This is a genomic window from Vagococcus acidifermentans (assembly GCF_003987655.1).
Taxonomy (GTDB): domain Bacteria; phylum Bacillota; class Bacilli; order Lactobacillales; family Vagococcaceae; genus Vagococcus_B; species Vagococcus_B acidifermentans.
The window spans coordinates 113,636-344,321 of sequence record NZ_NGKC01000001.1 but is presented as its reverse complement, the minus strand read 5'-3'; the positions used below and the strand labels follow the sequence as shown (position 1 = coordinate 344,321).

Annotated in this window: 222 protein-coding genes, 1 tRNA gene, 3 pseudogenes and 2 riboswitches (1 of these 228 only partly in view); of the genes and pseudogenes, 54 read left to right on the top strand and 172 right to left on the bottom strand. The window is 45.1% G+C overall.

The window, feature by feature from the left end:
* On the bottom strand, positions 1–363 hold the beginning of the coding sequence (locus tag CBF27_RS01700) for a lactose-specific PTS transporter subunit EIIC (RefSeq protein ID WP_126811746.1). The gene continues 1,296 nt to the left of window position 1, outside the view; the window shows 363 of its 1,659 coding nt (coding positions 1–363); the start codon lies at positions 361–363; the stop codon falls past the left edge of the window.
* Positions 364–375: 12 nt separating this feature from the next.
* Entirely contained in the window at positions 376–684 is a 309-nt protein-coding gene (locus CBF27_RS01695) for a PTS lactose/cellobiose transporter subunit IIA (RefSeq protein ID WP_126811744.1), read from the bottom strand.
* A 184-nt stretch (positions 685–868) separates the two neighbouring features.
* On the opposite strand from CBF27_RS01695, the gene CBF27_RS01690 reads away from it, so the two are divergent.
* Genes CBF27_RS01690 through lacD (CBF27_RS01675) form a run of 4 tightly spaced genes read left to right on the top strand, consistent with a single transcriptional unit; the run spans position 869 to position 3,639 of the window.
* Positions 869–1,630, top strand: a complete 762-nt coding sequence (locus CBF27_RS01690) for a DeoR/GlpR family DNA-binding transcription regulator (RefSeq protein WP_126811742.1) — start codon at positions 869–871, stop codon at positions 1,628–1,630.
* A gap of 11 nt (positions 1,631–1,641) precedes the next feature.
* On the top strand, positions 1,642–2,070 hold the full coding sequence (gene lacA / locus CBF27_RS01685) for a galactose-6-phosphate isomerase subunit LacA (protein WP_126811739.1): 429 nt from the start codon (positions 1,642–1,644) through the stop codon (positions 2,068–2,070).
* A gap of 19 nt (positions 2,071–2,089) precedes the next feature.
* On the top strand, positions 2,090–2,605 hold the full coding sequence (lacB, locus tag CBF27_RS01680) for a galactose-6-phosphate isomerase subunit LacB (RefSeq protein ID WP_170174977.1): 516 nt from the start codon (positions 2,090–2,092) through the stop codon (positions 2,603–2,605).
* 41 nt (positions 2,606–2,646) lie between these two features.
* The gene (gene lacD / locus CBF27_RS01675) at positions 2,647–3,639 is read left to right on the top strand and encodes a tagatose-bisphosphate aldolase (RefSeq protein WP_126811735.1); all 993 of its coding nucleotides are present in this window, start codon (positions 2,647–2,649) and stop codon (positions 3,637–3,639) included.
* A 75-nt stretch (positions 3,640–3,714) separates the two neighbouring features.
* On the opposite strand, the gene CBF27_RS01670 is transcribed toward lacD (CBF27_RS01675), so the two are convergent.
* Positions 3,715–5,109, bottom strand: coding sequence for a glycoside hydrolase family 1 protein (locus tag CBF27_RS01670; protein WP_126811732.1), 1,395 nt, complete (start codon positions 5,107–5,109; stop codon positions 3,715–3,717).
* A gap of 157 nt (positions 5,110–5,266) precedes the next feature.
* On the opposite strand from CBF27_RS01670, the gene celB reads away from it, so the two are divergent.
* Both celB and CBF27_RS01660 read left to right on the top strand, forming a co-directional pair.
* Positions 5,267–6,538 (top strand): PTS cellobiose transporter subunit IIC, encoded by a 1,272-nt coding sequence (gene celB / locus CBF27_RS01665; protein ID WP_126811730.1) that lies wholly within the window; start codon positions 5,267–5,269, stop codon positions 6,536–6,538.
* Positions 6,539–6,628: 90 nt separating this feature from the next.
* The gene (locus CBF27_RS01660) at positions 6,629–7,333 is read left to right on the top strand and encodes a GntR family transcriptional regulator (RefSeq protein ID WP_126811728.1); all 705 of its coding nucleotides are present in this window, start codon (positions 6,629–6,631) and stop codon (positions 7,331–7,333) included.
* An 80-nt stretch (positions 7,334–7,413) separates the two neighbouring features.
* Here the strand turns inward: CBF27_RS01660 and CBF27_RS01655 are convergent, their stop codons facing one another.
* The 6 genes from CBF27_RS01655 to CBF27_RS01630 all read right to left on the bottom strand — a co-directional run bounded on the left by CBF27_RS01655 (position 7,414) and on the right by CBF27_RS01630 (position 17,665).
* Positions 7,414–9,675, bottom strand: coding sequence for a glycoside hydrolase family 3 N-terminal domain-containing protein (locus CBF27_RS01655; RefSeq protein ID WP_126811725.1), 2,262 nt, complete (start codon positions 9,673–9,675; stop codon positions 7,414–7,416).
* Entirely contained in the window at positions 9,672–12,755 is a 3,084-nt protein-coding gene (locus CBF27_RS01650) for an alpha-mannosidase (RefSeq protein ID WP_126811723.1), read from the bottom strand. The genes CBF27_RS01655 and CBF27_RS01650 overlap by 4 nt, the downstream gene beginning before the upstream one ends.
* A gap of 31 nt (positions 12,756–12,786) precedes the next feature.
* Positions 12,787–14,142 carry a family 20 glycosylhydrolase gene (locus tag CBF27_RS01645; RefSeq protein ID WP_245985895.1) on the bottom strand — a complete coding sequence of 452 codons (1,356 nt, stop codon included), beginning with the start codon at positions 14,140–14,142 and terminating at the stop codon, positions 12,787–12,789.
* A gap of 114 nt (positions 14,143–14,256) precedes the next feature.
* Complete coding sequence (locus CBF27_RS01640; RefSeq protein ID WP_126811721.1) at positions 14,257–15,693, bottom strand: ABC transporter substrate-binding protein; 1,437 nt, start codon at positions 15,691–15,693, stop codon at positions 14,257–14,259.
* A 61-nt stretch (positions 15,694–15,754) separates the two neighbouring features.
* Positions 15,755–16,675, bottom strand: a complete 921-nt coding sequence (locus CBF27_RS01635; RefSeq protein WP_126811719.1) for a carbohydrate ABC transporter permease — start codon at positions 16,673–16,675, stop codon at positions 15,755–15,757.
* 18 nt (positions 16,676–16,693) lie between these two features.
* Positions 16,694–17,665, bottom strand: a complete 972-nt coding sequence (locus tag CBF27_RS01630) for an ABC transporter permease (RefSeq protein WP_126811717.1) — start codon at positions 17,663–17,665, stop codon at positions 16,694–16,696.
* A gap of 199 nt (positions 17,666–17,864) precedes the next feature.
* Here CBF27_RS01630 and CBF27_RS01625 point away from each other — a divergent pair, with 199 nt between their 5' ends.
* The 3 genes from CBF27_RS01625 to CBF27_RS01615 all read left to right on the top strand — a co-directional run bounded on the left by CBF27_RS01625 (position 17,865) and on the right by CBF27_RS01615 (position 21,845).
* The gene (locus CBF27_RS01625; RefSeq protein ID WP_126811715.1) at positions 17,865–18,578 is read left to right on the top strand and encodes a hypothetical protein; all 714 of its coding nucleotides are present in this window, start codon (positions 17,865–17,867) and stop codon (positions 18,576–18,578) included.
* 154 nt (positions 18,579–18,732) lie between these two features.
* Positions 18,733–20,307: a sensor histidine kinase gene (locus CBF27_RS01620; RefSeq protein WP_170174966.1), complete on the top strand. Its 1,575-nt coding sequence runs from the start codon at positions 18,733–18,735 to the stop codon at positions 20,305–20,307.
* Positions 20,304–21,845, top strand: a complete 1,542-nt coding sequence (locus CBF27_RS01615; RefSeq protein ID WP_170174965.1) for a response regulator — start codon at positions 20,304–20,306, stop codon at positions 21,843–21,845. Before CBF27_RS01620 ends, CBF27_RS01615 begins: the two co-directional genes overlap by 4 nt.
* A gap of 159 nt (positions 21,846–22,004) precedes the next feature.
* On the opposite strand, the gene CBF27_RS01610 is transcribed toward CBF27_RS01615, so the two are convergent.
* Entirely contained in the window at positions 22,005–22,937 is a 933-nt protein-coding gene (locus tag CBF27_RS01610; protein ID WP_170174964.1) for a TPM domain-containing protein, read from the bottom strand.
* Between the two features lie 102 nt (positions 22,938–23,039).
* A complete protein-coding gene (locus CBF27_RS01605) occupies positions 23,040–23,624 on the bottom strand; it encodes a LemA family protein (protein ID WP_126811707.1) in 585 nt (194 codons plus the stop codon).
* A 313-nt stretch (positions 23,625–23,937) separates the two neighbouring features.
* A riboswitch (Fluoride riboswitch) is annotated at positions 23,938–24,015 on the top strand.
* A 53-nt stretch (positions 24,016–24,068) separates the two neighbouring features.
* On the opposite strand from CBF27_RS01605, the gene CBF27_RS01600 reads away from it, so the two are divergent.
* The gene (locus CBF27_RS01600; protein ID WP_425469913.1) at positions 24,069–25,283 is read left to right on the top strand and encodes a chloride channel protein; all 1,215 of its coding nucleotides are present in this window, start codon (positions 24,069–24,071) and stop codon (positions 25,281–25,283) included.
* Positions 25,284–25,364: 81 nt separating this feature from the next.
* Positions 25,365–25,841: a DNA-deoxyinosine glycosylase gene (locus CBF27_RS01595; RefSeq protein WP_126811705.1), complete on the top strand. Its 477-nt coding sequence runs from the start codon at positions 25,365–25,367 to the stop codon at positions 25,839–25,841.
* 57 nt (positions 25,842–25,898) lie between these two features.
* On the opposite strand, the gene thiW is transcribed toward CBF27_RS01595, so the two are convergent.
* The 10 genes from thiW to CBF27_RS01545 all read right to left on the bottom strand — a co-directional run bounded on the left by thiW (position 25,899) and on the right by CBF27_RS01545 (position 37,876).
* Positions 25,899–26,465 (bottom strand): energy coupling factor transporter S component ThiW, encoded by a 567-nt coding sequence (gene thiW / locus CBF27_RS01590; protein WP_126811703.1) that lies wholly within the window; start codon positions 26,463–26,465, stop codon positions 25,899–25,901.
* A complete protein-coding gene (gene tenA, locus CBF27_RS01585) occupies positions 26,446–27,132 on the bottom strand; it encodes a thiaminase II (RefSeq protein ID WP_126811701.1) in 687 nt (228 codons plus the stop codon). The genes thiW and tenA overlap by 20 nt, the downstream gene beginning before the upstream one ends.
* A gap of 139 nt (positions 27,133–27,271) precedes the next feature.
* Positions 27,272–27,361, bottom strand: a riboswitch (TPP riboswitch).
* A gap of 242 nt (positions 27,362–27,603) precedes the next feature.
* On the bottom strand, positions 27,604–28,932 hold the full coding sequence (gene nox / locus CBF27_RS01580) for a H2O-forming NADH oxidase (RefSeq protein WP_126811699.1): 1,329 nt from the start codon (positions 28,930–28,932) through the stop codon (positions 27,604–27,606).
* A 625-nt stretch (positions 28,933–29,557) separates the two neighbouring features.
* Positions 29,558–31,327 carry a phospho-sugar mutase gene (locus CBF27_RS01575; RefSeq protein WP_245985894.1) on the bottom strand — a complete coding sequence of 590 codons (1,770 nt, stop codon included), beginning with the start codon at positions 31,325–31,327 and terminating at the stop codon, positions 29,558–29,560.
* The gene (locus CBF27_RS01570; RefSeq protein ID WP_126811694.1) at positions 31,317–32,381 is read right to left on the bottom strand and encodes a BtaManbiosPhlase; all 1,065 of its coding nucleotides are present in this window, start codon (positions 32,379–32,381) and stop codon (positions 31,317–31,319) included. Before CBF27_RS01570 ends, CBF27_RS01575 begins: the two co-directional genes overlap by 11 nt.
* Positions 32,382–32,392: 11 nt before the next feature.
* Positions 32,393–33,298, bottom strand: a complete 906-nt coding sequence (locus tag CBF27_RS01565; RefSeq protein WP_126811692.1) for a DUF1861 family protein — start codon at positions 33,296–33,298, stop codon at positions 32,393–32,395.
* Positions 33,298–34,839, bottom strand: a complete 1,542-nt coding sequence (locus CBF27_RS01560; protein ID WP_126811690.1) for an alpha-amylase family glycosyl hydrolase — start codon at positions 34,837–34,839, stop codon at positions 33,298–33,300. The genes CBF27_RS01565 and CBF27_RS01560 overlap by 1 nt, the downstream gene beginning before the upstream one ends.
* Positions 34,840–34,849: 10 nt before the next feature.
* Complete coding sequence (locus CBF27_RS01555) at positions 34,850–35,686, bottom strand: carbohydrate ABC transporter permease (RefSeq protein WP_126811687.1); 837 nt, start codon at positions 35,684–35,686, stop codon at positions 34,850–34,852.
* Positions 35,673–36,548, bottom strand: coding sequence for a carbohydrate ABC transporter permease (locus CBF27_RS01550; protein WP_126811685.1), 876 nt, complete (start codon positions 36,546–36,548; stop codon positions 35,673–35,675). The genes CBF27_RS01555 and CBF27_RS01550 overlap by 14 nt, the downstream gene beginning before the upstream one ends.
* Positions 36,548–37,876, bottom strand: a complete 1,329-nt coding sequence (locus tag CBF27_RS01545) for an extracellular solute-binding protein (RefSeq protein WP_126811683.1) — start codon at positions 37,874–37,876, stop codon at positions 36,548–36,550. The genes CBF27_RS01550 and CBF27_RS01545 overlap by 1 nt, the downstream gene beginning before the upstream one ends.
* Positions 37,877–38,033: 157 nt before the next feature.
* Between CBF27_RS01545 and CBF27_RS01540 the strand changes: the two genes are divergently transcribed.
* Positions 38,034–39,020 (top strand): LacI family DNA-binding transcriptional regulator, encoded by a 987-nt coding sequence (locus CBF27_RS01540; protein ID WP_126811681.1) that lies wholly within the window; start codon positions 38,034–38,036, stop codon positions 39,018–39,020.
* A gap of 89 nt (positions 39,021–39,109) precedes the next feature.
* Here CBF27_RS01540 and CBF27_RS01535 read toward each other — a convergent pair whose 3' ends face one another.
* The 9 genes from CBF27_RS01535 to mnmH all read right to left on the bottom strand — a co-directional run bounded on the left by CBF27_RS01535 (position 39,110) and on the right by mnmH (position 47,853).
* A complete protein-coding gene (locus CBF27_RS01535; RefSeq protein WP_126811679.1) occupies positions 39,110–40,138 on the bottom strand; it encodes a WxLIP family cell surface protein in 1,029 nt (342 codons plus the stop codon).
* Between the two features lie 80 nt (positions 40,139–40,218).
* The gene (locus CBF27_RS01530; RefSeq protein ID WP_126811677.1) at positions 40,219–40,794 is read right to left on the bottom strand and encodes a hypothetical protein; all 576 of its coding nucleotides are present in this window, start codon (positions 40,792–40,794) and stop codon (positions 40,219–40,221) included.
* A 38-nt stretch (positions 40,795–40,832) separates the two neighbouring features.
* Complete coding sequence (locus CBF27_RS01525) at positions 40,833–41,420, bottom strand: hypothetical protein (RefSeq protein WP_126811675.1); 588 nt, start codon at positions 41,418–41,420, stop codon at positions 40,833–40,835.
* 5 nt (positions 41,421–41,425) lie between these two features.
* Entirely contained in the window at positions 41,426–41,722 is a 297-nt protein-coding gene (locus tag CBF27_RS01520) for an EF2685/EF0750 family sortase-dependent surface protein (protein WP_126811674.1), read from the bottom strand.
* 18 nt (positions 41,723–41,740) lie between these two features.
* Positions 41,741–44,257 (bottom strand): hypothetical protein, encoded by a 2,517-nt coding sequence (locus tag CBF27_RS01515; protein ID WP_126811672.1) that lies wholly within the window; start codon positions 44,255–44,257, stop codon positions 41,741–41,743.
* Positions 44,258–44,807: 550 nt separating this feature from the next.
* The gene (gene pgmB, locus CBF27_RS01510) at positions 44,808–45,455 is read right to left on the bottom strand and encodes a beta-phosphoglucomutase (RefSeq protein WP_126811670.1); all 648 of its coding nucleotides are present in this window, start codon (positions 45,453–45,455) and stop codon (positions 44,808–44,810) included.
* Positions 45,448–46,593, bottom strand: coding sequence for a glycerate kinase family protein (locus CBF27_RS01505; protein WP_126811668.1), 1,146 nt, complete (start codon positions 46,591–46,593; stop codon positions 45,448–45,450). The genes pgmB and CBF27_RS01505 overlap by 8 nt, the downstream gene beginning before the upstream one ends.
* The gene (locus CBF27_RS14070) at positions 46,581–46,751 is read right to left on the bottom strand and encodes a hypothetical protein (RefSeq protein WP_170174963.1); all 171 of its coding nucleotides are present in this window, start codon (positions 46,749–46,751) and stop codon (positions 46,581–46,583) included. The genes CBF27_RS01505 and CBF27_RS14070 overlap by 13 nt, the downstream gene beginning before the upstream one ends.
* Positions 46,752–46,812: 61 nt before the next feature.
* Positions 46,813–47,853, bottom strand: a complete 1,041-nt coding sequence (mnmH, locus tag CBF27_RS01500) for a tRNA 2-selenouridine(34) synthase MnmH (protein WP_126811666.1) — start codon at positions 47,851–47,853, stop codon at positions 46,813–46,815.
* A 161-nt stretch (positions 47,854–48,014) separates the two neighbouring features.
* On the opposite strand from mnmH, the gene CBF27_RS01495 reads away from it, so the two are divergent.
* A complete protein-coding gene (locus CBF27_RS01495) occupies positions 48,015–48,374 on the top strand; it encodes an acylphosphatase (protein ID WP_211334583.1) in 360 nt (119 codons plus the stop codon).
* 42 nt (positions 48,375–48,416) lie between these two features.
* Here CBF27_RS01495 and CBF27_RS01490 read toward each other — a convergent pair whose 3' ends face one another.
* The 16 genes from CBF27_RS01490 to CBF27_RS01415 all read right to left on the bottom strand — a co-directional run bounded on the left by CBF27_RS01490 (position 48,417) and on the right by CBF27_RS01415 (position 64,484).
* Complete coding sequence (locus tag CBF27_RS01490; RefSeq protein WP_126811664.1) at positions 48,417–49,289, bottom strand: aminoglycoside phosphotransferase family protein; 873 nt, start codon at positions 49,287–49,289, stop codon at positions 48,417–48,419.
* A 109-nt stretch (positions 49,290–49,398) separates the two neighbouring features.
* A complete protein-coding gene (locus CBF27_RS01485; RefSeq protein WP_126811662.1) occupies positions 49,399–50,427 on the bottom strand; it encodes a pirin family protein in 1,029 nt (342 codons plus the stop codon).
* Between the two features lie 216 nt (positions 50,428–50,643).
* Positions 50,644–53,004 carry a ribonucleoside triphosphate reductase gene (locus CBF27_RS01480; protein ID WP_126811660.1) on the bottom strand — a complete coding sequence of 787 codons (2,361 nt, stop codon included), beginning with the start codon at positions 53,002–53,004 and terminating at the stop codon, positions 50,644–50,646.
* Between the two features lies 1 nt (position 53,005).
* On the bottom strand, positions 53,006–54,163 hold the full coding sequence (locus CBF27_RS01475) for an anaerobic ribonucleoside-triphosphate reductase activating protein (protein ID WP_126811658.1): 1,158 nt from the start codon (positions 54,161–54,163) through the stop codon (positions 53,006–53,008).
* 217 nt (positions 54,164–54,380) lie between these two features.
* The gene (rpiB, locus tag CBF27_RS01470) at positions 54,381–54,812 is read right to left on the bottom strand and encodes a ribose 5-phosphate isomerase B (protein ID WP_126811656.1); all 432 of its coding nucleotides are present in this window, start codon (positions 54,810–54,812) and stop codon (positions 54,381–54,383) included.
* A gap of 400 nt (positions 54,813–55,212) precedes the next feature.
* Entirely contained in the window at positions 55,213–55,884 is a 672-nt protein-coding gene (rpe, locus tag CBF27_RS01465) for a ribulose-phosphate 3-epimerase (RefSeq protein ID WP_126811654.1), read from the bottom strand.
* Between the two features lies 1 nt (position 55,885).
* Positions 55,886–56,551 carry a ribulose-phosphate 3-epimerase gene (locus CBF27_RS01460; RefSeq protein WP_126811653.1) on the bottom strand — a complete coding sequence of 222 codons (666 nt, stop codon included), beginning with the start codon at positions 56,549–56,551 and terminating at the stop codon, positions 55,886–55,888.
* 8 nt (positions 56,552–56,559) lie between these two features.
* The gene (gene rpiB, locus CBF27_RS01455) at positions 56,560–57,003 is read right to left on the bottom strand and encodes a ribose 5-phosphate isomerase B (RefSeq protein WP_126811651.1); all 444 of its coding nucleotides are present in this window, start codon (positions 57,001–57,003) and stop codon (positions 56,560–56,562) included.
* 15 nt (positions 57,004–57,018) lie between these two features.
* Complete coding sequence (locus CBF27_RS01450; RefSeq protein WP_126811649.1) at positions 57,019–58,065, bottom strand: NAD(P)-dependent oxidoreductase; 1,047 nt, start codon at positions 58,063–58,065, stop codon at positions 57,019–57,021.
* 12 nt (positions 58,066–58,077) lie between these two features.
* On the bottom strand, positions 58,078–58,263 hold the full coding sequence (locus tag CBF27_RS01445) for a hypothetical protein (RefSeq protein ID WP_126811647.1): 186 nt from the start codon (positions 58,261–58,263) through the stop codon (positions 58,078–58,080).
* Between the two features lie 173 nt (positions 58,264–58,436).
* The gene (locus CBF27_RS01440; RefSeq protein ID WP_126811645.1) at positions 58,437–59,132 is read right to left on the bottom strand and encodes an L-ribulose-5-phosphate 4-epimerase; all 696 of its coding nucleotides are present in this window, start codon (positions 59,130–59,132) and stop codon (positions 58,437–58,439) included.
* 11 nt (positions 59,133–59,143) lie between these two features.
* Positions 59,144–60,202: a galactitol-1-phosphate 5-dehydrogenase gene (locus tag CBF27_RS01435; protein ID WP_211334582.1), complete on the bottom strand. Its 1,059-nt coding sequence runs from the start codon at positions 60,200–60,202 to the stop codon at positions 59,144–59,146.
* Positions 60,203–60,208: 6 nt separating this feature from the next.
* On the bottom strand, positions 60,209–61,627 hold the full coding sequence (locus CBF27_RS01430) for a PTS galactitol transporter subunit IIC (protein ID WP_126811643.1): 1,419 nt from the start codon (positions 61,625–61,627) through the stop codon (positions 60,209–60,211).
* A 15-nt stretch (positions 61,628–61,642) separates the two neighbouring features.
* Positions 61,643–61,942 (bottom strand): PTS sugar transporter subunit IIB, encoded by a 300-nt coding sequence (locus CBF27_RS01425; protein WP_126811641.1) that lies wholly within the window; start codon positions 61,940–61,942, stop codon positions 61,643–61,645.
* A 21-nt stretch (positions 61,943–61,963) separates the two neighbouring features.
* Positions 61,964–62,437 carry a PTS sugar transporter subunit IIA gene (locus CBF27_RS01420; RefSeq protein WP_211334581.1) on the bottom strand — a complete coding sequence of 158 codons (474 nt, stop codon included), beginning with the start codon at positions 62,435–62,437 and terminating at the stop codon, positions 61,964–61,966.
* A gap of 1 nt (position 62,438) precedes the next feature.
* Positions 62,439–64,484, bottom strand: coding sequence for a BglG family transcription antiterminator (locus CBF27_RS01415; protein WP_170174962.1), 2,046 nt, complete (start codon positions 64,482–64,484; stop codon positions 62,439–62,441).
* Between the two features lie 527 nt (positions 64,485–65,011).
* Here CBF27_RS01415 and CBF27_RS01410 point away from each other — a divergent pair.
* The 7 genes from CBF27_RS01410 (at position 65,012) to CBF27_RS01385 (ending at position 70,508) form a co-directional block, all read left to right on the top strand.
* A tRNA-Ala gene (locus tag CBF27_RS01410) sits at positions 65,012–65,084 on the top strand.
* Positions 65,085–65,604: 520 nt separating this feature from the next.
* Positions 65,605–66,069 carry an FUSC family protein gene (locus CBF27_RS01405; protein ID WP_211334589.1) on the top strand — a complete coding sequence of 155 codons (465 nt, stop codon included), beginning with the start codon at positions 65,605–65,607 and terminating at the stop codon, positions 66,067–66,069.
* 243 nt (positions 66,070–66,312) lie between these two features.
* The gene (locus CBF27_RS01400) at positions 66,313–67,161 is read left to right on the top strand and encodes a glycosyltransferase family 8 protein (RefSeq protein WP_211334580.1); all 849 of its coding nucleotides are present in this window, start codon (positions 66,313–66,315) and stop codon (positions 67,159–67,161) included.
* Between the two features lie 689 nt (positions 67,162–67,850).
* Complete coding sequence (locus tag CBF27_RS14015) at positions 67,851–68,150, top strand: nucleoside/nucleotide kinase family protein (protein ID WP_148112270.1); 300 nt, start codon at positions 67,851–67,853, stop codon at positions 68,148–68,150.
* A gap of 96 nt (positions 68,151–68,246) precedes the next feature.
* The gene (locus CBF27_RS01395) at positions 68,247–69,137 is read left to right on the top strand and encodes an alpha/beta fold hydrolase (RefSeq protein WP_126811635.1); all 891 of its coding nucleotides are present in this window, start codon (positions 68,247–68,249) and stop codon (positions 69,135–69,137) included.
* Positions 69,138–69,440: 303 nt separating this feature from the next.
* A complete protein-coding gene (locus CBF27_RS01390) occupies positions 69,441–69,641 on the top strand; it encodes a cold-shock protein (RefSeq protein WP_126811633.1) in 201 nt (66 codons plus the stop codon).
* Between the two features lie 159 nt (positions 69,642–69,800).
* On the top strand, positions 69,801–70,508 hold the full coding sequence (locus CBF27_RS01385) for an HAD family hydrolase (protein WP_126811631.1): 708 nt from the start codon (positions 69,801–69,803) through the stop codon (positions 70,506–70,508).
* 51 nt (positions 70,509–70,559) lie between these two features.
* On the opposite strand, the gene lacD (CBF27_RS01380) is transcribed toward CBF27_RS01385, so the two are convergent.
* Genes lacD (CBF27_RS01380) through pfkB form a run of 4 tightly spaced genes read right to left on the bottom strand, consistent with a single transcriptional unit; the run spans position 70,560 to position 74,337 of the window.
* Positions 70,560–71,537 carry a tagatose-bisphosphate aldolase gene (gene lacD, locus CBF27_RS01380; RefSeq protein ID WP_126811629.1) on the bottom strand — a complete coding sequence of 326 codons (978 nt, stop codon included), beginning with the start codon at positions 71,535–71,537 and terminating at the stop codon, positions 70,560–70,562.
* A gap of 9 nt (positions 71,538–71,546) precedes the next feature.
* Positions 71,547–71,993 (bottom strand): PTS sugar transporter subunit IIA, encoded by a 447-nt coding sequence (locus CBF27_RS01375; protein WP_126811627.1) that lies wholly within the window; start codon positions 71,991–71,993, stop codon positions 71,547–71,549.
* Between the two features lie 26 nt (positions 71,994–72,019).
* Positions 72,020–73,408, bottom strand: a complete 1,389-nt coding sequence (locus CBF27_RS01370; protein ID WP_126811625.1) for a PTS fructose transporter subunit IIC — start codon at positions 73,406–73,408, stop codon at positions 72,020–72,022.
* Positions 73,405–74,337 (bottom strand): 1-phosphofructokinase, encoded by a 933-nt coding sequence (gene pfkB, locus CBF27_RS01365; RefSeq protein ID WP_126811623.1) that lies wholly within the window; start codon positions 74,335–74,337, stop codon positions 73,405–73,407. The genes CBF27_RS01370 and pfkB overlap by 4 nt, the downstream gene beginning before the upstream one ends.
* Before the next feature lie 101 nt (positions 74,338–74,438).
* Between pfkB and CBF27_RS01360 the strand changes: the two genes are divergently transcribed.
* Positions 74,439–75,227, top strand: a complete 789-nt coding sequence (locus CBF27_RS01360; RefSeq protein ID WP_126811621.1) for a MurR/RpiR family transcriptional regulator — start codon at positions 74,439–74,441, stop codon at positions 75,225–75,227.
* Between the two features lie 57 nt (positions 75,228–75,284).
* On the opposite strand, the gene CBF27_RS01355 is transcribed toward CBF27_RS01360, so the two are convergent.
* The 7 genes and pseudogenes from CBF27_RS01355 to ulaG all read right to left on the bottom strand — a co-directional run bounded on the left by CBF27_RS01355 (position 75,285) and on the right by ulaG (position 80,959).
* Positions 75,285–75,971 (bottom strand): L-ribulose-5-phosphate 4-epimerase, encoded by a 687-nt coding sequence (locus CBF27_RS01355; protein ID WP_126811935.1) that lies wholly within the window; start codon positions 75,969–75,971, stop codon positions 75,285–75,287.
* A 13-nt stretch (positions 75,972–75,984) separates the two neighbouring features.
* A complete protein-coding gene (locus CBF27_RS01350) occupies positions 75,985–76,842 on the bottom strand; it encodes an L-ribulose-5-phosphate 3-epimerase (protein ID WP_126811619.1) in 858 nt (285 codons plus the stop codon).
* Positions 76,843–76,848: 6 nt separating this feature from the next.
* The gene (locus tag CBF27_RS01345; RefSeq protein WP_126811617.1) at positions 76,849–77,487 is read right to left on the bottom strand and encodes a 3-keto-L-gulonate-6-phosphate decarboxylase UlaD; all 639 of its coding nucleotides are present in this window, start codon (positions 77,485–77,487) and stop codon (positions 76,849–76,851) included.
* A 69-nt stretch (positions 77,488–77,556) separates the two neighbouring features.
* A pseudogene (locus CBF27_RS01340) lies at positions 77,557–77,855 on the bottom strand (PTS sugar transporter subunit IIB).
* A gap of 32 nt (positions 77,856–77,887) precedes the next feature.
* The gene (locus tag CBF27_RS01335; protein ID WP_425469911.1) at positions 77,888–79,369 is read right to left on the bottom strand and encodes a PTS ascorbate transporter subunit IIC; all 1,482 of its coding nucleotides are present in this window, start codon (positions 79,367–79,369) and stop codon (positions 77,888–77,890) included.
* A gap of 23 nt (positions 79,370–79,392) precedes the next feature.
* Positions 79,393–79,851 (bottom strand): PTS sugar transporter subunit IIA, encoded by a 459-nt coding sequence (locus CBF27_RS01330; RefSeq protein WP_126811615.1) that lies wholly within the window; start codon positions 79,849–79,851, stop codon positions 79,393–79,395.
* 43 nt (positions 79,852–79,894) lie between these two features.
* Complete coding sequence (ulaG, locus tag CBF27_RS01325) at positions 79,895–80,959, bottom strand: L-ascorbate 6-phosphate lactonase (protein WP_425469910.1); 1,065 nt, start codon at positions 80,957–80,959, stop codon at positions 79,895–79,897.
* A gap of 165 nt (positions 80,960–81,124) precedes the next feature.
* On the opposite strand from ulaG, the gene CBF27_RS01320 reads away from it, so the two are divergent.
* Together CBF27_RS01320 and CBF27_RS01315 are read left to right on the top strand one after the other, a co-directional pair.
* A complete protein-coding gene (locus CBF27_RS01320; protein ID WP_126811612.1) occupies positions 81,125–81,868 on the top strand; it encodes a hypothetical protein in 744 nt (247 codons plus the stop codon).
* Between the two features lie 20 nt (positions 81,869–81,888).
* Complete coding sequence (locus CBF27_RS01315; RefSeq protein WP_126811610.1) at positions 81,889–82,656, top strand: DeoR/GlpR family DNA-binding transcription regulator; 768 nt, start codon at positions 81,889–81,891, stop codon at positions 82,654–82,656.
* Between the two features lie 113 nt (positions 82,657–82,769).
* Here the strand turns inward: CBF27_RS01315 and CBF27_RS01310 are convergent, their stop codons facing one another.
* The 18 genes and pseudogenes from CBF27_RS01310 to CBF27_RS01225 form a co-directional block, all read right to left on the bottom strand.
* Entirely contained in the window at positions 82,770–83,717 is a 948-nt protein-coding gene (locus CBF27_RS01310; protein WP_126811608.1) for a glycyl-radical enzyme activating protein, read from the bottom strand.
* Positions 83,718–83,738: 21 nt separating this feature from the next.
* Positions 83,739–84,035: a glycine radical domain-containing protein gene (locus tag CBF27_RS01305; protein ID WP_126811606.1), complete on the bottom strand. Its 297-nt coding sequence runs from the start codon at positions 84,033–84,035 to the stop codon at positions 83,739–83,741.
* Positions 84,036–84,059: 24 nt separating this feature from the next.
* On the bottom strand, positions 84,060–86,318 hold the full coding sequence (locus CBF27_RS01300) for a pyruvate formate lyase family protein (protein WP_126811604.1): 2,259 nt from the start codon (positions 86,316–86,318) through the stop codon (positions 84,060–84,062).
* Positions 86,319–86,594: 276 nt separating this feature from the next.
* Positions 86,595–87,482, bottom strand: a complete 888-nt coding sequence (locus CBF27_RS01295; RefSeq protein ID WP_126811602.1) for a proline iminopeptidase-family hydrolase — start codon at positions 87,480–87,482, stop codon at positions 86,595–86,597.
* Positions 87,483–87,629: 147 nt separating this feature from the next.
* Positions 87,630–88,625, bottom strand: coding sequence for a DUF916 domain-containing protein (locus tag CBF27_RS01290; protein WP_126811600.1), 996 nt, complete (start codon positions 88,623–88,625; stop codon positions 87,630–87,632).
* A gap of 49 nt (positions 88,626–88,674) precedes the next feature.
* On the bottom strand, positions 88,675–89,163 hold the full coding sequence (locus CBF27_RS01285) for a hypothetical protein (protein ID WP_126811598.1): 489 nt from the start codon (positions 89,161–89,163) through the stop codon (positions 88,675–88,677).
* Between the two features lie 11 nt (positions 89,164–89,174).
* A complete protein-coding gene (locus CBF27_RS01280; protein WP_126811596.1) occupies positions 89,175–89,651 on the bottom strand; it encodes a hypothetical protein in 477 nt (158 codons plus the stop codon).
* Positions 89,641–89,943 carry a hypothetical protein gene (locus tag CBF27_RS01275; RefSeq protein ID WP_126811593.1) on the bottom strand — a complete coding sequence of 101 codons (303 nt, stop codon included), beginning with the start codon at positions 89,941–89,943 and terminating at the stop codon, positions 89,641–89,643. The genes CBF27_RS01280 and CBF27_RS01275 overlap by 11 nt, the downstream gene beginning before the upstream one ends.
* Positions 89,940–91,772, bottom strand: coding sequence for a bacterial Ig-like domain-containing protein (locus tag CBF27_RS01270; RefSeq protein WP_126811591.1), 1,833 nt, complete (start codon positions 91,770–91,772; stop codon positions 89,940–89,942). Before CBF27_RS01270 ends, CBF27_RS01275 begins: the two co-directional genes overlap by 4 nt.
* Before the next feature lie 346 nt (positions 91,773–92,118).
* A pseudogene (locus CBF27_RS01265) lies at positions 92,119–93,470 on the bottom strand (peptide MFS transporter).
* Between the two features lie 505 nt (positions 93,471–93,975).
* On the bottom strand, positions 93,976–94,416 hold the full coding sequence (gene rpiB, locus CBF27_RS01260; RefSeq protein WP_126811589.1) for a ribose 5-phosphate isomerase B: 441 nt from the start codon (positions 94,414–94,416) through the stop codon (positions 93,976–93,978).
* Between the two features lie 21 nt (positions 94,417–94,437).
* The gene (locus CBF27_RS01255) at positions 94,438–95,295 is read right to left on the bottom strand and encodes a PTS system mannose/fructose/sorbose family transporter subunit IID (RefSeq protein WP_126811587.1); all 858 of its coding nucleotides are present in this window, start codon (positions 95,293–95,295) and stop codon (positions 94,438–94,440) included.
* Positions 95,295–96,062: a PTS mannose/fructose/sorbose/N-acetylgalactosamine transporter subunit IIC gene (locus CBF27_RS01250; protein ID WP_126811585.1), complete on the bottom strand. Its 768-nt coding sequence runs from the start codon at positions 96,060–96,062 to the stop codon at positions 95,295–95,297. The genes CBF27_RS01255 and CBF27_RS01250 overlap by 1 nt, the downstream gene beginning before the upstream one ends.
* A gap of 24 nt (positions 96,063–96,086) precedes the next feature.
* The gene (locus tag CBF27_RS01245) at positions 96,087–96,560 is read right to left on the bottom strand and encodes a PTS sugar transporter subunit IIB (protein ID WP_126811932.1); all 474 of its coding nucleotides are present in this window, start codon (positions 96,558–96,560) and stop codon (positions 96,087–96,089) included.
* Positions 96,561–96,590: 30 nt separating this feature from the next.
* Entirely contained in the window at positions 96,591–97,004 is a 414-nt protein-coding gene (locus tag CBF27_RS01240; protein ID WP_126811583.1) for a PTS sugar transporter subunit IIA, read from the bottom strand.
* Between the two features lie 363 nt (positions 97,005–97,367).
* Complete coding sequence (locus CBF27_RS01235) at positions 97,368–98,129, bottom strand: DeoR/GlpR family DNA-binding transcription regulator (protein WP_126811581.1); 762 nt, start codon at positions 98,127–98,129, stop codon at positions 97,368–97,370.
* An 11-nt stretch (positions 98,130–98,140) separates the two neighbouring features.
* Positions 98,141–99,220, bottom strand: a complete 1,080-nt coding sequence (locus CBF27_RS01230; RefSeq protein ID WP_126811579.1) for an alcohol dehydrogenase catalytic domain-containing protein — start codon at positions 99,218–99,220, stop codon at positions 98,141–98,143.
* A 352-nt stretch (positions 99,221–99,572) separates the two neighbouring features.
* Positions 99,573–102,155, bottom strand: a complete 2,583-nt coding sequence (locus CBF27_RS01225; protein ID WP_126811577.1) for a sigma-54-dependent transcriptional regulator — start codon at positions 102,153–102,155, stop codon at positions 99,573–99,575.
* A 761-nt stretch (positions 102,156–102,916) separates the two neighbouring features.
* Between CBF27_RS01225 and CBF27_RS01220 the strand changes: the two genes are divergently transcribed.
* From CBF27_RS01220 to CBF27_RS01200, 5 genes are all read left to right on the top strand, one after another.
* Positions 102,917–104,083 (top strand): double-cubane-cluster-containing anaerobic reductase, encoded by a 1,167-nt coding sequence (locus CBF27_RS01220; RefSeq protein ID WP_126811575.1) that lies wholly within the window; start codon positions 102,917–102,919, stop codon positions 104,081–104,083.
* Between the two features lie 2 nt (positions 104,084–104,085).
* On the top strand, positions 104,086–104,841 hold the full coding sequence (locus CBF27_RS01215) for an acyl-CoA dehydratase activase (RefSeq protein WP_126811573.1): 756 nt from the start codon (positions 104,086–104,088) through the stop codon (positions 104,839–104,841).
* A 266-nt stretch (positions 104,842–105,107) separates the two neighbouring features.
* On the top strand, positions 105,108–106,046 hold the full coding sequence (locus CBF27_RS01210; protein ID WP_170174961.1) for an ROK family protein: 939 nt from the start codon (positions 105,108–105,110) through the stop codon (positions 106,044–106,046).
* A 625-nt stretch (positions 106,047–106,671) separates the two neighbouring features.
* Positions 106,672–108,192, top strand: a complete 1,521-nt coding sequence (gene yjeM / locus CBF27_RS01205) for a glutamate/gamma-aminobutyrate family transporter YjeM (protein ID WP_126811570.1) — start codon at positions 106,672–106,674, stop codon at positions 108,190–108,192.
* Between the two features lie 13 nt (positions 108,193–108,205).
* On the top strand, positions 108,206–109,447 hold the full coding sequence (locus CBF27_RS01200; RefSeq protein WP_126811568.1) for an aminopeptidase: 1,242 nt from the start codon (positions 108,206–108,208) through the stop codon (positions 109,445–109,447).
* A 69-nt stretch (positions 109,448–109,516) separates the two neighbouring features.
* Here the strand turns inward: CBF27_RS01200 and CBF27_RS01195 are convergent, their stop codons facing one another.
* The 8 genes from CBF27_RS01195 to CBF27_RS01160 all read right to left on the bottom strand — a co-directional run bounded on the left by CBF27_RS01195 (position 109,517) and on the right by CBF27_RS01160 (position 119,161).
* The gene (locus tag CBF27_RS01195) at positions 109,517–110,908 is read right to left on the bottom strand and encodes a permease family protein (RefSeq protein WP_126811566.1); all 1,392 of its coding nucleotides are present in this window, start codon (positions 110,906–110,908) and stop codon (positions 109,517–109,519) included.
* Positions 110,909–111,085: 177 nt separating this feature from the next.
* On the bottom strand, positions 111,086–111,526 hold the full coding sequence (locus tag CBF27_RS01190) for a universal stress protein (protein WP_126811564.1): 441 nt from the start codon (positions 111,524–111,526) through the stop codon (positions 111,086–111,088).
* Positions 111,527–111,620: 94 nt separating this feature from the next.
* A complete protein-coding gene (gene gdhA, locus CBF27_RS01185) occupies positions 111,621–112,964 on the bottom strand; it encodes an NADP-specific glutamate dehydrogenase (RefSeq protein ID WP_126811562.1) in 1,344 nt (447 codons plus the stop codon).
* A 51-nt stretch (positions 112,965–113,015) separates the two neighbouring features.
* Positions 113,016–114,227, bottom strand: coding sequence for an aspartate aminotransferase family protein (locus CBF27_RS01180; protein ID WP_126811561.1), 1,212 nt, complete (start codon positions 114,225–114,227; stop codon positions 113,016–113,018).
* Between the two features lie 11 nt (positions 114,228–114,238).
* Positions 114,239–115,321 (bottom strand): butyrate kinase, encoded by a 1,083-nt coding sequence (buk, locus tag CBF27_RS01175; protein ID WP_126811559.1) that lies wholly within the window; start codon positions 115,319–115,321, stop codon positions 114,239–114,241.
* Positions 115,322–116,242, bottom strand: a complete 921-nt coding sequence (locus CBF27_RS01170) for a bifunctional enoyl-CoA hydratase/phosphate acetyltransferase (RefSeq protein ID WP_126811557.1) — start codon at positions 116,240–116,242, stop codon at positions 115,322–115,324.
* A gap of 27 nt (positions 116,243–116,269) precedes the next feature.
* Positions 116,270–117,691: an aldehyde dehydrogenase family protein gene (locus CBF27_RS01165; protein ID WP_281273639.1), complete on the bottom strand. Its 1,422-nt coding sequence runs from the start codon at positions 117,689–117,691 to the stop codon at positions 116,270–116,272.
* Positions 117,692–117,742: 51 nt separating this feature from the next.
* Positions 117,743–119,161, bottom strand: a complete 1,419-nt coding sequence (locus CBF27_RS01160) for a permease family protein (RefSeq protein WP_126811553.1) — start codon at positions 119,159–119,161, stop codon at positions 117,743–117,745.
* Positions 119,162–119,754: 593 nt separating this feature from the next.
* Between CBF27_RS01160 and CBF27_RS01155 the strand changes: the two genes are divergently transcribed.
* The gene (locus CBF27_RS01155) at positions 119,755–120,291 is read left to right on the top strand and encodes a DUF924 family protein (RefSeq protein WP_126811551.1); all 537 of its coding nucleotides are present in this window, start codon (positions 119,755–119,757) and stop codon (positions 120,289–120,291) included.
* A gap of 131 nt (positions 120,292–120,422) precedes the next feature.
* On the opposite strand, the gene CBF27_RS01150 is transcribed toward CBF27_RS01155, so the two are convergent.
* Positions 120,423–120,695, bottom strand: a complete 273-nt coding sequence (locus tag CBF27_RS01150; RefSeq protein WP_126811549.1) for a GNAT family N-acetyltransferase — start codon at positions 120,693–120,695, stop codon at positions 120,423–120,425.
* An 18-nt stretch (positions 120,696–120,713) separates the two neighbouring features.
* Entirely contained in the window at positions 120,714–120,950 is a 237-nt protein-coding gene (locus CBF27_RS01145) for a (4Fe-4S)-binding protein (protein WP_126811547.1), read from the bottom strand.
* A 151-nt stretch (positions 120,951–121,101) separates the two neighbouring features.
* Here CBF27_RS01145 and CBF27_RS01140 point away from each other — a divergent pair, with 151 nt between their 5' ends.
* Both CBF27_RS01140 and CBF27_RS01135 read left to right on the top strand, forming a co-directional pair.
* Positions 121,102–121,341: a hypothetical protein gene (locus CBF27_RS01140; protein ID WP_126811545.1), complete on the top strand. Its 240-nt coding sequence runs from the start codon at positions 121,102–121,104 to the stop codon at positions 121,339–121,341.
* Positions 121,338–122,237, top strand: coding sequence for a Gfo/Idh/MocA family protein (locus CBF27_RS01135; RefSeq protein ID WP_126811543.1), 900 nt, complete (start codon positions 121,338–121,340; stop codon positions 122,235–122,237). Before CBF27_RS01140 ends, CBF27_RS01135 begins: the two co-directional genes overlap by 4 nt.
* A 42-nt stretch (positions 122,238–122,279) precedes the next feature.
* Here the strand turns inward: CBF27_RS01135 and CBF27_RS01130 are convergent, their stop codons facing one another.
* The 20 genes from CBF27_RS01130 to modA form a co-directional block, all read right to left on the bottom strand.
* Positions 122,280–123,041, bottom strand: a complete 762-nt coding sequence (locus tag CBF27_RS01130) for an ABC transporter permease (RefSeq protein ID WP_126811541.1) — start codon at positions 123,039–123,041, stop codon at positions 122,280–122,282.
* Positions 123,022–123,678, bottom strand: coding sequence for an ABC transporter ATP-binding protein (locus CBF27_RS01125; RefSeq protein ID WP_126811539.1), 657 nt, complete (start codon positions 123,676–123,678; stop codon positions 123,022–123,024). The genes CBF27_RS01130 and CBF27_RS01125 overlap by 20 nt, the downstream gene beginning before the upstream one ends.
* Positions 123,679–123,868: 190 nt before the next feature.
* Positions 123,869–127,768: an RCC1 domain-containing protein gene (locus CBF27_RS01120; RefSeq protein WP_126811537.1), complete on the bottom strand. Its 3,900-nt coding sequence runs from the start codon at positions 127,766–127,768 to the stop codon at positions 123,869–123,871.
* Between the two features lie 17 nt (positions 127,769–127,785).
* Positions 127,786–128,472: a hypothetical protein gene (locus CBF27_RS01115; protein WP_126811535.1), complete on the bottom strand. Its 687-nt coding sequence runs from the start codon at positions 128,470–128,472 to the stop codon at positions 127,786–127,788.
* Positions 128,473–128,575: 103 nt separating this feature from the next.
* Positions 128,576–129,247, bottom strand: coding sequence for an LPXTG cell wall anchor domain-containing protein (locus CBF27_RS01110; RefSeq protein WP_126811533.1), 672 nt, complete (start codon positions 129,245–129,247; stop codon positions 128,576–128,578).
* 51 nt (positions 129,248–129,298) lie between these two features.
* On the bottom strand, positions 129,299–130,273 hold the full coding sequence (locus tag CBF27_RS01105; protein ID WP_126811531.1) for a SipW-dependent-type signal peptide-containing protein: 975 nt from the start codon (positions 130,271–130,273) through the stop codon (positions 129,299–129,301).
* A gap of 88 nt (positions 130,274–130,361) precedes the next feature.
* Positions 130,362–130,940, bottom strand: coding sequence for a signal peptidase I (locus CBF27_RS01100; protein ID WP_126811529.1), 579 nt, complete (start codon positions 130,938–130,940; stop codon positions 130,362–130,364).
* A gap of 754 nt (positions 130,941–131,694) precedes the next feature.
* Positions 131,695–131,820: a hypothetical protein gene (locus CBF27_RS14465; RefSeq protein ID WP_281273636.1), complete on the bottom strand. Its 126-nt coding sequence runs from the start codon at positions 131,818–131,820 to the stop codon at positions 131,695–131,697.
* 69 nt (positions 131,821–131,889) lie between these two features.
* Positions 131,890–132,156 carry an NADPH-dependent FMN reductase family protein gene (locus tag CBF27_RS14325; protein WP_245985890.1) on the bottom strand — a complete coding sequence of 89 codons (267 nt, stop codon included), beginning with the start codon at positions 132,154–132,156 and terminating at the stop codon, positions 131,890–131,892.
* A 446-nt stretch (positions 132,157–132,602) separates the two neighbouring features.
* Positions 132,603–132,779, bottom strand: a complete 177-nt coding sequence (locus CBF27_RS14255; protein WP_211334579.1) for a hypothetical protein — start codon at positions 132,777–132,779, stop codon at positions 132,603–132,605.
* Between the two features lie 101 nt (positions 132,780–132,880).
* Positions 132,881–133,855 carry a WxLIP family cell surface protein gene (locus CBF27_RS01090; RefSeq protein ID WP_170174960.1) on the bottom strand — a complete coding sequence of 325 codons (975 nt, stop codon included), beginning with the start codon at positions 133,853–133,855 and terminating at the stop codon, positions 132,881–132,883.
* 158 nt (positions 133,856–134,013) lie between these two features.
* Positions 134,014–134,721 (bottom strand): WxL domain-containing protein, encoded by a 708-nt coding sequence (locus CBF27_RS01085; protein WP_126811525.1) that lies wholly within the window; start codon positions 134,719–134,721, stop codon positions 134,014–134,016.
* Complete coding sequence (locus CBF27_RS01080; protein WP_126811523.1) at positions 134,718–135,062, bottom strand: hypothetical protein; 345 nt, start codon at positions 135,060–135,062, stop codon at positions 134,718–134,720. Before CBF27_RS01080 ends, CBF27_RS01085 begins: the two co-directional genes overlap by 4 nt.
* Positions 135,063–135,223: 161 nt before the next feature.
* A complete protein-coding gene (locus CBF27_RS01075; RefSeq protein ID WP_126811521.1) occupies positions 135,224–136,291 on the bottom strand; it encodes a WxLIP family cell surface protein in 1,068 nt (355 codons plus the stop codon).
* A gap of 103 nt (positions 136,292–136,394) precedes the next feature.
* The gene (locus CBF27_RS01070; RefSeq protein WP_126811519.1) at positions 136,395–139,469 is read right to left on the bottom strand and encodes an Ig-like domain-containing protein; all 3,075 of its coding nucleotides are present in this window, start codon (positions 139,467–139,469) and stop codon (positions 136,395–136,397) included.
* 151 nt (positions 139,470–139,620) lie between these two features.
* Entirely contained in the window at positions 139,621–140,856 is a 1,236-nt protein-coding gene (locus CBF27_RS01065; protein ID WP_126811517.1) for a hypothetical protein, read from the bottom strand.
* A gap of 1,056 nt (positions 140,857–141,912) precedes the next feature.
* The gene (gene wrbA, locus CBF27_RS01060) at positions 141,913–142,518 is read right to left on the bottom strand and encodes an NAD(P)H:quinone oxidoreductase type IV (RefSeq protein ID WP_126811515.1); all 606 of its coding nucleotides are present in this window, start codon (positions 142,516–142,518) and stop codon (positions 141,913–141,915) included.
* A 102-nt stretch (positions 142,519–142,620) separates the two neighbouring features.
* Positions 142,621–143,364, bottom strand: a complete 744-nt coding sequence (locus tag CBF27_RS01055; protein ID WP_126811513.1) for a DeoR/GlpR family DNA-binding transcription regulator — start codon at positions 143,362–143,364, stop codon at positions 142,621–142,623.
* A 138-nt stretch (positions 143,365–143,502) separates the two neighbouring features.
* The gene (locus CBF27_RS01050; protein WP_126811510.1) at positions 143,503–144,621 is read right to left on the bottom strand and encodes a VanZ family protein; all 1,119 of its coding nucleotides are present in this window, start codon (positions 144,619–144,621) and stop codon (positions 143,503–143,505) included.
* A gap of 60 nt (positions 144,622–144,681) precedes the next feature.
* Positions 144,682–145,500 carry a molybdate ABC transporter substrate-binding protein gene (gene modA, locus CBF27_RS01045; RefSeq protein WP_126811508.1) on the bottom strand — a complete coding sequence of 273 codons (819 nt, stop codon included), beginning with the start codon at positions 145,498–145,500 and terminating at the stop codon, positions 144,682–144,684.
* Between the two features lie 195 nt (positions 145,501–145,695).
* Here modA and CBF27_RS01040 point away from each other — a divergent pair, with 195 nt between their 5' ends.
* From CBF27_RS01040 to CBF27_RS01010, 7 genes are read left to right on the top strand one after another with little or no spacing between them, the layout of a single operon-like run.
* Positions 145,696–146,673, top strand: a complete 978-nt coding sequence (locus CBF27_RS01040; protein ID WP_126811505.1) for a molybdopterin-binding protein — start codon at positions 145,696–145,698, stop codon at positions 146,671–146,673.
* A gap of 22 nt (positions 146,674–146,695) precedes the next feature.
* A complete protein-coding gene (modB, locus tag CBF27_RS01035; RefSeq protein ID WP_126811503.1) occupies positions 146,696–147,370 on the top strand; it encodes a molybdate ABC transporter permease subunit in 675 nt (224 codons plus the stop codon).
* Between the two features lie 2 nt (positions 147,371–147,372).
* Positions 147,373–148,416 carry a sulfate/molybdate ABC transporter ATP-binding protein gene (locus CBF27_RS01030; RefSeq protein WP_126811501.1) on the top strand — a complete coding sequence of 348 codons (1,044 nt, stop codon included), beginning with the start codon at positions 147,373–147,375 and terminating at the stop codon, positions 148,414–148,416.
* An 18-nt stretch (positions 148,417–148,434) separates the two neighbouring features.
* The gene (moaC, locus tag CBF27_RS01025; RefSeq protein ID WP_126811499.1) at positions 148,435–148,926 is read left to right on the top strand and encodes a cyclic pyranopterin monophosphate synthase MoaC; all 492 of its coding nucleotides are present in this window, start codon (positions 148,435–148,437) and stop codon (positions 148,924–148,926) included.
* Positions 148,927–148,929: 3 nt separating this feature from the next.
* Positions 148,930–149,901 (top strand): GTP 3',8-cyclase MoaA, encoded by a 972-nt coding sequence (moaA, locus tag CBF27_RS01020; RefSeq protein ID WP_126811496.1) that lies wholly within the window; start codon positions 148,930–148,932, stop codon positions 149,899–149,901.
* Between the two features lie 20 nt (positions 149,902–149,921).
* Positions 149,922–150,356 carry an MOSC domain-containing protein gene (locus CBF27_RS01015; protein ID WP_126811494.1) on the top strand — a complete coding sequence of 145 codons (435 nt, stop codon included), beginning with the start codon at positions 149,922–149,924 and terminating at the stop codon, positions 150,354–150,356.
* Entirely contained in the window at positions 150,331–150,855 is a 525-nt protein-coding gene (locus CBF27_RS01010) for a MogA/MoaB family molybdenum cofactor biosynthesis protein (RefSeq protein ID WP_245985889.1), read from the top strand. The genes CBF27_RS01015 and CBF27_RS01010 overlap by 26 nt, the downstream gene beginning before the upstream one ends.
* Before the next feature lie 70 nt (positions 150,856–150,925).
* On the opposite strand, the gene CBF27_RS01005 is transcribed toward CBF27_RS01010, so the two are convergent.
* The 11 genes from CBF27_RS01005 to CBF27_RS00955 form a co-directional block, all read right to left on the bottom strand.
* Positions 150,926–152,113, bottom strand: a complete 1,188-nt coding sequence (locus CBF27_RS01005; RefSeq protein ID WP_126811930.1) for an acetate/propionate family kinase — start codon at positions 152,111–152,113, stop codon at positions 150,926–150,928.
* Positions 152,114–152,124: 11 nt separating this feature from the next.
* A complete protein-coding gene (locus tag CBF27_RS01000) occupies positions 152,125–153,141 on the bottom strand; it encodes a class I SAM-dependent methyltransferase (RefSeq protein ID WP_126811489.1) in 1,017 nt (338 codons plus the stop codon).
* A gap of 97 nt (positions 153,142–153,238) precedes the next feature.
* Complete coding sequence (comGG, locus tag CBF27_RS00995) at positions 153,239–153,601, bottom strand: competence type IV pilus minor pilin ComGG (RefSeq protein ID WP_126811487.1); 363 nt, start codon at positions 153,599–153,601, stop codon at positions 153,239–153,241.
* Positions 153,558–153,995, bottom strand: a complete 438-nt coding sequence (gene comGF / locus CBF27_RS00990; RefSeq protein WP_126811485.1) for a competence type IV pilus minor pilin ComGF — start codon at positions 153,993–153,995, stop codon at positions 153,558–153,560. Before comGF ends, comGG begins: the two co-directional genes overlap by 44 nt.
* Positions 153,964–154,293 (bottom strand): type II secretion system protein, encoded by a 330-nt coding sequence (locus CBF27_RS00985; RefSeq protein WP_126811483.1) that lies wholly within the window; start codon positions 154,291–154,293, stop codon positions 153,964–153,966. Before CBF27_RS00985 ends, comGF begins: the two co-directional genes overlap by 32 nt.
* A complete protein-coding gene (gene comGD / locus CBF27_RS00980) occupies positions 154,268–154,717 on the bottom strand; it encodes a competence type IV pilus minor pilin ComGD (RefSeq protein WP_126811481.1) in 450 nt (149 codons plus the stop codon). Before comGD ends, CBF27_RS00985 begins: the two co-directional genes overlap by 26 nt.
* Complete coding sequence (gene comGC / locus CBF27_RS00975) at positions 154,714–154,998, bottom strand: competence type IV pilus major pilin ComGC (RefSeq protein ID WP_126811478.1); 285 nt, start codon at positions 154,996–154,998, stop codon at positions 154,714–154,716. The genes comGD and comGC overlap by 4 nt, the downstream gene beginning before the upstream one ends.
* A complete protein-coding gene (gene comGB / locus CBF27_RS00970; protein ID WP_126811476.1) occupies positions 154,995–156,116 on the bottom strand; it encodes a competence type IV pilus assembly protein ComGB in 1,122 nt (373 codons plus the stop codon). The genes comGC and comGB overlap by 4 nt, the downstream gene beginning before the upstream one ends.
* Complete coding sequence (comGA, locus tag CBF27_RS00965) at positions 156,010–157,035, bottom strand: competence type IV pilus ATPase ComGA (protein WP_126811474.1); 1,026 nt, start codon at positions 157,033–157,035, stop codon at positions 156,010–156,012. Before comGA ends, comGB begins: the two co-directional genes overlap by 107 nt.
* 68 nt (positions 157,036–157,103) lie before the next feature.
* Positions 157,104–157,829, bottom strand: coding sequence for a YebC/PmpR family DNA-binding transcriptional regulator (locus CBF27_RS00960; RefSeq protein ID WP_126811471.1), 726 nt, complete (start codon positions 157,827–157,829; stop codon positions 157,104–157,106).
* Positions 157,830–157,904: 75 nt separating this feature from the next.
* On the bottom strand, positions 157,905–158,420 hold the full coding sequence (locus tag CBF27_RS00955; protein WP_126811469.1) for a VanZ family protein: 516 nt from the start codon (positions 158,418–158,420) through the stop codon (positions 157,905–157,907).
* A 126-nt stretch (positions 158,421–158,546) separates the two neighbouring features.
* On the opposite strand from CBF27_RS00955, the gene CBF27_RS00950 reads away from it, so the two are divergent.
* Positions 158,547–160,364, top strand: a complete 1,818-nt coding sequence (locus CBF27_RS00950; protein ID WP_126811467.1) for a M3 family oligoendopeptidase — start codon at positions 158,547–158,549, stop codon at positions 160,362–160,364.
* A 133-nt stretch (positions 160,365–160,497) separates the two neighbouring features.
* On the opposite strand, the gene CBF27_RS00945 is transcribed toward CBF27_RS00950, so the two are convergent.
* Both CBF27_RS00945 and CBF27_RS00940 read right to left on the bottom strand, forming a co-directional pair.
* On the bottom strand, positions 160,498–160,683 hold the full coding sequence (locus CBF27_RS00945; protein WP_126811465.1) for a DUF6019 family protein: 186 nt from the start codon (positions 160,681–160,683) through the stop codon (positions 160,498–160,500).
* A gap of 126 nt (positions 160,684–160,809) precedes the next feature.
* Positions 160,810–161,268, bottom strand: a complete 459-nt coding sequence (locus tag CBF27_RS00940) for a hypothetical protein (RefSeq protein ID WP_126811463.1) — start codon at positions 161,266–161,268, stop codon at positions 160,810–160,812.
* 198 nt (positions 161,269–161,466) lie between these two features.
* Between CBF27_RS00940 and CBF27_RS00935 the strand changes: the two genes are divergently transcribed.
* Entirely contained in the window at positions 161,467–162,363 is an 897-nt protein-coding gene (locus CBF27_RS00935; RefSeq protein WP_126811461.1) for a helix-turn-helix domain-containing protein, read from the top strand.
* Between the two features lie 127 nt (positions 162,364–162,490).
* Here CBF27_RS00935 and CBF27_RS00930 read toward each other — a convergent pair whose 3' ends face one another.
* From CBF27_RS00930 to CBF27_RS00880, 11 genes are all read right to left on the bottom strand, one after another.
* A complete protein-coding gene (locus tag CBF27_RS00930; protein WP_126811459.1) occupies positions 162,491–163,783 on the bottom strand; it encodes a C40 family peptidase in 1,293 nt (430 codons plus the stop codon).
* Between the two features lie 114 nt (positions 163,784–163,897).
* A complete protein-coding gene (gene mreD / locus CBF27_RS00925) occupies positions 163,898–164,410 on the bottom strand; it encodes a rod shape-determining protein MreD (protein ID WP_170174958.1) in 513 nt (170 codons plus the stop codon).
* Entirely contained in the window at positions 164,410–165,273 is an 864-nt protein-coding gene (mreC, locus tag CBF27_RS00920) for a rod shape-determining protein MreC (RefSeq protein ID WP_126811455.1), read from the bottom strand. Before mreC ends, mreD begins: the two co-directional genes overlap by 1 nt.
* Before the next feature lie 233 nt (positions 165,274–165,506).
* Entirely contained in the window at positions 165,507–168,149 is a 2,643-nt protein-coding gene (adhE, locus tag CBF27_RS00915; protein ID WP_126811453.1) for a bifunctional acetaldehyde-CoA/alcohol dehydrogenase, read from the bottom strand.
* A 132-nt stretch (positions 168,150–168,281) separates the two neighbouring features.
* A complete protein-coding gene (locus CBF27_RS00910; protein WP_126811451.1) occupies positions 168,282–168,557 on the bottom strand; it encodes a post-transcriptional regulator in 276 nt (91 codons plus the stop codon).
* A gap of 69 nt (positions 168,558–168,626) precedes the next feature.
* Positions 168,627–168,923, bottom strand: coding sequence for a preprotein translocase subunit YajC (locus CBF27_RS00905; protein ID WP_211334586.1), 297 nt, complete (start codon positions 168,921–168,923; stop codon positions 168,627–168,629).
* Positions 168,924–169,043: 120 nt separating this feature from the next.
* Positions 169,044–170,189, bottom strand: a complete 1,146-nt coding sequence (tgt, locus tag CBF27_RS00900; protein WP_126811447.1) for a tRNA guanosine(34) transglycosylase Tgt — start codon at positions 170,187–170,189, stop codon at positions 169,044–169,046.
* Positions 170,190–170,665: 476 nt separating this feature from the next.
* Positions 170,666–171,700, bottom strand: coding sequence for a tRNA preQ1(34) S-adenosylmethionine ribosyltransferase-isomerase QueA (queA, locus tag CBF27_RS00895; RefSeq protein WP_126811445.1), 1,035 nt, complete (start codon positions 171,698–171,700; stop codon positions 170,666–170,668).
* 99 nt (positions 171,701–171,799) lie between these two features.
* Positions 171,800–172,804 (bottom strand): lipoate--protein ligase, encoded by a 1,005-nt coding sequence (lplA, locus tag CBF27_RS00890; RefSeq protein WP_126811443.1) that lies wholly within the window; start codon positions 172,802–172,804, stop codon positions 171,800–171,802.
* The gene (lipA, locus tag CBF27_RS00885; RefSeq protein ID WP_126811441.1) at positions 172,801–173,652 is read right to left on the bottom strand and encodes a lipoyl synthase; all 852 of its coding nucleotides are present in this window, start codon (positions 173,650–173,652) and stop codon (positions 172,801–172,803) included. Before lipA ends, lplA begins: the two co-directional genes overlap by 4 nt.
* Positions 173,649–173,894: a lipoyl domain-containing protein gene (locus tag CBF27_RS00880; RefSeq protein WP_170174957.1), complete on the bottom strand. Its 246-nt coding sequence runs from the start codon at positions 173,892–173,894 to the stop codon at positions 173,649–173,651. Before CBF27_RS00880 ends, lipA begins: the two co-directional genes overlap by 4 nt.
* A gap of 321 nt (positions 173,895–174,215) precedes the next feature.
* Between CBF27_RS00880 and CBF27_RS00875 the strand changes: the two genes are divergently transcribed.
* Together CBF27_RS00875 and CBF27_RS00870 are read left to right on the top strand one after the other, a co-directional pair.
* Positions 174,216–174,857 carry an endonuclease III domain-containing protein gene (locus tag CBF27_RS00875; RefSeq protein ID WP_126811437.1) on the top strand — a complete coding sequence of 214 codons (642 nt, stop codon included), beginning with the start codon at positions 174,216–174,218 and terminating at the stop codon, positions 174,855–174,857.
* A 57-nt stretch (positions 174,858–174,914) separates the two neighbouring features.
* Positions 174,915–175,271 (top strand): DUF488 domain-containing protein, encoded by a 357-nt coding sequence (locus tag CBF27_RS00870; protein WP_126811435.1) that lies wholly within the window; start codon positions 174,915–174,917, stop codon positions 175,269–175,271.
* 27 nt (positions 175,272–175,298) lie between these two features.
* On the opposite strand, the gene CBF27_RS00865 is transcribed toward CBF27_RS00870, so the two are convergent.
* The gene (locus tag CBF27_RS00865; RefSeq protein WP_126811433.1) at positions 175,299–175,625 is read right to left on the bottom strand and encodes a hypothetical protein; all 327 of its coding nucleotides are present in this window, start codon (positions 175,623–175,625) and stop codon (positions 175,299–175,301) included.
* A gap of 233 nt (positions 175,626–175,858) precedes the next feature.
* On the opposite strand from CBF27_RS00865, the gene CBF27_RS00860 reads away from it, so the two are divergent.
* From CBF27_RS00860 to CBF27_RS00850, 3 genes are read left to right on the top strand one after another with little or no spacing between them, the layout of a single operon-like run.
* Positions 175,859–177,025: an efflux RND transporter periplasmic adaptor subunit gene (locus CBF27_RS00860; RefSeq protein ID WP_126811431.1), complete on the top strand. Its 1,167-nt coding sequence runs from the start codon at positions 175,859–175,861 to the stop codon at positions 177,023–177,025.
* 11 nt (positions 177,026–177,036) lie between these two features.
* Positions 177,037–177,747, top strand: a complete 711-nt coding sequence (locus tag CBF27_RS00855) for an ABC transporter ATP-binding protein (RefSeq protein ID WP_245985888.1) — start codon at positions 177,037–177,039, stop codon at positions 177,745–177,747.
* Complete coding sequence (locus CBF27_RS00850; protein WP_126811429.1) at positions 177,744–178,985, top strand: ABC transporter permease; 1,242 nt, start codon at positions 177,744–177,746, stop codon at positions 178,983–178,985. The genes CBF27_RS00855 and CBF27_RS00850 overlap by 4 nt, the downstream gene beginning before the upstream one ends.
* Before the next feature lie 324 nt (positions 178,986–179,309).
* Here the strand turns inward: CBF27_RS00850 and CBF27_RS14320 are convergent, their stop codons facing one another.
* From CBF27_RS14320 to CBF27_RS00835, 5 genes are all read right to left on the bottom strand, one after another.
* Positions 179,310–179,396, bottom strand: coding sequence for a putative holin-like toxin (locus tag CBF27_RS14320; RefSeq protein ID WP_281273638.1), 87 nt, complete (start codon positions 179,394–179,396; stop codon positions 179,310–179,312).
* Positions 179,397–179,769: 373 nt separating this feature from the next.
* Positions 179,770–179,856 (bottom strand): putative holin-like toxin, encoded by an 87-nt coding sequence (locus CBF27_RS14315; protein WP_281273637.1) that lies wholly within the window; start codon positions 179,854–179,856, stop codon positions 179,770–179,772.
* A 334-nt stretch (positions 179,857–180,190) separates the two neighbouring features.
* Entirely contained in the window at positions 180,191–181,216 is a 1,026-nt protein-coding gene (gene ruvB, locus CBF27_RS00845) for a Holliday junction branch migration DNA helicase RuvB (protein ID WP_126811427.1), read from the bottom strand.
* A gap of 10 nt (positions 181,217–181,226) precedes the next feature.
* Positions 181,227–181,841 carry a Holliday junction branch migration protein RuvA gene (gene ruvA / locus CBF27_RS00840; RefSeq protein ID WP_126811424.1) on the bottom strand — a complete coding sequence of 205 codons (615 nt, stop codon included), beginning with the start codon at positions 181,839–181,841 and terminating at the stop codon, positions 181,227–181,229.
* 91 nt (positions 181,842–181,932) lie between these two features.
* On the bottom strand, positions 181,933–183,306 hold the full coding sequence (locus CBF27_RS00835) for a glycoside hydrolase family 1 protein (protein ID WP_126811422.1): 1,374 nt from the start codon (positions 183,304–183,306) through the stop codon (positions 181,933–181,935).
* Positions 183,307–183,520: 214 nt separating this feature from the next.
* Between CBF27_RS00835 and CBF27_RS00830 the strand changes: the two genes are divergently transcribed.
* Positions 183,521–184,150, top strand: coding sequence for an NAD(P)-dependent oxidoreductase (locus tag CBF27_RS00830; protein ID WP_126811420.1), 630 nt, complete (start codon positions 183,521–183,523; stop codon positions 184,148–184,150).
* Positions 184,151–184,198: 48 nt separating this feature from the next.
* Here the strand turns inward: CBF27_RS00830 and msrB are convergent, their stop codons facing one another.
* The 15 genes and pseudogenes from msrB to yfmF all read right to left on the bottom strand — a co-directional run bounded on the left by msrB (position 184,199) and on the right by yfmF (position 201,602).
* Entirely contained in the window at positions 184,199–184,639 is a 441-nt protein-coding gene (msrB, locus tag CBF27_RS14250; RefSeq protein ID WP_126811926.1) for a peptide-methionine (R)-S-oxide reductase MsrB, read from the bottom strand.
* A gap of 39 nt (positions 184,640–184,678) precedes the next feature.
* Positions 184,679–185,209 (bottom strand): annotated as a pseudogene (locus CBF27_RS00820) (Maf family protein); the annotation flags it as partial.
* A 17-nt stretch (positions 185,210–185,226) separates the two neighbouring features.
* Positions 185,227–187,137: a DNA mismatch repair endonuclease MutL gene (gene mutL, locus CBF27_RS00815; RefSeq protein ID WP_126811418.1), complete on the bottom strand. Its 1,911-nt coding sequence runs from the start codon at positions 187,135–187,137 to the stop codon at positions 185,227–185,229.
* Positions 187,138–187,156: 19 nt separating this feature from the next.
* Positions 187,157–189,730 (bottom strand): DNA mismatch repair protein MutS, encoded by a 2,574-nt coding sequence (gene mutS, locus CBF27_RS00810; protein ID WP_126811416.1) that lies wholly within the window; start codon positions 189,728–189,730, stop codon positions 187,157–187,159.
* Between the two features lie 7 nt (positions 189,731–189,737).
* Positions 189,738–190,130, bottom strand: a complete 393-nt coding sequence (locus CBF27_RS00805) for a YlbF family regulator (RefSeq protein WP_126811414.1) — start codon at positions 190,128–190,130, stop codon at positions 189,738–189,740.
* A gap of 9 nt (positions 190,131–190,139) precedes the next feature.
* On the bottom strand, positions 190,140–190,940 hold the full coding sequence (locus CBF27_RS00800; RefSeq protein ID WP_126811412.1) for a TIGR00282 family metallophosphoesterase: 801 nt from the start codon (positions 190,938–190,940) through the stop codon (positions 190,140–190,142).
* 138 nt (positions 190,941–191,078) lie between these two features.
* Entirely contained in the window at positions 191,079–192,044 is a 966-nt protein-coding gene (locus tag CBF27_RS00795) for a Gfo/Idh/MocA family protein (RefSeq protein ID WP_126811410.1), read from the bottom strand.
* A 116-nt stretch (positions 192,045–192,160) separates the two neighbouring features.
* Positions 192,161–193,717 carry a ribonuclease Y gene (rny, locus tag CBF27_RS00790; protein WP_126811408.1) on the bottom strand — a complete coding sequence of 519 codons (1,557 nt, stop codon included), beginning with the start codon at positions 193,715–193,717 and terminating at the stop codon, positions 192,161–192,163.
* Positions 193,718–194,301: 584 nt separating this feature from the next.
* Positions 194,302–195,348, bottom strand: coding sequence for a recombinase RecA (recA, locus tag CBF27_RS00785; RefSeq protein WP_126811406.1), 1,047 nt, complete (start codon positions 195,346–195,348; stop codon positions 194,302–194,304).
* A gap of 92 nt (positions 195,349–195,440) precedes the next feature.
* On the bottom strand, positions 195,441–196,691 hold the full coding sequence (locus tag CBF27_RS00780; protein ID WP_126811404.1) for a competence/damage-inducible protein A: 1,251 nt from the start codon (positions 196,689–196,691) through the stop codon (positions 195,441–195,443).
* 120 nt (positions 196,692–196,811) lie between these two features.
* Entirely contained in the window at positions 196,812–197,390 is a 579-nt protein-coding gene (gene pgsA / locus CBF27_RS00775) for a CDP-diacylglycerol--glycerol-3-phosphate 3-phosphatidyltransferase (RefSeq protein ID WP_126811402.1), read from the bottom strand.
* A 33-nt stretch (positions 197,391–197,423) separates the two neighbouring features.
* Positions 197,424–198,284, bottom strand: coding sequence for a helix-turn-helix domain-containing protein (locus tag CBF27_RS00770; RefSeq protein ID WP_170174956.1), 861 nt, complete (start codon positions 198,282–198,284; stop codon positions 197,424–197,426).
* Between the two features lie 22 nt (positions 198,285–198,306).
* On the bottom strand, positions 198,307–199,029 hold the full coding sequence (gene ymfI / locus CBF27_RS00765) for an elongation factor P 5-aminopentanone reductase (RefSeq protein ID WP_126811398.1): 723 nt from the start codon (positions 199,027–199,029) through the stop codon (positions 198,307–198,309).
* Between the two features lie 12 nt (positions 199,030–199,041).
* A complete protein-coding gene (gene yfmH / locus CBF27_RS00760; protein ID WP_245985887.1) occupies positions 199,042–200,337 on the bottom strand; it encodes an EF-P 5-aminopentanol modification-associated protein YfmH in 1,296 nt (431 codons plus the stop codon).
* Positions 200,337–201,602, bottom strand: coding sequence for an EF-P 5-aminopentanol modification-associated protein YfmF (gene yfmF / locus CBF27_RS00755; protein WP_126811396.1), 1,266 nt, complete (start codon positions 201,600–201,602; stop codon positions 200,337–200,339). Before yfmF ends, yfmH begins: the two co-directional genes overlap by 1 nt.
* 269 nt (positions 201,603–201,871) lie before the next feature.
* On the opposite strand from yfmF, the gene mscL reads away from it, so the two are divergent.
* From mscL to CBF27_RS00740, 3 genes are all read left to right on the top strand, one after another.
* Positions 201,872–202,291 carry a large conductance mechanosensitive channel protein MscL gene (gene mscL / locus CBF27_RS00750; RefSeq protein ID WP_126811394.1) on the top strand — a complete coding sequence of 140 codons (420 nt, stop codon included), beginning with the start codon at positions 201,872–201,874 and terminating at the stop codon, positions 202,289–202,291.
* A gap of 406 nt (positions 202,292–202,697) precedes the next feature.
* On the top strand, positions 202,698–203,732 hold the full coding sequence (gene sppA, locus CBF27_RS00745) for a signal peptide peptidase SppA (RefSeq protein WP_126811392.1): 1,035 nt from the start codon (positions 202,698–202,700) through the stop codon (positions 203,730–203,732).
* 1 nt (position 203,733) lies between these two features.
* Positions 203,734–204,267: an RDD family protein gene (locus CBF27_RS00740; protein WP_211334577.1), complete on the top strand. Its 534-nt coding sequence runs from the start codon at positions 203,734–203,736 to the stop codon at positions 204,265–204,267.
* A gap of 103 nt (positions 204,268–204,370) precedes the next feature.
* Here the strand turns inward: CBF27_RS00740 and CBF27_RS00735 are convergent, their stop codons facing one another.
* The 12 genes from CBF27_RS00735 to CBF27_RS00680 all read right to left on the bottom strand — a co-directional run bounded on the left by CBF27_RS00735 (position 204,371) and on the right by CBF27_RS00680 (position 215,901).
* On the bottom strand, positions 204,371–205,348 hold the full coding sequence (locus CBF27_RS00735) for a ribose-phosphate diphosphokinase (protein ID WP_126811387.1): 978 nt from the start codon (positions 205,346–205,348) through the stop codon (positions 204,371–204,373).
* Positions 205,349–205,439: 91 nt separating this feature from the next.
* Positions 205,440–206,813, bottom strand: coding sequence for a bifunctional UDP-N-acetylglucosamine diphosphorylase/glucosamine-1-phosphate N-acetyltransferase GlmU (gene glmU, locus CBF27_RS00730; protein WP_126811385.1), 1,374 nt, complete (start codon positions 206,811–206,813; stop codon positions 205,440–205,442).
* 131 nt (positions 206,814–206,944) lie between these two features.
* Complete coding sequence (purR, locus tag CBF27_RS00725; protein ID WP_126811383.1) at positions 206,945–207,763, bottom strand: pur operon repressor; 819 nt, start codon at positions 207,761–207,763, stop codon at positions 206,945–206,947.
* 137 nt (positions 207,764–207,900) lie between these two features.
* Complete coding sequence (locus tag CBF27_RS00720; RefSeq protein ID WP_126811381.1) at positions 207,901–208,722, bottom strand: metal ABC transporter permease; 822 nt, start codon at positions 208,720–208,722, stop codon at positions 207,901–207,903.
* Positions 208,695–209,375, bottom strand: coding sequence for a metal ABC transporter ATP-binding protein (locus CBF27_RS00715; RefSeq protein ID WP_126811377.1), 681 nt, complete (start codon positions 209,373–209,375; stop codon positions 208,695–208,697). Before CBF27_RS00715 ends, CBF27_RS00720 begins: the two co-directional genes overlap by 28 nt.
* Before the next feature lie 118 nt (positions 209,376–209,493).
* Complete coding sequence (gene ispE, locus CBF27_RS00710) at positions 209,494–210,351, bottom strand: 4-(cytidine 5'-diphospho)-2-C-methyl-D-erythritol kinase (protein WP_126811374.1); 858 nt, start codon at positions 210,349–210,351, stop codon at positions 209,494–209,496.
* Positions 210,352–211,000: 649 nt separating this feature from the next.
* Positions 211,001–211,975 carry a tagatose-bisphosphate aldolase gene (gene lacD / locus CBF27_RS00705; RefSeq protein ID WP_126811372.1) on the bottom strand — a complete coding sequence of 325 codons (975 nt, stop codon included), beginning with the start codon at positions 211,973–211,975 and terminating at the stop codon, positions 211,001–211,003.
* Positions 211,972–213,024 carry a galactitol-1-phosphate 5-dehydrogenase gene (locus CBF27_RS00700; protein WP_211334576.1) on the bottom strand — a complete coding sequence of 351 codons (1,053 nt, stop codon included), beginning with the start codon at positions 213,022–213,024 and terminating at the stop codon, positions 211,972–211,974. The genes lacD (CBF27_RS00705) and CBF27_RS00700 overlap by 4 nt, the downstream gene beginning before the upstream one ends.
* A gap of 4 nt (positions 213,025–213,028) precedes the next feature.
* The gene (locus CBF27_RS00695) at positions 213,029–214,369 is read right to left on the bottom strand and encodes a PTS galactitol transporter subunit IIC (RefSeq protein ID WP_126811369.1); all 1,341 of its coding nucleotides are present in this window, start codon (positions 214,367–214,369) and stop codon (positions 213,029–213,031) included.
* A gap of 13 nt (positions 214,370–214,382) precedes the next feature.
* A complete protein-coding gene (gene gatB, locus CBF27_RS00690; protein WP_126811366.1) occupies positions 214,383–214,661 on the bottom strand; it encodes a PTS galactitol transporter subunit IIB in 279 nt (92 codons plus the stop codon).
* A gap of 27 nt (positions 214,662–214,688) precedes the next feature.
* Positions 214,689–215,132, bottom strand: coding sequence for a PTS sugar transporter subunit IIA (locus tag CBF27_RS00685; protein WP_126811363.1), 444 nt, complete (start codon positions 215,130–215,132; stop codon positions 214,689–214,691).
* A complete protein-coding gene (locus CBF27_RS00680) occupies positions 215,125–215,901 on the bottom strand; it encodes a DeoR/GlpR family DNA-binding transcription regulator (RefSeq protein WP_245985886.1) in 777 nt (258 codons plus the stop codon). Before CBF27_RS00680 ends, CBF27_RS00685 begins: the two co-directional genes overlap by 8 nt.
* A 166-nt stretch (positions 215,902–216,067) precedes the next feature.
* Here CBF27_RS00680 and CBF27_RS00675 point away from each other — a divergent pair, with 166 nt between their 5' ends.
* Positions 216,068–217,027 carry a 1-phosphofructokinase family hexose kinase gene (locus CBF27_RS00675; protein ID WP_126811357.1) on the top strand — a complete coding sequence of 320 codons (960 nt, stop codon included), beginning with the start codon at positions 216,068–216,070 and terminating at the stop codon, positions 217,025–217,027.
* A gap of 139 nt (positions 217,028–217,166) precedes the next feature.
* Here CBF27_RS00675 and CBF27_RS00670 read toward each other — a convergent pair whose 3' ends face one another.
* Genes CBF27_RS00670 through CBF27_RS00650 form a run of 5 tightly spaced genes read right to left on the bottom strand, consistent with a single transcriptional unit; the run spans position 217,167 to position 221,532 of the window.
* Positions 217,167–218,240, bottom strand: coding sequence for an ABC transporter substrate-binding protein (locus tag CBF27_RS00670; protein ID WP_126811354.1), 1,074 nt, complete (start codon positions 218,238–218,240; stop codon positions 217,167–217,169).
* Positions 218,237–219,061, bottom strand: coding sequence for an ABC transporter permease (locus CBF27_RS00665; RefSeq protein ID WP_126811352.1), 825 nt, complete (start codon positions 219,059–219,061; stop codon positions 218,237–218,239). The genes CBF27_RS00670 and CBF27_RS00665 overlap by 4 nt, the downstream gene beginning before the upstream one ends.
* Positions 219,051–219,833 carry an ABC transporter permease gene (locus CBF27_RS00660; protein WP_425469912.1) on the bottom strand — a complete coding sequence of 261 codons (783 nt, stop codon included), beginning with the start codon at positions 219,831–219,833 and terminating at the stop codon, positions 219,051–219,053. Before CBF27_RS00660 ends, CBF27_RS00665 begins: the two co-directional genes overlap by 11 nt.
* A gap of 51 nt (positions 219,834–219,884) precedes the next feature.
* On the bottom strand, positions 219,885–220,973 hold the full coding sequence (locus tag CBF27_RS00655) for an ABC transporter ATP-binding protein (RefSeq protein ID WP_126811347.1): 1,089 nt from the start codon (positions 220,971–220,973) through the stop codon (positions 219,885–219,887).
* Positions 220,974–220,989: 16 nt separating this feature from the next.
* On the bottom strand, positions 220,990–221,532 hold the full coding sequence (locus tag CBF27_RS00650; RefSeq protein ID WP_126811344.1) for a helix-turn-helix domain-containing protein: 543 nt from the start codon (positions 221,530–221,532) through the stop codon (positions 220,990–220,992).
* 201 nt (positions 221,533–221,733) lie between these two features.
* Between CBF27_RS00650 and CBF27_RS00645 the strand changes: the two genes are divergently transcribed.
* Together CBF27_RS00645 and CBF27_RS00640 are read left to right on the top strand one after the other, a co-directional pair.
* The gene (locus CBF27_RS00645) at positions 221,734–222,735 is read left to right on the top strand and encodes a YhdH/YhfP family quinone oxidoreductase (RefSeq protein ID WP_126811341.1); all 1,002 of its coding nucleotides are present in this window, start codon (positions 221,734–221,736) and stop codon (positions 222,733–222,735) included.
* Between the two features lie 70 nt (positions 222,736–222,805).
* Positions 222,806–224,212, top strand: coding sequence for an ArnT family glycosyltransferase (locus tag CBF27_RS00640; RefSeq protein WP_170174955.1), 1,407 nt, complete (start codon positions 222,806–222,808; stop codon positions 224,210–224,212).
* 22 nt (positions 224,213–224,234) lie between these two features.
* Here CBF27_RS00640 and CBF27_RS00635 read toward each other — a convergent pair whose 3' ends face one another.
* The 5 genes from CBF27_RS00635 to murB form a co-directional block, all read right to left on the bottom strand.
* Entirely contained in the window at positions 224,235–225,548 is a 1,314-nt protein-coding gene (locus tag CBF27_RS00635) for a Sapep family Mn(2+)-dependent dipeptidase (protein ID WP_126811334.1), read from the bottom strand.
* Positions 225,545–226,438 (bottom strand): ROK family protein, encoded by an 894-nt coding sequence (locus CBF27_RS00630; RefSeq protein ID WP_126811333.1) that lies wholly within the window; start codon positions 226,436–226,438, stop codon positions 225,545–225,547. Before CBF27_RS00630 ends, CBF27_RS00635 begins: the two co-directional genes overlap by 4 nt.
* Before the next feature lie 20 nt (positions 226,439–226,458).
* On the bottom strand, positions 226,459–226,698 hold the full coding sequence (locus CBF27_RS00625) for a hypothetical protein (RefSeq protein ID WP_126811330.1): 240 nt from the start codon (positions 226,696–226,698) through the stop codon (positions 226,459–226,461).
* Positions 226,699–226,729: 31 nt separating this feature from the next.
* The gene (locus CBF27_RS00620) at positions 226,730–227,683 is read right to left on the bottom strand and encodes a glycosylasparaginase (RefSeq protein WP_126811327.1); all 954 of its coding nucleotides are present in this window, start codon (positions 227,681–227,683) and stop codon (positions 226,730–226,732) included.
* Between the two features lie 147 nt (positions 227,684–227,830).
* Positions 227,831–228,733 carry a UDP-N-acetylmuramate dehydrogenase gene (murB, locus tag CBF27_RS00615; protein ID WP_126811324.1) on the bottom strand — a complete coding sequence of 301 codons (903 nt, stop codon included), beginning with the start codon at positions 228,731–228,733 and terminating at the stop codon, positions 227,831–227,833.
* A 183-nt stretch (positions 228,734–228,916) separates the two neighbouring features.
* Between murB and CBF27_RS00610 the strand changes: the two genes are divergently transcribed.
* Together CBF27_RS00610 and CBF27_RS00605 are read left to right on the top strand one after the other, a co-directional pair.
* Positions 228,917–229,675 (top strand): exodeoxyribonuclease III, encoded by a 759-nt coding sequence (locus CBF27_RS00610; RefSeq protein WP_126811321.1) that lies wholly within the window; start codon positions 228,917–228,919, stop codon positions 229,673–229,675.
* 32 nt (positions 229,676–229,707) lie between these two features.
* Positions 229,708–230,322, top strand: coding sequence for a hypothetical protein (locus tag CBF27_RS00605; protein ID WP_126811319.1), 615 nt, complete (start codon positions 229,708–229,710; stop codon positions 230,320–230,322).
* The last annotated feature ends 364 nt before the right edge of the window (positions 230,323–230,686 follow it).

Genomic DNA, 230,686 nt, shown 5'->3' with positions numbered 1-230,686 from the left:
CACGCCAATTAAAATAAATCCGATGATTGCTGCCACCATGGTGGATGTGCTGTTGATTTGATTGGTTTTAGGGAGCTTGGTATTGAAGTTTTCAGTCAGACTTTTGGCAACTGTTGCCGACATCAGCAAACCCAAGATTCCCATTGAGCCGTTATACGCCTTCATCAATATGCCTTCTATTTCTGAACTCCAGAAAAACTGAAAAATATTCGGCACATAAGCTACCAGTAAAAAAATACTTGAAAATAAAATGACCGGGATGAGTGTAATGAAACCATCTCGAATGGCTCTGAGATAAGGGTTATTGGAAATTTTTTCAAAAGCAGGTTTCATTTTTTCGATACTGGCGACTATTCTTTTCATAGCGGACTCTCCTTATCTTTTATAAATATTAAACAAATGTTTGATAGTATCCTTTAACAGCATGGTCGTCATCAGATGATCCTGCGCATGCACCATGATAAAGCCAAGCTCGATTGCCTCTCCGGAAGCTTCGGCAGCGAGCATTTGCGTTTGTGATTTGTGGGCCTGAATCAGGCTCTGATTGGCTTCCTCCACCAGACTTTCCGCCCGCTCGAACTGCTGCTTTTCAGCTTCTGCCAGCGCTTCAATCAATTTTGAACGAGCCTCTCCTGCAAATGCAACTACTTCAAAACCAATCATCGCAACTTCTTCTTTATTCATTCTCTTGCCCTCTCTTTTCAGTTTGTTATTGTTCTGTTTTGTTCTTTACAAACAAATAATATACCGCTTACACGTTAAAGTCAACATATTTTATCAATATTTTTTTATTTGACATCCGATTCAAACAATAGTAATATAAATTCAAACACTAACGAACAATATTCGCTAAGAAAAGGAGGATTTCATGCTGAAAGAGGAACGACAAAAAACTCTTTTGGATTTACTCGCGGAGAAGCAAATCTTGAGAGTAGCAGAGATAACGAAACAATTGGGTGTGACGGACATGACGGTCAGGCGCGATTTACAGGAGCTTGACGAAAAAGGGCTGCTTACACGTGTCCACGGCGGCGCCAAAGCACTCCCGCACGGCACCCTTTCGCCTTTGGAATTAAGTCATATTGAAAAGAAAGACATCAATTTAACAGCGAAACAAGAAATCGCACAGCTGGCTGCCGGCCAAATAGAAGAAGGGGATACTGTCTTTCTCGGACCGGGAACGACAATCGAGCTGGTCTATGACTACCTGAACATTCAAAATGCTAAAATCGTGACAAATTCGATTCATGTCTTTGATAAGTTCAAAAATGACTTGCGGTTCGATTTGATTTTAATAGGCGGTGTCTACCGGCCGAGAACCGGTGCATTCGTCGGAACGATTGCCAATGATTTTATGTCCACGATTCACGTACAAAAAGCATTCATCGGCGTAAACGCTTTATCAGGGGCGGCCGTTTACAATTCAAACGAAGACGAAGGGCTGACCCAGGCACATATTCTGGAAAGTGCGGAGCAAAAATACATTGTGGCGGATTACAGCAAGTTTAACAAACGGGATTTTTATAAGTTCTATGACTTGAACAAAGCAGACTTTCTCATTACAGATGCTGCTGTCGATTCTGCTGACGACGTATATTACTCTGATATTATTCAACTCATCAAACCATAGGGGGAAAACAGGTGAAAGTCATACTCGGAACAGATCAAGAAGGAATGGCGCTGAAGGAGACCGTCAAAACATTGCTGACAGACAAGGGGTACGAGGTGCTGGATGTCAGCCCGACACCGGCGGCAGACTTTATTGCAGCCACACAAAGCATCGTTGATGCACTGTATCAGCATGAGGATGCGCTGGCGATTGCTTTTGACGGCTACGGCGCCGGCAGTTTCATCGCCGCGACCAAACATCCGCACATTATTGCGGCCGAAATATCAGAGGAACGTTCGGCTTACATGACCAGAGAACATAATAATTCCAGAATGATTGCTCTCGGAGCGAACATCGTCGGGACCGAGCTGGCAAAAAATATCGTGCTGGCCTTTCTCGAGGCGGCCTACGACGGCGGGCGCCATCAAATCAGAGTGGATATGCTCAATAAAATGTGTTAGGAGAAAACGGATGAAAAAAATAAAAGTCGCAATCGGTTGCGATCACATCGTCACTGATACTAAAATTGCAGTTGCCGATTTTTTAAGAAACAAAGGATACGATGTGGTGGATGTCGGGACTTACGGCTTTTCCCGCACCCATTACCCTATTTTCGGGAAAAAAGTCGGCGAACTGGTGGCGTCCGGCGCAGTTGACCAAGGCATTGTTATTTGCGGAACAGGGGTGGGCATCACGAATGCCGCCAATAAAGTACCCGGCATCAGAGCAGCGCTGGTCAGAGATATGACGACCGCTCTTTATGCCAAACGGGAATTGAACGCCAATGTGATTGGCTTTGGCGGCAGGATTTCCGGGGAATTTTTAATTTGCGACATTGCCGAAGCATTCTTGACTGAAACATATCGGGAGACAGCCGAAAATAAGGTGCTGATTGATAAAATCAGCCAATTGGAAGCAGGCAAGACCATCGAGCCGACAGCAGATTATTTTGATGAATTTCTGGTGAAGTGGGAACAGGGGCATTATCAAGACTGACGATACAAACCATCACATGACAAAAACTGGGAGCTGTGACAATGAGAACATTATCTGACAACAAAAAAAAGCACATGCATCAGCTGTCAACGACAGACGGCATCATTGCGGCACTGGCAATCGACCAGCGCGGCGCACTGAAAAACATGCTGAAGAAAGAGGGCTACCAAGGCGATATCGACGCAGCTGTTGCTGCATTTAAAACACTGGTATCAGAAGAGCTGACGCCTTTTGCCTCAGCTATCCTGCTCGACCCTGAATACGGCTTACCGGCCGCGGCCGCTAAAGACCCGCACGCCGGTCTCTTGCTGGCCTACGAACAAACCGGCTATGACACGACGGCTCCCGGAAGATTTCCGGATTTGATTACTACAATGTCAGTGAAACGAATCAAAGAGTACGGAGCGGATGCGGTGAAGTTTCTGCTTTACTATGACATCGATGAAACTGACGATATCAATGACCAGAAACACGCGTTCGTTGAGCGAATCGGTTCAGAGTGTCTGGCGGAAGACATCCCGTTCTACCTTGAACTGGTGTCCTATGATGCCGGCATGACAGATACTTCCAGCAAAGCATATGCAATAATCAAACCGCATAAAGTGACTGACATGATGGCGGAGTTTTCAAAAGAAAGGTATCATGTCGATGTGTTGAAAGTCGAAGTGCCTGTAAATATGAACTATGTCGAAGGCTTCGCTGAAAGACAGGAAGACGTTGTCTATTCCCGCGAACAGGCGCTCGCTTATTTCAAGGAACAAAGCGCACAAACAAAGTTGCCGTTTATTTTTTTGAGTGCCGGTGTCAGCGCAGAACTTTTCCGCGACACACTGGTCTTTGCCCATGAGGCAGAATCAGCCTTCAATGGTGTGCTGTGCGGACGTGCCACCTGGAAAGACGGTGTCGCTGTCTATGCCGAAAAAGGCGAGCAGGCAGCCAGACACTGGCTCCAAACCAAAGGCAGACAGAACATTGAAGAGTTGAATAAAACCTTGCATCAAACTGCCCGCTCGTGGCATGATAAACTTAACTAGAGAGCAGACAAGCTGGAGGCAACCTTCACAAAACAGGCGGACAAGAAAACACGTTTTTTCTTGTCCGCCTGTTTGTTAATTGAAACCGTTGTTGTCTGATACTTGTTTGAACCAGCGGCCGCTGTTTTTGATGCTGCGCTGCCACTGATTGTGAATATCCACAGAAATAAAACCGTAACGATTTTTATAGGCGTTGGTCCATGACCAGTTGTCCATGCAGGTCCACATATGGTAGCCTAAACAATTCGCCCCTTCTTGAATAGCTTGGTGGACATATTTCAAATGGTCTCTGACAAATTCGATTCTGTAATCATCCTCAATCACGCCGTCAGCATTTCTGAATTTTTCTTCGCCTTCCACACCCATACCGTTTTCAGAGATGAAACACGGAATGTTGCCGTAGTTGTCCCGCACATTGATTAAGATATCGTAAATACCTTTTTCGTAAATCTCCCAGCCGCGGTGAGGATTCATTTTACGGCCCGGCATCTCATAGTTATCAAAGTAATCATCCGGCATTGGGGAACGCTCACGGTCCACCGGTGTTTCTTTAGCCTTCACCCGACGCGGCTGATAGTAGTTGATACCTAACAAATCAATTGTATTATCCCGGATGACAGCTAAATCATTGTCGTGGATGTCCGGTAAAATACCCAGCTCTTTAACAAGCGCCACCAGCTCTGGCGGATACTCCCCTTTAATCGACGGGTCCAAGAATGAGCGGTTGAATATGGCATCAGCGAGAACTGAGGCTTTGATATCTTCCGGATTGTGTTCATCGCGCGGATAGCTTGGGGTCAAATTCAAAATAATCCCGATTTGCCCGTCCTGGCCCATCTCGCGGTAAGCTTGGACAGCTTTCGCACTGGCCAGCATTTCATGGTAGCCGACTTGAACAGCATGCTTCATATTAACTTCGCACGGGTAGTGAAACTGATACAAATAACCGCCTTCCACTGGAACAATCGGCTCATTATGTGTGAACCATTTTTTCACTTTGCCGCCAAACAACTCAAAACATGTCCGCGCATAACTCACATACGCGTCAACTGTTGCCCGATTCAGCCAACCGCCTTTCTCTTGTAAGTACATCGGCATATCGAAATGATACAAATTCATAAACGGTTCAATGTCGTTGGCCAATAATTCATCCAGCAAATCATTGTAGTAAGCCACCGCCGTTTGATTGATTGCCCCCGTAGCATCAGGAATCAACCGGCTCCACTGAATGGAGTGGCGGTAAGAATTATGTCCGGTTGCTTTCATCAGCTGGATGTCTTCTTTGTATGTGTGATAGAAACGGGATGCGTCGGCCGGTCCGACTTCATCAAAAAATTTATCCGGCATTTTTTTATACCAGTAATCCCAGATGCTTTCTCCCTTCCCGTCACCATCATAGGTTCCTTCAGTTTGCGGGCCGCTAGCTGCTGAGCCCCACCAAAAATTGTCAGGAAATTTATACGTTACCATGTTGTTCCTCCTCTTCATATTACATTCTATTTTATTATATGATAAAACATTAAAAAATAAAAGACTAGACATTTATAAAAATACATGCTATCATAATTTTGAAATCGATTTCCACTTATTTTTGTTTATTTTTTATTAACTTTCAGGAGATGAGACTATGGATTTTTCATTTATGGACAAACTGGCTGAAAAAATCATGCCCTTGGCCAACAAATTAGGAAACAACCGGTATTTAAAAGTACTGCGCGATGCCTTTATGCTGTCATTTCCGTTGACAATGTTCGGCTCAATTGTTGTTGTCATCAACAACCTGCCCTTTTTCAGCGATGCGGTAAAAGGACAATTGGGCACGTTGTTCGGCAATGGGCAAAACGCGACGATGAGTATCATGACCGTCTTCGTCACATTTGGTATCGGGTACTATCTGTCAAAATCTTATGATGTTGAAGGGGTTTTCGGCGGGGCCGTTTCATTGGCATCGTATTTGATTCTCACACCGTTTAACATGGTGACAGAAAGCGGAGAAGATGTGTCAGGTTTATTATCCCTTGACAGACTAGGTGCCAAAGGAATGTTTATCGGGATGATTGCCGCATTCATCGCAGCGGAAATATTCAGCCGCGTCACGAAAAAAGGCTGGATGATCAAGATGCCTGAGGGTGTTCCGCCAGCTGTTTCCCGTTCGTTCGCTGCATTGATTCCTGCAATTATTACGCTATCCGTTTTTCTCGTCATCAATGCTGTCGTTGTCGGTGTCTTCACAACCAACTTGCATGATGTGGTCTATGAATTGATTCAAAAACCGCTTGTCGGGCTGGGCAGCAGTTTACCGGCTACTTTGCTGGCTTTGTTCCTCGTTCAATTTCTATGGTTCTTCGGTCTGCACGGACAAATTATTGTCAACTCCGTGATGGACCCGATCTGGAATACACTGATGCTCGATAATCTTGAAGCATACAAACAAGGGGCAGAACTGCCGCACATCATCACCAAATCATTTATGGAAACATTTACTGTCGGTCTGGGCGGTTCCGGCATGACGCTGGCGGTGGTCATTTTGCTGGCCTTCTTCATGAAATCCAAACAGTCCAAAGACATTGGTAAACTGGCTCTCGCTCCGGGAATTTTCAATGTGAACGAACCTGTTATTTTCGGATTGCCGATCGTCATGAACGTGACGATTTTCATTCCTTGGATTCTTGCACCGCTAGTCGTCACTTTGTTTAATTACATCGTGATGGCAATCGGCCTTTTCCCGACCCCAACCGGCGTGCAAGTGCCTTGGACTGTTCCCATCGTTTTCAGCGGTATCCTTGCTACCAACTCCATTTTAGGCGGCGTCTTGCAAATCATTGACTTCATCATTGTAGCTGTGATTTGGTATCCGTTTGTCAGAATGATGGACAAACAGCAGCTCGCAGCAGAATAATGCTGAAAAAGTTACTTGATTATAATCAAGTAACTTTTTTCCGTTTGAATGTTATAATATGACTATACTCACTTGGAAAGGAAGAACGATTTGACGAAATATGAAAAAATAGCCGCTGTCATCAGAGAACGTATCATGTCGGGAGAATATCCGGAAAATACGCTGCTTCCTAATCAAACTGATTTTGTCAAGGAATTTAATGTCAGCCGCATGACAATTAATAAAGCCATCAATTTATTGATGATGGAAGGCTTGGTCTACAGCCAGCGCGGGGCCGGCACTTATGTTCTGCACAGCGAACCGGACCGCTCTTCCACTTTGGCTACTGATTATTCAGGTTTAACAAAAGCGATGAAGAACAGAAACATCAGAAGCACTGCGCTGCTTTTCAACGTGAATTTCCCTTCTGAAACAGTGCAGGAAAAATTGAAAATCGAAGCGCATATGCCAGTCTATGAAATCATCCGCTTACGGTTTGTCGACGAAGAACCGTTTGTTATTGAGCATACGTTTATGCCCACTGACCTGGTGCCCAACTTGACTACAGGGATTATCGAACAGTCAATCTACAGCTATTTGGAAGAACTGGGAATCGAATTTGCGGGAGCCCACCGGTCGATTCGGGCAGATAAACCGTCTGAGCTGGATATGAAGCACCTTGAGTGTCTGCCCGATGATCCTGTACTGGAAGTAGAGCAGGTCGTTTATTTGAAAAATTCACGGCCGATTGAATATTCAAAAAGCCGCAACCGCTATGATAAAAAAGAATATACTGTGTTAGATGTCATCCATTGATATTTATTAACACCGCAGCAGAAAGTCAACCAAACTAAAAAGACGCACATTGCCAGTAGCCTGTGCGTCTTTTTGGTCTGTCATCTGCTGTTTTCCCCGTCTATCACCAACGGTAATTCACAGCGGTTATTGGTTGTTTCAACAATGGCTGTAAATTCTGACATGATGGTTTCGGTCATATTCGCATCATATTCCCTCAGCTCCGAAGCTCCCAATGTCAATTTAAAACAGGTTGTTTCACCAGCATTAAGTGGCACTTTGACAAAGCCTTTCAATTCTTTCACACGGGTGATGACATTGCGCTGATTGCTTTTCACGTATAACTGTATGACTTCTGCCCCTTTACGACCTCCGATGTTGGCAATCTCGCCTTGAATGACGATTTTTTGTCCTGCTTGTAGCTGCGCGCGAGTAGGAAGCGGGTCTTTTACGGAAACATTGGTCATCTCAAAATCTGTGTAGGACAATCCGAATCCGAATGGGTATGCCGCCTCACCTGCCAAATCAAAATAGTCTTTCTTGAAAGCAATGTCGCGGTAGTTATAGTAAACTGGCAGCTGCCCGCTGCTGCGCGGAATCGACATCGCTAGTTTGCCGCTCGGATTTGCATCGCCAAACACAATAGAAGCTATTGCATCTCCGCCGAATTCACCAGGATACCCTGCTATTAATAGACTGTCCAGATATGGTTCAATCTCACACAGACTGTGCGGACGCCCCTGAATCAGGATACCTGTCATTTTTTTGCCAAGCTGCGCCAGCTTTTTGACGAGCTCAACTTGAACGTTTGGCAGACGAATATCCGCCAAATCAATGTTCTCACCGCTGGTCATCTCTGAAGAACCTGAAATAGCCGCGCCGTTGGCATCAAAATCCGTGTCAAAATCACGCGCACTGGAACCGCCTAAAACAAGTATGAGATGTTCTGCTTTTGAAGCAGCGGCAAGTGCTTCCTCAAGCCCGTTTTCAAGATGTGTCGTGACAGCCGTGCCAGGAGCATGATAAATTTGAACTGGCGTACCGGCTAGTCTTGCTTGCAGCCCTTGTAAGACTGTCACACATCGACCAACGTGCTTAAACGGTGTGTAATCACCCAGCTGATTGTAAATCAAATGACTATTCGGGCCAATCACCGCAATACTTTCGACCGCTGTATCAGCTAAAGGTAGTTGACGGTGTTTATTTTTTATTAAGACAACAGATTCTTCAGCCAGTTTTGTGACCAGTGTGCGTTTTTGCATATCTGAGACTGGTTCAACAGCCGGCGCAGCGTCTTCAAACAAGCCCATTTTTTCTTTCAGGCGGAGAACACGCAATACCGCACGGTCCAGTGTTTCTTCGCTGAGCAAACCTTGTAAAACAGCTTCTTCCAAATATGGAAACACATTGTCCCACAAGCTGATATCCACACCGCTTTCAAGAGCCCATGCTGCCGTTGCGGCGGGACTGCCGCTTAACTCTACTAGGCGGTCCAGCGCACACCCGTCTGCCATCACAGCGCCTTTAAACCCAAATTCCTCACGCAATATACTAGATAACAAACGGGCATTCCCGTGACAAGGTATGCCGTCGATATCATTATACGCGGCCATGCACAGCTCTGCACCAGCAGCGACTGCCGCTCTCATCGGCGGCAAATGAATTTCGCGTAATTCCCTTTCGCCGATATTGACTGGGCCAGAGTTGTGACCGCCCATGCCTGACCCTTGCGCAGCAAAATGTTTCAAAACTGCCAGAACATGATTTGAGTCAACCGCCCGTGTGTCGCCTCCTTGCAGCCCTGCTAAAGCAGCTAATGTAAATTGAGCAGCTAAATACGGATCTTCACTGAAGCATTCTTCTGTTCGCCCCCAGCGCGGGTCTCGCGCAATGTCCAATGTGGAAATCAGCCCCAAATGCGCCCCTTTCTCACGAATTTCCCGAGCCACAAGTTCCTGAACTTGCTGATATAATTCAGGATTCCAGCTGGCCCCGCTGGAAATGTTGGCCGGTGTTGTCGTGGAATCCAGCCCTTGATGCCCATGCGGACATTCTTCCGATAAAAAGACCGGTATACCAAGTCGTGTATGCTCTTTGATGTAATTTTGTATCATTCGGCTAACTGTCAATGCTTCTTCCTTGGTTAAACCTGTTGTCTGATTTTTTCCTGACCATGGGTCTGCGCGGAAAACGCCGTAAATCAAACCGATACTGCCCCAGCGGGCGACTTCTTCTTTAAATGCGTCTGTCAATGATATTTCGCCGTTTTTCTTCTGGTAAACATGCCAGCCGTACAAGCGCTGATTCAATTGTCCTACTTTTTCTTTTAATGTCATGTTGCTGAGCAACGCTTTGATTGTCATTGTGATTCTTCATGCCTTTCTTTAATCAGTTTGATGGTATGAATGTCATAAGGATTGAACGTCAATTCAAATTCTTGTGCAGGACTGCTGCAAATCACCTCACGTTCATTTTCCAGCAAGTCGCACAAAACGATTTTGGCAAACGGCTCCTTCAACCGGAATGTAACAGTGCCGCGTCTGTTTTTATATTCATACAAGCGGACGACAACCCCTGAATCTGCCTCCGCTTTTTTCACACTGTCGATAACAACATGACCGGCATCCGCCGCAAGCCACGACGAGGAGTCCAGCGGCTGCAAAAATTCTCCGGCAAACGGTACTGTCAGCGCTGGTGTATTCAGATCAAGCGCCTCCTCCATCGTTTCAGCTTCTTGCCAAGACCCGCAATGCGGCAGCAAGCTGTATGTAAACGTATGATGTCCCTGATCCGCTTCCGGATGAGGGTCTGTCGCCGACTTGATTAGGCTGATACCGATTTTTTGATAGGCGGCATTAAACCCGTACTTGCAGTCGCTCATCAAAGAAACGCCGTAGCCGCCTTCTGACAGGTCAATCCATTTTTGGCCGCATACTTCAAAACGCGCTTGATCCCACGATGTGTTCTGATGAATGTTTCGTTCCACATTACCAAACTGAATGTCAAATGTTGCTTTGTACGTGTGGATGTCTAACGGAAACTCTGCCTTCAACAACAAATGCTGCTGGTGCCAGTCAACGTCCGTTTCAAAATCAATCCGCCGACTGTTGTGATAAAAATGAATCTTTTGACGCAATGTCGACGATTCAAAACGCCGCTCAAGCAAAATCGTTTGACGGACGAGACCGTCCTCAATCATTTCAGCCTTCGTCACTTCTCTAATCGGCCAAACTTTTTCCCGGTAATAGCTGTCAATGTCCCATGCATCAAAGTTTAAAGGCAGATCTTCATAGACATTCAAAACGTTTAATGCCTCGCCGTGCGGAACTAGTTCGCGTTTGTTTTGTTTATCAAACAAAGACGTGATCTCATAAACATCATTGAAAGCAACCGTATAATGTGTGCTCTCAAAGGTCCGTCCTAAGCGGGACAGCTGGTCAGTGCCGGTTTCTTTGCTTTCCCGCAATATCAATAACTTGCTGCTCAACCCGGGCATTGACGGTACTTCAAACAATACATGGCCCTCGCTGGTCCGCTGCTGTTTAAGCGGTTTGTCTCCATCGTAAATCATCGTGTTTTCTGCAAGCGGGACAACGGCTTTCACCGTACGTTCAAATCCCAGCGGATTAAACAGGAAAAGCTGCCGCTCCTCCCCTGGGACAACTTGCTCAGCTACGGCTTGCGTCACAAGTTGGCTTCCTTGAGAAAAAATATCGGCGTATTCCAAATCTGTCTGGTCGTAGACTTCTTTAATCGAACTGCCTGGGAGCGTGTCATGGAACTGATTCAGCAATGTAAGCTGCCATAGCTTGTCCAGTACAGTCGCAGGATAGTCGGCCGTACCGAGAACAACGGACAATTTTTCAATTGACTGAAGCAATGTTTCTGCCATACGGTTATGCTTTTTATTTTTGGCAATTGACGTATAGGTACCGCGGTGGTATTCAAAATAAAGCTCACCCATCCAGCGCGGCACCGGTTTATCGTCTAGCCGTTTTTCCAGACGTCGGAAAAAATCAACGCCGCTGCTCGGCACAACTTTCGGGATGCCCGGCAAGCCTTGTTTTAACCGTTCTGCTGTTTCCAGCATCTCAATGGTCGGACCTCCGCCGCCGTCGCCGTATCCGTAAGCAATCAATATCTCATCGTTGATATCTTTTTGCAAATAACGTTCCCAACTGCCTTTGATTGTGAACGGATCAAGGATGCCGTTGTAAGTTGTGTAATAAGGCGTCGGACTGTAACCTTCACTGATGGTAGTGATAAAGTGGGTCAAAACCTCGCTGCCGTCAATACCTTTCCAGTAAAACGTGTCATAAGGAATTTGATTGAACTGATTCCATGACAGCTTCGTTGTCATAAAATACGGTGTGTTGGTCTTCTTCAAAATTTGCGGCAAGGCGGCAGAATAACCGAAAACATCCGGCAACCAGAGAATTTGACTGTCATAGCCGAACTCTTCTTTGAAAAATTTTTTGCCGTACATAATCTGACGCACAAGCGACTCGCCAGACGTTAAGTTGCAATCCGCCTCTACCCACATAGCCCCTTCCGGCTGCCAGCGGCCTTCGCTGATTTTTTGTTTGATTTGTGCATATAATTCCGGATAATTTTCTTTGATAAACACATATAATTGCGGCTGGCTTTGCAAAAAAGTATAGTCCGGATAGTCTCTCATGAGTTTCAAGACCGTAGCAAAGCTGCGCTCGCCTTTCTCGATGGCCTGCCGCACTGTCCACAGCCATGCAATATCAATGTGCGTATGGCCGACTGCATACACAGTGCCGTAATTTTCTCCAAAAGAAACATCGTACAGGTCTTCTGTCATAATTTTCCTGGCTTTAGTCAACCCTGCATAAAAATTGTCAGAATACGGTGTTCTGAAATCCAAGGCATGACAGGCTCTTTTCAACACATCCTGATAGATGCGCTCCAAATGGCTGTCTCCTAAAATAGCCCGCCAGCTTTCCACTGCTACATAAAAATCAAAATAAGCAGTACGTGTCAGCAAGTCCAGCTGGTTCAGAAAAATCTTCAACGGGAATTTCTTTTCTTCCCTGCCGCTGAACAATTCCAGCCGAAAATCAAGTTCCGCCTGTCCGCTGAATTTCTCCGGCAGCATAACTTCCCGATGGTTGACATCAAGCGCCTGAATCAGTTCATCATTAAGATATACTTTCATTTGCGGGTTGGTCGCGTTGTCCCACTCCGTGTCTGACGTGAAAATTTCTAATGACAGCGGCAGGTGCTGCCAGTCTTCAGGAATATTTATACTGCCAATTATCGTGTAATACGTGTTTTTTTTCCCAAAATAGTCGCCAGCAAGCAAATCGGTTGTTGTCTGATCATCAATTAATTTCAAGTTTTCAACTGTTAATCGCTGCCGGGTAATATATTTTTTCAATTCTTGCACTGTTCGCTGGACACTTTCTCTTTCAAGCATTTTTACGTCACACCTATCTACAAATTTTTGACTAATGACGGACGATTTGCCACATTTTTTCATTCATGGCTTCTAAGGGTCCGGTCATTTTCTCGCATACTTCTGTCTCTGTCAAAGCATCCGGACGGTCACTCCAAATCGCAAAATACGCACCTGAAACAGCGGTCATCTGTTCTTCTGACAGGCACTGCTGCTCGGGAAACATGTTTACAGCCCAGTTATCTCGGATTTTGTCGGCCGTCGGGTAGCGGTAGCCTGCTGCCTCTCCCAATACAAAATAAAAGAAATTATCATTGAAGTTAATTACTTTGTGACCGCGTTGGATAAATTCAGCCGTACTCGCCATTGATGGGTTCCAGCGCGTCCAGTAAGTGACCGTCGCTTCTTTTGATAGTTCAACGAGTTCCGGCTGGTTTTTTCGATAAAAGCCGTCATTCCAGACCCGCGGCTGAAACCCGTGGGAAAGCGTATAGTCAATCAGGTCATTGACATAGTCGAGGTACAACTCAATACCGGTTGCTTCTGCCCCATACTGCTCTTTAGCCGCCGCCAACAGGGTGGGGTAGGCTGATAACTGGTCGAAATCGACAAATTCGTCCGCTCCTAAATGGAAATAGCGGCAGTCTTTGAACAAATCAAAATATTCCAGCAATAAGCGTTTGAACGCCTCCTTTGCATCAGGCTGTGTGATATCCAGCGCGCGGTGGTCCACATAGGGGTCATATGCGCCGGAGCGCTCAAGGCGCCATTCAGGAAACACTGTCAAAAAACGTTTTAAATGCCCGGGACTGTCAAGTTCGGGAATAATCTCGATATAGTGGGCATTGGCCAATCGAATCAGGTCTTGCACTTCACGTTTGGTTAAATGGTCAGGCGATACAATATCCGGATACGTACTGGATTCAATGCGGAATCCTTCGTTTTCAGAAAAATGGAGCTGGAGGACATTCATCCGCAGTCTTGCCATCTGTTTAATCAACTGCTCTATCCAGCGAAACGAGTAAAATTTGCGTCCCATATCAAGCATTACTCCCCGTTCACGCATTTTCGGGTGATAAGACAGCTGCTGACCTGTTAGCTTTCCCTCAACCAGAAAATGGGTCATCTCCTGCAGGGCATAGAACAGCCCCGCCACACTGGTCGTCTCGATCTGGCACACAGCCTCTTTAGCGCTGATCTGAAATCCGTCCAATGGCAGCTCCTTATCCGGTGGCAGCATTGTTAAAACCACTTGATAGTGACTGGCTGACTCATCACTTAAAGTCAACGTCACCTTTTCTGTCTGCAGCAATCCCAGTTGATGCCGGAATGCTTGGGTGACAGTTTCAATTGTTAAGTCACTGTGATTGGTTAGTTGTTTAAGACATACATTTAGCTGACGTGTCATTATTTTTCCTTTCCTCAATCAAACTTGTCTGCTATAAAAATAGTTGCGCTCCATAAGAGAGCAGTCTGTTTTACCGAGTCTCTCCGATTTTACGCAACTATTTTTATGCACTAATTATTTTTTCCATTCATCGTATTGCTTCTGCATTTCTGTAATCACTTGTTCCAATCCGGCAGCTTTCATTTTTTCTTCCATCTTTTCAAGATTTTCATCCGGGTCAACAGAACCGGTGTTGATTAAATTCTTGAATTCTTCCTGTACGTTATTCAGCGCGGCAATTTGGGTCGTCACGCTCGTCGTATCAAAGTTGAAGCCCAACGCCGGAGATGGTGTGGCATTCTCATTATACTCTTTTAAAATTTCCCATTCGTCAGTTGGTGCACCTTCTGCATGATACAGGTTGAAGTAATTTCCGAACATATAGTAAGGAGTTGTGTAGTTGCTGTGGGCATCCAGCCATTTGATTGTATCATCGCCTGTCTTTTCATAATGGACATCTTCAATACCATAAGCCAGCAAGTTCATCAGTACCGGGTCGGTGTTGACTGCTTCAAGCAGCTTCATGGCTTCTTCCGGATGTTCTGTATTTGCCCCGACAACTGTTCCTGCACCAACGGCAGACGCATTGGTAACAATCGAATCCGTCATCTGGGTAACGACAACTTCTTTTTTCACTTGGTCTTCAACAGTCGCTGTATCCAGCGGGCCCATGACAGTGGATGTGACAAACCAGTCTTTACCGACAATGTCCGTTTGTTTTGCCAAAGCCGCATTTTCATTAATATAACCTTTTTGCATGAATTCACGGATTTTTTTGACACGCTCTATATAAGGCTCTTCAAAGTAGTAGTCGGTGATTTTATCTTGGTCGCCCTCCAGATTGATACCGACAGACGTATTCAACTCGTCAAATTCATAAGGATTTTTATATCCTTCAGACATGTACCACGGGAAAATATTCTCTTCTTTTTTGATTTTTTCCAGCCAAGGCTCCAAGTCATCATACGTTTTGATGTCTTCATAAGGCACTTTGTATTTATCTACCAGCTCTTTATTGAATACGAAAAATTCAGTCGCGGCGATTTCTTTTTGCGTTGGAATAACATAAATCTTGCCGTCTATTTCAGCGCCTTTCCAGAATTTTTCATCCAGTGTATCTTTCAGTTCTTTGTTGTCGGTTTCCAGATATTCCGTTAAATCCAAAAATCCGCCTTTGCGGGCATTAGTCAAATAGTTGAATCCGCCAAGCCATGATGCGGTAAACGCCAAATCGAATTTTTCACCTGCGTTAACCAGCGCACTCATTTTCTGGTCATATTCACCCCAGTCGATTTGGTTCAGTGTTACCGTCAAGTCATATTTTTCTGCCGTGTATTCGTTCACGGCTTCATTGACCTTGTCTATGTCTTTTTGCGGAATACCTGTGATGTACCATGTCAAATTAACTGGTCCATCCTTTTTCGCATCTTTCTCTTTATTCCCGCCGCAGCCGGCAATAAAGAACATGACTAAAACCATTAACAGTCCTAATATTTTTTTCCGTTTAAACATCGCGTAACTACCTCCAATTTATATTTTAAAGATGTTGTCATCTTTGTTACCTATAAGAACACTATTCTTTTACAGCGCCTACTGTCAATCCGCCGATAAAGTATTTCTGGAAAAACGGATAGGCAATCAGTATCGGCGCTGTCGACAGTACCACCACCGCCATTTTAATGGTCTCAGTCGGCAGTGCTCCGGTGGTTGTGAGCCCCATTTTTCCGGCATTATTGGCAATAAATTCAATATTTGTTTCCATCTTCATCAATAGATACTGTAACGGGACAATCTGATTGTTGTCAATGTAGAGCAGCGCGCTGAACCAGTCGTTCCAGTAGCCCAGCGTCAGAAACAGGGCAATTGTTGCCAAGCCCGGCAAGGACAACGGCAAGATGATTTTAAAATAAATCGTCCATTCGCTGGCGCCGTCAACGTAAGCAGACTCAATCAATGCTTCCGGTACTGACATCTGGTAGAATGTCCGCAAAATCATAATCGAAAAAGTACTCATCGCCAGCGGTAAAATGAGTGACCATATGGAATTGCGCAAGCCTAAAATATTGACAATCACGATGTAATTACCAATCATCCCGCCGCTGAACAGCATTGGCATAATCGAATATTTTGATAAAAAACCGCGGTAGGCGTATGAGCGCCTAGACAATGTATAAGCAAATGTCGACATGAGAAATACCCCGATAAGCGTCCCGACAACTGTGATAAAAATCGTTGTGCCAAAAGACTTAAACACTGCGCCGTCCGCAAAAATCATTTGATACGCTTCCAAACTGAATTTTTCCGGAATAAACTTATAACCATTTTTTAAAATCATTTCTGAATCAGAAAATGAGATGACGATGACTAAAATAAACGGAATCACACTGAGTAAAGTCATTATTCCTAAAAACGCCGTCAAAACCACATTTGCAGGGCGGCTAATACGGCCAAACCTGTTAAGGGATTCGCCTAGCGTCTTTTTTTCTTCTTGCATTTTCCCACCTGCTTTCTTTTAGAATAAACTCTGGCTGCGGTCGATTTTTTTGACGATCCCATTGGTCACCAGGACGAGGATAAAGCCGACAACCGACTGCAGCAGACCCCCCGCCGCTGAAAGGCCAATATCTCCCATCGTCGACAACCCGCGGTAAATGTATGTATCAATGGTTTGCGTTACTGGTATCAATGCTCCCGAATCTTTTGGCACTTGGTAGAACAACCCGAAATCTGATCTGAAGATACCGCCGACAGCCAAAATAAGCAGGATAATGACGACCGGACGAAGCATCGGCAGTGTGACATACCGAATTTGCTGCCATTTGGTCGCACCGTCTAACATGGCCGCCTCATAATAAGACTTGTCAAAACCGCAAATCGCCGCCAGGTAAATAATCATGTTGTAGCCCATGGATTTCCAGATAGAGACGACCGTTAAAATAAACGGCCAATATTTTGGCTCCATATAAAATTGAATCGGCTGCATATTGAAAAATTTCAATATACCGTTCACATAACCGCCGGTCGGATCTAAGAAAGCGAACACAATATAACTGACCACAACCATCGACAGAAAATACGGAATGAACAGCACACTCTGATAGAGCTTCGACAACTGCTTGCTGAAGATTTCATTCAGCATTAAAGCCATCGCCATTGGAATAATGATGCCTAATAAAATAAAGACAATGTTATAACCGACCGTGTTTCGTACGATTAAGGCCGCATCGCCGCTTTTAAAAAGAAAATTGAAATTTTCCAACCCAATCCATTCGCTCTCCATAAAACTTTGGAAAAAACCGCCATGTAAGCGGAACCGTTTAAAGGCAACCAAAATCGCAAACATCGGCAAATAAGAAAAAATAGCAAACCAGATGATGCCGGGCAGAGACAAAATAAACAGCTCTTTGTTTTTGATAAAACGCTGTAATTTAGACATCTTCCGCTTTTTTTCCTTGGGTTTCGTAACTGCTGAACTGACTTCCATACCCTAAACCTCCCTTTCTAGTAACCTCATCATACATAAAAGAAACCGCTTGCTCAATTGGTGAAATTTTAGATTTATTGTATGAATTATAGTTGCTCAGTGGAAATATTTCAGGAACATTAGACTTTTGTCAGGTTCTATTTTATAGTTAATATAGCTAGCACTGATTGTTTTCACAAAAAAGAAAGGGGTTCCAATTATGGATGAGAAACGACACGTCAACCCGATTTTTTTAACACAGACAGTGATTCGCATCATTGTTTTGAACGTTTTGTTCATAGGAAGCAACCTGCCTCTAGTTGCAGCAGCTCTCCTGTTCGGGCCGTCTACATTAGCCGAATCTTCTTTTTTGTTTTTTATACTGAGCTTAACGCTTGGCCCGTCACTCATTGCGTTATTCAGAAGCTCTTTCAAAGCCATTGAACTGCCGGATGCCGGCTGTTACCGTGTGTTTTTTACCACCTACATCCAAAGTTTTTCAAAGGAAATGCTCCCGCTAATGTTTATTCAGCTGGTTTTGTTTTTTTTAAGCTTTTTTAACCTTGCCATGAGCCTCTTTCCGGTGTTGAGCCTGCTCGCACCAGTATATCTGTTTAGCAAATTGGTGCTGATGTTGCTGTTTCCGATACTCAGCTTGGAAATCGCGCTGTTTCAAAATACGTTTCAAACGAACATAAAAAACGCCTTGATTATTCTTTTTAAAAAACCGCTGTTGCCTCTTTTCACAGTAATTTATGCGGTTTTTGTGCTGCTATTGGTCAACGAATTTCCAGCCAGTCTGCTGTTGTTCGTTTTCAGTCTGTTTACGTTTTTATTCACAAGTTTTTCATTTAATGATTTGCAGCACCGGATTAATCAACGTTTAACTGCAGAAAAGGATGACTTGCCGGATGAACCTACCTCACAGTTTTAAAAAAATAAATCTTTTTAAATTAAAAACATTCCGTCATCTTTTTTACCAGTATGTTTTTATTATCCTTAGTTTAATCACGATTTTATTTTTCTTTGTATACTCGTATGTACTAAATTTAAAACAAGAGAAAGACAACCTTCTAGCGGATAATTTTATGAGTCTCAAAGCAGAGCTGACGAAAGAAAAAACCGTCATTGATACGCTGACAGACGAATTGTTTTTCCAGCAGCCTTATCTGGAAGATTTAGGCAATTTTATTTCTCTGGATTACGGTGATTATTTTGAATTCAAGACCGACCGCTACATGGCAGATGATGCCTCCAGCTATTTAGGCACATTGAATTTTGTCAAAAAAGTATTTTATACATACCCGAATTGTGTCAAAATCGTATTCTACAATACCGACAATCAACATGTCAGATTGTTTTCCAATACCGATGGGGACTACTTACAGTATCTGACCGCCCCATTTCCTGAACGCAGCATCAATACCAAACAGCTGGTCAGCTTGCTCAACTTGGAAAACGACAAAAGCGATAATTACATCAGCTTTCACAAGACTTTGAATAATCCGGCCAGTCTGGATAATGTCGCGGAAATGTACTACATATTTGATTTATCTAATTTGTACGAGGAATTGACCAAAAAAAACCGTGCCTCTTCCGGGGAACTCTTTCTCTATAATGAGGGGGAGTTACTGTTTGCGACCAATCCGGACTTGGACGGCGAAAAATTGAAAACGATTCAAATCGACAATGTCAGCGGCAATTATCAACTTGTCAGCAAAGAAAATCCTGACAAACTGCTGCAGCAAGTATATTTTGTTTATTTTTATTTTGCGCTGGTTTCTGTCCTGATTGTCCTTCTCGCTATTCCGCTCAGTTTTAAACACTTGCGGCAATTTGACTATAAACTGGGCAACATCATCAACAAAATGACTGCAATCCAAAATGGAGAATTTGACAGCTTTACAGCGCCTGTTGCGAGTGAACACAAAGGTGACGAACTGGATGTCATCAATGTCAATCTTGACAAAATGGCACTGCAGCTAAAAAAATACATTGATAATGTGTACGTCAGCCAAATTAAACAAAAAAACTATCAAATGAAAACACTGCGTGCCCAAATCAACCCGCATTTTCTTTACAATACACTTGAATCAATCCGCATGAAAGCAGTCATCAACCATGATGATGACGTGGCCGAAATGCTCTTTACGGCATCACGATTATATAAAAACATGATCAAGGGCAAGGAATTGACAACCCTCAAGGACGAATTAAGTTTGTGCGACAGCTATTTGCGCTTATTTGAAATCAGATTTGAAGACCGTTTGTTTTACGATATTTCTTTCAGTGAAGAAATCGAAGAAGCACTGATTGAAAAGTTGTCGATTCAGCCGTTGATTGAAAACTATGTCGTCCATGGCATCAAGCAGGAAGAGGACAACAACTTCATTGAGATTGCCTGCACAAAGGAAAAGACTGACATCCTGATTCAGGTTCAAGATAACGGAAAAGGTATTTCTGAAGAAAAACTAAAGCAAATCAACCAACAACTGGTGGACAACGATGTTGAAGCAAGCGACTCGATGGGCTTGCTGAATGTTCATCAGCGCATCAAAGAATTGTTTGGGGAACAATACGGGGTGTCCGTCGCCGGCAATGAATGGGGCGGCACAACGGTATCATTGAGAATCCCATTTCAGGTAAGGGAGGAGTCCAATTGAAATTACTAATCGTGGATGATGAAAAGCTCATTTTAAAAGGAATCAAACAGCTCATTGAGCAGGCAAACCTCAAACTGACTGACATCTATCTCGCCAATTCCGGTCAGGAAGCACTGGCTATCTTTCAAAAGGAACGGCCGGAAATTGTGATGACCGATATCCGCATGCCGAAAATGAGCGGGCTGGACTTGATTAAAGAAATGAAAAAACTGCCTATCCCTTTTAAATCGATTATTATCAGCAGTTACGATGATTTTTCTTATGCTAAGGAAGGAATTCTGCTCGGAATAGAAAATTATCTGATCAAGCCGATTAATCAAACGGAACTAATCCAAACAATTCAGGAAACACTGGATAAAATCACCAATGAACGTTCCCACAAACAGTTGTGGACTACAGACGAAAAAGAGATTTTTAAAGACAATTTCTTTCGGCGGCTCATTCAAAATAATTTAGTCGAACATGATTTTGACAATTGGTCAGAACTTTTAAAACCATTTGACAACTGGCATGAGATTGCCGTTGTTACAATTAAATGGCAGTCCTCTTTAGCACCCGAATACAAAGATGAATTGATTTTGCAACTGAAAGCTGCAATGCCGGACGGGCTGGTCATCAATATTTCTTCTGAAGAACTTGCACTGCTATGCCAGTACGACTCGCGCCTGCAAACACGTCTGACAAGCCGGCTTGAACAACTGTTCTTTTTCAGAGAATTATTTGTGACCATCGGCACGCCTGTAACAATAGCGAACGAATCGCACATCTCTTATGACAGTGCACAAAAACTCCAGTCGTACAGCCTGGTTTTCGGTTTTGGAAAAATCGTCAGCGAGCATGATATCAAAAAGAATGCCCAATTAACCGAACGGTTGATCTCCCATGAGGAATTGACTGAGCTGATTCATCAACAGTCATTAGCTTCTGTAAAAAGTAAATTCCTGCAGCTTGAAGCGGCTATCAAACAGACACAGCTTTCGCCAAGCAGCATTCAAAATATCACCATTGGTATCGGTTTAATGCTTTATCGAATTTCGGTCGATGCCGGTATCTCTGATGATGATGAAATCACTTTTTTGCGTGCTTTGATCGGAAAAATCACGCAAAAAAAGACCACTCAAGAAATTTTCGCATTGTTGCTTGCTGATGCAGAGCAGCTGATTGCCCGCCTGCAACTATCGCAGACGACTGTTTCACCCATTATCCAGCGGATGCTGCGCATGGTCGAGAAAGATTTATCAATACATTACTCGTTGAAGGATTTGGCAGACCATTTTAATATGAACCCGGCATACTTAGGCCAGCTCTTTCAAAAAGAAATCGGCACAAGCTACAATCAGTATTGCCACCAATTGCGTTTGAAACAAGCCAATGAGCAAATCATCCAGACCGACAAAAGTATCCGCCAAATTTCAAAAGAACTTGGTTATGAAGATATCAGTTATTTTTACCGTTTGTATAAAAAAGAATATGGCTTTACCCCTAACAAAGCGCGGGCAAATAAACTGCTTTATCACGGAGTCAATAATGTGCAATGACTTGGCTCCAACCCGAACGCCTGCATCAAAATAATTGTCAGTTTATTTCAAACAAAAAAAGACAGGTCACTGTCCTGATAACTAGTGACCTGTCTTTTAACTGACAATTATTTGAAAAAACAACGGGCTTCGCATTTTTTTCCAGCAGTGCTTGTCCGCTTACCAGCTGGATGTCCCGCCGCCGCCCCCAAAGGAACCGCCGCCGAACGACCCGCCGCTGCCTCCGCCGCCGAAGAAGGAATCGTGGTCATCATTATCACCGCCATAAAACCAGCCGCCGTGATTAGTGTAGACACTGGTTCCTCTAATCGCACTAGTGGCAAAACAGAAGGCCCAAAAGGTCAGAAAACCGCCGGCAAACAGGAAATCGTAATAGTCAGGCAGCCACTCGTCGTCGCGAGCTTTATTTTTTGTGCGGAGTGCCTGTTGGACATCTTTGACTGTCTGGTCTTTACTGGTAAATATGTTGACATTCGGCGGCAAGTAAATGCCCATGTCGTCTGCTTGGTTAAAGAAATCTTTTGCGTATTGGTCTTTAATCTGGCGGTATTTGCTGTATCTGGCAAGTGCGTAAGCAAGAAAACCGAACGCTCCCAGCGCAACCATAATTACCACCAGCACACCACTGTTATCTTCTTCTTCAAAATCTTCAATCGTTTTCTCGTGCGTCAGAAGCGCATTGATATTGTCGACAACTGCTGAAATCCCGCTGTCGTAATCTTCTTCCCTGAAAAAATCTTTGACTGTTTCATCGGTCACAACATCCGTCATGGCATCAGGAATCTCATCCTCCAAGCCATAGCCGACTTCCAGTCTGGACTGCCGTTCATCAATCGCTAATGTGTATATCACACCGCTGTCGTGTTCTTTGTCCCCGACTTTGTATGTTTCTGCCAGCTCCATGGAGTATTCCTCAATAGACTGGCCTTCCGGTAATGACTGGACTGTTTTCACCAGAAGTTCTGGTTTCTTTTCGAGTGAAGCATAGGTTGCATTATAATCTGCAATTTTTTGCTTTGTCGCTTCAGATAGAACATTCGCATCATCCTGCACGTAAATCGTTTCGGCATACACGGCAGCGCTTGTTAACATAGTAAAAGGTATCAAGAGAAGGAGTAACAGTCGACGGAAAATGACTGAGCCATCCCTGTTTGTCAACATTCTTTTCATTATTCCCACCCCTTTTGATGGTCCTTAGTTGCTGCCTTCTGTATCAAAGTCAACAGTCGGAACAGTTTCTGCGCCCGATTCTGCTTCGAAGTTATCTTTCTTTTCAAAACCGAACATGTTGGCTACCACATTTCTTGGGAACCGAACGATTGATTTATTATACTCGTTGACAGTATCAATGTAACGCTTGCGTTCAACAGAGATACGGTTTTCAGTACCTTCCAGCTGAGTCATCAGCGTTTTGACATTTTCATTTGATCCCAATTCAGGGTACTGCTCGTGAATGATATTCACCAGCGTGCCGACAGATTCGCCGATTTGATTGTCTGCGGCTATTTTTGATGTTTCGTCTGTTGCATTGGCGTATGCCTTTCTGGCTTCAGTTATATTATTAAAAACTGTCTGCTCTTGCTTCATACTGCCTTTGACACTATTCACAAGATTTGGAATTAAATCATACCGCCGCTGCATCACATTATCGACTTGCGACCATTTGGCGCTGACGTCATTGTCCAGCGATACCAGATTGTTGTACGTTGTTATAAAAAAGACAGCGATCAAAGCGATGACGACTCCGATACTACTTAACACTATTGTTTTCTTTTTCATTATTACCAACTCCTTTAGTTGTTTTAATTGCTTCATCTGGTAATATATCAATTTTATCGCTGTCGCCAGTGAGCGTCATAGGGCTAAGGGCTGATTTTTACAAAAATATTACAAATTTTACCGTTAAGTGTCAAAACACACCGATTGGCTGTAAGAGTCATTAAAAACAAGACTTCCCCACTTTCATCTTACCAGTATTTGACCGGTTACACAAAGAAGAATGGGGCCAAATGCCCGGAAAACCGCTGATTGCTCATTAAATGTCGGCCGAAGAACACTTGACACTTGCTTTTTTTCTCGGTAAACTGACAACAGAAAGAAAGGGAATGATGTCTCCCTTGAACACGTTCGTTCTAAACCGCCGCAACCGGCTAATGACTTCTGGCCTTGACAGCAAGGGCAGGAGTCTTTTTTATTGGGAAACATCAGAGAAAAGGAGGGGTTATCATCGACCGCTACACACAAAATAAGAAAGCCGGCAACTTGCTGGTCTTGATTGTTGCCAGTTTAATCATCGGGGGAATCGTCGGGAGTCTTGATTCCCTGTTTGGTCAAGTATTGTTGGCCGTATCAGGAGCGCGGGAGCAGAATGTTCAATACTTGCTTCCTTTTCTTGCACCGGCTGGGATGATTTTCACTTATCTGTTTATCACTTACGGGAAAAATGCCAGCCAGGGAATGACACTGGTCTTTCGGGTAGGTCACGAAAAGGAGTCAGTCATCCCCAAACGGCTGATTCCCTTTGTCATGGTCGGTACTTGGCTGACCCACTTATTCGGCGGCAGTGCCGGCCGGGAAGGCGTGGCCGTGCAGCTGGGGGCAACTGTTTCAAACTGGGTCGGGCGCTACGCCGGCCGCGGTAGCCAGAGCAGTCTGTTTCTTGCGACCGGTATGGCAGCCGGTTTCGCTGGATTGTTTCAAACGCCCATCGCAGCCATTTTTTTCGCATTGGAGGTGCTGGTCATCGGCTCGTTCAAATACGAAGCCTTGCTTTCCTCAACAATCGCTGCTTTCACAGCCAGTGCCGTTGCGGGAAAATTGGGACTTGAAGCATTTACGGTTGCATTGAACAGTCCGGTTCAGTTGAATGGCACGACACTGCTGAAACTGGCTGTTGCAGGTGTTGTGTTCGGCCTTACAGGACTGCTGTTTGCCGCTTCGCTCAACCGGACAAAACAGTACTTGGCGGCACGTATCAGCCATCCTGTTGTCCGCATCGGCATCATCGGCGTCATTGCCAGCTGCCTGCTGTTTATTATGTACCAAGGCCGCTATTCGGGCTTAGGGACGAATTTGATTGATGCCAGTTTTTCAGCCGGAACGATTTACAGCTATGACTGGCTTTTGAAACTGCTGTTGACGGTCTTGACCATCAGCGCCGGGTTCCAGGGCGGCGAGGTCACACCTTTGTTTTCCATTGGGGCATCGCTTGGCATGGTTTTAAGTCAAGTTGTCGGATTGCCGCCTGCTTTAACGGCTGCGATGGGTTATGCTGCTGTTTTCGGCAGTGCCACCAACACTTTTCTTGCGCCGATTTTTATCGGAGCTGAAGTATTCGGATTTCACTATACTCCTTATTTTTTTATCGTATGTACGGCTGCCTACCTCTGCAACATGAATAAATCCATTTATCCGCAGCAAAAACAGGGCATCCGATAACCGAGAATTGTGCCCGTAAATTGTCAAACACAGACATCTGTTTTACAATAAAAGATAAAGACTACCGAGGAAGGATAGAAGATGCAAAAAGGATTTGACCCCGTATACGACGGACAGACCAGAATACTCATACTCGGGAGCGCACCGAGTATTGTTTCATTAAGAAAAAATCAGTATTACGGCAATGCCGGCAATTACTTCTGGCGAATCATATTTGATTGCCTAAAGCTGCCTGTGCCGGAAGATTATCAGGAGCGTTTGGTTCAACTGAAAGCCCATCACATTGGCTTGTGGGATGTTTACGGTTATTTTAACCGGACCGGCAGTGCAGATACCAACTTTAAAGAAACCAGACTCAATGATTTCAGCTCCCTCCTCGCCGCAGCCCCGATTGAACGCGTGATTGCAAACGGGAAAAAAGCCTACCATGAAGTGATGGCGTCCGGTATTTTTTCTGATTATGAAGTCGTCCAGTGCTTGTCCACCAGCGGTGCCAACAACAGCCGCATGGCAGACCGGAAAATCGACTGGCAGCAGGCGCTTACGCCCATTTTATAAACAACATCCCCCGTCTGGAAAGACTGACAAGTTTTTCCAGACGGGGGATGTGACGTATTACTTTATTTTAGATCGTGAAATAGGCAAACTATGGGGGTGCGATTCAAACGCAAACCCGAAAAACAAGTGCTGCATGCTGATAAACAGAGGTATCTCTTGCAACTTCAACAAGACCACTCGGGCAGCTGATGAACCGATAATGGCCGCGCCGACAAAGCGGGGCGTGTAGACAAACCAGTACAGCTCTTGTGCACTGCCGGTAAACCAGACCATGACCGGATAGGACAACAGGGAGCCGATAATACCTGTCCCGATGAATTCGCCTAACATCGCGTATTCGCTTTTTTTCCCCCAGCGATAACCGATGCCGGCAAAAAAAGCACCGAATACTGCGCCGGTCAGGGCAAGCGGCGGAATCCCCAGCAGCATCATCCGCAATACACCGCAGGCCAATGCCATGAGAGTCGCATAAAGAGGGCCCATCAAAACGGCTGCGATAACATTTATCACACTGGACATCGGCGCCATCCCCTCAATCCGAAACAAAGGCGACAGCACTACATCAAGGGAGGTCATCATTGCCAGCAGCATCAGCTTTTTCAGTTTAGCGGAATGGGACGGCATGATGATCACCTTCCGGCCATGTTTGCAGCGTGTACGCCATCTCCCAAAATAAAAACTCCATTTTGGCACTGATAACAAACGCTTCTGTCATCTGATGCTGCTCCACTGCGTCAGAGTGCTCATATAATGTATTCAAAAGGCTGCATTGCCTGCGCACTTCTTGGGCAGAGTCTTCCCCTGCGTATGTTTCAATCCAGCGGTCATAGAGAGGATGCGGCGAGCCGCCTGTGGCGAGATGCCCCCCGATTTCCTGATACAGCCATGCACACGGCAAAAGCCCTGCAAGAGCACTGTTCATTGTACCGTCAGTCAACTGGCGGTACATGTGAGACACGTAGTGGTAGGCTGTCGGTGCAATAGGTGTCTTGGCTATTTCTTCATCTGTGATACGTAATTCACTGAAGAACTCCTCGCGAATCATCAGCTCGCCGTCTGCCAGATGCTTTGCCCCTGACAGCAGCATGTCCCGGACTTTTTTGTCAGCCGCCGTTTCCGCTAACAATATGTGCAGTTTGCTGAAATGTTCCAAATAATAGCGGTCCTGAATCAAATAATAACGAAAGACGTCACTGTCAAGCGACCCTTTCTGCAACTCGACAATAAACGGATGACTGAAACTGCCTTCCCAATAAGGAATGGTTTTCTTTCGCACTTTTTCTGTAAACACGCAATCGCCTCCCAAAAAATTTTAAACAGATGGAGGCGCACAGCCGGACTTAGTGACTAAACTAACGGCTAGTTACCCTGATTGCATAAAAAAGCCCGTCCACTATCAATGGATGGGCGTCATAACAGAATAAGCGTTTTTCAGTCAAAAGACATTTCTCTTCGCCAGTACTAACTGGATCAGATGCTATGGGTATCATCTCAGCTTTTACGCACCCCAAATGTTTTTATATTAGCATGTACCAAAATTATAACACGCGGTCGTTTAGTGCGTCCACTTATCATTAGATGGTGAGCTTCTTTTTGGCAACAGTCCCCCCATTTACAGACAGCTTTTCCGTATCGCGCTGGGGTGTTGGCCGATTCCAGAAAAAAGCGATTTTGTTTCTCCCTCCGGATGATTGCCGGCAGGGCCGCTTCTTACAAAATAAATAACCGGCTCTCCAATATTTGGAGAACCGGCAGATTATGTTTATTCGGCGCTTAGTGCGGCCATTGTGATGTAGTTATACGGCTGGTTGAAGTGCGGCAGGAAGAAAATATCCAATAGCTTCAATTTGTCGATAGTCACTTTTTCTTCAATCGCCAGCGAGAACATGTGGATACCCATTGAAATGTCTTCTTCTGACGCCAGCTGTGCTCCGACCACGCGGCGCGATTCTGTTTCATACACAATGCGGATTTTTACCTTTGCATTTTCTTTCATGAAACCAGGGCGCTGCAGGTCTTCAAAATCCGTGTAGCTGACTTTCAGACCATTCTTTTCGGCCATTTTCACGGATAAGCCAGTGGAAACCATGTTGTAGCCGAAAATCGAAATGCCATTTGAGCCTTGCACCCCAATTGATTCTAACGGCGTGCCGCCGATATTGTGTGCCGCAACGATACCGGAACGTACCGCATTAGTCGCCAGTGCGATGTAAGCTTCGGCCTGCAGTGCATTGGAGTAAACGATGGCACAGTCGCCGATGGCATAAACATCAGGGTCGCTTGTCTGCTGATGGCGGTCCACCTGATAAGCACCGTTAGCAAAAAGTTCCAGATGTTCTTTGCCGAGTTCATTGTTCGGGCGGAAACCGATGGCGTTGATGACTAAATCAACCGGGTACTCGCCTTTGTCTGTCACCAGCGTGTCCACATGGTCTGTGCCCTTATAAGCTGTGGCCAACTCCTCGTAGTGCAGCTCAATGCCGTGTTTTTCCAAGTTAGCATCCATGCCTTTTGTGAACCAGTCATCATAATAACTGGCCAAGCTGGTCGGCTCTGCATCAAACAGTTTAACTTCCTTGCCCCGCCGTTTGGCAGCCTCTGCAATTTCAACACCGATATAACCGGCACCAATGACTGCGACATTTTTTACGTTCGGATCGCTCATTTGACGGTCAACTTCCTGACCATCCTGGAATAATTTCAAGAAATTTACACCTTTCAGGTCCTTGCCGGGAAGATTTGGCGAAATTGGCACAGAACCAGTGGCTAAAATCAATTTGTCGTATGACTCTTCAAAGGTTTCCCCATCATTCTTTTCACAATAGACAATTTTCTTATCAAAATCAACATGCGTGACAGTCGTTTCCAGGCTGATTCTTGCACCTTTCTCTGCAAATGCTTCCTTATTCGTATAAAATAAATTCTCATAAGAATCAATCTGTCTGCCTACCCAAAGTGCCGTCCCGCAACCCAAATAACTCAAGTTAGTGTTTTTATCAATCATGACCACTTCTTGATCCGGATACGTGTCCAACAATGTATTAGCCGCTGCAATGCCTGCATGATTCGTTCCAATAATTACTGTCTTCAAATGAAATTCCTCCTAAATATAGTATTTTATAGTTAAAATCCGCATAAACGGATTTTCACACCAGTTGTCATTCCGCACTATAAAAAATGTTATTTAACACATCCTATAAATAACTTTATTTATTTTGATTTCTGATCATCCCCCGGCTTACCGGGACTGCCAGTAACATTTGACACATTGTAAAGAAATAAATATTATAATAAGTGATTTTTATCACTAATCCATCTATATAAATTATATCAAAAAAACAATCATAAATACACTATTTTTTGAAAGGTATTTTTGAGAAATAAAACGCTGTCATTTTTTAATTACAGTTAACCTGTTAGAAACAGCATAAAAAGTTATCTGATTAATTAGACAATGAAATTGTCATTTGTCTTTTTTTGAAAAATAATCATTACAAAACAAATAAATTGTCTGCTTATATAAAAAAGCAGATCAAGCTGTTGAATACTTAAATTTAAAAACAATTTATCTATTATTAAAAAAATAATAAATAGTTATTTATGCACCGGCTTGCGGGATAAATACGGTGGGTAATTGCTCTTTTTACCTGACAAATAAACAAACGGACTGCACGATATTCACGTACAATCCGTTTCATTTGTTTTGCTGTTATATACTAAAGTGTTTGATATACAGGTTCTCGGTTCAGATCATTGATCAGTGACTGGAATGACTGTTTCATCGCCAGCATATCCGTGCTGCTTTCTTCGTAGGAGCCGGCGCAAGTTGAGTAATAGATTTTACATTTTGGCTCTGTTCCAGAAGGTCGAATACAAATCCATGAGTCATCTTGAAACACAAATTTAATAACATCCGACTTGGGCAATTCGAGCCGTTCTGTCCGCCCGGTAGCCATAAATAGCTTGTCGCCAGTTAAATAGTCTTCTTTGATAAGAACTTTCTTATGGCCGATTTCCATAATAGGTGTCTGACGTATAAGCGAAATTAAGTCAGACATTTTTTGCAGCCCGATTTTTCCCGGAAATTCTATCGTATCAAGTTCTTCCAGAAAGAAACCGAACTCCTCATAAATTTGCTCCAGCTTTTGTGTCAGTGTCAAATCGTTTTGCTTACAGGCCAATGACAGTTCAGCCATTAACAACGCTGCTTGAATTGCATCCTTATCCCGCACAAAGGGTTTTATTAAATAACCATTGCTTTCTTCGTAGCCGAACAAAAAAATTTTCGATCCCTCTTTTTCCGCTACTTTGATTTGTTCTCCAATATATTTAAATCCTGTTAACGTTTCTCTGACTTCGAGTTGATATTTTTCTGCCAGCTTTTTCCCAAGGTCGGATGTCACAATTGTTTTCGCAATAAAATAATCAGACAAATCTTTCCTTTGACGAACAGCTTCTTCTATCAAATAACTCAGCAGCAATACACCGACTTGGTTGCCATTCAAATAAACAGGGACCTTGTTTTCCATCAGCACGACTCCCAGCCTGTCTGAATCAGGGTCGGTGCCCAAAATCAGTTCAGCTCCGTCACTTACGGCTGTTTCAACTGATAAATCGAACGCAGTCCGCACTTCAGGATTCGGAAATGTTGTTGTCGAAAAACCGGGGTCGCCATCTGCCTGGCTGGCTAATACCGTCAGATGGGTAAATCCTGCATGTGCAAGCCCTTTTGTTATCAGCGCTTCCCCCGTGCCATGCAATGGCGTATAAAGGATTGACAGCTGGCTTCCTGCTTGTTTCGCCAGTTCTTTATTTTGACTAACCTCTGCTAAACACTTTAAATACAATGCATCTGCTTGCTCATCGAGCAAATCAACATCTCCGGCTAGTATGTAAGAAATCAGGGAATCTGCTTTAATGGTTAATTCATCATCGATTGCCGACAACAGCTTGGATAATTCTCCCGCCATTTCTAATGTGATTTGCCCGCCGTCATTGCCATAAACTTTAAAACCATTATAGTCTCCCGGATTATGGCTTGCTGTAATCATCACCCCGGCAAACGTGTGAAGTTCCCTCACCAGAAAAGCCAGTTCAGGTGTCGGACACATTCTGGCCATTAACGATACATGAACGCCGGCTGACGCTAGAACTCTGGCAGTCCACTCAGCAAATTCTCTTGACTGGTAACGATTGTCATAACCTATGACCACACCTGCCTTCATCGCTTCCACGCCCTGGTCTGCAATAAACTGTGCCAACCCTTTGGCCGTCCGCTTAATCGTATAAATGTTCATCCTGTTTGTACCGACACCTAACTGACCGCGTATGCCGCCTGTTCCGAATGCCAAGTAATCATAAAAACGATCTTCCTTCTCTGACTCTTTTTCGATCAGCAGCAGCTCTTTTTTTAGTCTGGCATCCAAGTCCGGCTGGTGCATCCACTCATTATATTTTTTTACCCAATCCACGTAATCACCTTTCATTCGCCAATTGCTGCAAAATTTCCTTGATGCTCATTTCACAGCCAGCCATTGATGTATCAGCTACCCCATAGTACATGGTGAGTGTATCGCCTTTGACAAGACCGCCGCAGCCGAACACGACATCTCCGAAGAAACCTTGTTTTTCATATGATTCATCCGGTTCCATAATTGGTGTCTTCGTTCTGGCTATCACTTTAGTCGGGTCATTCAAATCCAACAGGACCGCGCCCATACAATATCTGTGGTCTTCTGTGGCACCATGATAAATTTCCAGCCAGCCTTCACTGGTCTTGATTGGAACCAAGCCTCCGCCGATGCGGCCGCTGTCCCAATTGTCTTTGTCTACTCCGATTAAATGAGTGTGATTGCCCCAAGCCTTCAAATCTGGTGAAGACGCAATCCAAATGTCATAGTTGCCGATACTTTTTAAAGAAGGACGATGAAGCGCATAATACTGACCATTGATTTTTTCTGGAAAAATCAGGACATCTTTATTTTCAGGTGCAAAAATATTCCCCATGTCTTCGTACGTTTTAAAATCAACAGTAGAAATCAGCGAATCACACACACCGTAAGGAGAAACAGAACTGAAATTCACATAATAAACATCGTCTATTTTAGTGCAGCGTGCATCTTCAATACCGAACGTCTGATACTCATTATATGGATAAATAAATGCCTGATCATCAATAGTAAAGTGATGCCCGTCGTTGCTCCGGGCAATCCGGATATACGAGAGTGACGTCAAATAGTCAAAACGCTCAAGATTATCCGCCAATCGAATTGTCCGGGGGTCATCAAAATTATATTTCGGGTCATTTTTATCAAAGGTAATGATTTCTAACTGCCCAGTCTCTTTATTAATAACCGGCGCTTTAATCTGCTGTTCATCAGTTGCAATCGGACGCTCCGCCACCCGCAGCAGTAGTAACACTTCGCCATTATATTCCGCAACACCGGCATTGAATGCCCCGATGACTTCAAAACCGTCATGAAGCGGCTTCACATCTTTGGGCGTGATTAGTGGGTTCTCTTTAAAACGATTGATATTCATTTATCTTCTCCTTACTTAAATGGATTTTTTATTGTTAGTTTTTGAGCAGCCGCATCGCTTATCCCTGCATAAAGAACAGCTGTTTCACCAGTCATAACCAGTCCGCCGCTAAAGACGACATCCTTTAAATCGTCCCTTTTAGCCGGACCTGGTAAAAAGTCTCTTCTTTCCGCAATGATTTGAGGGCGAATCATTTTTTTATATGTACTGTCCAACTCGAAAGTCATGGCATAATAATGCCTGTCTCCGTCAGTATCAAACTTAGCAATATGTCCTAACACACACACTCTGCCGTCATCTACATATATCTCGTTGGCGCCGCCCCACTCTTCATCGTTGAACTGGTCTTCAAGCAAAACCGCCGCGTCAATGACAGCCATTGACAAATCACTTAACTTTTCAATGATGTTGACACCAATTTTCCCTCTACCTGCCGCACCGCCTTGCGGTCGGGTCAGGACGATAATCTGCCCGTTCCCCAATTCGGCTAATCGGATATCTTTCATACCGTACGGTCCGGAGAAGATGTGGTCAACGCTAGTAAAATCAGTCAGCAAGTAAAGATTCGTACGCCATTTCGGGTTTTTCCCTTCATCATCAAACTCAGCCTGTACGCCTCCGATTATAAGTTCATTGCCTATCTTTGTAACAAACGGGTCCTGTAAAGGCAATGACAGGGAAGGTGCGACCGGATGCCATTCATCCGTCGAATCACATTGAGAAAAAAATCTTATCTCAGAAATTTCCGACTCCCGCGACTCGACTCTGCCGGCAATCACTTCCTTGCCGGACAAGCGGAAAGGAGCAGTAATGTTATACACATCTTTCTCTCCTACTCCTTTAAATACGATGTTTTCCGCGTGCCCGATTTGCTGTTTTTTTCTATGAGTAGCTAATAATTCATCAATTGCAATCATTAGTTGCGTCCTTTCTGCCCTATCCAAATGCCATTACGTGAAAGTAAGCAGCATGTGCCAGAGTCCTCTAATTTTCCTCTGCCCAACAGCAATTTACTATTAGGCGGTATCATCACTTCACAATCCCGCTGATTATTGAAGTTTAAATAAATAACTAACTGGCCGATTTCATATGAGATCAAACCATCTTGCCAAGTTAAATTTTCTAGCGGCTTTTGATGACTGATATATGTCGCTCTAATAGCCAGCAACCGTTTGTACCAATCAACGATTTCACAACAATCAGCATTTACTTTGCCGTAACCAATCCATTTTGGCGCACTCTCTGCTGCTTCTTCCCACGGCATAAACCCTCTTGATTTATCCCGGTTGACACTATTCGCCTGTGCCAAAGCACTGTCGACACTACTGCCTTTTTCAATTTCAGACAAGTATTTTGTCATCGCTTGGATATCTCTGATTGACTGCACATCTTCCGGAATAAAATCCCCTATTCCTGATTCTTCACCCTGGAATAAAAAAGGAATGCCGCAATTCAATAAAACTAGAACTGCTAACTGCAGATATCTATCCAACTGGCCACTTGCCAAGCGGTTCCACGAGCGCGCCATGTCATGGCTGTTAAAAAACAGTGTCGGTAATGTGCCATCCTGATACAGCTCTTTCATTGCAGCTAACTCGTCAACTATTTTTTTCGCAGAAAACTGCTCCATGCTGCCCAGATTAAAATTGAATGTAGTATCCAGTAAAGACTCCCCGACATACTTGCGGATAACAGACAGTTCATCGGAGCTGACTTCGCCAACAACAAACAACTCGCTGTCTTTTGAATAAAGGTGCTTTTTGATGCTTCTGATGGCAGATAAAATACCTTTCTGATTCACGTCGTACTTATGAATCTGTTCACCCGAATCAGCAACAGGATTATCAGGCATTTCTATGGCAACACTGAGATTGTTGATAACATCTAAGCGTACACCATCAATGCCCAAATCAATCCAGAAGTCCAGCACCCGGAACATTTCGGATCTGACCTCCGGGTTGGTCCAATTTAAGTCTGCCTGTTCTTTGGAAAAGCTGTGATAATAATACTCTTCTGTCTGTTCATCAAACTCCCAGGCACTTCCGCCAAAAAACGATTCCCAATTATTCGGCTCGTTCCGCCAGATGTACCACTCTCTTTTTGGGTTGTGCCGGCTTTTACGCGATGCTTGGAACCACGGATGCTGCGTTGATGTATGATTGAGCACCATATCGACAATGATTTTTATACCGCGTTGATGCGCATATGACACTAGATTCCGCCAATTGTCAAAATTGCCGTAATCAGAATCTATCTGATAGTAGTCGGACACATCATAGCCATTGTCAACCTTTGGAGACTGATAGAAAGGGGTCAGCCAAATCCCGCCGACTCCTAACGACTTTAAGTAATCAATTTTTTTCAGCACCCCTGCTAAATCGCCAATACCATCAGCATTACTGTCAAAAAAAGATGGGAGATATATTTCATAGAAAACTGTTTTTTTCCACCACTTCATAAGACAACTCCTACTTCAATGTAAACTGCATGCCGTCTTGGAACTGTTTCGAGAAAATCAGGAAAAGAATAATCAGCGGCAATGTCAGTAAAACAGAAGCTGCATACATTGGACCCGGATACGTACCATACGGACCGAACATTTGCGAGATAAGGACGTTGAGAGTGACCGTGCTGTCACTCTTCGTGACAATCATATCCCATAACAAATTGGTCCATCTATCCGTGTAAAGGAACAGGAATATAACCGTCGTAATGGATCTTGACATCGGCAGCACGATTTTAAATAAGATGGCTATATCTGTTGCACCATCAAGCTTTGCTGCTTCAATCAACGCATCCGGAATGGCTTTGAAAAAATTCGTATACATAAAGATAGCCCATAAGCTGATTGCCGTCGGTATAATCATCCCGGCATAAGAATCAAGTAAGCCAACCTTGGTAATCATCAAGAATTGTGGAATCAACAAAATAATTGCTGGGAAAAACATTTGAAACAGGATGAAATTATTCACAAATTTTTTCCCTTTAAATTTTATTTTCGCCAGTGCATAGCCAACCATCAGTGCAAATAAAAGCATTAAAAATGTGGCAATTGTCGCTACGATAATCGTATTGATAAATGCTCCAATCCACGGTGCATTAGCTGATGTCGAAGCATCGCCAAACAACCACGTCCATGAACGGAGAGTGAAATCACTTGGAATGATTTTCCTGTCGACTTGGTCCCAAGATGCAAATGAATGCATGACCAAATAAACAAACGGAAAAGTCATTATCAACATCACAATCGTGGTGACAACATACCGCACAACCACTGCTGCTTTATTTTTTTTACGACCAACCATTTTTTTCACCCCATTTTTCTAAAAGTTTTCTAATCACACCAATAGAAGCAAATGTCACAAAAGAGGATATCAAAGCCACAGAGGACGCATAACCGGATTTTAAATTCACAAATGCCTGATTATATATTTCCATCTGCCAAGTATTTGTTGCAAAGTTCGGGCCTCCCCCTGTCAGCTGGTAAACCTCGGTAAATATGCCGAAGCTGACTCCTACAGCTAACACAGTGACTGTGAAAAATGCTGGGTACAACATCGGAAAAGTAATTTTCCAAAAGGTTGTCCATTTGCTGGCGCCGTCTATCGCAGCAGCTTCATATATTTCATGATTGATATTGGCTAAGCCGGATATCAAGATCAACGCATAATAACCTGACATCTTCCACGCAATCATCAAAGACACAATAAAAATAGCTGTATGAGCATTTCCAAGCCAGTCTATGTCCAATTGAAACTGATTACGCAAAAAAGTATTGAATGGACCATTATATGACAACAATCCTTTAACGATGAGTGATGTTACAACCCCACTTGATAAATACGGCAGGAAAAAGGCAACCATATACAAGCCCTTGAATTTCGGCAAGCTGTTCACCAGTAATGCAATAACCATTGACATGATTAGTGCCATCGGAACAAATACCGCTAAAAATTTATACGTCACAACAAATGCAGATTGAACTGCCGGACTTTTGATTGCATTCAAAAAATTTTCAGCGCCGACAAAGTTAATGTTGGGAGAAATCATATTCCAATCAGTTAGCGCTAACCAAAAAGACCACAATAATGGCAATAAGAAAAAGATACCTGTAAAAATAAGATAGGGGCTGGTAAATAGCCAGCCCAATTTGTTATTTTGTTTCATTATTGAAACACTCCTTCAACAGCTTCCTTAGCACTGTCAACCGCTTCAGCGGCTTGTTTTTCACCTCTGATAACAGGGACCCATGCTTTTTCTCCAAATGCTTGTTGAATATCATTATAATTTTCATTGTCCATTGCCGGAACAGCGGCAGGTACGTTTTCGGCAAAGACTTTCATTGCCGGATTTTTCTCGAAATACTCCTTGAATTCATCGCTTTCTGTCGCGTCATCCCGAGCTGGAATGAGACTCGTCACTTCCAACCACTTCATATCATTTTCCACATTACCGTAAACAAACTCGAGGAACTTCATTGCTGCTTGTTGCTCTTCTTCAGTCGCCTGAGCATACATGACGATGCCTTTAGCATCTGCATAAGTTGAAATCTGCTCTTCGCCGCTCAATGCATCAGGAACAACAGGTGCTGTAACAGTATAGTTTTCACCGTACGTCAACTCCGGATACTTTTCCGCCCAGTTTGGAAATGTCCACGGTCCCAAATCTGTCATGATGCTATCGCCATTTTCAAACGGGTCTGTTGCCTCACCGGTACGGAGAGCCTTCAGTTCTGACAATTCTGACATCAATTGGAAAACATCTTTCAACGCAGCTTCATCAGCAACAAATTTATTATCTTCTACAAAAGCACTGCCTTTGCTCGCTGCATTGTACAACGGGAAGAAATCAAACCAGCGCATCCAAGCTGTCGGGTCGCCCAAGTCTTTTTTAGCCCAAAGTACTGTATCGCCTTTGCTTTCGGACAATTTTTTAGCCACTTCAAGCAATTCCGAATAAGTTTTTGGCGCTTCCTCAAATCCCATCTCTTGCAGCTTGTCTAAACGCCAAGCAAACAGAATAGGATTAGAGTAGACCGGCAGTACATATTGGCTGCCATCTGAGAACTGCCAGCTTTCAATCGTTTTAGTCATGTTTCTGTCAGCAACAATTGTTGAAAAAGCATCTTGTTTATCTAGCGGGACGATGGCTTCACTAGCTGCCAATTGCGCAGCAAAACTTCTATTGATATTCTCCGACAATGTCGGCGCCGTATCAGAAGCAATAGCAGACTGAATTGTTGCTTCAGATGATGGACTTTCTTTCATCTGAGATACTTCTACAATGATGTCCTTGTTTTCTTTTTGGAATGATTCAGCCATTTCCTCCCAATATTTCAATTGAGTCGGGTTTGGGGCTGCCCAAAACGTAATTTTTGTTTGGTTTTCCCCGGCTTTATCTTTTGAACCCCCGTCTTTCGATGAACCACATCCTGAGAAAATAAGTAGCGACAATGCAGCTAACGACAAACCACCAAGTATTCTTTTAAGCTTCATTTTTCTTCCTCCTTCGAGTAACCGTTTTCTTAAGACAACCCAATGCTACCATCTGTAATTTCTTTTGTCAAGATTACGTAATCATGATTACAAATAATTACAAAGGTGTGGTATAATGTTTTAGAAAAGTATAAATCTATTTCCTAGGGAGGATCACATGAAACAAGTTTCTATGCAAGATATCGCTGACCATTTAGGAATTTCCAGAAATTCCGTCTCTCAGGCATTAAGGGATAAAGACGGTGTAAGCGAGGAAACAAAAAAAGCTGTTATCAAAACTGCTCATTTATTGGGGTATGAGTATGAAAGCAAGACAAAAGACAAAGGAAAACTGCTGTTGATGGCAACCGAATTTGCTTTTTCACAAACAAGTTTCTTCGGAAAAATAGTTGCCAGCGTCAAAAAACACTGTGAAATAAATAAATTCAGCTTAGATACGTGCACGCTATCCGCTGATATGATTGATAAACTCCTGCTGCCACAAAATTTAAGTGACTATGCTGGCGTGCTTATTATGTCGCACAGCAGCAATGAATACATCAACGCGGTTATCGCAAGCAAGATTCCGACTGTACTGATTGACCATCACGACCCTTCGCTCCTTTCAGATGCAATCTTATCCAAAAACACTGACGGGGCATATCTGGCCGTGTCGCTACTATTGAAAAACAAACATAAAAGAATCGGATTTATAGGCGATACCGCATTTTCTCCTAGTTATCTCGAACGGTACCGAGGGTATAAACGAGCTTTAGAAGACAGCCACATAACTCGCGATAAAAATATCGAAATTACTGAAATCGAAGAAAGTCAAGGCGCGCTTTTCAATAGCTTGAAAAACGTTCAAAGCATGCCCGAAGCTTGGTTCTGTGTGAATTCCGGATTGGCTTTTATGCTAAATTCTTACTTGCAGTCAGAGGGATACATTATTCCTGATGATATCAGCATCATCTGTTTCGATGACACTGAGTTCACAAGAATGGCCCAGCCAACTTTATCAAACGTGGCAACAGATTTATCTTATATGGGAGAATTAGCTGTGTCCACCATGATTGACAGAATCAAATTCCCTAAAAAACCTTTTGTGCACAAACAGATACTGCCAGCATTAAATATTTTAGAGTCCACAAAACTCGTGCCGTAAGACTCTTTTGGTCAGCCACACACCTATATCATTCCTCACGACAAAAAACTTCCAAAAGCCCGCTTCACAAGCTTCTGGAAGTTTTTCTTTTATGAGTGGGGTTTTCTTTTTTTCCATAATCCATACCAGACGATGCCTAAGATCAGCATCCCTAATACAATACCACCGATGACATACAGCCACAGCGGCCAATCCGAGGCGCCAGCCTGGCCGATTGTTGCTTCATTGATTTTCTTGGCTTCTTCGGCTGTAATCGTGAATGCTTCAGTGAATTCCCAGACATTTTCTTTCGCATCTGACACGGTCAAATCCAGCGTGTAATCACCTGCCACCAGTTTGTCACCGCCCCAATCAATAGCAAACCGGTATTGCGAATTCGGGGCAATTTGCATGTGATTGTCAAAAGCTGCCTCTTTTTCCACTTCGCCCGATGCTTTGTTCATCACTTTTGCTTTATATTTCAGCTTGCCATAAGCATCCATTGTCGGATTTTGCAGCACCGCAACGACACTTGTTTTGCCAAAAGCAGCCGCACCTTCCACACCCAAAAGTTTCAGGTCGCGTGGTACCTCTTGATCGGTTTCCGTCAGCTTTAAACCTAACACATAGCCGTAGACATTGCTGATTCTGCCCTTTTCCGCCTTCGTGTCTTTAGGTTGTTTGGTCACTTGAATGCCCGCTAAAATCTGACCGTCAAATTGTTCCGACGGCATCTTGAGGCGGATCGGGACAATTTTGCTGGAGGACGCCTGGACAGTCACTTTATTGTCTGTGGTCGCGATGTCGTTAATAAGATACTTTTGACTGCTGTCTGGCGGTACATCTTTGTCAGCATAATCAATAAATCCCTGATCATTCGTGTATGCTTGATTGATGCTGATCTCAAACTCAGCAGCTTCTGATGATGTATTGTTGATGACAAACTCGATTGTCTGCTCCTGATTCGGTTTCATGCGCAAATCAAAAAATGAATTCTCTTTGTTCACTTGATTTTCAGGAAGTATTGCCTGAATATTGTAACCCACTTGCCCGTCATCATCGGCTGAAGCAGGTACTGCCGACACGATACCTGCCAGCAGACAGACCACAGCCAGAAATAGTTGTTTCAAATAGTTCATACATTTTCTCCGTTCATATCATCAGAAAAGGCTGCGTAACTGACGCAACCTTTTCCTGTGTTGTTCTTGCACGCGATTGTTTATTGGGCAGTCGCTGTGTTGTAAAGCTGATAGCTGATTTTTCCGGTCAATTTGTCGCCGACCTTCAGCACTGTGTTTGTATCTGTAAAATTAATATTGACCTTAGTCACATTCGTTTTAATCAAACCGGTATTTGTTCTGTCCAGCGCACCGGATTTCGCGACAATTCCGTTGGCTCCTGTCCCGACCAACTCGACATCATTAATCTTGAATTGACTAACTTCAAATTGGTCATCGCCTTTCGTTAAACCATTGACGACGCTTGCTTTGACAGACCATTCCCGCTTGCTGAGGTCATTGAAGACATCAATCGTGTCTGTTAAATTGGCTGTCAGCGCATAGCTTTTGTTTTGCAATGTCGATTCAAAACTGTAGCCGGCCGGAACTTTTTCCAATGTCAAATGTTTCTGATTTGGATTGGTCGGGTCGATTGGGTCAATATCATCTTCTATGATGTTGACTTCCGTAGGCGTTTCCCCTGTTTGCTCTACAACCGGCGCCGCTCCGGCCGAGACTGCTGCTCCTAATAAAACCCAGCTTGCCAAACTCACTGCAAATAATTTTGTCGTTTTCATAAGTTTTTCCCCCCATTTTGTTGTTTTTAGATAGTCGATTATTCTGCCGGTGGCACAATGTTAAGTGTCACGACTTGCGTGATATCATATGTACCGGCAGGTGTGTTTTCTTTAATCGCCAGCTGGATGTTTTCTTTCGGCACACCGTACTCATAATTGGTCGCTTTTGCCGAGACAGTGTCAACCAGATGTTTGTCTTCATTCAGCTGCAAAGAGATGGCCTTCGGTTGGTATTGGGTGCGCGGTAATGACGTGCCGTCAGCAGTCAGCCGGCCTTCGCCAATAAATAATTGTGTCCGTCCCGCAAGCGCCTTTTCTTTTGAATTATCAGCTACCACCAGACTATATTTCAGCTGCCAAGGCACGTCTTTCCCGTGCCGTTCGTCTTTGACCTGAACCTTCAATCCGCTGGCAGCAGTCACTTTCTGGCTCTTGCTGGACACATTGTACGTCCCGAAGCTGGGTGCAGTCACTTCGCCCAGAGTAATCGGGCTGGCCACGATACGGACCGAGATATCGCTAGTCCGCTGGTTGTTTCTGACTGTTTCCGCCCGTACTCTTTGAGAAGTAAATATCCCAACAAAGATAACCGGCAGTATCAAATATCTCAAACGATTCGTTATCATCCGGCTCACCTCCTGCCTTTCTGTTTGTTATAAATCATTGCACAACAAATGCCCGTCAGCACGGTTCCTATAAATGACAGGAACAATGCTCTCTGTTCATTTGTCTTTGGCAATATCTTTTTCGGTGACACTTTCTTTGTAGGTTTCACCTTTTTTTTCTCAATGGTTTTATCTTCTTTCAAAGTAAATGTTATTTTCTGTCTGTCAACATCCACCGTTTTAGGTTCAGCTGCTGAAAACATGTGATTGGTAAATAGAATCATTAAAACGGCAATGACCAGAATGACTCCCTTCTTTCTCATTACAGTCTCCCTCACTTTCTAATCCGCTGTCGGTGTGTCTTTCAGCAGCCAAATAACTGTCACTTGCCCGCTGTAATCGCCAATAGGCAAGTAATTGTTACTATTCAACAACACGCCGGACGCATTGTCCCATTTGCCGCTGTAGCGGTAGTGCTGCGGCTCAGTGTCTTTTCCAGTCATGACGACTTGTGCAGCTGCGAGTGATACCGGATTAGTATCAGCACCTTTTTTCCAAACCAGCTCAAACGGCACCTCTCTGTCCCCTTCGGAAACAGCTTGGGCTGTCAGCTGCCAGTTTTTCTGCTCAGCGGCCATGTCGCGGCTGTCCAGTACTGTAAGCTCAACCCCGTTGCCTTCGTCGCGTTTGAGAATCCCGCGGCTGTCTCGCACGTTGCGCTTGGTCCATTTCAGTACCTCGGGAGACCGCTCAAAGACCAGTTTGCCGCTGACATTGACAGTCAATGTCAACGCATCCTGTTTGTCGCTGATTTTTCCATCAGCACCTACCAGATAGACCTCGACTGTAAAGACATTGGCACCGTAGGCAATCTCGTTTTCCGGAATCGTTGCAGATAAGTCAGTGAAGACTTTATTCTCTGCCGTGACAGTGCGGTCGATTGTTGTCAGCAGTTTGTCGCCTTTCTTGATTTGGAACTGCAGTTTATCGCCGACATCTTCGTCACGCCAGTAAAATTGACGCGTCAGCCCTTGACCGGCAGCTTCGGATTTGTCGATATTCAGCGTCAGCTCCTTCGTCCTGTCATCTTTTGACCAAGACAGTTCTGTCGGCCGGTTGATGGCAACGGTGAAGCTCACTGTCCGATTGACCTCGATACCAGCGGCATCTTTCGCGAATATTTTCAGCGTGTACTTGCCGGCTTCACGAATGTGCGCCGGGTTCACAGCCATCGGGAATGTCACTGCTCCCCCTGCTTCGGTGATTTTCCCGTCCACTGCCCCCAAGTTTTGATTAATCAGCTGTCCGCCCGGTCCCGTCAGCTCATATCTGAGCGCCACGTTGTCGCTGTTGGATGCTTTCAGATTGACATTGAATTTCAGCTGGTCCGTTCCTGCGGCAACGTTAGTCACATCAATGCCGGGAAACGGCAACACATTGACCATCTCAAGGTAGTCTGACGTTTGTGCCCGCAACGGTACTGGACTCAAGCTCTGTCTATTATCCGCCGCCCCGTAAAACATCGTCTTGACTTTACGGTGAACCTCTCCTCTAGCATTGGCATTAGAGGAAATGTAAGTCGGCTGGTGCTGGGTGGCTTCCGCCAAATTAGCTGTCCCGACAGTCTGCTTGGTGAACAAGTTGACGATACGGTAGTATTCAGGTCGTTTGGTTGAATTATCATGCGGATATGTTTCACCTAATGGAAACTGCAGCAGTCTCGAGGCATAGTTTTCGCCCTTCAGAACACGCCCGACACCGGTGACTTCCTGACTGCCGTCTATTTGCGTATCGTCCCCTTTGCCGAAATGATCACTGTTGGCCTTATCCTGATTCCAAGGAGAAATATAACGGTTCCACGTCGGCGTGACCGCCTCTGAGGCTTCACGGACAACCGTGCCCCTGACGCCGAAAAATTCGTGGCGAAGGTTGATACGGCCATCAGCACTCGGCGGCAGTTTCCCTTTTGACACAACTTTCCCTACGGATTTATCCTCAACCGCACCATTTGCGCCAAGTTGGTTTGCGTCAAAAGTCAACGTGAATCCGACTTCAGTACTGCTGGCTGTATTTAGCAATTCAGCCAGGATATTTAAAAAGTTATCAATAAAGGCACTGATATACTCTAAAAATCCTGAAACTTTACTGTCAAAGTCAACAACAAGCGTTTTATTGTTTTCTATTTTGATTTGGTCTTCCCGCAGAGGTACAGTTCTGCCGGCAAATATCACACTCGACTCGCCCATGATTATCGCCTGCCTCATGGATTCAGCCGTGAGATTGGGATTATTAGGCGGCAAGTAGACTTTGTAAGTCATTTTCAAAACAGGGCGGACGATATTCTCAAATCGTGCTATATCCCTGCCCTTCACAACATCTTTTACTTTTAATTGTAAAATGCCGCCTTTCCACGGGTCCTGTACTTCTGCTTTCCGCCATGTGTAATTTTCGGTATCCGTCACCAGACCAGGCAACGATAAATCCGCCGGCAAATAGTTTAATTCCTGCGAGACGAGTCTGTTGGCCAGTGAGTCAGCCTGCTTGGGTGCCGACGAAGTTTCAGACTCTGCCGTCGGCTTTGGTTCCGTCTGACTGCTTTTTTCTTTCGTCGGCTGAGTCGTCGACTCTTCTGAGCGTTTTTCAGTTTGACGCGTTTCCGTTTTTGTCTCTGACGATGGATTGGTCAGCGACGTTTCCGGTAAAACAGTCTCTGCTGTCGCCGTTTCTGAAGATGCGCTGACTGCACTAGACGACTCAACTGCCGCCGGTTCTGCACGCACAAAATAGTTTCCCATTAGTTGAGGAAAAAACAGCCATGTAATTAATAAAAACTTCAGCCCTCTTTTTCCGCTTCCCATTCTTGTTTCCCCCCTTAGACATAACATTCCAACAACTGCTTAAGCTTTTGCATCTTGTCGACATATCTTTGGCAAAACGAAGTATTTTTGAAAGAATATTTAGCTTGAGATACCCTCCTCTCTCCATCCACACCGTTAACTTTTAGTTATAAAAAAATTAACTGTATATAAACACGCAGTAAACGAACGGAAGTCTTCGCCGCGCTCCGGGATTTGTGCCGTAAACCTCGCAGCACAAATTAGGAACGCGCCTTTTTTATTTGTCTCTGCGTCTTGCCATCAGCTTATATCACGTTTAGCGTGTTTGTCTATTGATAGACTTCCAAAAAATAAGTTTCCGTCAAGCCAGCATCATCCCGTCATACAAGGAGACCGTTCAAAGTACTGGTGTATGTTAACTTCGTGATTTTTCCATTTAAAAACGCTCGATATTTGAACTGTGAATAAAAACAATTTTTCGTAAGTCCGCTGATGTCATTGGCCAATGAATCAAAATAAGCATCCAGCCGGAAAGACATAATCTTTCCGGCTGGATGCTTTGAGTCATAATTTAGTTGAATATGATAACTTTCTTAAACGACCGCATGGACGCCACTACCTTGTCGGCCGATGGCAAGTGTTCTCTTTCCCCGATACCTATTACTGCCATGCCCGCATGAACCGCTGCCTGACAGCCTGCTTCAGAATCTTCGACCACGAGACATTCCGACGGTATCAACCGCAACGCTTCTGCCCCTAACAGAAAGACTGCCGGATGCGGTTTGGCTTGAGTTACCATGTTGCCGTCAATAACCGCATCAAAATAAGCGGACAAACCCGTTTTATCAAGGATAAACGGTGCATTTTTACTGGCGGAGCCCAAGCCAATCCGGATATTTTCAGTTTTCAGAAAAGTCAACGCTTCGATGACTCCCGGTAAAATATCCGCCGCTGTCAAGTGTTTGATATAACTCAAATAATGGTCATTCTTCACTTGAAGAAACTGCGCCTTATCGTCTTCAGTGTATGTCCGTCCCGTTTTATCAAGCCCCAGAAGGATGTCCAGCGACGCAACTCGCGACACTCCTTTCAAGCGCTCATTATCCTGCTCAGTGAAAGGAATCTGCAGCTGCTTCGCCAGTGCTTGCCACGCCTGATAATGGTAACGGGCTGTATCAATCAGCACACCGTCCAAGTCAAACAGCACACCTTTATACATCTGTCAAAGCTCCTTTAGCGGCTAGTAAACCGGCAGCTTTAATCAGCGCAGCGATATTTTCAGATGTTCGCCGCACATTTTTCTCAGCATCAGCGCGTATATCCTCCCACGGGGCAATATGTGACAACGTTGGGAATACTGCATGAATACCGTAATTAGACAAATCGTCAAGCCCGTCTCCCAGACTGCCGCAAACCGCAATGACCAATTTGCCTTCAGGCACCCGTTCGGCGATACCGACCGGAGCTTTTCCTTTAAAACTCTGACCGTCCATTTTACCTTCGCCGACAATAATCACGTCCGCCCGTGCAGCCCGCCGGTCAAAATCCAAGCTGTCCAGCACGTAATCTATACCGGAAACAATGGTGCCGGACGCAAATGCCCGCAGACCGGCAGCCATACCGCCGCCTGCGCCGCTGCCTGGTTCATGAATCGTCTCAGGCGACACCAGCGTGTAAAACGAATACATCGCATCATCGACTTCACGTAACCGTTCTTCAGGCAAACCTTTTTGCGGCCCAAAGACATAGGTTGCCCCCAGTGGACCGCACAGCTTGTTTGTCACATCGGATACGACAATCAACTCCGTGTCCTTCAAATTTTCCGGCACCCGGTCCGCGGTAAAAGAAGCGACTTTTCCCAAGTTTGCACCAACCGGTTCCAAAAGCCGCCCTGCTGCGTCGAAAAAATCATAGCCTAACCCGGCGGCCATACCGATTCCGCCGTCATTGGTCGCACTGCCGCCGACAGCTATGATTATTTTTTTCACCCCTTGATTGACCAGCTGTCTAATCAACTCACCCAAACCTTTTGTCGACAGCTTCAACGGGTCTCTATCTTCCGGCGGAATGTTTTCCAGCCCAGCAACTTCCGCCATTTCTATGAGAGCGGTCTGCTCATCAGCTGCATAGGCTACCTTGGCCGTCCCGCCATGATAAGCCGACACCTCCGCCGTGGCATCAGTCAGGCCCAAACCTGTCGCCAGTATATCGGCGGTGCCTTCACCGCCGTCACCGACCGGCAGCAAATCAAACAGTGCATCCGGGAACTGTTTCTCAAATCCTTTTTTAATCGCTTCAGCAACACGCTGTGCAGATAAACTCTCTTTGAACGAATCAGGCGCTATTAAGAAACGCATGTTTTCAGCCTCCTGTCCCATACGATTTTTTTCACGAGGTCGACTTGCTCGCCCTCAATGAGCAGCGGCAATGACTCGTCTGTTTCTTTGCTTACTATTATAAACGCATCGGACAGTTTGATGCGAATGAAGTGGTCCTTCAGAAAGCATTTAATCACAAATTTTTATCACGCTCGCAAAAAAACAACAGGTGCGCACAAGCCTACCTGTTGTTTTTGTTTACAACCGAACTGCTGACTGCTGCCATGCCAAAATAGCAGCGGCTGTTTCTTGAGCATTTTGATTGGTAAACGTTTTAGCATATGTTTTTTTGCGATAACTGTATTTGGGGTCATAATAAGACACTAGCAATGTTTCAATAACTGATTTAGCCTCGCCGTCTTTCAACTGCTGCTGCATCTTTGCCACCCGGTCTTGATTCATGACTTTTCCCATATAAGACAGTGTGTTTATCAGCTCCGTCACATCAGTTGCCTCAACATAATCATGGTAAATTTGATTGACACGATATGGCAGCGCTGCGTCTATAAATATTTTTTGCCCGTTTTGTATTTGTTCGTACAGCGGCTGGGGCATGACCGCTTGGCCGATACGGCGGCTTTCCCCTTCCGTAAAGACAACATCACCGGTTTGCCAATTGCGGCTGGCATCGAACAACATGCTTTCAAACATTTTCTGCGAATGAGGTGCTGTCAAGCCGATACTGCCCAGAAGCGATCCTCTGTGATTAGCGCAGGCTTCTAAATCCAGAACGTTAGCACCCAGCTTTGACAGTTCTGCTAAAATATCAGTTTTTCCGCTGCCTGAAAGACCGTAAAGTGTCACAAATTGCACACGCGTCACTTGCTCGGCAAGATGTTCCAAGACGTAATGGCGGTATGCTTTATACCCGCCTTTAATACGGCTGACCGGCAGTCCCAGCGCCTTCAACAGCGAAAAAATCGTATCCGACCGCATGCCCCCGCGGCTGCAAAAAAGAGCCAGTTCATCATATTCATTTAACAGCTGACGGTATCGGGCGTACATCTCCGGCAGTCGCGCCGAGGCCCACGTCACACCATACTGCTTGGCATCATCAATTTGTCCGGCTTTATACATCTTCCCGATTACTTCGCGAGCTTGGTCGTCCATGACCGGAATATTGACTGCTCCGGGAATGGTAGACAGCTGGTATTCTTTGGGGCTGCGCACGTCAACAAAGCCGATTGTTTTCTTTTTACTTGATGCCAATACTTCTTCGTAAGTTATTGTTGGTTTCATGTATCATCACTTTCTAAAAATTGAATCCTTCCAGTACATTCTATCATACTCCTTTTTCAGAAATATTTCTTTCTTTTTTTATGACAGCCTAACAAATGCTCTGCATAGACTTTCACACAAAATATGTTACACTTTTGGTAATAAGAACCGGGGGGATAGCGATGATAAAAAAATGGCTGGAGCACTTAAAAAAAAGCTATATCACACAACAGTCCAACTTGGCTGACATGCCCGACTTTCCGGAAACGGAACTAATCGCTAAGCGCCTGATTTTTTCGGGAAATGTACAAGGCGTCGGGTTCAGACAGCAGTTTTCCTTAATCGCAAAAAAAGTCGGTGTGACCGGCTGGGTCCGCAATTTGCCAGACGGCAGAGTGGAAAGCCTAGTACAAGGAACAGAAGAAAAAATCGCGTTTTTAATCAGCTATATGCAGCAGCAAAAACGTTTATTTATTCGTGATGTAGCAGAAGAACAACGCGACGTTTCGTCGGAGCTTTCCCATTTTTCAATTTTATATTAGCTACCTAAAAAACTTCCAACTAACAGGAAGTTTTTTAGGTAGCTATTCGTTATTATGGTAATCAGCCACAATTGTTTTCACCGTGTCATGGGCATCTGCTGCCAGCTTTTTATTATCGGCTCGACAGGTGATTAACGCTTTCCACAATGCCCAGCCTCTTGCCCTGTGCCACGTCTCATCATCGAAACCCAATTCTTTTTTAAAGACGCTTCTGCTGTCGGCATCAAAAAACGTCCAAGCGATTGCTGCATCACACGAAGGGTCTCCTGCACCTAGCATGCCAAAATCAATCACTGCGGATAGTTTCCCGTTGTTGACCAATAAATTCCCGGGCGCAATATCGCCGTGGACCCAAACCGGTTCATGCTGCCAGCTGGAAGCCAGTGCCAGTTCCCAAATTTCTTGTAACACATGTTTATCGGAAAAACGGCTGTGATAAACAGCCTCACGATACTCTGAATCATACACTGCAAGGCCTCCGCCCCTGTAAAAATTATGTGCGCCGGCTAACGGGGCGCCAGTCGCGTTAATTGATTGCAAGTCAACTAAAAAGCGAGCCAAATCCTCCGCCAAGCAGGAGAAATCAAGCACATTTGCTGAAGTGAGCGTCTCGCCAGCCAACCACTTGTAGATTGACCACGGATATGGGTAGTCATCACTCGGCGCCCCTGTCGCCACCGGCTCAGGAATCGGCAAGGAAAGCTGCTTCGCCAAAAAAGGCAGCCACCTCTGCTCTTTTGCAACTTGCGGCACGTAAGCTTCCGCACTTGGCAGTCTGACACTCAGCTGCTGGCCCAAATGAAAGGTGCGGTTATCATGACCGCTTGTTTCAACCGGTTTGATGGGCAAATGCGACCATTCAGGAAATTGTTCCTCTATTAACCTTGATACGACAGCAACATCAATGTTTACCATGTTTCTTCTCCTAAACAGTTATAGCTTCATCATATCATAATAAGCGCCAGTGATCTGATAAAAAACACCGCCAACAGTTTATCAGTTGCCGGCGGTGTTATTTAAGGATTTAGCTGATCTCTGACGCGTCCGACGGATACGTGATTTTGCTTCCTTTGTCATGAACAGAGAATCGCCCCTTGTCAGATGGTATCACCGGAGCGGAAGAGCTCCAAGGCCAGCCGCCAAACTGATTTTTTTCAAAATCACGGTACGCCTGAATCACTTCTTCGCGAGTATTCATCACAAACGGTCCGTAAGCGAAAACTTCCTCGTCTATTGCTTTACCGGTGAACACCATAAACTCAGTGTCCTCGCGGGCAGTGAACACAAGCTCTGTATCAGATGTATACACCAGCAGCGAATCACTTACGACCTCATAATCTGCAGCTGCCAGCAGACCGTCAGCAACATACAATTGAACCTTGACATCTTCCGGGAATTTGGGCATGGTGATTTTCTCCCCTTTTTTGAGATGACCGTCCCAGACGTTGATGTAATGGTCTTCGTCAAAGCCGTAAGATGTGTCAGCAGGACGCTGTGCGGCTGTCGCGAAGTATCGGCCGACAAGCACTTTCAACTGGTTCTCTGCCGGATTTTTTTCAGACAAACTGACCACTGGTGTTTGTTCACGCCAATGCATGCGGTAAGACGGCTCTGCCATCTTCATGTGAGACGGCAAATTCAGCCAAATTTGTACAATTTCAAATGGATTTTCTTTATCTGTATGAATGAGCGGAAACATTTCAGCGTGCTGCAGTCCTTTGCCGGAAATCATCCACTGAATGTCGCCGTCGCCGTACCGGCCGTAATTTCCATGGGAGTCAAAATGGTCGATCGTCCCTTGCCGCGCATAAGTGATTGTTTCAAACCCGCGATGCGGATGTGCAGGAAATCCCGGCACATACTCGCCGTGGTACATATGCCAACCTCTATTTGATGTGAAATCATTCCCTCTTTCCCAGTCATCCGGAAAAGCTGCAGGAGCCATGTCGCCATTTCCCGCCGGGTAGCGGTCGACGTGTCTCGCAATTAGGATGAACGGGTTTTGAACTGGGATTCTTGCAGAGTTGACCGGATATATTTTGCCTTTAAGCATAAAAGCGCCTCCTGTTTACTTACTTTTTGAAAGTATATTTCTATTGTAGTTTTTCCGCGGCGGAAGTCAATTCATCTGCACTTTTTTATAATGACATAAACAAAGCTGCGACTAACTCAGTGCCTTACTCCGAACCTGTCACAATGTGTCCTTTCAACCAAAAAGCAGGTACCATCTTCTCACAAGTGATGGTACCTGCTTTGTCAACTTACATTCCTATTGCGCCGATACGAACTGTTGAATCGCCGGCAGACCGGTAATCGCCGTGTCTTTGCCGTCTTGCTGGACAATCAGTGTCGGCGCCTGCATCACGTGATATTTCAAAGCCTGGTCCAAGTTGTCCTGCGCATCGATTGTCTGATATGCTACACCGGCTGTAGTCAGCAGCTGCTGCACCCGGGAACAATTCGGACATGTTTTTGTCACAAACAACAGTCCTTTTTCAGACGGTTGCGGTGCCGTTTGCTCCGCCCGGGGTGCACTCAGTGGTGCCACAGACGCTGAATGCGACCCGACATCATACAGTTTCCGTTCTTTGAATTCCTGAATTTTCCCGGCATTCCAGTTCTGGACCGGTCGATAGTAGCCGGTGATACGGCTGTAAATCTCCGTCGGCTCGCCGCAATCCGGACACACCGCAATCTCTCCGGCGAGATACCCGTGATTTTTGCAGACAGAGTATGTCGGCGATAAAGTATAGTACGGCAATTTATAGTTTTCGGCAATTGTCCTGACTAGTTTGCCTGCCGCTTGCCAGTCCGGCAGTTTTTCTCCAAGAAACGTATGGAACACGGTACCAGATGTGTACAGCGTCTGCAGTTCATCTTGAATGTCCAGCGCCTCAAACACATCTTCCGTGTAACCTACCGGCAAGTGGGAACTGTTAGTGTAGTACGGCGTGTTGCCGTTCTCCGTTGCCGTGATGATAGCCGGATATTTTTGTTTGTCATGTTTGGCCAAACGGTAAGTCGTTGATTCGGCCGGGGTAGCTTCAAGATTGTACAAATCGCCGTAAGCTTCCTGATACGTTACCAGCCGTTCTTTCATATGGGTCAGCACTTGTCTGGCAAACGCTTGTGTTTGTTTTTGGGTCAGGTCCGCCCTCAGCCACGGCGCATTCAACCCGGCTTCGTTCATGCCAATCAAGCCGATAGTGGAAAAATGATTGTCAAACGTGCCGAGATAATGTTTCGTATACGGATATAACCCTTCGTCCAACAATTTCGTGACGACATCACGTTTGATTTTCAGCGACCTTGCCGACAGGTCCATCAGCTTGTCCAAACGGTCATAAAATTCGGATTCAGTCGCTGACAAGTAGGCAATGCGTGGCAAATTAATCGTCACAACCCCGACAGAGCCCGTGCTTTCCCCGCTGCCGAAGAACCCGCCGGACTTTCTGCGCAGTTCACGCAAATCAAGACGCAGCCGGCAGCACATGCTCCGCACATCGCTCGGCTCCATGTCGCTGTTGACATAATTGGAAAAATACGGTGTCCCGTACTTGGCGGTCATCTCGAAAAGCAGGCGGTTGTTTTCAGTGTCCGACCAATCAAAATCTTTCGTGATGGAGTAAGTCGGAATCGGATATTGAAATCCGCGTCCGTCCGCATCGCCGTCAATCATGATTTCAATAAACGCTTTGTTGATCATGTCCATTTCTTTTTTGCAGTCGCCGTACGTAAACGGCATGTCTTTCCCGCCGACGATTGCCGGCATGTCCTTCAAATCAGCCGGGACCGTCCAGTCCAGCGTGATATTGGTGAACGGTGCCTGACTGCCCCATCTGCTTGGCGTGTTGACACCGAATACAAACGATTCAATCGCTTTTTTGACACGGTCGTAATCCAAATTGTCAGCCTTCACAAAAGGGGCAAGATAGGTGTCGAATGAGGAGAACGCTTGGGCACCTGCCCACTCATTTTGCATAATTCCCAGAAAATTGACCATCTGATTGCAAAGAGACGACAAGTGCTTCGCCGGTTTGGATGTGATTTTCCCGCGGACACCGCCCAATCCTTCCTGAATCAGCTGTTTCAGCGACCAGCCGGCACAGTAGCCGGTCAGCATCGACAAGTCATGGATATGAATATCCCCGTCCCGATGCGCATTCGCAATTTCCTCATCATAGATTTCACTGAGCCAATAATTTGCAGTGATGGCACCGCTGTTGCTCAATATCAATCCGCCGACAGAGTAGGTCACAGTAGAGTTTTCTTTTACCCGCCAGTCAGCGGCATTGACATAGCTATCCACTAATTCCTTATAGTCCAGCATAGTCGCGCTGACATTACGCACCTTCTCCCGCTGTTTCCGATACAAAATGTACGCCTTCGCCACTTCGGTAAAGCCGCTTTCACTCAACACTTCTTCCACACTGTCCTGAATTTCTTCCACACTGATACTGTTGTCATGGATTTTGCTGCTGAAATTACTGCAGACACGCAGCGTCAACAGTTCCAGCACACTCTCATCGCTGGGCGTCTCCGTTGCTGCAAAGGCTTTGCCCATGGCGTTGGTAATTTTCTGCGCATCAAAATCAACTTGCGAGCCGTTTCGTTTTAACACATTGTACACGTTATCTTCCTCCTATTCCTCTGACTCCGACCTCTTTCACATATTTTTTTAAGATTTCTGCATACTCAACCATTTCTTCATCGTTGCGGGCATGCAGTCCCTGTGCAATCGTTTTGCCGCTATCGACAAATTTTTGAAGATAGCACCGCTTCGCGCCTTCAATCAGTTTACCGATTTCATCCATGTCACTTGCTTCATGGTATTCTGCCACAACTGTCGTCCTGAACTCGTAGTCAGTGCCGCCGTTTATCAGCAGGTCGATGCTCTGCTGAATTTTTTTCAGCCAGACAGCATTGCTTCTCGTCAATCCGGATGTTTCCGGGTATTTGCTCAGACCGTTTTTGACATCCATCGCCACATAATCCACCAGTCCTTCCGCAATATAAGCTGCCAGCACCTCCGGATAACTGCCGTTAGTGTCAATTTTGACAGACAACCCCAGCGCTTTGCATTGCACCAGGAACGGACGCAGCTGTTTGGCATGGAGCAGCGGCTCGCCCCCGCTGATGCAAATCCCTTCAAGCACACCTTGGCGCTTCTTCAAATATGCCAGCACTTCCTGAGCAGAAACAGACGGTAAATCCGCCGGCAAAAAAACAAGGTCCGCATTATGGCAGAACGGGCAGCGCATGTTGCATCCGCCAGTAAAAACCGTTGCAGCCATTTTTCCGGGATAATCAAGCAGGGTCAATTTCTGAAACCCGAAAAATTCCATCGCAATGTTTTCCTGTTCCTCAACATTCAGCGCATTGTCAGCAATACGCTGCTGAATACGCAAATACTCGGCAATTTCCGCTTCACTTAACCCTTTCGTCAACTGATTGAACCAGTCGCGGCGAATCAAGTATAAATCTTTCATAATCTCTTTCGTGCGGTCTGTCGAAAAAAGAAAGCGTTCTCTTTTATCGTCGCGATTTATCTCCGTCCTGACAAGACCGAGCTCAGTCAGTTTGTTGACCGCTTTGCTCACGAGTGCTTTGTCATACGCACCACTTTGCGCCAGTGCTTTCATCGTGATGCCCTCGTACTCATTGATTGCGATTAAAAAGTTGAACTGTCCTGCACCAAGTCCGAATTGTTCTCCGTATTTATCATAAAACTTCTGACTGCTGCGATGAACAACAGAAACATTAGTCGACAGCTGGTTTAAATTGGTCACGTGTGTGTCACCTCTTTTGCCTTTCCATTCCTATTGTACGCTTAGTTAGTTGACGATTCAACTATTTTCAGATTAAATACGCGCCACAAACCATGCGCTTCCTCTTAAAACCTGCATGAGCCTGCTGGGAACACGTTCTTACCGCAACGCAAAACAATAAAAAATAACTCTTCAGGTTATTTCGAAGAGTTATTTTGTGCATTGCTGTTTCTTTTTGTTACAGCTCATCCAGCATGTTTACCCGTTTCATATGTCTGCCGCCCTCAAACGGCGTATCTAGCCATGTGTCGACAATCATCAGCGCCAAGCCGCTGCCTGTGACCCGCTCGCCCAGACAAAGAACATTGCTATTATTGTGCGCACGAGTAGCTTGAGCTGTGAACACATCGCCGACTAATGATGCTCTGATGCCGTGGTGCTTATTCGCCGCCATTGACATACCCACGCCAGTACCGCAAATTAAAATACCCGGCACGTCACTCTTTAACACTTCTTCACAGACCGCGGAGGCATATACAGGGAAGTCCACCGATTCTTCAGAAAAACAGCCGACATCCAGCACACTATGCCCTTTCTTTTCCAGATGGTCTTTGATCACTTGCTTCAGACGAAATCCGCCATGGTCAGACCCTACTACAACACTCGCCAATTTATTTCTTCCTCCCGTCACTGTTGTTAAAAATCAGCTGGGTTGGATGCCAGCATGACTCTAACTTCATGATATCAGTTGCTATCTCTTTTGCCAACACCGACTTGCAGCTTTGGGAGATACTTGAAACTTTTCACCAGAACTAATAACAACAACTCCTATATTTGATTTTCTTAAATATTTTATTAAACTTTCTATTATGTATTTAAAACCATCAGTTACAGTTTTTTTTGGAAAACTTAACGAATCTAGCTTTACCTATGGTAATTCCTGTAACAGGAATTAGAAAACTTTTCTCCCCCAAAAAAACTTCTAATAAGTGATCTATGAGCAAATGAAACGAAATCCTTTATAGCGAATCATTGCTGCGCAAAAAAGCTGGCAACTAGGAAGCAAGTGCCTAGTTGCCAGCTTTTCTTTGAACTCCTCTAACTTTCTCCAAAGCCTGCTCTCGATTTGGTGCACACACAAGATATGAACCCAGCACTAATATGTCTACACCATTTTCGACGCATAGTTTTCCTGTCTCGTCATTAATTCCACCGTCTACTTCGATCACATAATCGTATTGATATTGTTGTCTCCATGATGCAAACTGATTAATATTATCTAGTGTGTCTTCAATAAATGATTGACCGCCAAACCCTGGTTGTACAGTCATTTGTAATAACACATCAACTTCTGATAGAAATGGTTTGATTTTTTCAGCAGGAGTCGTCGGATTAACAGCTAAACCAGGTAAAATTCCTGCTGATCTAAGCTTTTCCAGCACGTCAAAAACAGCTTTGTCAGTTTTAAATGCTTCATAATGAACTGTCACGTATTTTGGGTGTATGTCCAGAACTTTTTCAATAAAAAATTTTGGGTTATCAACCATCAAATGAATGTCAAGCGGTTTATCTGCCACTTTAGCTATTTCTTTCATGATATCTGGACCAAAAGTCATATTCTCGACAAAATGACCATCCATGACATCCAAATGAAAATAATCAATTGCTTCCTTGTTTAGTTTTTCGATTTCATCTGCTAATGATAACATCGGAATATTTAATATAGATACGCCTATTTCCACGTTATTTCCCTCCAGCTCCTTTTAATCTAGCAACTCTCTCATAGTACGTTGTATGATCTTTATTGTGAAACAATGCAGATGTCCCTAAAACATAGATATCAGCAGCATTGTCCATTGCCTCGATAGTTTCAAAATTAATATTCCCATCTACTTGGATAAGCGGCGGATTTTCAATGTTTAATAAATGTTTGCGGATTTTTTTTACTTTTTCTATGGTTTCCGGTTGGATTGCTTGCCCTGCAAACCCGGGATTCACTGTCATAACTAATAGTAAATCAATTGACTCCAAGTAAGGGTAGACAATTTCTAACGGTGTTTCCGGATTAAGTGCTATACCTGCCTTAATACCTTTTGAGTGAATCAAGTCAATTAGCTCTTCCGCATTATCCGTAGTTTCTATATGAAAAGTAATATTTTTAGGTTCAATCGGGGCAAACATGTTGATATATTTTTCTGGTGTTACAGTTGCAAGATGAATGTCTAGCGGCAACACTGTAATTTTTTTTAGCGCTGCTAACCATTCCGGGAACAGAGCTAAATTATTCACATACACACCGTCCATGACATCACAATGCCATAATGTACAGTCACTGGCTTCGACTTTCTTTACTTCTTCTTCTACATTCATCTGATCTGCACACATGATAGATCCAGCAAATAGCTTCATTAGATGATTCACCTCTTATTCTCTAATGTCATAATTTGCTCCACTCGTTTTTGGTGTCTGCCACCTTGAAATTGGGCGGTTAAAAAGGTGTCGACTATTGTTAATGCTAAACTCTCACCAATCACTCTCGCACCTAAACAAATAACATTTGCGTTATTATGCTCTTTGGTCGCTTTTGCAGAAAACGAATCCGATAATAGCGCTGCTCGAATACCATGAATTTTGTTCGCTGCCATCGACATTCCAATTCCTGTGCCGCAGCAAAGAATGCCATAATTTGCCTCATTGGCATTAACTAACTCAGCGACTTTCACTGCGTATGTCACAAAATTAGTACTCTCTGTGCTAGTTGTTCCCACATCAATGACATGAATCCCTTGCTCAGTCAAATGTGCCACAACCTTTTGTTTTAATTCAAAGCCGGCATGATCGCTTCCGATTGCTATCTTCATCTCAAAATCCTCCTTTTAATTGTGCATATATTTTTCTGGAATGACAACAGCATCTTTTTCCCCTTTATACCACTTCGAAACCGCTTCAAGCAAAATGAACGGACCTTTATCAATCACATCTGTATCACCAGCAATATGCGGTGTTATGGTAACATTATCTCTTCCTATCAAATAATGATTGTCTGGTAAAGGTTCTTCCCAAAAAACGTCTAGTGCTGCTCCAGCTATCTCTCCATCATCCAATGCTTTTTTGAAAGCTTGTTCATCAATCAGTCCCGCTCGTGCAGTGTTTATTAACACTGCTGTTTTTTTCATCAAATGCAACTCATCAACACCTACAAAATTTTCAGTCTCATGCGTCAATCGTAAATGAAGACTAATAATGTCACTTAATTTAAATATCTCTTCTTTTGACTTATAGCAAACAGGGAGCGAAACTTTCTTTTTTTGACCTGGATGAAAAGCGAGTACTGTCACACCTAAATTAAGTAATTTTTCTGCAAGTATTGTGCCGATATTCCCCAGCCCGATGATACCTACAGTTAAATTTTTCAATGAGTAACGGTAGCCATCGTTATAATACCTTTTTTCCCACTGCCCATTAGATAACTTACACATCGAAATCCCAATGTTTCGAATCTGAGCCAGCATAAGTCCAAGGGCAAACTCTGCTGTGGCTTCCGCATTTTTGACAGCTCTAATAACAGGTATTCCTTTATCCCGACAGCTATCTAAATCAATATTCTCAGTCCCGCCTCTGGCCAATCCAATTAATTTCAGATTTTGACAGCCATCCAACATTTTTTTATTAACGGGCGCTATATGTACAAAAAGATAATTCGTTTCTTTTAAATCATCCAGTAACGACGAGGGCGGCTCAAAAAAATCCGGTCCCTCGGTTTCAACCATGGTCATTTTACTTTGAAAAGCCGCTTTGTCTAATTCACCAAACCAGCTGTGCTCAGAAATTTGATAGTCATCGTGTGGCCACATTTTCTGGATTGCATCAATAAAAATAGAACTCGAGATTAAACCGTCTCCGATAATTGTAATCTTATCCATGATGACTCCTTTTTAAAAAGCAATAATTAAACGGCCTACAATTACAAATATAATTCCGAGGATAATATGTATAAGGCTGGCTTTCTTAAACGCCTGCTTGTCATGCTTTTCATGGCTATTCTGCACTTTTTTAGCTGTGTCAAAAAACACTTTCATAAAAAATCCCATGCCGATTAAAGTACTCACATTAGCTAACATTTTTTTCTCCTTCTTCTAATGAATTTAGAGTTTTGGCTACCTAACACCGATATCCTTATTAACTTGAAGTAATTCAAACAAAATAATTACTACAATTTCGTTGATTTAATACCCGCTTTGTTATTGGAAAACTATTGAATCAAACCAGACTGAACATTCAGTCTGGTTTGATTTTAATTTTGTCCGTAGTAAGCATTCGCACCGTGTTTGCGCAAATAATGTTTATCTAAAATTTCCTGAGGCAAATCCGAAGCATTAGGATTGACGATTCGAGCAAACAAGTTCATTTTAGCAATCTCATCTAAAACCACGTTATTTACAACAGCATCTGTGACATTCTTTCCCCATGTAAAGGAGGCATGCCCATGTAGTAAAATGCCCGGGACCGCAACTGGGTCAATATTTTTTTCTTTAAACGTGTCCACAATTAGATTTCCGGTTTCCTTTTCATAGCCCTCGTCAATCTCTTGTTTCGTCAAATATCTGGCACAAGGAATCGCACCATAAAAATGATCCGCATGCGTCGTTCCCATTGGGCGCAATTCTTGTCCTGACTGAGCCCAAATCGTCGCCCATGGGGAATGCGTGTGTACAACGCCTTTAATCTCTTTAAAATGTTTATAAATAACCGCATGAGTGGCAGTATCAGAAGAAGGATTCAATTTTCCATCAACTTTTTCTCCATCCAAATTAACAGTTACCAAATCATCCGGTGTTAATTCTTCATATGGAACCCCACTTGGCTTAATAACAAACACTTGCTCATCTTCATCAAAACCGCTCGCATTTCCCCAAGTGTATTTAACTAATCCTTGTCTTTGGAGCTCCATATTTGCAGCATAAACTTCTTCTTTTAATTTTTTTAACATCTATTTCACTCCTACTCTGGATTTACGTCTACGATTACTTTGTTAAATTCGATTGTTTTATTGTGCATTTTCGTCAGATAATCCCCTAATTCCTCTAAGCTGATATGATGAGAAATCATCGGTTGGAATACAATCTCTTTCTTATCCATGAATGCCAATGTGCCTTCCCAATCTCTGCCAGGGTATGGGGCCGTATATGAATTCCAAGCACCGTTAACAGTAAGTTCGCCACGCAATATCTTTTCCACGGAAGATGCTTTCAAATGCAGGTCTTGATGAGAGATGCCGACAAATACGATTGAACCATTCTTCCTGGCAATATTGAGCGCCTGCTCCTGGGTAATAACTGATCCGGCCGTTTCAATCACGACATCAACACCAATCCCAGTTTGTTTCATTATTTCATCAATTAAATTATTTTCCTTACTATTGATGGTTGATGTGGCACCAAGTTCTTTTGCCAGATTAAGTTTGTCCTGAAAGATATCTACTGCAATGATTTCTGATGCACCAAATATTTTTGCACATTGAACAGCAAATTGACCAATCGGCCCACACCCCAGAACAGCTACTTTATCTCCAGCCTGTATATTAGACTTTCTTAAAGCATGAAATGATATTGCTGCCGGTTCGACACCTGCTGCATCCAGTAAACTTAACGAATTCGGAATAGGTACAACATGCTCTATTGGCACTTTGACGTACTCGGCCATACCGCCATTACTTCCTGTCCCAATAATATTATAGTTATCACTTAAACCATACAGACCTTCTTTTGTATAAATTGATTCCGGGTCAGGGATTAAAGGCGCTACGCATACCGGCGTATTCAAAGGTAGGTTCTTCACATTTTCGCCGACTTTGGCAACAGTGCCGCTGAATTCATGTCCAATAACTAGCGGGTACTTACGAGCGCCATTTTCATTCTGTGTCCTCGGAAGGTCTGAACCACATATTCCTGTATATGAGACTTTAATTAACACTTCATCTGCTGTAATTTCTGGGATATCTATCTCTTGAACTTCAATAACTCCAGGCGCAACTAAAACTGCGGCTTTCATTTTTTCCATCTTCATCTATCCTTTTTGACCAGTTTCTTCTGAAGCTGTATTTTTTAATGCTTGTGTATCAAGATAATCTCTGATTCCTTCTTTGTTTTTACGCCAAACAACATACACTACCAGATAAACAATGACTGTCAGTGCTATCCATAGCGGACTTTGCGAGAGGAATGCAAGGAATACCAAACCAAACAACGGCTTACCCAGAATATTGAAACTAGTAATTAACAAAGCTCCTGCAGGTAAAGTAATACCTACTGAACCAGCTATTTCAGTAAATAGAGGTGCTGTATAAGTACACATATACAAGCCTAAGCTAAACCAAATAACACCATTTAATACAGTTTTCACAATATTACCATTTGAAATAGCAATCAATCCTTGCACCATATATGGCAGAGCCAAAAGGTCAACTATCGGCAGTGTTTCGTTTCCTGGAAGAACCATTGCCATAACTACCATCAAAGGTATCAAAATAATACCTGAGATCAGTGTCGCCGGCTCTCCATAACCAGTAGCATCATTGACACCAAGGTACCATTCTCTTTCACCTTGATCACTTTTACGGGCTGATTTACTCGCAGCCTGTGAGATTGGTGCAAAAGCTTGTGCGAAAATGCCCGCGATTCTAGGGAATATAGCCATAACTGCTGATGTAGAAATCGCTACGTTTGCAATTTGTCCCCATGAAGCCAACTCACCCAAAGTTGATAAGTTTCCTAAAACACCTAGAAATAATCCTAAGAACAGACCTAATGAAATCGGCTCACCTAAAAATCCAAGTCTTTTTTGCAATGTCTGCGGGTTTAAGCGCACTTTATGTAAGCCCAACTTATTCCAAATTGGATCCATTATCATGCCAAAAATAGTCGGCTCAATATTATGCATGGCAATAATAGTACTTCTTGGATATGAATAGTATGTAGACCATCTGCGAGCTAACAAATCTGACAAAAGCAAGCTGTACATATTCAGCAGAATCATAACTCCCAAACCTAAAAACATGTTTCCTGTAGACAAATACACCATTGATCCCCAAACCATATAGGAATAGTTATTCCATAGGTCGGAAGGCTGGAATACATCTGTCCATTTCAAAAAGAATAAGGCTGTCTGCAACACTAATGCGATGACAATATAAATCATCCCTATATCAGTTGCATAAGCAACAATTGATGTTGCCTGCCAACCAACGTCAAACACTGGTAAATTTATCCCGGTTTGATCAATCATTTTTTGAACTACTTCAGATATGATTGGTGTGTAAGAATTCAGAATAAGCGTAAAACCAGTTAAACCAACACCTGCATACAAGGCAGATGAAAAAGCTTTGCTTGTCTTGATCTTCAATGCTTTTGCAACAAAAAACAGCATGACGGGCACGAAGATTGCCGCACCAAACGTATCAAAAATACTCTTTAAAACATCTAACATTTTTTCGACTCCTCCTTAAGACAATTTTTCAATAACTTCCATCACTTCATCATAGAATTCATCCTCGCCAAATCCCGTCAGTAAACCGGTAGCATTTATAATTGGAACACCATAGTCTCCGTCAGGAAGCGGGCTAGTATGAATAATAAAATCGAATGTTCCACTCTGTGCCAACTGCATAGCCTCTGTTGGACGTGACTCTGTCGTTGTTATGTTAATTCCTTTTTCTTCCATTGTATCTTTTAAATTTCCGGCTACCATTGATGATGTTACAGTTCCCGAACCACAAACTGACAATACTTTAAAACTCTTCATGTTAATCATCCTTTTCTTCATTTATTTTATCTTTAATAAATCAAACACACCTGCAGGGTTTTTTGTGTTTTCAATTTTTTTCAACAAGTCAACATCTTTAAACAAGCCCATCAGCTCTTTTAAAATGACTACCTGTTGTTTTGGGTCATGGATAGCTAACAGCATAACTATCTTTACTGAAATGCTTTCATCCGGATTAATCATCGAGCAAACATTAATTGGATTTTTTAATGTGATCAGCGCTATCGCAGACTCGTTTACATGCTCGGAATCTGTATGTGGAATGGCTATCCCGTATTGCCCTGAAAGACTGAGTCCCGTGGGCAGTATCTTTTCTCTGTCTATTACAGCATCCGAATAAGTATCTTTCACAATATTTTTTTCCTTCATTACTTGACCTACATGTTGTATCACATCTTCAATTGCCGAATACTCCTCATTCAGAAAAATAAGATCTTTTTGAAGAATATCTACCAACGCATTTTCATTTGACACATTAGCCAACCTCTTTTCCACTATGATTTTCTATTAACTCAACTAACTCTCGAGGAGTTTCTGCATTTAATAACTGGTGATATTTTTCTGTATCACCCATCAAATTGATTAACTCAACTAATACCGGTAAATGCTGTTCTTTATCAATCGGGGCAATCATTAGAACAAAATAAATTTTCAGCCCCTTAGGAGTAAAAATCCCTTGTTTGATATACAGTAAACTTAGCATCATTTCCCTAATCGTTTCTTCCGGGCCTAAATGAGGAATCACAATCTTTTCTTGAAGCACCGCATACTCCAACAATTCAGACAAGTGGTTCTTTATCTTTTCCAAATAATCGGAAGTCACGTTCCCAGCTTCTTGTAATGGACGAGCAGCAATTTCTATTGCTTCTTCCCAACCTCGTACTTGATCTACGATAACGACATTGTCTTCGCTTAATAAATTAGCTAAGCTTAAAGGCGAGGACATCTTTTCTTCTTCATCAAAAAAATATTCATTCGCTAAATCAAATCTCAGTTTTTCCTCATTCTCCAGGCCTGTATGCTTTTTGACAATTGACACAATTTTATCTATTTCGGAAAGTTCCGACTTCATGAGGCTGATTTGTTCATTTACTTGATATCTCAATTTCTTTTTGTCATCTTCAGTCATTAATTCGTTGATAACAAAGAGCGGCTTATGTGTTGCTAACGGAACTGAGCTGAATACTATATCAACCTCTTCCTCATATGTTTCAAACTCTCTGACAGAAATTGGCGCTCCAAAATAAATTTTTGGGAAAATCTGCTTCAAATCATTTTTTAGTAATTGAGAAAACGTGACGCCACTCGGACAAACGATGATAGCTTTAATATCTTTATGGTCATCAGTAGAACAACTTTCTCCAATAATATGCCCGCCTACAATCAATGAAAGAAACTTGATTTCTTCTTCAGGGAAGCTGATCTTTAATGATTTTTCTAAAGGCTGAATGGCTTTTTTACATATTAAATATATGTTATGAAATTCTTGCGGAAAAGCTTCGCCAATAGTATAGTTTGTTGTCAATTTATATTTGATTCGATAATAAGCTGGAATAAAGTGATCTAGCAGCTTTTCTAATAGAGATTGTTTGTTTCCTATGTCTACCACAGATTTAAACTCAAAATACAAAATAAACTCTTTCATTCGCTTACGAATTTCGCTGAACCTTTCGCTTGTCAAGACATCGCGATTCATTGATTGCGACGAAATAATTTGAAGAGTAATATATGTTTTTTCAGAAACACTGACATTTTCTTTCAGCTCATCCAACAGAATATTTGTTGCATTATATTCCTTCGTGTCAGAAAATTGTTTGAATGTCACGTGGAAATCAATATCTATTAGTTTTCCTTCAGTTATCCTTCTTAAAATCGCAATCAAAAACAACGGTAAAAATTGCATTGTCTGATCTGTGTATTTGATACCCACAGTGTCTTCTATCATATAAATCTTTTCCAAAATATCATCATATACATCGTTGGAAATAGATAAATATTCTTTTAAAATTGCAATGCCGCCAAAAAAACGGGAAAGATCTACAATAATATTTTTTAAGACATTTCTTTTATCCCATTCCTTTCCCTCGATACTGTATCCTTCTGATCTATCGTTTGAAAGTCGGAGATTTCTCGATTTCAATTTTGCCCGGACAGTTTTCAAATCTTTCAAAATCGTATTTTTTGTCACTTCCAATTTATCCGACAAATCTGATAAAAGAATTTTTCTTTTCCTAGTTAAAATCAACAAAATAATTAAACTAACTCGCTCGTCAGAAGAAAATATATAGGAGGGAAACACAAAATGATGATCAACAATTTCCTTACGAACTTGGTCGGGGAGAAAAACTTCGCCCTTTTCTCTATACAATTGTTGAAAACCACTTTCTTCAAGCCAGTAGTTTATTTTTTCAAAGCTGTAGTCTAGCTGTCGTTTTGTCACATTTAATTTTTTGGTCAGTCTTTCTTCTATGCCAGATGTTCTTAAAAGTTCATTTAATACTTTTACACTTCGTTCATCCATGACAGCTTCCTCCTTCTTAATTTCATTATATGAGATTTCACAAAAAAGATATATAAACGTTTTTGTATGCACTTTCATGTTTATCCACACAAAAAAGTTACCTCGCTCAAAGCTGACAATATAAGCTTGTCCTAATGCGATTGAAACAAGTGACCGCTCATCCTAAGTATTATCATTTTGTGAAATCGAAACCGAACTAAGTAGGAACACAAAAAAATACAAGTAACAAAACTGTTACTTGCTAATTAGTCTCCTACATAGGACTTTGTTTATTAATTATACCACAATTGATAAAACGATAATCTCATCCAAATTCATTATGTGTTATGCAACCTTTAATTTTACATCTTTGTGCAGTTTCATCTATTGTCAGCATCATATCGTTAGTTTTTCATATCACTAGTTTATCATTTTGTCTTTCGACCTACTTAGGACATTATCACTTTCGAATGATACTTGTTTTTTCTTTTCCAAATTCCCCCTTGCCATTTATACAAATAATGATATAATAATGTCTGTAGCATTTTGGGGGTATAGCTCAGCTGGGAGAGCGCTTGCATGGCATGCAAGAGGTCAGCGGTTCGAGCCCGCTTATCTCCATTTATTATCAACCCGCAACTTCATATCGAAGTTGCTTTTTTCTTTATCCGGCTAATCGGTCACCAAGCAATCATATTTTAATAGCAGTAAGTGTATTTGCCCTTCTTTCTCCATCCGCAGCCTCCAGTGACACGCGAGGTGACGCAACACTCTTTGCAGTTCAGCTGTTTCTATGCTATACTTGTCGGACATGAAAAATATTGATATGCAAAAATTTTGATCTGTTTTATTGAAATTTAATCAACTGGCGCAGTTAAAGGACTGCAAGGATGTAATAGTGGTTAGGGATTACATCGTTTAAATGAGAAATAATCGAAATCGAGTAATAGTGACCTCACAACTTTAAAATATTTAATATTGATTAATCAGATAGCCTTCTCTTGCTTGAGAAGGCTATCGTTCATTTTATAGGAGATTGGAATTGGTTCAGAAGAAAATCACATTTGCATCTATCCCGTAAATAGTGTTTACTATATGAGTAGGATAAATACAAAGTGAGGGAAAATGGTTGAAAATTGGTATGCGGACGTTTAAAACAGGCGTCTCTGTTTTTTTGTGTATTTTGATAAGCATTATATTGAACAGGGAAGCATACATCGTGGCAGCAATCACGGCAGTTTTTACACTTCGCGAAGACATGTATAATACCATCAAATACGGCAGGCACAGAGTCGTGGGCAACGTGTTTGGTGCGGTAGGCTCCCTGGTGGTGATTAGCCTGTTCAAATTATTCGGTTCATCTAATAGTGTGCAGTTATTTGTTGTGCCGATAGTGATTGTCTTGATTATTTCACTTCTTTCTGCCACTGACCATCATGAAGGAACGGTTGGGGCTTGTGCAACGCTACTAACAATCTTGTTTATGATACCTGAGCATCAGACTTATGCTTATGCAATCAATCGCGTAATAGACAGCTTTATCGGTATGGGAGTAGCGCTGGGCGTTAACAGTATCTTGCCTGGCAGAAGAACAGAACAAGCATGATGCACACACATCTCAAAATGAGACACTGGTCTGAATCAGACCGCTGTCTCATTTTTTGCTGTTTATAAGACTGATGGTTCAGACTTTCCTATCCGTACAGAAAACACCCCCTCAAAAAATAGATAATCCATTGCTTAGACCTGCTTCAAACATGATATACTATTGGAAAAGGGAGTGTTTATGTACTAGGTCAGCTTTAGTTTTTTTATCTCTTTAAACCACAAACTCAGGAGGAGATGGATCATGAGGAAAGAAAATGTGCCGATTGATGTCTTAGTAACACTGAACGAAAACTACATGGAACCTTTAAAAGTAATGCTCACCTCTTTGCATCATAATAACTTGGAAGAAAACTTTAGAATCTGGGTCATCCATGAATCAATCGGACCGAAAAAAATGAGTGATCTGAAAAAACTGACAGATTACTTTGGTTGGGAGTTGCACAACGAACAAATCACTAAAAATTGGTTGGATAAAGCACCCACAATTAAAAGATATCCTAAAGAAATGTATTTCAGGTTGTTATGCGGCGAAATTCTCCCCCAAGACGTCAAAAAAGTTATTTATCTTGACCCGGATATTTTGGTAATCAATCCTATCAACGATTTATGGGAGGTCGATCTTGAAGGCAACATGATTGCTGCCGCTACACACACTGGAATAACGAATTTAACCTCAGAAATAAACAAAATCCGGCTTGGTACAGACCACGAGTATTTTAATTCTGGTGTGATGTTGCTTGATTTGGAAAAAACTCGAGCGAACGTTAACTTAGAAGATATATTGGGCGTCATTGAAAAGCATGGTGCAGAGCTATTATTGCCCGATCAGGACGTGCTTAATTTTCTCTATGGCAAGCATATAAAAGAGGTGCCTGAAGAAATCTGGAATTACGACACCAGAAAAGCTGTCAGTTACTATGCCCGAAGCTTAAGCAAGCATGATCTTCAATGGGTCATAAGCAATACAGTGATTTTGCATTTTTGCGGTCAACCCAAGCCATGGAATCCAAATAGCGACAGCAGATTCACCGCTCTGTATCTTCACTACATGCAACTCTTGACACGTTTGGAAAAAAATTTTTTAGGATGATACTGGTATAACGTTAGATAAAACACCGCTTATAAATCGGAAACACAATCTTCCGTACATTGTTTTTCACTTTTACCGTTTGTCTGATACGTACACACTGGAAAGGAATGATTACTTTAATGGCATACAATATTGTGATAGCAACCTTTATTTTGCTGACAGGCGTTGTTTTTTCAAAATTTCCTAATATCCTCTGGAACAATTTATTTTGCCTATTACATTTATCCGACAAAAATTACCTCAGACAGTCAAATATATATCTGGGAAAATATCTGATTCTATTCGCCATGCTGCTCTATGCAATTAGTCCCTTTCTGTCATTCATAAACGTCGGCTTCTTTGTTGTTTGGGTAATGGTTCAAGTTATTCTTATTCCGCTGTCATTTGAAATCCGCTGGCGTACCCGCCAGAAATCAATACATTCTTAGCAAAAACTGCTAAGCGACTAAACAGCCTAAAATAATTTAAGCTGTTTTTTTTATGAATTCTTCTCATAACTTGACCTTCATGCTCTTTTGACGTTAGTGTTTTATACTGGCAAACTTCCCGCAATTGTCTCTGAAATTTTTTACCTTTGCCATAAGCGGGACACAAAAAGGGAGGTGACTCATAATAAATACTCAGATGATTTTAGTTAGCAGAATAACAGGCATTCGAAAAACAGTTACTTCATTCGTTCGTCTTGCCATTTGACGACTGTTGCTTTGATGCAGGAGCTGGCTGATGATAGCCTGAAACTAAAGAACAACTATGATTGTCTTCTGTTAGACTTCCCGAAAGTGGTTCACATCCCCATTCCCTTGGATGTCGCTTTTGCAAGACTAATACTGAGGGATTTTAGCCAAAAAGATACACGATCGTGGTCGCAAACCTATCTCACTTTAATCAGGCCATTACCTATTGCTCATGAAGCAATCGTTTCGCAACAAGTCGATAAAGTACCCGTCAGTCAGAACAGCCAACTCATCACCAATACTTTGATCACGTGATTCACTCTGAAAATTTCTCTATTTCTGCGGCTTATGTGTCAAATAAGTGCGGTACATGGTATCATCAGTCTATCACTATCATGAAAGGGCTCAAAGATGTTTAAAAAAACTTATGCCGATATAAACGGAAAACAGCAATGTCTTGTCACTTATTCGACTGATGCCGCCAACCCTCTAATTCTTTATTTGCATGGGGGACCAGGGGATGTATGCTTGCCGCTTATTGACACCTACAATTCTACATTGATGACTGACTATACCCTTGTTGTCTGGGAACAAAGAGGCGCTGGACTGTCCTACTATCCATTCACTGACGATGACACTCCCGCACTGCAAGATTATGTGGATGATGTCAAAGTCATTATCGACACTCTTTTAAGCGAATATGGTGATCAAAAAGTGTATATGATCGGACATTCTTGGGGAAGCGTCATTGCGTTGACATGCCTGCTGCAATTTCCTGAATACATTCAAGCCTACATCGGCTGCGGACAAGTTATCAACATGCAACAGACATATGACAATCAACTGGCCTTCCTTTACAATGACAGCCATGTTAAAAAAACACTGGATTTCAATTCAGACTCATGGATGGACCACGTTTTAACAACCACCCGCGATATTGTGAAACAGGGCGGCTCACTTTATGGCAGAGCTAACTATTTATATTTGGTAAAATCATTTTTATTTTCCCGGACCTATACCATTAAAGAATTGCTCAACAGACAAAAAGGCGCAAAGCAATCAATCGAAAAACTTTGGCCGGAGCTAATGACCGTTGATTTTTCAAATATAACCCGTTTAGATGTCCCTGTCCACTTAGTTGAAGGTGTCCACGACCAGCACGTCTCTGCCGCTATCGCAATAGAGTGGTTTAACCAGTTAAAAAGCAGCAAATCACTTCACCTATTTGAAAAGTCGGCCCACTTCCCGCAATGGGAGGAACCAGATAAATTCAACCGCTTGGTGCGTGAACTCTTTCAATGAACTCTACCATCATCGTATGCCAAGAGCTCATCTCCTCCAAACATCCTTACAAGGAGAGAGACCATCATGAACTGGAACCCGTGAAAAAGAATCCTAACCTGTGCCCTCAGTCGAAACCGTAGACATCTCTATCCGTACATACTCTAATATTACTGGACAAAAAGTAATTTTTATTTGCTAAAGCAGAGGGACTGTGGTATATTGAAAACAGTAATTTTTCTGAAATTCATAATTGAGTGTTTTGTTTCAAAGAACCTCTTATAAATTCGTAATGATTACAATAAATTTAAGGAGGTTCTATCTATGGAAACTGGTACAGTAAAATGGTTTAATGCCGATAAAGGTTTTGGTTTTATCACTAGAGATGGCGGCGATGATGTGTTCGCACATTTTTCAGCTATTCAAGGTGAAGGCTTCAAAACTTTAGATGAAGGACAAGCTGTGACGTTTGATGTGGAAGATTCACCACGCGGACCGCAGGCTGCAAACATTCATAAAGCATAAGTCTGTAAAGGCTGCCCTGATTGGGTAGCCTTTTTTTGTTTGCTGAATTATTTTGTAAAAGAAACTATTTTGACAATATCAGCTGAATCCGCTCGCTCTTTTTGGTATAGTAGTAAGTATAGTGTTTTTTTATGAACAAGATACTGGAGGAAACTAGACATGACCGCAATTTTATTCGATATGGATGACACACTGTATGACCAGCTGGTCCCTTTTCAGCAAGCCTTTGACACTCTTTTTCCCGACACCAAACTCCCGTTAAACAAAGTATTTCCAGTCTACCGTATGTACAGCGACCAAGTGTTTCCTCAGGTCCAAGCAAAACAAATGACAGAGACTGATATGTACATTTACCGCGTGACCAAAGCATTGGCTGACTTTGACTTATCTGTCACGCCTGAACAGGCACTTGCTTTCCAAGAGGCGTATATCACAGCGCTTAGTCAGATTCAGATGACGACAGATGCCGCGATAACTTTGGATATGTGTCACGCACATGGCGTTCAGACTGCCCTTATAACCAATGGTCCCGGCGCATACCAGCGCCGCAAAATCCAGCAGCTGCAGTTGGGGAAATGGTTCCCTGAAAACAGGTGGTTCATTTCCGGTGAAGTCGGATATGCCAAACCGGACCCACGGATATTCCAGCATGCAGCATCACAGTTGTCGCTGATTCCGGAAAGAACTTACTATGTCGGCGACTCTTACACCAACGATGTCATCGGTGCTAAAAAGGTCGGCTGGCACACTGTATTTATCAATAGACACAATACAGACTTAACAACCAAAGACATCCTGCCTGATTATGAAGTCAATGCACACCAAACTCTTCAGTCCGTCATTGGCGATATTCTTGGGCATAAATAAAATCAGACAGTGATCAAATATCACTGTCTGATTTTTTAAATCTTTCTCTCTTTAGCGATCTTTCCACGAGCCGGCTGTCTTGTCCAGTACTGCATTCAGCTGTTCAATATTAGCTTTCCCCTGAGTCCTCAGCCAGTCTCTGGCTGCAGCTTCTCCTTCGTTAATAAATACTGGCACAGCACCTTGCCACGTTGACCGGCCGCAGAGCACGCCGTTGAATGTCGAACCAGCTTCATGGGCAAAAAGCAGTGTTTTTTGGAATAACTCCGAACTCACGCCGGCGCTTAAAAAGATAAACGGCAGATGTGTCGCTTCACTTTGCTCCTTAAAATATGCTTTGGCTTCTTCGGCTGAGAAAACAACATCCGCCACACTGTTTGCAAAGCCTTCAACGTAAGCCATGTTGACCGGCACTTCAACTTTCAATACGTCCACATGATACTGGGGTTTTGAAAATTCCCGCATCATTCGGATAACTTTCTCCGGTTTGATTTTTGCAAATTCTTTGCTGCTGTTATCTGTTATAGACGCATCATAAGACAGCAGCTCCAAATAAAACGGCATCTGCTCTGCCGCACATTCCGAACCGATTCTTTCCACAAACGCATGCTTGCGGTCATTGATATCGTAGCCCTCTGCCTCATCATAATACAAAAGAAACTTAACCGCGTCAGCCCCTTGTGCTTTGATGCGCTGTACCGACCAGTCATGAAGCAAATCAGGGAATCGTCCCGGTTCAGATGCATCGTACCCTGTCTGCTCATAAGCAATCAGCAGACCTGCATTCTCTGAGCGGGCATCGGCTGCCGCCAGACCATACTCTGGGTCCAGCAAAATGGCAGACGCATACGGTGTCAATTCCTCTGACACAAGCTGCTTGAACTGTTTAGCCGCACCGTCAACATCGCCCGTATAATTTTCCCGGGAAAACATCTTTCTGAGCGCACCGCGCTGGTCGATAGCCAGTGCGGCGATAACGCCGTTGCCATTGGCTAATTTAGCCATCTTACATTGTTTTATCTCGTCCATCTTCTTCTCCTATTTCGCAATACTTTCCTGAATCACTGAAAGGATTGTCTCTTTGTTAGTTGCTTCTTTAATCAGCTGCTTCTTCTCTGCATTCATCAACATACGGGATATTTTCGACAACATCTGCAAGTGAGTTGTCCCGGCTTCGCTCTCTGGTATGAACAAGCCGATAACAATTCGGATTTTTTCCCCGTCCATGGATTGCCACTCCAGCGGCATATCATTGGTGACAACAATGACTGTCGGTGATGAGATGGCAGGCGATTTTGCATGGGGAATGGCAAATCCGTCCATCATGCCCGTCGTGCCTTCCCTTTCTCTTCGAATCAATGCATCTTTAATTTGCGATTCGTCTTTACCATACCCGAGTGAGACGACCGTCTTTGCCAAAAAATCAAACATCTCGCTTTGTGATGCACACTGCTGGTTAAGAAAAATATGTTCCTGATTAATCATATTAGCTGCTCCTTTTTAATAACTGTTTATTTCTGACTACTTTTTTGCACCAGCCCTAGAAGCAGTCCGCCGATAATCGAGCCTGCCAAAATCGCAAGAACCCACATCAGCGGATGCGTGACAACCGGCAGCACCAGAAAACCGCCATGTGGTGCCGGCACTTGTACTTTAAAGAGATAGGTCAAAACTGCGGCCACAGAAGACCCGATCATCATGATTGGAATGTTCTTCAGCGGGTTCTTTGCTGCAAACGGAATGGCACCTTCCGTAATATGTGTCGACCCTAGGATGAAGTTGACCAGTCCCGCATTGCGATCTTCCTTCGAATAGGCATCTTTGAACAACAAGACAGCAACCGTTGTCATCAAAGGCGGCGCAATACAAGCAGCTGAAACGCCTGCCATAAAGGTCGTGTTCCCCTGTGCCAAAAGCAGTGTGCCTGATACATAGGCTGCTTTGTTCACCGGCCCGCCCATATCAAAGGCACTCATACAGCCGACGATGATGCCTAAGATAAGCGGATTAGAGTCTTCAAATCCCGCAAGAAAATCCATCATCCATTCATTCACGCCCGACATCGGTTCAGATAACAAGGTCATAACCGTACCGATGATAAACACACCGATAACCGGATACAAGAAAATCACCTTTAGCCCGTCCAGCGATTTCGGCAATTGCTTGAATACTTTGGATAACAGCACAATCAAATAGCCCGCCAAAAAACCAGAAATAATACCGCCAAGGAAACCAGTCCCGCCATTATTTGCAACGAGGCCGCCGACAAAGCCGACCACTAAACCGGGTCTTTTGGCAATACTTTCCGCAATGTAAGCGGACAAGACCGGCACCATCAATCCCATGGATGTTCCGCCGATTGTTTTTAACATGGCGGCAAAGGCATTGTACTGTGCGTGGTCCGGTTCTGCTGAATAAATCCCCCATAAAAAGGAGACAGCCACCAGCACACCGCCGCCGACAACAAACGGCAGCATATGGGAAACGCCGTTCATCAAATGTTTGTAAATCACATGCCCGATGCCGCTTGAGCCCTTCGCCTCGGCGGCATCACCGGCAGACTCTGACACGTCACCTTTCCGGATGGTACCTTTGCCTGCCAAAGCTTGCTCAATCAGCAAGTCCGGTTCTTTGATACCTTTTCCGACAGACACTTCGATGACCCGTTTGCCGGCAAACCGCTCGCTTTGCACATCCTTGTCTGCCGCAATGATGATGACCTCTGCATTGCGGATTTCTTCTTCTGTAAACTCATTTTCGATACCGACTTGGCCATGTGTTTCGACTTTAATGGAAACATTTTTTGCCTTCGCTGCCTGTTCCAATGCTTCCGCAGCCATGTACGTGTGTGCAATCCCTGTCGGGCAACCGGTTGCGGCTAAAATTTTATAGGTAGTCATTTATTTTCCTCCATCCTTTTGATTGTTATTTGTTGTGCTAATGCATCTGTATCTGAAAAATCAGTCAAGCCTTCCCGAAATGCTGTTGAACTTCCTGCTGCAATCGCCTGTTTCAAACTCTCTTCTTTGCTGCATCCTTGCATGCGGCACCCTAAAAACGTCCCTAACAACGTATCGCCGGCGCACGCGGTATTGACCACTTGACCGTTTGGTGCATTGCCTCTGAGAATCACCTCTCCGTCGATCAACACAGCACCCTCGCTGCCCAGCGACAGCAGCACTTGCTGACAGCCTTCAGACACCAGCTTTTGCGCATACTCAATCAGCTCGGCTTCGTCGGCGAGCGTTTCGCCAAACCACTCGCTCAGCTCCTCTTCGTTCGGTTTCAGCAAATACGGCTGATACGCAAGACAAGCAAGCACTTCACGGTAGCTCGTATCCATGACCAGCCGAATGCCCCGTCTGTGGCAAATAGCGGCTATGTCGACCAGTATCGTCGGCGAACAGCCCTGCGGCAGACTGCCTGACACACAGAGTGTATCCCCGCGGTCAATTTGCTCGATTTTAGCCAGCAGCTCAGCCTGTGCGTCCAGTTCAACAACCGGTCCCGGATTAACGACTTTATACTCCGTCTGCTGATTTTCCACATTAATGAAAACATTGATGCGCGTCATACCGTCCACACGCACAAAATCTTCCCGAATCTTCTTTTCTGTCAGTGCTTCCTGGATGAACGCCCCTGTAAAGCCGGCACTGAACCCGTAGGCCACACTGTCAATCCCCAGCTGGCGCAGAATGAATGAGATATTCACCCCTTTGCCGTTGGGCTGTATATCATCCTTGGTGGTGCGGTTGACCCGTTTAGGAACCAACTCCCTCGTCTGGCAAAACAAATCAATTGCCGGATTCATTGTTACTGTATATATCATGACTTACCCCCTCCGCTTCATGTTAAGTATGACACGTTCAATATTGTAAATGTTTACGGATTTCGTTATAGTAGAGAGGAAATCATGAAAAACTTTACATAATGACTAAGAGAAAGGAAATTAATGTGACTAAACACACCGAGCTAAGTGATTCCGAATCATTTCTATGGCAGTATATTAACGACCACATCACTGATATTCCTAAACTCAGCATTGTCAGATTAAGCGAGTTAGCAAACGTATCGACCGCAACAGTCGTCAGGACGATGAAGAAAAAAGGCTTTGAAGGCTATACAGCATTTAAACACACACTGAAGTCTGCCAACCAGGATGAATTGCTGTCCATGGATATCGCTGATTCCGAAATCAAAAAAGCCATCAATAAAAACAAAATCGAAGTGCTGAATACCATCGCCAACTTAAACAGCGATGTCATCGAAGACACTATCCAGACGATTCAAAATGCCCGCCGCATATTTATTTTTGCCCGCGGATTTTCCGTATGGATCGCCAACGAAATGGCTATTAAATTTCAACTGCTGGATAAATATTCCGAACTGCACGACGACCCGAACATCATCAAAATCAGAAGTGAGCGCATCAAAAAAGAAGATTTAGTCATCTTTATTTCATTAGGCGGGGAAACGGAAGAGTTAGTCGTCGCTGCTGAAAACTGTCAGAAAAACGGCGTCCACACCATCACACTGACAACAAACGAACACAGCCGGCTGGCAGCTCTATCCGATACGCTCTTCACCGGACATAAAAGCTCGCAGACGTATATCCCTGAATACGAAGTCCATTCAAGACTGCCTTTGTTAATCATCAGCCGAATCATCATTGATGCCTATGTCATCCGGACTTCTTCAAATAAGGGCTCAGCGAAATAATTTCTTCAAACAAAAAACGGCAGGGAAGCACTCAGCTTCACCTGCCGGTTATTTTTTTTAAACTTGCCCGTAATAGGCATCTTTGCCATGTTTCCGGTAATAATGTTTGTCCAGTAAATACTGGTCAATGCTGGCAATATCTGCATTCAGCAGCTCCGTACCAAGTGCCATACCGGCAACTTCATCCAGCACAACACTGTTCTGCACTGCTTCCTGACAGCTTTTCCCCCAAGTAAACGGTCCGTGTCCGCTGACGATGACAGCCGGACAGGACAACGGGTCAAGGTGCCGCTCTTGAAAGGTCGCGACAATCACATTGCCGGTCTCTTCCTCGTAGGCAGAAACGATTTCCTCTTGCGACAATGGCCGCGTGCACGGCACCGCACCGTAAAACGTATCGGCGTGAGTTGTCCCGTAAGCCGGGATATCCCTGCGGGCCTGCGCCCATTTGACAGCATTGGTTGAATGGGTGTGGACTATCGCATTGACTTTTTCAAAATGCCGGTACAAAACCACGTGTGTGGCAAGGTCGGATGACGGCTTCAACCCTTTCGCATCCAATGGAACACCGGCCAAATCCGTTGCGACCATGCTCTCTGCTGTCATTTCGGCATAGGGCACGCCGCTTGGTTTGATGACGATAACGCCCGCTTCCCGGTCAATCTCACTGACATTCCCCCAAGTCAGCTTAATCAACCCGGCATCAGGCAATGCCAGATTCGCTTCAAAAACACGCTGTTTCATTTCTCTTATGGTATCACGCAATATAGTTCGCCTCTTTCAGTTTAGGCAGCAAGAACCGTTTAGCTGCCTCAATCTCTGCTTTGGGGTCGTCGCTTGTTTCGCTCCACAGTTCAATGACAAACGGCCCGTTATAGTTTAAGCGCTTCAGCAGCTTCAAACAGCCGTCAAAATCCACACAGCCGTCACCAAAAGGCACGCCCTTGAATTTGCCTGAGAAATCAGCTGTTACTGCCAATGTGTCTTTCAAATGAATTTGCGAAATGGCAGCAATTCCCTTTTCAAGTTCGTAGCCGACATCGTTCTCAGGCCAAGCCGACAGATTGCCTAAATCCGGATACACTTGCAGATAAGGCGACGGTATCTGTTCTTTTATGGCTAAAAATTTGGTGATGGAATTGATAAACGGGTCGTCCATGATTTCGATGGACAAGACAATCCCTTTGGAAGAAGCAATCGCGACAGCCTCCTGCAAATTTTCCACAAACCATTCGCGGCTGCTTAACGACTTCTCTTCATAATAAACATCATAGCCTGCCAGCTGGATACAGCGGATGCCTAAATCCGATGCCAGATCCACTGCCTTTTTGATGATAGTCATGGCTTGCGCACGTTTTTCCCGGTCTTCAGAACCGAACGGGTAGCGTCTGTGCCCGCTTAGACACATCGACAAAATCTTGATCCCTGTTTGATGAATTGCATCTATCACTTCTTTGCGCTGCCGGCGGCTCCAGTCAAGTCGGGACAAGCGCTCGTCAGTTTCATCCACGGACATTTCAACAAAATCAAAGCCAAGCTGTCCAGCAAACTGAAGTCGTTCAAGCCAAGTCACGTCTTTCGGAGTCGCTTTTTCATAAATCCCAATCAAACTCATCTCAACCTACCCCCAGATGCGTACAATTTCCTGCTTAAAGTCCAAAGCCGCTTGTTTAGGGTCAGCTGCTGAGGTAATGCCTCTGCCCGTAATAAAGGTATACACGTCAATCCCTTGGAACAGCTTCAATGTTTCAACACTCAAACCGCCGGTCACTGAAACTCTGAAGCCCATTTCAATCAGCTGTTTGACCTTTGCGATATCCCGTTTTCCCCATGTTTCCCCGGCAAGCAAGGCATCCCGGCTTTGATGATAGATGGCTTGCGAAATGCCGGCATCCAGCCACCGCTGTGCCTGTTCAAACGTCCAGTCGCCGTACAGCTCGACTTGGACTTCTTCTAGTTCCTTGGCTGCTGCTTTCATCGTCGGAATCGTGGCAGAGCAGATGACTGTCATCCAATCTGCCCCTGCATCGGCACAGTTTTTCCCAACCGTACCGCCGGCGTCCGCACATTTCGTATCAGCAACAATGATTTTATCCGGGTACAGTGCCCGCAGGCAAGCCACGGCATCCGCCCCCGCCTGCAGCATCAAAATTGTTCCCGCTTCCACGATATCGACGATGTCGCCGACTTGTTTGACGTCCGCCAAAGCGCTCGGCAAATCAGAATGATCGCAGGCAATTTGCAAATTTGGTCTACTCATGCTTCTATCTCCTCTTCATATGTAAAGGGATGAGACGAGTTCAACTCTCTCATCCCTACTGATTACAATCTATTTAAACTTCTCAGCCAAGCTGCTTTCCTTGACCCGCTCGCTGATTTCTTTCGGCGACATGACATTTTTTACACTATCACAATCACACCTTTTTCTTTTGCCGCATCAAACATGTTGATAAAATTCATTGGTGTGAACACCACATCATAATTTTTAGCGGTACTTTTGCCTTCAGAAATGGCACAGTGGTGGATGTTAGTGATGTTGAATCCTTCCGCTTTTAAAGCTTTCTCCACACTTCGCTTCATCATCAGACTTGTTCCAGAACCGTTTGCACAAGATACTAATACTCTCATGGTTTATTCCCCCATTAAACTTAAAATTTCGATTATGCTGTTTTGCCGGTGAGACCTTTTTCACGTTTTTTAACATAGCTGTCATAATCATCAACAATCAAGAAATAGCCTTCCGGATTATGCCGGTATTGAATTTGCGGGATAGCCAGCAAAATCAGGACAACTGCCACGATGCCGACATACCCTAAAAATTTCATTAAGACTGTAAAGAACGGCCACACAGTTGCCCAGTCAAACATTCCCAGATAGCCGCCGTATTGCGACAGGCCGACCCAAGTGGCAATCAATGCCGACCCGATAATTTGGACGATACCTGAAATAAACGGGAAGATGCAAGCTGCTTTGATACCGCCGCGGTTGTTCGCAAAGACAGCTATAGCTGCATTGTCAAAGAACAACGGGATAAATCCGGCGATAACGATGGTCGGCGACTTGATTGCAATCAGCAACAGAATCATCAGAAACTGGCCCAGTGCCCCAAACAAAAACCCGATTGTCACCGCATTAGGCGAACCGAAACCGAACGTGGCGGCAATATCGATTCCCGGAACAGCCCCCGGCAAAATCGTATTGGAGATCCCTTGAAAAGACTCCGTCAGCTCCGACACGAATGTCCTGACGCCTAGCTGCAAAATAGCCAGATACACTGCAAACATTAAAGACGTCTGCAAAATATAGAACAGAAAACTTTGATTTTCCATCATGAAGCCGGCCTCTATCAAATAATCTTGACCCAGCACGACCAATATGATACCAAAGAATACCAGCATCAAGATAGACGTGGAAACCATATTTTCATTGAAAATCGATAGAAAGCCCGGCAGCTCAATGTCTTCCAGTTTTTTATTTTTGCCGTTCTTTTTGAACCGTTCCGACAATCTGGCAAACATGTACACCCCAAACATTTGCTGGTGAGCAATGGCAAAGCCGGCACCTTCTGTTAAATCCTGACAAATCCCCACAGTTAAATTAGACCCGACGGCCCAGTAACAACCCAATATCAACCCCATTATCAAAAGTACTTCAATTCGTCCCAAATCAGGGAAACAGAACAACAGCAGCCAGAAAGCCGTCGCCGCCTGCTGGACTTGCACGTTCCCGGTCGTAAACACTGCCCGCAGTTTCGTATATTTTTTGAACCGGACCAGTAAAATATTAAAAATAAAAGCAATCAACAACAAAAGCATCGTGTCACCGAACGTGCGGCCGAACGTTTCTTCAATACCCGCAGTCACAGCATTTTGTCCGAAATACGGGTCCGTCACCATCGCATCCAGCTGGAACCGCTCCTTCAATCCGACGAGAATCGGCCGGAAGTTATTAACCAGCCCGCCTGACCCCACTGTCAAAATCAAGTACCCGACAGTTGCTTTCAAAAATCCCGCCACACACTCATACAATGGTTTTTTCAGAAGAACATAGCCGATCAAGACGATAAACCCAATTAAAAATGCCGGTTGTGTCAAAATGTTCTGTGCAAAATAATCCCAGCCTCTCAATAATAAATCTCCCATTTTCCTAATCCCCTCTCTGCCTGTCACATACCGTGCTTGGTCATCACAGCTGTATAGTCAGACATCGTTTTAATATCCAATAATTCCTCTACCATGTTTTCCTGCATCAGCAGGTCAGACAATTTTGCGATATTGGTTATATGGGCATCCTGATCTTTTGCCGCCAGCATAAAGAACAGCTTAGCGCTTTTTTCAGGATTCCCCTCTTCAAAGGACACTTCTTGCGGCATAATGGTTAAACCGATCCCTGTGCCCAGCACCCCTTCGCTCTCAGCAGAGGAGTGCGGCATCGCAACGCCCGGCACAATAACGATGTACGGACCATATTCATGAACATCGCGGATCACGTCTTTTACGTACTGGTCAGTAATCAGTCCCTTCTCCTTCATGATTTCGCCGCTCATGCGTATCGCATCTTCCCAATTTGCCGGTTGTTCTTCTGAAAATTTAATTAGATGGTTATCTGAAAAATATCGTAACATCGGCTTCTCTCCTTACAGTTCAAATTACTATCAAGCAACCAGATTATAAAAATGACGTGAACGGCGTATCGTTTTCATCAATGAACGCATCATCAAATCCGCGGTAAAAATTAAATTCCAAATCATCTTTATTTAACGGGTAAGTGAATTTGCCGCCGACCTGCCAAATGTACGGTTTAAAAGCATAGTTGAGTCGGTCTTTTTTGAACCGCCACAGCTCGATGATTTCCTTCGGGTCTGCCATGAAATTCGACCAGATGTCATGATGGACAGGAATGACGACCTTGGCATTCAACGACTCTGCCATTCTCAATATGTCTACCGATGTTAATTTGTCCGTGATCCCCCGCGGGTTCTCGCCGTAAGCACCGAGGCAAACATCAATCTGATGGTCATTGCCGTGTTTGGCAAAATAATTGGAGTAATGCGAATCGCCCGCGTGATAAATATTGCCGCCGCTTGTTTTAAACAAATAGTTAACAGCAATCACATCCATCTCCTGCGGCATGTGCCCTTTCAGTGTCCGTTTTGGATCGTCACAGGTGATGAGCGCTGTCCGGTCGAAGGCTTCCAGTGCCACAACCGTGATGTCTTTGACGGCGACTTCATCGCCCGGTTTTACCACCACTGTTTTTTCTTTAGGAATGCCCCATCTAAGCCACGTGTCCACGACTTCCGCCGGACCGATAAACAACGCGTCTGGGCAGTTTTGATGAACGGCCGCTGCTGTATTGATGTCCAGATGGTCTGAATGAATGTGTGTCACAACCAGCGCATCCACATCTTTGATTGCAAACGGGTCAATCACAAACGGCTGTGTCCGCAAATTGGGCTGCATGTTGCGGACGCCGCTCATGCGCATCATCTGATGACCTTTCTTCATCAATCCGTCGCCGTGAGACCGCTTACCAGTGCCGCACCACAAATCACATAAAATATTCGTGTTTTCATGACTCTTTAGCCAAATACCAGTACACCCAAGCCACCACATGGCGACCGTCCCTTCAGCCACCTGCACCTTTTCGATTTCTTCATTAAGATATGTCCCCCACTCAGGAAAGGTCGACATTATCCAGTTTTCTCGTGTCACATCGTTTACATTTGCCACAATTTTTCCCCCTCTTGCACTAACAAGTTACACGTTAAGTTTAACATGATTTCAATCGCTTTCAAGTTCGTTATATGTTAAACTAACTTTTTTTATGTTAATTTAAAGTCTTTATATGGTAATAACTTTTGTTTATGTTATAATTTTACGTGAGGTGAACATTATATGAGAAAATGGAGTTGGAGCATCATCAGCAGTCTGAAAATCGTTTTCCATTGGCTTCTTTATTTTGTTTTCATGCTGTACATGGGGAAACTAATTTTCAGTGCAAGTGATTATAAACTGAAGTTGTTTTACAGTATAGTAGGCATTGCCGTGTTAGGCATCACTCTTTACTACGATTATTTAAAGAAACTTTACCGGGATATGATTGAAGCCCTGACAGTTGATACCAACATCGAACTGGCAAAAAGCAGGCAAAAAAAACTGAGACAGAGAGACCTATTCAACGGCTTCAAACATTCTCTCATTCTGTTCGATTCCCTTTTGCTGCTGGACGAGAAAAGATACCGCGACTGTTTGGCGCACATGGATACGCACCAAACGTTTTTCCGGTCTACTGTTGATAATTTATTCATCTATTATCACAATCAGCTGCACTGCCATTATTTTCTAGGAGATACCGCGGCCGGCAAAGAAGCCGCAGCTCATTTAAAAGATATAAAAAAACTCAAGCAAAAGGCGTACAGCCCGCTTTTTTCCTGGGATGAAATCGCCGGCGTCGCGTACGCACTTGACAACCGCTACAGCAGAAGTGTCAAAGCTTTTAAAAAAGTCGACACGACACGCTTGAATAACCGCGAAAAATCTTATTTGAATACCATGCTGGCCGATTCCTATCGCGCCTTGAATGACTCGCTGAATGCTGCCAAACATTCAGCTCTCGCACAAAAAACTTTAATCAATTAAACGCATAAGGATGTGACATCATGAAACGCTCACACGAAGAAGTAGCAGACCGGAGAAAATTATTAATCAGTATATTGCAAGATTTGGAAGTCTCCAACGTCAAAACGCTGAGCCGCAAACTGAATGTTTCTGAAATGACTGTCCGCAGAGATTGCAGCGTGCTCAGCGAAATGGGGCAAATCAGGCAGTCTTTCGGAAAAATCGAGCTCCTGCCGCTGGATGACTCGCAGCTTGTAGCGAGCGAACCCATTGAACATATCAAAAAGTGCCTCGCTAAAGAAGCCGCCTCCTATGTCGATGACAGAGATACCGTCTTTATCAACACGAGCAGCACGGCTGTCCAAGCACTCGCTTATTTAAAAGATAAAGCCATCAGTTTGCTGACAAACAACACGACGGTCATCGGTATGGAACATAATCCGAAATCCGCTATTATTTTAAGCGGCGGCGAAATCAGGTACCCGAAACAGGCGCTGTCTGGCGACATTGCGATGGAGTCATTTTCCGCTGCCCGTTCCGATATCAGCATTATCGGCTGCAGCGGACTCGCTCTGTCAACCGGTATTTCGACTTCTGTCATGCACGAAGCGCGCATCAATTCAAAAATTATTGAAAACTCCGGCAAACTGGTTGTCGTCGCAGATTACCGTAAAATCGGCAAGTCTTCCAATTTCACCATCGGCGAGATATCTGATATTGATACTTTGATTACGGATACCTTTGCTGATCAGGCGTGTCTGACCGCCATTGAAAAGCAAGGGGTAAGAGTTATCCAAGTACCGACCTAAACTTAAAACCCGGCTCACAGCGTTTAACTAACATCCGCTGTGAGCCGGGTTTTTTGCAAAAAAAACTGCGGAGAACCTTACTTTCCGCAGCTTTACATGATGAGACATTCAGATTATTTTGCAGCAATTTCTCCGCCGCCGATACTTACCCGATTGGCCGGTGCATACGCCTGAAGAAGGGCCTGCACCCGTTTCATTTCAGGACTGGTCTCCTCAAGGACTGGTGTGCTGCTCATCGGATAAGTCAGCCCAATCATCTCATATTTAGACTCCCCGAAGTTGTGGTACGGGAGCAGGTTTATCTCCGGCGAGCCGGCCAGATGTGACAAAAACTCGGCTGTTCTTATCGTTTCTGCGTCATCGTCATTATAGCCCGGAATAATCGGTTTGCGCACGATAACGACCGTTTCCCGCTCCGCTGCATATGAACACAGCCGTTGAATATTTGACAGTATCAGTATATTGGACACTCCGACACGTTCTTTGTGTTTCATGTCATCAGTATGTTTCAAGTCAACAAATACATAATCGCAGTAACGTGCCACTTGTTCCAGTTGTTCCCAAGGGGCAAAGGCCGACGTTTCGATACATGTAGAAATATAATTCTTCCGGCACCGTTTCAGCAAGTCTGCGGCAGCCTCATATTGAAGCAGTACTTCGCCGCCGGACAATGTCACACCGCCGCCGCTTCTCCGGTAAAAGGCCGCGTCTTTCGCCACTTCCTGAAACAAATCGTGAACCGTGTACTCTTTCCCCGTTATTTTCCGGGCGTCGACCGGACAAACCGGCACACATTTCCCGCAAGTCCGGCATTTGGAAAAATCAGCACAAACTGTTTGATTGACAAGACGGTTGACATCCGGGCAGACTGTCACACAGTTGCCGCAGCCGACACACCGTTCCTGATTAACAACCAACTGAGGCGCAGGAGCTAAACCAAATGGGTTGCTGCACCAGTCGCATCTCAGCGGACAGCCTTTGAAAAAAATAATCGTGCGTATTCCTGGGCCGTCCTCGTTGCGAAATCTTTCTATATCGAATATCACTGCTGTCTTTGCCATTTGCTTTGCCTCCAGCCTGTCTTAAAACGTATGCTCTGTTCGGGCGATGATGTCGTCTTGGACGCGTTCGCTGATATCGGTCCAGTAGACACTGTAGCCTGCCACCCGGACCATCAATGTCGGATAATTCTCCGGGTGGGCTTTCGCATCAATCAATGTTTCTTTGTTAATTGTATTGAACTGCACATGGTACACCCCGTAATCATTCAGCATGGTCCTCACCAAGTTGCAAAAGTTTGCCATGCCCGCCTCTTTATATGCCGGTTCAACATATGTTGCATCCGGACAGGACAATTCCATATCACGTATTGTCTGCATGCTGTTCTACCTCCATTCGTTTCATTAACCGTCTGCTCGAATCAATTCAGAACCGCTGACCCACATGTTCAGCAGCGTGCCGTTTCTAAACAGCGGGAAATCAAGTTTGCTGTAACTTCTCGCGGCAGCCGTCGGGCCTTGCGTATCCGCCTGCTGGCTGGCCGACATCGTGTCCGACACCGGCGTGCCTGCCAAGCGGCCGTTCGGCGTCGCACCGGTCATCGCACCGAATCCGACATTGGACTGGACCATCTGCACTGCCGCATCGCAGTAATGACCCCGGTACATCTTCAGCGAGTTCGTCACTTCTGCAAAATGCCGCCACAAGTCGCTGGCGATATCATCGGCAAAATCGTCGTCGTTGCCATATTTAGGAGCGCTCTGCAATTTCATCTGCAATGTTTCATACCCTTTAAAATTGGCAAGACACGCATCACGGACTTCCGCCAGTGTTGCTTCTTTGTCCTCATACACCACTTTTTTGACAGCGGCAACGGAGTCGACCATCGTCGCAAAGCCCAGCATGTTCATCGTCGGGCCGACATCAGCATAGGAACCGCCGGCCGTGGCATCCTTTCCTTTTTCAATTGCACCTGTCAGAAGCATGGTGAACGTCGGCAAGTTGAACTGCTCTGCCAAAAGTTTTTCACAAATAATCAGATTAGCGTGGGCTTCTTTGATGGCGTAGGTGATTTGTCCTTTGACTGCTGTCAAAAACGACGCCCAATCCGTCAGCGTTTCAGGTGCCCCGCTTTCATACGTGACTACTTTCCCGCAGAATGAACCATCGACATTTTCCGCCTTCACACCATTTGTCACCGCACACAGAGCCGCGCCCGCTACATTGATGATGCCCGAGTCGGTGTGACCATACTGCAGCCCTTCGACTCCCGGTTCCACACAGCCAATCGGCGATCCAAGCGTTAAAATCTGATCACGGGTGTACTTGCTGTAACCTTGACTGCCGGCAGCCCGGCGTTCCAACATTCGATAAAGCCCTTCGCAATTAAAGAACGACGGGTGCCCCATGCCTTCTGCAGCCAGCTCGCACGCCTCGTAAAGCAGGGAATCCGGCGTTTTTTGATGCAGCAGCAAGCTGACGGCCGGGGAAGTCGTCTTCGCATAGCGCATCGCCCGCAGACACAAATAAGACAATTCATTCGAGGCATCTTTACCGAACTCGTCCAGTCCGCCGACATCCAGATGCGGGTAGCGGTAATAACCGCCGAAAATCGTTGCCATATTCGTTGATTGAAACCAGACATTGGACGTGACCCGGATGTATAATTCTTCAATCAGCTCCAGCGCTTTTTCAGGAGTAATCCGTCCAGCTTCAAGGTCTTTTTTATAATACGGATACATGTACTGGTCAAAGCGTCCCCATGTGATGGACGGTCCCGCCCCTTCCACAAACAAGAAGAAGCAGACACTCCACGCCGTTTGACACGCTTCGTAGAAACTCTCCGCCGGACCCCACGGCACTTTTTTAACCATTTCCGACATATTTAACAGCTCTTGACGGCGCACGGGGTCTTTTTCTTCCTCAGCTTTGCGTGCACAAGATTGCGACAACCTGTTGCCCCAATCACGAATAGCCAGAGAAACTTCCATAATCCCCTGGTAAAACTCTCTCTTTTCGATTGACTCAGGATCATTCGGATCCAACTTCTCAAGCAACTCTTTCGCCTCATGATAGTACTTTTGGAAACCATTGGCGATAACATCGCGCCACGACGGGATAAAGTGGGACCCGTTGGAGCAAATATAGTTGCTGACATCCGACACGCCGCCCGTTTGCGCCCGTTCGAACTCTTCCGGCGATACATATGTCTGCCACTGCGATGCCAAGGTTTTATCCTTCCAGTAGGGAATATGCACCTCCATCAGTTCCGCGTAATCCTCATCCGTGATTTCAAACGGGTCGTAAATCCGGTTCCGCAGTTTCGGCAAATCCTCCGCCAGCCAATGCGCATGCAGCTCAATTGCGAAATTGGCCCCGCGAATCCGCTGTGTCGGCCATCCCACCAGCTGTTCGTGGTCATATACAACATCCGTCAACGTGCGGTAAACTTCCGCGGCAGCCTGGTAGCGCCGGCGTAGCGGCGGCTGTCCTTCTGTCTGCTTGTAAATGTTGGTATAGGCCCGTGCTCTTGTGATATCCACATTCGGCCGGTTGGCATGGAGCATGCCGTTTAGCTCTTGAATTCTCTTGGTACTGCCGACTTTTGCCACGTTGCCGCTGCGAATTTCCTGCCCCAATACACCGCCTTTCAGCTTGTCCATTGTAACACTCCTTCCTTTTTAGAATCCGCTTTCATTTTTATGGTGACCTGATAGCAAGTCGCAACCTTTTGCACGTTGTCGCATTCACCCTAAAAAACGGACGTTCTTTTATTATCCACGAATTTATTATATCACACTAAACAAGTGTTTTATGAACGTTTCTAGACATATTTATGAATAAAATCCATTAGTTGACAGTCCATGTCAAAAAAACGCATGACAAGCCAAACACTGCCCGTGCCACGCGTCTTTATGGAGCCTTCAGCTCACTGTGGGTCAAAACTTGCCCGATTCGACTGCTGTTAAAAATTCTGTTAGGTAATGGAAATAATTGGCTTGGTCATCCCACATGGATAAATGACTGCCGACAGGACAAATCGCCACTCTGGCATTTGGCAGTTTTTCTCCCATGCGGTACTGGTCCGCCACACTCATGGAGTCGTTTTCTGCACCAAGGACCAGCGTCGGTACAGTTATTTCCTGAAGATGCTCCCATCTGTCCCATTCTTTGTAATTGCCGCTCACAAAAAATTCGTTAGGACCGTGCAAGGTTTCATACACCTGCTGATTCACCCGGTCAAAGCTCCGCACCACCGGCTCCGGCCATGGACTCAAGCGGCAAATATAGCGGCTATTCAAATACTCGTCCAACAGTTGCGTGTATTCTTCATTGTCATAACTTCCTTGAGATTCATACGCCGCCCATTTTTTTTGGACAGCTTCAGGTGCCCGGCTTCTGAGTTCCGTGATATAGTCGCAGTAGGAACGGATGCTGGCGGTGGTATTGGATAATATAAGGGCCTTCAAAGACTCCTGATGAGAAAGCGCATAGTCAATCGCTAAAAATCCGCCCCACGAGGAACCGAACAAATAAAAATCTTCCAACCCCAGCGCCTGCCGGACTTCTTCGACTTCACCCTTAAACCGCGCCATGTTCCAGAGCGATGGATCATCCGGCTGGTCAGAATAATAAGAACCCAGCTGGTCATAAAAATATAACGATACATCTTCTGGTGACAAAAATTCGGCCAGCGACTCCAAATACTCATGGGTCATGCCGGGGCCGCCGTGAAGAAGCAGAATATGGGCAGGGCCATTTCCCACACGACGCGTCCAGACATGGTGCCCGGTCGATAATGTGACAATTTGTGTGCGTCCCTTCATTTTCCTTCCTCCTTTTATCATCCCTTTCATTTATTATACTATATAAATAGTCGTTTAATGCTGTTTTACTGTGAATCTGAAGCATACATGGAAAAATAAAACTGCCATTCAAACGAATTGGCAGTTACTTGTTGAATACTCGCTCTTCTATTGATTACTGGAATCGTGCCGGCGATTTTTTTTAAGCAGAAACCAGCCTGCCAACAGCCCGATAACTGCTATTGGTATAAAGTACTGCAGCGGCAAACCATTTCCCGGTGTGCTCTTTGCCAATTCTTTTGCCTGCTTGCCACTAATCGTCAACGTGTCGTCAAACGTCCATTCCTGCCCACTGCTGTGAACTAGCTTGACCGTCACATAATAGTCGCCTTCAGCCAGTTTTCCCGTCAGCTCTACAGGGTAAATAAATTCAGTAGCCGGTGTCATATCCAGCGAGCTTTCACGGCTTTCTTTCACCTGTCCATTTTGATCACTGAGATTTACAGTAACTGCCACATCCTTTAACAAATTGGGACCATGATTATTCAGTGCGATATGTAACGCATGGCTGTCCGAGGTGACTGGTTCAATAGAAAGTTTCTCCAGCGTGATAACCGGTTCAGGACGCTCGTCAATATTGCCCCTTAACACAATCGGAAAAGTGTATGACACAATGTTCGTCACTCCTTTTCCCGCATTATCAATCTTCTTTTCAGAAATATTGACGCCTCCCATCACCAGACCATTGAAGTCCTCGTCAGGAAACGACACCGTGCCTTCGACAACTTCGCTGCTGTTGGCTGCTACAACGATTTCTTCAGGTATCGTGACAAACTGATGAATCGCTCCCGTCTCCGCTGTACTTTTATCTGCCGGTGTAGAATAATCGATAACGCCGTTGCTGTTCGTTCGAGCTTTGTTCAATGAAACAATATAAGTTTGGTCATTTTCTGATTTATTGACGATGCGAATGCCAAATGTGTCTGTTCCTCCCGGCGTCCAGCGGATATCAAAGAATTCCAAAACACCTTCTTTTTGATGCTCCGAAAAAATCGGGCTGACTGCATAGCCTCCCTCCGATTCTGCATTGTGAATCGTTCCGGAAAAGCATGCCAGCAATTGACACAACATAGTTAAAAATAAAAGCACGCTACGTTTTTTCATAATAACCCCCTTCAGGAAAATAAAAAGGAGATTGCTCTCCTTTCCATTTTTATTCAGCCATATTTTCGCTTTCGTTTGCTCTTATTTCCCACTCTACAGTGAAATCATTTGTTCCAAGCCTTCTAAGATTTGTGTATGATAAATCCGCAGTTGTGGTTTTTTTACTTTCACCGACATCATTTTTATCGGTAGCAATTACTGCATTACCAAATGATGCTTGTGCGACCTTAATCCCATTAATTATAAAATATTTTTCATCATCTGACACGGAAGTTATTCTTGCATTAATAATATGTCCAGACGTCGAACCTGTGTAGTCGTTAATAGTGTATTCCACCTCCTGCTGGTCAAATTTTACATTATCACTTAAAGGCTGTGAGCCGAAGTCAATCTTATCCGGTACCTTTAATTCCAATATACCCGGTGTCACTTCCGCCGTAACCTCGGTTTTTCCGTCAGCCGCAGATGCTACATGTCCGTTCGCCGCAATCATCAATCCCCCGCATAGCAGCATCCCCGCAATCATTGTCTTTTTCATACTTCCATCCCCTATTCATCTATTTTTTTTAAAGGTTGCAAATTCCATTCGAAATTCGCTATATAAGAACCAGCCTGTGCATCAGCTGAGATCTCCAAATTTGTTTCCAGACTCACTGTTTCAGTGACTGTACTGTTGTCGCGAAAGATGATGACACGATGCTCATCCGTCACACCTACGCCATTAACATGAACTGTGTAATGTTGCCGATAGTCGCGGTAGTTCGGCGACTTGGCTGTCAATTGCCAGCCGGATTTTTCACCGCGAAAATCACCGATTGTGGTTTCCAGACTGCCGAGCGGTACGATTTCGTCTTCGCCTGTCAATGACAGCGTATAATCCAAATCAGTCGGCGAGGTCATGCTTAATGTTCCTTCGGTAATTTCTGCCTTGATGACTGTTCGGCCGTGAGCCGCTGACACTTCCAGCGTTCCCAAAAGAAAACTTCCGAATAAACAGGCTATCCCCAAAAATTGTTTAATCTTCATGTTGTTTTCTCCTCATATACTGCTGGCATATTCCTACGAGCAACATCCCGCCAGCGGTTGTTAATCCCCACTTGTCGCCGGATTCGTTTGTTTTCGGCAGGTGCTTTCCTGATAAATTATTCAGCTGTTTTTCATTTGATTGACGAGCGCTTGGCTCATGTCCATCAATCAAATGAACCGTTATTTTTGACGCAGCTGAGGTGTCTGCCGCAACCTCATTGTCAGCAGAAAACACTGTCAATGCAAAGATAGCGGTCAAAACGGCTAACAACATATATTTTTTGGCCATCATTCCTGTATCTCCCCCGACGCGTGCAATGTCCATTCAATTGTCGCAGTATCTGTCCGAACGGTTTCTGCATAGGTGTAATCAATCATCACACCTTGCCCTTCACCCCAATTCTGGCTGACAATGGTCTTTCCAGATACGCGTGATTCACCCACGACAACAGTTTCAGTTAGCGGCTGATTATTAAAGCATACGACAGACGGAAAATCCTCATGGCGGCTGTCAACCACTTTGGCTGTCAACTGCCAGCCGCTACTGTCTTGTCTGGTGTCATCAACACTGATGTCTTCGGCCGAATGCCAGAACAGCCGGCTGTTTGGCGTACCAAGAATATAACTGCCAAAGTCAACCGTTGAAGGTACTTCAAGTTCAAGCGTATTTGCCATCACTGTAACAGGAACGGTCACTAATCTGTCGCCGTCGGAGCCTTGCCACGGCAGTGACACACGACACGTGACTTCGTACTCTCCTGGCTCGCTGACAATAAACCCGTCCTCATCAAACTCAAGTGTAGAGTTTGCCACATGCCGTGCTGCATCAAACGGTACCTCTTCTCCTTCTGAATTGGTGATGCGGAGTGCCTGATTCAAATCAAGAGCCGCATGTCGATACACGACTACTTTATCTTGTAGCTGCTCCAGCCAGGTGCCGTCCACTCTGACTGCGGCTATCTGTTCTGTTTGACCATACTGGTAGCTGACCGGATAAATCCCCGGCATACTCACATCCACGTCACCAGTAATTTCCAGCTGATCGATAGTCAGCTGCTGGCCGATACTATCTGTCGCTGCTATGAATGCTGCTTCCGGCGACCAGCTTCCGCCGTGGGCTGCTGTAGGGATTACGATGTCCTGAACCGAAATATTGGTTAAATCTTGCTTAATCCACGACTCGAAATCATACACCATATCGGTCGTCGTATAAAACTTCCCGGAAAAATCATGTTCTTTTGCGGCATTTTGTGCCGAACTCTCTCTCAGACTGCCTTCTTCCACATTCAACTGGCTTTTAATTCCCCTCAGCTCAAAGGATGTGTCAAATGTGCCTGTCTGCTTGTCCTCCAAACGCACAAATTCAATATAAGAGGCCGCTTCGCTGGCGAAAATATGCACCTGAATGTCACCAGCATGATTGACAGCATAGACATCATTGGTCATTTCCGGCGAATAGAGCGCATACTGCATTCCTTCGGTTATCCAAGTAGATTTGCCGGTGTCTTCTTCTGTGAATGGCACACTTTTCCCCTCTTCAAAATAAGCAATATTATCAGGGAAAGTCACGTCAAAACGAACGGAGTCCCCTTCAAAATTCCCCAGAATTTGCGGGTCTATTACACAGTTATTGAGATTTCGTGTCCAGAGCGCCTTGATTCCACCGTACCCTGCCGCGGTCTGTATCGTCCCTTCCTTCATGAATTCCAACAACCTTCCCAAACGCTCTGCATGCTCATGTGCTTCCAACAGCATCACATCCGATGAAATCGTTCTGCCCAGAAGCGGCACCTGTTCATCAGATGGTTTCTCCTCTAGTAGCATGCTGTCGACTTCAGATTCAAAGGATGCAGGTTTTTCGTTTGGTTCATTAGCTGTTTCATCAGATGCTACGGTTGCCGGCTCAGCTCCCGTTTCATTTTCAGCTTCTTCTGGTGCTGTGTCTTGCTCTTCCTCCGATGATATATCAGAAGTCAGCTCATCTGTTATAATATCCGTGGTCTGGCTCCCATCATTTGCATAAACCGGACTCAACGGCGCACACAGCAACATACCGACTGTCGCCCACCTCACAAACAAGCCGAAACTGTACTGCCGTTTTTCATTGTCTCCCTGATTCAACACACTCGCCCCCTTTTTTGCCCTTCATGTTATTTTATTCTAAGCAAGTATTTTTTGTAAGTCAAAAATCGCTTGCTTGTTTTATAAATAACCAGGGTTTTGACTTTGCGAATTTCTTGGGTTTTTTATACTTTTAAGAAACAGGTGTTCAGACTTCAGCTTAAAGTTATATTAAGAAACTATGGGAAAGTTATCATCGTTATCTCATACAGCGTTTTTTATAAATCGCCCTTTAATTTAAAGAACAAAATAGTTCCTATTTTTCAAAAATGTCTCTTTTAATAAAAAACAAGTTCCGGTATCGATTGATTACCGGAACTTGCCCCCAAACACACTTGTGTGCTTACTATTCAGTTGCTTCCAATTTATCCAGACTCTTGCTTGAAAACCATAGAATCAAACCTAGTACAATGACGATTGCTGCCAAAATACCATAGCCCAGCTGAAATTGTGACGGAATATCAGTTTTCAAAAAGCTGTAGACTTTTGGATACAGCATGTTTGAGAAAAACACTGCTATCGGCCAGAAGCCGAGCAGCATGCCCATTAATTTAGCCGGGGCAAGCTTTGTAATAAAAGAGTTGCCGAGTGGTGAAAAGACCATCTCGCCGACTGACATCAACAGGCTGACCATGACAATCCAAATAATGGACGTGGAGCCATCACCAACCTTGTCGGCAATCACCATGACCACGTAAGACACACCGACTAACATCATGCCCAGCGCGGTCTTCTTAAACATGCTGATATCACCTTTCGGACGGGCAGCCAGTTTAGTCCATAGTCGGCCCAGCACCGGCCCCAGCACAATACACGTCAGTGCATTCATGGAATCAAAATATGCTGTTGGCACTTTGAAATTCCCGACCATCCAATTCGCTCGGCCTAAAAATCCGGCTCCGTCACCGTATCCAAAATAATAATACGCCGGCATATAAGCAAGGTACCAGACCATCCAGAAAACGACAGAAAATAATGTGACTAAAATAATGGCAAATACGCGTTTTTTATCCTCTGCTGTCAGCGGCTTTGCCTCACCCGGCGTTGTTTCTTTCTCCGATTTAAACTGACGCTGGTCAACTTTAAACGGTTTTTCCCTGCATCGCCAAGCGCTCTGCTGTTGCCGATAAACCAGATGGCATCAATAAACAGCAGCAGGGCACAAATTAAAAACACAAAATTAAAGCCGAATTTGGGTATCAGCAAAACCAAAAAAGTGGTTCCGATAAATGAACCGATATTAACAAATGAATATTGCACTGAGAAAGCCTCGTCCAGTTCTTTTTCATCATTGAACAGCAACCCGTTGACTCCTGATAAATTCCCTTTAAATAAGCCGGTACCGATTGATACCAAAATAATCATTATCCAGACATAAGTAATAGAATCAGCTTTCCATGTAAACAAATAACCAATCCCCATTAAAATCATGCCTGACGCCACACACAGACGCGGACTCAGCCAATAATCGGCAATGTAGCCGCCGATGATTGGTGTGATATAGGTCATCGCGACAAATGTTGCCGACATAGATGCCCCTTTCACATCATCAAATCCCAATCCGCCCTTGCCGACAGTCGTTGCTATCCAAACCGCCAGCATATACTTCACCGTATAAAAAGCACAGCGTTCAAAAGAAAATCCTAGCGAACAAACATAAAATCCGAAAGGCTTTCTTTTTTTTGTTACGTTTTCCATCCTGTTTTCCTTCCCATCATCATCTTTTTATCTTATTCTTGCAACCATCTGCTCAACAGCCGTGCAGCTGCCGCGAGCAAACAACCCAAACATTTCCCTGAGCTTTGACCGGGCACCATCTATAATATTGTTCAATATTTCTCAAATAATGGCGCTTTTTCTTCCGATTGTAATTAAAGATATATCTCCTTTCTTTTGTTGTACTGTCCCGACACGCTACTCCCATCGCCATTCTACTCTACTGTACAGATAAAGGGAACACTTCAACGGAATTTATTTTAATAAACGTTCTGTTAATCAGTCAAAAAAGAGGCCATCTTAACACATCATCATCTAAAAAACGAACAAAGAAACATTTTTTTGAGATTTTCTTCACTATGTTATTTGTGTGTATCACCATCGCTTAATCTTGACAGTAACTCTCGTGTTTTATTTTCATCTTCCATAGCAAAAAGAGGCCAGATAACTTCTCCTTGCGTGAGAATGTTTCTGACCTCTTTCTCATTTAATGTTGCTCAATTTCCGAAATTTTATCTAGTCGTTGCTGGTGGCGTTGGTCCAAGAATGCTGTGTTTAGCCAAATATCGACAATCATCAACGCCAGTCCTCCCCCAATCACGCGCTGCCCCAAACACAACACGTTTGTGTCATTGTGTTCCCGGGTCGCTTTGGCAGAGAAACAATCACCGACCAGCGCCGCACGAATGCCTTGAAATTTATTAGCCGCAATACTCATGCCTATGCCCGTGCCGCAGACCAAGATACCTCTGTCTTCCGGTGACTCTTGGATTTTCCGGCAAACTTTTTCAGCATAATCCGGATAATCAACACTGTCCGTCGTCGATACACCCAAGTCTTCCACTGCAATACCTTTTTCCGCCAAAAACGCTTTGATCAGTTCCTTGTGTTCTACGCCTCCATGATCACTTGCAATATATACTGTCATTTGTGTCATCTCCGCAACTGCTTAATAAGCATTGGTAATCAATCCTAGTGCGGCTAGAACGCCACCGCCTAAAATTAAAATAAGCAAGACTGTTGTCGGTTTCATTTTCTTTTTCAGTAACGCGTAAGTTAACATTGTAACACCCAAAGGCAGCAGGCCTAAAAGTAAGGTATCCAGCACATCTGTTTGAATGGACAGCACTTTATCACTGCTCAATTTTATAGATGCTGCTGTGCCGACTTTGACAAACGATGCCGCCAGAGACCCGATAACAATCGCCCCAAGTGTTTGAGAAAATGTCATCACATAAGGCAAAAGCGAACCGGACAGCATTTTTTGTATTCCTTCTTTACCAGTTTCATACCCTTTCATCCACAAGAAATATGCCAGTGTTGTCATAATCCCTAAGTGCAGCACGAAAAATGCAACCGGCCCCATGATGATATTCCCTTGTGCACCGAATGACAGTGTAAAGGACAAGAGAATTGGAATCAGCGTACCTTGCCAAAGCGTGTCGCCGATACCGGCTAAAGGCCCCATCAATCCTGTCTTCAACCCGTTGATAGTACCATCATCGATTTCAGCACCATTTGCCCGCTGCTCTTCCATGGCAATAGTCATGGATAAAATCGGGCCGCCAAAAGAAGGTTCTGTGTTAAAGAACTGCATGTGGCGTTCCAAAGCCGCCTTCATTTCATCCGGATCTTTCCCGTAAAGCTTTTTCAGTACTGGTGTCAATGCATGAACGACCCCTGTTGCTTGCAGTCGTTCATAGTTGTAGTTCGCATGAGAAAAGAATGTCCAGCGCCAAAAAGCCTTAGCAACTTCGCGTTTTGTCAACTTTTTTTCAGTATTCTGTTCATTGATTTGTTCTGTCATTACGCTGCCCTCCCATTCTTTTTATTCAAATATAATTCCGTAAAGACGTAAGCGATAACTGCTGCAAAAACTGAAATTGGTAGCGTCGGCAGTCCTGAGTAAATGGAAAGCAGGAAACCGAGTAAGAAGAAAATCAATGTGCCTTTACCGTTCATGGAGCGCAAGTTCATCGCAATCCCCAATGCCGGCAAGATACCGCCGATAGTCGACAATACTTCCAATGGTTTACCGCCCAACTTGTCAATTACGCCCGCAACTGCATCTGCACCAAGATAAGAAGCCAATGCAACCGGAATAACTGTGATAGCTAGTAAAAATAATTGCGGTGGAACAATGTGAAGAAAATTAATTCGGTCAATGTCACCTTTTTCAGCTGCTTTGTCAGCCATGTGAACAAATGTAATGTCAACTGTCATGTGAGCTACCCATACCAATGTGCCCAGCAAGCCCAGTGGTACTGCCAGTGTAACAGCAACTGCCGGCTCAACATTAGCCGCCATCGCCAAAGCCGTGCCCAAAGTCCCTGCAAGAGCCGGGTCCATAGCGACTGTACCGCCTGCGGAAATAAATGCTAAGTATGGCAAGTTGATTGCCGCACCGATGATACATCCCTGAACAGGATCTCCTAAAATTAGACCAACAATCGTACCGTTTACCAGCGGGCGCATCCAGCCGTGTGTACCAACAAGCGTAATCCACGGTGTGCCGTTAATACCCAAATAGTAAACAAGACCAATCAGAATCGATTGCACTATACTGATTTGCATACTTTTTTCCTCCTTGTAATTTTTTTATAAAATACCTTTCACTGACACAGCTTTCTCATCTGGAATAATATGGACCTCTAACTCGCAGCCATGCTCAATAATTTTCCGGAAAATTTCTTTTTCTTCTTCCGAAGCCGAAATATTCTTATAAAACTTGCTTCTGTTTTTATTTGCACCCATGCCCCCAATAATTATTTTTTCAAGAGGCACGCCATTTTCTATCAACTGCAAATAAGTTTCCGGACCTTTCGTTAAAATAATGACACGGTCATTTGCCGGCAGGTTTTTCAATACCTCCGTCCCTTCTTCCACCCCGGCAATCGTTAAATCAATACCGCTTGGTACAGCCATAGAAATAATAGATTTGGTAAATTCATCCGCTGCTGTCGGTTCATCAACAATCACAATATGATTGCCGCCAGTATACTGCAGCCACGCTGTCATTACCTGTCCGTGAATCAAACGGTCATCTATTCTTGCCAATACAATGCTACCCATCATCAATCTCTCCTCTAAATTAGACTTGCGTTACACGCGTTCGAGTTCTTCAAAAAATTCCTTAATCCCATCCTTTCCGACAGACATGACTGATTTGTACATATCATCCAATGACGTGCCGAGCATTCGTTGATTGAATGCTTCTACCAGCATGGGTAAATTAACGCCTGAAATCAACCGGACTTTTTGACCTGTCAGATGTTTCAAGCCCATTGCTGTCTGATTGTAAGGACTCGCAGAAAACAAATCAGCAAAAACAATAACGCCGCTGCCGGTATCCAAGGCTTTAATTTCTTCTTGGATTTGTTCAGCAAATAAATTAATATTGTCGCCATGACACAAACTTAACGTGCGATAATTGCTTTGTGCTCCCATAATCAACTCTAAACTGTCCATCAGTCCTTCTGCCATTTTGCCATGAGTGACAATCAGTATTCCCTGCATCTACTTCACTTCCTTTCAATTACTATATAGCAAGTCTCGTGCCAAGTTATCTGTGTCATTTTTTCTTTGTTACATTTCTTCTGACAAAAACATAAAAACGTTGCCATACCAACGTTTCCACTTTTTTTATGACAACTATTTCGTCACAAGCATCAGCTGGCACGTCTTATATACGATTTTTTAAAACGCTAACACAAAGCCGATTAGTCTATTGCAGATTTTTTTGTATCTGTGTTAAAAAACAACACAGATATTACCTGTTACGAAACACTCTTATCTCTCCTGAAAATATCAAAAAAAGACGGGCACTCTAAACGAGCACTCGTCTTTTAACAAATTAGCATATCCAAACAACCTTAATCGTTAAACCTGTTCCACACTCAAGCCTTTAGCTGCCAAACTGTCAATTGTTTCACCATCTACATTTGTATCAGTCACTAGTAAATCTATCTTCTCAATCGGCCAAAAAGCATACAAGGCTTTCTTCCCGATTTTGGAAAAATCCGCGACGACTATGATTTGTTGCGCCGACAAAAGCATTTCTTTTTTAGCCGGGATTAAATACTCATCAAAATGATTCAACCCTGTCCTCAAATCAAAAGCTGGCGTTGCCATAAATGCTTTGTCAACAAAAATATTTTTCAGCGCGTCATTTGTCAGCATGCCATTGAGCATGTAACTGTCATGATACACCATACCGCCTGTGACAATCGTCTTGATATCACGGTTTTTCCGCAAAACAGTGGCGATGTTAATATCATTCGTAATGACCGTCAAGTTTTTACGGCCCGTCAAATGTTTAGCAATCTGTAATGTTGTTGTGCCTGAATCAAGAATAACACTGTCATTATCCTGAATCATCTCAGCTGCATACATCCCGATACGCTTTTTTTCTGCCAAATTTTCTGTCTGCCGCTCATCAAACGGCGACTCTTCTTTTTTGACATTGGAAGGAATGACACCGCCGTGAATTCTAGCAACCAGCCCTTTTTCCTCCAACGCATCCAAATCTCTTCTGATGGTCGTCTCATGTACTGAAAACTCTTCAGACAAATCATTCACAGAAACGAACTGTTTCTCTTTTATTGATTCAAGGATTTTAAATCTTCTCTCATCAGTCAACACATTATCGGCCCCTATCTATCCCAATTAAAGTTGATAAGTGTTTTTTGCCAACCCGGATTTTCCGCTACACGTGCCATGACTTGCTGGAATTCTGCACCCGTCTTCACCACGTCTTGATGATCAGGAAGAATCTTTCTCAACGCTTGTTGATAATCAGGGTTTTTCATTCCCGTGATTACAGCTTTAAAATCTTCTGTAGACGAACGGCTGCTGCCATGCAGCGACAAGCCTTTTTCAAGCACATCCCGCGTATTAATAGGCACCCTTTTTTCCGTCACACCCATTAAGATGATATCCGCACAGGAATCGGCAATATCAATCGCTTGATTGATGGCATTTTCGCTGAATGCTCCCCCTGTACATTCAAGCAGAGCGTCATACCGTTCCGGACTATTGGCAAAATCATAAGTCAAAACATTTTCCGTGTGAACGAAATCAAATTTGGCAAGTTTTTTATCATCCGCTCCGAACACCACAAAACGTTCTTTTTCAACTTCATACAGATATTTTATCATACTTGCCGTGAAATAACCTACTGGACCATCACCAAAAAGAGCAATTTTTTGACTCTTATCGAGTAATTTTGAGCGTATATGGCTGATGGAATGATACGAAACAGTAGATAATTCGGCTAAAACAGCAATTTCATCTGAAATTTCATCCGGAATTTTTACCAGGCAAGCTGCGGGGTGTACAAGACAACTTTGGGCAATGCCGTCATAACCACTTCCCAAAAAAGCATTGCCTTTAGAATAGTTCACAGGAACGCCTTCTTTTTGCGCTATCTCAGGGTTTAATACCTGCCCTGGAATATTAGGTACAATCACCACGCGATCACCAGCTGAAAAATCATCTGACTGTGACTCGGTGACTACGCCGATTCCTTCGTGAAGCAGGGCCATCGGCAATTTTTTAGCCAATGCTTCTGGCCGGCGGTTACCTGTAAAATAGCGTAAATCGGCATGACAAATGCTCGCAAGAGTCGGCTTAACAGCGACCCAGCCGTCAGGAATGCTAAGTTGCTCTTCCACCTCCTCAATGACTCCCGGTTTAGTTAATCGGTACTTTAATGATGTTACACTTACTGTCATGATAATTTCCTCCTGTCTTTACTCGAATAAACTCGTTTTTCGCTCGATAACGAGTTTATCACAAAATTAATTGTTTGTAAACGCTTGTTTAAGCTTGTTATCGAGTGAAGAGGCAGATGATGTTTTTTTATAACGTGTTGCTCATCACATAAAACAACAGCCGCTGAGTCTTTAAATGGTTGATCTTTCTTTTTCAGGCTCGAATAAACGCAAAAAAAACACTCGAATAAAGAGGCATCTTCATTCGAGTGTTAACTTGATAGTAATAAGCTACCTAGTGAAAAAAGAACTGGTAAGATAAACAACTCCAAATTTTAATTTATACGACAAAGGACTAACGGTTAACGTGTTATCAGCTAATCTCTTTTATGTAATCAGGCCAAGCAGGCAGCGCAGTCGTATTGACTTGAAAATCTGCAAAATAAAATATTTCAGCCACATAGGCTATTTCGCCTTTATCGATTTCAATGCCAAAAGCAGCTTGTACCTCTTTGAACGCCTCTTGAACAATCGTATAAATGACTTCAAATTCACTGATTTTCTCGTCAAAATTATAATATGTCAACGCATTTTTTTGGATTGCCCTCTCCAGCATGCTGACAGTATGAAACATGTATTTAATATATAATGACGAACTGTGACTAATACCGGTGCGTTCCAAAATAAGGTGATATGCTTCTTCTAATATTTTGCTGACTTTTATCACATTAATAAATGTCGTCGTTTCTTCAATCAATTTCAAGACTTTGGTTTTTGTTTTCGTATCAAGGATATCTTCACTAACTGCCGGCATTTTATTATAGCGGACATTGCGGTACTCCCTGCCGCTATCTTTGATGATTTCTACAAGTTCTGTCAATGGGTATGTATTGCCGACTGCTAAGCGTGTTGCCTCAAGCACATGAGGTGTGCTCACACAATTAATCAGTGCGGTTTCAATCCCTGTTTCTTCTTTGATAATCTCAGAAAAATTAGTCAATGACCCCATGTCTACTAGTAATAAAACACCTTTCCCTTCATCAATTTGACGCACGGTTTCAATCGCTTGTTTCAGCACTGTACCTACCGTTTCATCCAACGGCAGGCACAAGCCGTGTGCATGGTCTACTTGCAACAAATGATTTGCCACATCTGCCATGTCTTTTCCGCTGCTGTTGCCATGCGTGATCACTAAAATACCCACTTTACTCTCTTCTTTATGACTGTCAAGAGAATCCAAAAACAACGCAAGCAAACTCGTTTCATAGGTTGGAATCGACACCCCGTAGTGCGCATTCAACCGGCTGACAATTTTTTCCGCCATCATTTGATATGATAACGATTTGCTTTTTTTCACATCATTTCGATAATTGCTGCTGTAACTGCCATCTTGCACCTTACCGATGACATTTTTTAAATGAATCAAAAGGCCAATCAATGACTGGTCATCTAATATAATGCCATGTTCTCCAAGGACTGAAACAATCACGCCTTTCAGGAATGTGTACTGATTTTCCGGAATGATTTTATAAATCGGTTTCTCTGTTTCTGAATGCTTTCTGCCAAAATAATCCGCTCCAAAATACTTCATGGTTTCTTCGTCAATGTATTTTCTTATATCCTCAGAGCCTAATCCTTTTTCAAAATAATTTTTAGAGTTCCGTTCCAGTTTCCGATAAAAATCTGACTCTTGCTGCATATTGCTGACTAGTTCCTCAATTGATTCCGGGGCTTCGTTCGGATTAAAGGACAGCCATTCTTTCCCCTGCCAGTCAAAGTCATGCTTTCTTTGTTCTTCAAGAATATCAAAAAAATCAAAGTGATGCTTTGGCAGATTGGCTAAACTGACAGTCACTTCTTGCTTTGATTCTGCTAAACTTTCAGAAAAAGCACTTGCAGTAGACAGTTTTATATCATTGACCAACTGTCCCAAATTATTTGTGCATTCATAAAACAGCAACGCATTCGCAACATCAGTGGATACTTTTACTGGTCTGTTTATCACTTTGGATTCGCTTTTAAAATAAAGCTGTATCAGTTCCAGGCGCTCCTCTATCGAACGTTCTCTTAATGAAGGAATTCGTATAACGTTTGGAATTCGCCTTAAAAATGTCTGTAATATGGCTTCCTGAGGATCTTCAGTTGTGGCGGCAATAATCATGACATTAGCTTTTCTGACAACAGATGATTCACCGAGGCGCCGGTATTCACCCCTGTCCATCAATGAAAAGAGCATTTCTTGTCCTTCTGGCGGCAGCCGGTGGATTTCATCTAAAAATAAGATGCCTCCATCCGCTTGGGCAACCAAGCCTTCCGTTTCTTTTTCGGCCCCGGTAAATGCACCTTTAGCGTGCCCGAATAAATGGGACAGCAGCAGTTGCGGATTGCCCGAATAATCTGCGCAATTAAACACAACGTACGGTGCATCTTCAGAAAAAGCATGCTCATTCAAGGCAAAACGATGCATGGTATTCGCAAATGTTGTTTTCCCAACACCTGTTTCACCAATCAACAAAGTACTCAACCCATTAGGAGGATATAAAATACCTGCAACAGCTTGTTTTATTTGATTTTTCATACTCTTGTCGGCACCAATCAAATCGGAAAACGCATTTTTGTCGCCTGCCTCAGCTGCTCGTTCTGATAGCGGTGCGATCACATCAATCAATTCTTCCATTGATTGAAATGTGCATTGGGTGATTTTTTCAGCAGAATACTTTTTTAGCCCGGGAAGTTCACGGCTAATAAAATGAACCGGACGGCCGCCGATTCGAATAATTTTTTTTGCCTTCACCAACTGCGTTAAATCACGACTGATGTTACTTCTTGAATAACCTGATAATTTTTCCAAATCCGACGAGGTAACACCAAATGTTCCATTTTCAATATCTTTATCTCCAATGACTGCACAACTGTCTTGAAGCAGTTTAAAAATGTGGTCAATTCTTTTTTTCATGCTACCTGTTTCCTTTCTGAGAAAGCAACCGCTTTCAATATGTGCGATAGTTTTTCAGCAACTTTTTTTCATGATCGCTAGTTTCTTCTTTCGTTGCACTTAATGTCTGGTGTGTGTCACTTTATCACTCAGTACTATATCGAACGCGCTCGTTATCACTCGATTACGAGTTTACCACGTTTTATACTATTTGTAAAGTTTGCCCCCTTAAACCAATTGCCGGGCACACCGCCTTAACGAAGCATCACGCAAGTTGATTTTATCTAACATATAGATAACGTTCAGCTCGTATCATTTCTAAGTCTGAACCGTTTTATCCCCTATGTTTCGTATTATTGCTGATTTAACTCATCCTTTAATCATTTATTATACATATTAATAGATAACGCAAGTCTGTTTCCGCCATTTTTTTACCTACTCGCGCATTTTTTGAAAAAAAGTTTTTTTAATCTCGAATTTCACAAACATTTTGGTGTTGAATAGTTAAGTTGTTCTAGATTATAATAAACTTAGTGCGGCATCAATTTATGTTTGGCCACGCGCACCGCTCACTAAAAACTATTTTTCAAACCCATTTGTTAACTATGTAACAATGAAAGGAACTCCTTTTTCAGTTACATTGTTATAATATTCTCTCCAGGAGGTGAGGTCAATGACACAAACATTCAACAGTCTGTACAACTCGTCTTGAGTGATGTGCATCATCTTCTTAGGATTACCTAAGAAGCAGCCTCACATTCTAAAAAACAGGAGAGATTGACATGCAATTAAAAACTGAATTACCGGAAGTATTCGATGAGTTTGCCGAAGCACGCAGGGAAGGTTTCCTAGTCGTGAAAAAACTGAAGGAAGAAGGCAAGCCCATTATCGGTGTCTACTGCACATTTATGCCCGAAGAAATTACTCTTGCTGCCGGCGCTTTACAAATCAGTTTGTGTTCGACTTCAGACGAAACGATTCCTGATGCGGAAGAAGACCTGCCAAGAAACCTGTGCCCGCTGATAAAATCCAGCTACGGTTTTGGCAAAACAGATAAGTGTCCCTATTTTTATTTCTCGGATTTGATTGTCGGCGAAGCGACTTGTGACGGCAAGAAAAAAATGTATGAATATATGGCAGATTTCAAAGAAATGTATTTGATGCACTTGCCAAATATGCGGAACAGTGCCGAAGCGCTCGCTTTGTGGAAAGCTGAGATTATCCGGTTCAAAGAAAAACTAGAGGATTTCCTCGACGTGACGATTACAGAAGATGCCATTCGTGACGCCATCAAGCAAATGAACGCTGAACGAACGGCCCGCAAAAACTTCTATGGACTGGGTAAGCTTAATCCTCCAGCCATCAGCGGTTCGGAAATCTTCAAAGTGATGTACGGGGCGAATTACTCCTTTGACAAAGAAGCACTCATGAGCAATCTGAAGTCTTCCACCGAGAAAGTGCTTGCTGATTATCACAATAACAGCACCACTCGTCCGAAAAGACCGCGTATTTTGATTACCGGCTCACCAATCGGCGGCGTCACGGAAAAGGTCATCCGTTCCATTGAAGAACATGGCGGTGACATTGTCGCATTCGAAAACTGCACAGTTGCCAAACCGATTGAGAAGCTGGTTGATGAAACCAATCCAGATGTGTACGAAGCACTTGCCGAAAAATATATCGATATCGGCTGCGCATGTTTGTCGGACAACCAGCCGCGCCTGGACCTCTTAGACCGGATGATTGATGACTATCAAGTGGATGGCGTGATTGATATGGTCTTGCAGTTCTGTACACCTTTCTCGGTTGAATCCTTGAAAATCAAAGAATTCTGCAACGAGCAAAAAAATGTGCCCTACCTTTACTTGGAAACCGACTATTCCAATGCTGATATTGAGCAAATCAACACCCGGGTGGCGGCTTTCATTGAGATGCTGGAGGCAAGATAACCATGAAAATCATCGGTCTTGATTCTGGCTCTACCACGACAAAAGGAGTGTTGCTGTCAGATGGACAGCTGCTGGCGCAATCATTGGTGCTGACAGCAGGAAATCCCAGAAAAGCCATGGAGCAGGTCTTGACACACTTGGCACAAAGCGGGAAAACCCCGGTGGTCACGACTGGTTACGGCCGGAAATTGATTGACTCGGATAAGAGCGTCACAGAGATTACTTGCCATGCCAAAGGTGCGGCTTTCCTGCACCCTGAGACGGTCGGAATCATTGATATCGGCGGACAAGACAGTAAGACAATTCAGCTGGATAACATGGGCTTTGTGACCGAATTCAACATGAACGATAAGTGCGCGGCGGGAACCGGCCGGTTTGTCGAGGTGCTGATGACGATTCTTGATGAGCCGATTGAACAGCTTGACACATTTGTCAAAACTGCCCAGCCGCTTAAAATCAACAGCATGTGCACTGTATTTGCTGAAACAGAAGTAATCAGCCTGATTGCCAAAGGCGAAGAACGGGAGGATATCGCACTGGGCGTTCTCCATTCGATTTGTCAGCGGATTGCCAATCAATTCACCCGGGTCAGTTCCTCGGTCAAAGGAGATGTTTTCTTTTCCGGCGGACTGGCGAAAAGCGATGTCATGAGGCAGATTTTATCGGAATATACGGGCCGTCACATCGTAACCCACCCGCTGGCCCAGTATACAGGTGCCATCGGTGCGGCAATACTCGGAATGAAGAAACATTTATAATATTCACCAAATTGGGCTCACCTGTCTGTAAATGAGACAGGTGAGTTGTCTTTTACTGAAAAGCACTTTGCATTTACTTCTTTGATTTTCAACTGACACGAACGCTTGGCAGTGCGTGTTATTTTTGGTATTATGTAGCCACAATGAAACGACCATGAATAAATTGAAATGACGCGGACTGGCAGACAAACTGGATAAAGATGCTGACAATCCATTTAATGGCACCACCTTGTTTCAATCTATTCTATGTTACTGGAGGTTATAAAGTGGTATATGTAGGATTCGATATTGGCGGGACATTTGTCAAATATGGACTGGTAGCTGAAAACGGCACTATCTTAAATAAAGGGCACATGCCGACATCGCACAAATTAGAGCAGTTATTGGCCGACATTGAAGCAATTGTACAAAACTATGCGGCTGAGCGGCAGATTACCGCCATCGGTGTCAGCGCTCCCGGCATCATCAAACAAGATGGGTTCATGGTAACCGGCGGCGCCCTCAGAGAATTGTACCAAGTCAATTTAAAACAATTGATTGAAGACAAAACGGGATATAATACAACGGTTGAAAATGATGCTAACGCAGCGGCCATTGCAGAACAGTGGTTAGGCAATGCACAAGGCATCGCTAACTATTTAACGATTGTTCTTGGAACCGGCGTTGGCGGCGGCATTGTCATTAACGGCGACATCTACCGGGGAACACATGGCATGGCCGGTGAATTCGGCTTTACATTGACCCGGGATTTCAATGAAACAGTTGACAAAAATATTGAAATCGCTTCGCAAAACTTTTCCAGTTCGGTTTCAAAAGGTCTGTTGGAAACTTATAATAGGGCTGAAAAGCAGGCCGGATACCCGGAAAAGCAAACGGATGACGCACGGGCTATCATTGAACGCACGCAAGCCGGCGAGCCGGTTTCATGCCGCGTATTCGATACCTACGTCAAACACATAGCTGTGAATCTGGTAAACTTAATCGGCACTTTTGACCCGGAGGTTATTCTGATCGGCGGGGGTATCAGCAACAGCACCTTTTTCATTGAACAAGTGCAGCAAAAAGTATTAGCTTTGCTCCAACAGCACGGCAGCCTCGCGCCTCTGGTCGGAAAAACAACTGCAACAGTACTGCCGACAAAGTTAAGAAATGACGCGGGAATCATTGGCGCTGTTTTTCAGGCAATCAAACAAGGTAAGCACTAAGCAACACCGCCGCTGATAATCAGGGCGGTGTTTTTTATCAATTTTTAAGATACTTTGCTTTACCAAGAAAGTAATTGCAACAAACATGAAAGCATTCAGAAACTCACAACAATCCCTTTTCTTTTTTGATTAAAAATTTATCAGCAATCTGTTAAGCATATTTCGTTCAACTCTAATGTGGCGGATCGTTCAAGAAACATGCCTTACTTTATAAAATAACAACACTTAAAAAAATGCTCCGCTCGATTCTTCTGGTAACAACCAATTGTCTGGATAAGTGAAAACCTTCCCAATTTTCTTTTTTAATGCGCTTACTGTACAGTATCATTTCTACAGCCTTCCCTGTCCAGAGATAAAAAAACAACAAAAATTTGCCGTTCCGGCCATAGTAAAATGTTTTTATTAAATTCTCATGCGGAAAAATAACGTTTTACCAAAACATATTATGCTTAATTAAGAAAACAACAGTTTGTATTGATAGTGTTAAGACGTTTTCGTAAACTTGATTAGAAAACGTCATATCTTTTTCGACCAGTCATTTTTATTTCTTTCAAAAATTTATCAAATAAATTAATAACAAAGAAATATTTTTTGACTGCATCTTAACTAATCCAGGAGGTTAAACATGGCAACGAAGAAAAAGAAATTAACACTGATTTCACTGATTCTCATGATTTTTACATCTGTTTTCGGCTTTACAAATATTACACGGGCATTTTATTTGATGGGGTATGCGTCCATTTTATGGTATGTCTTGGCCGCTGTCACTTTTTTTCTGCCTTTTGCTTTCATGCTGTCAGAATACGGTGCGGCCTTTAAAGACCACAAAGGCGGTATTTATTCATGGATGGCGGAATCATTTAACCCGAAATTTGCTTTCATCGGCACATTCATGTGGTATGCGTCTTACATTGTCTGGATGGTCAATGTCGGCTCAGGTATTTGGGTCCCTCTGTCAAATGCAATTTTTGGGGTCGACAAAACACAATACTGGAGCTTATTCGGATTGAACAGCGTTCAGACGCTTGGTGTACTAGCAATTATTTGGATTATTTTCATCACCTTTGTTTCCTCTAAAGGACTGAACAGCATTAAAAAAATCACGTCAATCGGCGGAACGGCTGTCGCATTGATAAATGTGTTATTATTTGTAGTGGGTATGGTTATTTTGCTGGCCAACGGGCAGATGGCAGAACCTTTGAGTGTTCAAGCATTTTTCAGTTCGCCGAATGCCGACTATACCACAATGATTCAAGTCTTTTCATTTATGGTTTTTGCCATTTTTGCTTACGGCGGACTTGAGGTTGTCGGCGGTCTGGTTGATGAAACAGAAAATGCTGCCGTGACGTTTCCAAAAGGAGTGGCGATTTCCGCAGTGATTATTGCTGTCGGGTACGCTGTCGGCATCTTCATCATGGGAGCATTTACGAATTGGACTTATACTTTTACTCAGTTTACCGACACCGAAGTGACCCTCGGAAATGTTGCGTACATCGCCATGAATAATATGGGCTACCAGCTCGGGCATGCTCTGGGACTCTCAGAAGCCGTGTCTGTCACACTGGGACAGTGGGTCAGCCGTTATATGGGGATTTCCATGTTCTTCGCCTTAACCGGCGCATTCTTTACACTGATTTTCTCGCCTTTAAAACAGCTGATTGAAGGCACCCCGAAAGAAGTATGGCCAAAAAAACTGACTGCCATCAAAAACGGTCTCCCGGTCAATGCGATGAAACTTCAAGCCGGTATTGTTATCGCCATCATTATGTTCGTCGCATTTGGCGGCAGCGGTGCGCAAGCTTTCTTTAAAATTTTAACCGCCATGACCAATGTCTCGATGACACTCCCTTATATGTTTTTATCCATTGCTTTTCTGGGATTCAAGAAAAAACAGCATATTGACAAACCCTTTGAAATCTATACCTCACCCATCGTCACAAAACTGGCCGTTTTTGTGGTCACGTTTGTCGTAGGATTCGCAAACCTCTTTACGGTAATCAGCCCTGCCATGGCCGGGGATTATAAAGAATCCATTTCATCTGTGATTGGGCCGGTAGTTTTTGCGATTGTGGCGTGGCTGATGTTCAATAGATATGAAAAAAAGCAGTCAACACTCTATGTTGGCGATCACGCACAACACAATTAGGAGGAACAGCTCAATGGAAAATTTTAATCATTATTTGGAAAAGTATGCAGAACTGATTGTCAAGACCGGAGTCAACGTGCAGCAAAAAGATATGGTGCAAATTGATATTTCTGTCACTCAGGCCCCACTGGCAAGACTGATTGTCAAAAAAGCCTACGCTGCCGGTGCAAAGGAAGTTGTCATCCGCTGGAACGACGACCAAATTCTGCGCGAGCAAGTCAACAGTATGGCGCTGGCAGATTTGGAACAGGTCCCTGAGTATCGACTCGACGAAATCCGCAGTCTTGTGTCTCAAAATGTTTCCCGAATCAGTGTCGTTTCTCAAAATCCGGATGTCTTTGCCGGCATTGCCTCAGAACGTATCGAAGCATACCAGAAATATGACCGCAAGCTGCTCTTTGATTTGCGGCAGGCAGCACAGGCCAATAAAATCAGCTGGACCGTCGTTGCCGCTGCTGACCTTGACTGGGCAGATAAAGTATTTCCTGACCTCGCAACCGACACAGAAAAAGTTGATGCGCTTTGGGACCAGATCTTCAAAACAACCCAAATTTACGAAGACGACCCCATCGCCGCCTGGCAGGCACATGAAACAACACTGAGACAAAAAGCAGATATGTTGAATAATGAGCAGTTCAAAGCGTTGCATTTTAAAGCGCCCGGCACTGATTTAACGATCGGGCTGCCGAAGGACCATCTATGGGACAGCGCACGCAACGTCAATGCCGCAGGATTTGAATTTATGGCAAATATGCCTACCGAAGAAGTCTTCACTGCACCTGACAACCGTGTGGCAGAAGGATACGTTTCTTCTACTAAACCGCTGAGCTATGGCGGGCAAATCATCACAGACATGCGCTTCACTTTTAAAGACGGCGCGATTGTTGATGTTTCAGCCCAGACAGGCGAAGATGTCCTGAAAAAACTGATTGGCATGGATGAAGGGTCCAAGCGTTTGGGAGAAGTCGCACTGGTTCCTGATCCGTCGCCAATTTCCCAGTCAGGCATCATCTTCTTCAACACATTGTTCGATGAAAATGCCTCTAACCATTTGGCTATCGGCAATGCTTATGCTTTCAACCTGAAAAACGGCACAGCTATGGACGAAGAAGAACTTGTCAGCCGCGGACTGAACCGCAGCAAAAATCATGTCGATTTCATGATCGGCTCAAGTGAGATGGATATTGACGGCATCCGCGAAGATGGTACCCGTGTGCCTGTGTTTAGAAATGGGAATTGGGCATCGTTGGCATAAAACAAGCAGCAGAAAAACCATCCTTTGTCATTGGTTTAATGACAAAGGATGGTTTGTTTTTGTATACATCTAATGATTATTTTTTTCACGGTACAGATATTGTACAGCAATCGCAATAACTAATCCGGCAAGCATTCCGATGTGCGGCGGTGCGATGGCTAAAATACCGCCGACCATGCCGGCAACGCCGCGTTCTTCATTAGTGCTGACCATCTCCAGCGCCACAAAGAAACAGGCAAATGCCTGAATCATCAATGTCAGGCTCATCGCCAGCGGAAAAATCGGCTGAACAAAGGCAATCATCGGAATAATCATACAACAAATGGCTTTGGTTAAGTTAAATGTGATGATGCCGCCAAAGAAAGAGTACATTTGGTTTTTCCCGGCCTTATAGCGCTCGGCAATCACCACTTGCATCGAATCCCAACAAGGACCTGACAAGGTCACCGTCGGGAAAAACAGTCCCTGCAAAATATTTCTGACGCCGACCAAAATATTGGAACGGTTGGCATTGATATCGACAATTTCATCTGGCCGGTAGCTTTCTGCAGACTTCATGTATTCCGCACCGGCGACAATATCACCGAACGCGATGATGTAACAAATGATACCCATTGGAATGGACTGCAAAAATATGCTGAGTCGAGGCGGACCCAAGCCAGCCATACTAAACGAATGAAAGCTTTCCACCAATCCCGGAATGGGATTGAAAAAAATTCCATCTGATAAATTAACGACCGGCAGAGGAATCTCCTTCACCAGCACGCCGATAAGATATGCCAGCAACAACGCCGGGACAAAACCGATTTTCGCAATGAAGGCAACCAGCTTGCTGGGGTGCACATCCCTCAAGTGTTTGAACCCGACAGAAAAAATCAGGAAAAAACTGAGCACGACACCGATGGAAAAGGATACGGGGTATTTAAAAAATCCGACGCCGCCTTCTTCGGCAGGCATAAACCCGTAATTTCCGATAATCGCTGACATCCCCGCACCAATCAGGATACCGGCCTTTACTGAGTTCGGCACCCAGTCGAGCAATTTGGCAGCAATGCCGGTCAACCCGAAAAGAATATAAATAATACCTACAATGAGCTGTACTGATATCAGCGCTTCAATCCGGTCGCGCATATTGTCAATCGTGAGCAGCCACGAGGAAACAAGCGGGATAGCTGGTGTAATCCAGCCGCTTATCAGTGAGTCGCCTAAAATATTGTGGACGGCATCGAAGGACTCTTGCACGATAACAATCGATAATGCCACTGAAAACGGCAACCCGAAAATATCTTCCAGATAAACGGTGGCTGATACGCCGGTTACAAACACCACAATCGCCTGAATCATCTCAGGAATTTCCCAGGGGGCATGAATAAACGGGAGACGAATATTTAGAAACCCGATTTTTATGCCCGGTTGAATCTTGTCATCACCTCTTTTGGCTGAGGGTAACATGATAGCCATACTTACCTCACTCCTTCATTTCTAAAAATACTGTACATTATTCGAATACTAAAAAAAATAACACCCGTCGCTACGTATCTCTAGTTTACCATATTTAGCAACAAAGAAAGCGCTCTTTTTAGAAAAAGTTGCCGATTTTTCTTACAGAGCGCTTCAAAGTGTGTTGTTAGCCAGTTTTTATTTAATAATTAGGACATTTGTTTTAGCATGGTTCACAACATATGCTGATGTGCTGCCGACCATGACGCGTTTGACCGCACTTAAACCGGTTGCGCCGGCAATGATTAGATCAATTGGTTCGTCCGAATCATTGAACCGGATGATTTCGCGTTTGGGCGAGCCGGACTTCGTATGATAGGTCACATTATCAAAGGCCATCTTTTGCGCAATCTCTTTGCATTTGTCAAAGATTTCTTGCGTCATCTTGTCCATCCGGTCCCGCACAAGTTGGTCGACCCGTTCATCATCAACCAGAAAGGCATCTGTCAGTTCATTGACATACAACACGTGAAGTTTTGCCTGTTCTTTTTTGGCAATATTGATTGCGGCTTCAAACGCTTCATAAGACGGCTCAGAACCGTCGACTGCAATCAAAATATTTTGGTATTTACCTAACATTTTCCCACTTCCTTTATTTGTTCACTGAGAGAAAGCAACGGGGCATTTTTTAAAAAAAGACGCTTAATAATAAGCGTCTTTTCAGTTATTAAAATTAAACAACACCCAGGTCGATCATCGCATCTGCCACTTTGATGAAGCCGCCGATATTGGCACCGTCAACATAGTTGACATAGCCGTTTTCTTTCTTGCCGTAGTCGATACATGTCTGGTGAATGTTTTCCATAAATGTATGGAGTTTTTCATCCACTTCTTCAGCCGACCAAGAATAGTGCATGCTGTTTTGCGCCATTTCCAGTCCGGATACTGCCACACCGCCGGCATTCGCTGCCTTGCCTGGTGCGTAGAGCAATTCTTTTTCAACGAAGAATTGCATAGCATCTTCAGTTGTCGGCATATTAGCTGCCTCGCAGACGCACAGCACACCGTTTTTAACCAGTGTTTTCGCATCGTCCAGATTCAGCTCGTTCTGTCTGGAAGACGGAATAGCCACATCCACCGGCACTTCCCAAGGTCCTTTTCCTTCAACATATTCCACACCGAATTTATCCGCATAATCTTTAATCGGACGACGGTGTACAACCCACAAGTCTTTAATGAAGTCAAGTTTCTCACCAGAGATGCCATCTGGGTCATAAATGTAGCCGAACGGGTCAGCCGCTGTGACGACTTTAGCTCCCAGTGCATCCAGTTTTTCAATCAGGAAGGAGCCGACGTTTCCGTAACCTGAGACGGATACGGTCTTGCCTTCAAGTTTTTCGCCGATTGTTTCAAGCATGCACTGTGCAAAGTAAGCCACACCGTAGCCTGTTGCTTCCGGACGAATCAAGCTGCCGCCCCAGTTGACTTTCTTACCGGTAATCACACCAGTGAACTCGTTCATGATGCGTTTATACTGGCCAAACATATAACCGACTTCTTTGTGCCCAACGCCCAAGTCGCCAGCCGGTACGTCTGTGTCCGGTCCGATATAGCGATACAACTCGGTCATGAATGACTGACAGAAACGCATGATTTCACCATCTGACTTGCCTGCCGGGTCAAAATCCGCACCGCCTTTTGCAGCGCCCAGCGGCAGAGATGTCAAGCTGTTTTTGAAAATCATTTCAAACGCCAGGAATTTAACAGTATCCAATGTCACATCCGGTGCAAAGCGGATGCCGCCTTTGTACGGTCCAATCGCACTATTAAACTGTACGCGCCAGCCGCGGTTGACTTGCACGTCTCCCTTATCATCGACCCAAGGCACTCTGAATGCAATGATGCGCTCCGGTTCGATTAAACGCTCAAGCAGTTTATCATCCAAATATTTTGGGTGCTCCTTAATATAAGGTTCAATGGAGTGCATGACTTCCCGCACTGACTGGTGGAAGTCTTTTTCGATTGGTGTCCGGTCAATTAGTTCCTGCATAAATTCATCTACGTTAAAAGTTTTCAATTATTATACCCTCCTATATGGTAGTTCAAATTTCTAAGTGTCCGCGAATCCTTATTGGAGCGCCTCAACGGCTTTTCTCAATGCATCCACTGCCATATCACATTCTTTTTCAGTGATAATTAATGGAGGGACCATCCGGATGGTATGACCACCGATAGCTGTTGTCAGTAATTTGTTCTTGAATGCGCCGCGTTTGACCTCTTTGGCATCTGTGTTGTTGAATTCCACACCGACCAGCAAGCCTTTGCCGCGAACTTCTTTCACATCCGGTAAAGTTGCCAACTGTTCTCTGAAGTATTTACCGATTTTTTCAGCATTTTCTGCCAGTTTGCGGTCCAGCAGTTCATTGATTTGTGCATAGGATGACGCACAAGCTACTGGGTTGCCGCCGTATGTGGAGCCGTGGGCACCCATGTTGAATGTTTTGGCAATCTTATCAGTTGTACAGATAGCACCGATCGGCATACCGCCGCCCATTGCTTTAGCCATGGAAATAATATCCGGTTTCACGCCATAGTGCTCAAATGCCATGACTTTACCAGTCCGGCCCCAGCCTGTCTGAATTTCGTCGAAGAGAAGCAGCATGCCTTTTTCGTCACACAACTCCCGCAAGCCTTTGACGAATTCTTCCGTTGCCGGTACGACACCGCCTTCGCCTTGCACCGGCTCAATCATGATAGCGATTGTCTTATCTGTCACCAGCTCTTTGAAAGAGTCAAGGTTGTTGAACTCAGCATAAGAGAATCCCGGCAGCATTGGTTTAAAGCCGATTTGAATCGCATTGTCAGTTTGTCCAGTTGCCGACATTGAGCCGTATGTTCTGCCGTGGAAACTGTTGATGGCAGTGATGATTTCATAGCGCTCAGGACCATAGTTGTCCACACCGTACTTGCGCGCCATCTTAATCATCGCTTCATTGGCTTCTGTCCCTGAGTTTTGGTAAAAGATTTTATCCATGCCGATAGTCTCACAAATCAACTCGGCAAGCAGTGCCTGAGGAATCGTGTACGGATAGTTAAACGTGTGAATGATGTCGTCCACTTGGTCTTTAATAGCTGCCACAACTTTCGGGTTGCGGTTGCCGGCACTGTTGACCGCCACACCGCCGTAGAAGTCCAGATAAGCGTTGCCGTTTTCATCATATAGATAGGCACCTTCTGCACGTTCAGCTACAAAGTCATAGCGTTCATAGGTTTCAATCATGTACTTTTTCGTCAGATTTTTAATCTCTTCACTTGTTTTTCCTATTTTGTCTAATCTCATTACTATTCCTCCTATTTATTTGGGTATACTTGAATCGTTTCCTTGCCGTTTAACACACGCAAGACACCTAGCGCCAAAGCTTCCATTTCCTTCTCGCCCGGGAAAATCTGCACAGGGGCGATAAATGACACATACTCCTCAATCCAGCCCATCAGCCGTTTGTCATAAGCTAAACCACCCGTCAGCAAAATACCGTCTACCTGTCCCTTCAACACTGACGCCATGGCACCGATTTCCTTTGAAATCTGATACGCCATCGCATGATAAACTGTTTCCGCTTCTTTGTTGCCTTCTTCAATCATGCGGGTCACATCACGACCGTCATTTGTGCCAAGATAAGCAACTAAACCGCCGTGGCCGACCAGCTTTTTCATCAGCTCGTCTTTCGTATATTCGCCTGAATAGCACAAGTCGATGACCGAACCGAACGGCAGACCGCCTGTCCGTTCCGGTGAAAACGGCCCGTCGCCGTTCAGCGAATTGTTGACATCGACAATCTTGCCTTTTTTATGCGCTGCAATAGAAATCCCGCCGCCCAAGTGCGCAATGATATAATTCATGTCCTCGTATTTTTTGTTTGCCTGCTGTGCCGCAATCCTGCCGACTGCCCGCTGATTCAGCGGATGGTCTTTGGATTTCCTGCTGATTAACGGCGTACCTGAAAAGCGTGCCAGCGGTTCCAGCTCATCAACAATGACCGGGTCGACAACGTAGGACTTGATGTTCAAGTCAGACGCAATCGCGTGGGCTAACCCCCCGCCCAAGTTGGACGCATGGGAACCCATGACACCGATTTTCAAGTCTTTCAGCATCTCATCATTGACTTCATATGTTCCGCCGACCACCGGGCGCATGTTGCCGCCTCTGGCAATAACTGCAGAAAACTCGGACAAGGCAATGTTGTTCTCTTTTAACACATCAAGAATCAATTCCAGCCGGAAATCAAACTGGTCGTAAATCTCATGATACTTTCTGATTTCCTCAGGCGAATGATTGATGGTTGTGTGAAACTGTTCCTGGTCGTTTTCAAACACTGAAATTTTGGTTGAAGTCGAACCCGGATTAATGATTAAAAATTTATATGTTTCAGCCATTTATTTCTCCTTCGAACTAGTTTCGTGAATCAACAGGGCAAGCGCTATCGAATGCATCTTCGAGTATTCCGAACTGGCCCGCGAGGTCAGCACGATTGGTGCCAAGGCACCCATGATGACACCCGCTTTTTCCGCATGCGCAAAATACTCAAGCGATTTATTCAAGAGATTGCCCGCTTCGATATTCGGGACAATCAGCACATCCGCCTGTCCTGCCACCGGGTCGTCAATCCCCTTGATGCGTGCCGCCTCTTTCGACACCGCATTATCCAGCGCAAACGGACCGCTGACAATCGCCGGTTTGAACCGGCCGTCTTCCTTGTTCATCGCCGCTAGTCTCGCAGCATCCACCGTCGACGGCATTTTTTCATTGACGGATTCCGAGGCAGAAAGCACGGCGATTTTAGGTTCTGCCAGCCCCAAAGCAAGCGCCACTTCCAAGCTGTTTTCAATGATGACCGCCTTGTCATCCACATTCGGTGCGATATTCATGGCGGAATCGCTCAGCACCAGCAACCGGTCCAAGTCGGACACTTCCAGCACGCCGACGTGGCTGAGAAGCTTCCCGCCGCGGAGGCCGTGCTCTTTATTCAACACTGCCCGCAGCATGACGGATGTTTCCACCAGACCCTTCATCGGCACATCTGCTTTGCCTTCTCTGACCAGCTTCACTGCGGTCAAACAAGCCTCTGCTTTGTCTGCCACGTCCACAATCTGATGTTCGGATAAATCCAGCTCCGCTTCTTTGGCGAAAGCTTCAATTTCCGCTTTGTTCCCCACCAGAACAGCACGGGCCAGTCCCAGCTCGCTTGCCAGCTTCACAGCTTTCAATATTTTCAAATCTTGGGCCACAGCCACCGCGAGCGTTGGCAGCTGCTCGCGTTTAGCCGCAGTAATCAGTTCCTTGAAATTGGTAATCATAGACTTCTGCCTCCTTTAAAGCACCCGTTATGAATTCCAAATTTCATCATCTGTTGGAATTTCCGCATCTTTCTTCACATAAGCGACGCGGCTGATATTCACCAGATGCGTCCACCAGAGGTTTTCACTGATACTGTTGTTGCCCCAGCTGCCGCAGCCCAGCGTGCCTGTCGGATTCAATCCGTTGTTCATTGCACCGCCCAGTCCGGATGACCCTTGCTGATTAACCGCTACACGGGAGACCGGCAAGGCCTTGCCAGCAGCTTCAATGTTTTCCGTTGTATGAGAGTGAACAACCGCAGAGTGGCCTGCTCCTTCAAACAACAGGTTGGTCTTGGCAATCGTAATTGCCTCTTCCCATGTGTCATAGCCGATCGTTGCTAAAACAGGACACAGTTTCTCTTTCGTGAACAACTCATCTGCACCATATTTTTCAATTTGCACAAAGATAAATTTCGTGCCTTCCGGAACAGTCAAACCGCCAAGCTCTGCCACTTCGCTTGCAGGGCGTCCGACCATATCCTTGTTAATCACGCCATTCGGGAACAGCTTGTCTCTGAAACTGTCCATCTCTTCCGGTTTGATCAGATAGCCGCCCCGCTTGATCAGGCCAGCCTCAACGTTGGCTTTGTCAGTTTTCGGATAAATCAAGCACTGTTCGCATGTACAAAGCACACCGTTATCGTAAATCCGGCCGTTGACGACCATTGTCAAGTAATCTTCTGCCGCCACATCTGTGTCAGCCAGACACTGGATATTGCCGGCACCCACACCAAAGGATGGTTTTCCTGATGAATATGCCGCTTTAACCATGGACGGTCCGCCGGTCGCAATCGTCACATCGCACATTGCCATAACAGCCTGCGTATGCTCCAGCGTCGGGTTCGGAATAATTTGAATCAAGTCTTCCGGTGCGTCGATTGCTTTCAACGCTTCACGCATTACCTTGACTGTTTCCACACCTGACTGTTTGCCGCGCGGGTGCGGTGATACCAGCAGTGCGTTGCCGCCCTTGAGTGCAATCATGGCGTTTTGCATCGGTGTCATGGTCGGGTTGGTCGTCGGCGTGACAGCTCCGATTACACCCATCGGTTTAGCAACTTCAATCAGACCTTCATCTTCAATATAACGGATGATATTGCGGCTCTTTTGATGTTTAAGTTTATTCCAGACCGCTTTTGATTTCCCTTTGTTTTTCAAAATCTTGTCTTCGTAACGGCCCATCTGTGTTTCCTCAGCAGCCAGCTTCGCAAGCCGGTCCCCATCATCGTAAACTGCTTTCCCGATTACACGAACAGCCTCATCTACTTTTTCTTGCGACCATGTTTCAAATTCCTGCTGGGCAACCCTTCCTTTCTCGATTAAAGCTTGTACCTCTTTTTGAACTTCTGTTAGTGCATTTGACATTGTCATGCTCCTTCCTTTTATATACGGATTAAAAAAAACTATCTTTTTATGAACATGTTGCTCAGTTATTCCTGACTGACAACGTGTTAGTTATTAGTTTTCAACTGTTTCTGTCTCTTGATCCTTTTTGCGGACGAACCCGTATTCAACGACGAGGTAAATCACAATCCCGATAAACAGACCGATATGCGGTTCAGTAATCGACATGATTGCCCCTGTTGCTCCGGCAACTCCTCGCTGCGTGTTATTGGTTGTCAGTGAAAATCCGATGTTGAAGCAGGCAAAGGCCTGAATCATCAAGGTCAAACTCATACCAAGCGGCAAAATCGGGTTAATCAGCGCAACCAGCGGCAGCGTGAATGTTGCAATCGCTTTGGCCATATCAAATGAGATGACGCCGCCGAACAGCGAATACATGCTGTCCTTCCCTTGCTTGTATCGTTCCAGCGTTGTTACCTGCATGGCTGTCCATAACGGACCAGACATTACTACGATTGGAGCGAACAATCCTTGAACGATGTTCCGGAAACCTGTCAAAATGTTGGAACGGTCCGGGTTGACGTCCACATTCTCGTCCGTTCTGACTTCACCGGCTTCTGTGTTCAGCTCCGTTGCCAGAACAATATTCCCAAATGAGATGATGTAAACGATAAAGGCTGTCGGGATAGCACTTAAGATAACTTCCATCGGCGGAAAACCGTATGCAAAGGCACTGAATGTATGGAAGCCTTCCCTCAAACCAGGAATCGGATTGAAGAAAATCCCCTGACTCAAATCAATGACCGGTGTCGGGATTTCACCAATCAGCATCCCTACAATGTAAGCAACGAACAACGCCGGCACAAACCCGGCAACCGAAAGCAGTCTAATCAAACCGTTGTCTTTCGATTCTTTGATTTTCTTAAAACCGGTCGAATACAGCAGATAAAGAGCTATCAAAATACCAACCGTCCACGAGACCGGGTACTTGAAGATGCCCGCGCCGCCGTCCTCAACGGCCATGAAACCATATTTACCAGTAATGGCTGATATCCCGGCACCAATCAAAATCCCTGCTTTAATGGATGACGGCACCCAGGTCACCAGTTTATTCGCGATACCCGTTAAGCCAAAAACAATAAAGAAAATACCAAGTAAAATTTGTAGCGTGACCAGAGCTTGCACCCTGACCGGTATCGATTCATATTTCAAAATCCAGGTCGTAATCAGCGGGATAGCCGGTGTGATCCAACCGCAAATGACCGGTTCCCCAAACATCCCGTTAAAAATTTCGATGGCTTCATGAACACAAACAACTGCTAATGCAACAGAAAATGACAACCCGAAAATATCTTGCAGATAGGCAATCGCGGAAACGCCCACCACAAACACAACTAGCGCTTGAACTATTTCCGGTATTTCCAGCGGTGCGTGAACTAGTGGCAATCTGAGGGTGAACATCTTCCCCAGTTTTATCCCCGGTTGTGCATCGCCATCATGCTTCCTCTTTGCCGAGGGCAACATAATACTCAAAAAAAACACCTCTCTCTTTGTATTTGCAAAACACATAAAAAAACTGTACCCGATAAAATGACGGCAGCCTCAAATCGTCATTGTTTTCCTTACTTTTATTGTTTACAGAACATTTTTTGAACGCTCGTCTAAATAAAAAATCCCTCCTTTTTTAGTAAGCGTTTTCTGACCCAAGTATAACTTATTATATTGAGAAGGTCAATAGTTTGTGAACTTATTTTTGCGAACAACGCTTGGAAACAGTCTATTCTTGTATTTTTTGAACAATCTTAACTTATATTGAAAGTTAGAAAATGATGATAAACAAAAGAGAAAACCATTTGATGAAAAGCAGTGACGTGCTTTCATTTTATTTTTCATTAAAGAACAAACAAATATTGTTCTATGCAAACTTTTTTTTAGCCTGCCCCGTCGGGCTTTGACGGTAAAAAATAACTGTCAGCCGGAAACCGGCAGTAACAGAATCAAACAGTCGAGCAGTTTTTTTGAGTCATTAGCAGCAAGATGAAAACTTTCTTTTTAACAGACATTTATTTAAACTATGCTATAATAATTAAAAAAATCTGTCACAACAGCAAAAGGAGAGTCAATGTATGCACGAAAAAATACTCGCATTTTGGTTTGAAGAATCAACCCCTGAGCAGTGGTTTAAAAAAGATGACGCCTTCGATGAAAAGATTCGGACGCGCTTTGGCGATATCCACCGGCAAGCCGCGCAAGGCGAATGCGCCGGCTGGCGTCAAACCATTCAGGGACGGCTGGCGGAGATTATCGTTCTTGACCAATTTTCCAGAAACCTTTACCGGAACGATCCCCGTTCCTTTGCTTATGACGGTATGGCACTGGTACTCGCCCAAGAGGCCATCGCCACCGGCAAACTGGACGAGCTGACAACGAAACAGCGAGCCTTTCTTTACATGCCGTTCATGCACTCTGAATCACTGGTGATTCACGAAGAGGCAGTGAAACTGTTTTCCGAACCGGGGCTGGAAGAAAACTTGGCGTTTGAGCATCGTCACCGGGAGATTTTGCTCAAGTTCAACCGCTACCCGCACCGCAACAGCGTGCTCGGGCGGACTTCCACCCCTGAAGAGCTGGCCTTTTTGCAAGAACCCGGCAGCTCATTCTAAAAACAAACGACAAATGCACGTAAAATAAAAAAACGAACCAATAACTTGTTTGAACAGTCAAAGACATTATTGTGTTCGTTTTTTTATATCGTATCATTCTTTAAAAGAGGTTTGCTGCGTGTGCCGTGGCTTTATTGCAGCACATCATGGTATTCTGGATGTTTTTCAAACTCCAGCTTTGCAAAAGGACACAAAGGTATAATTTTCTTGCCTTCTTTTCTCGCCTTTTTAATGACTTCGTATACAAGCTGATGCGCTATATTCTGTCCGCGAAGGGAATCGTCAACAAAGGTATGGTCAATAATCAGCATTGTTTCGCCGGCTGGACTATACGTCACTTCTGCAATGCGTTCACCAGAAGCATCTTCTTTGTAAAAACTTCTGTCGTCTGACTTAAAATTCACAGGTCGACCTCCTATTTTTTATTTATGGAGCACGTACTTCAAGGCACCGCTAGGACAGCCGTCAATAATTTCCGCAACTTCTGCGCTGTCTGCGTTGTCGGCAATTATCCAAGGTCTGCGATTAACGTCAAAGACATCACCATTACTGCGGACACAGTGTCCGGAATGCTCGCAAATATTGGTGTTGAAAAAGACATCAATATCCTTTCCGCTATATTTCCGGTAACCTTTGTCAAGCAATTCTTGCTCTGTCATAATTATACCTCCTTTTTTATTAACTATGTGCTTATTATACTATTTTTTGACATTTATTACACTAAATAGTACTGAGTTTATTTTTACACAAAAAACCCTCAGGCATCTGCCTGAGGGAAAAGGAGTTTTATTTACTTGGAGGAGTAAATAAATGAAAAAGTTTGTTAGGGTTGTTTTGTTGGTATGCTTATACTATATCGGGAAAATAAGAAGAAATTGTGATGAATATATTGAAATATCGTTAAATAATTATTGCGATTTTAAGTTTTTCCTTAATTTTCCCGCCAACTGTGCGATAACAGCTGCAATTGGCGGCAAACGCTTCTGCTTTCAGACAGCTGCTGTAAATGGTATGATAGAAAAAAATCATTTACCAGGAGGTATGATATGAAAATAGGTCTATACGGCATCGGTAATATTTCACAAAAAGCCTACTTGCCTGTAATTGCAACACGCATGCACCAAGCAGACTGGGTGATTTCCTCCCGTTCCCAGCAAAAACTGGACGAGCTGAAAGCTGTCTGCGGGTTTCAGGAGGGCTATACCTCTCTGGACGCGTTGATTGACAGCGGCATTGACGCCTGCCTCGTCCAGTCGCCGACACATACTCATTTTGCTGTTGTTCAAAAACTGCTGCAAAGCGGCATCCACGTCTTCGTCGACAAACCTGTGACCGACCGGCTGGAAGACACCCGGCAGCTCTATCAGCTGGCAAAAGAAAACGGCTGCCTGCTCTTTGTCGGGTTCAACCGCAGATACGCGCCTGCCATGCCTTTTCCGTTTAACAACTATTCAATGATCCGCTCCGCCAAAGACACGCTCCCGCGTCCGCAGGATATCCGGTTTGTGGTGTATGATTTATTTATCCATCCGCTGGATATCGTTGTCTACGGCCTGAATAATCCGGATATTGAGATCGACACGATCCATTCTGTCAAAAAAGGGCACATGCTGCATCAATTGCTGGTGACACTAAAGCACGGCGACACGATCGCTCAGGTCAGCGCCAACTTGATGGCCGGCGCCCGGGACGAGCTGCTGGAGCTGACAACGACTGATGAGAAACGGACGATTCGTAATTTGGACCAGACCGTGATTCGAACAAAAAGCCAGACAATCAGCCCGTCCTTTGCCGATTGGGACAGCACACTGTATAAACGCGGCTTTGAAACGATGCTGACAGCCTTTCTGACCGCTGTCGATACTGGCATACTGCCTGAGTCCCAGCGGCTGACTTTGAAAAGCCACGAGCTGTGCGAAGCCATCATCCAGCATATTGGCGAATAGCCGACAGCCCCGGTTGCCGATATCTGGCAACCGGGGCTGTTTTTAAATTGTCAGCTGCAGCCGGGCGTTGAAATAGTTTTTATAGGACAGATACCCGGCGATAAAGGCTCCCAGACTCGTTGCAGAGAGCAGCATGAACATCACCATGATTTGGTACTTGATGGCATGCACCGGGTCGACACCGGCAAAAATCAAGCCTGACATCATCCCCGGCAGACTGACCAGCCCGACGGTTTTTGCCGAATCAATGGTCGGCTGCATCCCTGTACGGATACTGCCGGTCAAAATAGGACTGGCCGCCGACTTCATATCTGCTCCAAGCGCCAGCTTTTCGAGCACCTGCTGTCTCTGGTCATGAAACTGTGTATGCATGTGTTTGTAGCACAAGCCAATCGCCACCATAGAATTGCTGGCAATCATGCCTGTAATCGGGATAACTTGCGACGGGATAAAGGCCAGCGATCCGGAAAAAATAAGAATCGCCAGTGTAATCACCGTACTTGTAAAAATCGCAACAAACGAGTGCATGAACTGCTTATTGGTATGCGGGTTGCGCTTATGAGCCTGGCGCGATGCGTTGAAAATAATAAACAAGCACATCGCCAGCGTAAAGACCGCATGATCCAGCTGAAACACATATTTCAGGATGTAGCCGACAATGACCAGCTGAATCACTGTACGCGCCACTGCGTAGATAATGTCGCGTGTCAGCCCGAGTTTTTCCTTCGCACTGATGACAACCGCCACAACCACCAGCAGGACGGCAAAGAGCAGCGACACGTTGTTAACTGCCAGCTGATTCATCGTGAATCACTCTCCCTTCCTCCATCGTAATCAGGCGTGCAGCCTCGGTCAGTTCTTGTGCATCATGGGTGACGGCGACAATTGTTGTCCCGCCGCCGCGCACACGACGAATCAAAGTCAGTACGACCTGCTTACTTTCAGCATCCAGACCAGCTGTCACTTCATCCAGCAGCAAGACCGCAGGCGGGAACAGCAGGTGACGAATCAGCGCGACCCGCTGTTTTTCACCGCCTGACAGCTGTGTGACCGGCTTATCCAAATAAGCTGCCGGCAAATCCACTTCTTGCAGCTTGCGGATTGCTTGCTCCTCTGAAAAATCGGCCTGACGAATCTCAAAAGGGAAGCGCAAATTGTCCCGCACCGTTAGTCCAAACAAGTCCGGCTGCTGAAAACAATAGGAAACTTCCCGGCGATATAACATCGGCGACAGCGTCTCAATATCCTTTCCCTGATAGCAAATCATACCGCCAGTCGGGGTCAAAAGACTGGCCAGCAGTTTCAACAACGTACTCTTCCCGCTGCCGGAGGGGCCGGTAATGGTCACAAACTCCCCTGTTTCTATCACTAAATCGACATCAGACACGATTCGCTGACTGTCCGACTCAAAGCCGACACTTTCCAATGTCAATAATGCCATCCGCCTCATTCACTCCTGTCTCTAAATTGTTATTTGTTGCTTCTATCATAGCATACTGGCTTCACGCTGCCAGTATGCTATGATTTTTCAGCAAAAAAAAATAGTGCCACATCATAATTATGATATGGCACTACGTAATTCACTTTTTTGCCATGTAAAGCATCATACAAGAAACGAATTCTTTATAGCTTTAGCGACCGCCTAAATCAGGTCTGATGGTACCAAACTTGTTGGCAGCTTCATCCCATGAATAGTTGCCCGGATTCGTGACCGTCGGTTTTAAATAAATGGTAACCCAATATGAATTTTCGTCATTGTAGTCTAAATGAATCTTCGGTGATGGATTACGGTCCGCAGCGTTATGTAGCACATTTTCTTTCGTGGCAATATAGCCTTCGTACTGATAGTATTGCGGTGTGATCCAGCCAAGAGTCAACCCATAATATTTATTCTCTTTCCTAAATTTGTAACTAGCAAACTTAACATCTTGCAGCTCGCGGCCGCTGTTGGCTGTCACGTTGCGTGAAGAGCCGATGTCTGTCCAGTCTGTTGTCTTCGCAGTATTGACTATAAAGAAGCCATAGCTCGGCTCTCTAAGAAGCGCATTCGGTTCCAGAATCACCTGACGCACATTGACATGCATATATGACGGCATGTAAATATAGATGATCGTCAGCTCGGTATTTTCAGCTGCTGACTCAGGAATGGTGAACTCGGCTTCGCCGTTGGCACCTAATTCCTGTGCACCGGACACATCTATCGGAAAGGCTGTCGGCGGTTTGCCCGGCTGTTCTTTGAATTCTATCGCTATTAAATTCTCTTTAGCCAGCAAGTCCGGCGGTAGCCGTTTATACGCGACTCCTTTTAAGACCTCTTCAGAAGCCATCGTAAACGAATCAATCTTATTACCTTCCTGATTTACTCCTAGATAATGTACCTGTGCATACCAAGCCTTGTCTTTCTCATAATAAAACGTATGAGTGACTGCCGGTTTGACTTTAGGGTTTGTCACATTCGGATCGTCCAAAACAGATAAATCATCTAAAGTAACTGTTTTTTCTTCATCCTGCGGCGTATGCCAGCGCCATGATTTGCTGAAGCTGACTAGCCATTCTGTTTCAAACCACGCATCAAACCACGTATCGACCCAGTCATTCCACTGCTTTTCAACATCATCATTCCAAGTATTGCCTGCGGCCTCATACTCTGCTTTGTATTTAGCCAGCATATCTGTGCGCAACTTTTCGCTTAATGCCTCTTTGTTAGCTACATTGTTCAAAATATGGTCCGGCAATTTTTCATCGTCGAAACGAGCGATTTTCACTTTGTCATAATTGAACGTTGGCGGATTTTCTGCCGTACCAATGACTTTTCCGTTGATATCCAATGGCATTCCCATCAGCGTCGGTTTATCATCTTTTGTCAACTTCGTCACATTCTCTTTTGTCGGCTGGTACAGTAGCTGTTTAGGATTTTGGAATTCTTCCCCTTTATGCGTTACATCCACATCAGTGTAAAAGTTATCAAACACACGTCGAGCGACCTGAGGTTGAAGCTGAGTATATGTTAAAGTTTCCGTAAAGACCCAAACGACTGAATTATCATCAATCGTCACACTATCATCTTCCAATTTAGTTGGCTCTGTTCCAACTTTTTGTGGATCAGTCCACTCAGGATGGTTTACTATGTAGTCGCCTTTCTTATATTTTTCATTAGCATATGCCGCGAAAAACTCTTCTTTCGTTGGTTCCGTAATCGACACATTCTCATCTTCAGCATCATAAGGGATAACGACATACTTAGCTTCTTTCAATTCAGGCTCTATGTCCAAATTCAACTGCTCGTCCCTACTTGCATTTATGGTGATTTTAACAGAAACTTTTTCTTCTTTTTCCTCAGATAGGTAATTTTTCTCTTTTGGAGCATCGATTTCAACCTCTGTCGGAAACACCTGAGGCGCACCACGCATAAACATGACCTCATAAGTATACATATTATACAAACCATATTCAGCATTATTACCTGCTGTACCATATTCATAAACTGAATAATCCCATCCCCATGCAACTGCACCAGATCCATCAAGACCTGTTTTGTACAAGTTACCGGACGGATCAAGGAATAATGTAGATGACTGATAAGTATCGATACTTTTAACAAAAGGCATTTCATTCAATTGATTACCTGTGAAATCAAAATTCTCCAAATCAACCGCCAATCCAATCCAGCCTTTTTCCGACTCTTTGATAGCAGGTACACTGGTTTGCTTTGAGACGTTATCAGGGAGTTTTTGATCATCACGCATGACCGCCCAACTGTCATTATACAACCACTCTTTCACTGTTTCTTTTACTTTTTTTCCGTCAACGTCTTTCTCTATTTCAACTGGAACAAAGTCTGAAACATAGTAGTTGCCCTGATACTTACCATCGATCCCTTTATTGATGACATATACCAACCGGTTACCTTCCTTATCAAGCAGATAAACTTTATCGTGAGAGTTCCCTGTTGGTTCTTTGTCTGTCTTACAATACTTCTTATCATATATAGATGGATGCAGCCCCATCGTTACCGCGTCTGCTCCAATCGAAGTCCACTGACCATGCTTCTTGTAATTATTAAATGCCCTATTAGTTTCTCTCCAATCATACCCTTCAAATACAGGAGCTTTGGGCCAGTTTCCTACTCCAATATTTTGTGTATCGCCATCTCCTAATGTCTTTGGCATTTGAGTGGCAACAGCAACATATTTATTGTGTTTATCCGAGAGAGGACCATCAGTCCCCCAACTGTAATAAGTGTTGTACCCCCAGCTCCAAACCCTGCCATTTGTATCAGTAAAATAATTGACCATTCTCCCAGCAGTAACCGAGGCTATCTCAGGAGTATAACCGGCTGAACTAATGTCTATTTGCACTTCTTCAGGTGTGGTGATGTTTTTCGGGGCAGATGTTTTATAAATCTGACCCCATTGATAAGCCTTCCCATCAGCTGTCAGTGCCAAGTTACTTTCATAGCTCGCAGAAACTTGTACAACCGGTTTGTCTTTAAAAAATTCAACTTCTTTTGGATATTTTTCATGGGTCGCTAGCGAGGTCCCATGTCCGAGTTGACCATGAGAGTTGTTCCCCCATGTATAAACACGACCTTGCTTATCAAGGAGAATACCATGTTTATTTCCTAAATCAAAGTCAAGGATATCCAGCTCTGATAACTGTGGTATTTCAAATGCCTCAGACACATACTGCCCCGAAACGGGTTTGTCTGGGATTCTATAACCATCAGCATATCCCCAGGCATAAACCTTCCCTTGATCATCCATGGCATAGGTACAACTCGCTGCTTCAATACCGGTAGAAATCTTAACGATATTTTTCCCTGTTAATGACGACACAACAACAGGTAGAATATTGTTTGTTCCCCCAGTAACACTTGTTGTTCCATTACCCATCTGTCCTTCGAGACCTCTGCCCCACGCATAAACAACACCGTTCGTGTCGATCGCATAGTTCGTATGGTAACCTGCTTCAATCGTCCTAATAGTGATATCATTTTTCACAAAATAATCCAGACGTCTCATTCCGCCGGCATAGGCTCCCACTTTTTCGCCCGTCCCCAACATTCCGTAAGCATTGTAACCCCAGCTCCAAACCTTCCCCGCCGCATCCAATGCGATACCGCCTAGGTAGTTAGTCTGGGCATCATCAAACTTGATAATCGACTGCAAGTCAGGTGTCCATGCAGGATTATCTCCGACGCCGGGAGAAAAAGGCGCCAGATTAGGCAACACTCGTTTGTCTTTTTCCTTCTCTAATTCTTCTGAAGAACTGCTTTCAGTTGTCTTTAGTGTCATATCTTCCGAACTGTTTCCGTTTGTTTCTTCTGTTACAATTTCTTCAGCAGGCAATGTATTCTCTTCAGATACTATTGTCTGGCTGGAAGAGCTGACTTCGGAAGACTGCGACTGTTCGACTGATTCCGCCGAAGCAATTGTCGGCTCAATCAAGCCGTTTATGCCCGCCCCATTAAGAAAGAGCAGCATGGGCATAACTAACGTTACTATTTTGTGTTTAATCGTTGATTTCCCCAAAACGTGTCTCCTTTCTTTTATTTGGCGAGCTGAGACAAAATTTCATCAACCTTCTGATGGTCTGGGTTGCCGGCATCCGGCGGCGTGTCACTGCCCCACCAGGACAACCGGTAATTCCACTTAAAGACATCAACTGCTTCTGTCTTCACAATGATGTCCAGCTTTGCATCTTCATATTCTTTCTGATTTGCCGGCAAGGTTAACGTCACCTTATCAAAGAGATTCGGTGCTGTTTCTCCAGGAGCTAATTTGCCCAGATAATAATAGTACCCGTCGCCTCCTGCTTGCCATTTTGACGGATTCCCGCCAACAAAGTTAATATGCTCATCCAGATTAACTTCCATTGGTTCTGATTCTTCATCTAGATCGTTATCTTTGAGCGCTACAGGAAATACCATGACGCGCACGAAAGCATCCATTTTACCTGTATTGACTGCACTGACAACCTTTGAAATCTCCTGGTCAGGTGTCACTTCAGTCTGAGGTGAAAACTCGTCAACCAAATCGACATTGAACTCATATTGACCGGTTTTGAAGCGATTACTTTTCGCATCAGTAGTTGAGAACCACGCTAGGGCACAAACAGAAACAAAGAGGATGACCAGGATAGCCACAAAGCTAGACGGCACGCCTTTTTTACGAATATTTTGTCTCAATGTATGAAACGCTTTTTTTATTTTTTTTACGTTTTCATCATGTGACATTGTCACACCTCACTTACAATTGTTGCAGCTGTCAGTAACTAACAGCTGCAACCTTTTTTCTTAAACCCTGTATCTTTGACTATACTAAAATCAACAAATGATTTTAAGGACTTTCTTTAAGCATCTGTCGATAAATCAGAGCGGCAGCCAATAAAAACATGACCGCAAGCAGTAAATAAAGCTTTGCCCGTTCTTCACCTGTTTGAGGAAGCAGTCCCGTTTTACCGGGCGTACTGGTTCCCGGGGATTCTTCATCGGATCTGGCTACGAATATCCAATCAACGATAGCTTCGCTTTCCCCTGAATAATAATCCCAAAAATCAATGTTTGGCGATACAAGCAAATCAATATTGACAATGCGTTTGTCGCCCGATTTAATCGTCCCGAAATCTATAGTGCGTCTTTTGACAAGGTTGCCCTCATCATCACTGCACAGATTTCCGGTGTAAAGCTGCTTATCTTCCATAGTAATCGTCATTGAGATTTCTTCAACTAAATCAATTTTTCCAGTCTTGGAATTTGGCTGAATCGTTAAATCTAAATCATAATCTTCTGCTCTCGTATTTTCAATCGTCAACTTTCTACTTATGGCATCTCCTGGCCGCAAATTCTCTAGGTTGAAAAAATAACCGCCATCTTTGGTAATAGATATTCCCTGATCATCACCAATCAGCAAACCGTCCGGTAATTGAACCGATGCCTCTGCTTTCACTGATATAAAAATAGACAAGGGAATAATCATTACTAGTAAAATCAAAGACTTTAGTTTGTGCATTCTTTCCACCCCTATCTTCTAAGCGCAGCTTGAGATGAGTATCGGGTCAAATTACAGAACAGCTAGCAACGCAGCTTTGATTGCATCAGACATACCAGCGAAGCCGCCATCTTCAACTGCTTCTTTCGTCGCTTGCAGAGCTTCGATCTTAACATCCAACTGGTAGTCCATCAACTGGTAAGTGTTATCTGCTGAACCATCTAGCTTAACAGTAGTCAGGATTTCCGGTGTCATTGCACCTGGAGCCAATTTACCAATGAAGTAGAAGTAACCTGTTTCAGGCTCATAGGCCCATTTGTCAGCTTCCGGCTGAGCTGCATTCACATCTGCAGAGTAGCCCAATAGGATCTTATCATCAAGTTGTGATTTGACGGTATCAGCCGCTGCTGGTCTTGCAACTGTCCAAGCCACTGTGTTTTCTGTACCGCGTGTGTAATAAGCATATTTGATATTAGAAACAGTCAGCACGCCGTTTTCCAGTTCGAATTCAGCTGTGTTCTTAAAGAATTTGCCGTCTTCTTCACGGAAAATAGCCAGTTCATATTGGTCACCGATTGTCTTCTTACCTAAAAGAGTCAGACCAGCTGGTACTCCTTCAACAGAAGTGATACCAGTGCCAGCAAGTGTAGTTGGATCTGAATACCCAGCTGAGGCGTAATCAATAGCTGGTACCGGCACATGTTTAGAATCTGTGCTTTTTGCATCAAGCAATGTTTGCTCAAGCACATTGCCGTCAGCTATCATTTTTTGTAATGCCTCATCAAAAGTCAAACGGACCAATACTGGTACATTACTGTTACTTAGTACCCCAACTTCTTTCTTGACTGCAATTCCCGGCATTAAAGGTTCGTCAGGAAAGTCCTCGACGATCTTCACAGAGCCGTCCGGCAAAGCACCTGTTTTGAACTTGTTCTCTACTTTGTCGGTTGACGTGAACCAGGCAAATGTTGCAGCCAAAATCAACACTGCAGCTAACGCCAGCGTAATGCCAAGCATACGCTTTTTACTTTTTCTGTTGTTAGTCATACTAACACTACCTCGTAGAAAATATTTTTTATATAATCTTACTCGCGTAAAACCCCTTTCATTAGAGTAAGGCTATACCGCTTAATAGCTATTTATCCTGAAAATAACCTTTTATCAGAGTAAACAGCGCAATCACAATAACAACAATCACTATCGACATAACGAGATTGTTCCGGATAAAGTCTATGACCCGACCGGCAAATGGAATAACAAATACAACTTTTCCAATGATCTGCTCACCAGAAATCTCGTTATCCTCTAAATTATTTGCATCCCCCTTTGTTATGAAGTGAGCATATCCTCCTGATAACGGCGCTTCAATTCTTTTCACAACACGGTGTGTCAAATAGGTTTCCGGATTGTCAGTTGATGGCAGAAACGTCACAATATCACCTTTTTTTATTGCATCCGAATCAGTAATTTTCACAACGATCATGTCGCCGCGATCAAAATTTCCGGTTTGGTCTTTTTGCGTTTTCCTCATGGAATCAGTTAAAACGCTGTAAACACGATAACCAAAAAAAGATTTGTCAGGACTGTCACTAAATTTAAAGATGATGGCGGTTCCAAGAATAACTACCAGCAACAGTAAAAAAAACATGTCCCAGACAATCTGAACAACCTTCTTTAGCAAGGTCGGCTGCTGGTTCGTTTTTTTTTGACTCAAATTGGCTTTCCCCCCTTGGTTTAGTTCTGTTCAGAAAATCACTAAAATATTGATGTTTTTAGTTTGTATAAGATACTAAATAACATTATATACTTTCAGAACCAAACGATTATACTTTTAAAGTATTTGTTAAATGATATGTAATATTCTTTATTATTAGAATTTCATCACAAAGAGGCAATCAGAATGACAATATACGTGCAATGATTATACTATTTGGACTTTAATTATACTTCAATCGTTATTATATGTCAATAGAACTAGGAGTTTTTAGGTTTTATGTTTATTTTTGGCTTTTTGTGTTAAATTGTCTTTTAAATGCGATATTTTGTTTTCATTTTTTTCTATTGAGTAGTTTTTTGTTTGCTAGTTATTGTTTTTTTATTGTTAAGAAAAACTATATCCTTATCCTTTAAAAAACATATCTATAAAAAAACATATACTTTTTTACAGTTGCTTTTTTTCGTGACTTTTTATTTCGAATTTCAAATGATCGTGTCTTTTAACGGCTGAATAAGAAGCAACATTTTTTCACTTTTTTTACATACATCAACTTAAATGACTCTTTAGGAAAATACAGCCTGTCACTCACAATGAAAAAGAAGCCAACATTTAGGTACATTAATTAGCAAACACATCAAAAAAAGAGAATGATTCCACTTAACAATACTTGAACAAAAAAACTGATAGATTATTTTCTATCAGCCCTTTCATTTTCATGGAGTTTGGAAAAAGCATTTTTAATTTTTTCTATTTATATGGATATGGCGATACAGGTTCGGTCTGACAAGCCCCATCTATCCACATACGCTCCGGCATTAGCAACCACACGGGTGGCTTGGTCTTTGACAGCTGCTTTCACTGCTTCTTCATCCACCATCTTGCTTCGCCGTCAATAGTAGCGCTTGTACCATATGACGGGTTGCCGCCGGCGACGCATGTGGACATATTAACAAATCTTGCCGGAACAATGATTGCTCCCCAGTGCTGCATGACTGTGTACATCCCTTGGATTACTTGCTTGCAGTTTGCCGGCACCCCATAAACCGCCTTGCAGATCAAAAAACTGCTTCATATGGCTGGCCATGACACCAAAACGGGATGGTGATGAAAAGATATACGCATCCGCCCATTCCAAATCCGCACTGCTTATTTCTGGAATATCTATGGCGGCATCCACATCAGGTACTAATTCATAAGTCTTTCTGACACGCACCCCTGCAGACAGATTCCTTCGTATAATCAAACTATCAATTAATGGTGGTTAGAGCTATGCTAAAAAACAAGAGGAGCCGGTATTGAGTCCATATATAAAACTTTACAATATTCTTATTCCTAAAGATCACGAACTTCGCTTGATTCTGGAACTGACGGGCTCTGAGTCTGTTTACGAAGAACTCAAAGACAACTTATTGTTTAGTCGATGGTCGGAATGGAAGACCATTGATCCCATTCGTATGTTCAAATTTCTCCTTCTCAATATTCTTTTAAAAATTTGACTATCTGAAAAAGTGTAATTTTTTCAGCAGCATCTTTAAAGTAACTTTTTTTCTGCGGCGTATGCCAGCGTCATGTAACGCTTAAGCTGACTAGCCATTCCTTTTCAAGCCACGCATCAACCTTGTCATTCCACTGGTCTTTAACATCGTCAATGCTGTTTTGTCAAGCATTGACTGTCTCCCACAGACCTCTTTGTAAATCAACGTGTTGTTGCATCAGGCTCACTGTCATGCCAAGCTGGGATTGTACTGAAAAGATATAAACATCTGCCCGCTCCGGCTTTAAGATAATTGTTGCCGAAAAATAATTGGACGCTTCCGCCTTTTCACTCCGTAACAATCCGAGATCGACATTTTCCCCAAATCATACTATGAACAGACAGTTCTTAGTTGGTTAAATATATTTTATTATTTGTGGTGGATGAGTTTACGCATTGCAGCTCATTTCTGATTCTTTCGTTTGACTACAATCACCGCACTTATGATGATAATCAAAACCACAGCAGCAGCTATCCCGATTACAACATAGAGAAACGTATTATCCTCTTCAATGGAGACATCTCCTTCATTTAATACTTTAGCTTCATCTCGGCTAATAGTCATATCTTCTGAAAATTCATACTTGCCATTCGGCGTCTTCATTGTTGCTTTAATGACATAATCACCCGCTGACAGTCGCTGTCCGTTTGTTGGAATCAACAAGGTCATTTGAGTAGAGGGCGCCATCTTCATCTTTTCAATTACCTTTTCAAATAATAACTTATTACCTGATTTACGATAAACTTTAGCCTCCAGTTCACCATCCGTAACAATCAGTGCATTTTCATTGATAAAATCAGCTTTAAAAACAGTACGTGAGTTAACTAATCCGACGCTAATAGCTCCCATAGAAATTTCTTCAGGAAGTGTCTCTTCATTCTGACGTAATGCTATTGCTAATTCTGTGTTAAAAACATGTTTAATATTTCCAACACTGTCTTTTTCGTCATCCGTCTGTCTCAAATAGACACCCCCTAACACAATGCCATCAAAACTTTCTTTTTTCATATCTAGGTTAACTTTCAACTGAAAAGTTTCTTCACCTGGTATGACAAAGTTTGTATCCGACAGCTGAGCAAAGTCAGTTAGTTTTAGACCTTTGACTTGATCAGTTTGAGACGATGAGTACTCAATGACACCATTACCATTTGTAATCGCATTATTTAATGAAGCTGTTATAGCTACCGGTTCTGGTGTAATGTTAGTAACATCAATTACAATTTCTTGCTTATCTTCGGGACCTATCATTAAATCGAAATAGGTTGCCTCTGGATTATACTGATTCTCAGGCAGCCTAGCTCTGGCTCTAATTTTTAGACCACCCGTCTGCTCGTCATTAGTTTGACTATCTATTGCTAAGACTGTTGTGCCAAACATGATGGGACAACACATAGTCAATATGGTAAAAAAGAGTATGTATCTGTTTTTCATGCTTTGTATCTCCGATCTTTGCTTTGCACCATTAAAACCATAGGCTTTTCAGCCTATGGTTTCTGTTTATCTTTAGTCTTTGTATTACGACATTTCGCCAATCTTTATGGAGTATTTGATACAGTCCAATCCAGCGTTGTAGTATACGAGTTTATCTTCATCACATTTCCAGGTACTTTTAATTGGAAATCACGAATGGCAAATGACGTCAAACCTACACCTTCGCCTGCTTCTGCTTTCATCAATGACACTGCTGTTCCAGCACCAGTACTATCCAGTGGTAATACAACATTCGTTCCTTCTGGAGTAATCGTGCTTGGTAATGTCCCATTTTCTTGAGTCGCTGTTCTTCCTGCTGTAAAGGATAAGACAGCGCCATCTAATATATCTGTCTCAGCAGCAAATTGATTATTTTGCTTAACTTTGACTTCCCATCCTTTTTGCTCACCAGTATTATCTAAAACAGCAACAGCACCTTTTTGAAGTTTGTCCTTATTAGCTTCTCTGTCTTTAAGTTCAATAGCATCACCATTGTTTATTAACGCTAAGAAAGTTTTCTCCCCTGCATGAACTTTTGCTTTCCCAAAGTCTAGCATGCCTGGCAATCTTGCCTCAAAATCATCTTCTGGATTTGGATCTGGGTCAACAACAGGCGGGATTTCCGGATCTGGATCCGGATCAATAATTAACCCCCCATCAACATACTCAATCTTTCCTTCTGTTGTTTTACTGGATGTAGCTGCTGCTGGCTGAACTAAAACCAGTGAACTTAATGCTAGTGCCGACAATGTTACCATTACAACTTTTTTCATGATAATTCCTCTTTCCTTTCATTTTTAATTTTATCAAGCAATGTGTCATTACTTAACAAACAAATACTTAACAAAGCGAGTCCACTAATAGCGAATCCTGCCACCTTTGACCAATGACTGTCGGTTTCACTTGTTCGCGGCAAAAAACCTGTTTTACCGCCGTTTACGTTGGTTCCTTGAGTCGGTTTCTGTGATTCTTCAAGAACTTTGTCATCTTCATAGTAAGTTATCCCCGCATCGGTTTGACCTTCGCTCTCTTTTGCCAAAGCTTCTATCGGAAAAAGAGAGCAGGCGCTGATTACTAACATGATTAAAACTATCCATTTTACGCTTTTATTCATCTCTCTTCTCCTATTCTTTTAAGAAACGATTGAGTAAAAATGATGTTTTTAATACAAGAACATCCCACCACCTATATGCAAAAACATTGATTTCAAATGTTAAGACTATCAGTACGCTATTAATTGACAAACAACTATGGCAAAAAGTAAAAAAGTCTTCATTACCTTTGACGTTTTTTTGTGATTCGCCAAGTGATTACTACGATTCCCACGAATATAAGGCTAACAACAATCAGCTGCCAATTTAACTTAGATGATTTTGAACGGACAAATTTATCCGCAGTATCTGGTTTCTGTTCAACGATTAAATGAAAGTCCGTTGTTAATTCCCAATGAAACTGATATTTCTGATTACTTCCTGTTGAAGAGTTATCGACAGAATGTGGTCCATCGGTATTCAGATTGCCATAGGCATTTATCCGTATCGTATAATCTCCTGTAACCAATTGTTCGACTTGTTCAACAGGTATGCGAAAATCAAAATTGGAATTCGGCGCCATCTGCAAATCTGATTGTTCATACTCTAGTAAAACCGATTGTTCACCAACTCTGAAAAGTTCAACTTTCAGTAATAAATCATCTAGATAAGTTGCTTCTGGATTTTGTAAATTCGCTGTTATTTCACCCGTATGATTAACTAACTTACCAACCACTTTTCTTAATTTTAAATCCGGCTGTCCATTATCAAGTGATTGGCGCATCAACAAGCTCGTTGTATAGGCGATTTTATTTATCAGTCCACTAGACTGATTATTTCCATCACTTTTTTTAGATCTTTCTGTGAAAGTAATACCGCCTGCGATATAGCCATCATATGGTTCATCAGGCATCTTTACTTGAAATGATACGGTCTGCTTGCTGACAGGCTCTAAAACAACTTTAGTAGGTCCGTCCACTAATTCGCGGATATCGTATGTCAATGTCTTGTCTAAAGATTCTTTAGCAGGCGTATATTGAACATGGCCACCTTCGTTAGTAAATGCCGGCATGATGCCTACATCTACGGTTATTTTTTCAGAGCTATGATTGTAAACAACAACACTGATTGTCTGCTCTTGTCCAGGTGTCATCAGCAAATCAAAATAACTTTGCTGTTTATCTATTTGATTATCCGGAATATTAGTTGAAATCGAAAAGTCAGCCCCTGTCGTCTCTCCACTGACTCTGTTAGCATTCAGTACTAGCGAGAAACAAACAAGTATAAATAATAAATAAGCTTTCTTTGTCATCTTACAGCCTTCCAATCAAGTAATCTTTGACATCCTTTTTGTTACCATCTCATCATAGGCGAGCTTTACTCGTTTAAACTTATCATCATTTCTCATCAATCTCTTACCTGACATTCCCAAGTGTCCAAGTTAGTTCACCTGAGTATTCACCAACTCTTTGATCTATATAAGGCACATCCAGGAATAACCCGCCCTTTGTACCATTTTCCCAATCATCCGAAATGGTTAATATACCGTCATCGGTAAGTATCCGTCTTTCAATAGGAGCTGCGCTAGTTGTTTTAATTTCAATAGCTTCGCCACCTCGAGGTTGATAATAGACAGTCTTGCTTAAATCTTTATCATCCCCCACCGTCGTCAACCCTTTAGTTTGCTGCAGAGTCAGCGTCCATTCAGCCTTCTCCGAACCGCGAGTATCTGCAATTTTTAACTCTCCCTTAATTTTTTCAGGTTTGAAAATAGTCGTCTTAAGGGAAGGTTTTTGCTGTCCAAAATCAAACAGCTTTGGCACCTCCACTAATTCCAACGCTCCAATAACGGTTAACTGCACTGCCGGAGCAAATACAGCGTCATGGTAAGCAAGTTGTGTGACTGGATTAATATTACCCACAGCATTGTTTGTTGCTGGTGGTTTAATAACCCCAGCAGCTAAGCCTGCATTGTCGCGCAAATGAATCTGCAACGTATCACCATTGACTTTATCTGTTGGCAAGTCGATGGTGAACTTACCATCAGCAGCAACCTCTGAAGACAAACTTGGCTCAGTATCACTACCATTTTTGGTAACTGTCACGATTGAACCTGGGGTGCCCGTACCACTAATACTGGTAGTTCCCGGAGCTACTTGTGAACGTTCCAATTCAGCCGGTTCCGGCGGGGTAACGTCAACTGTTGTGACAGCCGCTGGGAAGTCAGCTGCAGTGGATTCATGTTCTCCTCTAATAGCCGATAACACTTCAACAGTACATCCTTTACTTAAAAACTGATCATCGGGAGTTTCAGCTTTAAAAGTACCCAGTACAGGGTCATCTCCGTACACGCCGATGTCAGCTGTTACAGCTTCAATCTTGTCATAAACGGTTTCCCCATCAACATCCTTTACAGCCAATTCCACTTTCACTTCGTCAGCAAAAGCGTTTCTGGCATCTTCGTACTTCGCTTCCGGCACTTTAGCATGACCAGAAACAGATTTATCTGCATCTGTCGGGATTCGCAGTTGATCGATAAATGCCGGTTGGTTGTTCGCACTCATTCGAGAATACTCCGTTATACTACCAAAATTTTGTTTCATCTCTTCACTAGTCGAATCATCTAAATTCACCAAATCTTTTCCTGAAAACCTATAATCTAATTTAGGATAGAAAGCAGTTGGCTGACCGGTCATTTGATTTGTACCAATTTTCCAAAAAGCTGTGTCTGACAGTTTACTGGTAAACGTTGTCGTATCTATACTTGAAGTGAATATTTTCCCGCCGCCATCACGAGTATTAGCAAAGTCAAAATATTTCACACTCTCCATATCAAACTGTAAATCTGGACCATTAAAAATACCCGAATCTACACTTTCTGTCTTGCCGCGAGCGATAAAATAAGTGCCCGGGCCAGCAGTAATGTTGATTTTACTTGCGGTTGAAGTACCTGTCGTGGCAGCACTGATTGCTGCCCCATTATCAGCAGTGATCTGTACGTTACTATCTTCACCGCTTAATATGAAAGCATCGTCTGCAACTTCAGCGAGATTAGAGTGCGCATAATGAACACCATAGTTTCGGCTATTACCTCTCGGATCATTATCCTTAGGTATACCATCCCCAATATTGCGAACAATAAAATCTGAACCGCTGGTAACACTAATTTTATTGCCTCCGCCAAACATTCTCACAGCAGCCGCAATTCCATTATCTTTCTTAATGTTGACTTTGCTGTTTCCGCTAATATTAAATGCCATATTCCCCACATCGTAGAAACGAATTGATGAACGACCAGTACCACCACCTTGACCTTCGCCAGAGCTGACGTTTAACTGAGCGTTAGCTTCCACATTGAAACTGCTGCCCAAAGAACTTATAAAGATAGCAGTACCGTTTGGCGCGTCAACATCCATTTGTGCGCCATTTTTGACATTCAGAACCATCCCTCTAGGTTCCCCAGCAGGACCACCTAATGTAAACATACCATTATCTACCCCAACTCTGGGTGACTCCCTAGGCTTGATGGTAGAGTCTTGACCTGTTCCATACGTCGTTCCTCTGATGAGCAGTTGGGTCCCGAAACCTTCTACATCAAAAGTTATTTTTTGCGTAGCCAACCAGACTCCACCGCTGTCTTTCTTATTTTTAGCTCCGTAATTGCTTTCTGTTTTGACAATTGAACCACCATCTATTCGAACACTGCCTCCACTGCTTGCATCTGCCATCACCCGATAAAAATTTTCACTATCCGAGTACATGTCTGATCCATTGGTTACCGTAAAATGTTTCACATTCACCGCTGGGGTGTCACTGCTGCTATGATGACTGACTTGTGCCCCATCAACAGTGAGAGACCCGCCAACCATCTTCACAAGCGCTGCACCGTTGGTTGCTAATGCATTTATTTTTCCTATAATGGTCAAATCTCCATCACCCGTAAAAATAGCAGATTCTGCAGAACCAGCATAATGGACATTACTGATCTTGATAGAACTTGTTATAGGTATGTTTATTGAACTTTGTCCCATCAACAGCTGATGGCCGGAAAAGTCAATTTCTCTGGTCACATTCTCAGCTACGTCCGCCGTTTGAGTAGGATCGGCTGTTAAATCCGTCTCCACAACGATAGGGTCAGAACTATTATTAGCTAATTCTAAAACAAACTCAGCCCAATCGCTGACAACAATTGTTCCTCCTTCGACAGCACGTTTTTTTCTAACAGTTGATTCCTCAGCCACTGTCGATTCTTTCGTCACTGATTCCTCGCCTGCAAGACTTGTATCATCATTCTCCAGCGAACGCATCGTGTTTGCTTCACTGGAAAATTCAGAATCTAACGAAGATGACTTTGCTAGTGACGTATCCAGCTGTTGCTCATGACTCATAGCTGTGGAATCAGTAGTGACGGCGTAACTGATAACCGAAGAAAATATTCCCAATTGCAAAACCATTAACCCCAGAAATGCTTTATATGTCTGTTTTTTCATTCTTTCACCTCCTTTCATTAGCAAGTCGATTCTATCTGCAAAAGCAACACATATACTTTAAGTTAAGATAGTTGCAACTTGCTTAGAATTTGAACTAGAATGAACTGAAAATATCCACCTCCCTTTTTTTAAAATAACTATTCTGTGACATTCATCGAGTAACTGGCGAATAATAATAATTAACTTCAATTGGTGTTTCTGAGTATTCAACAATAAAATCATTTGACGGCTCTGTCTTATCTAATAGATATTCCCCTAAATCTCGTAAAACATAATCGGCAAGAATAAAGAGTTCGTTAATCGGCAATTCTAATTCACTAGAGCCAATTTCAAAATAATCACCCTCCGCACTTAATTCGTAATGTCTCACAATTATTTTTTGGGTATATGAACTACGAGCATTAGTAAAACGAACAATGTGCTGAGATTGAGCTAGGCAGTCTAGATAGACTCTCTCCTTAGGATTGCACAACTTTCCGCTGCGCACACCTTCAATTAACATACCCTCCTGTGAACCCTGAGAAGGATCACCCAATAAGCCTCCAACACTTGGCTCATAGTACACGCCTTGTGGATCAGAAGACCAGACGTAATTTTTAGCGTCAGTCATGTTATTTGCAATAGCTTGATAATTTGACATGAAAATTGGTTCATCCGCAGTTATTGTGAATGGTATCACTTGATACTCTTCAATGATTTTTCCTTTACATAATGCTTTTAAATACTTTTCTGAATGCACAGCAGAATACATTCCTTCTGGTGATGACGTCACCCCACGAATAGCTGCTCCTTCAGAACACGCTTTGACTTTTTTAGTCCCATAGACACCAGAAATACCGCCTACACCATAGAGATTACTGTTCTTGCAAAGTGCATAGATATAATTTCCATATACTCCAATCCCGTCATCGGCAGTCGCCACCGCTGTCAAACTACTATTATCATATAAATTAACTTTGTCAGCTTTAACTCCAAATCGTGTACCAGTTGCTTCGACATGGACATTTGATTTAATCATTAGATCTTCATTAACGTCAATGGCACTTTCACTGTCATTATAAACTTGCAACAAGCCCCCTTTACCCTCGATGTAAAGATTCCCGCGAACCGAAATCTTTTTTATCTGTAAAGGTTGACTCGTATTTAATTTCAAAATAACAGAACAACTGCTTGTACAGACAATGGTACTTTCAGGAGTTAATTCATAGATTTGTTTGCTTTTTTTTATCAATTGTTTGCCATTTTCAGTTGTTACTGTCCATATACCGCTAGATAACGTCGTTTCTTCAGTTAAAATTTCTTCTGCTTTGACATTACTGGAAAAGGTAACCATTCCAATAATAATACCTAAAACTAATACCAAACCAAAAACTATCTTTTTTTTCATGATCCTTTCCTCCTTTTTATTTGATATGTTCATATTTTCACTTAGGAGCAATCACTCCTTTCCCGCTTTTAAAAATTTGTATTGTCAATAATCAACTTTAAACAGTTTGATTGACTGATGGAATTTTCGAAATTTTTCGATTTTTCATACTATAGATATCAATTAGACAAATAGTCTTTAATGTTGTCGCTGATTCATGCTATTATTTTTTTATGAGCATTGAGTCTGCTTGCGTTGTTCAAAGGTAAGGAGATCATTTAGCTTATCTTTTTAGAGCACGAGGTAAAGTATCCGCCCAGAACAATCAATCTAACACCCTCTATGGTTCAACATATCTCCACAATCAAAATTTCCGGTTTGATCTTCTTGCGTTTGACTTATATAACTTCATATAACCCATCCGTCAAAACTCTATAAGCATGATTATCAAAAAAATTATCAAAACTACAGCTAAATTAGTAGGGCAGCTAGGCTGAATTGAACATTCTTTTCACTAATAGCTTTTTTAAAATTTAAAGACGTTAACATTAGAGTTTTACCTCGATAAACACAAAAATGCACCTAACATCAATAGTATATACTTTTAAAAAAACGAACTAAACGACACTGACAACCATTTAGCGTCCTATGAGAATTTGACAAATAAAAAAACGTTCTGTAAAGATATCTTTAGAAATTTTATTATACTCTAACACCTGTTATACAACAACATTTCTCATGTTTTTGTTCTGTTATTAATCTTTTGATTTTAAAGTGAATAATTATATCTACAAAGCAGTTCTTAATATCCACAAATAACCATAAACGTTCACGAAAATGACTTTATTTTAAAAAGTGACTTCCGACAACTTTTTATAATATTATAAAAAAATGATATTTTCCAGAATAAAGTATAGACTTTTATGGCGGCTAATAATACCAAATGACTGTCTCAGTTTGAAAAAAGCAAAAAACAGAATGATTGGTTAAACTAGTCCTTAACCCAAATCATTCTGTATTTTTACTAATACTATTCAGTGTATTCTAAAACTTGTTTCTTTATAAAAATCATCTTTATTATCTATTCACATACGCTCCGGCAACATCCAGCAAACGGGTGGTTTGGTCTTTGACAGCTGCTTTCACTGCTTCTTCATCCACCATATTACCTTCGCCGTCAATAGTAGCGCTTGTACCGTATGGATTGCCGCCGGCGCCAAACGTGGACATATTGACAAATCCTGCCGGAACAATAATTGCACCCCAGTGTTGCATGACTGTGTAAATCCCTTGGATTACTTGCTCTTGTCCACCATGCGGATTTTGCGCACTGGAAAAAGCTGTGACAAACTTGTTTGCCAGTTTGCCGGCACCCCATAAACCGCCCTGCAGATCAAAAAACTGCTTCATTTGGCTGGCCATGACACCAAAGCGGGATGGTGATGAAAAGATGTACGCATCTGCCCATTCCAAATCCGCACTGCTTGCTTCTGGAATATCGCTGGTGGCATCCACATTTTTACGCCATAACGGGTTCGAATCAATCGCCACATCAGGTGCTAATTCATGAATTTTTCTAACACGCACCTCTGCACCTGCAGCTTCTGCGGCTTCTTTTGCCCACTCGGCCATTTTTGTATTGCTTCCTGTTGAACTATAATAAGCTATTAATAATTTAGTCATTTGTCATTCCTCCAAACACTTGATATTAATAACTTACTAAAAATAAGTGGATAGTTCAATTTTTTTGCTCAAAGAAAAAAAGCGATACACATCGCCTTTCTCTTAAACAGTGATAATCTCTATGCCTTTACCGCTAAGAAACGACCGGTCTTCTGGGTTGATGTTGCCGTCAGTGTAAACTTTGGCAATATCCTGAAAAGAGAACTCGGTAATGATTCCGCGGTTGGTGAATTTACTTGAATCGGTCAAGATGATTGTCTGTTCAGCCGACTCAGACAGCTCTCGCGTCGTTACACAGCGGGAAACATCCGAGCCGGTAAACCCCCGCTCTCTGTCAAACCCGTCAATCCCGATAAATAGTTTGTCAACGTAAAAATTACTCGCCATCAGTTTGACAAGAGGACCGACGCAAACTTGCGATTCTTTCTGGTATTCGCCGCCCAGTAAAATGACTTTGACTGTTTCTGATTTTCTTACGTAACTTGAAATGAAACAGGAATTGGTGATAATCGTGACATCTGTCTTTTGAAACGCCAGTTCTTCAGCCAGCAGTGCGCAGGTCGAACCGGATTCTATCATGACGGTATCGCCGTCTTGTACCGTTTCTGCTGCTTTTTTGGCAATTTTTTTCTTTAAGTCATAATTTTTCGCTAGCCGGTAATTGATATCATCTTCATTATTAATCAGTGCATAACCGTGCTGACGGTGCAGGATTCCCCGGGATTCCAGTTTATCAAGGTCTTTTCGAATCGTGACCTTTGAAACATTCAACTGTTCTGCCAGCTCATTCACTTCGATTTTTTTGTGCTGACTAACGATGGCTATCAGCTGTTCTTCTCGTGTCATTTGGCATCGCCTCCAGTTGTATTTTAGCACAGTGCAAAAGCTTACTCAACGCTAATGAATTTTCTTTCGTAAGTTGTTTTCTTTCTTTTGTGCAAAAAGGGCCTGTGCTTACACACAGGTCCTCACTTCACCGGTCGGTTATTTCGTACTGATTTGTTTCGTCCGGGACAGCTCCTCATAGATCAACCGGTCTTTCTTGAAGACACTTTGCCAGATCACATGCAGGGCAAACAGCACAGCAAAGCCGCCAAATAACAAGATTAGAAAGTAGTACAAATCCAGTTCGTCAAGGGGTACAACACCGGTGGCCGTCAATGAATTCGGCAGCAAGTAAAAAATAATCGGAACAATCACGCCATAGAGCAGTAGCTGGCGTTTGATCAAGCTCCGCAGCGGCACGTCCCCATTTTCTTCGGACACGATGCGGATGTTGACCAGCTTTTTCCCCAGCGTCTGTCCTTGCAATAAAAATTTCGGCACAATGATATGATACACAGCGAGGGCAACAGGCAAGGTGAACACGCCTAATAGACTGCTGATTATTTTCGGCAGCACATCCAGCAAAAAACTCACAATGATTGCATCTGAGGTAAAAGCGACCAACCGGCGAAGCATCGTGACACGGTGCCGCTCCGGCGACTCGATGAGAGAACGGATAGCAGCCTCCCTTGGAAACATGCGCTGCAAGACCGGCATCAGCCAGTAACCGGCCACTCCGCCGATTGTGTTCAACAACAAGTCGTCCACATCAAACAAGCGGTAAGGACGTGGATAAATACCGTAAAGCCCGCTCAACTGCGTCAGTTCAAAAAACAGTGACAGCAGAAAGGTTAACATCACAGTTTGTCTTAAATTCCGCTTGAAATAGTAGCGTAAATAGACGCCAAAGGGTACTGTCAGAAAGACATTGAACAGTGGCTGTATCACAACCGGCTGTCTTAATGCAGTCAGATAAGTGCCCGGATCGCTCAGAACCAGCACCGTTTCATGCTGAAACTCCCTGACAAAGGTGAACAGTTTCAAATTATATGCAGGTGTTGTGAGCTTGGCTACATCAGCCATTTCAGGCAGCGGCAGTATCACTAAAAAATAGGCAACTAGCAAATAAAAGATAAAGCTGTAAATCACCACACCGTACCAGCGGACAAACACGCCGTATTTACGGTACTGGTGTATTAATATCGGTAATGATAAAAACAGCGCCAAAAACGGAAAAATAATTGCGGCTATCTTTATCGGCATCACATAACTTTCCATAACTCTCTTCTTTCTGTGTAAAGGATTCAGCCTATTATAACAGAAAAGAAAGCAAACGGGCTATTGATTGACTGTGAAACCGTATGCTGCAAAAATGTCCCGTGCGGGTTTGGAATCGAGAAATTCCAGCAGCAAGCCGGCCTCTGCCGGATGTTCGGAGTAGGATATGCGGCCTACCGGATAAATCACATCACTGGCCAGACTTCCGGCAGGAGCTTCTGCCACCACTATGACTTTATCCGTTGTCGCTGCATCTGTTGCGTAGACGATACCGGCATCGGCACTGCCCTCTGCCACCCAGTTCAGCACTTCCGTGACATTCGTACCAAAACTGACTCTGTCTTGGATGTCTGCCCACAGCCCCAGATTTTCGAGCGCTTCCTTTGAATATTGGCCTACCGGTACACTCTCAGGGTCTCCCAGAGCAATCATCTGGCTGGCAGTTATGTCTGCAAACGTCTTAAACTGATTCGCTGCACCAGGCGAGGCTATCAAGACAATCTTATTGATGAGCAGGTCGTTGACTGTGTCTTTTTCAATCAGGTCTTGATTCACCAGTGCGGTCATCTGTTTTTCTGCGGCGGACATGAAAATATCGGCGGGCATCCGCTCTTCGATTTGTGTTTGTAATTTACCGGAACTGTCGTATGTACCTTGCACTGTGAGATGCGGATTTTCTTTTTCAAACATCGGAATCAGTTTTTCTTCAAACACATATTCCAAACTGGCGGCAGCGGCAATGGTCAACGTCACGGTTTCTTTTTTTTCTGTCGAACTGCCGGAAGATGACGCAGTTTGTTTTGCTTCTGGTGAAGAACAAGCGGACAAAAAAAGGGCAGCGAGTGCTGAAAAGGCGATAACACCAAGGCTTTTTTTCATTGTTTAGTAGACCTCCTTTAATTTACAGGCTTATTCTAACACGTTGATTTTTGAAAAGACAGCGTTTCCTTAAAAAAATTATGAAGTTATAAAAAATTTTCTTTTTCTTATTGAAAACGTTTTTTGTTAGTGGTACGATTTATCTGTGATCGTATAAACAAATTCAGCTGACAGTCAGCTGAGAAGGAGCTGTCTATGCTAAGACGGATGAAAACAACCGATGCAGTCGGGCATACATTGTGCCAGGACTTGACACAAATCGTCAAGGATGTCTCCAAAGGGCCGCTCTTTAAGCGGGGACACATCCTGACGCAGGAAGATATTCCCCAACTGCTGGCAATCGGGAAAAAACACGTGTATGTCTGGGACGGACACGATGACATCGTCCATGAAGAAGATGCCGCCCGTTTCCTCTACCAGTTGTGCGCCGGCGCCAACATACAGCCGACAGCACCGAGCGAAGGGAAAATCGAATCTTTGGCAACTTGTGACGGACTGCTGCAAATCGACCTGCCCCGTCTGAATCACATAAATACTTACGGCGACATGATGGTGGCTACCATCCCGACTTTTTCGCCTGTCAAAAAAGGGCAGCGTCTGGCCGCCACGCGCATCATCCCGCTTTTTATCGAACAAGAAAAACTGGATGGCGTGAAGCAATTAATTAGCGGACAGCCTGTTTTGAGCGTCACGCCCTATACGGTTAAGCGCGTCGCAGTCGTGACGACCGGCAGTGAAGTCTTCAACGGACTGATTGACGATACATTCACACCGGTGATCCAAGAAAAACTGCAAGCTTTTCCTGCCGAAATGATTGCCCACTACACCGTCGATGATGTCCGGGAAGACATCACAGCAGCCATTAACAAGGCTCTGGCACAAGGCGCAGACATCATTCTCTGTACAGGCGGCATGAGCGTCGACCCGGATGATTTAACGCCCGGCGCTATCAAACAAACGGGAGCTGACATCATCAGCTACGGCACACCTGTTTTTCCCGGCGCAATGTTTTTATTAGCCTATACGGAGGCCGGGCAAGTCATTATGGGACTGCCGGGTTCTGTTATGTATGAGAAGCAGACTGTTTTCGACATGATTTTCCCGCGGGTGATGGCCGATGTAGCCGTGTCAGCCGCAGACATCGCTGCCCTCGGACACGGCGGACTGCTATAAACACAAAGCGAGGTGCGAACACATGGATTTTTCTCCCGTACTGATTTCTATGCGGACGGCCGCCGCGTCCATTGTCATTACTTTCTTTCTGGGGATACTCACCGCCCGCTGGGTCTGTTCCCTGCGGCATCAAAAACTGCAGGCAGTCATTGATGGCCTGTTGACTTTGCCGCTGGTTCTGCCGCCGACTGTTGTGGGCTTCTTTTTGCTTTATCTTTTCGGAGTACAGCGTCCCGCCGGCGCTTTTCTTCTGGAATTTTTCAGCATCAAGCTGGTTTTTTCATGGGGCGCCACCGTACTGGCAGCGGTCGTTGTCTCCTTTCCGTTGATGTACCGCTCTGCCAGAGGAGCCTTTTCCCAGGTGGATGCCTCGCTGATTCATGCGGCCCAGACACTCGGATTGTCTGACCGCTATATCTTCTGGCGAATCATCTTGCCGATTTCACTGCCCGGAGTCATGACGGGCGGGATTTTAGCCTTTGCCAGAGGACTGGGCGAGTTCGGCGCCACAACCATGATTGCCGGTAATATTGCCGGCAAGACCCGGACGCTGCCGCTTGCCATTTATTCCTCTGTCGCTTCAGGCAATTTGACAGATGCTTATGATTATGTGTTTATCATCGTGTGTATCTCATTTGTGATTGTTGTTTTGATGAATCTGTTTGCCGCAAAAGAGCGGCGCTCTGCAAAGGTGTGAAAATGATGAGCCTCTCTGCTACTATCCGGAAAGAACTGCCGCAGTTCCGGCTGGATGTCTCTCTGACATCCCAAAATGACGTGACCGGTGTTCTCGGGGCGTCAGGTGACGGCAAAAGCATGACATTAAAATGTTTAGCCGGCATTGAAACACCGGACAGCGGAAAAATCTGCGTCAACGGCCGTGTTCTGTTTGATTCGGAAAAAGGCATCAATCTGCCGCCGCAAAAAAGGCGTGTCGGCTATTTGTTCCAGCATTACGCCTTGTTCCCCCATTTTTCCGTTGCCAAAAATATTCTCTGCGGCATGACCGGTAGCGGCAAAGAAAAGCAGGACAGGCTGTATGAGCTGGCCCGGCTGTTTCGATTGGAACACTTGCTGGCAATGTATCCCGCCAACCTTTCCGGCGGACAGCAGCAGCGCGTCGCACTGGCAAGGCTGCTGGCTTCCAAACCGGACATTCTGCTGCTTGACGAACCTTTTTCTGCACTGGATGCCCATTTGAAAGAGTATTTGGAAGTTGAGCTGGCGCAGATTCTGGAGGCATTTCCAAATGATGTGATTCTGGTCACGCACAACCGTGACGAAGCCTACCATCTGTGCAACAAGCTGGCTATTCTTGACAACGGCCGAATTATCGAACACGGCCGCACACAGGACTTGTTCAATCACCCGCGCTGCCTGACCAGTGCCAAACTGACCGGCTGCAAAAATTTTTCGCCGGTAACACAGCTGTCCCGCCGTACACTTGCAGCTGATGATTGGGGACTGACGTTTACGCTGGACAGGGACATTCCGGAAGATATTGCGTTTGTCGGCATTCGTGCCCACTCGTTTTTCCCGGCGTCTGACAACAGTGGTGTAAACAGTTTTCCTGTCACACTGCAAAAACAGATAGAGGGGCCCTTTGAGTGGCGCTGCGTGGTAACATCAGGCGGCTCTCAACCTTTCTGGTGGAAACAGGCAAAAGAAGGTAAAAATGAGCTGCCGAACACAGGATATTTAAGTGTGGCAGCCAATGACATCCTGCTGCTGAAAAAGAATTGAATGAAAGAGGAACTTAACATGGAACGAAACCGTTTAACACACATTGACCGCGATGGAAACGCCATCATGGTCGATGTCTCAGAAAAAAAAGAAACCACCCGCCAAGCCACCGCCAGCGGCAGAATCACACTGCAGCCGGAAACGTTCAATGCTGTCCGTGAAGGAGCCATCAAAAAAGGCAACGTGCTCGGAACGGCTCAAGTCGCCGGCATCATGGGCACGAAACGGACCGGCGAACTGATTCCCATGTGCCACCCGCTTTTTTTGGAAAAAAGCACGGTTACCTTTGTGGAACATGAGGAAACGTCAGAAATCGAAGTCATCTGCACTGCCAAAGTGACCGGCAAGACCGGGGTTGAAATGGAGGCGTTGACAGGCGTGACGGTCGCTTTGCTGACGATTTACGATATGTGCAAGGGGATGGATAAAGAAATGACGATACACTCAGTGATGCTGCTGGAGAAAACAGGCGGAAAAAGCGGACACTACCAACGAAAGACAAAGGAGTAGCCTATGTTGAAAGACCAATTCGGACGACAGGTGGATTATATCCGGGTCTCTTTGACCGACCGGTGCAACCTGCGCTGTCGCTACTGTATGCCGGAAGGATGCGTCAATTTTATGGCGCACGACGAGATTCTGCGGGTTGAAGAGACAGCCAGACTTTGCGCTATTTTCGCAAAACTCGGGGTGTCAAAATTTAAAATCACTGGCGGCGAACCCTTCGTCTATCAAGGTGTCATGCCGTTTTTGCGCAGCTTAAGAGAAAATGACCGAATCGACCAAGTCACCATCACAACCAACGGCGTCACTCTCGAGCGGTACTTGCCGGAGCTGGTTGAACTGAATATCAACGGACTCAACATCAGCCTTGACACGCTGCAGCCGGAAACATTCAAACAACTGACCGGCGCTGATGTCCACGACCGGGTCATGCAAAGCATCGCCGCAGCCGCCCGCACCAGTATACCAGTTAAATTAAACTGTCTGCCGATTCAGGGAATCAATACGCATGAACTTGCAGAGATTGCCGCGCTCGCTCAATATGATGTCGCTGCTGTCCGCTTTATTGAATTGATGCCTATCGGGATGGGGGAAACATTCGCTGGTATACCGACACAGCAATTAATTTCACAAATGGCGGACTACTACGGCGACCTGCAGCCATACGACCAGCCGCTCGGCAACGGACCGGCCGTTTATTATTCAGTGCCCGGTTTTAATGGCAAGCTCGGTTTTATCAATGCCATCAGCCAGTGCTTCTGCGAAGGCTGCAACCGTGTGCGACTGACCTCTGACGGCTACTTGAAACTTTGTTTGGCATTTGAAGAAGGGATCGATTTAAAAACACCGCTGCGCAACGGGGCCAGCGATGAGGAGCTGTCTGCCATTATTGCAGACGCAGTGTACCATAAACCGAAAGAGCATGATTTTAATCGGCTTATTCGCGAAAAAAAACGGAGCATGCACCGCGTAGGCGGTTAGCAGAAAGGGGATGATGGCATATGCCAACAATCAATGCATTATGTCTCAGCGAAATCAAGGGAGTCGCTAAAAAGCCGGTCGCCGAAGTAGAGGTGATTGCTGACTTTGGCTTTAAAAATGATGCCCATGCCGGCAAATGGCACCGCCAGGTCAGTTTACTCGGACGGGAAAATATTGACGCGTTCATCAAAAAAGGCGCACCTGTCGTTGACGGGTCATTCGGCGAAAATATGATTATTGAGGGGATCGACTTGTGGCATTTACCAATCGGGACACAACTCGTTTCAGGGGATATCCGACTGGAAGTCACACAAATCGGTAAAAAATGTCATAAAGGTTGTGCCATCCGGGACATCGTCGGCGACTGCATCATGCCCCGGGAAGGCATTTTCACCAAAGTGTTGTCGGGAGGAAGACTAAAGGTGGGGGATGAGATTCATGTCTTGCCGCAATAACAAAAAGCCTTATCGCGTCGCGATTATTACTGCGAGCGATAAGGGCGCCCGGGGAGAACGCACGGATGCCAGCGGAGCACTGATTGAAGACATGTGTCAAGCTCAGGGCATGTCGGTCGTCTCCAAAGTCATCCTGCCGGACAACGCACAGCAGTTGCGTCAGGAAATGATGCGTATTGCAGATACCGGGCTGGCTGATTTGATATTGACCACCGGCGGCACCGGCCTGTCGCCGACCGACTGCACACCCGAGGCGACTCTGGCCGTAGCCGACCGAATCGTTCCGGGTATTCCGGAAGCCATGCGCTTTTTCAGCTTGCAGACAACTAAAAAGGCCATGCTCAGCCGGGCAGCTGCAGTGGTGCGGAAACAGACATTAATCATCAATCTGCCGGGCAGTGTCCGCGGCGTGCGGGAAAATTTATCAGTCATTATTGACGAACTGCCCCATGCACTTGGTATTTTAACAAATGCAGATACAGAATGCGGTCAGCCGTAAAGCGTGCTGACCTTTTTTGTGCTGGCTGGCGTACAAAAAAAACGAAGGGTCGCCCCTTCGTTAACTGCGATTATTTTGTTTTCAGTGCTTCCACGTCTCTGGCAATCATCAACTCTTCGTCAGTCGGAATCAGGAGCACTTTGACGCTGGAATCATCTGTTGAGATGATCCGCTCTTGACCGCGGACATTGTTCTTTTCATCGTCAATTTGACAGCCGAACCATGACATGCCGTCGATGATATTTTTGCGCATCGCCACGTCATTTTCACCGATACCGGCGGTAAAGATGATAGCATCCACTCCGTTCAGCACAGTCACATAGCTGCCGATATATTTACGGACTCTGTCAGCAAATATGTCAAGCGCCACTTTGGCTTTCGGATCGTCCGAATGTTCCAAGTCGCGCATGTCGCTGGAAATCCCGGACAAGCCAAGCAAACCTGATTTTTTATTCAGAATGTCAATCATGTCTTTGATATCTGTCAAGCCAAGTTTTTCCATCAAGTAAGCAAGCAATGACGGGTCGATGTCGCCCGAACGCGTCCCCATCGTCACACCAGCCAGCGGTGTGAAGCCCATGGATGTATCGACACATACCCCGCCGTCAACAGCAGAGATAGATGCTCCGTTACCCAGGTGGCACGTGATCAGTTTCAATTCTTCGATTGGTTTGCCCAGCATTTCAGCAGCACGGTGCGCAACATACCGGTGGCTTGTGCCGTGAGCACCATATTTACGTGCCTGGAATTTTTCATAATACTCTGTCGGGATGCTGTATAAGAAGTTGACTTCCGGCATCGTTGTGTGGAAAGATGTATCAAACACGCCGACGTTCAATGTTTTAGGCAACAGTTTTTGGAACACTCGGATAACTTTTGCTTCCGCCGGATTGTGCAGCGGGGCAAATTCAGCAAGCTCTTCCACCAGCTTGATTTGTTCATCATTCAAAACAGCTGATTCTTTAAAGTGTTCGCCGCCCGCCACGATACGGTGGCCCGCTCCGGTGATTTCATCAAAGGAAGCAATGATATGCAGTGCTTTCAGCTGTTCCAACAGCATATTGATTGCCAAATCATGATCCGGTATATCCTGAACCACTTCATATTTTTCGCCGTCTCCATATTTGATTGTGAAGATTGAATCAGGCAGTCCGATTCGTTCCACAATACCCTTAGCGATAACTTCTTCGCTTGGCATATTGTACAGCTGCCATTTTAAACTTGAACTTCCAGCGTTGATTGCAATAGTTTTTTCCATGATAATCTCCCCTACACCTTTTTCTTTAAATTTAAATGTTGCCATTGGTTGAACTCTTCAATAAACTGGTAAACTGCTTGTGTCTCTTTAAGCGACGGCAGTTCCGCCAGCAGTACTTCGGTTGCTTGTGAGGCGCCTTCGCCTCTGTTTTGGACCACGATGATGGATTTACGCGACGCCCGGTTTTTAAACAGGTTCTCCGGCAGCTGCAAAATCGCCTGCAAATAAACTTTTTCCGTCAGCCATTTTTTCAGCTGTCCGGCTTGTTCTGATTCTAAAAATTGACTCGGCAATAAAAATACACCGAATCCGTCTTGTGTCACATAATTCATCGCCTGCTCCATCAGCAGGTGATGCGCATACGTGTGGCCGGTCTCAGCAGCAACGGTAAACGACGACGCGCGGGCATCGTCCGGGTAATAGCCGATTGGCAAATCAGCAATCGCCACATCCACCGGGTCAAGCAGCAAAGGCTGTATGCTGTCCTGATAAAAGAGGGTCACATCCAAACCGAGCCACTCTTTGTCTACAGCAGCGATATTGAGCAGCAGTTCATCCGCATCCACTCCCACGCCAGACACCTGTTTGCCTGAAAGCGCCAGATTCGTCATAAGCGTGTAAAGCAGGTTGCCTGTACCGACAGCCAGATCAGCTACGCGCAGCTGCAGACGGTCAGCCAATAATTCTTCCACAATATATGTGACAAGAAAACCGATGCCGTCAGGTGTCAGCTGATGATTGGGCTGCAAGGTGTCGCTCAACATGCCTTTCAGCAGTGTCAGTTGAGAGATTTTGCGTTTGCTTTCTGCAGTCAATTCGAGGGCTTTGATATCCTGATAAATGCGCTGCAGTTTGGCCGCTGTTTCCGGGTCAGGCGTGCCTTCAATCACTCGGACCGTTTGCGAGTCAAGAAAATTTTCCATATTCTCCAAATAGGCGTCAAAAAAAGAAGTGTCTAACGCCTGTTGCAGCAGTTCGGTCGATTCCGTCAGCAGATGGAATCCTTTTTCTTCCACTTTTTGAGACACATCCCCACCTCGTTCCTTCTAAATGCAACAAAAGTATTACACTGTTTCATTCTAACGAATAACACGATAGATTTCAAGGAATCACAGGAAAAAACACTCATTTTTCTTCTTTCTTCCGCAAATCATAAACCGTCGTTTTTTGAAAAGAATTATGCAAAATCGTTTGCAATCTGACTTGCCGGCCCTCAGACAGGTACACATATGAGACTGTACCAGTGTTGTAAACATGCTCTCCTGATTCATCTGCCTCTCCTGTTTCAAGGTCAGCGAGTGTCAAAGTTTCCATCGTTTTGCAAAGATAGTAGTCTCTGGTGTGCACATTGAAGCGCTGACGTGTCTGGTAATCCGCCAGCATGGCGGTGAACAGAAAGCTCACAAGCGTTAAAAGCAGCAGCACGGAAAACAATATGCCCCCTTTATTCTTCTTTGAAATAGAGATAGTTGGTGAATGTCTGTCCATCTAGCATCCTCACATCCATTTTAACAGCATCCTGATAGCGGTAAAATGTCACCGTCCGTACATCCATCATCAGCGGCTGATGCCCCGGCGGACCTTTGCGGATCATCTGCTTGTACAGCCCTATGGTGTAGGTATCTTTTTCGCTCTTGACTGTCAGTGCAGTTTTATCAACAGAGACCAGCTGATAGCCGGCGCATTCGGCGGTCAATTGAATATAGCCGGTCTGATACATCATAAAACCAGTTTCCAAACTCCGGTCCCGGTACTGGCCCGCAAGTCGCACAATCGGCTGAAACAACAGTATGATACACGAGAGAACCAGCAAAGCCAATACGCATTCTAAAAGCGTAAACCCGCCACACTTAATGCGGGTTGGCCAATCTGATGATTTCAATCACGTCATCTCCTGTCGTCACGCGAATATGCCGGTTACTGAGTTCCTCACAGCGGAACCAGCGGCCGTGACTGTATTTCGTTCGTTCAATTTCGATATGTTGCCCGACTTGCCCTGCCGCGATTTCCCACGCATACTGAGCGAGGGAAACCTGCTGTTCATAGCGCTGTGCCTGAGTTTGCATGGACGCAACAAGCGACAGCATCAGCACGATCGTTCCGCCGATTACCGCTAGCGCCACCATGCTTTCCAGCAGCAAGTAGCCGCGGTACTTATTTTTTTGACACGTACTTTTCAACTTTACCACTCCCAAACTGTAATTGATATGTCACTTTCTGGTCCGCTACAATAAAATTGATTTGGGTTAATTTGTTTGCACTGCCGGATATGTTGTTAAAACGAAAGGCTGTATCGCTGTCTAGGCGAATCCCTTCCGGAACAGGCTGCATGACAAAGCGGGTCGCTCCCCGGCTGCGGTAACTGAAATAAATCGCTTGTTTGCCAGGATTGGGAACGACCCACGACTCATGCCCTTCCACGATCGCCGCTTGCTGCACTTGCAGCAGCTGACGTTCAAATGATGCGAAAAACAGCGACACTGCCATCTGCTTCTGCCAGCCGCGGAGCGACAATAGCGGCAGCAATGCAAACGCCGAAACGACCAGCAGCACTATCAGTACTTCCAGCAGCGTGTAGCCATACGGCCTGCTTTTTTTATTCACTTCAACTCAATCCCGTATTCCACTGCTTTTTTGTATTGCTCCTCCGTGATGTATTTTGACTGTTTCAACTCAGCTAAACTTGCCGGCGCGCTGTTTTTATCCAGCGTGTACATTTCCACCTGGGTGCTGATGACTTTTTCCAGAGCTGTCCGCCCCTGTTCATTAATAGCTGTGCGCTTGTCGGACAGGTTGGGGATGAACAACAGCAGCAGCACACTGATGACAAGTAAAACGATGAGCATCTCCAGCAATGTAAAAGCAGCATATTTTTTCTTTCTCATATTAACTCCTCCATTCCATCATACACCGGCAGCAGCAAGGCGCCATAGACACTGATAATCAGCAAGGCAACCAGCAGAAACACCAACGGCTGCAGCAGCTGGAACCATCTCTCCAGCCTCTTCATCAACTGCTGCCAAAGACGCGTGCCGTAAACTGTCAACTCGGCCCCTAAATTGCCGGTCGCTTCCCCCTGACGGATAATCGTCTCAATCCCTTTCAAAAGAAACGGTTGGGCAGCGAGCGCCGCATCGACCGAAATCCCCTGTTCCAGCGAATCCCGTAAAATCACAGCCAGCTCCTTCATCAGCGGCGTGCTGCCGTCGTACATCATGACGGTGATAATTTGTTTAAACTCCAGTCCCTGCTGCATCAGTTTTCCCCATTCCAGTGCAAAAAAAGACGTGTAATAATGTGTCAGCACGGTTTTCAAAAACGGCAGTCTCGTCAGCCAGCGGGCTTGGAACACAGCCGGTTTGCGCGAAAAATACAGGCGCAAACCAAAAAAAGCCAGCACTGTCAGGCAAAGCAGAATAAACAGGCACACAGGTGTCCATTCGATGATGAGGACGGCTGGGCTATGCTGTGAGCGCCTATTGGCAATGCCAGAAAGTTGAGGCAAAATGAACCACTTCAGCCCGAACATCATCCCCACTAAAAAAAGCAGCAGCAAACTCGGATACGTCATGACCTTCGCAAATCCCCGGCGCTGGCGCTCGGCGTCTGCCAAATGAGCCGCCATCGCCGTCAGCGTGCCGGAAAAATCACCGTGCACTTCTGCCAAACTCAGCTGGGCAATTTCATAGGAAGTAAAGCCGACTTGCCTGAAACTTTCATATAAAGGCAATCCGCGGGCAAGGTTCGCCTGTGTCAGCGTCACTGCCCAAAGCTGTTTTTCCCGCAATTTTTCCATAAAAACAAAACTTTCCTGAATGCTGAACCCGTTCACCAAAAGGTCTGCCAACAACCGCATAAAGTCCTCCCGCTCACTCGCCGACAGCTTCATTTTCCGTTTAAAACCGATATGTCCGGAAAACCTCTTCTGAAATAAGCTGTTCATCCCGCGCCGTTTTGAGCAGAGCGTTCCAGTCCGTTCCCTGAATGTCAACTTGTTTGTCATACGTCTCCTTTCTTTTAAAGAACAACGTGTCGAACAACACCCCGTTTAGTTGGCTGTCAGCCGGCGTCTGCGCCAAGCACGGAATCAGACGCTGATAAATGATGCCTTGCAGACTCTGGCGTAAATCAGATGGCAGAACACCAAACTCCAGCATGCGCGACAACACACTTTCCTTGTTCATACCATGGATGGTCGAAAACACCGTGTGTCCCGTCAGCGCTGCACGGACAGCAGTTTTAGCGGTCTCGCTGTCCCTGATTTCCCCCACAATCAGAATATCCGGCCGGAACCGCAAGCATGATTTGAGTGCCGCTTCATAACCCACGTTGATTTTGGCATTCACCTGCAGTTGCAAAAAGTCGGCAACTTCGATTTCCACCGGGTCTTCAACGGTGATGACCTGCCGCCGGCGTTTTTGAATCAATGTTCTGGCAAGTGCGTACATCGTCGTTGTCTTACCGGAGCCGGTCGGTCCAGAAAACAAATACAGCCCGTAATCCAGCACCTGCTCGCCCAACTGCCGATACTGCTCCGGAAACAGAAAACACAGGGCAGACTCCTGCTGGATATCGTACAAAAAGCGGATCACCATGGCTTCGTGGTTCCGGTATTCGCCGATGGTCGCAAAGCGCAGACGCTGCGCTCCGTCAGCCGTTTCGATGGTGCCTGCACCGACTTGCGGCCGGCGTTTTTCCGAGACATCCATTTCCGCCATAAACTTGTAGAACAGCAAAAGTTTCTGTCCTTGCGCCAGCGACACTTCGGCGTACCTTTTCTTTTCTGACACATAACGGAAGGAAAGCTCATACCCGTCCCTGACCGGAAACAAATACAAATCATCCGCATGATGGCGGCGCCCGTGTCCGATAAGGGAAAGGGCATACCTTTTTATGTCTTCCTGTTTTTCTGTCAGTGCCATCACCTCCTGACCTTAAATTCCGAAAAAAAAAACAGACTCATTCAAACCTGAGTCTGTTCGTCACATTTTTATAAATCAGCAGATGTGAACACCTCTGACACATCATCATCGTCTTCCAGCATATCAATCATTTTCTCGATTTTTTCGGTCTGACTGCCGTCCACTGCCACAAGCGTCTGCGGCACCATCGTCAGTTCTGCCTGGTCAAGGACATAGCCTTCTTCCTGCAAATAATCCCGGACTGCTGCAAAGTCTTGCGGGTCGGTATAAATTTCAAACACTTCATCAGACGTTTCCAGATTTTCGCCGCCTGCTTCCAAGACGCTCATCAGCATGGTATCCTCATCAACTGCTAAGCCTTCACGCGCAATCGCAATGTAGCCTTTGCGGTCGAACATGTAGCTCACTGAACCAGTCTCGCCTAAGGAACCGCCGTTTTTCTGAAATGCCACTCTGACGTTCGTCGCTGTGCGGTTGCGGTTATCTGTTAATGCGTGCACCAGAACGGCGACACCGCCGGGACCGTACCCTTCATAAACCACTTCATCATAGTTTTCGCCGTCGCCGGAAGCCGTTGCCTTCTTGATAGCCCGCTGAACGTTGTCGTTCGGCATGTTGGCCGATTTAGCTTTATCCACGGCCAGCCGCAGACTGGCATTAGTATCCGGGTCAGGACCACCTGTTTTAGCCGCCATGTAAATTTCCCGGGACAGCTTTTGAAATATCTTTCCGCGCTTGGCATCCTGAGCATTTTTTCTGCCTTGAATATTCTTCCACTTAGAATGTCCTGCCATGATAACACCTCTTTCTCAATACACTTGTCATTGTCATCATACCAAACTTGTGCCATAGAATCAAAAACCAGCTGCCTACCGTTTCCGCCGCTTTTTCCTCCCGCTGAACGCAACAAACACCATCGCGATGACGCAAGCTGTCAGCGCACCGATACTGTCGAGCATCACATCTTGAAAGAGCGGTGTCCGGCCGCCGGTGACCATCTGGTGGAATTCGTCCAGTCCCGCATAGCCGGTTGCAGCGAGCCATGACACCAGCCCGGTCAGCCAAATACTCTTTATCCGCGGGAACAAGCCTAAATAAAAGCTCCCGCCCAAAATAAAGTACGTGAAAAAGTGCGCCCCTTTGCGGATAAAAAATTCCACAAATTTAAAATAGCCGCTGGCTTCGATGCTGACCTCGCTTCCCCCGTACGTGAAGGAAATCCCGCTCAGCGCGTCTTTAAACGGCTGATTCTTCAATATTTTTTCCAGCAAAGCAATTTGCGACTGCTTCTCATACGTTTGCGACGAACTGATAAATAAAATAATCATCATAACGATTGCAACGCCGAGATAGACATTGCCGTTTTTTATATGTTTTGTATGCATGACACGACTCCTTTTTTCGACACTCTTTATGCTACCTAATTTTGGACAAATTTTCAATCCGCAGCTTTCTTTTCAAAAGTAAGAAAGATATAATAAAAAGTAACCGTATGAAAGGAAGTGCCATTTATGACTTATTCTCAAGTTTGGGATTTGGATTCATTATTTGCCGGCGGCATCGAATCAGACGCGCTGAAAGAGCGGATTGCGCTGTTGGATGCTCAGCTGGAAACTTTTACAAAACGCGTGACAGACTGGCAGCCGGAGCAGGATGCCCCTCGATTTACCGCCTTTGCCGACATTATGAACGAGCTGGCCCTCACAGGCAACGGCTTCAGCCAGACCATCAGCTTTGTCACAGCCATCCAGTCGGCTGACACGACAAATAAAAAAGCCAATACATTGTTGGCCTCACTGTACAGCAGACTGACGGACTTTGACAATTCAAAAATGATTATGACGAAAAAACTCACAGAATTGTCAGAAGACCACTGGCAGCAGCTGAATCAGACCGATTTGCTGGCAGCCCAGGGCGTCGCCTTTAATCTGGCAGAGTTGCGCCGCGACGGCAGCCGGCTGCTGAGCGAACAGGAAGAAGCCATCATCAACAAACTGTCGCTGGACGGCTTTACAGCGTGGAGCACCCACTACGACACAATCGTTGCCGGTATTCAGATTCCCTATGAACAGGACGGCAAAGAAATCATGCTTTCAGCCGGACAAGCCTTCAATAAAATGATGAGCGACAAAGATGCGGCAGTCCGGCAAGCGTTATTTGACAAATGGGAAAAAGCGTGGGGCGAGATGGCAGCCATCTTCGCAGATACACTCAACCATCTGGACGGGTTCCGCCTGACTGCCAACCAGCTGCACAAAATCGACAACCATTTAACGATACCGTTGGAGTATAACCGCATGCAGGCAGACACACTCGAGCAGATGTGGGCGACCATCAGCCAAAATAAAACGCCGTTCGCCGACTTTCTGACCCGCAAAGCCAATTTGTTCGGCAAAGAAAAAATGGACTGGCAGGACCAGGATGCTCCGGTCATTCTGGGCGAGCTGAATGAAAAACGCTTCACCTTTGACGAAGCGGCTGAATTTATCATCACGCATTTCAACCGCTTCAGTCCGAAAATGGCCGATTTTGCCCGGATGGCATTTGAAAAAAGCTGGATTGAAGCAGAAGACCGCCCCGGCAAACGGCCCGGCGGCTATTGCACCAGTCTGCCTGAAAGTCAGGAGTCGCGCATCTTCATGACTTACGGCGAATCAATAAACGAAGTCGCCACACTGGCACACGAGCTGGGACACGCCTACCACTCCCATGTCATGTGGGATTTGCCGTACATGAGCCAGGACTATGCCATGAATGTGGCGGAAACAGCCAGCACCTTCGCCGAGCTGATTGTAGCGGATGCAACCTTGAACCAAGCCCAGTCAGTCGAGGAGAAAATCAATTTGCTGGACGTCAAAATTCAGAATGCGATTGCCATGTTCATGAACATCCATACCCGTTTCATTTTTGAGAACAATTACCATATCCAAAGAAAAGAACGCGTATTGACGGATGAAGAAATCACTGAGCTAATGGTTGCTGCACAAAAAGAAGCCTATCAAGATGCTTTAGGCAGCTACCATCCGCATTTCTGGGCTGCCAAGCTGCACTTCTACTTTGATTCAGTGCCGTTTTACAATTTCCCTTACACCTTCGGCTACCTGTTCAGCATGGGCATCTATGCACACGCAAAAGAAAAAGGCAGCAGCTTCGAAGATGACTACATCGCCCTTTTACGCGATACCGCATCAATGACGACTGAAGATTTGGCAAGGAAACATCTTGGCGTCGAGTTGAACCAGCCTGATTTTTGGCAGTCTGCTATCGATATTATCGTTGATGATGTCAATGAGTTCCTGAAACTGACAGAAAGTTATGTCAATAATTAGGAACGTCTGATAAAAAAGCTCTATAATTAATGGGACTGAAAAATCAAATGTTGATTCTTCGGTCCCATTTTTTGTATTAAACAAACACAGTAATGACCACTATATGCTATGACTCAGGATTGAATCCGAACCTTTAACCGTTCTCTTGATTTTCCTTTTTTAGTTCATCCCAATTAAATTCAGGCTCAAGTTGTTTTTTAGTGATTCTTTGATACGCGCTTAAAATCCCATTTTTAACGGAAGCTTTAATCACAAAATAAAGAGCCGTTAAAACGACTAAACCAGTGATACCGCTAATACCTAGTTCTTGCCAAACCATTTTTATCCCTCCTCTGTTACCAGCTTAACCTCTCATAAAAGAAGTAGTAAACAAAAGCTGTCACTCATCCTTAACTCTACACAGATTTTTACTCACCAGTTCTATTTGACAAAGATCTGTCTTATATTATTTTTTGATTTCTCTTAATTCGTTTAATGTCTCATCCAGATTTGCCGCATGCCAGTTTTCCATTTTGAACACCGAAGTAGCAATACCTGCATAGTAGCCGCTCATCCGCCAATCACTCAATTCTTTTTGCTGTACAGTCAATAACAACGAGCTGTCGGCTGTTTCAATATCAATGACATAGTTGAGAGCAGACTCCTTAATTGAGACCCGTTCGATTTCTGATAGCGGTAAAACAAGTACTTCGTCTTTTTCAATGTCGATTGTGACACTATTTGTAAACGGAGCTAGCACAAGCTCATTCTCGCAAATTTGCAAAACATAAAATTTATTGCTGAAAAAATTGGCGATTTTGCCGCTTAAGTTTTCACTTTGATATTTCACCACAATCGCCCGTCCCTCTTTTGGTTCAAACCCCAGTTGCTTCATTGTCAGTTCAACTTTTTCTTCTTTTGCCATAATTATTTCCTCCTAGTTATGATCAGTCAGTTAGCAGCCACTAACTATAGGATAAACGGTTCACAGCAGGTTGCGGAATAACTGAACCTATCTGTTCTTTTTGATTCTCCAGTTTAAATCATTTCCTCATTTTCGAGATAAAAGGAAACTGAAGTTTCCATTTATGATATACTATTCTAAAAAAAGGATATTATATACATGGAATTAAGAACATTCGGCGAGGTTTTCTCGTCTTTGCGCATAAAAAAAGGAGTTACTTTAAAAGAAACAGCAGAAGGTATTGTCTCTGTTCAATTTCTCCGCCGCTTTGAAAAAGGCGAAAGCGACATCAAGTTGACTAATTTTTATGAGTTGTTGAACCGGATTAATGTCAGCTTTGAAGAATTCATGTTTGAATATGAGGGGGATACTGTCGATAAGACTATTGAAATGCTCGAACGCAAACTGGACCATTATTTATTTGAGAAAAATACCTTTAAATTTAGACACTTGATTGAGTCGTTGGATGACAGTTATTTGCGCACAAAAAATAAATGCTATCTTTATTTTTCGTTTGTTGTTCAAAGTATGTACAATGAATTTTTCCTTGACGACACCTATAAACCTGAGACAAAAGAACTGGAAAGCTATTTATTGAATTGCGAAACGTGGGGCAAATATGAATTTTTCCTCGCAAGTTATTCCAACTTTCTTTACAGTAATGAAACCTTGATTGTGTTAGCCGAACAATCATTCCGGCGAAAAATCAAAAGCCGCTCCACCTTCCATTATTTCGTTGACTTTTATTTACAAGTCTGCCAGCGGTTGATTAAACGGAACGACTATGATGCTGCTGATGCCTTATTAAAAAAGTATGAACATGAAGACGAAATCCAGCCTATTTTACAATACTTGAGTTTCAATGTATTCGCAGCTTATTTGCGCGGTCTGCTGCAAGTTCATGCCGGTGACCCTGCCGGCAAAGACACTTGTGAAAGCATCTTCCGTTTCTTTAATCAAACCGTTCATTATCACGGCTATGCAAACGGTCTTCATCAGTTTTACTTAAGGGTTTATATGGACAGTCCTTTAGCTGAACAGAACATTAACAGCTGACGGCTCTATCTCAAACAAACAGCAAAACATCCTGTCAAAATCCGTAAAATAGATTTTGACAGGATGTTTCTAGTTATCATTGGACTGTCAGCTCTCAAGTCGTGCCACAGTCTTTATTTCATTAACCTTAAATACGTACACCAAAGCTTGGCATATAGCCGGACATGCTTTGAACTTTAACCACGTCGCCTGTTGTCGGTGCATGGATGTAAGAGCCGCCGCCGATATAAATACCAACGTGATGTGTGCTGCCTCTTGGTCCGAAGAACACCAAATCGCCCGCTTGCAATTCGCTGAGGCTGATCATAGTGCCTGCGTATTCCTGACTCGTTGTGACACGTGGCAGGCTGATACCGTTTTGAGCAAATACATACTGGACAAACCCTGAGCAGTCAAATCCGCTAGGTGAAGTACCGCCCCAGACATAAGGAACACCTTGATACTGCATCGCAGTCCCAACAATGCCGCCAGCTGATGGTGGTGGTGTTGGGATTGGTTTTTTTGGCTCCTCCGGCTGAGGTGTCGGCGTTGTTGTGCCGCCGTTACCGGTGTTACCGGTATTTGTTGTGCCGCCGCCGTTATTTCCTGGATTTGTTGTACTTTGTTCAGTCGTGCCTGTACCAGCATTATTGTTGTTGTCAACTGATGGTTCTGTGCTTGTTTCAGTCTCTTTTTGAGCTTCTGCTTCCGCAGCGGCTGCCGCAGCAGCACGTTCATTCGCCAAGCGAATCTCTTCCTGCTGTCTTTCAGCTTCCGCTTTTTCAGCTAGCAGTTGGTCTTTCTTGCTTTGCTCTGTTTCTTTTTCAGCAGCAATGGCACTGACCACTGCTGTTTGAGACAATTCCTGATTTTGCAGCTCGCCTTTTTTGTTTTCCAACACAACGGCGTTTTTCTGAATTTCAGCAACTTTATCTTCTGTTGACGCTTTTTTCGCTTCAACATCAGCTTTGTCTTCCTGCTGCTGTTTCATCAAGTCATTGTTGGCATTCACTAATTTTGTTGCAGCCATCACTTTCGATACAGCATCAGTAACTGATTCGGCATCCAAAACCAGATCGACCATGTTCGAACTGTGTGCATCTACTTGAACTGAACGAGCCTGTTCCTGAATAGCTTCTTCTCTTTTAGCAATCCGCTCTTCCAGGGCTTTGATTTCCGTCTGAAGTTTGTTGACTTCTTTGTTTAAGCTGTCTTGCTCCGACTGTAATGCGGCTGCTTCTTCTTTGATGCTGGCAATGTTGCTTTGGATAGCTGCCAGTTGAGCAGAAGCGCTCTGTGCTTTTGCGTTCAAATCGTTGATTTTTTTATCTTGCTGCTCAATTTTATTATCAAATTCATCCGCTAAAACTACCGTTGGTGCTGTTGATACAGTCAGTAGCATACTGCTTATCAATAAAGTAGAAATAAGTTTCTTCTTCACTAGTTTTTCCTCCGAATATATAGCGTTATTATCTTTTGCGATTAATTCACGATAAAAGCATTGTAACACACTCTCATGTCAGAATAATAAAAAGAATGTTACAAACTTATTTCATTACTTTTTTATGTTGAACACTTTCTTCAGCGGCCAGACGAAACAACAGACAAAAATAATATTGACAGAGAGCGTCGGGCCCAGCACTTTAGTCAGAAAACTCAGCATGTTGACTTGCGTCAGCTGAAAAATCATCTGCATGGCTGCATTGCCGACTTCAAACAATGTCAAAAATACAATAAAGCTTAAAATAATCGTGAACGTTGTCGGGATGACATGTTCAAATGTCCCGTAAATGACCAGCACAAGCAGCGGCAGCAGCAGCGCATAAACCCCGATAATATTGTAATAATAAGAGTCTGCCAGCACGCCGATGACAAGGGTCAAAATAACCAGGTACGTTTTATTCACCTGAAACGTGGCAAACATAATCAGCAGCAACAGCAGATTGCTGAACATCATCAAAGACGACCCGGTCCAGCTGCGGAAGATGCTGCTGACATGGCCGTCCAAAAGCATTAACAGAAACAGAACCGGCGGCAGCAGAAAATTGATTACTTGTCGTTTTGTCATCATGACCCGCTCCCCGCCAATCGCTGAATCACTGTCACAAAGGAGATGTCGTACATGTTGGACACCGGTTTGACCAGCACTTCCGAATCAATGACATCTTTATTGACGTTGACTTCCATTATTTCACCGATATACAAGCCCTTAGGAGAATTATTGCCCAGCCCGGAGGTGGCGACATCGCCTTTTTCTTTCAGCCCGTCTGTTTTAGTCAGCTGCGAGACGATGAGTGCGCCTTTTTTGGTGTCATAGCCTGTAATCAACCCGTAAACGGCATCGCCGGACTCTGTCTCCAGCATGACAGGAAAATGATTGGTGTTTTCGTTGGCAGTCGTCAGCAGTTCGACTTTAGCAGTATCACTCTCTACAATCAAGACACGCCCGACCAGACCTTTGCTGCCCATAACCGGCATGTTGACTGCCACTCCGTCAGACTCCCCTTTGTCGATGACGATGATGTCCTGCCAGTTATCCGGCGAACGGTTGATGACATTGGCCGATACCCGGTCAAAATTAGACAGCGTATCATTGATTTCCAATTGCTTTTTCAACTCGTCGTTTTCTTTTTTATATGTCTGCAGCTCGCTGTGGAGGGCGGCATTTTCATCAATTCTTTTTTTCAGCCGGTCGTTTTCAGTATACGTACTGAACAAATTGTTGATTGATTTCACACCATTTTCAATGCCGCGGAGCGGTGAAAAGAGGGCATTGTCAATCGACGCAACAATATTATTCACGGTCGACTGACCCGGTAAACTTTGCTTTTTTTCATTCCTCTGAGCTGTCGTAAAGGTAACTATCAGGACCACAACAATCAGGATCGACAACGCAATGATAATGTTTTTGCTTGAATTAAATTTCTTCACTTTTCCACCTCAAAAATGGTTCTTCTCTCAAAATACATACCCCTTATTCTATCATTTTTCAGATTGATTAGCCACACACAGTTCAGAGCTTTACAAAAAAATAAAGACTAGTTAACAGCAGTCTAAGGGGAAAAATAGATGTTTCTGTGAAAAATAACCAAAGGTTTCCTGTTTTCTCAAAAAAAGCTCCCCCGCCTGAAAGATAGGCAGGGGAGCAGGGAACAGTTAATCAATTAAACACCAACATAGGCGTCTTTGATAATTTGCTGCAGTTCGCTGATCAGCGGTTGTTTCGGATTCGCTGTTGTACACTGGTCTTCATAAGCCAGCTCAGCCATCCGGTAAGATGTGCTGTCGATAGTCTCTTGCGTCACACCTTGACCTTTCAGACTCATGTCAATGCCGCATTTCTTAGCCAAATCCGCCACAGCTGTTGCCAGTGCTTCAACCAGTTCTTCTGTAGTCTCGCCTTTCAGGCCGAGGAAGCGGGCAATGTCAGCATAGTCTTTATCGGCACGGAAGAAATCATATTTAGGGAACATCGCATGTTTCGATGGATCCTTCGCATTGTAACGGATAACGTGCGGCAGCAGGATTGCGTTAGTCCGTCCGTGAGGGATGTTGTACTCACCGCCGATTTTGTGGGCGATGGAGTGACAAACTCCTAGGAAGGCATTCGCAAATGCCATACCGCCCAGCGTTGACGCATTGTGCATTCTTTCGCGATTTTCTTCATTCGGATGGTAGCATGATGCTTCCAGATTTTCAAAGACCAGCTTGATCGCCTGCAGGCTCAAGCCGCGGGTATAGTCGTTAGCCATGACTGACACGTAAGCTTCGATTGCGTGAGTCAAGACGTCCATCCCAGTATCAGCCGTTACCGACTTAGGTACCGTCATGACGAATTGTACATCGATAATCGCCACGTCAGGTGTCAAAGCGTAATCTGCCAACGGATATTTCACGTGTGTCTCGCTGTCAGTAATAACGGCAAACGGTGTTACCTCTGAACCAGTACCGGAAGTTGTCGGGATACAGACAAACTGGGTTTTTTCCGGTTTGGAAATCTTGTATGTCCGTTTACGGATATCCAAGAATTTTTGTTTCGCGCCGAAGAAGTTTGTGGTCGGGTGCTCGTAGAACATCCACATACCTTTGGCTGCGTCCATTGCAGACCCGCCGCCCAGCGCAATCACTGTGTCCGGTTTGAATTCCATCATCGCTTCGTAACCAGCGTAAACCGTATCCGTTGACGGGTTTGGTTCAACGTTCCAGAACATTTCGATTTGCACTTCGTTCTGACGCTTGCGCAGTTCATTTTTCACCAGGTCAGCATAACCGAATTCCACCATGCCCGGGTCGCAAACTAGGAAGACACGCTCAATATTCTCCATCACAGTCAGATACTGCAGGGAATTTTTTTCGAAATAAACTTTAGGAGGCAACTTGAACCACTGCATATTATTTCTCCTCTTGGCAACTGTTTTCGTATTAATCAGGTTGATAGATGTCACGTTAGTGGACACCGAGTTCTTTCCGTGAGAACCGCAGCCCAGTGTCAGAGACGGAATCATTTCATTGTAGATATTTCCGATACCGCCCTCGGCAGCTGGTGTATTAATCAGGATACGGCATGCTTTCATCCGCAATCCGAATTCTTTTTGCATGTTTTCATCTTCCGTATGAATCACTGCCGTGTGTCCCAAACCGCCAAGCTCAAGCATGTCGTCGCAAAGCTGCATGCCATGCTCGTGGTTTTCAGCTTTCATCATAGCCAGGACCGGCGACAGTTTTTCGCGTGACAGCGGGTAGTCTGCCCCGGCACCGCCGATTTCTGCAATAATGATTTTCGTGCCTTCCGGTACAGTGATGCCTGCTTCTTTTGCAATAAATTCTGCAGACATGCCGACGATTTTGGCATTGACGGCTGTCTTCGTTTCATTCAGAACGGCTTTTTCCAGCTTGCTGATTTCAGAAGGCTTGGCAATGTACACTTGGTGTGCAGCAAATTCAGCTTTGACTTCATCATATACTTCAGCGTCAACAATGACTGCCTGCTCGGAAGCACAAATCATTCCGTTGTCAAACGATTTTGACACAATCAGGTCGTTAACGGCACGTTTGATTTTAGCTGTTTTTTCAATATATGCCGGTGTGTTCCCCGGTCCGACACCCAAAGCCGGTTTGCCGGTAGAATATGCCGATTTAACCATACCCGCACCGCCGGTAGCCAGCACGATGGCAATTTTCGGATGATTCATCAAGCCGCTGGTGGCATCAAGCGACGGGTGTTCAATCCATTGGATACAGTTTTCCGGTGCGCCTGCTTTGATAGCTGCGTCGCGCACGACACGTGCCGCTTCGGCAGAAGATTTCTGCGCACTCGGGTGGAACGCAAAAACAATCGGGTTTCTAGTTTTCAATGCAATCAATGCTTTAAAAATAGTCGTAGATGTCGGGTTGGTCGTCGGTGTCACACCGCAAATCGGTCCCACCGGATCAGCAACCGTCATCAGACCTTTTTGCTCGTCCTCATCAATAATGCCGACTGTTTTGTCTTTCTTGATGCTGTGCCAGATATATTCTGAGGCGTACAAGTTCTTGATACATTTGTCTTCATACACCCCGCGGCCGGTCTCTTCGACAGCCATTTTAGCCAACGGCATGTGGACTTCAAGAGCTGCCATTGCCATCTCATGGACAATGTGGTCTACCTCTTCCTGAGTAAAGTCCGCCATTGCTTTGTAAGCAGCCTGTGCTTTATCAGCCAGCTCATCAATCATCGCCGGCACATTGATCGGCTCTTCCTTTGTGCCTTCTTTCACAATAGTGACTACTTGGACATCTTTTTCTTTCACGTCAGTACGTTTGGCCATATTTTATTCTCCTCCTGAATAGTCTGTTATCTATTTCACAAAATTATCATACACCTTTTTTCCGCATTTGTAAATACCTTTTGTGATAATTTTCACGTTTTTTCCAAAAAAAAGAAGACTGTCACATCTTCTTTAAAATAATTCGCTGATATCTTCAATTGTTACGGCGGTCATCGCCTTGATTTGCTGGTAATCAAAAAAATCGTTCGCAGTAAACTGCCTGATGTCGTCTTTCATGACTTTAAGCGTTGCCGGCTTCCCTGATTTCCAGCGGTAATGCAGCAAGTAGTCGTAGATGTCTTCCTCAGTGATATAGTGATACCCGCTGCTGTCCAGCGCTCTTTTTTTCCGCTGAACATCCCGGCGCAGCACGAACCGCTCCTTCCAAGTCAGTTTATTTTCCCTCATCAACCATCCAGCTCTTTTCTTCCAGTGACACGAAAGAAGAAAACCAGCCGATTTTCTTCTTTCCTTAACTTATTCCTCTTCGTTCCCTGATGCTGTTTCTTCTTGCTGTTCATCAAGTTGAACCGTGTCTTCTTCGACTTCCTGCGGTGCTTGAGGCGCCTTTACTGTACGAATCGCACTTCTGTCATACTCCAGGAAAATACCTTCACAGTCCAAGACGACTGTGCCTTTTTCTGTTAAAATTTCATGCAGAACCCCGTGCAGTCCGCCAATCGTCACCACTTCACTGCCGATCTCCATACTATTCAGCAAATCCTCGCGCTGCTGCTGCTGCTTTTTTTGTGAACGAGTCATAAAAAACATCATTCCGCCGATAAGAATCAACGGTAATATAAATGCTTCCACTTAATAACACTCTCCTTCTCTATATGTCATTGTTAACTGTATCAAACTTCCAGCAATTTCACTAGTTTATTTATCTTTTTTTTAGAAATTTTTCGCATTTTTCTTGTTGAACCCGTACTCTTCAAAAAAAGCTTCTCTAAATTCAAGTAAATTATCATCCATAATTGCCTGACGTACTTGGCGCATCACATCCAACAGGAAGTACAAGTTGTGATAGCTGGTCAAACGCAGGCCAAAGGTTTCATCTGCTTTAATCAGGTGGCGGATGTAGGCGCGCGTGTAATTGCGGCACGTATAGCAATCGCACTTCTCATCAAGCGGGCGGAAATCGCGTGCATACTGCGCATTTTTCACTACGAGACGGCCTTTGCTGGTCATACAGGTACCATTGCGGGCAATCCGGGTCGGCAGGACACAGTCGAACATATCGACACCGCGAATCGCGCCGTCAATCAGCGAATCGGCTGTGCCGACACCCATCAGGTAGCGCGGCTTATGGTCAGGGATGAACGGCGTGACATATTCCAGCACCTCGTTCATTTCTTCTTTGGTTTCGCCGACAGACAGGCCGCCGATGGAGTAGCCCGGGAAATCCATCGCAACCAGTTCTTGCGCGCTTTGTTTCCGCAAATCTTTGTAACCTGCCCCTTGAATGATACCGAACAGTCCTTGGTCTTCCGGCCGCTGGTGGGCTTTCAAACCGCGTTCTGCCCAGCGCGACGTGCGTTCGATGGATTTTTTGACATAGTCATGGCTTTCGTAAAAAGGAGCGCATTCGTCGAAGCTCATCATAATATCCGAGCCCAGCGCATTTTGAATGTGTATTGCCTTCTCCGGCGAAAGGAACATTTCCGAGCCGTTCAAATGGTTTTTAAAGCGGACACCCTCTTCCGAGATATTGCGCATGTCGCTGAGCGACCACACTTGAAAGCCGCCTGAGTCGGTCAGAATGCCTTGGTTCCAATTCATGAACTTATGAAGTCCGCCGGCTTCCTGCACGATGTCTTCCCCAGGACGCAGCCACAAATGATAAGTGTTGCTGAGGATGATGCCGGCACCCATCTCTTTCAACTCTTCGGGGGACATGGTCTTGACGGTAGCCAGTGTACCGACAGGCATGAACATCGGTGTCGGGAACGTGCCGTGCGGGGTGATGATTTCACCCAGACGAGCACCTGTGTGTTTTTCTTTTTTTATCAAACGATAACGAATTGCAGGTTCTGTCATCATGATTCCTACTTTCTAATACTTTTGCATCCTTACTATAATAACCGACACATTGGAAAAAAAGCAAGCACGGTGTGCCGTTTTTTTCTACTTGCAGCACTCGGAGCACTTCTTTTGCAAACGCTCTCAACGAGGTGGTATACTCTAGTTGGAAGGAAGGAACAACTCAGGTTCTGTTAGCGTGACATTTCTCGAGTAGCACAACATATGTATTCAACCATCAATTTCACTGTGAGGACACATGTAAAGCTTGTTTAGCACCTTTGTATGTAAGATTCGGATAAGTGAGACATGCTGTTAATGAGTTGGAAAACTGGTAAGTAGCAACATAAATTGATGCCTTTGGAAATGACGTATTTTGTTTTAAGAAATTCACAGACTTTGCATGTAGCCGATTGACACTGTTCTACTAATAGCACCTGAGCCTTCCGCAAACCAGGAAAGCCAAGTCCGTCGAGAAACTTGGCTTTCTTTTTTTATTTCACGAACATTGCATCGCCGAAGCTGAAGAACCGGTATCTTTCCGCCACCGCATGCTCGTACGCCGCCATGACTTGTTCTCTGCCGGCAAAGGCGCTGACCAGCATGATCAATGTGGACATCGGCAGATGAAAGTTTGTGGAAAAAGCATCCACTACTTTAAATGTATAGCCCGGTTTAATAAAAATATCCGTCCAGCCGCTGTCGGCACATAGTTTGCCGTCATATTTCGACCCGATCGTTTCCAGTGTGCGAATCGAAGTCGTCCCGACAGCAATAATCCGGCCGCCTTGGTCCTTGACATCGTTCAGTATGGCGGCGGCTTCCTCAGTCAGACGGTAAAACTCGCTGTGCATCTGGTGTTCGTCAATGTTTTCCACGCTCACCGGACGGAAAGTCCCCAAGCCGACGTGCAGTGTCAAATACACCAGCTTGACCCCTTTCTCCTGAATGGCAGTCAGCAAGTCTTCTGTAAAATGCAAGCCGGCTGTCGGTGCAGCAGCCGAACCGTTTTCCTTCGCATAAACGGTCTGGTAGCGCTCCTGATCGGCCAGACGTTCTTTGATGTACGGCGGCAAAGGCATTTCGCCGAGCGACTCCAGTATTTCCAGAAACACACCGCTGTATGAAAATTCGATGATCCGTCCGCCGTGCGCCAATTCTTCGACCACGACGGCTTGCAGTCTGCCGTCGCCGAACGAAATGCGCGTGCCGGCTTTTGCTCTTCTTGCAGGTTTTATCAGTGTTTCCCAACGGTCGCCGGACGTGTTCATCAAAAGCAGTACTTCCAGATGGCCGCCGGTGTCCGGTTTTTCGCCATGCAAACGAGCCGGCAGAACCCGCGTGTCGTTCATCACTAACGCATCTCCCGGATTGAGTTCATCCAGAATGTCGCTAAATTGTTTATCGGCAATGTTGCCGGTTGCTTTGTCCAATACCAGCAGACGGGATGCTGCCCGGTCGGCAAGCGGCGTCTGTGCAATCAGCTCTTCCGGCAAATCGAAATCAAAATCTGAAGTTGTCAATGTCATCTTTGTTGTCACTCTTTCTTTTCAAATATCCACTGCTGTATTTTAGCACTTTTCGCCAAAAATAAAAACAAATGAGAGTTGTCTCTCATTTGTTTCCGGTTAAACTGGCTGATCGTCTGCTGAAAACAGACAGTCGATGACATCGTTTTTAGTTATCTGATACAGGCCGGCACGGGAAAACAATTCAGGCGCCAGTGCCGCTTCGACTGCCGATTGCTCAAAGGGGACGCCTTTTAACGCGTCCTGCAGCAGACTGACATCATGCAGGGCGAAAAAATCACCGGACAGCTGACACGCTTCAATCATGCCGCGGGTCACGCTCAGCTGAATGTCCAGCCAGCCGCCCGGACATTTTTTTAATTTCTGCAAGTTGAAATGCGGATTTTTGCCGTACGTCCAGTCCCAGCTGCAAAATTTTTCTTCGGCCAGCTGTTTGACTTGCTGCTGGTCGTCTGCTGTCAGACGGTAAGTTGCCACGTCGTTTTCTGCGATAATCAAGTCCATCAGCGTGTGGTAAAAGTCAGCTGCCGATTGTTTCTCAGGCAGAAAGTCGCGGATGTTCGCTGTCCGCTCCCTGACAGACGTGATGCCTTTTGATACCAGCTTGTACGGCGGCGGTGTCAAGTAGCGGGTCATTTTGGAAAAGTCCACGTGATACAATAGGGAACCGTGATGCAATGTATAGCCGGCACGGGCACTCTGGGCGTTGCCTGAAACTTTTCTGCCCTCAATGGTCAAGTCGTTGCGGCTGTTGTACACAGCCGTCACACCCAGTTTCCCCAGTGCAGCAACGATGATGTCTAAATAGCGGCTGAAATCAATGGTCTCGCTGACACCTTTTTTGATGAAGCTGAACTGGAAACTGTTCATGTCTGTATAAATCGTGCCGCCGCCAGTCAGCCGGCGGGTCACTGCAACACCGTCGGCCGCTGCCGCTTCGGCATTCACTTCCTGAAAACTGTTTTGGAAATTGCCCAGCATGACCGTCGGCGGTGTTTGCCACAGAAAAAACACCGTGTCGTCAAAACGCTTTTGCTCGCAAAGATATTGTTCCAGCGCAAAATGATACGGTGCGCCTGTTTGCTGCGTGTCGATGACAATCATGGCTGCATAACTCCTTTTTGGTAAGCCTCCAGTGCTTTGTAAGAACTGCGCACCTGAGGCGAGCTGGCAATAAATTTAAAGCCTTTCTTCATACCTTCCCGGCGGTATTTTCCGAATTGCCGCAAAGAAACATACTCTTTTAACGGAAAATGCTTCTTGGACGGCTGCAAGTATTGACCGATAGTGAAAAAGTCGACGCCTGCTGCCAGACAGTCATCCATGGCGGTCAAGACTTCCTCTTCAGTTTCGCCCAGTCCGAGCATCAAACCTGATTTGGTAAAAATGTCCGGCGCCTGTTCTTTGACATATGCCAGTACCGACAGCGACCGGTCGTACGTTGCCCGATGCCGGATAAACGGAGACAGACGGCGCACTGTTTCGATATTATGATTGATGATTTCCGGCTTGGCGGCGATGACCGCATCCAGCGCTTCCGTATCTCCCATCAAATCGGGAATCAGCACTTCCACTGTCGTGTCGGCGTTTTTCGCCCGGATTGCCTGAATCGTCTCGGCAAACTGCGAGGCGCCGCCGTCCGGCAAGTCATCTCTGGCAACGCTGGTCACGACGACATGGTTCAAACCCAGTTTTTCCACTGCTTCTGCCAGATTTTGCGGTTCTTTGGGATTGACGGGCTGCATGTTGCCGAACGTCACATCACAAAACCGGCAGTTCCGCGAGCAGTGGCTGCCTAAAATCATGAACGTGGCTGTGCCGCTGCTGAAACACTCGCCTAAATTCGGACAAGTCGCCTCTGCGCAGACGGTATGCAGCGTCAGGTCTTTCATCAGTTGTTTCATTTCACTGGTTTTCTGTTCATTGAACCGGATGACTGGCTTTTCTCTCATGATACCACCTCTTCAATCAGCGCGAGAATGTCACCGTTGGTTAGTTCCTCGCCTTCTTCTTTCAATACTTCCGCCAAGATGCCTGAATACAGACTTTCAATTTGATGAACTGCTTTTTCTGTTTCGACTTCATAAAGCACTTCGCCGGCGGTAACAGGTTGACCAACTTCTTTGTGCCAGGCAACGAGCATCCCTTTGTCGCTTTTTTGACTTAGTTGAGGATAGGTCACTTGCTGTTTCATATCATTCATCCTTCCTGCCTTGTTTTATTACCGTTGGTTTTTTAACATCACAATTTTACATCAGAAAGCATGGCTGTGATTATCAAATCGTGTTTTGCGCTGAAAAAAAGGCGGTCGGGATTTTTCGACTCAAAAAACGCTGTTGTCCAAAATTGCCTGAAATACCATGAGACTAGTCCGCTTGCCGGCTGGTAAACAAAACTGATGTTTTCGCTCATTGGATAACAAACGCAATATTGTTTCTGAAAGCAAGGGCGGACAGACAGCTGCAAACTTGTTATAATTGAAACAGCAAGCAGCCGGATAAAGGAGAGAGCGCTGATGAATTTGACCGTTGAACAGTTATTTCATAAAATGCTGCGGGAAATGGGACCGCAGGGCTGGTGGCCGGCGGACAGCAAATGGGAAATCATACTGGGCGCCATCCTCGTGCAAAACACAAACTGGCAAAACGTGACACAGTCGCTTCAGCGTCTGGATACGCTGACGGGTTTTGACCCAGAGGCCGTTTCTGCTTTGTCTATTGAGACATTGCAGGAGGCAATCCGCCCAAGCGGTTTTTACCGCAACAAGAGCCGCGCAATCACAGACGTTTTCCGCTGGCTGGAACGGCATGCGTTCGATTTGGCCGCCATCAGGCAAGCGTACCAGACGTCTCTGCGTTCAGAGCTGCTGACTTTGTTCGGCATCGGGAACGAAACAGCCGATGTCCTGCTGCTGTATGTCTTTGACTATCCCGTCTTTATCGCCGACAATTATGCCCGGAAATTTTTGACACGTTTAGGTGTAGCCCATGCTGATACATATCAATCCGTCAAAGACCTGATACGTCTGCCGCAGAATTTTTCCGTTCTTGATGCCCAGGAGTTTCACGGTTTGATTGATGTGTTCGGCAAACAGCATTTAACAAACGACCGGAGCTGGCAAGCCTCTTTTTTACACGGCGCCAAGCTGCAGCTTTGATGCCAAAATTCAGGCGGACGACATCGTTATCATCCTAAATAAAGGGGAAAGCTGACTATGGAAAAAATTAACATTAAACGCATCTACGACCCGCGTGACCCGGCAGACGGCTACCGGGTACTGGTCGACCGCTTATGGCCGCGCGGGGTAGCGAAAGCCGATGCGGCCTTGGATGAATGGGCCAAACCATTCACCCCGTCAGCCTTTTTGAGAAAAAAGCTCCATCAACAGCAGATTGATTGGCAACATTTCGACACCGCATATCGGCAGGAGCTGGCCGCTAATCCCGCTTTTCCCGCTTGGAAGGAGTCGCTCCTAGACAAGCTTCAAACACAACCGGTCACGCTGATAACGGCTGCCAAACTGCTGCCGGCAAACCATGCTGAGGTGTTAAAAAAGGTCATCGAAGATTAGACAGAGCAAAAAGACCGCTGAATACGCTCAGCGGTTCTTCTTTGACTTGTCTTCTTCTAACTTTTGCTGGTTGTCATGCAGTCTTTTTCTTTCGAGTTCCCGGGCCAGCCGTTTCTGTTCCTCAGAAAAGTAATTGGCATTTTCAAGGTTTTGGCCTGTCAAATCAACGATTCCCTTGCCTTGACTGATGATTGCTTTGTTCATCCCGCCTCCACCAGTGTCCACCATTTTTCCCCAACCCGCAGCCGGATCTTTTCCTTCGCTGCGCAATTTTTCATTTTTCTTCTGCAACGCTTCTTTTTTTCTTTGTTGACGGTCGCGATGCCTTTGGCGTATCTTTTCAATAAATGACATCAGAATCCCCTCCGTTCCGTCATGACAGGCAAACGACATCATCTTCCTCTTCATTATACCTTTTTAACAACTTTTTTACTATTATCCCGTCAATAGATTCCTCTCTTTATAGAAAAAAACCGACTCTTACAAAGTAACAATTTGCTTGTTAGGGCTAAAGTCTTATTAAATATAAACGTTAATTATGATACACTGATAAAAAAGCGTTTAACATACAAGGAGATGGGTTGCATATGACGAAAAAGAAATGGTTTATTATTGGCGGCATCGTCACAGTAGCGATTGTTGTTTTTATCGCTATTAATATTTTTGGAGGGAAAGGGACACAGCCAGAAACGGCGCTTTCAGCCGAAGAAATATACGGCATCGAGTATTTCGAAGTGCCTGATGTGGAGCAGGTCTATATCAACGGTGTCATACAGCCGAATCAGATGGAGTCTTTCGCAAAAGACAACAAGTTTTCCGGAGACCCGGAAATCAAAGTGAAAAACGGCGAAGTGGTGGATAAAGGCACTGTTCTTTACGTATATGAAGATAAAGAAGTCACCAAGCAGATGGAAGATTTGAACAACCAGTTGTCCCGCAACTATACGAAAACAGAAAACGTGCGGGCCAAATGGCAGAAAGCAATCGATAATTTCAACAGCTTGCCGGGAGAACAGCGCACAGTCAGCGCCTCAGCCGAGCTTGACGACCAGTATCAATCGCAAATTGATGCGATTGCAGAAGAAAATCAATATTTAACTGACCAGGTCAATGACCTTTCAACGAGCCAATTTATTTCCACAACGGCAAAATTCAAAGGCAGGGTCTTGATTCCTGAGGTAAAAGAAGAAAACACACCAATCTTGACACTGACTTCTGACGGTTTTTACGTATCAGGCAAGGTCAATGAAAAAGATTTGCCGAAAATCGCAGTTGATAAACCAGCTGAAATCACCGTCATCTCAAATGGTCAGACGGTCAAAGGAAAAATCTCGTACATCGACAACAACCCGATTGAAGCCGGCGCAGCAGAAGCAGCGACTCCTTCTGAAGGTTCAGGCGGCTCCATGTCCAATTATGCGGTGAAACTGACACTGGATTCGACAGACAATATCAAAAACGGCTACCATGTCCAGGCGACCATCAATCTGGATGATGACAAACCGAATGAAATACCGGCGGCCGCTGTCAAAGAAGACGGTGACAAAAAATATGTTCTGGTCAATGACTTCGGCTCTGTGATTCGCCGGGATATTCAAACCGGCGAGGTCAAGGGTGATAAAATCGTGGTCACATCAGGACTGGAGTCGGCTGACAGAATCATCGTTTCATCTAAAAAAGAACTCAAAGAAGGCGATATTCTGGAAGGGTCCGAGGGTGCTGAAGAGCCGGCTGATGAAAAGGAAAGCAAATAGGGGGCGACGGTTTGGAAACAGCAATACAAGAAAAACAGCCCTTAGTTGAGCTGAAAGACATCAACAAATACTTCCCTGTGGGAAAAGACAAGTTACATGTTTTGAAAAACCTTAACTTGACGATTCATAAAGGCGAGTTCATCATGATTATGGGAAAATCAGGCAGCGGGAAAACCACTTTGATGAATATCATCGGTTTTCTCGACCGGGTATCAGACGGCTCCTACATTTTCAACGAACAGGACGTCTCGCAGCTGTCCGAAAATAAAAAGTCCGAGTTTCGCAACGAGTTTTTCGGGTTTATTTTCCAGCAGTTTTTCCTTATCAAGTCATTGAACGTCATTCAAAATGTAAAACTGCCGTGTATCTATGAACGCAAAAAAAATACCAAAGAGCAAAACGACATCGCTCAAAAATACTTGACGCTGGTCGGTCTGGAAAGCAAAGCCAAATCAAAAGTGACGGAACTTTCCGGCGGTCAGCAGCAGCGTGTGGCGATTGCCCGGGCACTGGTCAACGATCCCTTGTTAATCATGGCAGATGAACCGACCGGCGCGCTGGACAGCGAGACGGGGACAGACATTATGAACATGCTGCAGGAGCTGAACCAGCAGGGAAAAACCATCGTCATGGTGACCCACGACGAAGATTTGACCCGCTATGCAACTCGCGTTATCCGCATGAAGGACGGCAGCTTTCTTGAAAAGGGGGCGGCGTTATGATAAGCAATCTGCTAGTCAGTACATTTCTAAGCTTGAAAGCCCACAAGCTCCGGGTCTTCCTCACGATGATCGGGATTATTATCGGGATTGCCTCTGTCGTCACCATCTCCACGCTGGGAGAGGGAATGAAACGGCAAATCCTGTCGTCCACCAGTGCCTTGAACACTGACGTCGTCAAACTGCACTATACTATGCAGACGGAAGACAGCGACAGTGGCGTCATGTATTATGAAGAACCCGATTTCAATTTTTCCAGAGTGGACATGAAAAAAGTCCAAGGTATCGAAGGGGTCAAAGCTATCTATCCGGAGTACGGCAATTATTACGGCGGCGACAATTTGGATGTCAACATGGAATATTTCAATATTTCATCCTATCTGCAAATCGTCCCGAACGACGGCAAACCAAAAGAGTTGCTGTGCGGCCGAGATTTTTCGGACAGGGACGCAGGTAAAAATGTCATCATTTTGAACCACAGCCTGTTTGACTACGACACTCAGTATGAGAATCCGGAAGAACTGCTGGACAAGGCCGTTTCGATTAACGGCTATATGTACAAGGTCATCGGCATTCTCGCACCTTTCAAATATGAAGACTTGAGCCAGACGGAAGCAATGGAACTGGACTGGAATACGGTCAACAGCAGTTTCGTCTCCCGCAGTTCCTACAATGAACTGTCGCAGACACAGGCCATCAAAGGCATCAACTTCAAACTGGAAGAAGGGGCCGACAAACACGATGTCTTGGGTCAGGCCATTCAAATCATGCAGGAAAATCACACAGACGTCAAAGGTGTTTTCGCTGAAAATGACATGGCTGAGCAGGAAAAACAACAGATGGAAGAAGCTATCGGCGGCATGACCATGTTTCTGATGGCTATCACGGCCATCTCCCTTCTAGTCGGCGGTATCGGCGTCATGAACATCATGTATGTCTCGGTCACCGAGCGGAAACGCGAAATCGGTATCCGCCGGGCAATCGGTGCCAAGCCTAAAATCATTTTGATGCAGTTCCTGTTGGAAGCAGCCTTCATCACGTTGGTCGGCGGCCTGATCGGGGTGGCTGTCGGCTATGGACTGTCGTCACTGGCAGGTGGCTTTATCGGTATCATTCCGGTCATCACGACGCAGATATTCCTGATTTCAGCAGGGGTCTCCATTCTGACGGGTGTCTTTTTCGGCATCATCCCGGCAATCAGCGCCTCGCGGATGGACCCGATTAAAGCGATTTACAATTAACAGAAAAACAAGTTTAAACAAAAAGTATGGATGACATTTCTTTCATCCATACTTTTTTTTCAGAGTGGCTAGGCCAAGGACGGCTGCCGAATGAAAAACATTTCGGATAAAGCCGTCATCAGTGATAATTGCGGACAGAGAACACTGGAAAGCTGCAGACTTAAAAATAAATGGCGTAAGCTTGCCATGCCTGCAAAAAAATAGTACAATAAGCACGAAAAGAGAGATATGCGACAACATATCTCCCTTGTGTAGAACCGTTAAAAAGACGGTGGCTTTTATAAATAGGTTTTAACCATCTACTACCGCCAAAGTGTTAGATGGTTATTTTTTTCGGTTTTTATCGTTGTTTAACAGCAGCACCAACGTTGCAAATGCAACCATCAGTGACAATGCTTCAAAAACAGACACGCTTAGTCCTTTCCGGGAAAAACGCTTTTAACCATAGGCATCATCCCTATTATCAAAAGATTAGCCACCATCTTTTCACTTTTCTACAAAGCATAGTATATCATTCTCTCAACCTGTACCGGCATCACCGGGATGCAGCGACAATATTAAAAATAGCGCCCTTTGCATCATCCTTGACCGACTTGCTGCACTAGTATCGGAATATACGAATAACAGATGCGGCACTGGCTTGTCAAACTAGAAAAAAAATAGTACAATACGCACGAAAAGAGAGATATGCGACAACATATCTCCCTTGTGTAGAACCGTTAAAAAGACGGTAGCTTTAAATAAATGTTTAACCATCTATTACTCGGCTAAAGCGATTAGATGGTTATTTTTTTCGGTTTTTATCACCGTTTAGCAGCAGCACCAACGTTGCAAATGCAATCATCAGTGACAATGCTTCAAAAACAGACACGCTTAGTCCTTTCCGGGAAAAACGCTTTTAACCATAGGCATCATCCCCATTATCAAAAGATTAGCCACCATCTTTTCACTTTTCTACAAAGCATAATATATCATTCTCTCAACCTGTACCGGCATCACCGGGATGCAGCGACAATATTAAAAATAGCGCCCTTTGCATAATTAGTTTACTTCAAAACAACAGTACCGAATAATTAAAACAGACTGGCACAAGAAGGCTGCTGTTTTTTTTACTCCATTCTGATGTAGCAACTTCGCTGTATAGTTAGCGCAAGCAAATAAAAAAACACTCGGCGATTTTATTGCGAGTGTTTTTCCAAAAATTATTAAAACAATCTGCCTTCAGCATCTGGACGAGGATATCCCAGATGTTCATAAGCCATGGGTGTGGCTATCCGGCCGCGCTGGGTCCGTTGGATAAAGCCTTTTTGAATCAGATACGGCTCATACATGTCCTCCACTGTTTCCGTTTCCTCGCTGATATTTACAGCCAATGTCCCAAGACCCACAGGACCGCCCTGATACATCTCGATCATCGTCCGCAAAATTTTCTGGTCAACGTAGTCCAGTCCTTCATGGTCCACTTGCAGCAAATCCAGCGCTTTATCGGCAATTTCTGTCGTCACCACGCCGTTGCCTTCGACTTGTGCAAAATCACGGACACGTTTTAACAGCCGGTTGGCAATTCGCGGCGTGCCGCGGGAACGCCGGGCAATCTCAAAAGCCCCGGTGTCCAAAATTTCCGTCTTGAAAATATCCGCTGACCGCAGGACGATTTCTTTCAAATCAGCGTCCGTATAATATTCCATGTGGGAAATGATGCCGAACCTATCCCTCAGCGGCGCCGACAGCATGCCGGCTCTGGTGGTCGCACCGACCAGTGTGAACGGCGGCAGCGGAAAATGAACGGGGTGCGCTGTCGGTCCCTGGCCAATCATGATGTCTACGTAAAAATCCTCCATCGCTGAATACAGCATCTCCTCGGCGATGCGCGGCAGACGGTGGATTTCGTCAATGAACAGGACATCGCCGCCCTCCAGCTCATTTAAAATCGCCACCAAATCGCCCGGCCGCTCGATGGCTGGTCCGCTGGTCGTCCGGATATTCACGTCCAATTCATTGGAGATGACCATCGCCAGTGTCGTTTTACCTAATCCCGGCGGTCCGTACAGCAGGACATGGTCGAGCGCTTCCTGCCGCTGTTTTGCTGCCTCGATGTAAATGGTCAGTTCGCGCTTCACCTTGTCCTGCCCGATATACTGCGACAGCCGCTGCGGACGCAGGGACTTTTCAACAATCTCCTCATTGTCAAAGGACTCCCCTGATACTAATCTTTCTTCTGAATGTGTCATACGCTATCCCCTATTTTTTCATCAACAGTTTCAATCCTTGACGCAGATAGCCGTCTGTGGTCGCTGCATCGGATTGTTCCAACGACTTTGTAATCCGTTTGACTTCCCGCTCGCTGTACCCCAGCGCACGCAAAGCTTCCAGCGCTTCAGCCAGCACATCATTGGCCGCTGGTTGTCCCGCCGTGTCCTGTGACAGCTGCTCAGCTGCTGACGGCGTCATGGCCAGCTCATCCAGTTTCCCTTGCAAGTCCAGAATCATCTGCTGGGCGGTCTTTTTCCCGACACCGGGAAACTTGGTCAGATATGCGGCGTCCTCTGTTTCAATTGCATAAACCAGCCCGCCGTGGTCCTCCAGCGCCATAATCGCCAGCGCACTTTTCGGGCCGATGCCGGACACGCTGATCAGTTTTAGAAACAGCTGCTTTTCTTCCAGCGTGGCAAACCCGTACAGCAGATGAGCGTCATCGCGGATCACCTGATACACGTAGACTTGTGTTTCTTTGTGATAAAACGGCGAATAGCTGAATGGATTGGCCACCGCAATTTGGTAGCCGATGCCGTATGCTTCCAGCACTATGTAATAAGGACTGATAAATGTGATGTTGCCTTTAATATACTCGTACACACCTGATACCTCCAACTTTGTCGTACACTTGTTCCCTATTGTACCATAAAAAAGGCAGAGTCACAAAACAGCGACCTGCCTTTTTTTATCGTTAGAAACCGTTGTTGCGGCTGAGTTCTTTGTACCACAACCCGCTCTTCTTCAATGAACGGGCATAGTTGTCCTCAAGATCCACACGGTAAAAACCGTAGCGGTTGCGGTAGCCGTTCAGCCATGACCAGCAGTCGACAAATGTCCAAGTGTGATAACCAAAACAGTTGCTGCCCTCTTGAATCCCTTTGTGCAGCTCCGTCAGGTGATCCTGCATAAATTCGATGCGGTAGTCATCCTGAATCATGCCGTCTTCGTCCATGAACCGCTCTTCCTCAGCTACGCCCATGCCGTTTTCAGAAACAAACCACGGGATGTTGCGGTAATCCTGTTTCATCATCATCGCGACATCATAAAGAGCTTGCGGGTAAATTTCCCAGCCGCGGTAAGGGTTCATCTTCTTTTCTGGCCAGTCATAAGGCGCATAGAAATCTTCAGGCATAGCTGCCGGTGTCTTAGGATTCACCGGTGCCTGCACGCGTTTGGGCTGATAATAGTTCATACCGATAAAATCGACGGTATATTCGCGTATCAGGTCTTTGTCGCCCTCAGCTGTTTCCGGCAGCAAGTCATTATCTTTCAGAAGTGCCGTCAGCTCGTCAGGAATCGTCCCCAGCACACACGGGTCCAGAAAACTTTTCGTATTCAGCAAATCGGCTTTTTCTTTCGCCTCCAAATCACGCGGCTCATCACTGCGTGCATAGGCTGGTGTCACATTTAAAATAATCCCTATTTTCCCGTCGACACCAGACTCGCGGAAAGCCTTCACTGCGTGAACATGCGCCATCAACGTGTGATAGCCGACTTGCACCGCTTTTTTGAAATCGACGATGGCCGGGTAATGGAATTCGTAGAGATAGCCGCACTCAATATGGACCAGCGGTTCATTAAACGTCGCCCAGGTGCTGACGATGTCGCCGAACAGCTCGAAAGCCGTCTTGGCATAGAAACTGAACGCAGTCACCGACTCCCGTGCCTCCCAGCCGCCTTTTTCCATCAGCCACCACGGCATATCAAAGTGGAACAAATTGATGATCGGCTCAACACCGGCTGCCTTCATCTTCTGAAAATAATCCCGGTAAAATGCCACCGCCTCTTCATTGACTGTTTTGCCGTCGGGCAACAGTCTGGTCCAGGCGATGGATGTACGGTACGAGTTCATACCGATTGCCTGCATGCGCGCAATGTCTTCTTCATACAACTCGTACACATTTGATGTATGTTCAGGTCCCTGATGCTGATTGAATTTTTCAGGATTCATGGCAAACCACTTGTCCCATGTCGAAGGGCTTTTGCCATTTGAGGAACCGTGTCCTTCCGTTTGTGGCGCGGAGGCTGCCGACCCCCACAAGAAATTTTCTGGAAATTGAATCATGTTTGTCGTCCTTTCATTGGTCTTTTTTCATCTCATTAGTATGGTAAACAAAAAAACTGATTTTGTGTATATACATTATACAGGAAAACTGAACAGAACCAAAGAAAAACTGTATTGACAGAGATTCAAACTAATTTTTTGTCATTCATAGCAAAAAGATATATGATTAACGTGTTCATAAACCATCACTTTATTTTACAGGGGGTATTTAACCATGGAAAAAGTCGCAGTGTTAGGAGCCAGCGGAAAAGTCGGCGGAAAAATTTTAATGGAAGCCAAAAAGCGCGGATTAGACGTCACTGCTATTGTCAGAGATGCCAGCAAAGCACCGGAAGATACAGCGGTGCTGGTCAGAGATGTTTATGAGCTGACTACTGATGACATCCAGCCGTTTGATGTGTTGGTCAATGCACTTGGTTTTTGGGGCGACAGCGTCACTGAATTTTCTCCGTCCACCAAACATCTGCTGTCTATTTTAAACGGTACGGGTGTACGTTTGTTAGTTGTCGGCGGAGCGTCAAGTCTCTATATGGATGCCTCACACAGCATGCAGCTGAGAGAAACCCCTGATTTTCCGAAAAGTTTCTACCCATTGGGAACGGAAATGTCAAAATCACTGGATTTGATAAGACAATCGACCGGCGTTGACTGGACCTATCTCAGTCCGGCACGAGAATTCAGTCCTAAACTGCCAAGAACCGGCTCTTATGTAATCGCCGGCGAAGAGCTGACCTTCGATGCTGACGGCAACAGCAAACTCAGTTATGATGACTTTGCCATAGCCATGGTGGACGAAATCATCGCCAAAAAATACCCGAATCAGCGAATCAGCGTGCGCTGGTAACCAACGGAAAACAAAAAAGCTGTCTCTCGATTGTGAGAGACAGCTTTTTTAATCAAACAACGCCAGCCAGTCGGCGTATCCTTCCTCTGCCATCTTTGACACAGGGATGAATCGCAAGGCTGCTCCGTTGATACAGTAGCGCAGACCGCCGGCTTCTTCCGGCCCGTCTGGAAACACATGACCCAGATGCGAATCTGCCTGAGTGCTTCTGACTTCTGTCCGGTGCATGCCGTGGGATGTATCTACTTTTTCCTGCAACACGCGCCGGGCAATCGGCTGTGTGAAAGACGGCCAGCCGCAGCCGGCATCGTACTTGTCCTGAGAGGAAAACAACGGTTCCCCGCTGACGATGTCCACGTAAATCCCTTCTTCGAACAACGTATCGTAACTGCTGCTGAACGGACGCTCCGTCCCGCTTTCCTGCGTCACGTGATACGACTCCTCAGACAGTCGTTTGCGCAATTCTTTATCTGATGGTTTTTGATACATGGACTCACTCCTTTGTGTTGAGGTGAATGTTTTCAGCATCTGATTGACCGCCCCAAAGGGAAAACCGACCACGCTGTAAAAATCCCCCTTGATTTCTTTGACAAATTTCCCTGCCAGACCTTGGATACCATAGGCTCCGGCCTTGTCCTGATAGTCACCGGTCGCCAAATAGCCGGTGATTTCGTCCGACGTCAGATCATAAAACGTGACTGAAACGGGTGACAGATGCGTCAGTTTATGTGTGCCTTTTTGCAGTACAACGGCGGTACACACGTCATGGGTGTCGCCGCTAAGTGCCTGCAACATGGCAAACGCCTCGTCTTGCGAGCGTGGCTTGCCGAAAATCTGCCCGCGGTGCACGACGATGGTGTCGCAGGCGATGATCAGGTCATCAGGATAGTCCGCGGCGACTTTCTCCGCCTTCCTTTCCGCCATCAACATGACATAAGCGGTCGGCGTCAAGTCCTCCGCGACTGTTTCGTCCACATCAGCCGGCACGACTTTGAAATCAGGCGTGAGGTAGCGCAGCAGTTCTTTTCTTCTGGGGGACTGGGAGGCTAAAATAATCATCTGGTCACTCCAATCTTTTAGTGAGGGTCTTGTATCCGTTTGAACAGTTTTTCCATGTCCGTGTTGGTAAAGTGAATCAAGACTGGCCGCCCGTGCGGACAGTTGTACGGGTTCTCGCACTGTGCCAAATCATTCAGCAGCGTGCGCGCCTGCTGGTCATCCAAATAGTGATTGGCCTTGATTGATTTTTTACAGCTCATCATGATAGCTGTCGCCTCGCGGAAATCTGCGACATTGACTTTGCCGTTCATCAAAAATTCATCAATCATATCGCGGATGACTTGTTCCTCCTCACCCGGCGGGTACCAGACAGGATGGGTCCGAACGACAAAACTGTTCTGACCGAAATCTTCCAGAAAAATCCCGACTGTCTCCAGTATGTCTTTGTGTGCTCTGATTTTCAGAGCATCGTCCCCCGGGTAATCCAGTACAATCGGCACAAGCAGCTCCTGCAGATCAGTGCCCACATCACCGATTTTTTTTCTATAATACTCATACTTTATCCGTTCTTGAGCCGCGTGCTGGTCAACGATGTAGAGTCCCGCCTGACTCTGGGCAAACAAATACGTCCCGTGCATCTGCCCGAAATATTCCAGCTCCGGAAAGTCCCTGCTTGCAGCAGACTCTGCTTCGGTCGCCGAAACAGACGGTGCCTCAGCGGCCTCCGTCTTATCAAGCGGCGGCACCGCAACCGGTTCGGCAGCGGCCTCCGCTACGTTGAACTGGTCTGACGCTTTTTCAGCTGTTTCAGCCGGCTCTTTGACGTAGAAGTTGCCTGCTTTAGCATCGTAAGCCAAGCCTGACTGCTTGAATGCCTGATTGGGATAGGACGGTTTGCGCGGCGGTTCGACACCTAGAGGCATCCTGAGCTGTTCCGTCGCGGCAGGTGACTGCTCGACTTTTTTCTTGAAAGACACGCTGTCTGCCCCGCTCGGAATCAGCTGCTGCTGGGACAGCGCCTCGCGGATGGCACTGCTGATCAGCGCCACCAGTTCTTTCTCTTTGCTCAGCCGGACTTCCTGCTTCGTAGGGTGAACATTGACATCCACGAGCAGCGGGTCCATGGTGATTTGCAGCACAGCAATCGGAAAGCGCCCCACCATCAGTTTGGAACCATAACCTTCCACGACGGCTTTATTCAAAACAAAATTTTTGATATAACGGCCGTTGATAATCATCGACAAATAGTTGCGGCTCGCCCGTGTCAGCTCCGGCAGAGAAATATAGCCCGACAAGGAGAAATCCAAATCATCTTTTGCGATTGGTATCATCTTTTTGGCAGTGCCGACACCGTAGACGCCGGCGATGGCTTGTTTCACGTCGTCATTTCCAAGCGTCGTCACCATTTTGTTGCCGTCATGAACCAGCCGAAACGCGATGTCGGGATGACTCATGGCCAGCCGGTTGACGATGTCGCCGATATTAGCCAGCTCTGTCTGCAAGGTTTTGACATATTTCAGTCGGGCAGGTGTATTGAAAAAGAGATTTTCGACGGTGATTTTGGTACCCTTCCGCAGTGAATGCGGGCGGTGCTCCTTCACCTGACCGCCGACTAAATAAACAAATGCACCTTCCCCTGTGCCGGTGGATGTTTCCAGCGTCAATTCGGAAACCGATGCGATACTCGGCAGCGCCTCGCCTCTAAAGCCCAGCGACCTGATGCGGAACAGGTCATCCCGTGTATGGATTTTGCTCGTGGCGTGGCGTTTAAAAGCATTCAGCGCATCATCCGGTGCAATCCCTTCGCCATTATCTGTCACTTGGATTTTTCTCAGTCCGGCTTCTTCCAGAAAAATATCGATTTGCGTGCTGCCGGCATCAATTGCGTTTTCCACCAGTTCTTTGACCACAGATGCCGGCCGTTCCACAACTTCGCCGGCCGCAATTTGATTGGCCAGTGTTTCTGTCAGCTCTTGGATTTTTCCCACACGCTCACCTCCCGTTTGGTTAAATGCGTTTTTGCAGGTCGTACAATGTATTCAGTGCATCCATTGGTGTCATCTCAAGGAGATTCAGCCGCTTGACCGTTTCCACCACGTTCAGCTCTTCAGTGCTGACTTCGCTGAACAAACTCAGCTGCACATCAGCTTCCTCTTCTACTTCAGGCGCTTTAACTGCGGCAGTATGGCTGCCGCCGGCTTCCAGCGACGCCAAAATGGAAGAGGCGCGCTCCAGAAGCGGCAGCGGCAGGCCTGCCAGTTTGGCGACATGGATGCCGTAGCTTTTATCTGCCGCGCCGTCCATCATCTTGTGCAGGAAAACCACTTCACCGTTTTTTTCGACGGCGCCGACGTGGATGTTTTTCAACCCCGCCAGCGTCTCATCCAGTACTGTGATTTCATGATAGTGCGTGGAAAACAAGGTCTTCGCCCTGACATGCTGGTGGATATATTCAATGATGCCTTGTGCCAGCGCCATCCCGTCATACGTGGCGGTCCCCCGGCCGATTTCGTCAAACAAAATCAAGCTGTTCGGTGTGGCATGGCGCAGTGCCTGATTGGCTTCCATCATCTCCACCATGAACGTGCTCTGACCGGAAATCAAATCGTCCGAGGCGCCGATGCGGGTAAAGATTTGGTCGAAAATCGGCAGTTCAGCCGATTCCGCCGGGACAAAACAACCCATCTGAGCCATGATGACAGTCAGCGCCAGTTGTCTCATATAAGTACTCTTCCCTGACATATTCGGCCCGGTAATCAGTAAAATCGTCGTGGTGCTGTCCATGTGCACGCTGTTAGGCACGTAAGCCTGATGCCCCATCACTTTTTCCACTACAGGATGGCGGCCTTCAACCAGATGCAGTTCGTGGCTGCCTGATGTCATTTGCGGGCGGACGTATTGATAAGACTCGCTGACGGTCGCAAAACTTTGCAGCACATCAATGGCGGCAATCGCCCGCGCCAGTTTTTGCAGGCGCTGAATCGCCTGTTTGATTTGTTCACGTACTTCCAGAAACAGCGTGTACTCAAGCTCCTGGGATTTTTCTTCCGCTTCCAGAATGCGTGTTTCCATTTCTTTCAATTCCGGTGTGATGAACCGCTCCGCATTTGCCAGCGTCTGCTTGCGTTCATAGCGGTCCTTTGGCAGTGCACCGAGGTTGCTCTTGGTAATCTCGATAAAGTAGCCGAAGACCCGGTTGAATTTGACTTTCAGCGTTTTGATGCCGGTTGCTTCACGTTCTTTGGCCTCCAACTCCGCCAGCCATTGTTTGCCGTTGCTCATGGCATCGCGGTAGGCATCCAGCTGCGGATGATAGCCGTTTTTGATGATGTTTCCCTCGGTAATGGTCAAAGGTGCATCCTCATCAATCGCCTGCTCAATCAAGGTCACCACATCTTCCGCCGGGTCCAAATCAAGGAGCAGCGTCTGCCATTCACCTTGATTGATGCCTTCGATGATTGACCGAATCGTCGGCACTTGCTGCAGCGATACTTTCAATTGCAGCAGGTCGCGGCCGTTCACATTACCGAATGCGACCCGTCCGGCCAGCCGTTCCAAATCATAGACTTTGGCCAAACTGTCTTTCAAGTCCATCCGTTCGAAATAAGCGTTGAGCAGACTTTCCACCATATTTTGGCGCTCTGCGATGGCGCTCTCCCGAATCAAAGGACGGTCCAGCCACTGTTTCAACAAGCGGCCGCCCATCGCCGTGTCTGTTTCATCCAGCAGCCATAAAAGCGTTCCTTTTTTCTGCCCGGTGCGGATTGACTGGGAGAGTTCCAGATTGAATTTTGAATAATAATCCATTTTCAAAAAATGCGCCGGTTCGTACACGACTGCTTTTTGAATATGCCCGAGACTGCGCTTTTGCGTCACGCTCAAATAGGTCAGCAGTTTTTGCAGCACTGCCGTCAGCAGCGGCTGCTGAATCTCGCTGGTTAAAAAACTCAACTCGGCGTTGACGGCTGTTTCCTCCTGATAAGAAAACAAAATATTCAACCGTTTCTCCAAATTCTCACGCAAGTCGTCGGAAATCTCCGAGCCCAGCACGATTTCCCGCGTCTGCAAGCTGCTGCATTCATTCAAAACACTCTCATCATCCGCTAAGAGCGCCGTCTTCAATTCGCCGGTACTTAAATCGGCGTAGGCAAAGCCGTACGACCGCACTGCGGCATCGTAGACTAGCGCTGTCAGGTAGTTGTTTTCTTTGGCGTCAACGTCCCGGCTGGCCATGGCGGTCCCGGGGGTGACGAGCTGAACGACTTCCCGCTTGACCATGCCTTTTGTGGTTTTCGGGTCCTCTACCTGCTCGCAAATTGCTACTTTATAGCCCTTTTCGATCAGCGTATCAATATAGCCTTGCGCCGCGTGATGCGGAATACCGCACATCGGAATCGGCTCGTCCGCATTCCGGTTGCGGCTGGTCAGCGTCAATTCAAGAATCTGCGAGCCTTTCACTGCGTCTTCATAAAACATCTCATAAAAATCGCCTAATCTATAAAATAAAAACGCGTCCTGATATTGCGCTTTAATCGTTAAATACTGCTCCATCATCGGAGTGTTCTGTGTTTTCTGTGGCACGCGGCCATCACTCCTTGTCTTCTATAATCGTCGACTGGTCTGCTAATCCCTGATTGACCCGCTGTTCCAGCAATTTGGTGACGTGCTGCAGCAGATCATTGGCCTCTATCAGACTGTCGCGGTACGCCATCACCAGCGGATGGTTGTCGAATTGGCTGGTCAGTTCGTCCGCTTGACGCAGTGCTTCCTGTTCCGCATTCGGCTTGCCGTAGTGGGCGAACTGCACCGCATCCTTTTGATGACGTTTGATTGCTTCCACCAACTCTTTTAATCCCTGATGGCTGCCGATTTGCTGTTCCAGTTTTTGATACTCTTGGATGACTTCATTTTCTGTCAGCTGGCGAATCACCAGCTCCAACTTTTCAGCCACTTTCGGTTCATACTTATAATCTCTGTCCATACCGTTTCCTCAATCCTTAAGCGGGTGCTCCGGGGTAATCACCTGCGCATTGATTGCCGTCGCCCGTCCAGTTGCATCGTCCAAATCAATCACACAGTAAGACAGCATAGCCCGTCCCTTTGCCACAACTTCAAAACGGTGGGGCAGAGCTGTCCTGAATTTTTCAATGACCGCCTCGCGCTTCATGCCTAAAATACTGTCATACGGGCCGGTCATCCCGACATCCGTCAGATAAGCCGTGCCTTTTGGCAAAATACGCCCGTCATTTGTCTGTACGTGGGTGTGGGTCCCGACCACAGCAGACACTTTGCCGTCAAGAAACCAACTCAGTGCTTGTTTCTCGCTGGTCGTTTCACCATGAAAATCCAGAAAAATATGCCGTGTGCGTTTCTGTGCTTCAGCGACCAGTTGCTCAGCCTTTTCAAACGGATCATCAAGCGCCGTCATAAAACTGCGGGCTTGCAAATTGATGACCGCCAGTTCCTGCTGGTTGACCGTGATATAGACCATGCCTTTTCCCGGCGTTGTTTTCTCCGGGAAATTGGCCGGACGAATCATCTTGTTGGCACTCTCTATGAAATCAAAAATCTGCGGATTGTCCCACGCGTGATTTCCCAGCGTCACCACATCCACACCGTCTTGCAAAAAAGTTTTGTAAATTTTTTCTGTGATGCCTCTGCCGGAAGCGGCATTTTCCCCATTTAAAATCGTCACCTGAGGTTTGTAAAACTTCTTTAATCTTGGCAAATAGGCTGAGACTGTCTCCCTGCCCAACGAACCGACAACATCCCCGATAAATAAAATACGCATGCACACGTCCTCTTTTCTAATAGCTGCTTTTACTATTTTAACAATTTTTTCGTTCAAATGAAAGAAATCCTTATGCCTCAGTGCGAAAACAAAGACAACAGCCGTCAAACAAAGGGCTGTTGTCTTGTTTAGCTGATGTTAAACTGCGGCTGTCCACTGACGGTACAATGTTTCCACCAGCTCGACTGTTGCCAGCGTCAGCTCCGGAGTCATCACCGGACTAACTGTCAAACCGTTCAACAGACATTCGTTGACATGATTGACTTCAAAAACAAACTCGCTGTCGAATGACCCGGTGATGGTTTCCTGCGAACCGTCCCGATAATGAATCACCGCTTCTTGCGCCTTCCAAAATTCAGGGATGACAATACTCCCTTTTGTCCCGTGCACAACCATTTTTCTCGGCAAGTCCAGCAGCACAGTGATGAAAATATTGGCCAGCGTCTGACTGCCCAGCTTTAAAGCGAGATTGCACTGTGTGTCCGACTCGCCGGCAGCAATCGCAGCGCTGCCGCTGTAATCGCTGATGGCTGTGCCGAGAATATGCTGCATGTACTGCAGCGGGTAGCTCCCCGCCCCGTGCAGCGCGCCGCCGCCCGCCTCAAGCGAATGGAACCACGTCACATGGTCAATCGACGGATAAGCCGTCACCGACTGCAGCCATGTGACGTCACCGATTTTTCCGTCTTGAATCGCCTGCTTGACATCTGCTGTCACCGGCAGAAAAACAGCTTTTTGCGCTTCCATCAAAAACAGCCCGTTCGCTTCGGCGATGGCAAACAGCTCGGCGGCCTCCGAGGTTTTCAGCGTGAACGGCTTTTCCAGCAGCACATGCTTGTGATGCATCAAAGCCAGTTTAGCCGCTTCATAGTGCCCCCGGTTGTACGTTGCCACATACACAATGTCGACATCCGGTGCTTGACACAGCTCCTCATAGCTGCCGTAAGCCGTCGGTATCGCCAGCTCATCAGCCATCCGCTGTGCTTTTTCCAGTGTCCTTGAGGCAATAGCTGCCACCTCTCCCGCTGCACTTTCCCTGATTCCCGCGACAAAGCGCGGCACGATTTGCGCGGTGCTCAAGATACCGTACCTGATTTTTTTCATGGCTTAATCCTCCCTTATCCTGATTCATTATTACCACCTCGTGATTCGGAAAAAGCACCGATAGTCGCAAAACTATCAGTGCTTTCTGTTTGATTGACTCACAAGGCATCAACCTTTTATTTCGCATAATCAACTGCCCGGACTTCCCGCAAGACAGTCACCTTGATATGTCCCGGGTATTCCAATTCCTCTTCGATGCGTTTCCGCACTTTGCGGACGAGCAGTACAGCCTCGTCATCAGAAACTTCTTCCGGCTTGACCAGCACGCGGATTTCTCGGCCTGCCTGAATAGCAAAGCTGGTGTCCACACCAGGGAAGTCATTGGCAATATGCTCCAGACGTTCCAGACGGCGGATGTAGTTTTCAAGCGATTCGCTTCTGGCACCCGGTCTGGCTGCCGACAGCGCATCTGCCGCCGCTACCAGTACCGCAATCACCGACGTTGCCTCCACATCGCCGTGGTGAGACGCTACTGCATTGACGACAACAGCATTTTCTTTGTATTTCGAAACGATTTCCGTCCCGATTTCCACGTGGGAACCTTCCACTTCATGATCCAGCGCTTTCCCTATGTCATGCAGCAGTCCGGCACGTTTTGCCAAACTCACATCTTCGCCCAGCTCTCCGGCCAGTGCGCCGGCCAGCTTGGCCACCTCAATCGAGTGATGCAAGACATTTTGACCGTAACTAGTTCTGAAACGCAGGCGGCCCAAGATTTTGATTAAATCCGGGTGCAGCGAATGGACACCTACTTCAAATGCGGCAGACTCGCCGTATTCACGAATGCGTTCATCCATTTCCTTGCGTGCTTTTTCAACCGTTTCTTCAATCCTCGCCGGATGAATACGGCCGTCTTGAATCAGTTTCTCCAAACTCATCCGCGCAATTTCACGGCGAATCGGGTCAAATCCTGACAGGACCACTGCTTCAGGCGTGTCATCAATAATCAAGTCAATCCCGGTCAATGTTTCCAGTGTCCGGATATTCCGGCCTTCGCGCCCGATAATCCGGCCCTTCATTTCATCATTCGGCAAGCTGACCACTGTCACTGTTGCCTCTGACACTTGGTCTGCGGCGGAACGCTGCATCGCCAGCGATAAAATATTTTTCGCTTTGCGGTCTGCCTCTTCCTTGGTACGCTGTTCGCTTTCCTTCACCATCACGGCAAGTTCATGCGTCAGCTCCTGCTCCGTTTCCTGCATGATAATGTCTTTGGCTTGTTCCTGAGTGAGTGCAGCAATTCGCTCCAGCTCTTCTTTCTGTTTTTCAATCAATTCTGATACTTTTTTCTCTCGCTCATCAATTAATTGCTTTTTAGAATCAATTTTATCTTCCCGTTCATCGAGCAATCGGTCGCGTTTTTCCAGAGCATCATCTTTACGATCAAGATTACTCTCTCTTTGAACTAAGCGGTTTTCCTGATTTTTAATTTCTGCTTTCTGTTCTTTCAGCTCACTTTCGATTTCCAGACGATACTTTTGATTCTCTTCTTTACCCTCTAACAAGATTTCCTTTTTTAAGGTTTCAGCTTCTTTTTTGGCATGTTCAATAATGCCCGCAGCTGTATTGTTCGCGCCATCTATCGACTTCTCATGACGAGATTTTGCAAAAAAATAGCCTCCTGCCAGACCGACAATTAAACCGATGATAGAGAGGAGTACCCATACGTTCATTGACTCCACCTCCATACGATTTTGCTTTTTTATGATATTTCAGATAGTTGAATTGGACATTCAGTACATCTTAAAGAATCATGTGTGTATATAAGTAACTATACATTTACCATTCTAATCTTTGAAGTTTAGTGTGTCAACTTAATAATCACAAGAATCACAGAAAGACTATCAAACAAACTGAACATCATCACCTAAAAAAATAAGCTGCCGGCAACTAATCCGACAACTTAAAGTAAATCAGTCTGACAGCGGCTGCTGTCTTTCACTCATCAGCACATTTTTAAAAAGACGCGTCAAGCAATCCGTTATAACGCATTACTTGAAAAGGTTTTTCCCCTCTCAGACAAGTCCGTCCGGCAGCTTGGCGGCCGGTTTGTTTTCCCCACGTTATATCATCGCAATATCAAGGTTGCCAGCAGGCACCTTGACTCACGCTTCGCACTTGCCGGCTTTTTATTTCCTGTAACAGTGATTGTTATAGCGTTGCAGTGTTTGTTTGAAGGAACAAAATTGCCTTTGGCACACAAAGAGACCTGCCGCTTTTTGATTGCTGACAGGTCTTTCCTTAGTTAGCTTGTTTGTTAATCCAAATCCAGCGGCAGTTCGCCGGCGGCTTCTCCGCTGTCTGCCGGAATGTCATCGCCGATTCCGTAAGCTTGGCGCACCCGCTCATAGATTTCCTGCATCAAATCAGGATTGGCTGCCAAAAATGCCTTGGCATTCTCACGGCCTTGACCGATCCGTTCCTCTTTATAAGAGTACCATGAACCGCTTTTATTGACGATGTCTTTTTCAGCCGCCATGTCAAGCAGCTCGCCTTCCTGAGAAATCCCCAAACCGTACATAATATCCACTTCGGCGATTTTAAATGGCGGCGCCACTTTGTTTTTGACCACTTTGATTTTCGTCCGGTTGCCGACGATGTCTGTCCCGGCTTTTAATTGTTCCGCACGGCGGACTTCTAGTCGGATCGTGGCATAAAATTTCAGCGCGCGGCCGCCCGGTGTTGTTTCCGGGTTGCCGAACATGACGCCGACTTTTTCCCGAATCTGATTGATAAAGAGGGCAATTGTTTTGGTCTTGTTGATGGTTCCCGACAGTTTCCGCAATGCCTGGGACATGAGCCGCGCCTGCAAACCGACGTGCGCATCGCCCATTTCGCCTTCAATTTCCGCGCGGGGAACCAGTGCCGCTACCGAGTCGACGACAACGATGTCGATGGCCCCGCTGGAGACCAGTGCCTCGGCAATATTCAGCCCCTGCTCGCCGGTGTCCGGCTGAGACAGCAGCAGTTCATCAATATTGACACCCAAACTTTGGGCGTACTTCGGATCCAGCGCATGCTCCGCGTCAATAAACGCGGCAATGCCGCCTTCTTTTTGCACAGAAGCGATGGCGTGCAGGGCTACCGTGGTTTTACCGGAACTTTCCGGTCCGTAGACCTCGATGATCCGTCCGCGGGGATAGCCGCCTACACCAAGCGCCACGTCAAGCGCCAGCGAACCGCTGGAAACAGTGGAAATCTGTGTGTCCACTTTTTCGCCCAATTTCATGACTGAACCTTTGCCGAAATCTTTTTCTATTTTCTTTAACGCTGCTTCCAGCGCCTGTTTCCGATTATCACTCATTAAAAAATCCTCCTAGTCCATCAGTTGTTGCTCCATCCATCATACGTTTTTTTTTGTCAAAAAGCAAGAAAAAAAGCGAACAAACATTCGTTTTATTTTTGGTGGTCAATCAGCAGCTGCTGCCGGAGGAAATTTAATCCGTACTTGACTGCGCTGATGCGAATATACTCGCGGTCGCGGCTGGCTATCATCCGCCGGGCATAGCTGCCGCTGGGACCGGCAATGCCGATCCAGACTGTACCGGCGGGCTGGCCTTCCAGCTCGTCCGGTCCTGCTACGCCGGTAAATGCCAGTGCATAGTCTGTTTTTAACTTGTTCCGCGCATACACTGCCATGGCTTCCGCGCATTCGGGGCTGACCGTGCCGTATTCAGCAATCAGCTCGGCGGGAATCCCTAAAAATTGCTGTTTGGTTTCGGCGCTGTACGTAACAAACCCGCCTTTGAAAACGTTCGAGACACCAGGCACCTTTGCAAGCGTGCTCTGGCACAGACCGGCCGTCAGACTCTCTGCGCAAGTCACCGACCGCTGATGGGCCTGCAGCAATGAAACGACTTCATTTTCAATCGTGTTTTCCTCGCCGTAGCCGTAAAAATACTGGCCCACGCGCCGCATGATCCGCTCTTCCACCTCGTCCAGCAGTACCGCCGCTGTCGTGCCGTTTTCCGATTTGGCAGTCAAGCGCAAGGTCACCTCGCTGGTTTTGGCATAAGGAGCGACTGTCGGGTTGGTCTGTTCGTTTAAAATATCGGCGATGTCCGTGACCAGCTGGGATTCGCCGATGCCGATGAACCGCATGACCCGGGACGTAAGCATTTCCGACACTGGGAAATGGCTCTGTAACAGCGGCGCCGTTTCTTGGAGAAACATCGCCTTGAGTTCTGCCGGTGGTCCTGGCAGTAAAATATACGTCTTGTCGGCAGACTGATAAAAACAGCCGACAGCCAGACCGGCAGGGTTGGGCATCGGGATGCCGTGTTCAATAATCATGCCCTGCTTGCGGTTGTTTTCCGCCATCGGGCGCTGCGAGACGACGTGATATTGCAGCACCTGTTCCATGGCGGGTGCATCTTCTACGAGGTTCTCGCCAACATGATTGGCCACCGCTTCTTTCGTCAAGTCATCCTCTGTCGGCCCCAGCCCGCCGCACAGCACGATGATGTCGCTGCGCGTATCGGCAATGGACAGCATCGCCTCCAGCCGCTGCTGATTATCTCCGACAACGGCGTGAAAATACACGTCAATACCTAGAGAAGCCAGCTGTTCGGATAAAAATGTGGCGTTGGTATTCGTGATTTGTCCAAGTAAAATTTCTGTTCCTACCGCGATAATTTCTGCTTTCATGGTTCAACCCTCTTCATTCTTTAGTATACGCTGTTTGGCTCCTATTATTTTACCATTCCCGTCAAAATAAACAAAGCTGCTCAATAAGAGCAGCTTGACGCTATGTCATCCGTTATTCAGTTACATAGAGCCTTTAAACACATCAAGATTTTTAGCAAAATAATCCACACCGGAATAGATGGTAAAAATCAGACAGGCATAGAGAAAAATCTGGTCCGCCGGCAAGCCGATAAGATTAAACGGCACGTTGTTGATGAGCAGTAAAATGATTGCCACCATTTGCGTTGCTGTTTTGACTTTTCCGGGCCAGGCTGCCGCCATGACTTCTCCGCCTTCCACCAGCAAGAGGCGCAAGCCGGTAACTGCCAGCTCGCGGCACACAATAATGGCAACGACCCATGATGGCGCCTTGCCCTGGCCGACCAGCACAATAAATGCCGTCATGACCAGCATTTTATCAGCCAGCGGGTCTGCAAACTTGCCGAAATTAGTGACAAGTCCGTGTTTGCGGGCGATTTTTCCGTCCAGCCAGTCGGTAACACTAGCTACGGCAAAGATAACCGCCGCCAGCAGTTGTGTGACAGGCACTGCCGTCCAGCCCGCCTGAATAGCCCCCATGTCGACCGGCATTAGCGCCACAATCATAAATACCGGAATCATGATGATTCGGATAACAGTCAGTTTGTTTGGTAGATTCACCTGATATTCCCCTTTCGTCCAACCAACTCGGTCTTAATCGTCACTTGCTGCCAAGTTGAGTACGATGACTCGTTTTTCTGAAGCAGTGTTGTTGGGATTAAAATCAAAGTCTTCATTGTTAATCTTCATTTTAACATAAGATGAGGCACCGAGGGTAATTTGTACCGTATCTAATTCTTCCGGGATGGTTGTTTCCACTACTTCGCCCGGCTTGACCGTATACTGATAGAAAATAGCGGACTGCGGTGTTTCTGCCAGACCGACCCAGCAAGGCGCTGTCAGTCCTTCAAAAGAAACAGTCAGCGGACGTTCCGCCCGTTTGACGTCAAAATAAGTGAAGCCGTTGTTTTCCCGGTCAAACACAATTTTCATGTCGGTTTCCGGTTTTTCCTCGGAGGAGCTGGAATCTTCTTCTGTCGTGTCTTTACTTTTGTCCTCAGATGATACGGAACTGACTGTCGGCTGCTGTTTAATCATCGGTTCACTTTTGTTTTCCATGACCGTTGCAAAAATAATGCCGCCAATAATCAGAGAAACAGTTAAAATAAGGATTAACACTGGAATGTAGGACTTAAAAATAGCCACTTTGCTTCTGCTCTCTTCATGGCGTGCTTTCCGAGAACCTTCAATCCGTTCAGGACGAGGCGTGTAGCCGAATTGCTGGTCTGGTTCGCCGTCAAACTGCCGAAGCAGAGGACGGGCATCTAAATCAACGGCTTCTGCCATCAGCTTGATAAAGGTTCGCGTATAATAATCGCTGGGCATCGCATCAAAATCATCTGCTTCAATCGCTTCTAAAAAACGGCGCTGGATTTTAGTGATTTTCTGTAAATCACCTATCGTTAGTCCTTTCTCTAGACGAGCGATCTTCAACTTTTCTCCAATTGTATCCAAGTCCTCGCCTCCACTTTCTATCTTAAACTTGCCATCCGCCGGTCACAGGCAACGTGCTGCCCGTGATGTAGCGCGCCTTATCGCTTAACAAAAACACGATGCTGGCGGCAATTTCTGCTGGCTGTGCCAGTCTGCCGGCCGGGATGGAAGAGATCAATTCTTCTTTTTCTTCAGATGTTAACGCTTGGTTCATTTGTGTGTCAACTGCCCCGGGTGCGACAGCATTCACGGTAATACCTGAGGAAGCCACTTCTCCGGCATACGCTTTGACAAATGACAGCTGGGCCCCCTTTAAAGTACTATACATGACTTCCATCGGGCTGCCAATCAGTCCGTAGACCGAACTGACAAACACAATGCTGCCCGTACGCCGCACCAGCTTCGAATGGAGCAGCTGGCAAAGCCGCACAGGGGTTTTCACGTGGACTTGCCACAGGCGGTCCATTTCTGCCGGCGTTGTATCAGCCAGCAGTTTATAAACCGTCCCGCCGCTTGCAAAAACGATGCCGTTCACCTCGAACAAATCCGCAACAAACGCAGGCAAAGCCGCCTCATCTGTCATGTCCAGCGGCACTGCAAAGAAGTCCTGCTGGGGGTATTGGCAACTCAGCTCGGCAACCAGTGTGTCAACAGCCTGCCGGTTGGTATGATAATGGCAGTAGACTGAATAGCCTTCCCGCGCCAGTTGTTTCACACACGCCTGGCCGATATCGCCGCTTGCACCCATTACTAAAATATATTTCACTGTCAGTCACCCTTATGTTTCTTTTGGATAAATGAAAAATTTGCTTAAACCTTCCGGACGAATAAACGATTCACGCACACGATGCACATCGTCCAGCGTGATGCTGTCGATGACCTTGCTCAAATCAAACAAGGTCGCGGTGCCGAATTTAAACCCGCTGAACTGCTGGGCAATAAACTCCAGCGAATCCAAGGACTTCAAATGTTTCCCGAGCATCCGGCGTTTGGCCAGAAGAAACTTTTCCTTCGTCAGTTCAGTGCTTTTGTCTGCCCGGATCAAAATGTTCATGATTTGATTGGCAAACCGTTCCGGTTCATCTGTATCCGAACTGAAATCGGCAAAATGGAAGCCCCGGTCCAGATTAAATTCAAAAGAAAAACTGTCGTCTACCAAGCCGTCATTGTACATTGTCAAATAATTGTCGGACTCGTCGCCGAACAGCAACTGCAAAAGCAGCTGAACGGATGTCCGGTACGTTAATTTTGCCAGACCGTCCTCAGGCAGCTCATCGAGGCCCTTCAGCCCGACAATTGCCTTGGGGCGTGATACCGACATAGTGATGCTGTTTTCTTTGACGAGGTCGTCGCCCGATTCAACCGGGAACCGGCGCTTCACCGGAACAGCCGCCTCAAACGGCTTTCTCGCCTGATTGTCCCGAATCGTCTGTAAAATACTATCCACGTCCATGTTGCCGACGATGAACAGGTTCATGTTGCTCGGATGATAAAATGTATGATAACACAAATACAAATCTTCCGCTGTAATTTCAGCAATGCTGTCTTCCGTTCCCGCAATGTCGATATGCAGCGGGTGCTTCGGATACAAGTTATTCAGCATACCAAAAAACAGCCGCCAGTTCGGTTCGTCCTGATACATCTGGATTTCCTGACCAATAATGCCTTTTTCCTTGTCGACCGATTCTTGGGTGAAATAAGGCGACTGAACAAAGTCCAGCAAGGTTTCGATGTTCTCCGTCACCTGACCAGTCCCCGAAAACAAGTAGCTCGTACGTGTGAAACTGGTAAACGCATTGGCGGACGCACCTTGCCGGCCAAATTTCTGGAAGACATCTTCGTCTTCTTTTTCAAACAGCTTATGCTCCAAAAAATGCGCGATACCATCCGGCACGCGGACAAACTCTGTTTCATGGATGGGGATAAACTCGTTGTCCACCGACCCGTAATTGGTGGTAAACAGACCATACGTTTTATGGAAGCCCTGCTTCGGCAGCAGCATCACTTCCAAGCCGTTCGGCAAAACTTCCGTGTAAAGTGTCTCATTGATGTGAGGATAATATGTTTTTTCCACTACTCAGCACCGCCTTCCATAAAGTAGACCGCCTGCAATTTCGTCTGCTGGGCGACGCGCTGCACGTCATCAAGCGACACTGCCGCGACCCGCTCCAGCCATTCTTCGTCAGTTATGCGCGACTGCGGGAGCTGCATTTCCAAAAAGCGCTGTTCCATCAAGGCACGCTGATTATCCAAGGAAAGCAAATATTGGTTTTGCAGCATGCGTTTTGTCTGCAGCAATTCGGTGTCGCTGACAATCCCCTGAGCCAGTTCTTTCAGCTGTTCGCTGATAAGTCTCAGCACTTTGTCGCGGTTGGCACCGTCAATTCCTGTCTGCACTGTCATCATCCCGCGGAACGTGTCGATCGAACTGCTGGCATAGTAGGCCAGACTGTGAGCTTCACGCACATTCATAAACAATTTTGAATGCGGGAAACCGCCGAACAGCCCATTAAACACTAGCAGCGGGAAATACTGGTCGTCATGAAAATAAATGTCGGTAAAATACCCGAGATTCAGTTTCGACTGAATGACAGGCAGCGTTTCCGTCTTCTGGCGGATGATGTTTTGTACCGGTTGGGTGTAGAACAAGCCGCCGCTGACAGGCTGGCGCGGAGCCAGACCGAATCCCTCGAAACATTGGGCAACATATTGTTCTTCCATATTTCCCATGACAAAAATATCCACAGCATCTTCCGCCAGCATCTGCTGATAGTAAGCGGCCAGCGATGCGGCGGTTTCTTTTAAAATATCCTCCGTCGTACCGAAACTCGGTGTCTTTTGGCTGTCCGAGTTGGCAAAATATAATTCCTGAAGCGACAGCGCCGCATAACTCTGCTTGTCATCAAACACCGATGCGATATATTTCACCAGATTGCGTTGTTCCCGCTCAAATGTTTCTTGGTCGAACTGACCGCCGGTGACATTCGGATGGAATAAAATATCCCGCAAAAAAGCCACACCGTCTTCAAACACCGTGGAACCGCTGGACAACAGCGACTCGTCCACTAAGTTCAGTGTGACTGTGAAAAAATGACGGGACCCTTTTTTCATCACATCAATGCTGAAACCGGCCCCGTACAGCTCGGCCAGTTTCCTGCTGATGTCGCTTTGTGTTGGGTAAGTCAAGCTGTTGGTCTCCATAAGGCTGGAGAGCAGTGTCCGTTTGCTGATGGTCGCCTTGTCCAATTCGGCAGCAAACCGGATCATAATGCGTGTAGTTTTGTATTTTTCAGTCGGCAGAACATGCAGTGTTACACCTTGGGTTAATTCTATACTCATTCTAAGACTCCTCTTGATTGTTTTGAGAGAAATGATTCATATATCTACAGAGTATCAAAAAACAGTCATTTTAAACAGGAAAAGACTATGAAATAAACGAATTTTGATAGAATCTTATAAAATAGGCTCTCCCTTAATATTTTAACTCAGTTACATTATTTTATCATATATTACAAAAACATTACACTCGATTCTTCTTTTTTTTGATATTTTTTATTTTTAACTTTTGCCGGATTTCTGTATAATAAAACGCAAAGGGGGGAAATGTTATGATAAAAGAATTCCGTGAATTCATCACGAGAGGCAATGTGCTCGATTTGGCTGTCGGTGTGATTATCGGCGGTGCTTTCACTGCCATTGTCACTTCTTTGGTGGAAGGACTGATCACACCTCTAATTGGATTAGTCGCCGCTTTGCTGACTGGCGGAAAAAATCTGGATGACGCCACAAAAGAGTTAACCTTTCGCATCAACGGTGTCAGCTTCAACTACGGACAGGTTATTTCAGCAATTATCACGTTTTTAATTACAGCATTTGTGCTGTTCCTGATCATCAAATTCGCCAACAAAGCTGCACAGAAAATCGGACCTCAAAAAAAGGAAGAAGAAGAAATTCCGGCAGAGTCTGCCGAAGACATTTTGACCGATATCCGTTCGCTGCTGGCAGAACAGAAAAATCAGCGTTCATAATTTCTGACTATGGAGATAGTTAAGGGCTTTTGCCGTAAACTGCTGATAACACAACTATGTTTTTCAAAACGGGACATGGCCGGAACACGCCATGTCCCTTTTTTTTAAAAAAATATGCCCTGTCTGTCATTGCTTGTGCGCCCCTCGAATGAAACCGCTGCGAGTACGGGAAATGAAAGAACTCACATTGGGACTGGATTGAACGTTCATTTTAAGTTAAACTAAAAAAGATGATGCCGCCGCACTAATCGGTATCAGATTACGTAAAATGGCGTAAACATTCGAAGAAACTTGCTTTTTTCGGACAGCAAAAGGAGGGCAATCACTGCGGCACGGTGTGAGAACTGTCATCACGCCACTGATCAAAAAAACAGCCATGTGAACAAGAGATTTTTAGGAGGACTATATGAATACGAAAAGATGGGTCGCTTTAGGAATTGCAGGTGCATTATTGGTATTATCACTTGTCATTGCATTTATTCCGGGCAAAGAAACAGAAGAAAGCACACAGCCTGCGTTAACGGGCATCAACAAAATTTTTTACGGCTCTAATGAACTGGTGGAAGAAACCTTGGAAGACGGAGCTGCCAATAAAAAAATCGTGAAGCTGACGGTTGAAGGCACTATCATGGATACTGGCGAAAGCAGCCTGTTCAGTCATGAAACATACAATCACCAAAACTTTTTAGCCCAATTAAAAAAAATCCAAGAAGACAATACCGTCAAAGGAGTCTTCCTGGAAGTGGATTCACCCGGCGGAGGCGTCTATGAAAGTGCCGAAATCGCCAAAGAATTAGCTAAAATCAAAGAATTGAAGATTCCGATTTATACGTCGTTCAAAAACACCGCAGCCAGCGGCGGATATTACATTTCCGCTAATTCAAATAAAATTTTTGCAACAGAAGAAACAACCACCGGCTCTATTGGTGTCATCATCTCCGGATTGAACATTTCCGGCTTGCTGGAAAAAATGGGCGTGACGGATGCCACTTACAAAAGCGGGGCGTTAAAGGACATGATGTCGCCCAATCGCAAACCGACTGAAGAAGACAAAGAAGTCGTGCAAGACTTCATCATGAGTGCTTATGACCGTTTCGTCGGGATTGTGGCTGAAGGTCGCAAAATGGATGTCGAAGCTGTCAAGAAACTTGCGGACGGCCGTATTTATGACGGCAGCCAGGCAGTCGCAAACGGTTTAGTCGATGAAATCGGTTATCCCGAAGATGCCTTGGAAGCATTGAAAAAAGAACAGAAATTAACTGATGCTAAAGTGGTTGTCTATGAAAATGACACAACCGGTTTTGCCTCTTCCTGGCTGGGCGTGAAAGTTGCGGAGTGGCAAGGATTAAAAGCCACCACCACTGAGCGGGTTTTATCGGTTTTTGAAACATTCGGTTCTTCTGAAGCGCCGAAGCCGATGTATTATTACGGAGGTTTTTAATGTGAAAAACAACCTAAAACTCACTGCCGATATCATCAATCAGTTTCCCAATTACTTTTTCGCAGGTTTTTGGCTGCGCTTATTCGCGTTTCTGGTGGATTTGATTTGCATCGGTGCCATCACCAGCGCTACTATCGGGCTGTTTTATAAAGTCATGGGATTTGAGACCAGCACGTCCTTAATCACCTTTTACGGACTGGCTTCTCTGGCTATTTATCTGGCGTATTTCACACTCTTAACCAAGCTAAACTCCGGGCAAACCATCGGAAAAATGATTTTCGGACTGAAAGTCGTCAGCTTGACAGAAGATGAATTGAGCTGGCAAACAGTTCTCATTCGAGAATGTGCCTGCCGGTTTATCTTAAAAACCTTTATTTTCAGTATCGGCTATGTAATTGCCGCCTTCACACCTAAAAAACAGCATGTGGGAGATTTCTTTGCCGATACGAGCGTGATTATCATCAACACTGTCAAAGCGGCCAAATCCCGCGGGAAAAAGCCGCGCTACCAATCGCAGTTTCAAGGAGTAAAATAGTCCCGGCAGTCACAGGGCTGATGGCGCATGTTTGCCGTCAGCCCTTTTTTTGTCCCGCCGCACGCAAAAAAAACGGCCGCCCGATAAAGGCGGCCGCACACTGCTAGTGGACATATTTTTTTGTTTCAAAAAGTGGGCTCACTGGTTTGTTTTCGTGGATGCGTTTGATAGCTTCACCCATCAAGTGACCAACACTGACTGTGTCAATCTTATCGGAATGTTTGTGCTCAGGCAGCTGAATCGAATCTGTCACGACCAAGCGTTTGATGGCCGACTTGTCGATGCGCTCGATTGCCGGACCGGACAATACCGGATGGGTACAGCTCGCTACGATTTCCGTTGCGCCAGCTTCCTTCAAAGCATCTGCAGCCAAACAAATCGTGCCGGCAGTATCAATCATGTCGTCGATCAAGACACATTTTTTGCCTTTGACTTCACCGATGATATTCATGACTTCGGCGACGTTGGCTTTTGGCCGGCGTTTGTCGATAATCGCAATCGGTGATTTCAAAAATTCCGCCAGTTTGCGGGTGCGTGTCACACCGCCATGGTCAGGCGATACAACCACAACACCGTCTCCCTCATAACCATGTTCAATAAAATAATCTGCCAATAATGGTGCTGCCATCAGATGATCCACAGGAATATCAAAGAATCCTTGAATCTGCGATGCATGCAGATCCAGCGTCAGCAGCCGGGTTGCTCCTGCTGTTTCCAGCATATTGGCTACCAGCTTTGCCGTAATCGGCTCGCGCGACCGCGCCTTTCTATCCTGGCGTGCATAGCCGTAGTAAGGCATAACGACGTTGATGGTTTTCGCACTGGCACGTTTCAATGCATCAATCATGATCAGCAGTTCCATCAGGTGGTCATTGACCGGATGGCTCGTTGATTGAATCAGATAAACATGACCGCCGCGAATACTTTCTTCGATATTGATTTGAATTTCTCCGTCACTGAATTGTCTGACTTCTGACTTTCCCAACTCCACCCCGACAGCATCCGCAATTTTTTTTGCTAACGGCTTGTTAGAATTTAACGAAAAAATTTTCAACCTTGGATCAAAGTAATTGTTTGACATGAGGACCTCCACTTTCTTTTTGTTCTCTCGTTAACTGTTCCTACTAAATAGTAGTCATTTTTTGTATATAAATCAAGTGGTTTCCGCAGAATTATGAGTTATATGGCAACTTTTTTGCATAATTCTTTAAATTTGTCTGTCGTTCACGGGCAATCGCCAGCGCATCACCGGGCACATCCTCTGTAATAGTCGAGCCGGCTGCCACAAAACTGCCGTCTCCAAGAGTCACCGGTGCAACTAAATTGGCGTTGCAGCCGATAAAGACATTGTCGCCGACATGAGTGTGGTGCTTGTTTTTGCCGTCATAATTGACAAAGACTGTCCCGCACCCGACATTGATGTTTTCTCCCAGCGTTGCATCACCGACATAGGTCAAATGGCCGACTTTAGTATTTTTCGCAATGCTGGATTTTTTGACTTCGACAAAATTGCCGATGTGAACATTTTCCCCGATTTCCGACAGCGGACGCAGGTGGGCATACGGGCCGACATCCGCGCCGTCCGCCACGGCAGATTTCTCAATCATTGACGAAGTGACACGCACACCGTCACCAATCTTGCTGTCCACGATTTCAGAATGGGCGCCAATGACACAATGGCTGCCGATGGTCGTGTCGCCTTTTAAGCTGACTCCCGGTTCGATGACAGTGTCCTGACCGATAGTCACGCCCACATCCACATATGCCGTATCAGGGTCGATAAACGTCACTCCCTGCTGCATCAGCTCATGATTCACACGTTGGCGCATCAGTTTGTTGGCTTTGGCCAGCGCCGCGCGGTCGTTAATGCCCATGGATTCTTCCTCAGAATCCATGATATAGGCGGAGACGATATCACCTGCCTGTTTCAGGATGCCAATGACATCCGGCAAGTAATACTCGCCCTGGGCATTGTCGTTACCGACTTTTTCCAAAGCGGAAAAGAGCGCCGCGTTGTCAAAACAGTAAGTTCCCGTATTAAATTCTTTGATGGTCAGCTCGGACGGATTCGCATCCTTGTGTTCAACGATTTTTTCAACATGGTTGTCGGCATTTCTGACGACCCGGCCGTAGTGGGAAGGGTCTGCTGCAATGGCAGACAAAATCGTTGCTTTGGCTCCGGCTGCTTCGTGGTGTGCAAACAGCTGCTCCAGTGTCGCTGCAGTTAACAGCGGCGTGTCGCCGCAGATGACCAGTGTCGTCCCTGTTTTGTCTGCCAGCAGCTCGCGCGTCTGCATCACAGCATGACCGGTGCCGAGCTGTTCTTCCTGCAGCACGTAGTCGCTTCTATCTCCCAGAGACTCTCTTACCTTGTCAGCACCAAAGCCGACCACCGTAACGATTTGCTCGACATCTAGCTGCTCCACCTGCGTCATGACCAGCTCTACCATCGGTTTCCCGGCTACTGGATGCAGCACTTTGTACAACGATGACTTCATACGCGAACCTTGTCCGGCTGCTAAAATAACGGCATAACGATTAGTCACTTCAAAACACTCCCTGATTCATTTTTTGTTACGTGTAGTTTATCTAACCATTCATCACATTTCAATAAAAAAGAGCTTACGTTATAAGCTCTTTTTAACTATACCACTTTCAATCCAAGTAATAAACTCTTTTAATCGGCAAAATAATTGCCCGGCACAACGGTGATATTTTTTGTCCGTGTGTCCACATCGCGCACGCACAGCAAGGACGTGTATTCTTCGACCATCCGCCGGCCGCTGAAGGTGGACTCGGCAAACACTGTGATACCGACCAGTTCCGCTTCGAACTCTTCAATCAAGGCACGCATGCCGTTGACGGTGCCGCCGCCTTTCATAAAATCGTCGACCACTAACACCTTTGATCCCCGCTTCAAGCTGCGCTTGGACAGCTCCATCTTCTCAATCCGCTCGGAAGAACCTGACACGTAGTTGACGCTGACCGTCGATCCTTCAGTGATTTTTGAATCCCGGCGGACGATGACAAACGGTACGTTCAAATAATACGAGACCGCTTGGGCAATCGGTACGCCCTTGGTTGCCACTGTCATGACGGCATCGATTTTTTTGCCGACGTAGCGGGAGGCAATAATCCTGCCGACTTGCTTCAGCAGCTGCGGCTCGCCCAGTAAATCAGACAAATAGACATAGCCGCCCGGCAACAGCCGGTCCTGCTCGGACAAGCGCTCGCACAGCGCCAAAACAATTGCTTTGGCTTCTTCATAAGACATCTCCGGAGTAAAGATAACGCCGCCGGCTGCACCTGGGACTGTTTCCAGCCGACCGGTCCCCCGTTGACGAAACGTTTTTTTAATAATTGCCAAGTCCTCGCTGATGGAGGATTTTGCCGACTCATACCGCTTCACAAAATACGTCAGCGGCGTCAGCGTGTGGGGATGCGTCAGCAGGTACTGGGTCATATCAATCAGGCGTTCACTTCGTTTTATTTTCATGCTTTTACCTCATCTGTTTTAAATAGTTGATTCTATTATAAGGTTTTAACGAAAAAAAGCAAATGATTTTCTTTAATTTTTAATAATTGTTCGTCATTTTGTATAAAGCGAAAGATGCAGCTGCTTTTCATTCGTCTCTATCTTTTCTTCAAGAGACGCAGCATAACAACGTTGAACACATTGACAAGTAAGAACAACGCAATAAAAATCAACGTGATGGTCGCTCCCGGCGGTGTATCAATTTGAAACGATGCCACCAGCCCGGAAACCATGCCTAACAACCCGGCTCCTACACTAATAAAAATGACGCCGTTGAAACTTTTCCCGATTTTCATGGCAATCGCAGCAGGCAAAATCATGATGGCCGACACCAGCAAAGCTCCAGAAATCGGAATCATCACGGCAATTGCAACACCGGTCAAGACGTTAAACATCGTTGACAGCAGTCTCGTCGGCAAACCGTCGACATGCGCCGTCTCTTCATCAAACGTCAAGACGTACATCGGCCGTTTCAGAGCCAAGAACAGGATGATGCTGACCGCCGTCAAGATTCCTAAAAGTCTGACTTGGCTCCAGTTGATTGTCACAATGGAACCGAATAAATACTGTTGGATGTTCATTGCCGCCGCTCCCTTATTGGCATTCATCAGCACAAGGGCAATCGACAGTCCGCCGGCCATCAAAATCGCTGTGGAAACTTCAGAGTAGGATTTGTATAAGCCGCGCAAATACTCCAGCAAAAGCGCAGAAATCACTACCACTATCAACGTCATCACTGTTGGATTCTGGTTCAGAAAAAAACCTAACGCCACACCTGCCAAAGACACATGTGACAGTGTATCAGCCAGCAGCGACTGGCGCCTCAGCACAAGAAAAACTCCCAGCATCGGAGCAATAACAGCCATGAAACAGGACGCAATCAACGCCCGAATCATGAACTCATATGAAAACATCGCCATTCAGAATCCTCCTTCCGCACAAGCTGGATATGCCGGTCCATGTACTCCTTGATATCTTCATGGTCGTGCGTAATCATCAATACTGCTTTCTGATGCACGTGGGCACTATGGCGCAGCAGCCGGTAAAACTCGCCGCGGGAATTTTCATCCATCCCGGTCGTCGGTTCATCCAGTATAAACAAATCCGGGTCTGTCGCAAAAATCCGCGCCAGACAAATACGCTGTTTCTGACCGCCGGACAGCTCGCCGATTTTTTTATCCCGCATCTCCCACATACCGATGGACTTCAACGCCTTTTCCACATGCAGATGATCACGCTCAGTCAAACGGTGAAACCATTTGCCCCGCGGGAAGCGTCCTGAGCGGACCAGCTCAATCACCGTGCTTGGAAACCCGGCATTGAATGAGGCTATCTGCTGAGGGATATAGCCGATACTCAATTTTTTTCCTTCTATATTCGTCTTTGAAATCGTGACCGTCCCCGCCGCCGGCTTCAACAGTCCTAACGTATTGCGAATCAGCGTGGACTTTGCCGCGCCGTTTTCACCGGTCAGAATGACAAATTCACCCGAATCCACATGGTACGAAATGTCTTCCAGCACTGGTTCTTCGCCATAATAAAATGTCAGGTCTTTGACATCTATGTATCTCATTATTGTTACCTCTCCATTCACAAATCGTAACCGTTCCGTTTTAAAACATTTTATAGCTTATCATTTTCTGTCAGTAAACACAAGCAAAGCACTCAAAAAAAGCGCATCTTCTGCGCTTTTACTGATTCAGTGTCCGGACCACATAAACTTCTTCACAAAACCCTTTCAGGCCATTGGCTACCCGCTGCGCACGCGACTGTTTCCGGCAAAGCGCAAACACCGTCGGGCCGCTGCCGCTCATGACAGCCGCATCCGCACCAAACTGCAGCATTTTTTCCTTGATTTGGCGAACAACGGGATGTTTTTTCATGGTATAGGTTTCCAGAGAATTGCCCAGATAACGTGTCAGCATGTCGTAATCGTTCGTTTCGATGGCTTCCTGCAGCTTGTCGATTCTCGGATGAGTCACATCATCCAGCGACAATCGCGCAAACACTTTAGGTGTCGATACACTCAATTTTGGTTTCACCAGTACGACCCAGCACTGCGGGATGGGCCGTGCCAGCGGAATGACTTTTTCGCCAACGCCTTTGACCAGCGCCGTCCGGCTGTATATGCAATAAGGAACATCTGTCCCCACCGGTATAGAGAGCGCCGCCATGTCCTCATACGTCATGTTCAATTCAAATAAGCGGTTCAATCCGCGAAACGTTGCTGCCGCATCACTGCTTCCGCCGCCTAAACCGGCTGCGACCGGAATGCGTTTTTTCAAATCCACATGGACACCTTTTGTTATGGCATAGTGCTGCTTGATGATTTCAATCGTCTGATAAATATTGTTTTTCCCGTCCACCGGCAAAAAGCCGTTATCCGTCGTGATGACGATCTTGTCTTCATCCAATGCAGTGAACGTCAAATAATCCGACAAGTCCACACTTGCCATAATCATCTCCAGCTCATGATAGCCGTCGTCGCGTTTATATAAAACATCCAGACCGAGATTTATTTTAGCAGATGCCTTTTCAATTATCTCCATTCCTCTCATCCTTACAAAGCTGTTTGCTTGTTTGATTATACATGAAAACAGTGAAATTTTAAATTTTTAATGACTATTGACGCAAAAAAGTAATGAACCTCCGGCAAACATGAAAAAAGCCCCGTCTTTTTTCATGACAGAGCTTGACCGTGTTTAGCTTGATGACAAAAAAATAACAGTCTGGCAAGCGGTTCTCTTTTTTCGTTCATACACATCTGAATTGAGGTTCTTATGTCCACTCAACCCTCATTAATGACCGCTTGTCAGACCGTATTCCATTTGTAAGGAGTAACTCAAATTCCCACATCCTTTACAAGGTTTTCTTTGAAGTCTCATACAAATTCTTTTCAATAGCAGAACCTACATCGTCTGCACCTACCGGGAATTCATATGACCCCTTACACTTATTTTATACCATGTTTCCAGAACGTGTGCAAGCGATTACACTCGGGAGCATTAACAAAGTAAGGCAACTTTGGCAAGCACGTTTCATAAGACTGCTAAATCATATAAAAACAAAACTTGAGAGCACTAATAATCATGCTCCCAAGCTGTTAAACTATGTTCTAAGAAATCCTCAGTCCAGCGCCTAAATAAATTACTTGAAGCTATGCTTCTTTCATTCTGTTCACTTTTTTGATGGACTGATTTAGTTGTCCGCTAGTTTTATCGGCGTGGCTGTTTCAGCCAGTACGGTATTCAATTCATCAATGTTTTGTTTTCCTTGTGTGCGCAGCCAGTCAACTGCTGCTTTTTCACCTTCTTTGACAAAAACCCCTATGCCGTCTGCCCATGTTGCACGACCGCATAGCACACCATTAAAAGTTGAACCGGCATCTTTCGCAAAACGTAAGGTTTCCCGGAACAGCGCAGCTGAAACACCTGCACTTAAAAAGATAAAAGGTAAGTGTGTTGACGCTGATTGTTCTTCAAAACACTTCACTGCGTCATCTTTTGAATAAACTACCTCACCTTCAGCGTACCCTTCAACGAAGTTCATATTCACTGGCACTTCAACTTTCAATACATCAACATGATATTTTTCATCTGAAAAAATTTTCATCATCCCGTTGACTTTATGCGGTTTTACTTTCGCATAATCCGCACTGTTAGCATCTAAACCAGCCGCGTCATAAGAAAGTAATTCTAAGAAAAACGGCATTTCTTCTGCAACACATTCTGAACCCAATCGTTCAACAAAAGCGTGCTTGCGTTCATTAATCTCTTCTGCTTCATCGATATCGTAATATAATAAAAATTTACACGCATCAGCACCCGCTTCTTTTAAGCGGCGTACTGACCAGACATCTAAAATATCTGGTAATCTTCCCGGAACGGTTGCATCATAACCCGTTTTTTCGTATGCTAATAATAAGCCACTTTCTGGATCTTTCTGTTTGGCCGCAGGTAATCCGTATTCGGGGTCTAGTAATATGGAAGATGTGTAGGGTGTTAATTCTTTTGAGACTAAAGTTTTAAATTCTATTATGTCTTCCGAAGTGGCTTCTTTTTTGTGTTTTGACATTAATCTTTTCATAGCCCCTCGTTGGTCAATCGCTAATGCTGCAATGATCTGCTGCTTGTTCAGCATCTTGCGTAGCCTTGCAGTTTTCAACTCACTCACTCAACTTCTCCTCCAATTTCATATAATACCTTGACTTCATTTGAATCTTTTTCGCGCATTTTTTCAAATGGTTCAGCTTGTGCTTCTAACGGGTAAATCCCCGTAATCAATGGCGATGTATCAATTTCACCTGATACTAAATACCGCAACGCTGCATACCATTCAAATCCCGGGAAAGGAGCCGAATACGACATCCATGAACCGGTCAATTCCAGCTCGCGACGCAAAATCAATTCAAATTCCTCTGCTGCAAAATTTACCGGATGCGTACATGTTCCGACAAACACTACTCTGGCTCGCCGCGCTGCATACTTAATCGATTGTACCTGTGTGATGTGATTGCCGGCAGTTTCAAATACAACAGAAGCAAGTCCGTTTTTCTTGAAATGCTCATCTAAATCAGTTGACAAAGGATTGAGAATAACATCTGCCCCAATTCTCTTCGCCAGTGCTAATTTTTGATTATTTAGATCAACGACCGTAATTTCACCAACACCACGCGCGCGTAACGCCAAGATGGTCATTAAACCAATTGTCCCCGCACCTAATACTAGTGTTTTGTCTCCTGCTTTTGTCCGAATTCGTTCGATTCCATGAATCGCAACTGTCAACGGTTCGATGGTTGCAGCAATTTTCAAGGGCAATTCCTTTGGGACAACTAAACAATTTTCAATAGGAGCAATCACATACTCAGCCATTGCGCCTTGTTGCCTTGACCCGATAAAACTGTAATTAAGACATAATTGCGGACAACCGCTGCAACATTGCTCACATGTGTTGCATGGCACCAGCGGAGCGACTGTGACGCGTGTGCCTTTCTTTATTTGCACACCTTCGCCAACCTCAACTATGGTACCGGAAAATTCATGCCCTAATACTTGTGGGAATTGGTGAACTCCTCCATCAAAATAACGCGGTAAATCAGATCCACATACTCCGACATAAGCAACTTTCACTAATACTTCTCCTTTTCGAGGAGAAGGAACGGCAACTTCCTGTAATTCCATTGCGGCAACATCTGTCACTACTAATGCTTTCACTTTCTTCACCTTCCTACGCTTCTTCTACATATAACTTACCTTGTTTATATTTGGCATACGTATAAGCTACACAGAAGCAGTAAAGAACCAAAATCACAAAGAAACCAACACCCATTTCCAAAGTAATACCTTTAGTCAGCAAGTAAGTGATTGGGGAGCCGGCTTGGTCCATTGATGAAATCTGCTCACCCGCCTTTGTTAAACCAACTTGTTGACCTAATGCCTGCTGGATAGGGGCCATTTGATTAGCAATCCATAATGTCATTGTCATGATTGCTGTTCCTGAAAAGAGTGTACGGAAAATGTTTCCTTTATGGACTCCGACCGCAATTGCTACGAAGAAGCCAATTGTTGCCAAATCACCAAATGGTAAAATATTATTGCCAGGAAGCACGACCGCAATCAAAATCGTTAACGGGACAAACAACATCGAGGAGGCAACAACCGCTGAATCACCTAACATTAATGCACAGTCCAAACCAATTCGGAAATCACTGCCAGAAAAATGTTTATCTAACATTGAACGTGCAGCCTCTGAAATTGGAATCAAACCTTCCATAATCAGTTTTACTACCATGGGCATCAAAACCATGACACCAGCCATTTGCACAGCCAATGTGGCAGCTTGCCCAATCGGATATTTCGCTAACAGGCCAATAACAAAACCTAAAACTGCACCGATAATAGTTGGTTGGCCAAACACACCTAGACGTTCTTCAATTTTCTCCGGGGTGAGTGTCACTTTATTCAATCCTGGAATCCGCTCAATCAAGTCATCGACCGGCTTGGCAATGACCCCCATATAAGCAGATGTGCCGTGAGGCATCGCAATGCCTTCTAAGCCAAAGTATTCATCCGTTACAGGCGTAAAAATATCACCTAGTTTGTAAACAATCACGGAATGAACAACAATACCGACAATTCCCCACATATAACTCCCTGTTGCAACTTGAATCATTGCTCCAGTAAATGCAATATGCCAAATATTCCAAATATCAACGTTCACAACTTTTGTCATTTTAGTCAGCAGCATCACGATATTAACGCCTATCGCAATCGGAATTGCAATCAATCCCATACTTGATGCCCAAGCCATCGGAGAAGTTCCCGGCCCGCCGAGATCAATGACATTTAATCCTAAATTATAATTGTCTGCCATTGATTTCGCAGCATCTCCTAAGTTTTCAGTCATTAAGCTGATGACTAAGTTGATACCGACAAAACCAATACCCACTGTTAAACCCGAACGCAGTGATTTACCAATTCCTTGTCTTAGTAAAATTCCAATGATGAAAATGATCAGAGGCAACATCACTGTTGGCCCCAAATCGACAATATATTGAATGACTCCCACGAAAATTCCTCCTTTATTTTAGAACATCTAAAATCTGTTGTTCTAGCTTTTCAATGCCTATTCCTGAAATAAATGCCACACCGTGAATGGTCGGCACCCCATAATCTTTTTTTACCTTTGCTGTCGTGACAATTAAATCCGCTCCCTCTTTTTCTGAGTCTAACTCAGTGATACGTGTTTGCTTGACTTCAGCGTCTATCCCGTGGGCCTTCAGCAACTCACGAATACGACTTGCTGCTACTGTTGATGTCGCAATTGCGCCACCACATGCTACAATAATCTTTTTTTTCATTTTCTCTTCCTCCTACTAGACCTGTTTTCATAAGTATGTGTTTACAACAATTGCGAATTCTTCCAGATTTTTCGCTTCCAACGATTTTGCGACCAGCTGGCCATCTTGAATTTTTTCAACCAGATTTTTCAGTTGCGCTAAATGTGTCTCGCCATTTCCCAGTACTAACATAAAAAATACTCTTGGAAAAACAAAATCGTCTTCATCACCTCCCATTTCATTGAACGGCACCTCATTTCTATTGACGATGCATAAAATCGTATCCTTCTTTACATATGAGCCATCTGTATGTGGAATAGCTACAGGCGGAACGGTTGGTAAGCCCGTGGGAAAATCTTGCTCTCTCTTATTTAGTGATTCTTCAAATTCCGCTGACACATAGTTATTTTTCATTAAAAATTCAGTGGCACCTTTAAAGAGGTCATTTTTAGTTTTGAAACAGGTGTCAAACAAAAACTCTTTCTTAATCATCTTTTTCACCCCCTTCTGTTTTGATAATCTCAAATCCGTATTTTAAAAACTCCTCTTCCGCCTCCAAATCCTTCATGGTTGTCGTGATGACAATATCCAAATCCGCCAAATTTGAAGTTTTGTAAAGAGCAGATTTCCCAAATTTTGTATCATCTGCCAACAAAATAACTGTTTTACTGTGATGAATCATTACTTTGGAGATTTCAATTTCCCCCATATGGTAGTTGGTGACACCAGATTTTGTATCTATACCGGCGCATCCAAAAAAACCTAAATCGACAAATATTTCTTTTGCACTGTTTAACCCGAATGTGCCAAATAGCGAATCTTCGTTTTTCCGTACATTTCCGCCTAAAATAATTAATTGAACGCCTGGGGAATGTATGAGCAGATTCACAATTGGAATACTATTCGTCACAACTGTTAAATCCTTAAAATCGACTAATTTTTCAGCTAAAGCGTAGGTACTCGTACCGTAATCTAAATAAATCGTATCACCTGATTCAATGAACTGATACGCACGATCTGCAATACTTTCTTTTTGTCCTTTATTTTCTGCACGCCTTCGTTCATAATCTGTTTCAATATTGGCCTCATCCAGCACAGCACCACCATACGTTTTTTTCAGTAAACCTTCTTCTTCCATTTCCATGATGTCTTTACGTACAGTTTCTCTGGAAACTTTTAATTGTTTACTTAAATCTAGAATCCGAACTGATTTTTTTTCTTTCAGTATATTCAGTATTTGCTCTTTGCGATTTTCTGCCACTTTTTTTACCCCCTTTGCAATCGTTATCATTATATTATCATATTTTTTGCATTTTGCAACAATAAATTTGCATTTTTATAATAAATAATAAAATTTGCAAAATATATGCCAAATAACTTAGATTTTGTTGTATAATGATTTCAGTTAAAAAAGGAGAGTGCTGAAAATGATTCACTTGATTTGCCCAAACCCTGCGGTAGACCGGACACTGCTATTCAAAACTATTGAATCTTCTGTTCCTAACCGTCCTATTGAAGTAAGGGAGTTTCCGGGAGGGAAAAGTTTTAACGTTGCATACGCTTTGACTTACGAAAAAGATTTGCCAGACATTATGATTCATACGATGATAGGAGGATTGTATGGAACCCACTTAGTTGAATTGGCTGCAGAAAAGGGCTATAAAATAGAGGCAACTACAGTTGAAAAGAACACCCGCCTATGCAATATTTTGGTTGACATGACGGAAAAAGAAATACTTCCTATTTATGAAGCAGGCTTTGATTTAAATGCTGACACACTCGATTTATTTACAGAGAAGTTGATTTCATCAATTAATAATAATGACATTATCGTTTTCTCCGGATCTCTCATGAAAGGAATGCCATCAAACTATATCTCCCAAGTAGTATCAACCTTAAAAAAACGCCAAGTTAACTTTAAACTGTGTGTGGATACTAGCGGCAAAGCGCTCGCAACAACTTACCACGAAACTAACCCGTATTTAATAAAAATTAATGACGAGGAAATTCAAGACATTTTTCCTGAAAAAAAACTGGCTACAGTAGATGATTACCTTGCATTACTGACAAAAGACATAAAAAAGGAAATCCCTAATTTTGTCATTACATTAGGAAAAGAAGGGATTGTTGGGCGTATTGATGGCGAGTTATATAGAGGTTTTGCAGAACCGATCAAAGCTAAAAATCCTATTGCTTGTGGCGACTTTTTTCTAGGGAGATTGGTTAGGGGCATCGCAAACAATGATTCGGCCGAAAAAATGCTAAAAAGCTCATTACTTTTTTCAACCTGTAATGCTATGAACTGGTATCCGGAAATAACGAAAGAGCAGTTGAAGCATATCGGTCCAACTGTTACTGTAAACCAAATTCAGAACAACAAGCTATGATTATTTAAGAAAAATCTTGATCTATCCAAAGTCCGAGTCGACTGTTCGTTGTGGTATTTATCTTTCTGAGATTCGGTTAGCCCCCAATAAAAGTGCATGTGTACAATAAAAAAGCGGCTGCGAAGCCGCTTTTTTTACGCTATTTCCGATACATCTTAAACTCCAAAAACAAATCATTGTACAATTCCAAATACTTGGAACCCAAGTCTTCATAAACTTCCAAATTCGCAACGACTTCGTCACTTGGGTAGAACTGCTCATCGCCGGTGATGTCATCGGGCAGGATGGCCATCGCTGCCTTATTCGGTGTTGCGTAGCCGATATACTCTGCGTTGGCCGCAGCGTTTTCCGGCCGCAGCATGAAATTGATGAAATCGTAGGCGCCCTGTTCGTTTTTGGCGGTTTTCGGGATGACAATGTTGTCGAACCACAGGTTTGACCCTTCTTCCGGAATGACGTAATGCAAATGTTCATTGCCGTCCAGCATTTCCGATGCTTCGCCTGAGAACGTCACGGCGGCGGCACTTTCTTCATTGACCATGTACATTTTGATTTCATCCGCTACGATGGCCTTGACGTTTGGTGTCAGCTTGGACAATTTGGCGGCGGCTTCGTTCAGCTCGTCTATGTTGGTGCTGTTCAAAGAATGGCCGTTGCTGTTCAAGGCAAGTCCCATCACTTCCCGGGCACCGTCAATCAGCATGACATTGTTTTTAAGCTCAGAGCGCCATAAATCATCCCAGTGCTGCACCCGGTCACCCTCAATCATCTTGTCATTGTAGATAATACCCAGCGTGCCCCAAAAATACGGGATGGAATATTGGTTGCCCGGGTCAAACTCCAAATCGAGAAACCGTTTGTCAATGTGTTCCAAGCCGTTGATTTTGCTGTGGTCCAGTTTAATGAGCATGTCTTCTTTCATCATTTTTTGAATCATGTACTCACTCGGGATGGTCAAATCGTAGGCGGTGCCTCCCTGTTTGATTTTGGTGAACATTGCTTCATTGGAGTCAAATGTTTCGTAGACGACTGTATAGCCGAATTCCTCTTCAAAATCTTTGAGCAGCTGCGGGTCGATGTAGTCGCCCCAATTGTAAATCGTTACGGTTTGTTTGCCGGCACGTCCCTGTGTCCTTTTCAGTTGGAACGACGCCAGTGCCAGAATGGCAATCAATGCTAAGATGCCGATGATTAAAGCATTCAAGCGTTTCATCCTAGTTTTGCCCCCCTTCTCACATGGCGTTTTGATTTTTTGCCGGTATTTTCCTGGCTGATAAAATAGTAGCCTAAAACCAGCACAATCGAAAACAGGAACAACAACGCACTCAAGGCATTGATTTCCAGACTGATACCTTGCCGTGCCCGGGAGTATATCTCAACGGCAAGGGTACTGAACCCGTTGCCTGTCACAAAAAATGTCACTGCAAAATCATCCAGCGAATAAGTGAATGCCATGAAATAACCGGCAATGATCCCCGGGGTCATGAACGGCAGCAAGATTTTATATATGACTTGCCAAGTATTCGCCCCCAAGTCGCGCGCGGCATCAATCATCGAGTCGTTCATCTCACGCAGTTTCGGTAAAACCATCAGCACGACTATCGGGATACTGAATGCCACATGGGAAATCAAAACAGAATAAAAACTGAGACTGGCCCCAAGAAAGGTAAACAAAATCAAAAAGCTGGCGCCGATAATGACGTCCGGCGAAACAATCAGAATATTATTCAAACTTAACAGCGCATTGCGTGAGCTGCGCTTTTTCGTGTAATAAATTCCCATAGCACCGAACGTGCCGATGACTGTTGCCAGAAACGCCGACGAAAAAGCCAGCACAAATGTGTCAAGCACAATTCCCCAAAGCCGCATGTCTTCAAAAACTGCTCGATAGTGTTCCCATGTGAAACCGGTGAAGCGGTTCATCGTCCCTTCAGCATTGAAAGAGTAAAAAATCAAATAAATAATCGGGGCGTACAGCAGAACGAAGACAAGCACTAAGTACACGGTCGACCATTTAAAGCGTTTATTTGCCATGTTTCCGCCCTCCTTTTTTTCCCCGTTCGCGGGTCAGCATCATCACTCCGAACATGGCGATAATCAGGATGACCCCGATGGTCGAGCCCATGCCCCAGTTCTGGGTAACCAGAAAATGCTGTTCAATGGATGTCCCCAACGTGATCACCCGATTGCCGCCAATCAGACGCGTCAGCATGAACAAGCTGAGTGACGGGATGAAAACTGCCTGCACACCGCTTTTGACGCCGTTGAGCGACAATGGAAAAATAACTCTGAGAAACGTTTGAATACCGTCAGCTCCTAAATCGCGGCTGGCGCTGATGAGAGAAGAGTCAATTTCCTCCAGCGCGTTGAAAATCGGCAAAATCATAAACGGGATTTCAATATAAGTTGCGACAAACAAAAAGCCGGCATCCGTGAACAAAATCTGTTTGGGGCCAATCCCCATTAATCCCAGAAATTGATTGACACTGCCGTGGATACTGAAAATGCCGATGAACGCATAGGCTTTCAACAGGAGGTTAATCCACGTCGGCAAAATAATCAGCAGGAGCCATAACTGTTTGTGTCTGGTTTTTGTCAGAAAGTACGCTGTCGGATAGCTGACCAGCAGCGTGAAAAAAGTGATTAAAAACGCATAGAACACCGAATTCAGCGTCATCCGCAAATAGGTGCCTGATGTAAAATATGTCTGGTAGTTGGCCAATGTCAACTGTCCGCTGCTGTCAAAAAATGACTGGTAGAAAATCAGCAGGACCGGTGCAATCACAAAAAGCATCAGCCACAGCATATACGGAATCGTGTATAAACGTTTTGATTGTGTCACTCGGCATGCCTCCTTTTACTCGTCATAGCTTTCCAGCCGCGCATCAAATTCTTCCTCGGATTCGCCGAAGCGCATGACATGAATGTCTTCCGGCTCAAAATACAGCCCGACTTCCTGCCCTTCTGTTGCCCGCCGGGTGGAGTGAATCATCCATTCGTTGCCTTCCGCATCATAGCAGATAATCTCATAATGCACGCCGCGGAACAGCTGTGTATCGACTTTCACTTTTAGTTTTCCGCCCTCAACCGGACCGATGTTCAAATCTTCCGGACGAATCACAACCTCCACTGGTTCATTGGAGCGCATGCCGCTGTCGACACACTCAAACTGTTTGCCGACAAATTCGACCAGGTTGTCGGCAATCATGACACCGTCGACGATGTTGCTTTCCCCGATAAAGTCGGCCACAAAACGGTTGATGGGTTCGTCGTAAATATCCACAGGTGTGCCGCTTTGCTGGATTTTGCCTTTGTTCATAACGAAAATTTCGTCACTCAGCGCCAGCGCCTCTTCTTGGTCGTGGGTCACAAAGATAAATGTGATGCCTAAGCGCTGCTGCAGCTCGCGCAGTTCGTACTGCATGTCTGTCCGTAATTTTAAATCAAGTGCAGATAACGGTTCGTCCAGCAGCAGCACTTCCGGTTCATTCACCAGCGCTCTGGCGATTGCAACACGCTGACGCTGGCCGCCGGACATCTCGCTGATTTGCCGTTCTTCAAATCCTGAAAGCTGGACCATCCTGAGCGCCTCATGTACTTTCTGCTGAATTTCAGCTTTCGGCAGCTTTTTAATCCGCAGCCCGAACGCCACGTTTTCAAACACATTCATATGCGGAAACAACGCATAATCCTGAAACACCGTATTGACTTTCCGTTTATCCGGCGGCAAATCGTTTATCCGCTTACCTTCAAAATAAATCGTGCCGGATGTTGCATCGGTAAAGCCGGCAATCAGTCTTAAAATAGTCGTTTTCCCGCAGCCGGAAGGTCCCAGCAGCGTATAAAATTTGCCTTGTTCAATATCAAAACTCACATTCTTCAATACCGGCGCATCATCATCAAACTGTTTGACGACTTGTTCAAAACGAATAATGGTTTGGTTCACATCTCTCACTCCTGACTTATAAATAAGAATTGGTTGCCACAAGCAGCAGTCTGCTTCTGCCGTTGAAATTGTTTTTTATTTGATGGGCTTTGGTCGCCTGATAGTAAATGCTCTCGCCTTTTTTTGCAAAATAGCGGGTCAGGCCCAGTTCAACGCAAACTTCGCCTTCAAGGACAAAAGCAAAGGTTTCTGACAATGACGGCTCGAATTCTTTGTAGCTGCCGTTTTCTTCCAAAGTCAGGATAATCGGTTCCATCTCATTTTCATTGGAATCGGGTATCAGCCAATCAATCAGGTAGCCTTTTTCCTCATCTGTATAAATCGTGTAGTCCTCTGCTGTGTACACAACCCGCTGTCTTTGCTTTTTCTCATCAAAAAATTCCTTTGGCGTCACGCCCAGCACCTCCAAAATGGAAAAAAAAGTTTCCATTGAAGGAGAACTGAGATTTCTCTCCAGCTGGGAAATATAGCCTTTGGTCAAATCTGTCCGCTCCCCCAGCTCTTCCTGGGTCAAATCTTTTTGAATCCGTAAATTTTTCAATTGTTTTCCGATATCCATTCCGATACACCTCGAAAGTTCACTATTATTAAACTTCCAACTACAAAAGTTTTGTAATTCTAAACACTAAGTTTAATACATTGAGTAGTATACACAAAAAACACTGTTATTTCAACCAAAAAATAAGACCCGTTATCACTTTTATTTTAGCGCTGTTTCGATTACACTTAAAACAAGAAATGAATGGAAAGGACATGACGTATGACAACATTTAAGGCGCTTTTTGCAGAAAAAAAAGAAACAGACGTCGCGCTTGTTTACCGCACGGCTGCACTGGACGACTTATCCGAAGGGGACACGCTAGTGAAGGTGGCCTATTCGGGCATTAATTACAAGGATGCCCTCGCCTCTGTCAAAAACGGCGGCGTGATTCGCAGCTATCCGATGATACCAGGCATCGATTTCAGCGGAACGGTCATCGCAACCGACAGCAGTCAATTGGCAAAAGGGACGGCTGTACTGGCAACTGGCTACGGGCTAGGTGTTACCCATACAGGCGGCTTCAGCGAACTGGCGAGAGTGCCGGCCGAATGGCTGATTCCTTTGCCGGAGAATTTATCTCTGAAAAACAGTATGATTTTAGGAACGGCCGGGCTGACTGCGGCACTGGCCATCAACAAACTAGAGCAAAACGGCTTGAAGGAAACGAAAGATGCGGCTATTTTAGTCACAGGGGCGACAGGCGGAGTCGGCAGTCTGGCACTCACACTGTTACAGTCACTGGGATACACCCATATCACTGCCCTATCACGCAAAAAAGACACGGCTGACACTTATTTGCAGTCGCTGGGTGCTTCTGCTGTTATCACTCCCGAGGACATCGTACCGGATAAAGTCGGACCTCTCGGAAAACAGCAATTTGACTTTGTCATTGACACAGTCGGCGGTGATACAGTAGCCCACTTGCTGCCTGTCATCCGTTATGGCGGAAGTATCGCGCTGTGCGGCAATGCTGCCGGGATTGCCTTTCAGACGACCGTGCTCCCGTTTATTTTACGCGGAGTCAATTTGCTGGGCATTGATTCAGTCAATATTTCCCGAGCACTGCGAATAGCGATGTGGCAGCGGCTGGCTGCCTGTGTCACACCTGAAGCACTGGCACATATTAGCCGGCAAGAAGTCGGGCTGGCCGAAGCAGAGCCTGTCATTGATTCACTGCTGGCTGGCACGCATACTGGTAGAACACTGATTCGTATGGATTAACTGGCAAAAAAAACAGCGGAAAGGAGATACTATGAGAAAATGGCGCAACCTTTCATTACATGTTGTTTCAGTGTGCACTCTGATCATTTTTACGCTGATCAATCTGGGCAACCTGTTTTACTATAACGCCGACTATTTCCCGATACCGTTGACAGGACTTAACAGGGGCATTCTGACAGTCGGGTTTCTTGTACTGACAGCTGGCTGGTTCTTCGTTATGCGCTTTGTCTGGCAGCACCTGGCCGATAAACTGACGATGCGGCATATCCTCCTTCTGGCGATTGGATTGAGAGTGCTTTGGATACTGGCGGTCGACACACCGCCGGTACAGGACTTTTCAGAAATGTATCAGGCCGCTGTCCAGTTTGCCGGCGGCCAGCTGGATTTTGCGTCTGAAAGCCGCTACCTGTCCCTGTATCCTTACCAAGTCCCCTTCGTCATGTATCAGGGAATAATCATCAAATTACTGGGCGAACATGTCTTGTGGCTGAAACTGTTGAACTGTATCATCAGTACCGTTACGATTGCGCTGACCATCATGATCGGCAAACAATTTTTTTCAACGAAACAGGCGCTGATGGCCGGCTTGATGCTAACACTTTACCCGCCGCACATCGTGCTGAACTCTGTACTGACCAATCAAATCATTGCGCTTTGTCTGTTTTTAGCCGGCATTTACCTGTTTCTTCAGGAAAAAGACAGCCTGCTCAATGCGGTACTGTGCGCACTGTTCCTGACTTTCGGCAATCTCTTCCGGCCGCTGGGCAGTATCTTGCTGATTGCTTTCGGGCTTTACGCCGTCTGTATCCGTCTGCCGGTAAAAAAACACAAAGGGCGGTATCTGCTCACCTTGCTTTGTCTGCCTGTTATTTATTTTTCAGCCAATCAGCTTGTGGATACCGCACTGATGACTTCCGGCATCACAGCCGACAGCATTCAGACCGTCAATCCGTATTGGAAGTTCGCTGTCGGACTGAATCAGGAAAGCGACGGCAAATGGACACAAGCCGATTATGATATTGTCACGGCATTCGACACCGCCGAAGAACGCAACGATGCAGCCAGACAGCTTTTGGCAGAGCGGCTTGACAATCCTCCTGCCATTAGTCGGTTACTGGTGAGAAAATTTTTGATTATGTGGTCGGACATCGACACCAGTCTGTCGTGGGGAACCAAACAGACGGGCCTGCCTCAATGGGCAATTGCCGGTTTGTCGGTCATTCAGAAGACGCAGTACATGATGTGGGTCTTCTGCGGGACGGTCTATTTGATTAAAAAAAGGCGCCAATTGCCGGACGGCGTGTATGTGCTTTTGATCATCATTATCGGTTATGTACTAGTTCATGAAGGAATCGAAATCCAAACCCGCTACCGTTATGTGCTGATGCCGTTTTTCAGTTTGCTGGCCGCTGCCGGCCTGCCGCTTTTCACCTCACGACCACACAAACAAGCTGACCAGCATCAGGAAAAAGCCTGATGCGGTCAGCTTGTTTGCGTCTTTATTTAGCCAGCTCATAAATCGTCAGCGCGTAAATCTGCATATTTTTCAGCAAATCAGCCACCAGCATATATTCATCACTATTATGCGCAATTCCTTTTTGACCGGGAAAAGATGGACCGAACGCCACAATGTTCGGCATGCTCCGTGCATAAGTCGCCCCTGTCGTCGTAACGGGGGTCCCGTCCATTCCGGTACAGCGTTCATACACGTCCTGCATGACTTTTAGCATCGGATGCGACTGAGGGAACATCACTGCCGGCAAAGAACGGACAACGCGAATCCGGCTGTGCGGCGGCAGATTGGCTGACAGCCGCGAAAGTATCTGATCCTCTGTCACGGTGACCGGATAACGGATAGTCAGCCCCAACTGCAACGTGTTATCTGCTGTCACAGACCAGTCAAAAGGCGTCAGCTGCAGTTTGCCCGACTCGCGGTCTTCAAAATCTATCCCGAGGCCGGCACCGTCATGCTGATTAGCCAATGACTTAACCAGCCAGTCCGCATAGCACCTGACATCCTCCGGCAAACGGCCGCTTGTGTCTGCAAGAAGCGCCTGCGCTAATTGGATAATGCTGTTCACGCCAAGTTCCGGCGCATTGCTTGGCGATCCTTTTCCAGCCGCGCTTATCTCATAGCCGTCTGCAAAGACCAGTCGGGAAAAATCAGGTACCATGCTGCTGTGGTGATTACCTGTCAACTCAGCGATTCCCGAGCCGGCACAGATGTCCGTTTCCAGACAAAGGCGCAACATGCCGCGCTCGCCGTAAACTGCCGGGTATTTGCAGTCCGGTGTAAACCCGTAGACAGGCGCAGGTTCAGCAGCGAGATAGAGCGGAATATCCGCGGACCCGCTCTCCTCGTCACTGCCAAACAATATCCGAACAGTTTTGGTCAGCGGCAAGTTCAACTGTTTGATTGCATACAGGGCAAATAAGCACGCCAATGCCGGGCCCTTGTTGTCCAGCACTCCTCTGCCGTATGCTTTCCCGTCCTCAATCGTCAAATCAAACGGCGGATAAGACCAGCCGTCACCGGCGGGCACGACATCCAAATGTCCAATCACGCCCACATAGTCAGCAGATTCTCCCAGTTGTGCAACTCCCACTGCGTCATTCACCATTTTGGTTTGAAAGCCCAGCTCGCCGGCAATAGTCATTGCCGTATCAAGTGCCTCCCTTGGTCCTTCGCCAAATGGCGCACGGGCGGCTGCCGGTCCTTTGACGCTGGGGATGCGCAGCAATTTTCTTAGAGCGGCAAAATATTCCTCTGTCAGACTGTTTACCATATCTGTCAATTGTTGTTCTGTAGTCATGTCGTCTCCTTCTTTTCAGCATTCTGCTGTCCGCAATACACAGCTGCCCCAATCAGATTCGCCTCACTGCCAAACTGACACGTTTTTAATTGCGGGAATAGCGGCGACCGCTGGCCGTATGTCATAATCTCTCTTAAATGCCGTTCAATGTTGGCAATCAAATCAGGGTGCTCGGAAATGCCGCCGCCAATCACGATTGCCTCCGGGTCGATGATATATTGCAAGTTGTAAATACCAACCGCCAGCGCATGATACAATTCTTCAACCGCTTTTTCCGAAACAGCATCACCTGCTTCCGCCAGCTGAAAAACCTGTTCGCCGGAATAAGCATTTTCCGGCAAGCCTTTAAGCAGACTGACTTTCCGCGCCATGTGAACAGCAGACCCCAGTTTTGCCCATTCGTCACGGCCATTAATCAGCATCATGCCAAACTCGCCGCCGAACAAGTGGTGTCCCCGGAGGATTTTTCCGTCAATCAACAGCGTGCCGCCGATGCCTGTGCCGATGATGACAAAGAGGGCATTATGCATGCGCTTTGCCGCACCGTACGTTATCTCAGCCAGAGCCGCACATTTTGCATCGTTCTCCATCCAGACAGGAAGCGAAAACAGCTCCGTCAGCTCTGCGGCAAACGGCACCTCGTGCAAGTAAGCAACAGAGCTGGCACCGCCGATCATGCCTTCTTCCTGCCGGGGCACGCCGGGCACGCTCACCCCCACTGCATGAATTCCGTCAAATCTGGCGGACAAATCACGCCAAATGCGGATGAACTCGTGCTTTAGCGCATCCCATGTGGCGGGCGTCGGAAAGTTTCCGGCTGCTGTCAGCTTATCCTCTTGCCAGACACCGTATTTCACACTGCTCCCGCCAATATCAATCACAAAATACATCCTTCCCCTCCTCAACCGCTTTAAACCGTCTGAACCGACATGACGCAGTAACCCCGCAGTTCTTCCACTGTCAACTGCACATACCCGTCAGACAATATTTTAAACGGCAGCGCGCAACCAGTTACGACATCTTTGACACCCACTACTTGTTTGTCACCGACATAGTAGTCTACCTTAACCTCTCTTAACGGAATAACCATATCAATGGTGAATAAATCTTCCGCTTTCTTTTGCTGGATATAGTGCAGGCAATAAATCATGTGTTGTGTGTGGTCCGTTTCAGATCCGTTATTAAGGTAATTTCTGCTTGATACGTTCCTCATAGGCTTGGAGCCAGGTTGCTGACGCCCGCTCGATTTTGGTTGTGCCGTCCTCGTTGGGAAAAGCCAAATAAATAGTCGGCGCCAATTGCTCGGTCATCACGACAAACGAAAAGTCCACATTAGTTGCAACACCCCACCGGCCACGGCGGTCCATACAAACTAAAGACATCGCGCCGGCTTTACCGCTGCGTTTTTTCAATAAATCAGAAAATGAATAGACCGCTTTATCCACTGCTTCCTGGGGAGAAAGCCCTTCGCCCATCAAGCGGACTGTTTCATAACTCAGACAGCCTTTCATCAAATCTTCACCCAAACCGGTTGCGGCTGCTCCTCCGATATCGCTGTTCACATAAAATCCGGAACCTGCCAGCGGGGAATCGCCGACCCTGCCTGCCCACTTCATGAACAAACCGCTGCTTGATGTCGCCGCCGTCATCGAATGGTGCCGGTCCAAACAGACCATCCCCACGGTATCATGACCGTCATAGGGGCTTAGCTGATTCTTTTTCACTTCTTCGACCCGGAGTTCCCAAAAGCGCTTGGCTCTGTCCGTCAGCATATTTTTCTCGGCAAAGCCTTCTTTTTTAGCATATTTGCCGGCACCTTCGCCGATTAAAAACGTATTGAACCGTTCATGGCTTAGTTTTTCAGCCACCGCTATCGGGTTAGCAATGTCTTGGATGCCTGCCACCGCCCCGATATCAAGCGTGTCGCCGTCCATAAAAGCAGAGTCCAATTCGACGGCACACTCTTCATTGGGAAGACCGCCATAACCCACTGATTTATAATACGGGTAATCCTCAACCCATTTGACTGCCTTCACGACAGCCTCTCTGGCTGAACCTCCTGCTGCCAACTCTTTTTTTACCGACTCAAACCCTTCATAGGCCATTCGCCATGTTGCGATCATTCCAAAAGTCATGACTATCCCTCCGCTTCATTAGTTTATTCTTATTATACCGTTTCCGGCTGGAAAACAAACCTTTCCTACAAGCAGTGTTGATTAAAAAAATTATCAGCTATAGTAAATAACCAAAAAAGACAGGCGAACCTGTCTTTTCCCGTGCACCTATTTTTCCCGCCCGATAATCCGGACTTCTGTTTCCAATTTGACACCAAATTTTTCCATGATGACTTGCTGAATATGGGCAATCAGTTCAATATAATCAGTTGCTGTCGCACCATTGACATTTACAATAAACCCGGCATGCTTCATGGAAATCTGAGCGCCTCCCCATTTCAACCCCTGCAAGCCGGCTTCCTGAATCAACTTGCCGGTATAGTGTCCTGCCGGGCGCTTAAAGACACTGCCGCACGAAGGCAGCTCCAAAGGCTGCTTGGATTCACGGAGTTGGGTCAACTCCATCATCTGGGCTTTGATCCGCTGGTGGTCATCTTTTGCCAGCTGGAACGTCACTGTCAGCACAATCCCTTTTTGATCCTGCATGATGCTGTGACGGTAAGAAAAGGCCATGTCTTCTTTACGGTACGTGACAATCGAACCATCCTCCAAAATGACTTCAGCAGACTCAAACACATCCACTAATTCCCCGTCATACGCGCCGGCATTCATATATGCCGCACCACCGATACTGCCGGGAATACCGCAGGCAAATTCCAAACCGGACAACCCGTATGTCAATGCCATATAGGTTACATCAATCAACTTGGCACCGGCCTCGGCAATCAGTTTCGTGTCATCGATATACATGTGGTTCATTTTTGTCAACATGATGACAAACCCTGAGATGCCGCCGTCTCTGACGATTAAGTTACTGGCGTTGCCCAGACACAGCCAGTCATAGCCGCGGCTGCGGCAGTAGTCGATTAGCTGTTTGACTTCATCTTTATTTTTAGGAAAAGCCAGCACATCGGCCGGACCGCCTGTTTCAGTATATGTGTAGTTGGCCAACGGTTCATCAAACAACAGCTCAAGCGCGCCCAAATCCCGTTTAATTTGCTCTCTATTCACAGTCAATTTCCTTTCTCTTCCAAACATCTTGTTCATTTTAACATGAAACCCTAATGAAACTCAATTCCCCGGCGGACAATTATCAGAATGTTAATGTTTCCCGAAAAACAATCGTGTGAATAACATTTCCCTGTTGAATTTGTTACAATAAAACCATCACTAACTAATGAAAGGAATACCTCTATGAAATGTATCTCTTGGAATGTCAACGGCTTGCGAGCTGTTGTTAAAAAAGGATTTCTCGACGTCTTTCATGAATTAGACGCAGATTTTTTCTGTTTGCAGGAAACAAAACTGCAAGCCGGGCAGATTGAACTGGATTTGCCGGACACATACTACCAGTATTGGAATTATGCAGAACGGAAAGGCTACGCCGGCACCGCCATCTTTACCAAAAGAGAGCCGCTTTCAGTCCGCTACGGTATCGGCAGTGCCGAACATGATTTAGAAGGTCGGGTCATTACTCTAGAATACCCGGATTTTTTCTTCATCACCTGCTACACGCCCAATTCCGGAGAAGGATTGAAACGGCTCGCCTACCGCATGGCTTGGGAAGATGATTTTCTTCATTACTTGAATCAGCTGGACAGCCAAAAACCCCTCATTCTCTGCGGGGATTTGAATGTTGCCCACCAGAATATCGACCTGAAAAACTGGAAAACCAACCGTAAAAATGCCGGGTTCACTGATGAAGAACGGGAAAAGTTTTCCGCACTGCTAGATAGCGGCTATCTCGACACTTTCCGCTACTTTTATCCTGATTTGACAGGTGCCTATTCATGGTGGAGCTACCGTTTCAATGCGAGAAAAAACAACGCCGGCTGGCGGATTGACTATTTCATCACGTCAAAACGCCTGCAGCCGCAGCTGAATGACGCCAAGATTCATTCCCACATCATGGGTAGCGACCACTGCCCGGTGGAACTTGATATTTCACTATAGCAACGCACTGTCATCAGTCAAAGGAGGACGACATGATGAAACCTGTTTGCAAAAAAATAACTGCCATTTTGTGTTTCTGTTGTTTGATGATGATTAGCGTGTTCATTCACGCGCCTGTTGCGCAAGCAGAGGACATGCCGGTGGATTCGCTCGTCAGTGATCTGCATTATGACGAGAAAACCAGTGTCCTCAGCGGCAAAACTAGCCCGGGAGCAAATATTTATCTGGAAGGCGTCGCCGGGTTTGCTGTTGCCGAAGATGACGGCACCTTTGCTTTGCCCGTCCCTGACGATGTCACAGAGGTCACTCTCTCGGTCCTGGACGTGTTGGCAAATGATTCGACAACCATCCGCTTGACGCTAAAGAAAGAACCCCAGCCGTCATCCGCCAATCAGCAGACGACCTCTGAAACGGGGCCGGACACGGTCGACACACTGGCAACTGAAAGCAGCATCAGCGGGACGAAACACACCGCAGCAGCTAACACATCCAGCACCGAAAAAGAACAATCGGCTGCAACGTCCGACCTCAGTCCGGCAGTCGAAAACAGACGTAAAAAAACAGTTGTCTGGCCTTGGGTGATCGCTGCTGCCGGCACGTTGGCAGTCCTGATCGTCATCTTCTCCCGGCTCAGAAAAATCAGATAAACCCATCACTTTCATTGACACTGCTTCCTAAAATTTGTATCATTAATGAAGAGATACAATAGAACATCACTGTTTTATTGTATCTCTTTTAAGATTATTCTCATAAATACAGTGCTTGTTATCCGACAACCTTGTTTTAGTTATTATTTGTTTTTTCAGCTTATATCACTGTCAAATATTTCTTTTTTGACACATCTTCAGAAGAAAACAGCCAATAAAACACCGGTTCAAACCCGGCATTTAGTTAGCTGACTCTACTAACTAGCTTTCATGATCAGCAGACTTTCACAAAAGATAACACTTTTATGAGAATCCCGCATTTCGCTTGAATCCCCTTTAATCGTTTGTCTATACTAATTATAAG

Coding starts and splice junctions, on each gene's coding strand:
- sppA (WP_126811392.1), top strand. CDS start 202,698: ATGAATACGAAAAGATGGGTCGCTTTAGGAATTGCAGGTGCATTATTG.
- rny (WP_126811408.1), bottom strand. CDS start 193,717: ATGAACGTATGGGTACTCCTCTCTATCATCGGTTTAATTGTCGGTCTG.
- CBF27_RS01645 (WP_245985895.1), bottom strand. CDS start 14,142: ATGACACGTCAGCTAAATGTATGTCTTAAACAACTAACCAATCACAGT.
- CBF27_RS01055 (WP_126811513.1), bottom strand. CDS start 143,364: ATGACACGAGAAGAACAGCTGATAGCCATCGTTAGTCAGCACAAAAAA.
- lplA (WP_126811443.1), bottom strand. CDS start 172,804: ATGATTGTCATCGACACGCAGCAAACAGGCGCACCGTATCATTTTGCG.
- CBF27_RS01355 (WP_126811935.1), bottom strand. CDS start 75,971: ATGAAACAGCGTGTTTTTGAAGCGAATCTGGCATTGCCTGATGCCGGG.
- CBF27_RS01625 (WP_126811715.1), top strand. CDS start 17,865: ATGGATGAGAAACGACACGTCAACCCGATTTTTTTAACACAGACAGTG.
- CBF27_RS01490 (WP_126811664.1), bottom strand. CDS start 49,289: ATGGTAAACATTGATGTTGCTGTCGTATCAAGGTTAATAGAGGAACAA.
- CBF27_RS01310 (WP_126811608.1), bottom strand. CDS start 83,717: ATGGCAAAGACAGCAGTGATATTCGATATAGAAAGATTTCGCAACGAG.
- CBF27_RS01415 (WP_170174962.1), bottom strand. CDS start 64,484: ATGGATGAACGAAGTGTAAAAGTATTAAATGAACTTTTAAGAACATCT.
- CBF27_RS00870 (WP_126811435.1), top strand. CDS start 174,915: ATGGAAAAAATTAACATTAAACGCATCTACGACCCGCGTGACCCGGCA.
- CBF27_RS01595 (WP_126811705.1), top strand. CDS start 25,365: ATGCAAAAAGGATTTGACCCCGTATACGACGGACAGACCAGAATACTC.
- CBF27_RS00880 (WP_170174957.1), bottom strand. CDS start 173,894: ATGAAACAGCAAGTGACCTATCCTCAACTAAGTCAAAAAAGCGACAAA.
- CBF27_RS01640 (WP_126811721.1), bottom strand. CDS start 15,693: ATGTTTAAACGGAAAAAAATATTAGGACTGTTAATGGTTTTAGTCATG.
- CBF27_RS01555 (WP_126811687.1), bottom strand. CDS start 35,686: ATGGTTGGTCGTAAAAAAAATAAAGCAGCAGTGGTTGTGCGGTATGTT.
- CBF27_RS00865 (WP_126811433.1), bottom strand. CDS start 175,625: ATGTCATTTATTGAAAAGATACGCCAAAGGCATCGCGACCGTCAACAA.
- CBF27_RS01320 (WP_126811612.1), top strand. CDS start 81,125: ATGAGAAAATGGAGTTGGAGCATCATCAGCAGTCTGAAAATCGTTTTC.
- CBF27_RS01225 (WP_126811577.1), bottom strand. CDS start 102,155: ATGAAAAAAAGAATTGACCACATTTTTAAACTGCTTCAAGACAGTTGT.
- CBF27_RS00715 (WP_126811377.1), bottom strand. CDS start 209,375: ATGAGATACATAGATGTCAAAGACCTGACATTTTATTATGGCGAAGAA.
- CBF27_RS01240 (WP_126811583.1), bottom strand. CDS start 97,004: ATGCAGGGAATACTGATTGTCACTCATGGCAAAATGGCAGAAGGACTG.
- CBF27_RS01145 (WP_126811547.1), bottom strand. CDS start 120,950: ATGACAGAGCAAGAATTGCTTGACAAAGGTTACCGGAAATATAGCGGA.
- CBF27_RS01005 (WP_126811930.1), bottom strand. CDS start 152,113: ATGGAAAAAACTATTGCAATCAACGCTGGAAGTTCAAGTTTAAAATGG.
- CBF27_RS00645 (WP_126811341.1), top strand. CDS start 221,734: ATGACAACATTTAAGGCGCTTTTTGCAGAAAAAAAAGAAACAGACGTC.
- CBF27_RS00940 (WP_126811463.1), bottom strand. CDS start 161,268: ATGGCAAAAGAAGAAAAAGTTGAACTGACAATGAAGCAACTGGGGTTT.
- CBF27_RS00735 (WP_126811387.1), bottom strand. CDS start 205,348: ATGTCAAACAATTACTTTGATCCAAGGTTGAAAATTTTTTCGTTAAAT.
- CBF27_RS01255 (WP_126811587.1), bottom strand. CDS start 95,295: ATGACAGAACAAATCAATGAACAGAATACTGAAAAAAAGTTGACAAAA.
- CBF27_RS01230 (WP_126811579.1), bottom strand. CDS start 99,220: ATGACAGTAAGTGTAACATCATTAAAGTACCGATTAACTAAACCGGGA.
- CBF27_RS01300 (WP_126811604.1), bottom strand. CDS start 86,318: ATGGACAAGCTGAAAGGCGGTGTATTGGGGCAGGAAATTCGCAGCGGC.
- CBF27_RS01295 (WP_126811602.1), bottom strand. CDS start 87,482: ATGAAGGGACGCACACAAATTGTCACATTATCGACCGGGCACCATGTC.
- moaC (WP_126811499.1), top strand. CDS start 148,435: ATGGAACGAAACCGTTTAACACACATTGACCGCGATGGAAACGCCATC.
- moaA (WP_126811496.1), top strand. CDS start 148,930: ATGTTGAAAGACCAATTCGGACGACAGGTGGATTATATCCGGGTCTCT.
- tgt (WP_126811447.1), bottom strand. CDS start 170,189: ATGACAGAACCTGCAATTCGTTATCGTTTGATAAAAAAAGAAAAACAC.
- CBF27_RS01155 (WP_126811551.1), top strand. CDS start 119,755: ATGCACGAAAAAATACTCGCATTTTGGTTTGAAGAATCAACCCCTGAG.
- CBF27_RS00635 (WP_126811334.1), bottom strand. CDS start 225,548: ATGACTACAGAACAACAATTGACAGATATGGTAAACAGTCTGACAGAG.
- msrB (WP_126811926.1), bottom strand. CDS start 184,639: ATGTATCAAAAACCATCAGATAAAGAATTGCGCAAACGACTGTCTGAG.
- CBF27_RS01690 (WP_126811742.1), top strand. CDS start 869: ATGCTGAAAGAGGAACGACAAAAAACTCTTTTGGATTTACTCGCGGAG.
- CBF27_RS01080 (WP_126811523.1), bottom strand. CDS start 135,062: ATGAATAAAAGCGTAAAATGGATAGTTTTAATCATGTTAGTAATCAGC.
- ruvB (WP_126811427.1), bottom strand. CDS start 181,216: ATGACACATTCAGAAGAAAGATTAGTATCAGGGGAGTCCTTTGACAAT.
- CBF27_RS01250 (WP_126811585.1), bottom strand. CDS start 96,062: ATGCAAATCAGTATAGTGCAATCGATTCTGATTGGTCTTGTTTACTAT.
- CBF27_RS01135 (WP_126811543.1), top strand. CDS start 121,338: ATGAAAATAGGTCTATACGGCATCGGTAATATTTCACAAAAAGCCTAC.
- CBF27_RS01245 (WP_126811932.1), bottom strand. CDS start 96,560: ATGGGTAGCATTGTATTGGCAAGAATAGATGACCGTTTGATTCACGGA.
- CBF27_RS01605 (WP_126811707.1), bottom strand. CDS start 23,624: ATGAAAAAGAAAACAATAGTGTTAAGTAGTATCGGAGTCGTCATCGCT.
- buk (WP_126811559.1), bottom strand. CDS start 115,321: ATGGCTGAAACATATAAATTTTTAATCATTAATCCGGGTTCGACTTCA.
- CBF27_RS00665 (WP_126811352.1), bottom strand. CDS start 219,061: ATGGCAAATAAACGCTTTAAATGGTCGACCGTGTACTTAGTGCTTGTC.
- CBF27_RS00860 (WP_126811431.1), top strand. CDS start 175,859: ATGACGAAAAAGAAATGGTTTATTATTGGCGGCATCGTCACAGTAGCG.
- CBF27_RS00960 (WP_126811471.1), bottom strand. CDS start 157,829: ATGGCAGGACATTCTAAGTGGAAGAATATTCAAGGCAGAAAAAATGCT.
- CBF27_RS01110 (WP_126811533.1), bottom strand. CDS start 129,247: ATGCACAAACTAAAGTCTTTGATTTTACTAGTAATGATTATTCCCTTG.
- CBF27_RS00675 (WP_126811357.1), top strand. CDS start 216,068: ATGATTCACTTGATTTGCCCAAACCCTGCGGTAGACCGGACACTGCTA.
- CBF27_RS01505 (WP_126811668.1), bottom strand. CDS start 46,593: ATGCGTTTCTTAATAGCGCCTGATTCGTTCAAAGAGAGTTTATCTGCA.
- CBF27_RS01515 (WP_126811672.1), bottom strand. CDS start 44,257: ATGGGAAGCGGAAAAAGAGGGCTGAAGTTTTTATTAATTACATGGCTG.
- CBF27_RS01200 (WP_126811568.1), top strand. CDS start 108,206: ATGGAAAATTTTAATCATTATTTGGAAAAGTATGCAGAACTGATTGTC.
- CBF27_RS01530 (WP_126811677.1), bottom strand. CDS start 40,794: ATGAAAACGACAAAATTATTTGCAGTGAGTTTGGCAAGCTGGGTTTTA.
- CBF27_RS01460 (WP_126811653.1), bottom strand. CDS start 56,551: ATGAAGCTATTTGCTGGATCTATCATGTGTGCAGATCAGATGAATGTA.
- CBF27_RS14465 (WP_281273636.1), bottom strand. CDS start 131,820: ATGGTGGATGAAGAAGCAGTGAAAGCAGCTGTCAAAGACCAAGCCACC.
- CBF27_RS01075 (WP_126811521.1), bottom strand. CDS start 136,291: ATGACAAAGAAAGCTTATTTATTATTTATACTTGTTTGTTTCTCGCTA.
- CBF27_RS01655 (WP_126811725.1), bottom strand. CDS start 9,675: ATGACAATCAAAGCGTTGCTCAGCAACATGACATTAAAAGAAAAAGTA.
- CBF27_RS01430 (WP_126811643.1), bottom strand. CDS start 61,627: ATGTTAGATGTTTTAAAGAGTATTTTTGATACGTTTGGTGCGGCAATC.
- CBF27_RS01425 (WP_126811641.1), bottom strand. CDS start 61,942: ATGAAGAGTTTTAAAGTATTGTCAGTTTGTGGTTCGGGAACTGTAACA.
- CBF27_RS01105 (WP_126811531.1), bottom strand. CDS start 130,273: ATGACTAACAACAGAAAAAGTAAAAAGCGTATGCTTGGCATTACGCTG.
- CBF27_RS00830 (WP_126811420.1), top strand. CDS start 183,521: ATGGAAAAAGTCGCAGTGTTAGGAGCCAGCGGAAAAGTCGGCGGAAAA.
- CBF27_RS01220 (WP_126811575.1), top strand. CDS start 102,917: ATGCAATTAAAAACTGAATTACCGGAAGTATTCGATGAGTTTGCCGAA.
- CBF27_RS01190 (WP_126811564.1), bottom strand. CDS start 111,526: ATGTTAGGTAAATACCAAAATATTTTGATTGCAGTCGACGGTTCTGAG.
- CBF27_RS00630 (WP_126811333.1), bottom strand. CDS start 226,438: ATGTATTTTGTGATTGATATTGGCGGGAGCAGTGTGAAATACGGTGTC.
- CBF27_RS01040 (WP_126811505.1), top strand. CDS start 145,696: ATGCTAAGACGGATGAAAACAACCGATGCAGTCGGGCATACATTGTGC.
- CBF27_RS01395 (WP_126811635.1), top strand. CDS start 68,247: ATGTTTAAAAAAACTTATGCCGATATAAACGGAAAACAGCAATGTCTT.
- CBF27_RS00650 (WP_126811344.1), bottom strand. CDS start 221,532: ATGGATATCGGAAAACAATTGAAAAATTTACGGATTCAAAAAGATTTG.
- CBF27_RS01115 (WP_126811535.1), bottom strand. CDS start 128,472: ATGTCACATGATGAAAACGTAAAAAAAATAAAAAAAGCGTTTCATACA.
- adhE (WP_126811453.1), bottom strand. CDS start 168,149: ATGGCCAAACGTACTGACGTGAAAGAAAAAGATGTCCAAGTAGTCACT.
- CBF27_RS01090 (WP_170174960.1), bottom strand. CDS start 133,855: ATGTTTGGCACAACAGTCTTAGCAATAGATAGTCAAACTAATGACGAG.
- lipA (WP_126811441.1), bottom strand. CDS start 173,652: ATGAGAGAAAAGCCAGTCATCCGGTTCAATGAACAGAAAACCAGTGAA.
- CBF27_RS01290 (WP_126811600.1), bottom strand. CDS start 88,625: ATGAAAAAACGTAGCGTGCTTTTATTTTTAACTATGTTGTGTCAATTG.
- comGC (WP_126811478.1), bottom strand. CDS start 154,998: ATGAGAAAGAAAAAATATGCTGCTTTTACATTGCTGGAGATGCTCATC.
- CBF27_RS00620 (WP_126811327.1), bottom strand. CDS start 227,683: ATGACTTTTGGAATGATCGCAACATGGCGAATGGCCTATGAAGGGTTT.
- CBF27_RS00795 (WP_126811410.1), bottom strand. CDS start 192,044: ATGAAAAAAATCAGGTACGGTATCTTGAGCACCGCGCAAATCGTGCCG.
- pfkB (WP_126811623.1), bottom strand. CDS start 74,337: ATGATATATACAGTAACAATGAATCCGGCAATTGATTTGTTTTGCCAG.
- lacD (WP_126811629.1), bottom strand. CDS start 71,537: ATGGACGAGATAAAACAATGTAAGATGGCTAAATTAGCCAATGGCAAC.
- CBF27_RS01610 (WP_170174964.1), bottom strand. CDS start 22,937: ATGTTAACAAGCGCTGCCGTGTATGCCGAAACGATTTACGTGCAGGAT.
- recA (WP_126811406.1), bottom strand. CDS start 195,348: ATGAGTGATAATCGGAAACAGGCGCTGGAAGCAGCGTTAAAGAAAATA.
- CBF27_RS01350 (WP_126811619.1), bottom strand. CDS start 76,842: ATGAGTTTGATTGGGATTTATGAAAAAGCGACTCCGAAAGACGTGACT.
- CBF27_RS01130 (WP_126811541.1), bottom strand. CDS start 123,041: ATGAATCAGCTGGCAGTTAACAACGTGTCGCTGCTCTTTGCCGTCCTG.
- wrbA (WP_126811515.1), bottom strand. CDS start 142,518: ATGACTAAATTATTAATAGCTTATTATAGTTCAACAGGAAGCAATACA.
- CBF27_RS01550 (WP_126811685.1), bottom strand. CDS start 36,548: ATGAAACAAAATAACAAATTGGGCTGGCTATTTACCAGCCCCTATCTT.
- CBF27_RS00950 (WP_126811467.1), top strand. CDS start 158,547: ATGACTTATTCTCAAGTTTGGGATTTGGATTCATTATTTGCCGGCGGC.
- CBF27_RS00780 (WP_126811404.1), bottom strand. CDS start 196,691: ATGAAAGCAGAAATTATCGCGGTAGGAACAGAAATTTTACTTGGACAA.
- CBF27_RS00835 (WP_126811422.1), bottom strand. CDS start 183,306: ATGATTCAATTTCCAGAAAATTTCTTGTGGGGGTCGGCAGCCTCCGCG.
- CBF27_RS01195 (WP_126811566.1), bottom strand. CDS start 110,908: ATGGCTATCATGTTACCCTCAGCCAAAAGAGGTGATGACAAGATTCAA.
- CBF27_RS01695 (WP_126811744.1), bottom strand. CDS start 684: ATGAATAAAGAAGAAGTTGCGATGATTGGTTTTGAAGTAGTTGCATTT.
- CBF27_RS01065 (WP_126811517.1), bottom strand. CDS start 140,856: ATGAAAAAAAAGATAGTTTTTGGTTTGGTATTAGTTTTAGGTATTATT.
- CBF27_RS01440 (WP_126811645.1), bottom strand. CDS start 59,132: ATGTTAAAAAAATTAAAAGAAGAAGTTTATGCTGCAAATATGGAGCTC.
- CBF27_RS01330 (WP_126811615.1), bottom strand. CDS start 79,851: ATGTTACGATATTTTTCAGATAACCATCTAATTAAATTTTCAGAAGAA.
- CBF27_RS00875 (WP_126811437.1), top strand. CDS start 174,216: ATGAATTTGACCGTTGAACAGTTATTTCATAAAATGCTGCGGGAAATG.
- CBF27_RS01565 (WP_126811692.1), bottom strand. CDS start 33,298: ATGATTGCAATTGATGAATTATTAGCTACTCATAGAAAAAAACAGCAA.
- CBF27_RS00800 (WP_126811412.1), bottom strand. CDS start 190,940: ATGCGTATTTTATTTATCGGGGATGTTGTCGGTTCGTTGGGCAGGGAG.
- CBF27_RS01575 (WP_245985894.1), bottom strand. CDS start 31,327: ATGAAAGGTGATTACGTGGATTGGGTAAAAAAATATAATGAGTGGATG.
- comGA (WP_126811474.1), bottom strand. CDS start 157,035: ATGGCACTGACAGAAAAACAGGAAGACATAAAAAGGTATGCCCTTTCC.
- CBF27_RS01140 (WP_126811545.1), top strand. CDS start 121,102: ATGAAAAAGTTTGTTAGGGTTGTTTTGTTGGTATGCTTATACTATATC.
- CBF27_RS01085 (WP_126811525.1), bottom strand. CDS start 134,721: ATGAAAAAAGTTGTAATGGTAACATTGTCGGCACTAGCATTAAGTTCA.
- CBF27_RS01375 (WP_126811627.1), bottom strand. CDS start 71,993: ATGATTAATCAGGAACATATTTTTCTTAACCAGCAGTGTGCATCACAA.
- CBF27_RS01180 (WP_126811561.1), bottom strand. CDS start 114,227: ATGAGATTAGACAAAATAGGAAAAACAAGTGAAGAGATTAAAAATCTG.
- CBF27_RS01285 (WP_126811598.1), bottom strand. CDS start 89,163: ATGAAAAAGACAATGATTGCGGGGATGCTGCTATGCGGGGGATTGATG.
- yjeM (WP_126811570.1), top strand. CDS start 106,672: ATGGCAACGAAGAAAAAGAAATTAACACTGATTTCACTGATTCTCATG.
- yfmF (WP_126811396.1), bottom strand. CDS start 201,602: ATGAGTATAGAATTAACCCAAGGTGTAACACTGCATGTTCTGCCGACT.
- CBF27_RS01570 (WP_126811694.1), bottom strand. CDS start 32,381: ATGAATATCAATCGTTTTAAAGAGAACCCACTAATCACGCCCAAAGAT.
- CBF27_RS01525 (WP_126811675.1), bottom strand. CDS start 41,420: ATGATAACGAATCGTTTGAGATATTTGATACTGCCGGTTATCTTTGTT.
- CBF27_RS00720 (WP_126811381.1), bottom strand. CDS start 208,722: ATGGCGATGTTTTCATATGAGTTCATGATTCGGGCGTTGATTGCGTCC.
- CBF27_RS01015 (WP_126811494.1), top strand. CDS start 149,922: ATGCCAACAATCAATGCATTATGTCTCAGCGAAATCAAGGGAGTCGCT.
- CBF27_RS01070 (WP_126811519.1), bottom strand. CDS start 139,469: ATGAAAAAACAGACATATAAAGCATTTCTGGGGTTAATGGTTTTGCAA.
- CBF27_RS01670 (WP_126811732.1), bottom strand. CDS start 5,109: ATGGTAACGTATAAATTTCCTGACAATTTTTGGTGGGGCTCAGCAGCT.
- CBF27_RS01275 (WP_126811593.1), bottom strand. CDS start 89,943: ATGATGGCCAAAAAATATATGTTGTTAGCCGTTTTGACCGCTATCTTT.
- CBF27_RS01540 (WP_126811681.1), top strand. CDS start 38,034: ATGAAACAAGTTTCTATGCAAGATATCGCTGACCATTTAGGAATTTCC.
- CBF27_RS01335 (WP_425469911.1), bottom strand. CDS start 79,369: ATGGGAGATTTATTATTGAGAGGCTGGGATTATTTTGCACAGAACATT.
- CBF27_RS01315 (WP_126811610.1), top strand. CDS start 81,889: ATGAAACGCTCACACGAAGAAGTAGCAGACCGGAGAAAATTATTAATC.
- rpiB (WP_126811589.1), bottom strand. CDS start 94,416: ATGACAGTATATATTGCAAGTGATCATGGAGGCGTAGAACACAAGGAA.
- purR (WP_126811383.1), bottom strand. CDS start 207,763: ATGAAAATAAAACGAAGTGAACGCCTGATTGATATGACCCAGTACCTG.
- CBF27_RS01370 (WP_126811625.1), bottom strand. CDS start 73,408: ATGACTACCTATAAAATTTTAGCCGCAACCGGTTGCCCGACAGGGATT.
- CBF27_RS01635 (WP_126811719.1), bottom strand. CDS start 16,675: ATGCAAGAAGAAAAAAAGACGCTAGGCGAATCCCTTAACAGGTTTGGC.
- CBF27_RS00805 (WP_126811414.1), bottom strand. CDS start 190,130: ATGGACAGAGATTATAAGTATGAACCGAAAGTGGCTGAAAAGTTGGAG.
- CBF27_RS00955 (WP_126811469.1), bottom strand. CDS start 158,420: ATGCATACAAAACATATAAAAAACGGCAATGTCTATCTCGGCGTTGCA.
- CBF27_RS01050 (WP_126811510.1), bottom strand. CDS start 144,621: ATGGAAAGTTATGTGATGCCGATAAAGATAGCCGCAATTATTTTTCCG.
- CBF27_RS01545 (WP_126811683.1), bottom strand. CDS start 37,876: ATGAAGCTTAAAAGAATACTTGGTGGTTTGTCGTTAGCTGCATTGTCG.
- CBF27_RS00625 (WP_126811330.1), bottom strand. CDS start 226,698: ATGATTTATTGCCTGCACTATATCCAGCAAAAGAAAGCGGAAGATTTA.
- CBF27_RS01405 (WP_211334589.1), top strand. CDS start 65,605: ATGCGGACGTTTAAAACAGGCGTCTCTGTTTTTTTGTGTATTTTGATA.
- pgmB (WP_126811670.1), bottom strand. CDS start 45,455: ATGTATAAAGGTGTGCTGTTTGACTTGGACGGTGTGCTGATTGATACA.
- CBF27_RS00935 (WP_126811461.1), top strand. CDS start 161,467: ATGGAATTAAGAACATTCGGCGAGGTTTTCTCGTCTTTGCGCATAAAA.
- CBF27_RS01535 (WP_126811679.1), bottom strand. CDS start 40,138: ATGAACTATTTGAAACAACTATTTCTGGCTGTGGTCTGTCTGCTGGCA.
- mreD (WP_170174958.1), bottom strand. CDS start 164,410: ATGACAAAACGACAAGTAATCAATTTTCTGCTGCCGCCGGTTCTGTTT.
- CBF27_RS01305 (WP_126811606.1), bottom strand. CDS start 84,035: ATGCAGACAATACGTGATATGGAATTGTCCTGTCCGGATGCAACATAT.
- ispE (WP_126811374.1), bottom strand. CDS start 210,351: ATGGAGATAATTGAAAAGGCATCTGCTAAAATAAATCTCGGTCTGGAT.
- mnmH (WP_126811666.1), bottom strand. CDS start 47,853: ATGAAACCAACAATAACTTACGAAGAAGTATTGGCATCAAGTAAAAAG.
- CBF27_RS01630 (WP_126811717.1), bottom strand. CDS start 17,665: ATGGAAGTCAGTTCAGCAGTTACGAAACCCAAGGAAAAAAAGCGGAAG.
- CBF27_RS01390 (WP_126811633.1), top strand. CDS start 69,441: ATGGAAACTGGTACAGTAAAATGGTTTAATGCCGATAAAGGTTTTGGT.
- CBF27_RS01030 (WP_126811501.1), top strand. CDS start 147,373: ATGATGAGCCTCTCTGCTACTATCCGGAAAGAACTGCCGCAGTTCCGG.
- CBF27_RS00905 (WP_211334586.1), bottom strand. CDS start 168,923: ATGATGTTTTTTATGACTCGTTCACAAAAAAAGCAGCAGCAGCAGCGC.
- CBF27_RS01485 (WP_126811662.1), bottom strand. CDS start 50,427: ATGCTTAAAGGCAAAATATATCCGGTCAACTCTGCAAGAATCCCAGTT.
- queA (WP_126811445.1), bottom strand. CDS start 171,700: ATGACATTGACAACTTCAGATTTTGATTTCGATTTGCCGGAAGAGCTG.
- modA (WP_126811508.1), bottom strand. CDS start 145,500: ATGAAAAAAAGCCTTGGTGTTATCGCCTTTTCAGCACTCGCTGCCCTT.
- CBF27_RS01560 (WP_126811690.1), bottom strand. CDS start 34,839: ATGAAGTGGTGGAAAAAAACAGTTTTCTATGAAATATATCTCCCATCT.
- rpiB (WP_126811651.1), bottom strand. CDS start 57,003: ATGAAGATAGCAATCGGAAGCGATCATGCCGGCTTTGAATTAAAACAA.
- CBF27_RS01360 (WP_126811621.1), top strand. CDS start 74,439: ATGACTAAGAGAAAGGAAATTAATGTGACTAAACACACCGAGCTAAGT.
- CBF27_RS01620 (WP_170174966.1), top strand. CDS start 18,733: ATGAGTCTCAAAGCAGAGCTGACGAAAGAAAAAACCGTCATTGATACG.
- CBF27_RS01445 (WP_126811647.1), bottom strand. CDS start 58,263: ATGTTAGCTAATGTGAGTACTTTAATCGGCATGGGATTTTTTATGAAA.
- CBF27_RS01400 (WP_211334580.1), top strand. CDS start 66,313: ATGAGGAAAGAAAATGTGCCGATTGATGTCTTAGTAACACTGAACGAA.
- CBF27_RS00605 (WP_126811319.1), top strand. CDS start 229,708: ATGATGAAACCTGTTTGCAAAAAAATAACTGCCATTTTGTGTTTCTGT.
- CBF27_RS01170 (WP_126811557.1), bottom strand. CDS start 116,242: ATGATTACCAATTTCAAGGAACTGATTACTGCGGCTAAACGCGAGCAG.
- CBF27_RS01650 (WP_126811723.1), bottom strand. CDS start 12,755: ATGCTTGAAAGAGAAAGTGTCCAGCGAACAGTGCAAGAATTGAAAAAA.
- CBF27_RS00685 (WP_126811363.1), bottom strand. CDS start 215,132: ATGATTAAGAAAGAGTTTTTGTTTGACACCTGTTTCAAAACTAAAAAT.
- comGB (WP_126811476.1), bottom strand. CDS start 156,116: ATGACAAACAAGTTGACATTCAGGGAACGGACTGGAACGCTCTGCTCA.
- CBF27_RS00850 (WP_126811429.1), top strand. CDS start 177,744: ATGATAAGCAATCTGCTAGTCAGTACATTTCTAAGCTTGAAAGCCCAC.
- CBF27_RS01385 (WP_126811631.1), top strand. CDS start 69,801: ATGACCGCAATTTTATTCGATATGGATGACACACTGTATGACCAGCTG.
- mscL (WP_126811394.1), top strand. CDS start 201,872: ATGATAAAAGAATTCCGTGAATTCATCACGAGAGGCAATGTGCTCGAT.
- comGG (WP_126811487.1), bottom strand. CDS start 153,601: ATGGACAGACATTCACCAACTATCTCTATTTCAAAGAAGAATAAAGGG.
- celB (WP_126811730.1), top strand. CDS start 5,267: ATGGATTTTTCATTTATGGACAAACTGGCTGAAAAAATCATGCCCTTG.
- modB (WP_126811503.1), top strand. CDS start 146,696: ATGGATTTTTCTCCCGTACTGATTTCTATGCGGACGGCCGCCGCGTCC.
- CBF27_RS01520 (WP_126811674.1), bottom strand. CDS start 41,722: ATGAGAAAGAAGGGAGTCATTCTGGTCATTGCCGTTTTAATGATTCTA.
- lacD (WP_126811735.1), top strand. CDS start 2,647: ATGAGAACATTATCTGACAACAAAAAAAAGCACATGCATCAGCTGTCA.
- CBF27_RS00910 (WP_126811451.1), bottom strand. CDS start 168,557: ATGAGGGAAAATAAACTGACTTGGAAGGAGCGGTTCGTGCTGCGCCGG.
- CBF27_RS01345 (WP_126811617.1), bottom strand. CDS start 77,487: ATGAGTAGACCAAATTTGCAAATTGCCTGCGATCATTCTGATTTGCCG.
- CBF27_RS01125 (WP_126811539.1), bottom strand. CDS start 123,678: ATGGCATTATTGACATTGGAAAGTGTCGGCTTTGAGTCGGACAGTCAG.
- CBF27_RS00610 (WP_126811321.1), top strand. CDS start 228,917: ATGAAATGTATCTCTTGGAATGTCAACGGCTTGCGAGCTGTTGTTAAA.
- CBF27_RS00670 (WP_126811354.1), bottom strand. CDS start 218,240: ATGAAACGCTTGAATGCTTTAATCATCGGCATCTTAGCATTGATTGCC.
- CBF27_RS01215 (WP_126811573.1), top strand. CDS start 104,086: ATGAAAATCATCGGTCTTGATTCTGGCTCTACCACGACAAAAGGAGTG.
- CBF27_RS01280 (WP_126811596.1), bottom strand. CDS start 89,651: ATGAAGATTAAACAATTTTTGGGGATAGCCTGTTTATTCGGAAGTTTT.
- CBF27_RS01435 (WP_211334582.1), bottom strand. CDS start 60,202: ATGGAAAAAATGAAAGCCGCAGTTTTAGTTGCGCCTGGAGTTATTGAA.
- gatB (WP_126811366.1), bottom strand. CDS start 214,661: ATGAAAAAAAAGATTATTGTAGCATGTGGTGGCGCAATTGCGACATCA.
- CBF27_RS01010 (WP_245985889.1), top strand. CDS start 150,331: ATGAGATTCATGTCTTGCCGCAATAACAAAAAGCCTTATCGCGTCGCG.
- CBF27_RS00660 (WP_425469912.1), bottom strand. CDS start 219,833: ATGCTGTGGCTGATGCTTTTTGTGATTGCACCGGTCCTGCTGATTTTC.
- thiW (WP_126811703.1), bottom strand. CDS start 26,465: ATGCCGTCCCATTCCGCTAAACTGAAAAAGCTGATGCTGCTGGCAATG.
- CBF27_RS01450 (WP_126811649.1), bottom strand. CDS start 58,065: ATGGATAAGATTACAATTATCGGAGACGGTTTAATCTCGAGTTCTATT.
- CBF27_RS00945 (WP_126811465.1), bottom strand. CDS start 160,683: ATGGTTTGGCAAGAACTAGGTATTAGCGGTATCACTGGTTTAGTCGTT.
- CBF27_RS01495 (WP_211334583.1), top strand. CDS start 48,015: ATGATAAAAAAATGGCTGGAGCACTTAAAAAAAAGCTATATCACACAA.